This window comes from Streptomyces hawaiiensis (genome assembly GCF_004803895.1).
In the GTDB taxonomy this organism is placed as follows: Bacteria; Actinomycetota; Actinomycetes; order Streptomycetales; family Streptomycetaceae; genus Streptomyces; species Streptomyces hawaiiensis.
This window is the reverse complement of sequence record NZ_CP021978.1, coordinates 4,832,545-5,056,021: the sequence shown is the minus strand read 5'-3', so window position 1 is coordinate 5,056,021 and position 223,477 is coordinate 4,832,545. Positions and strand designations below refer to the sequence as shown.

The 223,477-nt window shown below is 70.4% G+C and carries 213 protein-coding genes, 3 rRNA genes and 4 pseudogenes (1 of these 220 cut by a window edge); 84 read left to right on the top strand and 136 right to left on the bottom strand.

The genetic code is table 11. The annotated features are described in order from the left end of the window. The 3 genes in view from mqnE to CEB94_RS23375 are tightly spaced (at most 56 nt apart) and all read right to left on the bottom strand, a layout consistent with a single transcriptional unit that may run on beyond the window. Positions 1-820, bottom strand: the 5' portion of a protein-coding gene (gene mqnE, locus CEB94_RS23385; protein ID WP_175434081.1) for an aminofutalosine synthase MqnE. It extends 344 nt beyond the left edge of the window; 820 of the gene's 1,164 nt are visible here — the first part of the coding sequence; the start codon lies at positions 818-820; the stop codon falls past the left edge of the window. A 38-nt stretch (positions 821-858) separates the two neighbouring features. Further along, positions 859-1,314 (bottom strand): Lrp/AsnC family transcriptional regulator, encoded by a 456-nt coding sequence (locus CEB94_RS23380; RefSeq protein ID WP_031141000.1) that lies wholly within the window; start codon positions 1,312-1,314, stop codon positions 859-861. 56 nt (positions 1,315-1,370) lie between these two features. Further along, positions 1,371-2,033, bottom strand: a complete 663-nt coding sequence (locus CEB94_RS23375; RefSeq protein ID WP_175434080.1) for a UbiX family flavin prenyltransferase — start codon at positions 2,031-2,033, stop codon at positions 1,371-1,373. Positions 2,034-2,148: 115 nt separating this feature from the next. On the opposite strand from CEB94_RS23375, the gene CEB94_RS23370 reads away from it, so the two are divergent. After that, entirely contained in the window at positions 2,149-2,757 is a 609-nt protein-coding gene (locus tag CEB94_RS23370) for a rhomboid family intramembrane serine protease (protein WP_175434079.1), read from the top strand. Here the strand turns inward: CEB94_RS23370 and mqnP are convergent, their stop codons facing one another. Together mqnP and CEB94_RS23360 are read right to left on the bottom strand one after the other, a co-directional pair. Beyond that, entirely contained in the window at positions 2,758-3,660 is a 903-nt protein-coding gene (gene mqnP / locus CEB94_RS23365; protein WP_175434078.1) for a menaquinone biosynthesis prenyltransferase MqnP, read from the bottom strand. Further along, a complete protein-coding gene (locus CEB94_RS23360) occupies positions 3,657-5,108 on the bottom strand; it encodes a menaquinone biosynthesis decarboxylase (protein ID WP_175434077.1) in 1,452 nt (483 codons plus the stop codon). Before CEB94_RS23360 ends, mqnP begins: the two co-directional genes overlap by 4 nt. 66 nt (positions 5,109-5,174) lie before the next feature. Between CEB94_RS23360 and CEB94_RS23355 the strand changes: the two genes are divergently transcribed. Next, positions 5,175-5,462: a PLD nuclease N-terminal domain-containing protein gene (locus CEB94_RS23355; RefSeq protein WP_175434076.1), complete on the top strand. Its 288-nt coding sequence runs from the start codon at positions 5,175-5,177 to the stop codon at positions 5,460-5,462. A 3-nt stretch (positions 5,463-5,465) separates the two neighbouring features. Here CEB94_RS23355 and CEB94_RS41050 read toward each other — a convergent pair whose 3' ends face one another. Then, positions 5,466-5,576, bottom strand: coding sequence for a DUF397 domain-containing protein (locus CEB94_RS41050; protein WP_246112182.1), 111 nt, complete (start codon positions 5,574-5,576; stop codon positions 5,466-5,468). After that, positions 5,524-6,426 carry a helix-turn-helix domain-containing protein gene (locus tag CEB94_RS23350; RefSeq protein WP_246111887.1) on the bottom strand — a complete coding sequence of 301 codons (903 nt, stop codon included), beginning with the start codon at positions 6,424-6,426 and terminating at the stop codon, positions 5,524-5,526. Before CEB94_RS23350 ends, CEB94_RS41050 begins: the two co-directional genes overlap by 53 nt. 153 nt (positions 6,427-6,579) lie before the next feature. Between CEB94_RS23350 and CEB94_RS41905 the strand changes: the two genes are divergently transcribed. After that, positions 6,580-7,185 carry a DUF7848 domain-containing protein gene (locus CEB94_RS41905; protein ID WP_175434074.1) on the top strand — a complete coding sequence of 202 codons (606 nt, stop codon included), beginning with the start codon at positions 6,580-6,582 and terminating at the stop codon, positions 7,183-7,185. A 14-nt stretch (positions 7,186-7,199) separates the two neighbouring features. On the opposite strand, the gene CEB94_RS23340 is transcribed toward CEB94_RS41905, so the two are convergent. Further along, positions 7,200-7,613, bottom strand: a complete 414-nt coding sequence (locus tag CEB94_RS23340; RefSeq protein WP_175434073.1) for a DUF6281 family protein — start codon at positions 7,611-7,613, stop codon at positions 7,200-7,202. Between the two features lie 275 nt (positions 7,614-7,888). After that, complete coding sequence (locus CEB94_RS23335) at positions 7,889-8,656, bottom strand: CDP-alcohol phosphatidyltransferase family protein (protein ID WP_175434072.1); 768 nt, start codon at positions 8,654-8,656, stop codon at positions 7,889-7,891. A gap of 82 nt (positions 8,657-8,738) precedes the next feature. Between CEB94_RS23335 and CEB94_RS23330 the strand changes: the two genes are divergently transcribed. Then, positions 8,739-9,203 (top strand): nucleoside deaminase, encoded by a 465-nt coding sequence (locus CEB94_RS23330; RefSeq protein WP_246111886.1) that lies wholly within the window; start codon positions 8,739-8,741, stop codon positions 9,201-9,203. A gap of 135 nt (positions 9,204-9,338) precedes the next feature. Then, positions 9,339-10,751: a condensation domain-containing protein gene (locus tag CEB94_RS23325; RefSeq protein WP_175434071.1), complete on the top strand. Its 1,413-nt coding sequence runs from the start codon at positions 9,339-9,341 to the stop codon at positions 10,749-10,751. A gap of 16 nt (positions 10,752-10,767) precedes the next feature. Here CEB94_RS23325 and ccsB read toward each other — a convergent pair whose 3' ends face one another. The 7 genes from ccsB to hemL all read right to left on the bottom strand — a co-directional run bounded on the left by ccsB (position 10,768) and on the right by hemL (position 18,588). After that, on the bottom strand, positions 10,768-11,844 hold the full coding sequence (gene ccsB / locus CEB94_RS23320; RefSeq protein ID WP_175434070.1) for a c-type cytochrome biogenesis protein CcsB: 1,077 nt from the start codon (positions 11,842-11,844) through the stop codon (positions 10,768-10,770). After that, positions 11,841-13,601, bottom strand: a complete 1,761-nt coding sequence (gene resB, locus CEB94_RS23315) for a cytochrome c biogenesis protein ResB (protein ID WP_175434069.1) — start codon at positions 13,599-13,601, stop codon at positions 11,841-11,843. The genes ccsB and resB overlap by 4 nt, the downstream gene beginning before the upstream one ends. A gap of 3 nt (positions 13,602-13,604) precedes the next feature. After that, entirely contained in the window at positions 13,605-14,378 is a 774-nt protein-coding gene (locus tag CEB94_RS23310) for a cytochrome c biogenesis CcdA family protein (protein ID WP_175434068.1), read from the bottom strand. Positions 14,379-14,387: 9 nt separating this feature from the next. Then, the gene (locus CEB94_RS23305; protein ID WP_175434067.1) at positions 14,388-15,038 is read right to left on the bottom strand and encodes a TlpA family protein disulfide reductase; all 651 of its coding nucleotides are present in this window, start codon (positions 15,036-15,038) and stop codon (positions 14,388-14,390) included. A 66-nt stretch (positions 15,039-15,104) separates the two neighbouring features. Further along, entirely contained in the window at positions 15,105-16,403 is a 1,299-nt protein-coding gene (locus tag CEB94_RS23300; protein ID WP_175434066.1) for a polysaccharide deacetylase family protein, read from the bottom strand. Positions 16,404-16,576: 173 nt separating this feature from the next. Further along, positions 16,577-17,275, bottom strand: a complete 699-nt coding sequence (locus CEB94_RS23295) for a histidine phosphatase family protein (protein ID WP_175434065.1) — start codon at positions 17,273-17,275, stop codon at positions 16,577-16,579. Beyond that, a complete protein-coding gene (hemL, locus tag CEB94_RS23290; protein ID WP_175434064.1) occupies positions 17,272-18,588 on the bottom strand; it encodes a glutamate-1-semialdehyde 2,1-aminomutase in 1,317 nt (438 codons plus the stop codon). Before hemL ends, CEB94_RS23295 begins: the two co-directional genes overlap by 4 nt. 508 nt (positions 18,589-19,096) lie before the next feature. On the opposite strand from hemL, the gene CEB94_RS23285 reads away from it, so the two are divergent. Beyond that, positions 19,097-19,534: a hypothetical protein gene (locus CEB94_RS23285; RefSeq protein WP_003974483.1), complete on the top strand. Its 438-nt coding sequence runs from the start codon at positions 19,097-19,099 to the stop codon at positions 19,532-19,534. Between the two features lie 76 nt (positions 19,535-19,610). Here the strand turns inward: CEB94_RS23285 and CEB94_RS23280 are convergent, their stop codons facing one another. The 13 genes from CEB94_RS23280 to CEB94_RS23220 form a co-directional block, all read right to left on the bottom strand. Next, the gene (locus CEB94_RS23280; protein WP_175434063.1) at positions 19,611-20,648 is read right to left on the bottom strand and encodes an NAD-dependent epimerase/dehydratase family protein; all 1,038 of its coding nucleotides are present in this window, start codon (positions 20,646-20,648) and stop codon (positions 19,611-19,613) included. Next, positions 20,641-22,593 (bottom strand): AfsR/SARP family transcriptional regulator, encoded by a 1,953-nt coding sequence (locus tag CEB94_RS23275; protein WP_175434062.1) that lies wholly within the window; start codon positions 22,591-22,593, stop codon positions 20,641-20,643. Before CEB94_RS23275 ends, CEB94_RS23280 begins: the two co-directional genes overlap by 8 nt. Before the next feature lie 718 nt (positions 22,594-23,311). Next, the gene (locus CEB94_RS23270; protein WP_175434061.1) at positions 23,312-24,265 is read right to left on the bottom strand and encodes an acyltransferase domain-containing protein; all 954 of its coding nucleotides are present in this window, start codon (positions 24,263-24,265) and stop codon (positions 23,312-23,314) included. A gap of 91 nt (positions 24,266-24,356) precedes the next feature. Continuing rightward, positions 24,357-25,289, bottom strand: a complete 933-nt coding sequence (gene fabD / locus CEB94_RS23265) for an ACP S-malonyltransferase (protein ID WP_281292514.1) — start codon at positions 25,287-25,289, stop codon at positions 24,357-24,359. Beyond that, positions 25,286-26,641: an FAD-dependent monooxygenase gene (locus tag CEB94_RS23260; protein WP_175434059.1), complete on the bottom strand. Its 1,356-nt coding sequence runs from the start codon at positions 26,639-26,641 to the stop codon at positions 25,286-25,288. The genes fabD and CEB94_RS23260 overlap by 4 nt, the downstream gene beginning before the upstream one ends. Before the next feature lie 8 nt (positions 26,642-26,649). Further along, a complete protein-coding gene (locus tag CEB94_RS23255) occupies positions 26,650-27,600 on the bottom strand; it encodes an aromatase/cyclase (protein WP_175434058.1) in 951 nt (316 codons plus the stop codon). A gap of 12 nt (positions 27,601-27,612) precedes the next feature. After that, the gene (locus tag CEB94_RS23250) at positions 27,613-28,392 is read right to left on the bottom strand and encodes an SDR family NAD(P)-dependent oxidoreductase (protein ID WP_175434057.1); all 780 of its coding nucleotides are present in this window, start codon (positions 28,390-28,392) and stop codon (positions 27,613-27,615) included. After that, on the bottom strand, positions 28,389-28,658 hold the full coding sequence (locus CEB94_RS23245; RefSeq protein ID WP_175434056.1) for an acyl carrier protein: 270 nt from the start codon (positions 28,656-28,658) through the stop codon (positions 28,389-28,391). Before CEB94_RS23245 ends, CEB94_RS23250 begins: the two co-directional genes overlap by 4 nt. A gap of 14 nt (positions 28,659-28,672) precedes the next feature. Further along, on the bottom strand, positions 28,673-29,848 hold the full coding sequence (locus tag CEB94_RS23240; RefSeq protein WP_175434055.1) for a ketosynthase chain-length factor: 1,176 nt from the start codon (positions 29,846-29,848) through the stop codon (positions 28,673-28,675). Then, a complete protein-coding gene (locus CEB94_RS23235; RefSeq protein ID WP_175434054.1) occupies positions 29,845-31,104 on the bottom strand; it encodes a beta-ketoacyl-[acyl-carrier-protein] synthase family protein in 1,260 nt (419 codons plus the stop codon). Before CEB94_RS23235 ends, CEB94_RS23240 begins: the two co-directional genes overlap by 4 nt. Next, positions 31,101-31,427 (bottom strand): TcmI family type II polyketide cyclase, encoded by a 327-nt coding sequence (locus CEB94_RS23230; protein ID WP_175434053.1) that lies wholly within the window; start codon positions 31,425-31,427, stop codon positions 31,101-31,103. The genes CEB94_RS23235 and CEB94_RS23230 overlap by 4 nt, the downstream gene beginning before the upstream one ends. 18 nt (positions 31,428-31,445) lie before the next feature. Next, on the bottom strand, positions 31,446-32,942 hold the full coding sequence (locus CEB94_RS23225) for an FAD-dependent monooxygenase (RefSeq protein WP_281292579.1): 1,497 nt from the start codon (positions 32,940-32,942) through the stop codon (positions 31,446-31,448). 190 nt (positions 32,943-33,132) lie between these two features. Continuing rightward, the gene (locus CEB94_RS23220; RefSeq protein ID WP_175434051.1) at positions 33,133-33,774 is read right to left on the bottom strand and encodes an NADPH-dependent FMN reductase; all 642 of its coding nucleotides are present in this window, start codon (positions 33,772-33,774) and stop codon (positions 33,133-33,135) included. A gap of 166 nt (positions 33,775-33,940) precedes the next feature. Here CEB94_RS23220 and CEB94_RS23215 point away from each other — a divergent pair, with 166 nt between their 5' ends. Further along, positions 33,941-35,008 (top strand): glucose-1-phosphate thymidylyltransferase, encoded by a 1,068-nt coding sequence (locus tag CEB94_RS23215; RefSeq protein ID WP_175434050.1) that lies wholly within the window; start codon positions 33,941-33,943, stop codon positions 35,006-35,008. Next, a complete protein-coding gene (gene rfbB, locus CEB94_RS23210) occupies positions 35,005-36,015 on the top strand; it encodes a dTDP-glucose 4,6-dehydratase (protein ID WP_175434049.1) in 1,011 nt (336 codons plus the stop codon). The genes CEB94_RS23215 and rfbB overlap by 4 nt, the downstream gene beginning before the upstream one ends. Before the next feature lie 66 nt (positions 36,016-36,081). On the opposite strand, the gene CEB94_RS23205 is transcribed toward rfbB, so the two are convergent. Then, positions 36,082-37,119 carry a helix-turn-helix transcriptional regulator gene (locus tag CEB94_RS23205; RefSeq protein WP_175434048.1) on the bottom strand — a complete coding sequence of 346 codons (1,038 nt, stop codon included), beginning with the start codon at positions 37,117-37,119 and terminating at the stop codon, positions 36,082-36,084. Positions 37,120-37,333: 214 nt separating this feature from the next. On the opposite strand from CEB94_RS23205, the gene CEB94_RS23200 reads away from it, so the two are divergent. The 9 genes from CEB94_RS23200 (at position 37,334) to CEB94_RS23160 (ending at position 46,251) form a co-directional block, all read left to right on the top strand. Then, a complete protein-coding gene (locus CEB94_RS23200) occupies positions 37,334-38,941 on the top strand; it encodes an MFS transporter (RefSeq protein ID WP_342789731.1) in 1,608 nt (535 codons plus the stop codon). A gap of 230 nt (positions 38,942-39,171) precedes the next feature. Then, a complete protein-coding gene (locus tag CEB94_RS23195; protein WP_175434047.1) occupies positions 39,172-40,206 on the top strand; it encodes a methyltransferase in 1,035 nt (344 codons plus the stop codon). Between the two features lie 170 nt (positions 40,207-40,376). Then, on the top strand, positions 40,377-41,063 hold the full coding sequence (locus CEB94_RS23190; RefSeq protein ID WP_175434046.1) for an antibiotic biosynthesis monooxygenase: 687 nt from the start codon (positions 40,377-40,379) through the stop codon (positions 41,061-41,063). After that, positions 41,060-42,556, top strand: coding sequence for an FAD-binding oxidoreductase (locus tag CEB94_RS23185; RefSeq protein WP_175434045.1), 1,497 nt, complete (start codon positions 41,060-41,062; stop codon positions 42,554-42,556). Before CEB94_RS23190 ends, CEB94_RS23185 begins: the two co-directional genes overlap by 4 nt. A 14-nt stretch (positions 42,557-42,570) precedes the next feature. Next, complete coding sequence (locus tag CEB94_RS23180) at positions 42,571-43,314, top strand: class I SAM-dependent methyltransferase (protein WP_175434044.1); 744 nt, start codon at positions 42,571-42,573, stop codon at positions 43,312-43,314. Beyond that, positions 43,311-43,661 carry a hypothetical protein gene (locus CEB94_RS23175; protein WP_175434043.1) on the top strand — a complete coding sequence of 117 codons (351 nt, stop codon included), beginning with the start codon at positions 43,311-43,313 and terminating at the stop codon, positions 43,659-43,661. Before CEB94_RS23180 ends, CEB94_RS23175 begins: the two co-directional genes overlap by 4 nt. Continuing rightward, the gene (locus CEB94_RS23170; protein WP_175434042.1) at positions 43,658-44,797 is read left to right on the top strand and encodes a nucleotide disphospho-sugar-binding domain-containing protein; all 1,140 of its coding nucleotides are present in this window, start codon (positions 43,658-43,660) and stop codon (positions 44,795-44,797) included. Before CEB94_RS23175 ends, CEB94_RS23170 begins: the two co-directional genes overlap by 4 nt. A gap of 4 nt (positions 44,798-44,801) precedes the next feature. Then, entirely contained in the window at positions 44,802-45,998 is a 1,197-nt protein-coding gene (locus CEB94_RS23165) for a cytochrome P450 (protein ID WP_218945928.1), read from the top strand. Further along, positions 45,982-46,251 carry a hypothetical protein gene (locus CEB94_RS23160; RefSeq protein WP_175434041.1) on the top strand — a complete coding sequence of 90 codons (270 nt, stop codon included), beginning with the start codon at positions 45,982-45,984 and terminating at the stop codon, positions 46,249-46,251. Before CEB94_RS23165 ends, CEB94_RS23160 begins: the two co-directional genes overlap by 17 nt. An 82-nt stretch (positions 46,252-46,333) precedes the next feature. Here the strand turns inward: CEB94_RS23160 and CEB94_RS23155 are convergent, their stop codons facing one another. Next, positions 46,334-46,693, bottom strand: coding sequence for a hypothetical protein (locus tag CEB94_RS23155; protein WP_175434040.1), 360 nt, complete (start codon positions 46,691-46,693; stop codon positions 46,334-46,336). 108 nt (positions 46,694-46,801) lie between these two features. Between CEB94_RS23155 and CEB94_RS42250 the strand changes: the two are divergent. Together CEB94_RS42250 and CEB94_RS23150 are read left to right on the top strand one after the other, a co-directional pair. Next, positions 46,802-47,121, top strand: a pseudogene (locus tag CEB94_RS42250) (hypothetical protein); the annotation flags it as partial. 52 nt (positions 47,122-47,173) lie between these two features. Further along, complete coding sequence (locus CEB94_RS23150) at positions 47,174-47,974, top strand: GNAT family N-acetyltransferase (protein ID WP_175434039.1); 801 nt, start codon at positions 47,174-47,176, stop codon at positions 47,972-47,974. A gap of 41 nt (positions 47,975-48,015) precedes the next feature. Here CEB94_RS23150 and CEB94_RS23145 read toward each other — a convergent pair whose 3' ends face one another. The 3 genes from CEB94_RS23145 to CEB94_RS23135 form a co-directional block, all read right to left on the bottom strand. Further along, entirely contained in the window at positions 48,016-49,434 is a 1,419-nt protein-coding gene (locus CEB94_RS23145) for a HAMP domain-containing sensor histidine kinase (RefSeq protein WP_175434038.1), read from the bottom strand. Further along, a complete protein-coding gene (locus CEB94_RS23140) occupies positions 49,435-50,154 on the bottom strand; it encodes a response regulator transcription factor (RefSeq protein WP_175434037.1) in 720 nt (239 codons plus the stop codon). A 117-nt stretch (positions 50,155-50,271) separates the two neighbouring features. Next, positions 50,272-51,348, bottom strand: a complete 1,077-nt coding sequence (locus tag CEB94_RS23135; RefSeq protein WP_175434036.1) for an LLM class flavin-dependent oxidoreductase — start codon at positions 51,346-51,348, stop codon at positions 50,272-50,274. 219 nt (positions 51,349-51,567) lie between these two features. Here CEB94_RS23135 and CEB94_RS41030 point away from each other — a divergent pair. Together CEB94_RS41030 and CEB94_RS23125 are read left to right on the top strand one after the other, a co-directional pair. Next, positions 51,568-51,829 (top strand): annotated as a pseudogene (locus tag CEB94_RS41030) (hypothetical protein); the annotation flags it as partial. Between the two features lie 59 nt (positions 51,830-51,888). After that, positions 51,889-52,224: a YnfA family protein gene (locus tag CEB94_RS23125; RefSeq protein WP_175434035.1), complete on the top strand. Its 336-nt coding sequence runs from the start codon at positions 51,889-51,891 to the stop codon at positions 52,222-52,224. Positions 52,225-52,242: 18 nt separating this feature from the next. On the opposite strand, the gene CEB94_RS23120 is transcribed toward CEB94_RS23125, so the two are convergent. Beyond that, positions 52,243-52,677: an ester cyclase gene (locus CEB94_RS23120; protein WP_175434034.1), complete on the bottom strand. Its 435-nt coding sequence runs from the start codon at positions 52,675-52,677 to the stop codon at positions 52,243-52,245. Positions 52,678-52,803: 126 nt separating this feature from the next. Here CEB94_RS23120 and CEB94_RS23115 point away from each other — a divergent pair, with 126 nt between their 5' ends. Then, the gene (locus CEB94_RS23115) at positions 52,804-53,580 is read left to right on the top strand and encodes an SDR family NAD(P)-dependent oxidoreductase (RefSeq protein WP_175434033.1); all 777 of its coding nucleotides are present in this window, start codon (positions 52,804-52,806) and stop codon (positions 53,578-53,580) included. A gap of 10 nt (positions 53,581-53,590) precedes the next feature. On the opposite strand, the gene CEB94_RS23110 is transcribed toward CEB94_RS23115, so the two are convergent. After that, the gene (locus CEB94_RS23110; RefSeq protein WP_175434032.1) at positions 53,591-54,784 is read right to left on the bottom strand and encodes an RtcB family protein; all 1,194 of its coding nucleotides are present in this window, start codon (positions 54,782-54,784) and stop codon (positions 53,591-53,593) included. 171 nt (positions 54,785-54,955) lie between these two features. On the opposite strand from CEB94_RS23110, the gene CEB94_RS23105 reads away from it, so the two are divergent. The 3 genes from CEB94_RS23105 to CEB94_RS23095 all read left to right on the top strand — a co-directional run bounded on the left by CEB94_RS23105 (position 54,956) and on the right by CEB94_RS23095 (position 58,171). Next, entirely contained in the window at positions 54,956-55,774 is an 819-nt protein-coding gene (locus tag CEB94_RS23105) for a DUF3558 domain-containing protein (RefSeq protein WP_175434031.1), read from the top strand. Positions 55,775-55,893: 119 nt separating this feature from the next. Then, the gene (locus CEB94_RS23100; protein WP_175434030.1) at positions 55,894-56,787 is read left to right on the top strand and encodes a DUF3558 family protein; all 894 of its coding nucleotides are present in this window, start codon (positions 55,894-55,896) and stop codon (positions 56,785-56,787) included. Between the two features lie 115 nt (positions 56,788-56,902). Further along, a complete protein-coding gene (locus CEB94_RS23095) occupies positions 56,903-58,171 on the top strand; it encodes a DUF2637 domain-containing protein (RefSeq protein ID WP_246111884.1) in 1,269 nt (422 codons plus the stop codon). 68 nt (positions 58,172-58,239) lie between these two features. Here CEB94_RS23095 and lysS read toward each other — a convergent pair whose 3' ends face one another. Then, the gene (lysS, locus tag CEB94_RS23090) at positions 58,240-59,988 is read right to left on the bottom strand and encodes a lysine--tRNA ligase (protein WP_175434028.1); all 1,749 of its coding nucleotides are present in this window, start codon (positions 59,986-59,988) and stop codon (positions 58,240-58,242) included. A 149-nt stretch (positions 59,989-60,137) separates the two neighbouring features. On the opposite strand from lysS, the gene argS reads away from it, so the two are divergent. Next, a complete protein-coding gene (gene argS, locus CEB94_RS23085) occupies positions 60,138-61,910 on the top strand; it encodes an arginine--tRNA ligase (RefSeq protein WP_175434027.1) in 1,773 nt (590 codons plus the stop codon). A 76-nt stretch (positions 61,911-61,986) separates the two neighbouring features. Here argS and CEB94_RS23080 read toward each other — a convergent pair whose 3' ends face one another. Next, positions 61,987-62,370 carry a peptidase inhibitor family I36 protein gene (locus tag CEB94_RS23080; protein WP_175434026.1) on the bottom strand — a complete coding sequence of 128 codons (384 nt, stop codon included), beginning with the start codon at positions 62,368-62,370 and terminating at the stop codon, positions 61,987-61,989. A gap of 306 nt (positions 62,371-62,676) precedes the next feature. Here CEB94_RS23080 and CEB94_RS23075 point away from each other — a divergent pair, with 306 nt between their 5' ends. Both CEB94_RS23075 and CEB94_RS23070 read left to right on the top strand, forming a co-directional pair. Then, complete coding sequence (locus CEB94_RS23075) at positions 62,677-63,417, top strand: peptidoglycan-binding protein (protein WP_175434025.1); 741 nt, start codon at positions 62,677-62,679, stop codon at positions 63,415-63,417. A 14-nt stretch (positions 63,418-63,431) separates the two neighbouring features. Then, positions 63,432-64,247, top strand: coding sequence for a helix-turn-helix domain-containing protein (locus CEB94_RS23070; protein ID WP_175434024.1), 816 nt, complete (start codon positions 63,432-63,434; stop codon positions 64,245-64,247). Between the two features lie 12 nt (positions 64,248-64,259). On the opposite strand, the gene CEB94_RS23065 is transcribed toward CEB94_RS23070, so the two are convergent. Then, positions 64,260-64,760: a DinB family protein gene (locus CEB94_RS23065; protein ID WP_175434023.1), complete on the bottom strand. Its 501-nt coding sequence runs from the start codon at positions 64,758-64,760 to the stop codon at positions 64,260-64,262. 97 nt (positions 64,761-64,857) lie between these two features. On the opposite strand from CEB94_RS23065, the gene CEB94_RS23060 reads away from it, so the two are divergent. Beyond that, positions 64,858-65,655, top strand: a complete 798-nt coding sequence (locus CEB94_RS23060; protein ID WP_175434022.1) for a DUF4253 domain-containing protein — start codon at positions 64,858-64,860, stop codon at positions 65,653-65,655. On the opposite strand, the gene CEB94_RS23055 is transcribed toward CEB94_RS23060, so the two are convergent. The 3 genes from CEB94_RS23055 to CEB94_RS23045 all read right to left on the bottom strand — a co-directional run bounded on the left by CEB94_RS23055 (position 65,621) and on the right by CEB94_RS23045 (position 69,429). Next, complete coding sequence (locus CEB94_RS23055; protein WP_175434021.1) at positions 65,621-66,853, bottom strand: aminotransferase-like domain-containing protein; 1,233 nt, start codon at positions 66,851-66,853, stop codon at positions 65,621-65,623. The two genes, CEB94_RS23060 and CEB94_RS23055, sit on opposite strands and share 35 nt — an antisense overlap. A 126-nt stretch (positions 66,854-66,979) precedes the next feature. Further along, on the bottom strand, positions 66,980-67,882 hold the full coding sequence (locus tag CEB94_RS23050; RefSeq protein WP_175434020.1) for an SAM-dependent methyltransferase: 903 nt from the start codon (positions 67,880-67,882) through the stop codon (positions 66,980-66,982). A gap of 155 nt (positions 67,883-68,037) precedes the next feature. After that, a complete protein-coding gene (locus CEB94_RS23045) occupies positions 68,038-69,429 on the bottom strand; it encodes a helix-turn-helix domain-containing protein (protein WP_175434019.1) in 1,392 nt (463 codons plus the stop codon). Between the two features lie 228 nt (positions 69,430-69,657). Between CEB94_RS23045 and CEB94_RS23040 the strand changes: the two genes are divergently transcribed. Continuing rightward, positions 69,658-70,347, top strand: a complete 690-nt coding sequence (locus CEB94_RS23040) for a DUF4232 domain-containing protein (protein ID WP_175434018.1) — start codon at positions 69,658-69,660, stop codon at positions 70,345-70,347. On the opposite strand, the gene hemB is transcribed toward CEB94_RS23040, so the two are convergent. Beyond that, a complete protein-coding gene (gene hemB, locus CEB94_RS23035; protein ID WP_175434017.1) occupies positions 70,341-71,339 on the bottom strand; it encodes a porphobilinogen synthase in 999 nt (332 codons plus the stop codon). The two genes, CEB94_RS23040 and hemB, sit on opposite strands and share 7 nt — an antisense overlap. A 211-nt stretch (positions 71,340-71,550) precedes the next feature. Between hemB and CEB94_RS23030 the strand changes: the two genes are divergently transcribed. Then, entirely contained in the window at positions 71,551-72,939 is a 1,389-nt protein-coding gene (locus CEB94_RS23030) for an FAD-binding oxidoreductase (protein ID WP_175434016.1), read from the top strand. Between the two features lie 33 nt (positions 72,940-72,972). On the opposite strand, the gene CEB94_RS23025 is transcribed toward CEB94_RS23030, so the two are convergent. The 5 genes from CEB94_RS23025 to CEB94_RS23005 all read right to left on the bottom strand — a co-directional run bounded on the left by CEB94_RS23025 (position 72,973) and on the right by CEB94_RS23005 (position 78,741). Beyond that, entirely contained in the window at positions 72,973-74,679 is a 1,707-nt protein-coding gene (locus CEB94_RS23025; protein ID WP_175434015.1) for a bifunctional uroporphyrinogen-III C-methyltransferase/uroporphyrinogen-III synthase, read from the bottom strand. Continuing rightward, positions 74,676-75,635 carry a hydroxymethylbilane synthase gene (gene hemC / locus CEB94_RS23020; protein WP_175434014.1) on the bottom strand — a complete coding sequence of 320 codons (960 nt, stop codon included), beginning with the start codon at positions 75,633-75,635 and terminating at the stop codon, positions 74,676-74,678. Before hemC ends, CEB94_RS23025 begins: the two co-directional genes overlap by 4 nt. After that, positions 75,632-77,401, bottom strand: coding sequence for a glutamyl-tRNA reductase (locus tag CEB94_RS23015; RefSeq protein ID WP_175434013.1), 1,770 nt, complete (start codon positions 77,399-77,401; stop codon positions 75,632-75,634). The genes hemC and CEB94_RS23015 overlap by 4 nt, the downstream gene beginning before the upstream one ends. Further along, positions 77,398-78,159 carry a redox-sensing transcriptional repressor Rex gene (locus CEB94_RS23010; protein ID WP_175434012.1) on the bottom strand — a complete coding sequence of 254 codons (762 nt, stop codon included), beginning with the start codon at positions 78,157-78,159 and terminating at the stop codon, positions 77,398-77,400. Before CEB94_RS23010 ends, CEB94_RS23015 begins: the two co-directional genes overlap by 4 nt. A gap of 312 nt (positions 78,160-78,471) precedes the next feature. After that, entirely contained in the window at positions 78,472-78,741 is a 270-nt protein-coding gene (locus CEB94_RS23005) for a glutaredoxin family protein (protein ID WP_031140870.1), read from the bottom strand. A gap of 172 nt (positions 78,742-78,913) precedes the next feature. Between CEB94_RS23005 and CEB94_RS23000 the strand changes: the two genes are divergently transcribed. The 3 genes from CEB94_RS23000 to CEB94_RS22990 all read left to right on the top strand — a co-directional run bounded on the left by CEB94_RS23000 (position 78,914) and on the right by CEB94_RS22990 (position 82,434). Next, on the top strand, positions 78,914-79,831 hold the full coding sequence (locus tag CEB94_RS23000) for an HAD family hydrolase (protein ID WP_175434011.1): 918 nt from the start codon (positions 78,914-78,916) through the stop codon (positions 79,829-79,831). A gap of 351 nt (positions 79,832-80,182) precedes the next feature. Then, complete coding sequence (locus CEB94_RS22995) at positions 80,183-80,953, top strand: ECF subfamily RNA polymerase sigma factor, BldN family (RefSeq protein ID WP_030840376.1); 771 nt, start codon at positions 80,183-80,185, stop codon at positions 80,951-80,953. A gap of 236 nt (positions 80,954-81,189) precedes the next feature. Then, positions 81,190-82,434 (top strand): DUF5667 domain-containing protein, encoded by a 1,245-nt coding sequence (locus CEB94_RS22990; protein WP_175434010.1) that lies wholly within the window; start codon positions 81,190-81,192, stop codon positions 82,432-82,434. A 203-nt stretch (positions 82,435-82,637) separates the two neighbouring features. On the opposite strand, the gene CEB94_RS22985 is transcribed toward CEB94_RS22990, so the two are convergent. The 11 genes from CEB94_RS22985 to CEB94_RS22935 form a co-directional block, all read right to left on the bottom strand. Beyond that, positions 82,638-83,693 (bottom strand): lysophospholipid acyltransferase family protein, encoded by a 1,056-nt coding sequence (locus tag CEB94_RS22985; RefSeq protein ID WP_175434009.1) that lies wholly within the window; start codon positions 83,691-83,693, stop codon positions 82,638-82,640. A 14-nt stretch (positions 83,694-83,707) separates the two neighbouring features. Beyond that, the gene (locus tag CEB94_RS22980) at positions 83,708-84,769 is read right to left on the bottom strand and encodes an NAD-dependent epimerase/dehydratase family protein (protein ID WP_175434008.1); all 1,062 of its coding nucleotides are present in this window, start codon (positions 84,767-84,769) and stop codon (positions 83,708-83,710) included. Between the two features lie 201 nt (positions 84,770-84,970). Next, positions 84,971-85,069, bottom strand: a complete 99-nt coding sequence (locus CEB94_RS22975; RefSeq protein WP_003948845.1) for a 30S ribosomal protein bS22 — start codon at positions 85,067-85,069, stop codon at positions 84,971-84,973. Between the two features lie 154 nt (positions 85,070-85,223). Beyond that, on the bottom strand, positions 85,224-85,436 hold the full coding sequence (locus CEB94_RS22970; RefSeq protein ID WP_004984898.1) for a helix-turn-helix domain-containing protein: 213 nt from the start codon (positions 85,434-85,436) through the stop codon (positions 85,224-85,226). 129 nt (positions 85,437-85,565) lie between these two features. Then, complete coding sequence (locus CEB94_RS22965; RefSeq protein WP_175434007.1) at positions 85,566-86,381, bottom strand: phosphatase; 816 nt, start codon at positions 86,379-86,381, stop codon at positions 85,566-85,568. Positions 86,382-86,465: 84 nt separating this feature from the next. Then, a complete protein-coding gene (locus tag CEB94_RS22960) occupies positions 86,466-87,638 on the bottom strand; it encodes an acetoin utilization protein AcuC (protein WP_175434006.1) in 1,173 nt (390 codons plus the stop codon). Continuing rightward, positions 87,589-88,809 carry an MFS transporter gene (locus tag CEB94_RS22955; protein ID WP_175434005.1) on the bottom strand — a complete coding sequence of 407 codons (1,221 nt, stop codon included), beginning with the start codon at positions 88,807-88,809 and terminating at the stop codon, positions 87,589-87,591. Before CEB94_RS22955 ends, CEB94_RS22960 begins: the two co-directional genes overlap by 50 nt. Positions 88,810-88,898: 89 nt before the next feature. Next, complete coding sequence (locus CEB94_RS22950; protein WP_175434004.1) at positions 88,899-89,543, bottom strand: HAD family hydrolase; 645 nt, start codon at positions 89,541-89,543, stop codon at positions 88,899-88,901. Between the two features lie 62 nt (positions 89,544-89,605). Beyond that, positions 89,606-89,722, bottom strand: a 5S ribosomal RNA gene (gene rrf, locus CEB94_RS22945). A gap of 95 nt (positions 89,723-89,817) precedes the next feature. Then, a 23S ribosomal RNA gene (locus CEB94_RS22940) occupies positions 89,818-92,938 on the bottom strand. 301 nt (positions 92,939-93,239) lie between these two features. Next, positions 93,240-94,765: ribosomal RNA gene (locus CEB94_RS22935) — 16S ribosomal RNA — on the bottom strand. Together the 16S, 23S and 5S rRNA genes form the textbook arrangement of a ribosomal RNA operon. A gap of 840 nt (positions 94,766-95,605) precedes the next feature. Here CEB94_RS22935 and trpS point away from each other — a divergent pair. After that, positions 95,606-96,640 (top strand): tryptophan--tRNA ligase, encoded by a 1,035-nt coding sequence (gene trpS, locus CEB94_RS22930; protein WP_175434003.1) that lies wholly within the window; start codon positions 95,606-95,608, stop codon positions 96,638-96,640. Positions 96,641-96,673: 33 nt separating this feature from the next. Here the strand turns inward: trpS and proC are convergent, their stop codons facing one another. The 5 genes from proC to CEB94_RS22905 form a co-directional block, all read right to left on the bottom strand. Further along, complete coding sequence (proC, locus tag CEB94_RS22925) at positions 96,674-97,486, bottom strand: pyrroline-5-carboxylate reductase (protein WP_031110869.1); 813 nt, start codon at positions 97,484-97,486, stop codon at positions 96,674-96,676. A 135-nt stretch (positions 97,487-97,621) separates the two neighbouring features. Further along, positions 97,622-98,383 (bottom strand): ABC transporter permease, encoded by a 762-nt coding sequence (locus CEB94_RS22920; RefSeq protein WP_175434002.1) that lies wholly within the window; start codon positions 98,381-98,383, stop codon positions 97,622-97,624. After that, a complete protein-coding gene (locus tag CEB94_RS22915) occupies positions 98,380-99,213 on the bottom strand; it encodes an ABC transporter ATP-binding protein (RefSeq protein WP_175434001.1) in 834 nt (277 codons plus the stop codon). The genes CEB94_RS22920 and CEB94_RS22915 overlap by 4 nt, the downstream gene beginning before the upstream one ends. A 60-nt stretch (positions 99,214-99,273) precedes the next feature. After that, on the bottom strand, positions 99,274-100,113 hold the full coding sequence (locus CEB94_RS22910; RefSeq protein ID WP_175434000.1) for a class I SAM-dependent methyltransferase: 840 nt from the start codon (positions 100,111-100,113) through the stop codon (positions 99,274-99,276). A 141-nt stretch (positions 100,114-100,254) separates the two neighbouring features. Further along, on the bottom strand, positions 100,255-100,848 hold the full coding sequence (locus tag CEB94_RS22905; RefSeq protein ID WP_175433999.1) for a dihydrofolate reductase family protein: 594 nt from the start codon (positions 100,846-100,848) through the stop codon (positions 100,255-100,257). A 70-nt stretch (positions 100,849-100,918) separates the two neighbouring features. On the opposite strand from CEB94_RS22905, the gene CEB94_RS22900 reads away from it, so the two are divergent. After that, on the top strand, positions 100,919-101,497 hold the full coding sequence (locus tag CEB94_RS22900) for a TetR/AcrR family transcriptional regulator (RefSeq protein WP_175433998.1): 579 nt from the start codon (positions 100,919-100,921) through the stop codon (positions 101,495-101,497). A 9-nt stretch (positions 101,498-101,506) separates the two neighbouring features. Here CEB94_RS22900 and CEB94_RS22895 read toward each other — a convergent pair whose 3' ends face one another. Both CEB94_RS22895 and CEB94_RS22890 read right to left on the bottom strand, forming a co-directional pair. Next, positions 101,507-102,007 (bottom strand): EamA/RhaT family transporter, encoded by a 501-nt coding sequence (locus tag CEB94_RS22895; protein WP_175433997.1) that lies wholly within the window; start codon positions 102,005-102,007, stop codon positions 101,507-101,509. Between the two features lie 138 nt (positions 102,008-102,145). Beyond that, positions 102,146-102,472 carry an SH3 domain-containing protein gene (locus CEB94_RS22890; RefSeq protein ID WP_175433996.1) on the bottom strand — a complete coding sequence of 109 codons (327 nt, stop codon included), beginning with the start codon at positions 102,470-102,472 and terminating at the stop codon, positions 102,146-102,148. A gap of 181 nt (positions 102,473-102,653) precedes the next feature. Here CEB94_RS22890 and CEB94_RS22885 point away from each other — a divergent pair, with 181 nt between their 5' ends. Then, complete coding sequence (locus CEB94_RS22885; protein ID WP_175433995.1) at positions 102,654-104,744, top strand: serine/threonine-protein kinase; 2,091 nt, start codon at positions 102,654-102,656, stop codon at positions 104,742-104,744. A gap of 55 nt (positions 104,745-104,799) precedes the next feature. Here the strand turns inward: CEB94_RS22885 and ilvD are convergent, their stop codons facing one another. The 4 genes from ilvD to CEB94_RS22865 form a co-directional block, all read right to left on the bottom strand. Then, positions 104,800-106,653 carry a dihydroxy-acid dehydratase gene (gene ilvD / locus CEB94_RS22880; protein ID WP_175433994.1) on the bottom strand — a complete coding sequence of 618 codons (1,854 nt, stop codon included), beginning with the start codon at positions 106,651-106,653 and terminating at the stop codon, positions 104,800-104,802. Positions 106,654-106,792: 139 nt separating this feature from the next. Beyond that, entirely contained in the window at positions 106,793-107,425 is a 633-nt protein-coding gene (locus CEB94_RS22875; RefSeq protein ID WP_175433993.1) for a TetR/AcrR family transcriptional regulator, read from the bottom strand. Then, a complete protein-coding gene (locus CEB94_RS22870; protein ID WP_175433992.1) occupies positions 107,422-108,246 on the bottom strand; it encodes a sugar phosphate isomerase/epimerase family protein in 825 nt (274 codons plus the stop codon). The genes CEB94_RS22875 and CEB94_RS22870 overlap by 4 nt, the downstream gene beginning before the upstream one ends. An 82-nt stretch (positions 108,247-108,328) precedes the next feature. After that, positions 108,329-109,261, bottom strand: coding sequence for a Ppx/GppA family phosphatase (locus CEB94_RS22865; RefSeq protein WP_175433991.1), 933 nt, complete (start codon positions 109,259-109,261; stop codon positions 108,329-108,331). A 71-nt stretch (positions 109,262-109,332) separates the two neighbouring features. Here CEB94_RS22865 and CEB94_RS22860 point away from each other — a divergent pair, with 71 nt between their 5' ends. Then, positions 109,333-110,133: a DUF3109 family protein gene (locus tag CEB94_RS22860; protein ID WP_175433990.1), complete on the top strand. Its 801-nt coding sequence runs from the start codon at positions 109,333-109,335 to the stop codon at positions 110,131-110,133. 8 nt (positions 110,134-110,141) lie between these two features. Here CEB94_RS22860 and CEB94_RS22855 read toward each other — a convergent pair whose 3' ends face one another. Next, on the bottom strand, positions 110,142-111,872 hold the full coding sequence (locus tag CEB94_RS22855; RefSeq protein ID WP_175433989.1) for a BACON domain-containing protein: 1,731 nt from the start codon (positions 111,870-111,872) through the stop codon (positions 110,142-110,144). Positions 111,873-112,126: 254 nt separating this feature from the next. Here CEB94_RS22855 and radA point away from each other — a divergent pair, with 254 nt between their 5' ends. Both radA and disA read left to right on the top strand, forming a co-directional pair. Then, positions 112,127-113,536 carry a DNA repair protein RadA gene (gene radA, locus CEB94_RS22850; RefSeq protein WP_175433988.1) on the top strand — a complete coding sequence of 470 codons (1,410 nt, stop codon included), beginning with the start codon at positions 112,127-112,129 and terminating at the stop codon, positions 113,534-113,536. A gap of 80 nt (positions 113,537-113,616) precedes the next feature. After that, positions 113,617-114,741, top strand: a complete 1,125-nt coding sequence (gene disA, locus CEB94_RS22845) for a DNA integrity scanning diadenylate cyclase DisA (RefSeq protein ID WP_102909109.1) — start codon at positions 113,617-113,619, stop codon at positions 114,739-114,741. An 84-nt stretch (positions 114,742-114,825) separates the two neighbouring features. Here disA and CEB94_RS22840 read toward each other — a convergent pair whose 3' ends face one another. Continuing rightward, the gene (locus CEB94_RS22840; RefSeq protein WP_175433987.1) at positions 114,826-115,692 is read right to left on the bottom strand and encodes a hypothetical protein; all 867 of its coding nucleotides are present in this window, start codon (positions 115,690-115,692) and stop codon (positions 114,826-114,828) included. A 175-nt stretch (positions 115,693-115,867) separates the two neighbouring features. Between CEB94_RS22840 and CEB94_RS22835 the strand changes: the two genes are divergently transcribed. Then, on the top strand, positions 115,868-116,509 hold the full coding sequence (locus CEB94_RS22835; protein ID WP_175433986.1) for a phosphatase PAP2 family protein: 642 nt from the start codon (positions 115,868-115,870) through the stop codon (positions 116,507-116,509). Positions 116,510-116,590: 81 nt separating this feature from the next. On the opposite strand, the gene CEB94_RS22830 is transcribed toward CEB94_RS22835, so the two are convergent. Continuing rightward, the gene (locus CEB94_RS22830) at positions 116,591-117,247 is read right to left on the bottom strand and encodes a response regulator transcription factor (protein ID WP_175433985.1); all 657 of its coding nucleotides are present in this window, start codon (positions 117,245-117,247) and stop codon (positions 116,591-116,593) included. Beyond that, positions 117,244-118,818 carry a sensor histidine kinase gene (locus CEB94_RS22825; protein ID WP_175433984.1) on the bottom strand — a complete coding sequence of 525 codons (1,575 nt, stop codon included), beginning with the start codon at positions 118,816-118,818 and terminating at the stop codon, positions 117,244-117,246. The genes CEB94_RS22830 and CEB94_RS22825 overlap by 4 nt, the downstream gene beginning before the upstream one ends. Positions 118,819-118,937: 119 nt before the next feature. Here CEB94_RS22825 and CEB94_RS22820 point away from each other — a divergent pair, with 119 nt between their 5' ends. The 5 genes from CEB94_RS22820 (at position 118,938) to cseC (ending at position 123,539) form a co-directional block, all read left to right on the top strand. Continuing rightward, on the top strand, positions 118,938-119,879 hold the full coding sequence (locus tag CEB94_RS22820; protein ID WP_175433983.1) for an A/G-specific adenine glycosylase: 942 nt from the start codon (positions 118,938-118,940) through the stop codon (positions 119,877-119,879). 284 nt (positions 119,880-120,163) lie between these two features. After that, positions 120,164-120,703 (top strand): SigE family RNA polymerase sigma factor, encoded by a 540-nt coding sequence (locus tag CEB94_RS22815; protein WP_175433982.1) that lies wholly within the window; start codon positions 120,164-120,166, stop codon positions 120,701-120,703. Further along, complete coding sequence (locus CEB94_RS22810; protein WP_175433981.1) at positions 120,691-121,344, top strand: hypothetical protein; 654 nt, start codon at positions 120,691-120,693, stop codon at positions 121,342-121,344. The genes CEB94_RS22815 and CEB94_RS22810 overlap by 13 nt, the downstream gene beginning before the upstream one ends. A gap of 129 nt (positions 121,345-121,473) precedes the next feature. Continuing rightward, positions 121,474-122,175 carry a two-component system response regulator CseB gene (gene cseB, locus CEB94_RS22805; RefSeq protein WP_107460307.1) on the top strand — a complete coding sequence of 234 codons (702 nt, stop codon included), beginning with the start codon at positions 121,474-121,476 and terminating at the stop codon, positions 122,173-122,175. Between the two features lie 14 nt (positions 122,176-122,189). Next, positions 122,190-123,539, top strand: coding sequence for a two-component system sensor histidine kinase CseC (gene cseC / locus CEB94_RS22800; protein WP_175433980.1), 1,350 nt, complete (start codon positions 122,190-122,192; stop codon positions 123,537-123,539). 28 nt (positions 123,540-123,567) lie between these two features. On the opposite strand, the gene CEB94_RS22795 is transcribed toward cseC, so the two are convergent. The 3 genes from CEB94_RS22795 to CEB94_RS22785 form a co-directional block, all read right to left on the bottom strand. Beyond that, complete coding sequence (locus CEB94_RS22795) at positions 123,568-124,014, bottom strand: VOC family protein (RefSeq protein ID WP_175433979.1); 447 nt, start codon at positions 124,012-124,014, stop codon at positions 123,568-123,570. A 64-nt stretch (positions 124,015-124,078) separates the two neighbouring features. Continuing rightward, a complete protein-coding gene (locus tag CEB94_RS22790) occupies positions 124,079-124,513 on the bottom strand; it encodes a helix-turn-helix transcriptional regulator (RefSeq protein WP_175433978.1) in 435 nt (144 codons plus the stop codon). Between the two features lie 263 nt (positions 124,514-124,776). Further along, positions 124,777-126,369: an MDR family MFS transporter gene (locus CEB94_RS22785; RefSeq protein WP_175433977.1), complete on the bottom strand. Its 1,593-nt coding sequence runs from the start codon at positions 126,367-126,369 to the stop codon at positions 124,777-124,779. Positions 126,370-126,491: 122 nt separating this feature from the next. Between CEB94_RS22785 and CEB94_RS22780 the strand changes: the two genes are divergently transcribed. Continuing rightward, the gene (locus CEB94_RS22780) at positions 126,492-127,088 is read left to right on the top strand and encodes a TetR/AcrR family transcriptional regulator (protein WP_175433976.1); all 597 of its coding nucleotides are present in this window, start codon (positions 126,492-126,494) and stop codon (positions 127,086-127,088) included. Between the two features lie 26 nt (positions 127,089-127,114). On the opposite strand, the gene CEB94_RS22775 is transcribed toward CEB94_RS22780, so the two are convergent. Next, positions 127,115-127,822 (bottom strand): M23 family metallopeptidase, encoded by a 708-nt coding sequence (locus tag CEB94_RS22775; protein ID WP_175433975.1) that lies wholly within the window; start codon positions 127,820-127,822, stop codon positions 127,115-127,117. A gap of 440 nt (positions 127,823-128,262) precedes the next feature. Between CEB94_RS22775 and CEB94_RS22770 the strand changes: the two genes are divergently transcribed. Continuing rightward, the gene (locus CEB94_RS22770; protein WP_175433974.1) at positions 128,263-128,895 is read left to right on the top strand and encodes an HAD family acid phosphatase; all 633 of its coding nucleotides are present in this window, start codon (positions 128,263-128,265) and stop codon (positions 128,893-128,895) included. Positions 128,896-128,960: 65 nt separating this feature from the next. On the opposite strand, the gene CEB94_RS22765 is transcribed toward CEB94_RS22770, so the two are convergent. Then, a complete protein-coding gene (locus CEB94_RS22765) occupies positions 128,961-131,486 on the bottom strand; it encodes an ATP-dependent Clp protease ATP-binding subunit (RefSeq protein ID WP_175433973.1) in 2,526 nt (841 codons plus the stop codon). Between the two features lie 430 nt (positions 131,487-131,916). On the opposite strand from CEB94_RS22765, the gene CEB94_RS22760 reads away from it, so the two are divergent. Further along, the gene (locus tag CEB94_RS22760; protein ID WP_175433972.1) at positions 131,917-132,585 is read left to right on the top strand and encodes an SCO3374 family protein; all 669 of its coding nucleotides are present in this window, start codon (positions 131,917-131,919) and stop codon (positions 132,583-132,585) included. Between the two features lie 9 nt (positions 132,586-132,594). Here CEB94_RS22760 and CEB94_RS22755 read toward each other — a convergent pair whose 3' ends face one another. From CEB94_RS22755 to CEB94_RS22710, 10 genes are all read right to left on the bottom strand, one after another. After that, on the bottom strand, positions 132,595-132,930 hold the full coding sequence (locus CEB94_RS22755; RefSeq protein WP_010048839.1) for a histone-like nucleoid-structuring protein Lsr2: 336 nt from the start codon (positions 132,928-132,930) through the stop codon (positions 132,595-132,597). A gap of 267 nt (positions 132,931-133,197) precedes the next feature. Then, positions 133,198-133,731, bottom strand: a complete 534-nt coding sequence (locus CEB94_RS22750; protein ID WP_175433971.1) for an amino-acid N-acetyltransferase — start codon at positions 133,729-133,731, stop codon at positions 133,198-133,200. A gap of 9 nt (positions 133,732-133,740) precedes the next feature. Further along, entirely contained in the window at positions 133,741-134,178 is a 438-nt protein-coding gene (locus CEB94_RS22745; protein WP_246112181.1) for a BlaI/MecI/CopY family transcriptional regulator, read from the bottom strand. Positions 134,179-134,360: 182 nt separating this feature from the next. Then, positions 134,361-134,549: a hypothetical protein gene (locus CEB94_RS22740; RefSeq protein WP_175433969.1), complete on the bottom strand. Its 189-nt coding sequence runs from the start codon at positions 134,547-134,549 to the stop codon at positions 134,361-134,363. 18 nt (positions 134,550-134,567) lie between these two features. Then, positions 134,568-135,191 carry a hypothetical protein gene (locus CEB94_RS22735; RefSeq protein ID WP_246112180.1) on the bottom strand — a complete coding sequence of 208 codons (624 nt, stop codon included), beginning with the start codon at positions 135,189-135,191 and terminating at the stop codon, positions 134,568-134,570. Between the two features lie 145 nt (positions 135,192-135,336). Beyond that, entirely contained in the window at positions 135,337-136,134 is a 798-nt protein-coding gene (locus CEB94_RS22730; RefSeq protein WP_175433968.1) for a type III pantothenate kinase, read from the bottom strand. Between the two features lie 14 nt (positions 136,135-136,148). After that, positions 136,149-137,123: a carboxylating nicotinate-nucleotide diphosphorylase gene (nadC, locus tag CEB94_RS22725; protein WP_175433967.1), complete on the bottom strand. Its 975-nt coding sequence runs from the start codon at positions 137,121-137,123 to the stop codon at positions 136,149-136,151. Positions 137,124-137,128: 5 nt separating this feature from the next. Then, a complete protein-coding gene (locus CEB94_RS22720; protein WP_175433966.1) occupies positions 137,129-138,835 on the bottom strand; it encodes an L-aspartate oxidase in 1,707 nt (568 codons plus the stop codon). Then, on the bottom strand, positions 138,832-139,833 hold the full coding sequence (panC, locus tag CEB94_RS22715) for a pantoate--beta-alanine ligase (RefSeq protein WP_175433965.1): 1,002 nt from the start codon (positions 139,831-139,833) through the stop codon (positions 138,832-138,834). The genes CEB94_RS22720 and panC overlap by 4 nt, the downstream gene beginning before the upstream one ends. After that, the gene (locus CEB94_RS22710) at positions 139,830-140,750 is read right to left on the bottom strand and encodes a Rossmann-like and DUF2520 domain-containing protein (RefSeq protein WP_175433964.1); all 921 of its coding nucleotides are present in this window, start codon (positions 140,748-140,750) and stop codon (positions 139,830-139,832) included. The genes panC and CEB94_RS22710 overlap by 4 nt, the downstream gene beginning before the upstream one ends. Positions 140,751-140,932: 182 nt before the next feature. Here CEB94_RS22710 and CEB94_RS22705 point away from each other — a divergent pair, with 182 nt between their 5' ends. Continuing rightward, positions 140,933-142,114: a threonine aldolase family protein gene (locus CEB94_RS22705; RefSeq protein WP_175433963.1), complete on the top strand. Its 1,182-nt coding sequence runs from the start codon at positions 140,933-140,935 to the stop codon at positions 142,112-142,114. Here the strand turns inward: CEB94_RS22705 and CEB94_RS22700 are convergent. After that, positions 142,107-142,307 (bottom strand): hypothetical protein, encoded by a 201-nt coding sequence (locus tag CEB94_RS22700; RefSeq protein WP_175433962.1) that lies wholly within the window; start codon positions 142,305-142,307, stop codon positions 142,107-142,109. The genes CEB94_RS22705 and CEB94_RS22700 overlap by 8 nt on opposite strands. A gap of 159 nt (positions 142,308-142,466) precedes the next feature. Here CEB94_RS22700 and CEB94_RS22695 point away from each other — a divergent pair, with 159 nt between their 5' ends. After that, on the top strand, positions 142,467-143,573 hold the full coding sequence (locus CEB94_RS22695) for a DUF5937 family protein (protein ID WP_175433961.1): 1,107 nt from the start codon (positions 142,467-142,469) through the stop codon (positions 143,571-143,573). 18 nt (positions 143,574-143,591) lie between these two features. Here the strand turns inward: CEB94_RS22695 and CEB94_RS22690 are convergent, their stop codons facing one another. After that, on the bottom strand, positions 143,592-144,260 hold the full coding sequence (locus CEB94_RS22690) for a response regulator (RefSeq protein ID WP_175433960.1): 669 nt from the start codon (positions 144,258-144,260) through the stop codon (positions 143,592-143,594). Positions 144,261-144,315: 55 nt separating this feature from the next. Then, positions 144,316-145,509, bottom strand: a complete 1,194-nt coding sequence (locus tag CEB94_RS22685) for a sensor histidine kinase (RefSeq protein WP_175433959.1) — start codon at positions 145,507-145,509, stop codon at positions 144,316-144,318. Between the two features lie 118 nt (positions 145,510-145,627). Here CEB94_RS22685 and CEB94_RS22680 point away from each other — a divergent pair, with 118 nt between their 5' ends. Further along, a complete protein-coding gene (locus CEB94_RS22680; RefSeq protein ID WP_246111883.1) occupies positions 145,628-146,620 on the top strand; it encodes an SAM-dependent methyltransferase in 993 nt (330 codons plus the stop codon). Positions 146,621-146,624: 4 nt separating this feature from the next. Here CEB94_RS22680 and CEB94_RS22675 read toward each other — a convergent pair whose 3' ends face one another. Then, entirely contained in the window at positions 146,625-147,776 is a 1,152-nt protein-coding gene (locus CEB94_RS22675; RefSeq protein ID WP_175433958.1) for an NADH-quinone oxidoreductase subunit D, read from the bottom strand. 31 nt (positions 147,777-147,807) lie between these two features. Between CEB94_RS22675 and CEB94_RS22670 the strand changes: the two genes are divergently transcribed. Both CEB94_RS22670 and CEB94_RS22665 read left to right on the top strand, forming a co-directional pair. Continuing rightward, on the top strand, positions 147,808-148,338 hold the full coding sequence (locus CEB94_RS22670) for a PH domain-containing protein (protein WP_175433957.1): 531 nt from the start codon (positions 147,808-147,810) through the stop codon (positions 148,336-148,338). Next, positions 148,335-149,669 carry a PH domain-containing protein gene (locus CEB94_RS22665; RefSeq protein WP_175433956.1) on the top strand — a complete coding sequence of 445 codons (1,335 nt, stop codon included), beginning with the start codon at positions 148,335-148,337 and terminating at the stop codon, positions 149,667-149,669. The genes CEB94_RS22670 and CEB94_RS22665 overlap by 4 nt, the downstream gene beginning before the upstream one ends. 57 nt (positions 149,670-149,726) lie before the next feature. Here CEB94_RS22665 and CEB94_RS22660 read toward each other — a convergent pair whose 3' ends face one another. Both CEB94_RS22660 and CEB94_RS22655 read right to left on the bottom strand, forming a co-directional pair. Then, positions 149,727-151,028, bottom strand: coding sequence for a hypothetical protein (locus tag CEB94_RS22660; protein ID WP_175433955.1), 1,302 nt, complete (start codon positions 151,026-151,028; stop codon positions 149,727-149,729). Between the two features lie 135 nt (positions 151,029-151,163). Continuing rightward, on the bottom strand, positions 151,164-152,282 hold the full coding sequence (locus CEB94_RS22655; RefSeq protein ID WP_175433954.1) for an alpha/beta hydrolase: 1,119 nt from the start codon (positions 152,280-152,282) through the stop codon (positions 151,164-151,166). A 232-nt stretch (positions 152,283-152,514) separates the two neighbouring features. Between CEB94_RS22655 and CEB94_RS22650 the strand changes: the two genes are divergently transcribed. From CEB94_RS22650 to CEB94_RS22625, 6 genes are all read left to right on the top strand, one after another. Next, positions 152,515-154,350 carry a phosphatidylglycerol lysyltransferase domain-containing protein gene (locus CEB94_RS22650; protein ID WP_175433953.1) on the top strand — a complete coding sequence of 612 codons (1,836 nt, stop codon included), beginning with the start codon at positions 152,515-152,517 and terminating at the stop codon, positions 154,348-154,350. 73 nt (positions 154,351-154,423) lie between these two features. Next, a complete protein-coding gene (gene folP, locus CEB94_RS22645) occupies positions 154,424-155,314 on the top strand; it encodes a dihydropteroate synthase (protein ID WP_175433952.1) in 891 nt (296 codons plus the stop codon). Continuing rightward, entirely contained in the window at positions 155,311-155,817 is a 507-nt protein-coding gene (locus CEB94_RS22640) for a nuclear transport factor 2 family protein (RefSeq protein WP_175433951.1), read from the top strand. The genes folP and CEB94_RS22640 overlap by 4 nt, the downstream gene beginning before the upstream one ends. Positions 155,818-156,053: 236 nt before the next feature. Further along, positions 156,054-156,413: a dihydroneopterin aldolase gene (gene folB, locus CEB94_RS22635; RefSeq protein WP_175433950.1), complete on the top strand. Its 360-nt coding sequence runs from the start codon at positions 156,054-156,056 to the stop codon at positions 156,411-156,413. Next, positions 156,410-157,021, top strand: coding sequence for a 2-amino-4-hydroxy-6-hydroxymethyldihydropteridine diphosphokinase (gene folK, locus CEB94_RS22630; RefSeq protein ID WP_175433949.1), 612 nt, complete (start codon positions 156,410-156,412; stop codon positions 157,019-157,021). Before folB ends, folK begins: the two co-directional genes overlap by 4 nt. A gap of 58 nt (positions 157,022-157,079) precedes the next feature. Beyond that, positions 157,080-157,568, top strand: coding sequence for a DUF3180 domain-containing protein (locus CEB94_RS22625; RefSeq protein ID WP_175433948.1), 489 nt, complete (start codon positions 157,080-157,082; stop codon positions 157,566-157,568). Positions 157,569-157,580: 12 nt separating this feature from the next. On the opposite strand, the gene folE is transcribed toward CEB94_RS22625, so the two are convergent. From folE to dacB, 6 genes are all read right to left on the bottom strand, one after another. Then, positions 157,581-158,186, bottom strand: a complete 606-nt coding sequence (gene folE, locus CEB94_RS22620) for a GTP cyclohydrolase I FolE (protein WP_175433947.1) — start codon at positions 158,184-158,186, stop codon at positions 157,581-157,583. A 108-nt stretch (positions 158,187-158,294) separates the two neighbouring features. After that, on the bottom strand, positions 158,295-160,334 hold the full coding sequence (gene ftsH / locus CEB94_RS22615; RefSeq protein WP_175433946.1) for an ATP-dependent zinc metalloprotease FtsH: 2,040 nt from the start codon (positions 160,332-160,334) through the stop codon (positions 158,295-158,297). Between the two features lie 187 nt (positions 160,335-160,521). Further along, positions 160,522-161,082 (bottom strand): hypoxanthine phosphoribosyltransferase, encoded by a 561-nt coding sequence (gene hpt, locus CEB94_RS22610; protein WP_175437120.1) that lies wholly within the window; start codon positions 161,080-161,082, stop codon positions 160,522-160,524. A 61-nt stretch (positions 161,083-161,143) separates the two neighbouring features. Continuing rightward, positions 161,144-162,181, bottom strand: a complete 1,038-nt coding sequence (gene tilS, locus CEB94_RS22605; RefSeq protein ID WP_175433945.1) for a tRNA lysidine(34) synthetase TilS — start codon at positions 162,179-162,181, stop codon at positions 161,144-161,146. Between the two features lie 196 nt (positions 162,182-162,377). Further along, complete coding sequence (locus tag CEB94_RS22600) at positions 162,378-163,505, bottom strand: zinc-dependent metalloprotease (protein ID WP_175433944.1); 1,128 nt, start codon at positions 163,503-163,505, stop codon at positions 162,378-162,380. 303 nt (positions 163,506-163,808) lie between these two features. Next, positions 163,809-165,395, bottom strand: coding sequence for a D-alanyl-D-alanine carboxypeptidase/D-alanyl-D-alanine endopeptidase (gene dacB / locus CEB94_RS22595; protein WP_175433943.1), 1,587 nt, complete (start codon positions 165,393-165,395; stop codon positions 163,809-163,811). 79 nt (positions 165,396-165,474) lie between these two features. Between dacB and CEB94_RS22590 the strand changes: the two genes are divergently transcribed. Both CEB94_RS22590 and CEB94_RS22585 read left to right on the top strand, forming a co-directional pair. Further along, a complete protein-coding gene (locus tag CEB94_RS22590) occupies positions 165,475-165,966 on the top strand; it encodes an inorganic diphosphatase (protein WP_007452023.1) in 492 nt (163 codons plus the stop codon). A 120-nt stretch (positions 165,967-166,086) separates the two neighbouring features. Beyond that, complete coding sequence (locus CEB94_RS22585; RefSeq protein ID WP_175433942.1) at positions 166,087-167,784, top strand: threonine/serine exporter family protein; 1,698 nt, start codon at positions 166,087-166,089, stop codon at positions 167,782-167,784. Positions 167,785-167,864: 80 nt separating this feature from the next. Here CEB94_RS22585 and CEB94_RS22580 read toward each other — a convergent pair whose 3' ends face one another. After that, positions 167,865-168,746: a DedA family protein gene (locus CEB94_RS22580; RefSeq protein WP_175433941.1), complete on the bottom strand. Its 882-nt coding sequence runs from the start codon at positions 168,744-168,746 to the stop codon at positions 167,865-167,867. A gap of 134 nt (positions 168,747-168,880) precedes the next feature. Between CEB94_RS22580 and CEB94_RS22575 the strand changes: the two genes are divergently transcribed. After that, the gene (locus CEB94_RS22575; protein WP_175433940.1) at positions 168,881-169,246 is read left to right on the top strand and encodes a YbjQ family protein; all 366 of its coding nucleotides are present in this window, start codon (positions 168,881-168,883) and stop codon (positions 169,244-169,246) included. A gap of 19 nt (positions 169,247-169,265) precedes the next feature. Here CEB94_RS22575 and CEB94_RS22570 read toward each other — a convergent pair whose 3' ends face one another. Then, positions 169,266-170,027, bottom strand: a complete 762-nt coding sequence (locus CEB94_RS22570) for a MerR family transcriptional regulator (RefSeq protein ID WP_175433939.1) — start codon at positions 170,025-170,027, stop codon at positions 169,266-169,268. 102 nt (positions 170,028-170,129) lie between these two features. Here CEB94_RS22570 and CEB94_RS22565 point away from each other — a divergent pair, with 102 nt between their 5' ends. Both CEB94_RS22565 and gad read left to right on the top strand, forming a co-directional pair. Then, positions 170,130-171,416, top strand: a complete 1,287-nt coding sequence (locus tag CEB94_RS22565) for an ion channel protein (protein WP_175433938.1) — start codon at positions 170,130-170,132, stop codon at positions 171,414-171,416. 34 nt (positions 171,417-171,450) lie between these two features. Continuing rightward, positions 171,451-172,857 (top strand): glutamate decarboxylase, encoded by a 1,407-nt coding sequence (gene gad / locus CEB94_RS22560; RefSeq protein WP_175433937.1) that lies wholly within the window; start codon positions 171,451-171,453, stop codon positions 172,855-172,857. A gap of 7 nt (positions 172,858-172,864) precedes the next feature. On the opposite strand, the gene CEB94_RS22555 is transcribed toward gad, so the two are convergent. The 6 genes from CEB94_RS22555 to CEB94_RS22530 form a co-directional block, all read right to left on the bottom strand. Further along, the gene (locus tag CEB94_RS22555; RefSeq protein WP_175433936.1) at positions 172,865-173,626 is read right to left on the bottom strand and encodes an ABC transporter permease; all 762 of its coding nucleotides are present in this window, start codon (positions 173,624-173,626) and stop codon (positions 172,865-172,867) included. Then, the gene (locus CEB94_RS22550; protein ID WP_175433935.1) at positions 173,623-174,573 is read right to left on the bottom strand and encodes an ATP-binding cassette domain-containing protein; all 951 of its coding nucleotides are present in this window, start codon (positions 174,571-174,573) and stop codon (positions 173,623-173,625) included. The genes CEB94_RS22555 and CEB94_RS22550 overlap by 4 nt, the downstream gene beginning before the upstream one ends. Positions 174,574-174,646: 73 nt before the next feature. Then, on the bottom strand, positions 174,647-175,288 hold the full coding sequence (locus tag CEB94_RS22545) for a PadR family transcriptional regulator (protein ID WP_175433934.1): 642 nt from the start codon (positions 175,286-175,288) through the stop codon (positions 174,647-174,649). Positions 175,289-175,298: 10 nt separating this feature from the next. After that, on the bottom strand, positions 175,299-175,850 hold the full coding sequence (locus CEB94_RS22540) for a DinB family protein (RefSeq protein ID WP_175433933.1): 552 nt from the start codon (positions 175,848-175,850) through the stop codon (positions 175,299-175,301). A gap of 106 nt (positions 175,851-175,956) precedes the next feature. Further along, positions 175,957-177,420, bottom strand: coding sequence for an aldehyde dehydrogenase family protein (locus CEB94_RS22535; RefSeq protein ID WP_175433932.1), 1,464 nt, complete (start codon positions 177,418-177,420; stop codon positions 175,957-175,959). A gap of 158 nt (positions 177,421-177,578) precedes the next feature. Further along, entirely contained in the window at positions 177,579-178,403 is an 825-nt protein-coding gene (locus CEB94_RS22530; RefSeq protein WP_175433931.1) for a helix-turn-helix domain-containing protein, read from the bottom strand. Here CEB94_RS22530 and CEB94_RS22525 point away from each other — a divergent pair. Both CEB94_RS22525 and CEB94_RS22520 read left to right on the top strand, forming a co-directional pair. Further along, positions 178,402-178,572, top strand: a complete 171-nt coding sequence (locus tag CEB94_RS22525; protein ID WP_175433930.1) for a hypothetical protein — start codon at positions 178,402-178,404, stop codon at positions 178,570-178,572. The two genes, CEB94_RS22530 and CEB94_RS22525, sit on opposite strands and share 2 nt — an antisense overlap. A gap of 195 nt (positions 178,573-178,767) precedes the next feature. Continuing rightward, positions 178,768-179,262 (top strand): ATP-binding protein, encoded by a 495-nt coding sequence (locus tag CEB94_RS22520; protein ID WP_342789663.1) that lies wholly within the window; start codon positions 178,768-178,770, stop codon positions 179,260-179,262. Between the two features lie 92 nt (positions 179,263-179,354). On the opposite strand, the gene CEB94_RS22515 is transcribed toward CEB94_RS22520, so the two are convergent. From CEB94_RS22515 to rpmG, 5 genes are all read right to left on the bottom strand, one after another. Then, a complete protein-coding gene (locus CEB94_RS22515) occupies positions 179,355-179,573 on the bottom strand; it encodes a DUF397 domain-containing protein (protein WP_045296613.1) in 219 nt (72 codons plus the stop codon). A gap of 710 nt (positions 179,574-180,283) precedes the next feature. Then, positions 180,284-180,517, bottom strand: a complete 234-nt coding sequence (gene rpsR / locus CEB94_RS22510) for a 30S ribosomal protein S18 (protein WP_175433928.1) — start codon at positions 180,515-180,517, stop codon at positions 180,284-180,286. Positions 180,518-180,523: 6 nt separating this feature from the next. Further along, entirely contained in the window at positions 180,524-181,723 is a 1,200-nt protein-coding gene (locus CEB94_RS22505) for a CobW family GTP-binding protein (RefSeq protein WP_175433927.1), read from the bottom strand. A gap of 4 nt (positions 181,724-181,727) precedes the next feature. Beyond that, positions 181,728-181,976: a type B 50S ribosomal protein L31 gene (locus tag CEB94_RS22500; protein WP_031140350.1), complete on the bottom strand. Its 249-nt coding sequence runs from the start codon at positions 181,974-181,976 to the stop codon at positions 181,728-181,730. Between the two features lie 2 nt (positions 181,977-181,978). Beyond that, positions 181,979-182,143 (bottom strand): 50S ribosomal protein L33, encoded by a 165-nt coding sequence (rpmG, locus tag CEB94_RS22495; protein ID WP_003991959.1) that lies wholly within the window; start codon positions 182,141-182,143, stop codon positions 181,979-181,981. Between the two features lie 63 nt (positions 182,144-182,206). On the opposite strand from rpmG, the gene rpmB reads away from it, so the two are divergent. From rpmB to CEB94_RS22475, 4 genes are all read left to right on the top strand, one after another. Continuing rightward, entirely contained in the window at positions 182,207-182,443 is a 237-nt protein-coding gene (gene rpmB / locus CEB94_RS22490) for a 50S ribosomal protein L28 (RefSeq protein ID WP_175437119.1), read from the top strand. Further along, complete coding sequence (gene rpsN / locus CEB94_RS22485; RefSeq protein ID WP_175433926.1) at positions 182,443-182,748, top strand: 30S ribosomal protein S14; 306 nt, start codon at positions 182,443-182,445, stop codon at positions 182,746-182,748. The genes rpmB and rpsN overlap by 1 nt, the downstream gene beginning before the upstream one ends. Positions 182,749-182,869: 121 nt before the next feature. Further along, entirely contained in the window at positions 182,870-183,388 is a 519-nt protein-coding gene (locus CEB94_RS22480; protein WP_425472479.1) for a hypothetical protein, read from the top strand. 488 nt (positions 183,389-183,876) lie between these two features. Further along, positions 183,877-184,404 (top strand): DUF4232 domain-containing protein, encoded by a 528-nt coding sequence (locus CEB94_RS22475; protein WP_175433925.1) that lies wholly within the window; start codon positions 183,877-183,879, stop codon positions 184,402-184,404. A gap of 8 nt (positions 184,405-184,412) precedes the next feature. Here the strand turns inward: CEB94_RS22475 and CEB94_RS22470 are convergent, their stop codons facing one another. Next, positions 184,413-185,525 (bottom strand): DUF2786 domain-containing protein, encoded by a 1,113-nt coding sequence (locus CEB94_RS22470; protein WP_175433924.1) that lies wholly within the window; start codon positions 185,523-185,525, stop codon positions 184,413-184,415. A 96-nt stretch (positions 185,526-185,621) separates the two neighbouring features. Here CEB94_RS22470 and CEB94_RS22465 point away from each other — a divergent pair, with 96 nt between their 5' ends. Both CEB94_RS22465 and CEB94_RS22460 read left to right on the top strand, forming a co-directional pair. Then, a complete protein-coding gene (locus tag CEB94_RS22465; RefSeq protein WP_175433923.1) occupies positions 185,622-186,362 on the top strand; it encodes a Clp protease N-terminal domain-containing protein in 741 nt (246 codons plus the stop codon). 51 nt (positions 186,363-186,413) lie between these two features. Then, positions 186,414-188,117 carry a bifunctional 3'-5' exonuclease/DNA polymerase gene (locus CEB94_RS22460; protein ID WP_175433922.1) on the top strand — a complete coding sequence of 568 codons (1,704 nt, stop codon included), beginning with the start codon at positions 186,414-186,416 and terminating at the stop codon, positions 188,115-188,117. On the opposite strand, the gene CEB94_RS22455 is transcribed toward CEB94_RS22460, so the two are convergent. Both CEB94_RS22455 and CEB94_RS22450 read right to left on the bottom strand, forming a co-directional pair. Beyond that, positions 188,077-191,163 carry an AfsR/SARP family transcriptional regulator gene (locus CEB94_RS22455; protein WP_175433921.1) on the bottom strand — a complete coding sequence of 1,029 codons (3,087 nt, stop codon included), beginning with the start codon at positions 191,161-191,163 and terminating at the stop codon, positions 188,077-188,079. The genes CEB94_RS22460 and CEB94_RS22455 overlap by 41 nt on opposite strands. Before the next feature lie 559 nt (positions 191,164-191,722). Beyond that, entirely contained in the window at positions 191,723-192,616 is an 894-nt protein-coding gene (locus CEB94_RS22450) for a glycosyltransferase family 2 protein (protein ID WP_175433920.1), read from the bottom strand. A 207-nt stretch (positions 192,617-192,823) separates the two neighbouring features. Between CEB94_RS22450 and CEB94_RS22445 the strand changes: the two genes are divergently transcribed. Then, positions 192,824-193,705, top strand: a complete 882-nt coding sequence (locus CEB94_RS22445) for an AraC family transcriptional regulator (protein ID WP_175433919.1) — start codon at positions 192,824-192,826, stop codon at positions 193,703-193,705. A gap of 26 nt (positions 193,706-193,731) precedes the next feature. Continuing rightward, a complete protein-coding gene (locus tag CEB94_RS22440; RefSeq protein WP_175433918.1) occupies positions 193,732-194,601 on the top strand; it encodes an NB-ARC domain-containing protein in 870 nt (289 codons plus the stop codon). A gap of 149 nt (positions 194,602-194,750) precedes the next feature. On the opposite strand, the gene CEB94_RS22435 is transcribed toward CEB94_RS22440, so the two are convergent. Both CEB94_RS22435 and CEB94_RS22430 read right to left on the bottom strand, forming a co-directional pair. Further along, the gene (locus tag CEB94_RS22435) at positions 194,751-195,416 is read right to left on the bottom strand and encodes a response regulator transcription factor (RefSeq protein WP_175437117.1); all 666 of its coding nucleotides are present in this window, start codon (positions 195,414-195,416) and stop codon (positions 194,751-194,753) included. Positions 195,417-195,441: 25 nt separating this feature from the next. Then, the gene (locus tag CEB94_RS22430; RefSeq protein WP_175433917.1) at positions 195,442-196,713 is read right to left on the bottom strand and encodes a sensor histidine kinase; all 1,272 of its coding nucleotides are present in this window, start codon (positions 196,711-196,713) and stop codon (positions 195,442-195,444) included. Positions 196,714-196,890: 177 nt separating this feature from the next. Between CEB94_RS22430 and CEB94_RS22425 the strand changes: the two genes are divergently transcribed. From CEB94_RS22425 to CEB94_RS22415, 4 genes are all read left to right on the top strand, one after another. Beyond that, positions 196,891-197,343, top strand: a complete 453-nt coding sequence (locus CEB94_RS22425) for a DedA family protein (RefSeq protein WP_246111882.1) — start codon at positions 196,891-196,893, stop codon at positions 197,341-197,343. Between the two features lie 12 nt (positions 197,344-197,355). Continuing rightward, complete coding sequence (locus CEB94_RS41025; protein ID WP_246111881.1) at positions 197,356-197,523, top strand: hypothetical protein; 168 nt, start codon at positions 197,356-197,358, stop codon at positions 197,521-197,523. A gap of 334 nt (positions 197,524-197,857) precedes the next feature. Next, positions 197,858-198,616: an ABC transporter ATP-binding protein gene (locus CEB94_RS22420; protein ID WP_175433916.1), complete on the top strand. Its 759-nt coding sequence runs from the start codon at positions 197,858-197,860 to the stop codon at positions 198,614-198,616. Next, the gene (locus tag CEB94_RS22415) at positions 198,610-201,084 is read left to right on the top strand and encodes an ABC transporter permease (RefSeq protein ID WP_175433915.1); all 2,475 of its coding nucleotides are present in this window, start codon (positions 198,610-198,612) and stop codon (positions 201,082-201,084) included. Before CEB94_RS22420 ends, CEB94_RS22415 begins: the two co-directional genes overlap by 7 nt. 424 nt (positions 201,085-201,508) lie before the next feature. On the opposite strand, the gene CEB94_RS22410 is transcribed toward CEB94_RS22415, so the two are convergent. Beyond that, entirely contained in the window at positions 201,509-201,847 is a 339-nt protein-coding gene (locus tag CEB94_RS22410) for a VOC family protein (protein ID WP_175433914.1), read from the bottom strand. Between the two features lie 397 nt (positions 201,848-202,244). Here CEB94_RS22410 and CEB94_RS22405 point away from each other — a divergent pair, with 397 nt between their 5' ends. Continuing rightward, positions 202,245-202,742 (top strand): MarR family winged helix-turn-helix transcriptional regulator, encoded by a 498-nt coding sequence (locus CEB94_RS22405; RefSeq protein ID WP_175433913.1) that lies wholly within the window; start codon positions 202,245-202,247, stop codon positions 202,740-202,742. Positions 202,743-202,796: 54 nt separating this feature from the next. On the opposite strand, the gene CEB94_RS22400 is transcribed toward CEB94_RS22405, so the two are convergent. The 15 genes from CEB94_RS22400 to CEB94_RS22330 all read right to left on the bottom strand — a co-directional run bounded on the left by CEB94_RS22400 (position 202,797) and on the right by CEB94_RS22330 (position 218,303). Next, entirely contained in the window at positions 202,797-204,125 is a 1,329-nt protein-coding gene (locus CEB94_RS22400) for a cation:proton antiporter (RefSeq protein ID WP_218945927.1), read from the bottom strand. A 174-nt stretch (positions 204,126-204,299) separates the two neighbouring features. Further along, the gene (locus tag CEB94_RS22395; protein WP_175433912.1) at positions 204,300-204,959 is read right to left on the bottom strand and encodes a class I SAM-dependent methyltransferase; all 660 of its coding nucleotides are present in this window, start codon (positions 204,957-204,959) and stop codon (positions 204,300-204,302) included. A 68-nt stretch (positions 204,960-205,027) separates the two neighbouring features. Next, the gene (locus CEB94_RS22390; RefSeq protein ID WP_175433911.1) at positions 205,028-206,590 is read right to left on the bottom strand and encodes a phytoene desaturase family protein; all 1,563 of its coding nucleotides are present in this window, start codon (positions 206,588-206,590) and stop codon (positions 205,028-205,030) included. An 89-nt stretch (positions 206,591-206,679) separates the two neighbouring features. Continuing rightward, positions 206,680-208,680 (bottom strand): adenosylmethionine--8-amino-7-oxononanoate transaminase, encoded by a 2,001-nt coding sequence (locus tag CEB94_RS41735; RefSeq protein WP_218945926.1) that lies wholly within the window; start codon positions 208,678-208,680, stop codon positions 206,680-206,682. A 156-nt stretch (positions 208,681-208,836) separates the two neighbouring features. Next, positions 208,837-209,604: a cyclase family protein gene (locus CEB94_RS22380; RefSeq protein WP_175433910.1), complete on the bottom strand. Its 768-nt coding sequence runs from the start codon at positions 209,602-209,604 to the stop codon at positions 208,837-208,839. Beyond that, positions 209,604-210,110 carry an aromatase/cyclase gene (locus CEB94_RS22375; RefSeq protein WP_175433909.1) on the bottom strand — a complete coding sequence of 169 codons (507 nt, stop codon included), beginning with the start codon at positions 210,108-210,110 and terminating at the stop codon, positions 209,604-209,606. Before CEB94_RS22375 ends, CEB94_RS22380 begins: the two co-directional genes overlap by 1 nt. A gap of 29 nt (positions 210,111-210,139) precedes the next feature. Beyond that, on the bottom strand, positions 210,140-210,373 hold the full coding sequence (locus CEB94_RS22370) for an acyl carrier protein (RefSeq protein WP_175433908.1): 234 nt from the start codon (positions 210,371-210,373) through the stop codon (positions 210,140-210,142). A gap of 23 nt (positions 210,374-210,396) precedes the next feature. Continuing rightward, a complete protein-coding gene (locus tag CEB94_RS22365; RefSeq protein ID WP_175433907.1) occupies positions 210,397-211,593 on the bottom strand; it encodes a beta-ketoacyl-[acyl-carrier-protein] synthase family protein in 1,197 nt (398 codons plus the stop codon). Further along, positions 211,590-212,864, bottom strand: coding sequence for a beta-ketoacyl-[acyl-carrier-protein] synthase family protein (locus CEB94_RS22360; protein WP_175433906.1), 1,275 nt, complete (start codon positions 212,862-212,864; stop codon positions 211,590-211,592). Before CEB94_RS22360 ends, CEB94_RS22365 begins: the two co-directional genes overlap by 4 nt. After that, positions 212,861-213,874 (bottom strand): class I SAM-dependent methyltransferase, encoded by a 1,014-nt coding sequence (locus tag CEB94_RS22355; protein ID WP_175433905.1) that lies wholly within the window; start codon positions 213,872-213,874, stop codon positions 212,861-212,863. The genes CEB94_RS22360 and CEB94_RS22355 overlap by 4 nt, the downstream gene beginning before the upstream one ends. Continuing rightward, positions 213,867-214,610 carry an SDR family NAD(P)-dependent oxidoreductase gene (locus CEB94_RS22350; RefSeq protein WP_175433904.1) on the bottom strand — a complete coding sequence of 248 codons (744 nt, stop codon included), beginning with the start codon at positions 214,608-214,610 and terminating at the stop codon, positions 213,867-213,869. Before CEB94_RS22350 ends, CEB94_RS22355 begins: the two co-directional genes overlap by 8 nt. Beyond that, entirely contained in the window at positions 214,607-214,936 is a 330-nt protein-coding gene (locus tag CEB94_RS22345; protein WP_175433903.1) for an antibiotic biosynthesis monooxygenase family protein, read from the bottom strand. Before CEB94_RS22345 ends, CEB94_RS22350 begins: the two co-directional genes overlap by 4 nt. Beyond that, positions 214,933-216,009, bottom strand: coding sequence for an amidohydrolase family protein (locus tag CEB94_RS22340; RefSeq protein ID WP_175433902.1), 1,077 nt, complete (start codon positions 216,007-216,009; stop codon positions 214,933-214,935). Before CEB94_RS22340 ends, CEB94_RS22345 begins: the two co-directional genes overlap by 4 nt. Next, a complete protein-coding gene (locus tag CEB94_RS22335) occupies positions 216,006-217,307 on the bottom strand; it encodes an NAD(P)/FAD-dependent oxidoreductase (RefSeq protein WP_175433901.1) in 1,302 nt (433 codons plus the stop codon). Before CEB94_RS22335 ends, CEB94_RS22340 begins: the two co-directional genes overlap by 4 nt. 42 nt (positions 217,308-217,349) lie before the next feature. Then, the gene (locus CEB94_RS22330) at positions 217,350-218,303 is read right to left on the bottom strand and encodes an ACP S-malonyltransferase (RefSeq protein ID WP_175433900.1); all 954 of its coding nucleotides are present in this window, start codon (positions 218,301-218,303) and stop codon (positions 217,350-217,352) included. A 403-nt stretch (positions 218,304-218,706) separates the two neighbouring features. On the opposite strand from CEB94_RS22330, the gene CEB94_RS22325 reads away from it, so the two are divergent. The 4 genes and pseudogenes from CEB94_RS22325 (at position 218,707) to CEB94_RS22310 (ending at position 222,670) form a co-directional block, all read left to right on the top strand. Next, positions 218,707-219,951 carry a cytochrome P450 gene (locus CEB94_RS22325; protein WP_175433899.1) on the top strand — a complete coding sequence of 415 codons (1,245 nt, stop codon included), beginning with the start codon at positions 218,707-218,709 and terminating at the stop codon, positions 219,949-219,951. A gap of 65 nt (positions 219,952-220,016) precedes the next feature. Beyond that, on the top strand, positions 220,017-221,231 hold the full coding sequence (locus CEB94_RS22320) for an MFS transporter (RefSeq protein ID WP_218945923.1): 1,215 nt from the start codon (positions 220,017-220,019) through the stop codon (positions 221,229-221,231). A gap of 99 nt (positions 221,232-221,330) precedes the next feature. Continuing rightward, positions 221,331-221,838 (top strand): annotated as a pseudogene (locus CEB94_RS22315) (RHS repeat-associated core domain-containing protein); the annotation flags it as partial. A 502-nt stretch (positions 221,839-222,340) separates the two neighbouring features. After that, entirely contained in the window at positions 222,341-222,670 is a 330-nt protein-coding gene (locus CEB94_RS22310; RefSeq protein ID WP_175433898.1) for a hypothetical protein, read from the top strand. Between the two features lie 97 nt (positions 222,671-222,767). On the opposite strand, the pseudogene CEB94_RS42245 reads toward CEB94_RS22310, so the two are convergent. Continuing rightward, a pseudogene (locus tag CEB94_RS42245) lies at positions 222,768-222,931 on the bottom strand (YjbQ family protein); the annotation flags it as partial. Between the last annotated feature and the right edge of the window lie 546 nt (positions 222,932-223,477).

Here is a 223,477-nt window from a genome sequence, read left to right as displayed (position 1 = left end):
TCTGCGTCCGCGCCTGAAGCCGGTTCCGCACCTTGCCGTCCTGCATGTCGACGAAGTCGTGCTGGTACCGCAGCGGGATGAAGACCTGGAAGCCGCCGGTCTCGTCCTGGAGCTCACGCAGCCGCAGCACGTGGTCCACCCGGTGACGGGGCTCCTCGATGTGCCCGTACAGCATCGTGCACGGGGTCTTCAGACCCTTCTCGTGCGCGAGCCGGTGGATGCGGGACCAGTCCTCCCAGTGGGTGCGGTGGTCCACGATGTGCTGCCGGACCTCCCAGTCGAAGATCTCCGCGCCGCCACCGGTGAGGGACTCCAGCCCGGCGTCGATGAGCTCGTCGAGGATCTCCGACGCCGACATGCCCGAGATGGTCTCGAAGTGGTGGATCTCCGTGGCCGTGAACGCCTTCAGCGAGACGTCCGGCAGCGCGGCCTTCAGCTCCCGCAGCGACCGCGGGTAGTACCGCCACGGCAGGTTCGGGTGCAGCCCGTTGACGATGTGCAGCTCGGTGAGGTTCTCCGACTCCATCGCCGTCGCGAGCTTGACGGCCTCCTCGATGCGCATCGTGTACGCGTCCTTCTCCCCCGGCTTGCGCTGGAAGGAGCAGTACGCGCAGGAGGCCGTGCACACGTTGGTCATGTTGAGGTGCCGGTTGACGTTGAAGTGCACGACGTCGCCGTTCTTGCGCGTCCGCACCTCGTGCGCGAGGCCGCCGAGCCAGGCCAGGTCGTCCGACTCGTACAGCGCGATGCCGTCCTCACGGGTCAGACGGACACCCGCCCTGACCTTCTCCTCCAGCTCGCGCTTGAGCCCGAGATCCATGCCCACACCTTTCCTCGACGACGACCCCAACGGTACGGCTACTCCTCTTCCGGCAGCTCCCCGACCCGGTTCTCCCACTTCGTGGAGAGCACGATCGTCGTACGCGTCCGGGAAACGCCCTCGATGCCGCTCAGCCGCCGGATCATCTTCTCCAGGCCGTCCACGTCCGCCGCCCGCACCTTGAGCATGTACGAGTCCTCGCCCGCGATGAACCAGCAGTCCTCGATCTCCGAGAGGTCCTTGAGGCGCTGCGCCACGTCCTCGTGGTCGGTGGCGTCGGAGAGTGAGATGCCGATCAGGGCGGTGACGCCGAGGCCGAGCGAGGCGGCGTCGACGGTGGCCCGGTAGCCGGTGATGACACCGGCCGCCTCCAGCCGGTTGATGCGGTCGGTGACGCTGGGTCCCGACAGTCCGACGAGGCGCCCCAGCTCCGCGTAAGAGGCCCGGCCGTTCTCCCTCAGGGCCTGGATGAGCTGCCTGTCCACCGCGTCCATTGCGATCGAAGCCTTCCGCTGAAGTGGTCGTTGAGTCCGATGAGGTTCGGTACTGCTCAGCCGTCGCGGCGTGCGCCGCCGCCGAGTTCACCCTGCCAACGGCGGTAGAGCCCGTGCGGCACGCCCGCCGCGTCGAGTACGCGTCCGGCGACGAAGTCCACCAGGTCCTGGATGTGGGTCGCGCCCGCGTAGAAGGCGGGTGAGGCGGGCACGACCGTCGCGCCCGCGTCGTCGAGGGTGACCAGATGACGCAGGGTCTGGCCGTTCAGCGGGCTCTCGCGCACGGCCACGACCAGCTTGCGGCCCTCTTTGAGGGTCACGCTCGCCGCCCGCTGCAACAGGTCCTTCGACAGACCGAGCGCGACCCCGGCCACGCTCGCCGTCGAAGCGGGCACGATGAGCATGCCCTTGGTGGGGTACGACCCCGAGGAGGGCCCGGCGGCCAGGTCGCCGGCGCTCCAGTGCCGTACGGCGTCGATGTCGACGGAGAACGTGTCCGGCTTGCCGTCGGCGCCCCGGGACAGCCATTCCCGCAGGTCGGCCTGCCAGTGGGCGTCCCGGAAGGAGATCCCGGTCTCGTCCAGCAGGGTGAGCCGCGAGGCCCGGGACACCACGAGGTCGACGCTCTCGCCGGCGGCGAGAAGGGCCCGCAGCACGGCAGCGGCATACGGGGTGCCGGAGGCCCCGGACACCCCTACGATCCAAGGCGTACGCGGCATCTCGCCTGGCTTGACTGGGTTCACAACACCGAGCCTATCCGGCGTCGCAGGGTGGGAACCGGCCCAGGGGTGCGGGCCGTTGCACGGAGAGGACGAGCGAGCACTGGGGGTCGCCATGTCGGGTCCGGAAGCAGGGTGGTCACAGAGCGCTCGTGCGCTGGCCGCGGGCAAGCTGATGCTGGCCTGGGTGGCGCTGCTGTGGCTGCTGGAAGTGGTGGACGTGGCCACAGGCCACGCGCTGGACGGCTTCGGCGTCACCCCGCGCGACCCGTCCGAGCTGGTCGATGTCGTGCCCTCGTCCTTCATCCACTTCGGCTTCGCTCATCTGGCGGCGAACACCGTGCCGCTCCTGGTCCTCGGCTTCCTCGCCGCGCTCACGGGCCTGCGCCGGTTCCTGCTCGTCTGCGCGCTGATCATCGTCGTGGACGGCCTGGGCGTCTGGCTCATAGCCCCGGACCGCACCAACACCGCGGGCGCCTCCGGCGTGATCTTCGGTCTCTTCGGCTTCCTCCTGGTCAGCGGCTTCGTGGAGCGCCGCGCCCTGGGTGTGCTGGCCGGTGTCCTGATCGCCGCGATCTGGGGCGGCTCCATCCTCACGGGCCTGGCCCCGACCCAGACGGGCGTCAGCTGGCAGGGCCACCTGATAGGGCTGGCGGCGGGTGTGGCGGCGGCGTTCGTCTTCCGCCGCCGCCCGGAAGCGAGCCGCGCGCTCACCGCGCCGTGATCAGACGGTCAGACCCCGAACCAGCAGATCCAGCAGCGCGCACACGAACAGGGCGATCCCGATGAAGCCGTTGACGCTGAAGAACGCGCGGTTCACTCGGGACAGGTCATGGGGACGGACGATCGAGTGCTCATAGAGGAACGCACCCGCCACGATCAGCAGACCCAGCCAGAAGAAGGCTCCGGCGTCGGTGGCGAGGGCGTACCAGACGAACAGGGCCGTCGTCACCGCGTGACAGACCCGCGCTCCCCAGATGGCCGCCGGGATGCCGAAGCGGGCCGGGACGGACAGGACGCCGATCTCGCGGTCGGTCTCCACGTCCTGGCAGGCGTAGATCAGGTCGAAGCCGCCGATCCAGATGCCGACGGCGAGGCCGAGGATGACCGCGTCCCAGGACCAGGAACCCGAGATCGCCAGCCAGCCGCCGACCGGGCCCATCGCCTGGGCGAGGCCGAGGATGGCCTGCGGGAAGTTCGTGAACCGCTTGCCGTACGGATAGACCACCATCGGGATCACCGCGATGGGGGCCAGTGCCAGGCACAGCGGGTTGAGCAGGGCAGCGGCGCCGAGGAAGACGACCAACGCGATCAGCGCACCCGTCCAGGCGTGCTTCACCGACATCGCGCCGGTCACCAGCTCGCGCTGCGCCGTACGCGGGTTCCTCGCGTCGATCTCCCGGTCGATGATCCGGTTGACCGCCATCGCGAAGGTGCGCAGGCCCACCATGCAGACGGTGACCAGCAGCAGCCGGCCCCAGTGGACGTTCTTGTCCCACTGGAACATCGCGGTGAGCGCGGCGATGTAGGCGAAGGGCAGCGCGAAGACCGAGTGCTCGATCATCACCAGCCGCAGGAAGGCCTTGGTGCGTCCCGGCTGCGGGATCGCGGCGGAAGCGGAACTCACAGCCCGTACTCCTTCCAGCGACGGTCCACCTTCGCCGCCGTCTCCGGATCGGACTCCACCATGTCGGGCCAGCCGCCGTCGCGCGTGTAGCCCTCCTCGGGCCACTTCTTCGTCGCGTCGATCCCGGCCTTGCCGCCCCAGAACTGCTGGTAGGAGGCGTGGTCCAGATGGTCGACCGGGCCCTCGACGATGCTCAGGTCCCGGGCGTAGTCCGTGTTGCCCAGCGCCCGCCAGGCGACCTCGTGCAGATCGTGCACGTCGCAGTCGGAGTCGACGACCACGATCAGCTTGGTCAGGGACATCATGTGCGCGCCCCAGACGGCGTGCATCACCTTCTGCGCGTGCTTCGGGTACTTCTTGTCGATCGAGACGATCGCGCAGTTGTGGAAGCCGCCCGCCTCCGGCAGGTGGTAGTCCACGATGTCCGGCACGATGATCTTCAGCAGCGGCAGGAAGAAGCGTTCCGTCGCCCGCCCCAGGGGCCCGTCCTCCGTCGGAGGCCTGCCCACGACGATCGACTGGAGCAGCGGCCGCTTCCGCATCGTCACGCAGTCGATCTTCAGCGCCGGGAAGGGCTCCTGCGGCGTGTAGAAGCCGGTGTGGTCGCCGAACGGACCCTCGGGCAGCATCTCGCCCGGCTCCAGCCAGCCCTCGATCACGACCTCGGCGTGCGCCGGCACCTGGAGCGGCACGGTCTTGCAGTCGACCATCTCGATCCGCTTGCCCGCGAGGAAACCGGCGAACAGGTACTCGTCGATGTCCCCGGGCAGCGGCGCGGTGGAGGCGTACGTCACCGCGGGCGGACAGCCGAAGGCGATCGCGACGGGCAGCCGCTCGCCCCTGCGCGCGGCCACCTGGTAGTGGTTCCGGCTGTCCTTGTGGATCTGCCAGTGCATACCGATGGTGCGCTTGTCGTGCCGCTGGAGCCGGTACAGCCCGAGATTGCGGATGCCGCTCTCGGGGTCCTTGGTGTGGGTGAGCCCCAGGTTGAAGAACGACCCGCCGTCCTTCGGCCACGTGAACAGGGCGGGCAGCTGGTCGAGGTCGACATCGTCCCCGGTGAGGACGACTTCCTGAACAGGGCCGTCCTTCACCTTCTTCGGCGGCACGTGCGTCATCGCGCCGAGCTTGCCGAAGGCCTCCCGCACACCGACGAACCCGTGCGGCAGCTCGGGCTTCAGCAGCCCGCCGATCCGCTCGGAGATCTCGGCGTACGACTTCAGCCCCAGGGCTTTCAGCAGCCGCCGGTCCGTGCCGAACACGTTCATCGCGAGGGGCATGCTCGACCCGCGCACGTTCTCGAAGAGCAGGGCCGGACCGCCGGACTTCTGCACCCGGTCGACGATCTCCCCGACCTCCAGATATGGGTCTACCTCGGCCTTGATGCGCTTGAGGTCGCCCTCGCGCTCCAGCGCCCTCAGCAGGGAGCGAAGATCGTCGTAAGCCATGGGGTCCAGTATCCCCGAGCCGCTACCCTGGCCTGGAACCGCCCACCGTTTTCGCTGAGAGGCCGCATGCTCCGGGTACTGATGTTCCTCGTGCCGCTGGCGCTCAGCGTGTACGCCTTCATCGACTGCATCAGCACGAAGGACGACGAGATCCGCCACATGCCCAAGCCGCTGTGGGCGATCCTCGTACTGCTGTTTCCGCTCGTCGGGTCGATCTCCTGGCTCATCGCCGGCAAGAAGCGGGTGCCTCCGGCGGAGCGTCCCCGGCAGTGGGTGGCGCCCGACGACAATCCCGACTTCCTGAAGTCCCTCGAAGAGGAGAAGGACGAGGACCCCAAGCGGGACGAGTCGTGATCGTCAGAGAGCGGCTGTGAACGCCGACCAGGCGGACCGGGTGACGACCAGGACCGGACCTTCAGGGTTCTTGCTGTCGCGCACGGGGACGGTTTCGGGGAAACCGGGGGCTATTTCTATGCAGTTGCCGCCGTCGCCGTCGCTGTAGCTGCTCTTGACCCAGGTCAGCGCGTTCCTGTCCATGATGCCCGTACCTCTCCATCGTCTCGTGGATCAGAGCGGCGGACTGAGGAGCTGACAGGGCGTCCGCCCTGAGCACATCATAGAACTGGTTATAGCGCTCGTAGAGGGCCGGATCGTTCGTGAAGTGGCCGCGACTCAGGGACTCCGAGTACAGCCAGTGGCACCCTTCCGGCAGCGTGATCAATGACATGGAGCCGCTGGGACGGACGATCTCGAAGGGGCCGGCAGGAGCGACCTGGATGCGGATGTTGGGTCGCCCTGCCAGGTTGAGCAAGTGAGCGCACTGGTCTTGCATGACATCCGGGCCACCGACCACGTTGCGCAGGCAGCTCTCGTCGAGGACGACGACGTACAGCGGACCTCCATCGGCGAGGAAGCGTTGCTGTCGGCTCAGGCGAGCTCGCACCCGCTCCTCGAGCTCCACCCCGCTCACGTAACGCGAGGAGAGTGCCCGGGCGTAGGTGGACGTCTGCAACAAACCCGGGATCACACGCTCCTGGTACTCCCGCAGGGTGACGGCCACCTCGTCCATCTCCGCCCGCCGCCGGAACCAATCCGGATGCTCCACCTGTGGGTACCAGTCGATCCGGCCCCACAGCCGCGCCAACACCCCACCCGTTCCCAGGAGTTCGTCACAGTTCTTGGCGAACGTGTCCTGCGGAACCCTCGTACCGGCCTCCACCCGCGCCACATGCGACCGGTCGCACGGGATCTGCCTCGCCAGACCCTCCTGCGTGAGCAGCGCGGCCTCGCGGAAGTGCCGGAGTACCTCTCCGAACACGGCGGCCGTACTCGCCCCCGAGTCCGCTCCACCGTTTCGTCGGCTCACGGCCGCCCCCTCCGTGACAGTGCACCGGTGTCACACGCCAAGCATTGAACCGGACTGTTCCCGTGCGCAACGCTCGATACACCCAGAGTGACGGAGGTGCACGGAATGGAACCGGGAACGCTCGTCTACGACCCGCAGACGCGCAAGGTCGGCGAGTACCAGGACAGAACCGGCCCGTACGCGATGCTGCGCCCGGTCGGCGGCGGCCGGGAGTGGCAGGCGGACCCGGCACGGATCCGCGAGGCGACGCCGGACGAACGGCTCAGTGCGGGCGTCCGCGCCCTCAACGAGCGTTCCAGAGAGGCTCTGTCGGCCGATCCGCACCGGCCCCCGGCCCCGGTGCCCGGGTGCGCGGCATGCGAGGAGCTGGCGGTCCGGCGGGACAGGGCGCGGGCGGCGTTCGACGGCAGCGCCGTGACGGACGCGAACGTGCTGCTGCGCCAGCACCAACGCGCGGAGCACGGTGGGGAACCGGCCGGCCGCAGGATCTTCCGGTACGTGCCGTACTCGATCGTGCAGGACGCGTCCGCCCTGCCGGAGTACGAGGCGTACTGCGTCTCCGGTGAGGAGGAGGACTGTGGGGCGGGTTCGGGTCCGTGCCAGGCGCCCGGCGAGGTCGAGGAGTGGCAGCGCAGGCACACCCAGGAGACGAGGCACCTGCGCTACCGCCGCAGTTTCGCCGACTACGCGGTGCTGGAGAGGCAGGGCTGAGGCACGGACGGGCGTCAGAAACGGTCGGTCAGCTTCTTCAGCTCGGGCGGGAGCTCCCTGACGGTGTCGGCGACGACGAGCCGGTACTCGCCGGGGTCCTCGGCCACGGCGATGGCGACGCCCGGGTCGACGCCCCGCACGGTGAACGCGGTCATCAACGCCGGGCCCTCACCGGCGTCGCCGTCGCCGGGGGTGTCGTCGCACGCAGCGCGGGTGGCGCCGCCGAGCGGCTTCCCCACGGGGATGCCGGTCTCATCCCTTCCCAGGTAGGTGCGGCCGTCGTGGTCGACGACGTAGGCGCAGGACGCCTCGGGCCGCGCGGTGTCGTCTGAGGACCCCGCCGTGCAGCCCACGGACAGCATGGCGAGGGCCGCCGCCAGGAGCGTCCGCACGGGCCCGCGGTCGACGCGCGAGGGTGACGCCTTCATCGGTTGGCCTCCTTCGGGAGCACGGGCTCCGGCTCGGTGGATACGCGACGAAGACGCCCCCGGGTCCGGATCGGTTCAGTTTCCGGGTGCTCGCGCCGGACCCGCTCCTCAAGGTCGGCGACGACCGGCTCCACGCGCAGCCACTGGCTACCCGTTCGACCAGATCAGGCCGGTGCTGGAAGGCCTGCGGCCGGAGGGCGGCAGTGCGGCGCTGACGACCCGCCCCAGGATCATGATCGAGGGCGCGGGCGCCCTGCGCGCCTACCTCGGCCGGCTCACCGCAGCCGGGACGACGACAGGATCGACAGCAGATGGGCCGGGACCATCAGCCACGTGATGAGGGCCAGCGCGCCCAGCGCCCAGCGGGTCGGCTCGATGCCACCGGTCAGCTGGTCGGCGACGGCCGCGGCGAGGAGGACCAGGGACGCCTCGATGCCGTTCGTCACACGGTGGATCTTGAAGGCGGCGGCGACCCGGCGGACCGTGGCCACGCCCTGGGAGCGCGGGCGGGTCGCCTCGTCGTCGACGACCATCAGACCGCGCCGGGCCCGGGCGACGTCCACGAGGTCGGTGGAGGCCTTGAGCAGGACGACGCCGAGCGCGGTGGCGATGCCGATCGACAGCCAGCCGCCGACGCCCGACTCGGCGGCGCGGTAACCGGCTCCGGCCATGAGCGCGGCGTCCGCGAGGTAGGCGCCGAGACGGTCGACGTAGATGCCGGACGCGCTGTTCTGGCCCTTCCACCGGGCGACTTCGCCGTCCACGCAGTCGAAGAGGAGGAACAGCTGCATCAGGACGACGGCCAGCACCGCGCCCGTCAGGCCCGGGATCATCAGCGCGGCGCCGGAGGCCACTCCGCACACCACCATGGTCCAGGTGAGCTGGTCCGGGGTGACGGGCGTGCGCACCAACTGCCGGGTGAACCGCAGGGAGATGCTCCGCATGTACAGCCGGCCCGCCCAGTGCTCGCCGTTGCGGCTCGCCAGCTTCGCCTGCGGCTGGCAGACCTCCCGCAACTCCTCCAGAACCGGGGCAGCACCCATGACCGTTCCTCCACACCAGGGGATTCGAACGCCGTCGGCGCGGCGATGATCGGCCCAGGTTACAGAGGGACAAGGTGGGGTCATGGATGAGGTCATGGACCGGGCACGGGCACGCACATGGCTCACGACCGCCGTCGAGGAGGCCCGAGCCGGGCTCGCCGAGGGCGGCATCCCGATCGGTGCCGCGCTGTACGGCGCCGACGGCTCTGAGCTGGGCCGTGGCCGCAACCGCCGGGTCCAGGACGGCGATCCGTCCCTGCACGCGGAGACGGCGGCCTTCCGCGCGGCCGGGCGGCAACGCTCCTACCGGGGGACGACGATGGTGACGACCCTGTCGCCGTGCTGGTACTGCTCCGGCCTGGTGCGGCAGTTCGGCATCTCGCGGGTGGTGATCGGCGAGGCGGTCACCTTCCACGGGGGCCACGACTGGCTGGCCGAACACGGTGTGGAGATCGTGCTGTTGGACGACGCCGAGTGCGCCGGGCTGATGCGTGACTTCATCGCCGAACACCCCGCGCTCTGGAACGAGGACATCGGCGTCAACTGAGCACACCGCGCGGGCCCCGTATCGCAGTTCGAGATGCCATCCGTTCTCCTGAAATGTGGCGACACGCGGTGTCATCGGTGGCCGACACGGCATTCCCTTGATCGGCTCTGTCCCACCTGCGAATGGAGACGCCCTGTGCGAATGACTGACATCCAGCGCTGCGAGGTGCGACCTGGGCGACTCGTCGAATGGACGCTCAGCCCTGCCACCGTCGCGACGGCGAAGGCCCTGCCGGAGGACTCCAGGCCGCCCGCCTACATCCAGGAGTCACATCTGCGGACGGCGCGGTCCGTGCGTGAGGACGGCCTGTTCGTGCCGACCTGGCTCGGCGCGGCGTTCGACATCCCGGGACGGGTCGACCTGGACGCCCTCGGCGAGGCGCTGCGCGGGTGGACGCTGCGGCACGAGACCCTGCGCAGCGGTTTCCGCTGGGCGGGCGGCCCGGGCGACTCGATCCGCCGCTTCACCCTCGACCCGGCGTCCGTCTCCCTGCACCGCGAGGACGCCGGGGAGTTCACGGACCCGGCGGCCCTGGCCCAGCACCTCCAGGACCGCTTCGACACCACCGCCGACGCTCTGCGCTGGCCGAACCTCATCTACACGGCCGTCGTCCGGGACGACAGCACCAGCGTGTACATGGCCTTCGACCACAGCAACGTCGACGCGTTCTCCATCTACCGCATCCCCGCGGAGATCCAGGAGCTGTACGCCGGTCACCTCACCGGCCACGCCCCGGAGCAGCCGCCGGTCTCCAGCTACGTCGACTTCTGCGAGGCCGAGCGGGCGGACGCGGACCGGATCGACGCGGACCACGAGATCGTCGCCCGCTGGCGGGAGTTCATCCGGCGCTGCGACGGGCAGCTGCCCGGCTTCCCCGTCGACCTCGGGCTCGATCCCGGCGGCGGACTGCCGACCCAGAAGCTGATGCGCGAGATGCTCGTCGACGCGGACGCCGCCGCCGCGTTCGAGGCGTACTGCCGCCCCTACGGCGGCTCCCTGGTCGGGCTGCTGGCGGCGACCGCCCTGATCGTCCACGAGATCGGCGGTGAGCCCGTCTACCGGACGGTGGTGCCCTTCCACACCCGGGCCAAGTCCGCGTACTCGGACTCGGTGGGCTGGTACGTCGGCGGCGCCCCGATCGAGGTGCCCGTCGCCGAGGCGCCCGACTTCCCCGCCGCGCTGAAGACCGTACGCGCCGCGCTGCACGCCACCCGGCCACTGGCCCGGATGCCGCTGGCCCGGGTACTGCGGCTGCTCGGCGCCGACTTCCGGCCGACGTCCCCCGACATGTACTCGATCGTGTCGTTCGCCGACGCCCGCGGCATCCCCGAGTCCGCCGGCTGGACCGAGCGCAACGCCTACGGCCTGATCCGGGTGTCCTACGGCGACCAGGTCTGTGCCTGGGTCACCCGCCTCCACGAGGGCCTGTGGTTCGCGGCCCGCTACCCGGACACCGATGTCGCGCACAAGAACCTGCGGCTGTACGCCGACCGGCTGCGCGACATCATCGTGTCGGTCGCGGACCGCGCTCCCGCCCTGCGGCGGTGAGGTGTCCCTGCGGGCCCTACACGCCCGCGTAGGAGTGCTTGCCGGAGACGAAGATGTTCACGCCGTAGTAGTTGAACAACCAGCAGCCGAAGGCGATGAGGGCCAGGTAGGCGGCCTTGCGGCCCTTCCATCCGGCGGTGGCGCGGGCGTGCAGGTAGCAGGCGTAGGCGACCCAGGTGATGAAGGACCAGGTCTCCTTGGGGTCCCAGCCCCAGTAGCGGCCCCAGGCGTCGCCGGCCCAGATGGCGCCCGCGATGATCGTGAACGTCCACAGCGGGAAGACGGCCGCGTTGACGCGGTAGGAGAACTTGTCGAGGGAGGCGGAGGAGGGCAGCCGCTCCAGGACGGAGGTCGCGAAGGTGCCGGGCGTGCCGCCGCTCGCGAGCTTGCTCTCGTAGGAGTCCTTGAAGAGGTACAGGATCGTGCCGACCGCGCCCACGTAGAAGACCGCGCCGCAGAAGATCGCCGTCGAGACGTGGATGTACAGCCAGTACGAGTGCAGCGCCGGGACCAGCTGGTCGCTGGCGGTGTAGAGGACCGTGACCGCCAGGCCCAGGTCGAGCAGGACCGAGGTGATCAGGAACAGGCCGAGCCAGCGCACGTTCTTCTTCAGCGCCAGCAGCCCGAGGTACACGGCGACCGCGACGGTGGAGAACGTGATGTTGAACTCGTACATGTTGCCCCAGGGGGCGCGCTCCACCGAGGCCGCGCGGGTGATGACCCCGCCCAGCTCGACCAGGAAGCCGAGCACCGTGAGGGAGATGGCGATCCGGCCGTACAGGTCGCCCTGCTCGTCCCCGCCGTGCGCCCCGGGGCCGTCCGGCACGTCACGCTGACCGGCGGCGGTCCGCACGGTGACCTTCGGCCGCTCCAGCACGGCGGTGCCGCCGGCCTGGTTCACGGTGACGGCCGGGGCCTTCTTCGCGGCCGGCTCGGTGAGCGCGGCGGCGGTCCTGGCGACCTTGCTGCGGCTGCCGAAGAGCCATTCGGCGATGTACGCGAAGAAGGCCAGGGTGTAGACGGCCATCGCGGAGTAGATCAGCACATTGCTGATCTGCGCGAGGTTTTCGTTGTTGGCGGCGGCGAGAGTCACTTCTCAGCCCCTTCGGCAGGTACGGGGGTTTCGGTACCCGGCTCCTGGTCGGGGTCGGGGTCGGGGTCGGGGTCGGGGGAATCTGCGGGATCGTCGGGGCCGGGGGCGCCCGGTGCCTGCTCGTAGAGGTCGCCGGCCAGGTGCCCCAGCTCCTCGGGGACCTTGGCCGACTCGCTGCGGCCGAGGCCGGCCATCTCGACGACGGTGACGCCGTCGGCGCCCTTGACCGCGCGCACCCAGACGCGGCGGCGCTGGATGAACAGGGAGGCGGCGAGGCCGCCGATCGCGGCGAGGGCACCGGCGAGAGCCCAGCCGCTGCCCGGCTGCTGGACGACCTGGAAGCCGGCCCACTCCTTGATGTCCTTGCCGAAGGTGACCGAACCCGCGCCGTTCGGGAGCTTCATGGTCTCGCCGGGCTTCAGCAGCTTCTTGAACAGCTTGCCCTGGGAGTCCTTGAACTCCTTCATGTTGGTGCGGTCCATCTGGTACACGCTCTGCGGGATGCCCGAGTCGGCTCCCAGGTCGCCGTGGTAGGCGGACAGTGCGAGCAGCGGAGAGTCCAGCGCGGGGAACTGCGACAGCATCGTGCCGCTGGCGGAGCCCCCGAAGGTCGGCACGAAGAACGCGTTGAAGCCGAGCTGTTCCTTCTTGCCCTGGGCGTTGCGGTAGCCGTCGAGGACCTTGGCGACGCCGGAGGAGGTGACGTTGGCGTCCAGCGGCAGCAGCGGTACGGCGTCGTCGAAGACGACCTTGCCCTTGGCGTCGCGGACGGTGATGACCGGGGCGTAGCCGTGGCTGACGAGGTAGACCTTGGAGTCGCCGATCTCCAGCGGGTGGTTCACCTCGACGGTGTCGTTCTCGTCCTTGCCGTAGGCGCCCGTGCTGTAGGTGATGTCGGCCTTGTAGACGCGCGGGGTGCCCTTGTTGGGGCCGGTGCGCTCGTAGGTGCCGGTGAACTTCTTCAGGTTGAAGCTGAACGGCACCAGGTCGTCGGACGTGAAGAGGTTGCCGGACTTGAAGTCGTCGTACTGGGTGAGGGTGTTGGAGAAGCCGTCGCCCTCGACGACGAGCTTGTTGCCTTCGGACTTGTAGAGCTGGCCCCAGGCGAAGGCGGTCAGCAGCACGATGAGGGCGATGTGGAAGACGAGGTTGCCCGTCTCGCGCAGGTAGCCCTTCTCGGCGGCGACGGCGTTCCCGGTGAGGTGGGTGCGGAAGCGGCGCTTCTTCAGCAGGGCCAGGGCGGCCTGGTGGACCTGCTCGGGTTCGGCCGTGGTGCGCCAGGTGGTGTGGGCGGGCAGCCGGTTCAGCCGCCGGGGCGCGCCGGGCGGCAGGCCGCGCAGCTGGCCGACGAACTGCCAGGTGCGGGGCACGATGCAGCCGATGAGGGAGACGAACAGCAGGATGTAGATCGCGGAGAACCACACCGAGCTGTAGACGTGGAACATGCCGAGCTTGTCGTAGACGTCCGCGAGGGTGGGGTGGGCCTTCTGGAAGTCGGCGACTTTCGTCTCGTCCTGGCCGGACTGCGGGATGAGCGAGCCGGGGATCGCGCCGAGGGAGAGCAGCAGGAGCAGCAGCAGGGCTACCCGCATGGAGGTCAGCTGCCGCCAGAACCAGCGGATCCAGCCGATGACGCCCAGGGCGGGCAGGTGGGGCGCGTCCTCCTTGGGGGCGGTGGACAGCTGGGAGCCGGCGGCACCCAGCTCCTGGTCCTCGGCGGCGGTCGGGGCCGGGTCGGAGGCGGTGGTCTTGCTCATCGATCAGATCCCCACAGTGAAGCCGTCGGACCAGACCTGCATCTCCTGCACGATGCGGTCCCACGCGCCGGTCAGCAGCAGCAGACCGGTCACGATCATCATGGTGCCGCCGACCCGCATCACCCAGACGTAGTGGCGCTTGATCCAGCCGAAGGCTCCGAGGGCCTTGCGGAAGGCGACCGCGGCGAGCACGAAGGGCACGCCCAGGCCCAGACAGTACGCGATGGTCAGGACGGCTCCGCGTCCGGCGCTGCCCTGGTCGGAGGAGAGGGCGAGCACCGAGGCGAGGGTGGGGCCGATGCAGGGGGTCCAGCCGATGCCGAAGAGCGCGCCGAGCAGGGGCGCGCCGGCCAGCCCGGCGACCGGCTTGCGGTGGAGGCGGAACTCCCGCTGGGTGAACCAGGGCATCAGGCCCATGAAGAAGACACCCATGAGGATCATGAGCACGCCCAGCACCTTGGACAGGATGTCCTTGTGCTCCTGAAGCGTGGCGCCGAAGTAGCCGAACAGCGCCCCGGAGGAGACGAACACGGCGGTGAAGCCGAGCACGAACAGGGAGGCACCCGCGACCATCCGGCCGCGCCGGGCCTCGGCGAGGTCGGTGCCGGCGACCCCGGTGACGTAGGACAGGTAACCGGGGACCAGCGGCAGGACGCACGGCGAGAAGAAGGAGACGAGTCCGCCGAGCAGCGCGATCGGCAGGGCCGCCAGCAGGGCGCCCTTGAGTACCGTGCCGTTGGGGTCCGCGACCGCGGCGAGCGTGGTGACTGCGCTCACGTCACTGACTCACTTCTCCGCGACGACCGGCTTGAGCATCTTCAGCAGCCGTTCCTCACTGAGCGCGGACAGGGAGCGGGCCGCGATCTTGCCGTCCCGGTCGAGGATGAGCGTGGAGGGGATCGCCTGCGGGTTGAGCGTGCCCTTCTTGAAGCGCAGCAGCAGCTTGCCGGTGGGGTCGTAGAGGCTGGGGTAGGTGATGCCCCAGTCCTTCTCGAAGGCGAGGGCCGCGCCGGTGGAGGTGTCCCGGGTGTTGATGCCGACGAACTGCACGCCCTTGCCGGCGTACGCCTTGGAGACCTTCGCGAAGTACTTGGCCTCGGCACGGCAGGGGTTGCACCAGGAACCCCACACGTTGAGGACGACGACCTCGCCCTTGTAGTCGGCGACGTCGAGGGTCTTGCCGGCGATGGTCCTGCCGGACAGGTCGGGCGCCGGGGTGCGCTTACCCTGGGCGACCGTGGCGACGCCGTCGGTGCCGGTGACGAAGTTGGTGTTGCCGCCCCCGCCGGAGGTACCGCCGGAGCCGCACGCGGAGACGAGCAGCGCGCTCGCGGCGAGAGCGGCGGTCAGGGCGGCGCTACGGCGGGCACGGCGGGTGCGCTCGATGGCACGGGTCGTGCGGTTCGAGCGCAGGGGGGCACGGCTGGCGGCACTCATGTGAAAAGTTTCGCATGCCCGTTCTGGGGTTCTCGCCCACCCCCCTTGCGGGCGGAAAACCGCATTTCAGGCGGCGTTTCGCGAGGCGTCTTCGCCCGGTATGGAGGTGCGGCCGGTGAACTGCCGCCAGCCACCGGCCGGCTGCTGCCCGACGCCGAGCGTGCGGAGCTTGTCGAGCACCTCGGGCTTTTGCGCGTCGAGCCAGTCGGTGAACTGCCGGAAGGAGACGAGGCGCACATCCGCGCCCTTCTCCTTCTCGCGCGCGATGTGCCGGAAGGCCTCCTCCACGGCGTCCATGTAGATGCCGCCGTTCCACTGCTCGAAGTGGTTACCGACGAAGAAGGGTGCCCGGTTTGTCTCGTATGCCCGCTTGAATCCCTGGATGTACGCCTGCGCCGACTGCTTCCGCCAGCCCGGGTAGTTGTGGGTCGGGGCCTTCGTGGAGTTGAGGGACTGGTTGGCCAGCATGTTGTAGTCCATCGACAGGACCTCGAAGCCACGGCCGGGGAAAGGTATCTGCTGCAGGGGCAGGTCCCATATGCCCTGGCGCTTGGTGGGCCAGACCTGGAGGCCGCCGGGCGAGGAGGCGTCGTAGCGCCAGCCGAGCTCACGGGCGGTGGGCAGCAGGTTGTCCTGGCCGAGCAGGCAGGGCGTACGACCGCCGACGAGTTCCTTGTCGTAGTCGAACGGCAGCGACGGCAGGTCGGTCCAGCCGGTGTTGGTGCGCCACTCCTTCACGAAGGCCTTCGCCTGGTCGATCTCGCTGCGCCACTGCCGGGGCGTCCAGTTCTTGACCGAGCCGTGGGTCTCGCCGCAGAAGTGCCCGTTGAAATGGGTGCCGATCTCGTGGCCCTCCAGCCACGCCCGGCGGACGTTCTTCAGGGTCGCCTTGACGTGGTCGTCGGTGAGGTAGCCGATGTCGGAGGCGCCGCGCGGGTTGTTCGGCGGGTTGTAGAGGCGCTTCTTCGACTCGGGCAGCAGGTACAGCCCGGACAGGAAGAAGGTCATGCTCGCACCGTGCTCCTTGGCGAGGTCCAGGAAGCGTGGGAAGAGGCCGTTGCCGACCTCGCCGGCTCCGTCCCAGGAGAACACGACGAACTGCGGCGGGGTCTGACCCGGCTCCAGTGGCTCGGGCTTGCCGGGCTGGTGTGGCTGCTTGCCGGTGTGGGCGGTGGAGCCGTCGCCGATGGGACGGGCGGTGGGCTCGGGCTCGGGCTTCGATCCGCCCTGTGCGGAGTCGCCGCCGGAACCGTCGGCGCGGCCGGAGTCGTCCGAGCCCGTGAGGCCGCCGCATCCGGCGAGCGAGACAGCGGCTGCGGCTCCCGCGCCGAGTCCGAGCATTCCCCTGCGGGAGAGAGCGCGCATGGCATCCCCGATTCGTCACGTCGTGCTGGTCACCCAGTCAGAGGTCGTGACGAACGAGGAGGTTCCGCCGATATGCGCAGATTCAGTAACGAAGCAGTCGTAAGCGATCAGAAGGGGGGCGAAGGAAAGGCACTCACGCGCCTTCCGAGCGCCCCCCACGCAGGTCCGCGGACCTACGCTCCGAAGGCCTTGGCCTGGCCCTTCACCGGCTTCGCGCCGGCGAGGAGGTGGGCGGGGACCAGGTCGCGGGCAGGCTCGGTGTAGCCGACGGAGACGATGCGGTCGCCCCGGTACGTGAAGGTCGTCAGCGAGGCGAGCGTGCACTGGCGCTTGCGCGGGTCGTGCCAGAGGCGGCGGCGCTCGACGTACGACCGCACGATCCAGATGGGCAGCTGGTGGCTGACCACGACCGCCTCGTGCCCGCGGGCCTTGTCCTTCGCCGCGCCCAGCGCGCTCATCATGCGGACGACCTGGTCGACGTACGGCTCGCCCCAGGACGGCCGGAACGGGTTGACCAGGTGCTTCCAGTTGCCGGGCTTGCGCAGCGCCCCGTCCCCGACGCCGAACGTCTTGCCCTGGAAGATGTTGTCGGCCTCGACCAGCCGCTCGTCCGTGGCGAGGCCCAGCCCGTGCGCCTTGGCGATCGGCTCGGCCGTCTCCTGCGCCCGCTCCAGCGGCGAGGCGACGACGTGCGTCACATCACGGGCGGCCAGGTGCTCGGCGACCCGGTCGGCCATGCGGCGGCCCAGGTCGGACAGGTGGTAGCCGGGGAGGCGGCCGTAGAGGATGCCGTCCGGGTTGGCCACCTCGCCGTGCCGCATGAGGTGGACGACCGTGATGTCCTCGGCGCTGTTGTCCTGCCGGGCGCTCATGCCGCCGCCTCCGCGGCCGCCCGGGCCGCCGCCGGAAGGGCGTCGGCGATCCGCTGCACGGCCCGCTCGTCGTGCGCGGTGGACACGAACCAGGACTCGAAGGAGGACGGCGGCAGGTAGACGCCGTTCGCCAGCAGCGAGTGGAAGAACGCGGTGAAGCGGAAGGACTCCTGGGTCTTGGCGTCCTCGTAGTCGCGCACGGGCCGATCGGTGAAGAACACCGAGAACATGTTGGAGGCGGTCTGCAGCCGGTGCGCGACGCCCTCCTTGGTGAGCGCCTCGGTGACCAGGCCCTGGATCTCCTTCGACACCGCGTCGACCTTGGCGTACGCGGCGTCGTCGAGGAGCCGCAGCTGGGCGAGCCCGGCGGCGGTGGCGACGGGGTTACCGGAGAGGGTGCCGGCCTGGTAGACGGGCCCGGCCGGGGCGAGGTGGGCCATCACGTCCGCGCGTCCGCCGAAGGCCGCCGCGGGGAAGCCGCCGCCCATGACCTTGCCGAAGGTCATCAGGTCGGGGACCACGCCGTCGACCCCGAACCACCCGGCGCGGCTGGTCCGGAAGCCGGTCATGACCTCGTCGGAGACGTAGAGGGCGCCGTTCTCGGCGCACAGGTCCTTCAGGCCCTGGTTGAACCCGGCGGCGGGCGGTACGACGCCCATGTTGCCCGGGGAGGCCTCGGTGATCACGCACGCGACCTCGCCGGGGTGGGCCCGGAAGGCCTCGCGCACGGCGTCGAGGTCGTTGTACGGCAGGACGATGGTGTCGCCTGCCTGGGCGCCGGTGACGCCCGGCGTGTCGGGCAGCGCGAAGGTGGCGACGCCGCTGCCGGCCGCGGCGAGCAGCGAGTCGACGTGCCCGTGGTAACACCCGGCGAACTTGATCACCTTGGTGCGCCGCGTGAACCCGCGCGCGAGCCGGATCGCGGACATGGTCGCCTCGGTCCCGCTGGACACGAGCCGCACCTGCTCCAGCGGCGCGACCCGGGCGGTCATCTCCTCGGCGAGCGCGACCTCGCCCTCCCCGGGCGTGCCGAAGGACGTACCGCGGGAGACGGCGTCCTGCACGGCGGCGATGACCTCGGGGTGGGAGTGCCCGAGGATCATGGGCCCCCAGGAGCACACGAGGTCGACGTACTCCCTGCCGTCGGCATCGGTCAGATAGGGGCCGGTGCCGGACACCATGAACCGCGGCGTGCCGCCGACGGCTCGGAAGGCCCGCACCGGTGAGTTCACGCCGCCGGGCGTGACGGCCGCCGCGCGGTCGAAAAGAGCCTGCGAGGCCGGTGCTTCATACGGATATGCCAGTTCACTCATGACCTGCGACTCTCCGACCTTCTCCGACGCTGTCGGGCTCCGGGTGCCAGTGACCTGTTCAGGGTAGGCCAGGGGCGTGGGCGGACGGGGCGTGGGACAACCGGCCCCCCGGTCCCCGCCGTCTGCGAGACTGGACCCTGATACCCACAGCTCAAGCGACCCGGGGTGGCCGCAGGCTGCGGAGATCCTGCGGCCAGATGTTTCGGCGCACGTTTCGGCGGGCGGCCGTGGGGGAGGTCACTGACACGATGATCGGGTTGCGCGGCGGGGGCGACGCGTCCTAGAAAAGCAGTCGGGTGGAGATATGCATCGCGGTGGCGGACTGGGCGAGGGGACTGATGACCTGGGTCCTCGACGTGCCCGGCGGGGCAAGCACCGGCGCGAGGCGGAGGACGCTCAGGAACCGCGTCAGACACAGGGTCGGCCGAGTGAACCGGAGCGGGCCGCCGGACGTACTGAACGCCGGGTGGACGATCTTCGGGCCGAGAGCGGCGGGAATGGTGGTCGGGTGGGGGTGACGTACAAGTACTTCGGCGCGCCCGACGGCGCGACCGCGGCCCGCGTCCCGATCTCGATGCGTCCCGAGGAGCTCGGCGGCGACGAGCTCGGCATGAACGGCATGTTCACGAAGATCAAGCCCGAGACCATGGCGGCCATGGTCCTCACGGGCATCGAGGGCGTCCCCCTGCACAAGGTCCCGCCCCTGGAACTGGTCGTCCTGCACCCCGACTACGCCGTGGTCAAACTCCCCATGACCGTCGTCGACCCCTTGCGCGGTATCGGCGAGGAGGCCGTGGGCGCGGCGGCCTTCATCTGGTCGACGGTCCCGGACCGCGGCGGCCCCCGGGACGCGTTCAACGTCTACCAACTGCTGCACGAGTGGCAGGACTTCTCGCATCGGCTGCATGAGGCGGGGCATCAGCCGTACTGCCTGGTGTGGCCCTGAGCCGGAGTTCCTCTGTATAGGGGCGGGCTTTCGAACCCCGAACGGGCCGGCACGGGATGGTGCCGGCCGAAGGGCGTCAGTCGAGTCCGAGTCGGTACCTGAGATCAGAGCGGACAGCCCGCATCCCTTCCTCGATGCTCAGAAGGGGCGACGACTCGAGGTCCGCCCACACCCGGGACGCGACGGAGAGGTCCGCGTTCGGACCGCCCGCCACACGCTCGTGGACGACGGGCACCGGCTGGTCGAAGAGGCGCTCGGCCACCTGCAGCAGCTCGTCGATCCGAAGAGGGCGTCCGCTGCTGAATATCTTGCAGACATGGGGGTCCGTCCCGCGGGTGCGGGACCGTACGGTGTCCATCGCCGTGACGACCATCCGGGCGCAGTCCCGTGCGTAGATGTAGTCGCGCGTGGTCTCCAACGCGGCCCGGAGCGGCAGCGGTTCTCCGGTCAACTGCGCTTTGATGATGGCGCTGATCAGGCCCTGGTTCTTGCTGAGGTTCTGTCCGGGGCCATAGAGGTTCGTGATCCGGCCCGACACCACGGGGAACTGCCACCGGCGCGCCAGGGTCTCGCTCTCCTCCTCGATGGCGAGTTTGGCCTCGCCGTAGGGGTTCTTGGGCACGGGAGCGGAGAACTCGGTGAACGGTGCGCCTTCCGAGCCCGCGAACGCACCGCCTGCCGAAGAGGCCATGAACAAGGCACCGCTCGACGGCGAGCCGGCTCGCTCGAGCCCGTCATTGATGCCGGCCAGCAGCAGGCCGGCCTGGATGCGTTCCCGCTCGACCTGGTCGGCGGGGGTGTGGAACACGGCCAGGCCGGCACACCAGTACAGGTTCCAGCGCGTCGGCTGCTCGGCCAACTCCCTGCCGAGCTCGTACAGTTGCCCGCACGCTCGGACATGGTCATCCCAGTCGATGCGCACCCGCCGGCTGAGCCGGTTGCCCAGCACGCTGAGGACGTGTCTCCCCAGCAGGCCTCCGCCGCCCACGACGATCTCGTTCGTCGTGACGGGCCGCTCGCTCCCCTTGGGGCTGTGCTGTCTCGCCGACAGGAGTGCCTCACTGCCGAGTGAATACGGAAGAACGCGGTCCATCCGCTGAGTCAGGTCATCCATGTGACGCTCCTGTCGGCTGCGGTACGGACAATCCCCCGTAGATCGACTGTCCCGGGGTCGGCTGTGACGCGTCGACGACGAGTTGCCACACCGCCTCCTGCTGTCGCGTGTCCAGCAGGAGGTGCACCAGTTCCTCCCACGCGGCGCACAGGTCGATGAATTCCTTCTGGAGGTCAAGCCGTGCCGCCAGCTTCGCGGACTGGGTCAGGGTCCTCAGCACCACGTGACCATCCGGACTCGAAGAAGGACTGATACGGCTGGCTCCCACGAGACCGTTCGAGGCCTTGTAGTGGAGGAACGCGGCGCGGACGACACGGCGTTGCTCGCCGAACGTGATGGTCTTGCGTGCCTCCAGCTGCGCGGCATGCAGGAGCAGCGGGTGCATCCGGTACGTGCCGCACCGCATGCGCTGCAGCAACGCACGGTCGGCGAAGCGCCGGCAAGCGCGCCGTGCCCAGTCAGTTGACACACCGAGCGCTGCCGCGACCGATGTCTCATCTATCTCGGGGCAAGGCAGAAGCGATAACCGGAGGTAACGGTCGTGATCGAAGTCCTCGAGGCACGTGAAGGACGTCATGAGCCGGCCGACCAGACTGCGTCCGGGAACCTCCAGTTCACTGAAGATGGAAGCCGAAGACGACAGCCGGTCACTGAGCTCTCGAAGGTTTAAGAAGTCACGCGTCGAGATACGGGCGGCGGCCAGCCGAAGCGCCAGCGGAAGGTTGGCACACTGCTGGATCAGCGCGCGAGCATCCTCCGTCTCCTCAGGGCCGAATGGCCTGCCGATCATGCAACTCAGCATTTCCAGGCACTCGTCCTCGTCCGGTACTTCGAGGGAGATGTGATGGGCTCCGTCGATGCCGTTGAGGATGATGCGTGAGGTGATGATGCAGGCGCTGTCGTTCGAAGGGGGGATGAGTGGTTCTACTTGTTCGATGTTACGCACGTCGTCGAGGACGACCAGCAGTTTCTGCCCGGCCGTGATGGTCCGCCACTGCGCGAGACGCCCCTCCTCCGAGGACGAGATCTCTGCGTCCGGAATGCCCTTCTGCCTCAGCAGCACCTCCAGCGCATTGGACACACTGGCTGCACAGGCCGACGAAAATCCGTCCAGGGACACAAAGAACTGGCCATCCGGGTAGTGGGGGGCCAGTCTGTGCGCCAGGCGGACGGCGACGGCGGTTTTCCCCACTCCGCCCATGCCGTGAATGGTCGCCACCAATCGGGGATGGGGCCCCTCTTCGGTCAGGAGCTTCTGCAGCTCGTCGATCTCGCGGGTACGCCCACCGAAATCCTGTAGGTCCCGCGGGAGGCAGCGCGGACCGACCTGGGAGCCGGGCCGTGCGGGAGGAGCCGCTGTCCCCTCGCTCTCACGGACGTGCGCGTGGCTCACATGCCGGACGGTGGTGGCGGGGTGGGCGACGCCGGAGCGAGCGGGTACGGGATGGCCGTGGATCTTTGATGCGACGTGCAGTATCGAGGCCAGTTCATCGGACCGCCCCTTGTTGGCGAAACCCTGTACGGTCTTGTTCAAGAGGACACGGTGCTGTTCCACTAATTCGGAGATCCGGCGCTCCTGCCCGTGGGGTTCCGACCCCTCGCACGGGCGTCCACGCCAGAGCGCCAGCGCCGAATACGCGGTCGCCAGATCCTCGTCGCTCGCCAGAGAGCTCGACATCGCCTGATCATAGAGGCGGCAGAATTCGGAGACATCGGATTGCTTGGGCGACAGCTTCAGCATATAGCCGTCCTGAGACGTCGTCACCAAGTCCCACTCCTGGTCCAAACTGATCCTGAGTGCGGAGACCATCTTCCGGACTTGGTGATGCGCACTGGACGGACGCTTATCCGTCCATGCGGCTTGAATGAGATCCTCCATCGCCACCGAATACTCGGGCTGCAGGGCGAGGTACGAGACCACGGTTCGGTATTTGCGCCCGGTCAATGGTATAAGTGTGTCATCGCACCGAACCCGGAGCGAGCCCAGCACATCAAACCGGATGAAACCCATCACATCTCCCCGTTAGCTGTTCAATCAAGCTCAGGCCAGACTTCAGCCCGGAGCCATTCTGACGCTTTGTGATCAGTCTTCGGAATGCGGTGCCCTCAATGCGAGGAGATACTGAATAAAGCTCCTTTAATTCTCGGAAACGCATCACGCTGCGCGCAGCCGGAAATCCGACGCCCATATGTCGCCCACGTCATCGGGGACGGTGCAGAGGGACGCCGGAGGGGCCGGAGCCCGGCAGCAGTCGCACGGCGCCCGGGTGCCGGAGCCCCGTGACGTCGAGGTGGCTGTGAAGGGTCAGCGGGAGAGAGTCGCGCGAGCCGACGCCTGAAACACAGAGGTCGGCGAGGATGGTCGGCCCCGCTCGCGCTCGTTGACAGAGGCGCCTCGCGTCTTCGCGGTGCCGCTCGGCTCAGCCGGCGCTCGCCTCTTTGCAGTTCCCCCTGCGGTGCGCTCTACGGGCCCAGCACGTGAATCCCCTCCCCCGTCGAGTGTGACTAAAGGGTAACACTGCATTCCGTTGTTGACCGTATTTTTTCGGTCATGTCCGTGTCGGGACGTGACACGCCTTGTTGAATCTTTCACCAATGCCAAAGCCGGGCGTCTCCCGGCTGCTCGGAAGACACCCACGGCGTTGCTCGGACCACGTGCGGAGTTAGCGGAACGACTCGGCGACCTCGCGCCTGACGGATCTCCAATGCTCGGGCTCGGGCCGGTGACGCGGCATCGTGGTGACCACTGTGGAAAGTCGGGCACGAACGGAAGGCAATCGGCGGGCGGCCATGGACAGGACAGTCCCCGGGCCGATTTCCACGAATGTGTGCGGGCCGGAATCAAAGTTGCCGCGAAGCGCCTTCCAAAATTCAACTTTTTCGGCCATCTGGCGCGTCCAGAACGAGGCGGGCATGATCTCTTGGTCACTGAGCTTTCGGGCCGAATACGCCGAGACCACTGGCAGCCCTGTCGAGGACAGGAGATGGCCGCGCCGACTCAGAAACTCCTCGAACTCACGTGCGGCTGGCCTCAGGAGGGGAGAGTGGAACGGCTCGGTCGAGGCGACGCGCATGCACGTCACACGCTGCGACCCCAAGTACCGCATCGTGTCCGGGAGATCTTCATCGGCACAGCTCACGACGCACTGGTTGTCCGCGTTCTCCGCCGCGATGACAGCGCTCCCGCCCAGCACACCGACGTGTTCCCGCAGTGTCTCCTCTGTCGCGCGGCATGCGATCATGCCACCGCGAGGGGCGGCGTCGAGGAGTTGAGCCCGTTTGTTCAGCAGGGCGCCTGCCAGCTCGAGGTCGAAGGCTCCCGCGAGCACGGCCGCCGCCAATTCGCCCACGCTATGACCGATCAGCGTGACGTCGGCATCCTTGAGGTCCTCCAGCCAGACCACGCCGGCCGCGTAGTTGACGCCGAACAGCAGCGGCTGGGCGATCGATCCACGGCCGAGGTCCTGGGCCCCGCCATGGAGCCACTCGTCCCTGAGCCGCACCGCGCCGGTGCCGAACGCATCGAAGAAGTCGTCGAGTGCTCTCCTGAACCGGGCATCGGATTCGTAGAGCGAGACCCCCATCGAGGCGAACTGCGACCCTTGGCCGGGCAGCATCAGGACGAGGGACCGGGGCGCGGATCCTCCCCCGTCGGACGGGGGCTCCACGGAATCGACTGCTTGGTGTCGCACCGCCTCGTTCACCGGCTCACCAGCCCGTCACGCCGGCCAGAAAGGACGGCAGGTCATTGGCACGATAGGTCTGCACCGCCGGTAACGACCGCTGGACGAACCCCGTGAGGACCCTGCCCGGGCCCAGCTCCCAGGTGCGCGCCACAGACAGCTGCTCGAGCTTGGCCATCACGTCGACCCAGCGGACCCGGTGCACCAGCTGATCGCCGAGCTGACGCCGGATCTCCTCCCCCGTCGCATAAGGTTCGGCGGTCGACCCGGAGATCAGCATCGTCTTGGGCGGACAGAAGTCGAAGCGCTGGAGGAACTCCACGAAGTCCTTCGTCGCGCCCCCCATGAGACTGGAGTGAGCCGGGCCTCCGATTCTCAGCACCGATCCGCGGGCGTCCGTCACCGTGCTGACGCGCTGAACCAGGAGGTCGATGGCAGCGGATTGGCCGGAGACCACGACCTGGAGGGGCTCGTTGTGGTTGGCCACCTCGACCACCTCACCGGTGTCGGACCGCACCTGCGCGCAGATCTCCTCGACCTGCTCGATCGTGAGACCGAGGATCGCCGCCATCTTTCCGTCCACCTCGTCGTGCACCCTGGCCATGAGCTGACCACGACGGTGGACGAGCTGGAGAACCTCTTGCCAGGTGAGCACGCCGGCCGCCGCGAGAGCCGAGTACTCCCCCAGACTGTGGCCCGCGATGACGTCCGGTTCCGCGCCGTTCGCCCGCGCGGCGACCAGGGCCGTGTAGCTGCACATGAAGACGGCCGGCTGAGTGACCGTCATGTGACGGAGCTCTTCGCTCGGCCCCTCCTCACAGAGGCGCGTGAGGGAGAAGCCCAAGATCCCGTCTGCCTCTTGCCACAGCGGTTCGATGAGTTGGGGGTACCGTTCTCGCAGGTAGGTACCCATGCCGACTTTCTGGGTTCCCTGTCCGGGGAACAGGAACGCTCTCACAGCGCTACCTCGGGTTCCAGGTCGTCAAGGGGGCTGACAGCGTCGTCCCAGTCCCGTAGGGCCTCGGCACGGGCTACCGGATACCAGTGGTGGTCGGGCCGGATCCAGGCATCCACGTCGTCTCCGTTGTCGGACACGAGCGCCCGTTGCACGTGGGAGACGCCGGGGACCACCCCGGCCCGCCGGAGCTGGGCCGGGTCCAGACGCCGGCGAACCGCGTGGGTGGGCGTCCGGTAGCACACGTCGACGCCGGCCAGGCCGTCGGCGATCTTCGTTCGGTAGACCGCGTCCCCGGCCAGTTTCCCGGCCACCACAGCCTTGCTCCGCGTGGCCGCGGCGTCGGTGTCGAACAGCAGACGGGCCTGTGCTCGCAGCCTCCCCGCCAGGACGTTCAGCCAGGAGAGCCGCTCGTCCTGGTAGTCGAGGAGAGCCTGCGGGTCCCCGTCGTCCAGATACCTCAGGACCCGCCAGCCGAGCGCCTCGGCGTCCATCAACGACGTGTTCAACGCCTGGCCTCCGATGGGAATGAAGGGGTGGGCGGCGTCGCCGCACAACACGACACGGCCTTCGACCAGCCGGCGCGCCACTTTCGTGTCATCGCTGAACGTCCGCAGCCACGAGGGGTCTGCCGGCAACGTCTCGCCGGTGGACGTCGCCCAGGCGGTACGGAGATCTTCCAGGGTGCGGGCTTCGCCCTCGGGCCAGAGCGGATCGTGCACCATCACCCGTGTGATCTCGGCACTGAGCGGCGCGGCGGTCACGGTGTACCGCCCACGTCGCTCGAAGCGTCGCCTCGCCAGCCGGGAGTGGTGGAAATCGGCCTGCACCAGAACGCGCGTGGCCGGCGCACCGTCACACTCGATGCCCAGCAGCGACCGGACCGTGCTCCGCTGTCCGTCCGCGGCGACCAGCAGGGCTCCGCTGAACGACCTGCCGGTCCGGGTGGTCACCAGACAACGCCCACCTTGCTCGCGGACGGACTCCACGTGCTCCCCGGAGAGCAACCGCACGCCGTGCCGGCGGGCCCAGCCGGTCAGCGTCCGCACCAGGTCCGGCTGGGGGCACTTCCAGACTCCCGCCCGCCCGGAACGGACCTGCGAGAGGTCCACGGGCAAGCCGCCGTAGTGTCCGTGGGTGTGCCGTGGCAGTTCCGGGTCGAACTCGACCCCGTGGGAGTCGAAGATCTCCATGGCACGGGCGTGCAACGTGGAGGCACGGGTCTGCGGGTTCGGCGCCTCCCGGGATTCCAGCACTGTGACCCCCGCACCCGCCTTGGCGAGGATCCCGCCCAGCAGCAGCCCACTGGGCCCGGCGCCGACGACGAGAACGTCCGGAGCTTCGGGCTCGGTCACGTGCTCACTCACCTCTGCGAGACAGCGGTGCCGGCCCAGCGGACCGCTGCTTCAAGGGTCCGCAGGCTGTTGTTTCCCAGGTTCCGCCGAGCGAGCTGCTTCGCGTCCGAGACCGTGGCGCTGGGACCGAGAACCTTCGGCACCGCTTCGGGATCGATCGCCACGGTGTGCTTCGACGTGACCCGCCAGCTCTCCCCGGCCGGGGTGATGGTCCACTCGCCGGTGTGGAGCGTCAGCAGCGCCGGGAGCGTCACCTGCTTGTACAACAGCCTGGCCGGGCTCTGGGACACCCGGTAGGACTCCGTGACATGGGTGTCGCCGTCCGGCGTCCTCGTCCGCATCCGCAGGAGCTGCAGGCCGTCGGAGAACTCCTTCATCTCGGCCTCGGCAACGTGTTCCAGGCGCCCGGCCCACAGCTCACCACGGTCCAGGAACGAGAACAGCAGGACGGGATCGACCGTCGTGTCCACCGAATCCGTGAAGGTGAAAGGACTCAGCTCGCTGTCCGCGTCCCGTTCGCAGGCGAACCTGAGCGCCGAGAGCTCCTTCGTGCTGTTGGTCTCCACGGCACGGGCGATCCATGCGAGCGACTCCGCCGAGTCGTGCTCCGCACGGTAGGTGTGCGTCAGTTCGACTGTGCAACTGTCCTCGGACAGGGGCACGACCTTCCACTCGCCGGCCATCTCCGCGACGGGCGGCGAGGTGACGGTCTGCGCGAAGCGGATGGTGCGCGCGACGGGATCGAGCTCCCGCTCGGAGACCCAGGTCTTGGGTTCACCGTTGGCAGTGGCCCACAGCTGGATCGTCTGCTTGTTCCCGTTCCGAGCCAGCTCCGCGCCGTGGATGGTCGGCTCGAACATCTGGGACCACTGCCCGACGTCCTCCAGGCGGCGGTACACCGCGTCGGCGCTGCTGGTGATCGTGGTGGTGTGCAGGTCTACGCGTGCCGGATCGGTCATGTGAATCGTCTCCTAGAAGTTTCCGAGGCCGCCGCACACGTTGAATGCCTGAGCCGTGATCGAGGCGGCGCCTTCGGTCGTGAGGTACTCGACCAGGGACGCGACCTCGTCGGGTGTGCTGTACCGGCCGAGCGGAATCTTCGCCTCGAAGGCGGACAGGACTTCCTCCTCCGTGGTGTCCCAGGCGCTGGCGTATGCCTGCCGGACACGGGAAGCCATCGGGGTTTCCACATATCCCGGGCAGACCGCGTTCATCGCGATGCCCTGAGGCGCGAGCTCCTTGCCCACCGCCTTGGTGAAGCCGACGACACCGTGCTTGGAAGCGGAGTAGGGAGCGGCCAGCAGGACTCCCTGTTTCCCCGCGGTGGAGGCGATGTTGATGATCCGGCCGTGGTCCACCTCGTGGATGCCGCCACGGGCCAGGACCTCACGGGTGACGTAGAAGACGCTGTCGAGGTTGGTGCTCAACACCTCTCGCCACAGCTCGTCGGTCAGCTCCGCGGTCTTGCCACCGCCGTTCCTGCCGGCGTTGTTGACGAGGATTCCGATGGGACCGTTCGTCTCCACGGCCTGGCGGACCAGATCGCGTACCTGTCGCGGATCGCTCACATCGGCGATCAGCGACGTGACGGGCGCACCGAGATCGGACAGTTCCTTGGCGGCGTCCTGGAGCCTGGCGGAGTCGCGACCGCAGATCGTGACGCTGTGTCCGGCCGAAGCCAGGCGCTGGGCGATGGACTTTCCTATGCCGCTCGACCCACCGGTGACGAGGGCGTGACGGGGGAGGCTCATGACACCGCCGACTGACGCTCGAGGGCCTCGTTGACCGCGTCCAGCATCTGCTGGGGCGTGTCGAGGTCGGTGAACACCGAGTCGTCGAGTTCGATGTTGTTCTCGCGACCCAGGCGCAGACCGGTCTCCAGGACGGCCAGAGAGTCGTAGCCCAGCTCGGAGAACGCCATCGTCCTCAGATCCGTGTCGAGGTCGACCCCCTCGTCGACACCGGAACCCTCTTCGAGAGCTCGCTTGAGGTCGTTCATGGTGACGCGTGCAGGCATTCCTTCTCCTTTGGTCATGTCCCGACGATCAGGGCGGAGTTGAACCCACCGACGCCCCTGGCCAGGACCAGGACGTTGGTTATGGGGTGTTGGGTGGCGACGCCGCACAGGTTGACCCCCAGGGACTCGTCCGCTTCGACGTTGAGGGTCGGGGGGATCGTCTGGTCCCGGATGGCGAGCACCGCCATGGCGACATCGAGTGAAGCCGTTCCGCAGCCCATACGGCCGGTCGCCGCCTTGGGCGCGGTGACGGGGACGGAGTGGGGACCGAAGATCTCCACCAGGGCGGCGGCCTCGGCCCGGTCCGCTTCCCGGGTGCCGGCCGCGTCGGCGAAGACCACTTGGATGTCACCGGGGCGAAGCCGCGCCGCGTCGAGCGCGATGCGGATCGCCTGTCCGAGGCCCGTCCCGGGGGCGGCCCGCGGGTCGTCCACGGTCGCACCGTGGCCGAGCACCGCCGCGTAGCGGCCGTCGCTGTGCGACTGCAGTACGAGGTGGGCGCCGCCTTCACCGTTGACCCACCCGGCCGCCCGTTCGTCGAACGGAAGGTACGCGGCCTGCGCGTCGGCGGACTTCGACAGGTGACCGGTCGAGGCGTGCGCGACCCGCCCCCAGGGACACATGGTGCTGTCCACCGACCCGGTGAGCATGATCTGGTTCCCCCGTGCCAGGCGGCGGGCGGCGAAGGCGATCGCGTCGAGGCCACCGGCGTCATCGGCGACGATCACGCCGCTGTGGCCCTGGCAGCCGTGACGGATGGAGATCTGGCCGGTGTTCACCGCGTAGAACCAGGCGTAGGACTGATGGGTGCTGACGTACTTGGGCCCCTTGGACCACAGGTTCTGCAGCTCCTTCTGCCCGAACGCATAGCCGCCCGCGGTGGCCGCCGTCATGACACCGACATCGAGGGGGTCGACCTGGCTCATGTCGATACCGCTGTCGTCGAAGGCCCCAGCGGCGGCCACCAGCGACATCTGGGTCATGCGGTCGGTGGCCGGCACCAGCCGCTTGGGCAGTTCGTCCGGACCGAAGTGGAGGATCTCTCCGCTGATGGGGTTGTCGTACCTGGCGGAGTCGAACGACTGCGTCGGCCCCAGACCGCTGCATCCGTCGAGGAGGGCCTTCCAGTGTTCTTCTCGGGACAGGCCCAGCGGAGAGATGATGTCGATGCCGTTGATGTGTGCGGTCATGAGAACTTCTCCGGATCCGTGAGAACCATGGCGCTCTGGAACCCACCGAAGCCGCTTCCGGTCGTCAGGACGCTGTCGGTCGGCTGCTTCCGCGCGTGCACCGGCACGTAGTCCAGGTCGAGTTCCGGATCCGGCCGGGTGAGGTTCGCCGTCGGCGGGATCACGTTGTGCCGCAGCGCCAGAGCGCACGCGGCGATCTCCAACGAGCCGATGGCACCCAGCGAATGACCGATCATCGATTTGATGGAGCTGATGGGCACATCGTGGGCGGCGGGCCCGAGGGAGGACTTCAGGGCGGCCGTCTCGTGCCGGTCGTTCTGTTTCGTCCCGCTGCCGTGGGCGTTGACGTAGTCGATTTGGCCCGGGTCCATACGTGCCTGGCCAAGAGCGGAGACGACGGCCTCCGCCAGCTCGCGCCCGTCGGCCTTGAGACCCGTCATGTGGTAGGCGTTGCAGCGGCTGGCGTATCCCCTGACCTCGCCGTAGACGCGTGCGCCGCGACGCGCGACGGATTCCTCCGACTCGAGGACGAACATCGCGCTGCCCTCACCGAGGACGAAGCCGGACCGCGTCGCGTCGAAGGGGCGTGAGGCGGTTTCCGGGGTGTCGTTGTAGGTCGACGTCGCCTTGATCGTGTCGAAACAGGCAACGGTGATCGGCGAGATGGGCGCGTCGGTGGCACCGCAGACGACAGCGTCCAGGATGCCGCTCTGGATCAGCTCCATCGCGTTGCCCACGGAGTCGATCCCGGAGGTGCATCCGGTCGACACGACGCCGCTCTGCCCCGTGAGGCCGAAATCCCGCGCGATCTCGGAAGCGAACGAGCTGGGCACGAAGTACGAGTACAGCTCGGTAGGGGAATCCGGGATCACGTCCCAGAGTGCGCCGTCGCGGCTGAGCTGCCGGTAGACCTCCTCGAGCTTGGTCGTGGCGCCGACGGCCGAGCCCACGATCACCCCGGCGCGTTCCGGAGGGCACGTCCCCGACCAGGCCGCGTCCTCCACCGCTTCACGGGCGGCGACCAGGGCGAACTGGGCCGCACGGTCCAGCTCCTTGGACTGCAGCTCGGACAGCCCCGCGGCTTCGGCGCTGAAGTCGACTTCGGCGGCCACACGGGATCTGAACGGCTCCGGGTCACAGAGACTGAGCCGGCGGGTGGCGGTGCGCCCCTGAGTCAACAGGTCCCAGAAGCGGTCTCGTCCGACGGCTCCGGGCGCGACGACGCCGATCCCGGTGATGAAGGCCCTGCGGGTCATCGTTCGGAACTCCAGTGATAGAAGCGCTCTGCCATGGCGTCCTTCGGCGATCGCCAGTCCGGGGAATAGGCTTCGATGTACGGCTTGAGGTCATTGCTCACCTGAATGAAACGCGGGTCGGTTTTGGCCGCTTCGACCGCGCCGGCCCCGTTCGGACTCTCGAAGTCCTGCAGGTGGAAATAGAGGCCGCGGTAATGGAACAGTTCGCGGCGCCGGGTGCCCATCCTCGCCGGCATGTCGGTGGCGTCGAAGCCGGTGAAGACGTCTGCTACCGCGTCCGCATGGCTGATGTCCATCCGGGCGATGATCAGAGAGCTGAACAAGGGTTTTTCCTCCTCTGGTTACGCGGTGGGCTTTCCGAGCCAGCGGCTCAGCGAAGCGCTCAATTCGTCGAAATCAGTGCCCGCCCACGCGACGTGACCGTCCGGCCGCACGAACAAGTCGGATGACGCGGCCAGGTCCTCGTTCCCATGCGATGGCGTGGGGCGTGCGTGCACTACGCGCACCTGGTCCCGCCACGGCGTGACCAGCGAGGAGGCCGGGCTGTCGGGAGACCGGAGGACCAGCAGGGCGGAGCCGTGCCGCAACTCCTCGGCGACGTCGCCGCCGGTTTCGACGACGGTGAACGCATCCGGCGGCAGCCGTTCACCGATGGGCGGCGACGCGTTCGGAACGCCCATGTCGTAGCGAATGTCCAGTCCGCTGACCCCGTCGGCCAGCAGGATGGACACCTCCCGGATGTTCAGCAACCGCCGTATGACCTCGCGCAGCGGGTCCACTTCCGGACCTCGCAGGAACATCTGCCCCTGGGCGGCGGTGTTGAGCAACAGTTCCCGGCCGACCGGGTACCGCTCGGTGTGGTAACTGTCCAGCAGCGTCTCCGGCGCGCGCCCCAGGCTCACCAGCGCGAGCTTCCAGCCGAGGTTCACCGCGTCCTGGATCGAGACGTTCATGCCCTGCCCGCCGGCCGGAAGGTGAGTGTGGGCGCTGTCGCCGACGAGCAGCGCACGACCGGACCGGTACGACTCCACGAGGGACGACGCGTCCGAGAACGAGCTCGCCCAGAGGCATTCGCCGTCGACCAGTGGGGTGCCGACGACGTTCTCGTACGCGGCCTTGATCTCGGCGTGCGTGACCGGGGTGCCCTGCGGCCGCATCGGCTGGGAGAAGTCGCAGACGATCACCCGTTCCGTCCCGTCGCCCAGCGGAGCGGACATGACCATGCCCTTTTCGTGCTTGACCCCGAAGGGCTCGTTGGGCAGGCCGCACCCCCGCAGGTCGCCGAGGAGCATCTGCACGGAAGGGGGAGTGCGCTTGGTCGGCATGCCGATCGCTTCGCGAACGGCGCTCGCTGCTCCGTCGCAGCCGACCACGTAGTCCGCTTCGACGATCTTCTGCTCGGCCGGGCCGCTGAGCACACAGCGGTACCCGGTGTCGGTGGGCTCCATGGAGGTCAGCGCCCAGGGCCGCCGCACCGTGACTCCCAGCTCTTCGGCCCAGGCGGCGAGGACCTGTTCGGTCTTGGACTGCGGGTACTGGTTGGCCGGGCGCATCGTGCTGGACAGGTGATCGCCGTCGATGTTCAGACCGGCGAAATGCACTCCGGACACCTGGGCGAGTCCCTGGAAGCGGCCCAGGATGCCTCGTTGCTTGAAGACCTCCAGCGTCCGCACCGTGAAGCCCAGGGCCCGGGACTGTCCGCTCGGGCTCGGCAGCGCGTCGATCAGCAACGGCCGGCTTCCGTGGAGCGCCAGCTCAGCACTGAGCATGAGACCTGTGGGGCCGGCTCCCACGACGAGAACCGATACGTGTGACGGTATGGCTTCTGCGGCGTGCATCGTCATGCCGCTCACGATGCTCGGAGTCACGCGACCGAAGTAGGTCACCAGAAGTGAGGACCGAGGGATATCCGTGCTATCGGAGGGGAACTCACGTGACCGGTTTCGTTCGGCCAGCCGCCGTCCGACGTCATCGCCACCGGCTCGTACTCAGCCACGCGGGCGATCGGTGCCGCCGGACGGCGGTCGATCAGACCGACACCGCGTTGCCTTCGGAAGCCGCGCCGGCGTCCGCGCGCAGCGGCTTGAGCGCCACCGACCAGGCGATGACCTCGTCCAGCATCGTGTTCACCGACTGTTCCTGCTGCTCTCCCGGCGTGAACTCGCCCGCGGCCGTCGGGTCCGTCATGTCGCACCCCGTGTAGTCGAAGTCGGTGAACACCGACAGGACGACCTGGCTGCGCACGTCCGCGACCTTCACCTCGGCCAACGCCAGCCGCAGGTGCTCGACGGCGCGAATCCCCCCGTGGACGCCGTAGCTGACGAACCCGGCCGCCTTGTCGTTCCACTCGGCGAACAAGTGGTCGATCGCGTTCTTCAGGGCCGCCGGTACGGAGTGGTTGTACTCCGGGGTCACGAACACGAACCCGTCGAACGAGCCGATGGTGGCGGCCCACCGTCGCGTCTCCGCCCTCTGGTACTGCCCGAACAGCGCGGGCACGGGCTCGTCCAGCAGCGGAAGGCCGTACTCCGCCAGGTCGACCAGCTCGAAGCTCGCTTCGCCCACCACGGCCGCGGGGTGCCGCGCGGCGACCTCGGCGACCCATCGGGCCACCGCGTGCCCGCGGCGGCCGGGGCGCGTGCTTCCGACGATGACGGCAATCCTGGTCATCTTTTCCGCTCCTTGTGTTGTCGGATCTTGAGATCAGAGGATCGAGCGCGGCCAGATTATGAGCGGTAAAGGTCAGCCCCTGACCTCTACTGGCATAAGTTTTCAGACACCAATCCGCCGCCCGGCCGCACGAGATGGACATTCCCCATGCCTAGACTGCGCCGCCATGAAGGCTCTCGTACTGTCCGGCGGGGCCGGAACCCGCCTGCGGCCCATCACCCACTCCTACGCCAAGCAGCTCGTTCCCGTGGCCAACAAGCCCGTGCTTTTCTACGGGCTGGAGGCAATCGCGGAGGCAGGCATCACCGAGGTCGGCATCGTCGTCGGTGACACGGCCGCCGAGATCCAGCAGGCGGTCGGCGACGGCTCCGCCTTTGGCCTCGACGTCACCTACATTCGGCAATCGGCGCCTCTCGGTCTCGCCCACGCCGTTCTGATCGCCAGGGAGTTCCTCGCCGACGAGGACTTCGTCATGTATCTCGGTGACAACTTCATCGTCGGCGGTATCGCGGATCTCGTGGCAGGGTTCAGAAAGAGCCGTCCCGACGCGCACATCCTGCTGACCCAGGTGGCCGACCCCAGCGCCTTCGGTGTCGTCGAACTCGACGACGCCGGGAAGGCGGTGGCACTGGAGGAGAAGCCGGCCGTCCCGCGCAGCGACCTGGCCCTGGTCGGCGTCTTCCTGTTCACCTCGGCCGTGCACGAGGCCGTACGGGGCATCGAGCCGTCCGCACGCGGCGAGTTGGAGATCACCGACGCCCTGCAATGGCTCATCGACCACGGGTGTGACGTCCATTCCACGACCATCTCCGGTTACTGGAAGGACACCGGGAACGTCATCGACATGCTCGAGGTCAACCGGGCCGTACTGGAAGGCGTCAAAGGCCGTGTCGACGGCGTCGTCGACACGGACAGCGAGGTCATCGGCCAGGTCACGATCGAGGCCGGCGCCGAGATCCGGGGTTCGCGGATCGTGGGGCCCGTCGTGATCGGCGCGAACACGCGGATCACCGCTTCCTACATCGGTCCGTTCACGTCGGTGGCGGCGGACTGCAGGATCGAGTCCAGCGAGATCGAGTTCTCCATCGTCCTCACCGGGGCCACGGTTCAGGGGGTCCGGCGCATCGAGAGTTCTCTGATCGGCCGGGACGTCGAGGTCACCCCCGCCGACGGAGTGCCGGCAGCGCACCGGCTGATCCTCGGGGACCACAGTCAGGTGCGGATCGCGTCATGACCGCCACGAGGATTCTCGTCACCGGAGGTGCCGGCTTCATCGGCTCCCACTACGTCCGCACCCTGCTCGGCGCGCGAGGGCCCGCCGGGGTACGGGTCACCGTCCTCGACAAACTGACCTACGCCGGCAACCCGGCCAACCTCGACCCGGTGCGCACGCACCCGGGGTTCTCCCTCGTCCAGGGCGATGTCTGCGACGCCGCGCTCGTGGACCGGCTGGTCACCGAGCACGACCAGATCGTCCACTTCGCCGCGGAGTCACACGTGGACCGGTCGATACTGGGCGCCACCGAGTTCGTCCGGACGAACGTCGGCGGAACGCAGATCCTGCTCGACGCGGCTCTGCGCCATCACGGCGACGGCCGGGGCGTCTTCGTCCACATCTCCACGGACGAGGTGTACGGCTCGATATCGCGCGGTTCCTGGCCGGAGACGCACCCGCTGTCACCCAACTCCCCCTACGCGGCCTCGAAGGCCGCCGCCGATCTCATCGCTCTGGCCCACCACCGCACCCACGGTCTCGACGTCCGGGTGACCCGCTGCTCCAACAACTACGGCCATCACCACTTCCCCGAGAAACTGATCCCCCTGTTCATCACCCGGCTCTTGCGGGGGCGCACGGTGCCGCTGTACGGGGACGGGCTCAACGTCCGCGACTGGCTGCACATCGACGACCACGTCCAGGGCATCGAACTGGTCCGCACGAAGGGTCGCCCCGGCGAGGTCTACAACATCGGCGGTGGCACCGAACTCACCAACAAGGAGCTGGCGTCCCTGCTGCTGGAGGCGTGCGGAGCCGGCTGGGATTCGGTGGAGTACGTCCCCGACCGCAAGGGACACGACCGTCGCTACTCGTTGGACTGCACCAAGATCACCCGGGAACTGGGATACGAGCCGCGCAAGGACTTCGCCACCGGCCTCGCCGAGACCGTCTCCTGGTACCGCGAGAACCGGCCCTGGTGGGAGCCGCTGCTGCGGCGGGCCGAGCTGGCACGCCCCGCCCTCTGACCCGGGGTGGGCGGGGTCTTTCGAAAGGCCCCGCCCACCGAGTCTGAGGCACGCTCCGTCGTCCGGTCACTCGCCGGACTTCACACGACCGCCCTCGAGCGGGCGTCGCCGCTGACGGCGCCGAGCGTCCGTCGGGCCGGGGATGTCGACGTCGATGCGGCCCATCACTTTCCGGGCCGCATCGATGAGTTCGGGCGGTCCTTCCACGGTGAACCGGCAACTGAAGGTGATCAGGAAGCCCAGGAGCGCCGACCACGACCAGGCCCCCATCTGGATCCGGGTGATCCGGTCGTCGATCGCTTCGAAACTGGCGGCCCCCGGAGCCCATTTCGCCACCAGCGTCGCGGGACACTCCATCAGGACGGTGCCCCAGCAGGGCCAGGTGTCCGGGGTGTCACCGCGATCGGGCTGGCTCTGGACGAAGCGGGTGATGTCCTCGTCGGGAACCTCACGCTCGCCGAAGCGCCACGCGGTAGGGGCCAGGAGCCGGATGCGGTCGAGCCGGTAGGCGTGCCAGGAGCACCGCTGCTGGTCGTAGGCCACCAGGTACCAGCGACCCGACCAGACGACGAGCCGGTGGGGTTCGGCCAGGACCTCGCTGTCCTCCATCGAGTCGAGGTTGATGGAGCGGTAGGAGAACCTCACGAGATCGCGTTGCTGAGCGGCGGTGCTCAGCTGCGCGAGGAGCGCGGGATCGATCTGGGGCGGAGCGAGTTCCCATGCGTTCTCGATCTGTTCGATGGAGAAGGTCGCAAGACGATGGGCCAGATGAGGCGGCAGCAGCTCTTTGATGGAGTTCAGCGCGCGTTTCGTGGCATCACCCATGCCGGTCACCGAGGCCGGTGCGGTCTGGAGGGACAGCGCGATGGCGAGGGCCTGCTCGTCGTCGACTATCAGCGGAGGAAGACGCGCTCCGCGGGACAAGCGGTAGTAGCCGGACGGGCCCTTCGTCGCCGTGACGGGGTAGCCCAGCTCGCGGAGGCGGTTGATGTCGCGCCGCACGGTCCGGGGGGAGACGCCCAGCCGCTGGGCCAGCCCTTCACCGGTCCACTCCTTCTTGGTCTGCAGCAGGCTGAGAAGCTCCAGCGTTCGGTTGGCGATCAAGGATTGCCCTCCGGATCAGTGTGAGTAGAGGTCAGAATTCGTCCTCTTCTCCTGCCATAGTGCCACTGCGCCGGGGTCGAAAGGGTCCCCGGCCGGCCCGAGCATCCCACCCTTCGGCGGCCGAACCGGGCGCTTGCATCACACAGGATGGATCAACACCTTGTCTGACAATCCAACTCGGTCTTCATTAGCCAACCGGAACCCCTGGCTGGGCTTGCTGGCCGTTTCTCTCGGTGTGTCGCTGGTGGTCGTGGACTTCACCATCGTCAACGTGGTGATGCCGCCGATCATCGACGACCTGGAGATCTCGGCCTTCGACGCCCAGTGGATCCAAGAGTCCTACGCGATCATTCTGGCCGCTCTGCTGTTGGTGATGGGGCGTCTTTCGGACGTCGTGGGAGCACGTCGGCTGTTCCTGATCGGAACCGTGGTCTTCGGGGTGGCGAGCATCGCCGCCGCCCTCGCGCCCTCCGGGGAGCTCCTGATCGCCAGCCGGTTCGCCCAGGGCATCGGCGGCGCGATCGTCATGCCGACCTCGCTCGCCCTGCTCAACATGACCTTCCACGGGCCCGACCGGGGCAAAGCCTTCGCCATCTGGGGATCCACGATCGGTGCGGCAGCCGCGGTCGGACCGCTGCTGGGTGGCTGGCTCGCCGAGTACTCCTGGCGGTGGGCCTTCGGCATCAACATCTTCGTCGTGGTGCTGATCATCCTGGGCGTCATGAAGTACCTGGAGAAGTCCCCCCGCCAGCCGGGCAAGATCGACGCCGTCGGCGGAGTGCTGTCGGTGCTGGGCCTCGGGCTCCTCGCCTTCGCACTGATCGAGGGGCGCAACTACGGGTGGTGGGAGCCGCAGAAGGACTTCGGCCCCTTCGGGGACGCGCTGGATCTGTCCGTCATCCCGGTCGCTCTGGTCGTCTCCGTGGCGAGCCTGGCGCTGTTCCTGCTGCTCCAGCTCCGGTTGACCCGGGTGGACGGCACGTCACCGCTGATGGACACCTCGCTGTTCGGCATCAAGTCCTTCAGCACGGGCAACATCGCGACGCTGATCATCGCCTTGGCGGAGTTCGGCATGCTCGCCGTCCTGCCCCTGTGGCTCCAGTACACGCTGGGGTACTCGGTGCTCCAGACCGGGCTGATCGTCTTCATCGTCGCGGTGGGCAGCTTCTTCGCGAGCGGAGCGAGCTTCGGCATGGCCGAAAAGGTCGGCCCCATCGGCCTGGTGCGCATCGGCCTGGTGCTCGAGGCCATCGGTCTGCTGATGTTCGGTCTGATGGCCGACAGCGATTCGCAGTGGTGGATCATCGGAATCGCCCTGTTCCTGTACGGCATGGGAGTCGGCTTCGCCACCGCGCAGGTCACCAACGTCGTCCTGGCGGACGTACCGCCACAGCACGCCGGCCAGGGGTCCGGAATCCAGAGCGCCGCACGTCAGCTCGGTTCCGCGCTCGGCATCGCGGTCCTGACGTCGACCTTCTTCACGGCGCTGGACTCCGACCTGTCGGATCGGCTCGTCCAGCAGGGAACGCCCGCACCCGAGGCGGACAAGCTGTCGTCGGCGGTCTCGGACAGCGCCGGCTCGATGATCTCCGGGCTGAGTGAGAACCCGCAGACGGCACCGGCCGCCGACGCTGCCCGCGACGCCATGTCCCACGCCATTCAGATCAACGGCTACACCTGCGCCGCGCTGCTGGCGCTCGGCATGCTGGCGACCCTCCTCATCCCCCGGCCCAAGGCCGGTGCCCAGCAGTGGGGCGAGGAGCACGGTCCCGGCGAGACCTCGGACACCGACGTCAAGGCCGGTAAGTTCTCCGCCTCTTAGGGGCGTCCGGATCCGCACAGTCGTCGGGTCCATCCACCGCAGAGTGCTGCACGACGGGGCCCGTTGGCTCCGTCATGCAGCACTCTGCGCAGTTCAGGCGCTGATTCCCGGGAGCATCCCATGAGGATACCTAGCGCCGGTCAGGCATCGACAACAGAGTGAGTTCGAGAACGAACTCCCCCTGCAGCGGTGCCTCACCTCCACGCATGTCCACCAGTCGAAGGGACATCATGACCATTGCCACATCGGAATCGCTGCACGCGTCGCCACCCGTCAGCGTTCAGATCCTCGACCTCCTCATGGGAGGCTGGCGCGCCGGTGTCGTCAGCACGTTCGCGGAACTGGGCGTGGCCGACGGCCTGGCCTCCGGAGGACTGACGCCGGCCCAACTGGCGGTTCGGCTCGGACTGGAGCGCGACACCGCGGAGCGCTTCTTCCGCGCGGGCGCGTCCGTCGGGCTGCTGCGGCAGGGCGAGGCCGGCACGCTGGAACTCACTCCCCTGGGCCGCGCCCTGGCCACCGACGGCGACTCCATGCGCAACTTCGCGCGGTGGACGGGGTCGACCGCCGAGCGCGCGACCTGGGCACACCTGCACACCGCGGTGCGCACCGGCCGCTCTCCCTTCGCCGCGATGCACGGTTCGGGCGTATGGGAGTTCATGGAGTCGGATCCCGAGACCGCGGCCGTCTTCAACTCGGCCATGAGCGAGTTGTCCAAGAGGATCATCCGGTCCGTGGTCGAGGCGTTCGACTTCTCCCGGTTCGGCAGTGTCACCGACGTGGGCGGAGGAAGAGGGGCGCTTCTGGCCGCCGTGCTCCAGAAGCACCCCGAGATGTCCGGCGTTCTCTTCGATCAGCCGGACGTGGTGTCGCGAGCCATGACGGAGCTGTCGGACGCGGGGGTCTCCGCCCGCGTGACGGTGACGTCCGGCTCCTTCTTCGACAGCGTCCCGTCGGGGAGCGACCTGTACATGATCTCCAACGTCTTCCACGACTGGGACGACGGGCGTTCTCGTCTCATTTTCAAGAACATCGCGTCAGCCATGCACTCAGGGGCGCACATCGCCGTCGTGGAGGCTGTGGCGGGCTTGGACGACACGGCGGACAAGGCCATCGCCCTCATGGACATGGACATGCTCGTCCTCTGCGAAGGCAAACAGCGCACCGTGGAGGAGTTCCGGTCCCTGATGTCCGAGGTCGGGATCGAACTGGTCGGGGTCAGCCGCGCCGGGCTGCAGTCCGTCGTCGAAGGAAAGAAAGTCTGATCCGCCGGCGCCGCCCGGCGTCGTCAGTGACGGCGCGAGCCGCGCGTCTGCGTCGCGGCCGGGCCGCCCCGCGGCGCCGGGCGGCCCACTTCTCCCACGTCACTGAGAGCAGGACCCATCAGCCATGCGCGCCCCCTCCCGGGCCGCCCGACAGCACACGAAAGGGCCTCATGCCGATCATCGAGCCTGAGAACGGCTCCCTGACCGTGTTCAACCTGTTCAACACCACCGACGCGGAGAAGCAGGCGACCCTCCTGGACGCCATGCGCGGCATCATCGCCAATGCGAACTACCCCGGATGGCGGTCCTCCACCCTGCACGCGGGGGTGGCGAAGCCGTGCGCGGCCAACTACATACAGTGGCGGTCGATCGACGACCTGAAAGAGCGGTACGAGGGCGAGAACTTCAAGCACAACACGGTTCCCTACTTCAGCGAACTCACCACGTCGGTGCACCTGCTGAAGACCGAGGTGGTGTCCGTCCAGACGAAGAACGGTGACTCCCGGACGGAGATAGGCCCGGACCGGGGCGACCTCACCGTCATCGTCCTGATGGGGTGCGATCCCAAGAACCAGAGCGAGCTCGTATCCCTGCTCGAGAAGCCTGACGACTGGATGCGGCAGATACCCGGGTACCGGTCCCACAGCATCCTCAGGGCGCTCGACGGCGACCTGGTCATCAACTACGCGCAGTGGGACGACGCGGCCTCCTACGAGGCGTTCCACACCATGCCGGAGGAAGAGCGTCCCGCGCACGACCGGCAGATGCGCGCACGCGGCAAGTCGTTGCTGACGTCGCGGGAGTCCAACACGTACGAGACGGTGTTCTCGCAGTCGGCCGAAGGCTACGCGTCATGACCGCGCCGATGTCGCCGCTCACGGTGGGCCGTGAGGACTCGCGGTACATCGAGTTGTCGCACTCGGACAACCATCGATTCACCGTCGAGCCGGAGGAGTTCCTTCTTCCCGTCACGTCGGACGACGTCGTCGCCTCCTTGCAGAAGGCCGTCGGGGAAGGGCGGGGTGTGGCTTGCCGGTCCGGCGGCCACTGCGGGCAGGACTTCGTCGGCTCGCCGCGACGAGACCTCGTCCTGGACCTCCACAACCTCAACACCATCGGTCCGTCCGCTGACGGCCCGGGGGTGCGAGTGGGTGCGGGCGCGACGGTCGACCAGGTCCAGAAGGCCTTGTTCCGCCGGTGGAACGCGTCCCTCCCCCTGGGCGCCTGCTCCGCGGTGGGCATGGGAGGGCTGGTCGCGGGCGGTGGTTACGGACCGCTGTCGCGCCGGCTGGGGCTGGTGGTGGACCATCTGCACGCGGTGGAGGTCGCCGTCGTGGACGAGACCCGGAACGTTCGTCTGGTGACCGCGCGGGCCGAGGACCCCGGCGAGCTCGGAGAGCTCTTCTGGGCGCACACCGGCGGCGGGGGCGGCAACTTCGGCATCGTCACCGCGTATGAGTTCCGCAGCCCGGAGCACCTCGCCACGGAACCCATCGGCTTGCCGCGCGCCTCCGGCCGACTGCACGTCCAGAAGATCGTGTACCCCTGGGCCATGATGGACGAGGCGTCCTTCGTCACCGTGATGAAGCGTTTCTTCGAGTGGCACGAACGCCACCGTGAGCCGACGGCACCCGAGTCCTCGCTGTTCGCCACCTTCTTCGTGAACCACAGCAGCGCGGGGATGCTGCAACTGATGGTTCAGCAGGACGCCGACGTGGATCCCGACGGCAAGGTCCTCGGGGACTTCGTCTCGTTCCTGACCGAGGGCACCCGCGCGGTGGGCATTCCCCGAGGGGGTGTCATGAGCTGGCTGACCGGCACCCGCTACATGAGTCAGGCCGACTGCGGTGACGTCATGGGCGCCCGGTCCGCCTCCAAGTCCGCCTATCACCGTGCGGCCCCCACCGACGACCAGCTCGCGGTGCTCTACCGGCACCTGCACGCGGACCACCCCGGCCAGGCGTCGTACGTCATGTTCAACAGCTACGGCGGAGAGATCAACCGGCGGGCGCCGTCGGAAACCGTCGTCCCCCAACGCGACTCCGTCGTGAAGTCGTCCTGGTTCACGGCCTGGCAGGGCGCCCAGCTGGACGAGCTGCACCTCGGCTGGCTGCGCGGCCTCTACGAGGAGTTCTTCGCCGATACGGGGGGCGTGCCCGTGACCGACGGCCGTACCGACGGCTGCTACATCAACTACCCCGACACCGATCTCCTGGACCCCGCCCACAACCGCTCCGAACAGCCGTGGCACCACCTGTATTACAAGGAGAACTACGCCCGCTTGCAATCGACGAAGCGCAGCTGGGACCCCTTGAACATCTTCCATCACAGCATGTCCGTAGAACTCTGAGAGGACGGCGATCGATGCCAACCGGCAGCACGGAGAAGATCCCCTTCGAGAAGCTCTATCAAGACGGGGAGAAGTCTGGCCCCCTCATGCCGTGGAACATCGGTGGTCCGCAGCCGGCTGTTCGCGCGATCTGTGATCACGGTGGTTTCCGCGGGCATGTGCTCGATCTGGGCTGTGGTCTCGGGGACAACGCGTTGTACCTGGCTTCCAAGGGACTTCAGGTCTCCGCGGTCGACGTTTCCGAGGTCGCCGTCCAGTGCGGTCGCGACAAGGCCCGTGACAACGGCGTGACCATCGACTTCCAGGTGGCCGACGCGTTCTCCCTCGCGACGTCCGGCGCCCAGTACGACACGGTGCTGGACAGCGCCTTCTTCCACACGCTGCCGGCAGAGGACGTCCCGCGCTACACGGAGCTCCTGCGGACCCTGTGCAACGAGGGCGCCGAGCTTCATCTGTTCACCTTCTCGAAGGAGCTGACCCCCGATTACCCGGGGCCGCGCCGTGTTTCCGAGTCGGAGTTGCGGGACGCGTTCGGCGCGGAGTGGGACATCAAGCTGATCGAGGCGACGCGATACCACAGCTCGCTGCCGCCGGAAGCCGTCTCCCGCATGGTCGACCCGCGCACCTTCGAGGTGGACGCCCCCACCGACAACCTCGCCGAGCAGATGATCGACGAAGCCGGGAACGTCGTTTCCTGGATCTGGCACATGCACGCCGTACTGCGTCCGCAGGAGACCCGATCGGAGACACCGGCATGAAGTTCGCCGCCGTCATCGTCGTCAACTATCTGACCCCCTGGTACACGCTGTCACTCGACGAGCGCATCACGATCGAGCACGAGCACGTCTTCCCCGCCATCGGCGCCTTCGTGAAGCGGGGAGGGGAGATAACGCCGGTGCGCGCCATCAAGTACGGCCGTGACGCGGAGAGTTTCTTCATCCTGGGCTTCGACGAGATGGACAACTACCTGGACCTGGTCCGGGAGCTTCGGTCGAGCCATCTCATGACCTCGGGTCTCGCCGCCATCGAATTCGAAACGGTGGGGCTGAAGGAAGCCTATTTCGCGGAGCGCGACAAGGACCGGTCACCGGGGGGTGCCTCATGAAGGCTCTGTTCTACGCCGCGGGCACGAGTCCGGCCAGCGCGTTCGCGATCGGGCCCCTCGCCTCGGCGCTGAGGGCGTCCGGGCACGACATCCTGGTGGCGTCCTTCGAGGAGATGTCCGGCGCTGTCACCGGCATCGGCCTGCCCTCCATCCCGGTGGCACGCGGGCACACGACCGAGAGCATCAAGGCCGCCTCCGACGGCAAGCCGGCGATCGAGTACCCCCACCGGCCCGAACAGGAGATGCCCTACCTGGGCCACTGGTTCGGCCGCCAGGGAAGCTACGTGTTCGACGACCTGGTGGACATCTCCCGGACATGGGGCGCCGATGTCCTCGTCGCGGGGAGCCAGGGGCACGGAGCGGAGATCGCCGCCCGGTTCCTCGACATTCCCTTCGTCCGCCAGTCCTGGGACCTGTTCGACGTCAGCGGTTACGAGGAGCACCTCCACAAGGAGATGGCGGACGAGCTGGCCAAGATCGGCGCGGACTCACTGCCCGATCCCTCGCTCAAGATCGACATCTGCCCGCCCGGACTGACCGGTACGGACGGCACCTTCATGCGCTGGACCCCGCACAACAAACAGCGGGAGATCGAGCCGTGGATGCTGAAGACTCCGGACAGCGGGCGCGTGTGTCTGACGATGGGGAGCTTCCGGTACGCCTTCCCGGGCGCGATGGACCGGATCTCGGCCATCGTGGAGGGGCTGCTGGAACTCGAGGTCGAAGTCGTCGTGGCCATCGGCGAGGCAGAGGGAAAGCGGCTCGAGGAGAAGTACCCGCGGGTGCGGGCGGGATGGATTCCGCTGGAGGCCATCCTCCCCACCTGTGAGGTGATCATCCACCCGGCGGGCGGTCTGACGGCCATCAACGCCATCAACACGGCCACTCCGCAGCTGATCCTCAACCCCTTCGAGGCGTTCGTCCCGAGGCTGAAACACCTCACCGACTACGGATGCGCGCGGACGCTCTACCGCGAGGAAGGTACTCCGGAGGCGATCGCGCAGGTCGTCAAGGAGATGCTGGGGGATTCGTCCTACTGCCTCAAGGCCCGGAATCTGGCGGAGCGAGCCGCGACCGCGCCGACGGCCGTGGGAATGGTCCCGCTGATCGAAGAACTCGTCGGGAAGAAAGGGTGATTCGGTGACGTCGACGATGACGATTCCCGAGGTCGATCTGGACCCCTACACCGACGGGTCGATAACCGACCCGTATCCGCTGTACGGAGCCCTCCGCGATGCCGCACCGGTGGTGTACCTGACCGCCCACCAGGTGCACTGCGCCGCCCGCTACGACGAGGTGTACTCGGCCCTGCACCGGCACGGCACGTTCGTGTCCGGCGAAGGGGTGGGTCTGACGGACACCCTCAACCAGGCGCAGAAGGGCAGCAGCTTCACCAGCGATCCGCCGTACCACGCCTACGTGCGTGGGCTGGTGGCTCGGCACCTGAAGCCCCGTGCGATGGCTGACATCAATGGATACGTCACGTCCTGGGCGGATCGGCTGGTCCGGGAGCTGGTCGAACGTGGGTCGTTCGACGCCGTCCAGGACTTCGCGGTCGCGTTCCCGCTGGCCGTGGTTCCGGATCTGCTGGGGTGGCCGGAGGACGAGGGGAAGGAACGGCTGCTGGAGTGGGCCAGTGCCGGTTTCAACGCCTTCGGGCCCATGAACGACCGCACACAGGCCGGGCTTCCTCTCCTGGGTGAGATGGCCGGGTTCCTCCACCGGATGTCGCAACCGGGCAACCTGCGTCCGGGGAGCTGGGGCGCGGAGCTGGTCTCGGAGGCCCGGGACGGCAAGATCGAGGACAAGCTGCTGCCCGGACTGCTCGGTGACTTCCTGGCCCCGTCCATGGACACGTCCGTCAGCGCGCTGTCCAGCATGTTGTGGCTGCTGGGCACGCACGAGGACCAGTGGCGCCGCTTGCGGGAGAACCCCTCACTGGTCTCGTCGGCGTTCAACGAGATCATCCGGCTGGAATCGCCGCTTCGCGGGTTCACCCGCTACGTGGCGGAGGACACCGAGCTGGGCGGGGCGCCGTTGTCCCGTGGATCGCGGGTACTCCTCCTCTTCGGTTCGGCGAACCGCGACGAGAGGTTCTGGGAGGACCCGGAGTCGTTCGACATCGCACGGCCGGGCGCGGCCCAGCACGTCGGTTTCGGGCACGGCATCCACGCGTGCGTCGGTCAGGCCCTGTCACGTCTGGAGGGGCAGAGCCTGCTGGAGGCCCTCATCCGTCACGTCGGCAGGATCGAGGTGGGAGAGCCCACGTGGAGGCTGCACAACACCATCCGTGGGATCGAGAGGATGGACGTGACGCTCCATGGACGGACCTCCTGAAGCCGGCGAAGTCCTGGCCGTGGTCAGGATCGACGGCCGGCGGTGCGAGATGCACGAACAGTGCGAGGGGCTGTCCAGCGCGATCTTCCGGACCCCTGAACAGCGGATCGCGGTCCGAGCGGGAGCGGTCGGCGGGTTCGGCGACGTGCGGTACCTGGAGCGGTTGATCAGGTCCTGCCCGATGGGAGCCCTTGAGCTGGACAGGACGACCGTCGAACCATCTGCCCTGGTGGCGCGGGAGAAGTCCTCCTGAGCCATGAGATCGACGTAACCGGAGATCCATGCGGGAACCGACTGCTCCCGCATGGATCTCCGCTGTCGACGGAGGCGGCGGGTCAGTGGTCGGAGTAGCTGAAGTCCCCCACGGTCCAGGCGCTCACGTCCTCGATCGCGACCCGGTACATCCCGCCCGTCTCCGGGATCCCCACCGTGCCCTGCAGGATGCGGGCGACATGGAAGTGCAGATGCGTGGGCGGTCCTTCCTTCTTCGTAGGGGTGTCGAAGACGGTGGAGAACTCGCCGAGCCGGGCGGAGCTGGTCAGCACCTCCGACACCCTCTGCCTCCACACGGCTTCCGGAGCCAGCCGGCCGGTGATGACAGCCCCACTGGCGACCACGGTCAAGGACATCTGGTTGCTCTGCCCGGACTCCACACGGGCAGCGATGTCAACGATCAGCTCGTCAGGCTTCCGCATGGGATCGGATTCTATGCACCGGCCCGCCCGGGCGCCTCGGGTGGTGGCACTACGGAGACGGAACAGGCCGCCCCATGATGGTGCCGCCGGAGGCTCCGGGCGCCGCGGGCCTGCACGACGGGTGCGACCGCCGAGCTGCTCGGTACCCCTCCCGGCTTTCCCCGTGCCATCGGCGAGGCGGGGCTGATCACACCCCTGCGCTCACAGGGCGGCCACCGCCACCATGCCGCCACCGGCTCCGAAGCGCCGCCCGGGCGCGTGAACTCGTGGACCGGAGCGCGCGTCGGCCCCGAACAGCGCCACGCCGGCGGATCGCTCCGCCCGTCGACCGCCGTCTGAGGTGCGATGGCCGGAATGCGACGCGCAGGGCCCCTCCCTCGCGGGGCAGGATCTCTACGGTCGTGGGGTCGCGCCGAGGGATCCCGTGACCGACGGGACGAGTACGGCGGCCGTCGCCGGCCGAGACCTGAGGGGGCCCTAATGCGTGATCTCGCGGAGTCGGTCGAATCGGTGGAGCAACTCGCCACGGTGTGGCGGGCCATGGTGCTCGACCGGGATCCGCAGGCCGATGTGCGGGACCTGCCGGGCATCGCCGTGCGGTGGGCCGACTGCCGGTTCGCCTTCTGGAACTGCGTGACCCTGACCGATGCCGGTGCCGATGCCGGGTTGCTGAAGCAGCGGCTGAACGAGGCCGCCGAGATCATGCGGGCGAAGACCCACCCCGGGTTCCTGTGGGTCTTCGAGGATCTGCTCGACGCCCCGGCGCACGCCGCGCTGGGGGACGCCGCCGAGCGGGCGGGCCTGCGCTACGCCTTTCCCGGCACCGGCATGGCGGGAGATCTGCTGCCCATTCCCGAGCCCGCCCACCCCGAGCTGACCTTCGTGCGCGTGACCGACGACGAACTGCTGCGGTCCTACGCGGACATCAACTCGCGTGCCTACGGGTTCCCTCTGGAGGACGGGCGGGACGGGCTCGCCGGGTCCTCGCTGTGGAAGAGCCGGGTGTTCGCGTACCTGGGCCTTCGGGACGGAGTCCCCGTGACCTGCGCGGCCTCGGTGGAGGCCGACGGGCGGCTGTTCGTCGCGCTGGTCGCCACCGACCCGGGGTGGGAGCGGCGGGGGTACGGCGAGGCCGTGACCCGCAAGGCGCTGTACGAGGGGGCCCGGGCCACCGGGCTGACCCGGGCGACGTTGCACGCGACCGCCGCCGGAGCGCCCGTGTACCCGAGGATCGGGTTCCGGCCCACCTCTCCGATGCGGTTCTACTCCCTCGGGGACTGACCGGCCCACGGCGCGGACGGGCTCCCGCAAGGCCCGCGGGGTCAGTCCAGGCCTCCGCCCACCGTGAACCCGGTCACCGTCCCGCCGCCGTCCCGCCGGAACGCGAACGGCGCTCCCCCGTGTGCGAGGGCCACCTCGCGGACGATGGACAGGCCCAGGCCGGAACCCGGCAGGGAGCGGGCGTCGGCGGCCCGGTAGAAGCGGTCGAAGACCCGGGTGAGGTCACTGTCGGCGATGCCCGGTCCGCGGTCGAGGACCTCGACCCGGATCGTGCCGGGCCGGGCGGGCCCCGAGACGACGATCTCGATGGGGGCCCGGCCGCGCTGGTCGAACTTCACCGCGTTCTCGACGAGGTTGGAGAGCGCCCGGGTCAGCATCCCGGGCCGCCCGTCGGTCGTGGTGTCGCCGCTCGCGCGCAGCACGATCTCCCGGCCGCTGCGGCGCCGGGCCACCCCCGCCACCTCCTCGGCGATGTCCGCCACGTCCACCCGCCGCGGCGGCTCGGTGTCGGACTGCCCGGCCGCGAGATCCACCAGCTCGTTGACCAGGTCGGTCAGCTCCCGGGCCTCCTGGCCCAGGTCGGCGACCAGTTCCTCGCGGGCCTCCGGCGGGAGTTCGCCGATCCGGCGCAGCAGGGAGATGTTCGTGCGCAGCGAGGTCAGCGGTGTGCGCAGCTCGTGGCCCGCGTCCTGGACCAGGCGGCGCTGGTCCTCCTCGGACTGCGCGAGCCGGCCCAGCATGCGGTCGAAGGCCCGGCCGAGGCGGCCCACCTCGTCATGACCGGCCACGGGCACCTGGATGCCCAGCCGGCGGGTGCGGGCGACGTCCTCGGCGGCGTCGGTCAGCACGACCAGGCGGCGTGTGATCCGCCGGGCCAGCCACCAGCCGAACAGCCCGGCGCCGACCACCACGGCGGCCATCAGCAGCAGCGTCCGCTGCTGGAGCGCCCGCAGCAGGTCCTCGACGTCGCTGAACTCCTGCGCGACCTGCACCGCGCCCCGGCCGCCGCCGAGGGAGACGGTGGCGACGCGGTAGACGTCGTCGCCGACGTCGACGTCCTTGTGCTGGGCCACCTCCCCGGACAGGACCGCGGCCGCGATCCGCGCGTCGGCGCCGGTGACCGGCAGCCCCGGGCTGCCCGGGTCGACGACGTGCCCGTCCGGGCCGAGCACCTGCACGTCCGTCCGGGCCGGCCGCACCAGGTCGTGGCCGGGCGCGGCGGACGAGAAGTCGCCGGGCGTCATGTGGTTCTGCCGCACCTCGTCGCGCAGATCCTGCACGACCTCGTCGAACACCGTCTGCTGGTCCACCCGCACCAGCCGCGCGGCGGCGCTGTACGACAGGATGCCGACCAGGATCGTCACGGCCGCCGTCACCGCCGCGAACGACACCGCGAAGGTGGTGCGCAGCGAGACCAGCTTCGGCCGCCGCCCGGCCAGCAGCCCGCGCAGGCGGCCCACTCAGTCCTCCCGCAGCACGTAACCCACGCCCCGGACCGTGTGGATCAGCTGCGGCGCGTCCGGCTCGTCGAGCTTGCGGCGCAGATAGCCGACGTAGACGGCGAGGTTCTTCGAGCCGGGCCCGAAGTCGTAGCCCCAGATGCGGTCGTAGATCGTCGAGTGGTCGAGGACGATGCCGGCGTTGCGCACCAGCAGTTCCAGCAGCTCGAACTCGGTGCGGGTCAGCTCCAGCTCGCGCGCGCCCCGCCAGGCCCGGCGCGCCTGGGGGTCCATACGGATGCCGGCGGCCTCGATGAACCGCTCCGGGAGCGGCCTGGACGCCTCGGCCGCGGGTGCGCTCCCGGTGTTCACCGGGCTGGTACGGCGCAGCAGGGCGCGCAGCCGGGCGAAGACCTCCTCCACGTCGAACGGCTTCACCACGTAGTCGTCGGCGCCCGCGTCCAGGCCGGCGATCCGGTCGGCGGTCTCCACGAGGGCCGTCAGCATCAGCACCGGGGTGCGGTCGCCCTCGGCGCGCAGCACCCGGCACACCTGGAGCCCGTCGATGCCGGGCATCATCACGTCCAGGACGAGCACGTCCGGACGGTTGCGGTGGGCCTGCGCCAGCGCCTCGACACCGTCGGCGACCGCCATGACCCGGTAACCCTCCAGGGTCAGGGCACGCTCCAGGGCGTTGCGGATGGCGCGGTCGTCTTCGGCGAGCAGCACGGTGTTGGGCACGCGTCCAGTGTGCCAAGCCGCCCGCCGACCGGGACCGTATGTGTTGCGCCGGAGCGTCCTTCTTACTGCCCTCTCACCAGGGGCCGGGCAACCGTGGAGCCGGTCCCTACCGTCCCCTCACCCTCGGTCCCGGGCGAGCCGGGCCGCGTGCGTCGGGGCGTCCGGCACGTCCGCCGGGCGGTTCAGGGCGAACTCCTTGCGCAGCACCGGCACGACCTCCTCGCCCAGCAGGTCGATCTGCTCCAGCACGGACTTCAGCGGCAGCCCGGCGTGGTCGACGAGGAACAGCTGGCGCTGGTAGTCGCCGGCGTAACCGCGGAAGGCCAGCGTCTTCTCGATGACCTGCTGCGGGGAGCCCACGGTCAGCGGCGTCTGGTCCATGAAGTCCTCCAGCGACGGCCCGTGCCCGTACACCGGCGCGACGTCGAAGTAGGGCCGGAACTCTCGCACGGCGTCCTGCGCGTTCTTGCGCATGAACACGTGCCCGCCGAGTCCGACGATCGCCTGCTCGGGGGTGCCGTGCCCGTAGTGGGCGTACCGCGTCCGGTACAGCTCGACCATGCGCTTGGTGTGGTCGGCCGGCCAGAAGATGTTGTTGTGGAAGAAGCCGTCGCCGTAGAACGCGGCCTGCTCGGCGATCTCCGGGGAGCGGATCGAGCCGTGCCAGACGAACGGCGGTACGCCGTCCAGCGGGCGGGGCGTGGCCGTGAAGCCCTCCAGGGGCGTACGGAACTTCCCCTCCCAGTCGACGACGTCCTCGCGCCACAGGCGGTGCAACAGGGCGTAGTTCTCGACGGCGAGGTTGATGCCCTGCCGGATGTCCTGCCCGAACCAGGGATAGACCGGGCCGGTGTTCCCGCGCCCCAGCATCAGGTCCACCCGGCCGTCGGCCAGGTGCTGGAGCATCGCGAAGTCCTCGGCGATCTTCACCGGGTCGTTGGTGGTGATCAGGGTCGTGGCCGTGGAGAGGATCAGCCGCTCGGTACGGGCCGCGACGTAGCCGAGCATCGTGGTCGGCGACGAGGGCACGAACGGCGGGTTGTGGTGCTCACCGGTCGCGAAGACGTCGAGCCCCACCTCCTCGGCCTTCAGCGCGATGGCCACCATGGCCTTGATCCGCTCGCGCTCCGTGGGCTTCCGGCCGGTGGTGGGGTCGGGCGTGACGTCGCCGACGCTGAAGATCCCGAACTGCATGGTCGCTCACCCTCCAGGTTGTTTACTGTTCAACCATACCTGGGGAACCGCGGCCCCCATGGGGCTATTCCCACCGTGGGTCCCTGCCGGTGCGCGCGAGCAGCCGCTCGAACGCCGACGCGTCCTCGCCCTCCGGCACCGGCTCCCCGAACACGCCCGTCTTCCTGGCCGTCGGCGCCAGCTCGTCCACCGCGCCGGCCAGCTCCGCCACGACCGCCTCGTCGGCTCGACTGGGCCGCCCCTCGCCGCCGACCTCGGCTACGCCGACCAGGCCCACCTCGTACGGGACTTCACGGCGACGGTGGGAGCACCTCCCACGGCGTACGCCGCGGAGACCCGGGCCGGACGCCAGGGCCCATCGCCCTCGCCGAGCCGGGCACGCGCCTTCACGGCAACGGCGCAGCACCTGCCCGGCGCGCATCACTGCGACGAGGCCGAAGAGGCTCGTGCACGCCACGGCGCCGAGACCCCCGACGGCTGACACCGGCGTCACGACGGCTGAAACCGGCGTCACGACGAGCGCATGCGAAGCTGACCGCCATGTCCGTGCTCCGCTCCGCCGCCCTCTTCGCCCTCGCCGCCCTCCTCGAGATCGGCGGCGCCTGGCTCGTCTGGCAGGGCGTGCGCGAGCACAAGGGCTGGCTCTGGGCGGCCGGCGGCGTCCTCGCGCTCGGCGCCTACGGCTTCGTCGCGACGTTCCAGCCGGACGCCCACTTCGGCCGCGTCCTCGCCGCGTACGGCGGGGTCTTCGTCGCCGGATCGATCCTGTGGGGCGTGGTCGCGGACGGCTACCGCCCGGACCGCTGGGACATCACGGGCGCGCTGGTCTGCCTCGCGGGCATGGCCGTCATCATGTACGCCCCGCGGGGAAACTGACCGGACTTCTCGGGGAGCTCAGAACGGCTCGTCGGGCAGCAGCCCCAACTGCCCGAGGAAATCCATCTCGTCGAAGTACAGCCGGTAGTCGACGATCCGCCCGTCCTTCACCGTGGCGATGTCCACCCCGCGGATCCGGACCTCCTTCTGCGTCGGAGGCAGCGTCTCCCCGTTGGGCAGCTCCAGCGGCCCGGTGTTCCGCCCGTGGAAGACCCCCTCGTCGATGGCCGTGTCACCGGCCTCATAGGAGTGCAGCACCTCGAACGCCGCCCCGGGAACCGCCTCGGTCATCGTCCGCCAGTACTCGACGATCGAGTCGCGCCCGCGCAGCTCGCCCTCGTCCGAGGTGAAGGCGACCGCGTCCTCGGCATAGAGCTCGCCGACGACCTTCATATCGGTGTGTGTGGTGACCGCGTCCGTGAGCCGGTCCATGACCTCACGTGCCTCGCCCATGATCCACCTCCGGGAGAACAGGGGACCACCCAGCCTCATTCTCCCACCGCGGGGCCCACTTATCCTGGCCGGAAGCCCGACGCGGACGCCGGGCCCGCCGCACGCCCGAGGACCCGAGGAGCACCCATGGCCACCGCCGCCCCGCCCGCAGCCTCCCGCATCGCCGTCGTCACGGGTGCGAGCAGCGGAATCGGCGCCGCCACGGCCCGGCAGCTCGCCGCGGCGGGCTACCGCGTCGTCCTCACCGCGCGCCGCAAGGACCGCATCGAGGCCCTCGCGGAGGAGATCACCCAGGCGGGCCACCAGGCCACGGCGTACGCCCTCGACGTCACCGACCGCGCGGCGGTCGACGAGTTCGCCACGGCGTTCAAGACGATCGGCGTACTGGTCAACAACGCGGGCGGCGCGCTCGGCGCGGACCCCGTCGCGACCGGCGACCCGGCCGACTGGCGCCAGATGTACGAGACGAACGTCATCGGCACCCTCAACCTCACCCAGGCCCTGCTGCCCGCGCTGATCGCGAGCGGCGACGGCACGGTCGTGGTCGTCTCCTCCACCGCGGGCCACGGCACCTACGAGGGCGGCGGGGGCTACGTCGCCGCCAAGCACGGCGCCCACGTCCTGGCCGAGACCCTGCGCCTGGAGATCGTCGGCCGGCCGGTCCGCGTCATCGAGATCGCCCCCGGCATGGTCAAGACGGACGAGTTCGCCCTGACCCGCTTCGGCGGCGACGAGGACAAGGCGGCCAAGGTCTACCAGGGCGTCGCCGAGCCCCTCACGGCCGACGACGTCGCCGACACGATCACCTGGGCGATCACCCGCCCCGCCCACGTCAACGTGGACCTCCTGGTCCTCCGCCCCCGCGCCCAGGCCTCGAACACGAAGGTGCACCGGGAGTCGTAGAGCCGGTCCGTCAGCCCTTCACGCAGACGACCTGCTTGATCTGCGCCACGACCTCCACGAGGTCGCGCTGCTGGTCGATGACCTGCTCGATCGGCTTGTAGGCGCCGGGGATCTCGTCGACGACCCCGGAGTCCTTGCGGCACTCCACCCCCTGGGTCTGCTCCTCCAGGTCCTTCGTGGTGAACCGGCGCTTGGCCGCGGTGCGGCTCATGCGCCGGCCCGCGCCGTGCGACGCGGAGTTGAAGGACTTGGCGTTGCCGAGGCCCTTCACGATGTACGAACCCGTGCCCATGGAACCGGGGATGATCCCGTACTCGCCGGAGCCGGCCCGGATCGCGCCCTTGCGGGTCACGAGCAGGTCCATCCCGTCGTAGCGCTCCTCGGCCACGTAGTTGTGGTGCGCGCTGATCTCCGGCTCGAAGGTGGGCTTGGCCTTCTTGAACTCCTTGCGGATCACGTCCTTCAGGAGCGCCATCATGATCGAGCGGTTGTGCTTCGCGTACTCCTGCGCCCAGAACAGGTCGTTGCGGTACGCCGCCATCTGCGGGGTGTCCGCGACGAAGACCGCGAGGTCGCGGTCGACCAGGCCCTGGTTGTGCGGGAGCTTCTGGGCCACGCCGATGTGATGCTCGGCCAGTTCCTTGCCGATGTTCCGGGAACCGGAGTGCAGCATCAGCCAGACAGAACCGGCCATATCCGTGCAGACTTCGACGAAGTGGTTTCCGCCGCCGAGCGTTCCCATCTGCTTCGTCGCACGCTCCTGACGGAATTTGACTGCTTCCGCGATCCCGTCGAACCGCCCCCAGAAGCCGTCCCACCCCGCCGTGGCCACTCCATGGAACCGCCCCGGGTCCACGGGATCGTCGTGCATCCCCCGCCCCACCGGAATCACCTGCTCGATCCTCGACCGCAGCCGGGACAGATCGCCGGGCAGGTCGTTCGCCGTCAGGGACGTCTTCACCGCCGACATTCCGCAGCCGATGTCGACGCCCACCGCCGCCGGGCACACCGCGCCCCGCATCGCGATGACCGAGCCGACCGTCGCACCCTTGCCGTAATGCACGTCGGGCATGACCGCCAGGCCCTTGATCCACGGCAGCGTGGCGACGTTCTGGAGCTGCTGGAGCGCCGAGCCCTCGACCGAGGCCGGGTCGGCCCACATCCGGATCGGCACCTTCGCACCCGGTATCTCTACATACGACATAACGTCCTCAATCCCCCATAAATGAACAGAAGTCTTCAACAGCAAATACCGGAGCCAAGGTCGACGAAAGGGAAATCGGACCGGCGTCCACGGCAGTGCGTGCGATACACATTGTGTTCATCGCCCGCCTCACGGCGGCAAGCCAATATCCGTCTCGAGAGGAGCCACCACGTGCAACGGAAGGCGTGTGTACCCGGTATCGCAGCGCTCCTCGCGGCGGTACTGGCCGGCTGCACCGGCGGCTCGGGCGACGGCGGCTCGACGGACGACTCCAACCCGGGCGACACCGGCACGGCATCGCCCGCCGCCGAGCCCGGCCGCTACCGCACGCTGCCCGACCCCTGCGCCGAGGTCAGCGAGAGCACCCTCGACGAACTCCTGCCCGGCATCCGGCAGATACACGACGAGGAGCAGCGCGAGAAGGCCTACGAGGGCGAACCGACGACCACGTTCGACACCGACCGCAAGGTCGCCTGCCGCTGGAAGGTGGACTCCCCGGCGGCCACCGACCATCTACTGATCGACTTCGAGCGGGTCGTCTCCTACGACAACGCCGTCAGCGACGACAGCCAGGCCGAGCAGCTCTTCGCGGAGCAGGAGGCGGCGGCCCATCTGCCCGAGCCGACGGCCACCGGGACGGCGGCCTCCGGCAGTACTCCGGCGGGTGGTTCGGCCGCGTCCCCGAGCGGCTCGCCCGCTCCGTCCGGCTCCCCTTCGCCCTCGGCGTCGGTGTCCGCTCCCCCGACCGAGTTGCAGCCCCGGGTGCTGGAGGACCTCGGCGACGAGGCCTTCCTCGACGACGGGCTGAGCAGTTCCGGTTCGACGGCCAAGCAGCGGACGGTGACTGTGGCGTTCCGCACGTCCAACGTCATCGTGACCATCGAGTACGCGGAGCAGCCGACGACTGTGGGCGTCGTCCCGGACAGCAAGGAAATGCAGGACAGGGCGCAGAAACTGGCCTCGCAGCTGGCGGATTCGCTGGGCGAGTGAGGCCCCTTCACGGCCCCTTCACGCCTGCCCGCAAAGCACGCGAAGGAAGAACACACCGTTGTCTCACCGCGTACCGTGACCACTCGGACCCGTTCCGACCGCAGGGAACCACGAGCGTCATGAGTGAAGGAACCATGCAGCGACGAGCACACCGAGAAGAGCGAGACCAGCGAGCGAAGCGCCTCAACCGCGTCCTTGTCTGCGCGGCCGCCGTCCCCGTGATGCTGGTCGCCGCCGGCTGCTCCTCGGACTCCGGCTCCGGCGACAGCGCGGACAAGGCCGAGAAGGCCGCGGCATCCGCGTCCGCGAGCCCGTCCCCGACCGTGCAGGCGGCGGCGTACGGCAAGCTTCCGGAGCCGTGCAAGGCGTTCACGAAGAAGACGCTGAAGGACCTCGTGCCGGAGAGCAAGTCCGGCAAGGAGGGCAAGTCGGACGACATCTCGACGCGCAGCAGCTGTTCCTGGAACAGCCTCGACAACAACGGCGTGAAGGGCTCGCAGTTCCGCTGGCTGAACGTGTCGATGCTGCGCTTCGAGTCGGACGTCACCCGCGGCCCGGCCGACAAGCTGGCCCGGGAGTACTTCGAGAAGCAGGTTCAGGAGGCCCAGGCCGTCGAGGGCGCCAAGAGCGTCAAGACGGAGCCGGTGACCGGTACGGGTGACCAGGCGACGGCCGTGCGCTACGACCTGAAGAAGAAGGAAGGCACCTTCAAGCAGCAGACGATCGTGGCGCGCGTCGAGAACGTCGTGGTCACGCTCGACTACAACGGCGCGGGCCTGGCCGGCGACAAGACGCCGAGCGGCGACGACATGCTGAAGGACGCGAAGAAGGCCGCCAAGGAAGCGGTGGCCGCGGTGTCCGACGCGAACGGCAAGGGCGGCGGCAAGGCGGGCGGCGCCCCGTCCGGACCGGCGTCGAAGTCGCCGTCGAAGTCGCCTTCCAAGGGGGCGTCGGACAAGCCCTCGAAGGACGCCTCGGCCTCGCCGTCCAAGAAGCCCGCGTCGAAGAGCTGAACCGTCCCGACGGGATCCGGCCACCCGTTCTCCGCACACATGTGCCACCCTGTTGCGCGCAACAACATGCAAGGGGAGGGGAGTACGGGTGGCCGCGCCAATGCAGCTGACTCGGATGCACCGCATTCTCATCGGCGTGGTCGTGGCCGGTGCCGTGGTCATCGCCGGCATCGGCTTCGCCGGTTCGTACGCGGCGGTCCGCGAGTTGGCCCTCCAGAAGGGCTTCGGGAACTTCTCCTACGTCTTCCCGATCGGCATCGACGCGGGTATCTGCGTGCTGCTGGCCCTGGATCTGCTCCTCACCTGGATCAGGATCCCGTTCCCCCTCCTGCGTCAGACGGCCTGGCTGCTGACGGCGGCGACGATCGCCTTCAACGGCGCGGCCGCGTGGCCGGATCCGCTCGGCGTGGGCATGCACGCGGTGATCCCGATCCTGTTCGTCGTCTCGGTCGAGGCGGCCCGGCACGCGATCGGCCGCATCGCCGACATCACGGCCGACAAGCACATGGAGGGCGTCCGCCTCACCCGCTGGCTCCTCTCCCCGGTCCCCACGTTCCTCCTCTGGCGCCGTATGAAGCTGTGGGAGCTCCGCTCCTACGACCAGGTCATCAAGCTGGAGCAGGAACGTCTCGTCTACCAGGCGCGGCTGCGGTCGCGGTTCGGCCGGTCCTGGCGCCGCAAGGCCCCGGTGGAGTCCCTGATGCCGCTGCGGCTGGCGAAGTACGGGGTGCCGTTGGCGGAGACGGCTCCGGCCGGGCTGGCGGCGGCGGGCATCGAGCCCGCGCTGATCCCGCCGGCTCCCAGGCAGGCTCTGGACACAGTGGCCGCACCCGCCCAGTCCGCAGGCGGTCGTGCTGCCGGGGCGGCGCCCGTGCCGCAGCGGGCGGCCCCTTCCGGCGAGCAGCGTCCGGAGCTGGACAGCGCCCCCGTCGCCGAGTACGTGGAAGCAGAGCCCGAGCCCGACCAGAGCCCTTGGTTCAACACCCCCCGCGAGGTCGAGTACCAGGGCGGTTACGACCCGGCTTACGACCCCGACGGGTACGCCCGGTGGATCGCGGAACCACAAGAGGCCGAGCGGTACCAGCCCCAGGATGACCGGGAGCCCTCCCCGGAGGACACCGGCGGTTTCCCCATCCCGGTGGGCCCGAACCGCACGCGTGAACTGGGCGACGGCGGCGGCCCGCCGGAGCCGACGGAGGAGGACTACTACCAGGTCTTCCGTGAGTCGACCAAGGGTGGGAACGGAGCGCCCACTCCGCGCGGGTTCATCTCCGACGTCGAGGCGACATACGGCGTCGCCCTGGACGAGGCCGAGGTGAAGCGCATGGTGAAGCGATTCTCCAACCGCCTCAACGCAGAGCTGACGGACGAGCACATCGCCTGACCCGCACAAGGGAAGGGGCCCTCATCCGAGGGCCCCTTCCTTTCACCACGGCGACTGCTTCCCCACTCCTACTCGGCGAGCAGAGCCCGAACCCGGTCCTGCCCCACCGCCAGCAGCAGCGTGGGCAGCCGCGGCCCGGTGTCCCGCCCGACCAGCAGGTGGTACAGCAGCGCGAAGAAGGACCGCTGGGCGCTCTTGATCTCCGGCGGCAGTTCCTTCGGCGTGGCGTCGGCGGAGAACCCGGCCTGCACCTTCGGCACGCCGTAGACCAGGTGCGTCAGACCGTCCAGCGACCAGTGGTCGGCCAGCCCGTCGAGCAGCAGCCGCAGCGACTCGCGGCCCGGCTCGTCGAGCGACTTCAGCAGCTCGGCGTCGGGCTCGTCCCGCACAATGGTGCGCTGGTCGGCGGGGACGTGCGTGTTGATCCAGGCCTCGGCCTTGTCGTACCGCGGGCGCGCCTCGTCCAGCGAGGTCAGCGGCTGCTCCGGGTCCAGCTCGCTGAGGATGCGCAGCGCCTGGTCCCCGTGCCCGGCGGTGATGTCCGCGACGGACGCCAGCGTCCGGTACGGCAGCGGCCGGGGCGTGCGCGGCAGCTCACCGGCGGCCGTGCCCACCGCACGCGCGTGCGCGGCCACGTCGGCCGGCAGGGCGCTGCCGTCGGCGACCTTGACGTCCAGCCGGTCCCACTCGTCGTACAGCCGCTGGATCTCCTGGTCGAAGGCGACCTTGAAGGACTGGTTGGGCCTGCGTCGGGCGTACAGCCAGCGCAGCAGCTGCGGCTCCATGATCCGCAGGGCGTCGGCCGGGGTGGGCACGCCGCCCTTCGAGGACGACATCTTCGCCATGCCGGAGATCCCGACGAAGGCGTACATCGGCCCGATGGGCTGCTTGCCGCCGAAGATCCCGACGATCTGCCCGCCGACCTGGAACGACGAGCCCGGCGAGGAGTGGTCGACACCGGAGGGCTCGAACACGACCCCCTCGTACGCCCAGCGCATCGGCCAGTCGACCTTCCAGACCAGCTTGCCGCGGTTGAACTCGCTCAGCCGGACCGTCTCCGAGAAGCCGCACGCGGTGCAGGCGTACGTCAGCTCGGTGGAGTCGTCGTCGTAGGAGGTGACGGTGGTGAGGTCCTTCTCGCAGTTGCCGCAGTACGGCTTGTACGGGAAGTACCCGACGGCGCCGGAGCTGCCGTCGTCCTCCGCGGCCGCGCCGGAGCCCTCGGCGGCCTCCAGCTCGGCTTCGTCGACCGGCTTCTGCCCCTGCTGCTTCTTGGCCGGGGCCTTCTTCGTGCGGTACTGGTCGAGGATCGCGTCGATGTCGGCGCGGTGCTTGATGGCGTGCAGGATCTGCTCGCGGTACACACCGGTGGTGTACTGCTCGGTCTGGCTGATCCCGTCGAACTCCACGCCCAGCTCGGCCAGCGACTCGGTCATCGAGGCCTTGAAGTGCTCGGCCCAGTTCGGGTGCGACGACCCCTTCGGCGCCGGGACGGACGTCAGCGGCTTGCCGATGTGCTCCTCCCAGGCCTTCTTGTCGACACCGGCGATGCCCTCGGGCACCTTGCGGTACCGGTCGTAGTCGTCCCAGGAGATCAGGTGCCGCACCCGGTGGCCCCGGCGGCGGATCTCGTCGGCGACGAGGTGCGGGGTCATGACCTCGCGCAGGTTCCCGAGGTGGATGGGTCCGGACGGTGAGAGGCCGGACGCGACGACGACGGGTTTGCCCGGGGCCCGGCGCTCCGACTCCTCGATGACCTCATCCGCGAAACGGGAGACCCAGTCGGTGGTCTCGGTGCTCTGAGCCACGATCGGCACGTCCTTCTTTCTGCATCGGGCAGCCGGTACGGTCGCACGGCTGACCGCACCATTCTCCCAGACCTCCTCGCGCCCGGAAAAACGGCTTTACCCCCATGGGATACTGGCCGTGTCTATCGATTCCCTCGAGGAGAACGGCACCCTTACCTATGGCCTCGGTCACGTCCCTCAGCGACTCCGTCCACCAGCGCCTCGCGGCGGCCCTGTCGGCGGCTCTGCCGCAGGCCGGCTCCGCGGACCCGCTGCTGCGACGAAGCGACCGGGCCGACTTCCAGGCCAACGGGATCCTGGCCCTCGCCAAGAAGGAGAAGGCCAACCCGCGCGAGCTGGCCGCGCAGGTCGTCTCCCGGGTCGAGTCGGGTGAGCTGATCAAGGACGTCGAGGTCTCCGGCCCCGGCTTCCTGAACATCACGATCACCGACCGCGCGATCACCGAGACCCTCGCCGCGCGCTGGGCGGACGACACCGGCCGCCTCGGCGTGCCGCAGGCCGAGCACCCGGGCACCACGGTCATCGACTACGCCCAGCCGAACGTGGCGAAGGAGATGCACGTCGGCCACCTGCGCTCCGCGGTGATCGGCGACGCGGTGGTGCAGTTGCTGGAGTTCACCGGCGAGAACGTGGTCCGGCGTCACCACATCGGCGACTGGGGCACCCAGTTCGGCATGCTCATCCAGTACCTGGAGGAGCACCCGCACGAGCTGGACCACGGCGACGGCGACGACCTCCAGGCCTCCGGCGAGCAGGCGATGTCGAACCTGGACCGCCTCTACAAGGCCGCTCGCAAGTTCTTCGACTCCGACGAGGAGTTCAAGACCCGGGCCCGGCGCCGGGTGGTGGACCTGCAGGCGGGCGACCCGCAGACCCTCGCCACGTGGCAGAAGTTCGTCGACGAGTCGAAGATCTACTTCTTCTCCGTCTTCGAGAAGCTGGACATGGAGATCCGCGACGAGGACATCGTCGGCGAGTCGGGTTACAACGACATGCTCGCCGAGACCTGCCGCCTCCTGGAGGAGTCGGGCGTGGCGGTCCGCTCCGAAGGAGCCCTCTGTGTCTTCTTCGACGACATCAAGGGCCCGGACGGCAAGCCGGTCCCGCTGATCGTGCAGAAGTCGGACGGCGGCTACGGCTACGCGGCGACCGACCTGTCGGCGATCCGCGACCGGGTCTTCGGCATCAAGGCGAACACGCTCCTCTACGTGGTGGACGCCCGCCAGTCGCTCCACTTCAAGATGGTCTTCGAGACGGCCCGCCGCGCCGGCTGGCTGAACGACGACGTCGAGGCGGTGCAGCTCGCCTTCGGCACGGTCCTCGGCAAGGACGGCAAGCCGTTCAAGACCCGTGAGGGCGAGACGGTCCGCCTGGTCGACCTCCTCGACGAGGCGATCGACCGTGCCTCGGCGGTCGTCCGCGAGAAGGCCCAGGACCTCTCCGAGGCGGAGATCGCCGAGCGCGGCACCCAGGTGGGCGTCGGCGCGGTGAAGTACGCCGACCTGTCGACGTCGGCGAACCGCGACTACAAGTTCGACCTGGACCAGATGGTCTCGCTGAACGGCGACACGTCCGTCTACCTCCAGTACGCCTACGCCCGTATCCAGTCGATCCTGCGCAAGGCCGGCACCTCCCGTCCCGCCGCGCACCCCGAGCTGGAGCTGCACGAGGCGGAGCGCGCGCTGGGCCTGCACGCGGACTCGTTCGCGGCGACGGTCGCGGAGGCGGCGACGGAGTACGCCCCGCACAAGCTGGCGGCGTACCTGTACCAGCTGGCGTCGCTGTACACGACGTTCTACGACAAGTGCCCGGTGCTGAAGGCCGAGACGCAGGAGCAGATCGAGAACCGCCTGTTCCTCTGCGACGTCACGGCCCGCACCCTCCAGCGGGGCATGGCGCTGCTGGGCATCCGGACGCCCGAGCGGCTCTGAGTCCGGCCCGTCGCGCACGGACCGAGGGCGGCACTCCCCCGTGAGTGCCGCCCTCGGCGTTTTCAGGAGCCGTGGATCACCGGCAGTTGACCCACGTGTTGGACTTCATGTAGCGGCTGACGCCGCCGGTCTCCTTGTAGCCCCTCGGGACGATGCCGCTGGACCCGGCGTGGTTCTTCTCCGAGAACCACTTGAAGTCGCAGGACGCGCCGTGGTTGTACCAGGACTTGAAGCTCTGGAACACGGCGTACTGGGTCAGGTCCTTGTTGGTCCCGGCGACCTTCTGCATGCGGCCGGTGTAGTTCTGCCCGTCCCAGACGCAGAACCAGCCGGACGGACAGTCCGAGGCGGCCTGCGGCGCGGCCGGTGCGGCACCGGCCGGGCCCGCGGTACCGGCCAGCAGACCGCCGGTGAGCGCGATGCCTCCGGCCATGACGGCGAGCTTGTTGGCCATACGCATGGTGTCCCCCTTCGTGGTCAGGCCGACCGCGGCGGCCGGCTCGGGAACGAGACTGCGGCCCCGGGGCCCCGATCCGCCACAATCGCCGCGGAAGTGACGTCCGCGCGGGACGTCCCGCACCCTGACCTGCGGGGACACCGCGCGCCGGGACGGTACGGCGGGACGGTCGCGGCGGATGGTGGCCGAATACGGAGGGGGCAGGCGGGGGGCACGGAACCGATGTCTGGGGCGGCGCGTGGATGCTGATGCAGAATGCGGCGGTGACGGGACCGCTGACCACGGTCCGCGCACGCGAGTGGGGGGAACATGTCGCGTTGGAAAGGACTTCCCGAAGAACTGGATCCGCGCGTACGGCAGTTGGTGGTGCGGTTGCGCCGGGTGAAGGACCACGGCGGACTGAGTCTGCGCCAGTTGGCCGCCAAGACGGGCTACAGCACGTCGTCCTGGGAGCGGTACCTGTCCGGCAGGTGCCTCCCGCCCAGGGAGGCCGTCGAGGCGATGGCCCGGCTCGGCGGTGACGACCCGACGCGCCTGCTCGCGCTGTACGAGGTCGCGGCCGAGGCGTCGGGCACGGCGGCGGAGCGGCCGGGACCACCGGCCGGTGCGGAATCGTCCCGCCCCCACGGCCGGGCCCTGCGCGTCACGCTCGTCGCCGGTTCGGTCGCCCTGGTGCTGGCCGTCTGCTCCACGATCCTGCTGGCCGTGCGCCTCACGGACGGCGAGGGTGAGGCCGCGGCGGCTCCCCTCACCGCCTCCGCCGCCGCACCACCCGGATCGCCGAAGCGGTCGGAGCGCCTCGCGTACACGTGCCGGGCGGAACGGATCGACGGCCGTTGGTACGCGGGCAACAGCCGCACCCTGAAAGCCGTCCTGGCGATGGGCCACGCCGGACCGGAGGTGGCCGAGGCCCAGTGCCTGCTGCGGGAAGCGGGCCTCTCGCCGGGCGCCGTGGACGGTATCTTCGGCCCGCACACGCAACGCGCGGTCAAGGGCCTCCAGAAGCGCTCCGGTCTGGTCGTGGACGGCATCATCGGCCCCCACACCTAGAAGGCCCTGCGGGAATGACGCGCACCCCGTCCGGCGGGCTGCCACCGGAACGGGCCCGGCTCGTCTGCGCGTTACGGGGGTTGCGGACCGGCAGCGGCCTGAGCCTGGCGGCCCTCGCGGCGAAGACCCCCTTCAGCAAATCGTCCTGGGAGCGCTACCTCAACGGCAAGGCACTCCCACCGAGCCAGGCGGTGCGGGAGCTGTGCCGCCTGGCGGGCGAGCCGGAGGGCCGCTGTCTCGCGCTGTGGGAGCTGGCGGAATCGGAGTGGAGCGGCCGTGGGGCGCCGCCGCGCGCGGACCCGCCCGCGACCACGGAGGCCGAGGCCGGTCGGGCCGGTGGGGGCAGGGGGGCGGTCCTGGCGGTCATCGCCTCGGTCTGCGCCCTGGCGGCCGGCGGCCTGTCGGTGGCCCTGGTCCTGCTGGCCGGCCAGTCCACCGACTCGCGCCCCGCCCCACCGTCTTCCGCCGTGCCGTCGCCGCGCTGCCGTGGAGCCGCCTGTGAGGGCAGGAGCCCGATGCAGATGAAGTGCGGCACGGACCCGCGCACCCTCGCCTCGCACCGCACGGCCGGCGGAGCCCACCTCGAACTGCGCTACAGCGCCAAGTGCGGGGCGGGCTGGGCGAGGATGTGGAGCACCCGGATCGGTGACCGCCTGGAGCTGAACGCGGCCGACGGCGGCCGTCCGCACACCGCGAGGATCACGGACGGCGTCGCCGCGCAGTCCTACGTCTACACCCCCATGACCGAGGCGAGCCCCGGCGCGACGATCCGGGCCTGCTTCCGCCCCGTGCGGGGAGAGGGCCGCGAGTGCTTCGACGCCGGCGTGTGACGCCGCGCCGGGTCAGCGCTGGGCGGTGGTACTCGCGCCGTCCAGGGCCTCCCGGATGATGTCCGCGTGCCCGGCGTGCTGGGCGGTCTCCCTGATCAGATGCAGCAGGATCCGGCGCACGGACCAGTACTCGGGCTCCGGCGGCGACCAGGGCGTCCTCGGCAGCGGCACGCTGACGTCCAGGTCCACCAGCGCGGCCACTGCCTCTTCGGTGGCCCGAGCGGCCCGTGCGTAACGCTTCAGCAGCGCGGGGAGCGTGTCGCCCTCGGCCATGCGGTACTGCCCCATGTCGAGCATGCCGTCGGGCAGTTCACCGTCGCCCTTGGTCATGACGTGCGTCCACGCCTCTTCTCCCCGGGCCAGGTGCTTCACGATTCCGCCGAGGGTCAGCTCACTCACGGTCGTACAGCGCGTGGCCTGCGCGTCGGTGAGTCCACGCACGGTGATCAGCAGCAACGCGCGCTGCTCCGCGAACGCCGCCAGCAGGTCCGTCTTCTCCGAGGAAGTGGTCATGTCCGCACCGTAGGGAGCCAATAGGCCAGCCGCTGTCCGCTGTGGAGGACCGCCGGGGCCGTTCGGCTTGTCAGTGGCCGGCTTTACAGTCACCACCATGGCGACTCTTCCCAACCCGCTGCCGAGGCTGGCGGCAGACCCGAGCGGCCGCTCGCTCGGTCTTCAACTCCCCGCCGGGGCTCTCGTCGACAGCACCGACGAGGGCCCCTGGCACGAGCCGTTGCTGTGGTGCGCGGACGGGCGGGCCCTCCCGGGCGGCTGGGCGGCGCTGGGGCCGGCCCGCCGGGCGGGACTCCTGCCGGTCGTCCTGGAGACGGGCGACGGCCACGGCGGCCCGGACCGCTGGGAGTTGATGCCCGGCGAGGTGTCCTACCCCGGGGACCACGACGCCGAAGAGGTCCTGGCGGAGTACTGGGAGGAGCACGCCGCGCGGGGGGAGGCATGGCCCGGCCCGGCCGAGCCCCTCCCCGAGGACCGGGACCAGGACCGGGACCCGGACTCCGTGGCCGTCGGCGTCGTGGACGCCCTGCTCGACGACGGCGGCCCGTTCAAGGACCCCCGCCTCGCCCTCGTCCCGGCCCGCCGCAGCGCGGACATCCCGACGGCGATCGGCTGGACGGGCCCGGCGCACCACGAGGACGACACGGCCCGCCTCAGCGCGGTGCTCCGCTCCTGGGAGGACCGCTTCGGCATACGTCTCCTCGCCCTCGGCTTCGACCACCTGCTGCTGTCCGTGGCGACCCCGCCCACCACCCCGTCCGCCGCGCAAGCGGTCGCCGCCGAGCACTTCGCGTTCTGCCCGGACACCATCCACCAGAGCCCGGACCCGGCCCTCCGGGCCTACGCCGAGCACCAGGTCCTCAACCAGCGGACGTGGCACTTCCAGTGGGACTGAGCCCCTCCCCCAGCCTGCGCAGCCCCTCCTCGATCTCGGACGGGGTCTGCGTCACGAAGCACAGCCGCAGGGTCGTCCGGTCGGGCGTGCCCGCGTAGAAGGGGGCGCCGGGGACGTAGGCCACGTTCTGCCGGACCACCTGCGGCAGCAGGGCCGTCGTGTCGTACGGCTCCGGCAGGCGCGCCCAGAGGAACATGCCGCCCTCGGGCCGGTTCCAGACCGACCCCGCCGGCAGCGCCCCGGCGAGCCCGGAGAGCATCGCGTCGCGGCGTTCGCGGTACACGCCGGCGACGCGGGCGACATGGGCGTCGAGGTCGTTGTCGGCGAGGTAGCGGGCCGCGGCGAGCTGGTTGACGGTCGGGGTGTGCAGGTCGGCGGCCTGCTTGGCGACGGCACAGGCGCGCCGCAGTTCTCCGGGCGCCCGCAGCCAGCCCAGCCGCAGCCCGGGCGCCATGACCTTGGAGAAGCTGCCGAGCAGCACCGTCCGGTCCTCGGCGCCCGGGTGGGCGGCGATCCACGGCAGGCGCTCACCGTCGTAGCGCAGCTCGCCGTAGGGGTCGTCCTCGACGATCCACAATCCGCGCCGGGCGGCGACGGCGGCCACGGCGGCGCGCCGCTCGGCGGGCAGTGTCCGGCCGGTGGGGTTCTGGAAGGTGGGCACGGTGTAGAGGAGCTTGGGCCGCTCGCGCGTGACGAGTTCCTCCAGTGCCCCGGGATCGACGCCGTGCTCGTCGCCGGGCACGGCCACGATCCGCGCCCCGGCGAAGCCGAAGGCCTGAAGTGCCGCCAGATAGCAGGGGTTCTCGACGAGGACGGTGTCACCGGGTTCGAGGAGCGCGGTGGCCAGGAGGGAGAGGGCCTGCTGGCTGCCGGTGGTGACGAGCAGGTCGTCGCGCCCGGTCGGCAGGCCGCGGACGGTGGTGCGGGCGGCGAGCGCGTCCCGCAGCGCGGGCTCGCCCTCGGTCGTGGAGTACTGCAGCGCCCGCGCGGGCGCCTCGGCGAGCACCGCCTCGTACGCGGCGGCGATGCCCTTGGCGTCGAACAGCTCCGGTGCCGGGAGCCCGCCCGCGAAGTTGACCACCTCGGGGCGGGCGGTGACGGCGAGGATGTCCCGTACGGGAGAGCCGCCGACGGCCCGCGCCCGCGCGGCGAGCGGTGGCACCGGAGAGTGGGTGGGCAGGGGCTCGGCGACGGTCATGACACGGCTCCTTCGGCTGCGGTGCGCCTGGTGCCCCGCAGCCTAAAGAAGTACGTGCCGCCTACAAGCAGGTTTCCGGGATCCGGACGCCGGGCGCGCACGGGCGCGGAGTCCGGAACCCGCGGTTCATCCCTTGGTGCCGATCGCCGCGTACACGTTGATGTCCGCGTCCGTGACGTCGTTGATGTCGCGGTACCGCACCTTCTCGATCTCCTCCAGTCCGGCGAGGAAGGACTCCTCCGGCTGTTCGGGGACGGGGGCGGCGTGGTCGGGCCGCCAGCGGTGCGCGGGGACGACCCCCGGGTCGGCGATCTCCAGCCCGTTCTCGGTGAAGAACCGCTCGACGTCGGCCCGGGAGCGCAGCACGAAGGTGAACCCGCGCTCGGTGTACGTCCGCTGGACCGCGCGGATGTTCTCGGGGTTGAGGTCCTCGGTGAGGTGGCTCAGCACCAGCCGGCTGCCGTCGGGCAGCTCGTCGAGCAGCCCGCTCACCAGCGGATACGCCTCCTCGTCCGCGACGAAGTGCAGGATCGCGACCAGGCAGAGCGCGACCGGCCGGTCGAGGTCCAGGGTCTTGGCGGCCTGTTCGAGGATGCGGGCCGGGTCCCGCAGGTCGGCGTCGATGTAGTCCGTACGCCCCTCGGGGCCGCTGGTCAGCAGGGCGCGTGCGTGCGCGAGCACCACGGGGTCGTTGTCGACGTACACGACCCGCGACTCGGGCGTGATGCGCTGCGCGATCTGGTGCACGTTCTCGGCGGTGGGCAGCCCGGTCCCGATGTCGAGGAACTGCCGGATGCCGTCCTGCTCCACGAGCGTGGTCACCGCGCGCCGGAGGAAGTCGCGGTTGTGCCGTACGTCGAGGTACCCGCGCGGGTTGGCGGCCAGCGCGGCGGCGGCCGCGTCCCGGTCGGCGGGGTAGTGGTCCTTGCCGCCGAGGAAGACGTCGTAGACCCGGGCGGGGTGCGCCTTGCTGCTGTCGATCCTCCTCTGCAACTCGGCGGGATCCTGCCTGAGGGCGTCACCGGACATCGACGTCTCCCTGAAAAGTGGGTAGTTCAATCAACAACCACTACGACGGTCAACAACCTAACGGTTCAACGGATTTGATGGTGCCCGCGCAGAACGACCATCGCGCGACGACGCCCCTCAGGCACCCCAACGGTCCTGGGGAACCAGATCCGGAACTAGTTCGTGGTCCCCTCCTCGACCCACTTCTCGCCGCCCAGCGGGAACTCGTACGCCGGACGCCCGTTGTTGCCGCTCGTACGAAAGGGCCTGCCCTGGTCGTTCACGGTCAGCGTGCCCGTCCGGTCACCACTGGACCAGGTCAGCTCCAGGTACCAGCTGACGTCGTACGCGGAGGCGTCGGCCCGGATGTAATACACCTCCGGGTCGGACTCACTCACCTTGAACGGGAAGCCGGCGTGCCCCGCCTCGGGCACGACACCGGGGCGCGCGGCGTCGAGGGCGACCGTGAAGAACCGGGTCGGCACGCCACCGCCGCAGCCGACGCCCGGATACCCCATGGCGTAGTCGTTCCAGGCGAGCGGCGCGCGCTTGCCGGCCATACGGACCGTCAGTCCCTTGACGACCACGGTCTCCTTGCCCGTCCCCTGCACGGTGAGCTTCAGGAGCTGCTCCCCCGACGACACGGCCCCCATCGCCGCCACCCAGCCCGGCGCGTCCTGTTCCACCGGCGGCGGCCTCACCCGCCCCGGCGGCAGATTCACCAGATAACGCTGGGAACAGGGGCTCTCCCAGGCGTGCGGCTCCGTGTCCACCGTGAGGGGAGCGGCGTCGGAGGCGGTTTCACGCCCGGGGCGGTCGCCGCCGGTGCCGTTGCCCTTGCCGTTGCCGTTGCCGTTGCCGTTGCCGGGGGAGGCTGGGGTGGGGGATGCGGAGGCAGCCCCATCGGCCTTGCCCTTGTCCTTCCCCTTGTTCTTGTCTCCGCTGCCCGCGGAGGACGAACTGGCCGAGGGCGACACGGAAGCCGCCGGGTCCTCCCCCTCCTGCCCGCCGCCACCGCCGGAGACCGCCGCCGCCCCGCGCCGCCCCTCGCCGTCCGTCCCGCCCAGCGGAACGGCCACGGCGAGACCGACCCCACCGAGAACCACGGCCGCGGCGACTGCGGCGAGCAGCGCCCGCCGAGGGCGCCGACCCCCGCGCTCCTGCGGCACAGGAACGTCGGCATGCTCGGCTCCGGCCTCCGACGAGAGAACGCCGGCCCCTGGAGAGGCCACCTCCGGAGCGGCCACCTCCGGAGCGGTCACTCCCGGAGCGGCCACCTCCGGAGAGCCACCCCCCGTACCACCACTCCCCTTACGCACCCGCCCGGCATCCGCCAGCACCCACCGCCGGTGCAGCTCGACGAGCTCCGCGGGCGACGCCTTGCACAGCCGGGCGAGCCTCTCCACCGGCGCGTAGTCGGTCGGCACGGCATCCCCGTTGCAGTACCGGTGCAGCGTCGACGTACTCATGTGGAGCCGCTTGGCGAGCACCCCGTAGCTCAGCCCCGAGCGCTCCTTCAACTCCCCCAACAGCGCGGCGAAATCAGCCGCGGCCGTGCCTTCCGACACCGTTCCTCCATGCCCCGTGTCCCGTTCCCCCGTTCCAGGGAAGGACTGTTCTCCCTGGTCATGGCATGTGCCGGCGTTCCAACGTCCCTGATCGTCCGCCTGGTCTGGCGGCCGGGACGGATCACCGCACAAGCTCTGGTCATCCAAGCACGCCGCTCCCGTCCCACCGGCAGCGCGACCCACCTGGGCCTGCTTCCCAACCGCCTTTGTCCGAAAGGAAACGCAGTCATGCGCAAGTACCACTCCCTCCCCGTCGTCCTCCTGGCCGCCCTCGCCCTCACCGCGTGCCAGGACGGCACGGGCACGAAGGACGAGGGCGCGGCTCAGCCCGAGCGGGCCTCGGCGACGGTCACGGCGACGCAGTCGACCGACGGCGGGAACAGCGAGAAGAGCACGAGCGGCGCGACGGGCACGCAGGAAACGGGCAGCGGCCCGACGGGTGTGCAGGCGACGAGGGGCAACAAGAAGGCCGGGAAGGGCACCTCGGTGACCCGCGTCTCCTGCAACGGCTCCAACACCACCATCACGGCCCAGCCGGTCCGCCGCCCCGTCAACCACATGCTGATCACGGTGAAGAACACCGGCTCGAAGACCTGCGACCTCACCTACTACCCCGTGCTGCGCTTCGATGAGATGCAGTGGGTCCCGCAGCCGATCAAGGAGTCCAAGCCGCAGGCGGTGACGACCCTGGCCCCCGGCGAGTCCGGCTACGCGGGCGTCTCCCTGTCGGCGGCCGACGGCAGCGGCGAATGGGGCACCACCGGCCACAAGCTCACGGTCGGCTTCCAGGGCCGCACGCCGAACAGCGACGGCGGCCCCTCGGCGATCCCGGCCCTGCCGGCCAAGGGCGTGTATTACGACAGCACCCTGACGGTCACCTACTGGCTGCGCGACATGGACGCCGCGCTGACCTACTGATCCTTGAGCTTCTGGGCCACTTCGGTGGCCCAGTAGGTGAGGATGCTGCGCGCGCCGGCCCGCCGGATGCCGGTCAGCGTCTCCAGGATCGCCCGGTCCCGGTCGATCCAGCCCTTCTCGGCGGCGGCCTCGATCATCGAGTACTCGCCGGAGATCTGATAGGCGGCGACGGGCACGTCCACGGCGTCCGCGACCCGGGCGAGGATGTCCAGGTAGGGCCCGGCCGGCTTGACCATCACCATGTCGGCGCCCTCCTCCAGGTCGAGGGCGAGCTCGCGCAGCGACTCGCGGACGTTCGCGGGATCCTGCTGGTAGGTCTTCCGGTCCCCCTGCAGGGACGAGGCGACGGCCTCCCGGAAGGGCCCGTAGAACGCGGATGCGTACTTGACGGTGTAGGCGAGGATGGCGACATCCTCCCGCCCGATCTGATCGAGGGCGTCGCGGATGACCCCGACCTGCCCGTCCATCATCCCGCTGGGCCCGACGACATGGGCGCCGGCGTCGGCCTGCACCTGGGCCATCTCGGCGTACCGCTCCAGGGTCGCGTCGTTGTCGACCCGTCCCTCGGCGTCCAGCACCCCGCAGTGCCCGTGATCGATGGTCTCGTCGAGGCACACATCGGACATGACGAGCAGATCGTCGCCGACCTCGGCCCGCACATCCCGGATGGCGACCTGGAGAATCCCGTCCGGGTCGGTCCCCGGCGTCCCCAGCGCGTCCTTCTTCGACTCCTCCGGCACACCGAACAGCATGATCCCGGAGATCCCCGCCGCGACCGCCTCCGCTGCGGCCTTCCGCAGACTGTCCCGGGTGTGCTGCACGACTCCCGGCATGGCGGTGATCGGCACGGGCTCGCTGATGCCCTCCCGCACGAAGGCCGGAAGGATGAGATCGGCGGGGTGCAACCGGGTCTCGGCAACCATCCGACGCATCACGGGGTTGGTCCGCAACCGCCGCGGCCGAGTACCGGGAAATGATCCGTACGTCGTCATGCCCTCTACGCTACGCCCGCCCGAAAAGCCCCGATGCCGACGCGATGTCGGTGCGCTCAGGGCACGAGCCCCCGCCGGTGCCGCCCGCCCAGCCCCACAATGCGCCCCCACGCGCCCAGGTCCATCCTGAAATCAACAACAAGGACATGGACCCCGACGGCCCACCCCCCGCCGCCGCCGTCCCTCCGTACCCGCCCCCACGGAGGACGCGATGACCGCCCCTCACCACACGCCCGACCTCTTCGCCCTCTCGGAGATCAACGGCCCCGTCGTACGCCCCGGCGAACGCGCCTACGCCGACGAAGTCACCGGCTTCAACCTGGCCGCGCTGCACACCCCGGACGTGGCCATTGGAGCAACCGGCCCCGACGACATCGTCACCGCCATGCGCTGGGCCGGCGCCACCCGCACCCCCGTCGCCGTCCAGGCCACCGGCCACGGCGCGAACTTCCCGATCGACCAGGGCCTGCTGATCAACACGTCCCGCATGACGGACGTACAGGTGGACCCCACCACCCGCACGGCCACCATCGCCGCCGGCGCGAAGTGGAGCCACGTCATGGCCGCGGCCGCCCCCCACGGCCTGGCAGGCCTCTGCGGCACCTCCACCGACGCGGGCGTCATCGGCTACACCCTCGGCGGCGGACTCCCGGTCCTCGGCCGTGCCTACGGCTACGCCGCCGACCTGGTCCGCTCCTTCCAGGTCGTCACCCCGGACGGGCACCTGCGCGAGTCGGACCCCCGGCACGAGCCGGAACTGTTCTGGGCCCTGCGCGGCGGCAAGGGCAACGTGGGCATCGTCACCTCGCTCGTCACCGAACTGCTGCCCCTGCCCCGGCTCTACGGCGGCGGCATCCACTGCCACGCCGAACACACGGAGACCCTGTTCCGGACCTGGACGGACTGGACCCGCACCGTCCCGGACGAGATGTGCAGCATGTTCTCGGTCCTGCGCCTGCCACCCATCCCGCAGATCCCGGAGCCCCTGCGCGGCGGCTTCTGGGCCCGGGTCGCGATCGCCTGGCCGGGCGACCCGGCCGAGGGCGAGGCCCTGATCGCCCCGCTGCGCGAGGCCGCCCCCGTGGCCGTCGACACGGTCGAGGAGATGGACCACGCGGCCGTGGACCGCATCCACATGGAACCCCAGGACCCGCTCCCGGCACGGGAGTGCTGCATGCTCCTGCGCGACCTGACCCCGGACGCCGTCGGCACGTTCCTGGAGCAGGTCGGCCCCGGGGCCGGCGTCGACCACCCTCTGCTGATCGCCTCACTGCGCCACATGGGCGGCGCACTGTCCCGACCGTCCGCCGTCGAGGACGCCGTCTGCTCCCGCGACGCCCGCTACTTCATGGAGTCGGTCGGGATCATGCCCGCCCCACCCGTGGCCGAGGCCGTCGAACAGGCGACACGCCGCCTCTACACCGCCATGGCCCCGTACGGCACGGGCCGCACCATGGTCAACATCCACGGCACCCCGGGCGACGAACAGGACCGCGCCCGCGCCTGGACCCCGGAGGTCTACGAACGCCTACGCCACGACAAGGCCGTCTACGACCCGTCGAACCTCCTGCGCTACGGCCACGCGGTGACTCCCGCGTAGCCGCAGCGGCAGAACCCGATGCGATGACGTCGATTACGTCGTAGAGCGCCTGCGCCGAGCCCCCGGCCGCCGCTCGCTCGGCCGCGTCACCGGGTCCCCGGCCTCCACAGCCGCCGCCCGGCGCTTCGCGCCGAAGTCGGCCAGGGCCTCCGCCAGCTTGAGCACGGACGGTTCCGGAGCCATGACGTCCACCCGGAGTCCGTGCTCCTCGGCGGTCTTGGCCGTGGCCGGGCCGATACAGGCGATCACGGTGACGTTGTGCGGCTTGCCGGCGATGCCGACCAGGTTGCGCACGGTGGAGGACGAGGTGAAGAGAACGGCGTCGAAGCCACCGCCCTTGATCGCCTCGCGGGTCTCCGCCGGCGGCGGCGAGGCCCGCACGGTCCGGTAGGCCGTGACGTCGTCGACCTCCCAGCCGAGCTCGATCAGCCCGGCCACCAGCGTCTCCGTGGCGATGTCGGCACGCGGCAGGAACACTCTGTCGATCGGGTCGAAGACCGGGTCGTAGGGCGGCCAGTCCTCCAGCAGACCGGCGGCCGACTGCTCACCGCTCGGCACCAGGTCCGGCTTCACGCCGAACGCGATCAGCGCCTTGGCCGTCTGCTCGCCGACGGCCGCGACCTTGATGCCCGCGAAGGCACGCGCGTCGAGCCCGTACTCCTCGAACTTCTCCCGCACGGCCTTGACCGCGTTCACCGAGGTGAAGGCGATCCACTCGTAGCGGCCCGTCACCAGGCCCTTGACCGCGCGCTCCATCTGCTGGGGCGTGCGCGGCGGCTCGACGGCGATGGTCGGCACCTCGTACGGCACGGCCCCGTACGACCGCAGCTGGTCGGAGAGCGACACCGCCTGCTCCTTCGTACGCGGAACGAGCACCTTCCAGCCGAACAGCGGCTTGGACTCGAACCACGCGAGCTGGTCGCGCTGGGCGGCGGAGGAACGCTCCCCGACCACGGCTATCACCGGCCGGCCGCCGTCGGGCGAGGGCAGCACCTTGGCCTGCTTCAGCGTCTGCGCGATCGTGCCGAGCGTGGCGGTCCAGGTGCGCTGCCGGGTGGTCGTACCGGCGACGGTGACCGTCATCGGGGTGTCCGGCTTGCGCCCGGCGGAGACGAGTTCGCCGGCCGCCGCGGCGACGGAGTCCAGCGTCGTGGAGACGACGACCGTGCCGTCCGACGCCCCGACCTCCGTCCAGCACCGGTCCGACGCCGTGCGCGCGTCCACGAACCGCACGTCCGCGCCCTGCGCGTCGCGCAGCGGCACACCGGCGTAGGCGGGCACGCCGACGGCGCTCGCGATGCCGGGGACGACCTCGAAGGGCACCCCGGCGGCGGCGCACGCCAGCATCTCCTCGGCGGCGTACGTGTCGAGGCCCGGGTCCCCGGACACCGCACGCACGACCCGCCTGCCGCCCCGCGCGGCCTCCATGACAAGATGTGCGGCATCCCGCACCACGGGGACGGCTGCGGAGGTTGACGTGCCGTCAACTACCGTCAGCTGGGGCGCTCCTGTGCCCGGCGCCGGGTCCTGGGAAGGATCCGGGTCCGTGTGCACTTCGGAGACGCCCTGCCTGGCGTGCTGACGTACGACGTCGAGCACCTCGTGCTCGGCGACGAGGACGTCCGCGTGCGCCAGCGCCTCCACGGCGCGCAGAGTCAGCAGTCCCGGATCTCCGGGTCCGGCACCCAGGAAGGTGACGTGCCCGTGTTCAGGACCGGCGGAAAGGGTGGTGGGGCTCACTGCGCTCGCTCCCCCATCAGACCGGCCGCGCCCTGGGCGAGCATCTCGGCCGCGAGTTCGCGACCGAGCGCCATTGCCCCGTCGTGCGTCTCGGGCACGGGACCGGTGGTGGACAGCTGCACCATGCGCGAGCCGTCGGGCGTACCGACGACGCCGCGCAGGCGCATTTCCTTGACAATCTGCCCGTCGGCCAGCAAGTCGGCCAGCGCGCCCACAGGGGCGCTGCAACCGGCTTCCAGGGCGGCGAGCAGTGATCGCTCGGCCGTTACGGCGAGCCGCGTGAACGGGTCGTCGAGTTCGGCGAGCACGGCGATGAGGTCCGCGTTGACCGCGGCACACTCGATCGCCAGGGCCCCCTGGCCGGGGGCGGGCAAAACCGTGTCGACCGACAGGAAGTCGGTCACTTCGTCACTCCGGCCGATCCGGTTCAGTCCGGCAGCGGCCAGCACGACGGCGTCGAGCTCACCGCTGCGCACGAACCCGATGCGGGTGTCGACGTTGCCGCGGATCGGGACCGTCGCTATGTCCAGGCCGTGGCTGCGGGCGTACCCGTTGAGCTGCGCCATGCGGCGCGGCGAACCCGTACCGATGCGGGCCCCGGAAGGCAGGTCGGTGAACTTCAGCGCGTCCCGGGCGACGATCACGTCGCGCGGGTCCTCGCGCACCGGCACGGCGGCCACGACCAGTTCGTCGGGCTGCGTGGTCGGCAGGTCCTTCAGCGAGTGCACCGCGAAGTCGACCTCGCCCCTGAGGAGCGCGTCGCGCAGGGCGGTCACGAACACGCCGGTGCCGCCGATCTGGGTGAGCGCCTCACGCGAGACATCGCCGTGCGTGGTGATCTCGACGAGCTCGACGGGCCGCCCGGTCACCTGGCTCACGGCTTCCGCCACCTGCCCGGACTGGGCCATGGCGAGCCTGCTGCGCCGGGTACCGAGCCGTAGCGCCTTGTCGTTCATGCCGGCCCTCGGTCTTTCTCGGTGGTGCTGTCCTCGGCCCGGGAGACGGCGGCCACCGTCTCGGGGTCGAGGTCGAACAGGGTCCGCAGCGCGTCCGCGTACCCGGCGCCGCCGGGTTCGGCCGCGAGTTGCTTGACCCGCACGGTCGGCGCGTGGAGCAGTTTGTCGACCACGCGCCGCACGGTCTGGGTGATCTCCGCTCGGTGTTTGTCGTCGAGGCCGGGCAGCCGCCCGTCCAGACGGGCGATCTCGCCGGCCACGACATCGGCGGCCATGGTGCGCAGGGCGACCACGGTCGGTGTGATGTGCGCGGCCCGCAGTGCTGCCCCGAAGGCCGCGACCTCGTCGGAGACGATACGCCGGACCTGGTCCACATCGGCAGCCATCGGAGCGCCCGCGGAGGCCTCGGCCAGCGACTCGATGTCCACCAGCCGCACCCCGGACAGCCGGTGCGCGGCCGCGTCGATGTCGCGCGGCATCGCCAGGTCCAGCAGGAAGAGCACGGGCTCGGGCCGCTGCGGCTCCTGGACCGGCTCGGGCCGGCGCCGCTCGGGGATCCGCCCCACGGTGGCGGCGGTCGCGGCGAGCGCGGCGATGGCGTCGGTGTCCGCGGCGGGGTCGAGCGTGCCGGCCGTTCCCGGCCGGGTCGAAGATCCCGCCGCACGCTGGGCGCCGCCCACCGTGCCCTTGTCGACCCACGCCGCGTGCTGCTCCAGCTCGGCGGCGGCCATTCCGGCCACGGCGGCGTCGCCCAGCACGGAGAATCCGGCGGTGCCCTGCACCGCGGACAGGTCCAGCGGACAGCCGTCCTCGCTGCCGAGGCCGGTGCCCGACGGGCCACCGAGCCGCCCCGCGGCCGCGGGGCCGGACCCGCCGCCCGGCGCGCCCGGTCCGTCCTTGCCGGGCACGGCCGGCGGCGCGGGCGTACGGCCCTCGATCGCCTGGGCGACCGACTCGGCCGTCAGGACCAGGCCCGTCGCGCCGGTGCACGAGACGGTGACATCGGCACGTGTCAGTTCGGCCGGCACCGACTCCATCGGTACCGCGCGGGCCAGCACGTCCGTGTCGTCGCCCTCGCCGAGGATCTGGGCGAGGCGCTCGGCACGGTCGAGGGTGCGGTTGGCGACGACGATCTCGGCGACCCCGGCCCGCGCGAGCGTGGCCGCGGCCAGGGAGGACATCGACCCGGCCCCGATGACCAGGGCCTTCTTGCCCCGGGCCCATTGCTGTACGTCGCCGCCGCGGGCCAGTTGCTCCAGGCCGAAGGTGACCAGGGACTGGCCGGCGCGGTCGATGCCGGTCTCGGAGTGGGCACGCTTGCCCACCCTGAGGGCCTGCTGGAACAGGTCGTTCAGGAGGCGGCCCGCGGAGTGCACGTCCTGGGCCCGGGCCAGGGAGTCCTTGATCTGGCCGAGGATCTGCCCCTCGCCGACGACCATGGAGTCCAGCCCGCAGGCCACCGAGAACAGGTGGTGGACGGCCCGGTCCTCGTAGTGCACGTAGAGATAGGGAGTGAGCTCCTCCAGGCCGACCCCGCTGTGCTGGGCGAGCAGCGTGGACAGCTCGGCGACACCGGCGTGGAACTTGTCCACGTCGGCGTAGAGCTCGATGCGGTTGCAGGTGGCGAGCACCGCGGCCTCGGCGGCCGGTTCGGCGGCGACCGTGTCCTGGAGCAGCTTGACCTGCGCGTCCGCGTTCAGCGAGGCCCGCTCCAGCACGCTGACCGGGGCGCTGCGGTGGCTGAGTCCGACGACGAGGAGGCTCATGCCGGCATCACGGCGGGCATGTCCCCGTCAGGCCCCTGGTCGGCGGACTCGCTACGGGCGGGGGCAGCCGGGACGCCCCCGTCGGAGGCGGCCCCCTCGCCGGCCTTGCGCTGCTCGTGGAAGGCGAGGATCTGCAGCTCGATGGAGAGGTCGACCTTGCGCACGTCGACGCCTTCGGGGACGGACAGCACGGTCGGCGCGAAGTTCAGGATGGAGGTGACACCGGCGGCCACGAGCCGGTCGCAGACCGCCTGGGCGGCACCGGCGGGAGTGGCGATGACACCGATGGACACGCCGTTGTCCTGGATGATCTTCTCCAGGTCGTCGGAGTGCTGCACCGGGATCCCGGCGACGGGCTTGCCGGCCATGGCCGGGTCGGCGTCGATCAGCGCGGCGACCCGGAAACCGCGGGAGGCGAAACCGCCGTAGTTGGCGAGGGCGGCGCCGAGGTTGCCGATACCGACGATCACGACCGGCCAGTCCTGGGTGAGCCCCAGTTCGCGGGAGATCTGGTACACGAGATACTCGACGTCGTAGCCGACGCCCCTGGTCCCGTACGACCCGAGGTAGGAGAAGTCCTTGCGCAGCTTCGCGGAGTTGACCCCCGCCGCGGCCGCGAGCTCCTCGGAGGAGACCGTGGGAACCGAGCGCTCCGACAACGCGGTCAGAGCGCGGAGGTACAGCGGAAGCCGGGCGACGGTGGCCTCGGGAATCCCTCGGCTGCGGGTCGCCGGTCGGTGAGTTCGGCCAGTTGCCACGGTGCTCCTGCGGGTAGAGCGGGGCTGTAGGCGGTCATACGTCCCTACATGACCGCCCCGTCGAATGCAGGCTATGTCTTTGTGAACGCGTGCACAAAGATGGTGTCCGTTTTGCCCGCCCAACGTGACCGGGCTCACGCGCCCCCGGCGCACGCCCAGGGAACCGGCGCACAGGCACCACCGTTCCTTGCCTTCTGGGGGCACAACGCACACTCTCCTCAGTGAATCCCGCCCCCGAGACCAAGTCACCGTCGATCCTAAGCGACCCGGCGGGCACTTTGGACTGATCGGTCAGTCGCTCACCGGGCGGGATCAGTCGGTCAGCGCCTTGCGCAGGCGGTCCTCGTTCACGCGCCAGAACGTGTGCTGCACGCCGTCCACCAGCACGACCGGGATCTGCTCCCAGTACTGGTCGTGCAGTTCCCGGTCCTCGGTGATGTCCTTCTGCTCCCAGGGGACTCCGAGATCACCGCACACCTTCTCCACAACCACCTGTGCGTCATCACACAGATGACAGCCGGGCTTGCGGATCAGGGTGACGAGCCGGTCCTGAGGGGGCCTGCGACGGAAGAGGGGACTCATGTCGGCCATTGTCGCGCGCCCGAGGGCAAGGGGAACCCTCGCGAAAGCGCCAGGGGACGCGCCGGCCCGCGTCCGCCTCGGGCGGCATCTTTGACGACACGCTTGCCGAGAGTTCACAGGGTCCCGACGTCTCGACTCCGGAACCCCCGAACAAACTGGCTATGCTCACGCCATGGCCGCTCTCGGATGGCTCACTCCCCGTAGGCGCTCCGCCACGGCGAGGAGCGTTTTGGCAGGCGAGGCCTCGGCGGAGGCTGCCCGCAAGTCCTCACAGGAGGCCGCCGGCACGACCGAGGAACCGCAGTTCCCGGTCCACGGCGACGACCAGGCCGCCGCCTTCTTCGACCTGGACAACACCGTCATGCAGGGCGCCGCCCTCTTCCACTTCGGACGGGGCCTGTACAAGCGGAAGTTCTTCGAGACGCGCGAGCTCGCGAAGTTCGCCTGGCAGCAGGCGTGGTTCCGCCTCGCCGGGGTCGAGGACCCCGAACACATGCAGGAGGCCCGCGACTCGGCCCTGTCGATCGTCCAGGGCCACCGCGTCGCCGAACTGCAGTCGATCGGCGAGGAGATCTACGACGAGTACATGGCCGAGCGCATCTGGCCCGGTACCCGCGCCCTCGCCCAGGCCCATCTGGACGCGGGCCAGAAGGTGTGGCTGGTCACGGCCGCTCCCGTCGAGATCGCCACGGTCATCGCCCGCCGCCTCGGCCTGACCGGCGCCCTCGGCACGGTCGCCGAGTCCGTCGGCGGCGTCTACACCGGCAAGCTCGTCGGCGAACCGCTGCACGGCCCCGCGAAGGCCGAGGCGGTCCGCGCCCTGGCCGCCGCCGAGGGCCTGGACCTCGGCCGCTGCGCCGCCTACAGCGACTCGCACAACGACATCCCGATGCTCTCGCTGGTCGGCCACCCCTACGCCATCAACCCGGACTCCAAGCTGCGCAAGCACGCCCGCGAGCTGGACTGGCGCCTGCGTGACTACCGCACCGGCCGCAAGGCGGCCAAGGTCGGCATCCCGGCGGCGGCCGGAGTGGGCGCGGTGGCGGGCGGCACGGCAGCGGCCATCGCCCTGCACCGCCGACGCCGCTGACCTCACCTGATCAATCCGGGACACCTTCGCTTACGGGATGACGAACCCCGTAAATCCAACTGGCGTACCCCCACAACCTCGTATCCAGTCCTCTTGGCTGGACACGGCCACAACACGCCCCGGACCCAGCCGGAATCCGAAGCTTTCTGATCAACAACCGTGCATACTCTGGCACTTGATAGGGCGTCAATCGGTTTCGGAAGCGACGTAATCGATGATTTGAGCAACTCGGTGTAGCAGTGCCTGCACGAAGCGTTATTCTCCTCAGACGCAATCCGGTACCCCACCGTCGCTACGACGGGTGAAAGGTCCCGCACTGCACGTGATGGAAGCTCTGCCTCTGGGAGTCCCGTGTACCCACACGTCGGGGTTGACGCCTCGGGCCTGGCTACGCTGCGCGCAACGGTCCAAGACCTGTTGCGCGGCTTCGTCCCCACCGCGTACGCCGTCCCCGCATTCGCCACCGCCGCGCCCGTCGGCCCGTGCTACGCACTGGCCGACGGCAGCGCTGCGGTCGGCAGACGAGGCCGCCCGTCCGGGGCGGCCACCGCCCGCCGACCGGCGGCGGACAGCGACAGCGCCCGGATGATGGACCTCGTGGAGCGCGCCCAGGCCGGCGAGTCCGACGCCTTCGGACGCCTCTACGATCAGTACAGCGACACCGTCTACCGGTACATCTACTACCGCGTCGGAGGAAAGGCCACAGCCGAGGACCTCACCAGCGAGACCTTTCTGCGTGCCCTGCGCCGCATCGGCACCTTCACCTGGCAGGGCCGCGACTTCGGCGCCTGGCTCGTGACCATCGCCCGCAACCTCGTCGCGGACCACTTCAAGTCCAGCCGCTTCCGCCTCGAGGTCACCACCGGCGAGATGCTCGACGCCAACGAGGTCGAGCGCTCCCCCGAGGACTCCGTCCTGGAGTCCCTCTCCAACGCCGCCCTGCTCGACGCCGTACGGCGGCTCAACCCCCAGCAGCAGGAGTGCGTGACGCTCCGCTTCCTCCAGGGCCTCTCCGTCGCCGAGACCGCCCGGGTGATGGGCAAGAACGAGGGCGCCATCAAGACCCTTCAGTACCGGGCCGTCCGCACCCTCGCCCGGCTCCTCCCGGAAGACGCCCGCTGACCGCCCCGCACGCTCGGCGACACCCAACTCACTGCCCGTGACAGTCCGTTGACTTCGGCATCCGATCATCCGGCGTCCGTAACCCAAGTGCCGCGCCACTCGTTGTGCGGGATGCAGGCTCCCTGTGGTCACCCCCTGGCCGACTCCGATCACTCGATCGTGTGGTCGTGGTCAGGGTGTGCAACCCTCAGGACCCCCTGGGGAGTCGACCGTCATGACGAGAGGAGGTGCCGCCAGTGATCGCGAACGTATCGGCGCACCGGCGGGCGAACGCCTTCGCCCAGGCCCTGGAGGAGCAGTCCGAGCAGGGCACGGCGGCCGAGCAGCCCGAAGGATCGGCACCGGCCCCGGCAGTCGCGGAACCGAGCGAACAGGCCCGCCATCTGGCGCTCGCCTCGGGTCTCGGCGCGCTGCCCAAGCCGGAGCTCGACCCGGAGGTCAAGGTCGTCCAGCGGGCCCAGCTGGTGGCCGCGTTCGAGGCCATGCTGCAGGAGGGCACCGTGGGCGGCGGGGCGACGGACCGTGCGGTCCCCGAGCAGCGTTCCCGGGTCCGCGGCGCGCACCGCGCGAGTTCGCTGAAGAAGTTCCGGCCGCGTTCCCGGCTCGCCAAGGGCCTCACCGCGGGCGGACTCAGTGTCGGGGTGGCCGCGAGCGCCTTCGGCGGAGTCTCCGCCGCCAGCTCGGAGGCCCTGCCCGGCGACTCGCTCTACGGCCTCAAACGCGGCATCGAGGACGTCAAGCTCGGCCTCGCCGACGGGGCGGACGAGCGCGGCCGGGTCTACCTCGACCACGCCTCCACCCGGCTCAGCGAAGCCCGCCGCCTGATGGAGCGCGGCCGCAGCGGCCCCCTGGACCACGAGTCCCTCGGCGAGATCCGCCGCGCCCTGTCCGGCATGCGGCACGACGCGTCCGAGGGCCATCGGTTGCTGAGCGAGGCGTACGAGCGCGACCCGGACTCACTCGGCCCCATCCAGGCCCTGTCCGCGTTCTCCCGCTCCCACCGCGAGGCCTGGGGCGAACTGCGCGAGCGACTGCCCGTCCAGCTCGGGGACGTGAGCGAGGAGGTGTCGTCGGTGTTCGACGCCATAGAGGAGGATGTCGCCCCGCTGCGGTCCCTGCTGCCCGAGCCCCCGGCCACCAGCGGCGGCGACGGCAAGCGGCGGGGGACCACCGAGTCGGCTCCCAGCGGCTCCTCCGGCACCGACCGCTCGACCCGCCCCAGCGACGGGGGCGGCAGGCACAGCGACGACGGCAGCACCGGCAGCGGCAGCCCCAGCCGCTCGGCCGGCTCCGGCAGCGACGGCCTGCTCGGCGGCAACACCGGCGGCTTGCTCGACCCGCCGAAGGACAAGAACAGCGAGGCGAGCACCTCGCCATCGACGGAGGGCAACGCGCCGGTCCCCGAGCCGGACGTGACGCTCCCGCCGCTCCTGCCTGGGCTGCTGCCCGAGCTGGGCATCGACAGCGAGGACGCGGACTAGACGGCGACAGTGGGGGCGCCCCTCGGACAAGGGGCGCCCCCATCGTCGTACGCGGGCAGGCCTGGAAGAACACCGACCGCCGCCGCACCAGCAGCTTGGCCCCTCGTGTCTGCTGCCCTCGCACTGCTCCGCAGGCTTCGGACAGCTGCGCCGGACTCCGTCCGGCGGCTCCGAGCGACCGGCGGGTGTTACGGACGTCGGCGTCAGAAGAACACCGACCGCCGCTGTACCAGCAGCTTGTACAGGGTGTGCTGGATCTGCTCTCTGACCTGGTCGGTCAGGTTGAACATCAGCATCGGGTCCTCGGCCGCCTCCGGCGGATAACCGTCCGTGGGGATCGGCTCGCCGAACTGGATCGTCCACTTGGTCGGCAGCGGAATCGCCCCGAGCGGACCGAGCCACGGGAACGTGGGCGTGATCGGAAAGTACGGGAAGCCCAGCAGCCGCGCCACCGTCTTGGCGTTGCCGATCATCGGGTAGATCTCCTCCGCCCCGACGATCGAGCAGGGCACGATCGGCGTCCCCGTGCGCAGAGCCGTCGAGACGAAACCGCCGCGGCCGAAGCGCTGCAGCTTGTAGCGGTCCGCGAAGGGCTTGCCGAGGCCCTTGAAGCCCTCCGGCATCACCCCGACCAGCTCACCCTGCTGCAGCAGCCGTGACGCGTCCTCGGCGCACGCCAGGGTGTGACCGAGCTTGCGGGCCAGCTCGTTGACCACCGGCAGCATGAACACCAGGTCCGCGGCGAGCAGGCGCAGATGCCGGCCCGCCGGGTGGTTGTCGTGCACGGCGACCTGCATCATCAGGCCGTCCATCGGCAGCGTGCCGGAGTGGTTGGCGACGATCAGGGCGCCGCCCTCGGACGGGATGTTCTCGATGCCCTTCACCTCGACCCGGAAGTACGTGTCGTACAGCGGGCGCAGCAGGGACATCAGGACCTGGTCGGTGAGCTCCTCGTCGTAGCCGAAGTCGTCGACCTCGTAGTCCCCGGTGAGGCGGCGGCGCAGGAAGGCCAGGCCGCCCGCGATCCGCCGTTCCAGCCCGCCCTCGCCGTCCCGGGAAGGCTCCGGCAGCGGCTCCTCAGAAGTCACAGGAACATCATCCTGCGTAGCAGCCCTGGTGGGCAGGGGCTGCACCTCACGGACCGGCACCGACTCCGTGCCCGGGCGGCGGTTCCCGGCGCTCCGGCGCCGCTGGGGACGCTGCGCGGCGCTCCCCCGGGACCGGTCGTCGTCGAACGGAATGACCTTGGCGTCCGCCATCGTTGATGCGCTCCTCAGTTGGCGCTCTGCGTCGGGGAGTGTCCGCCGCCCGCGAGGGGCAGGCCGGCGATCCTGTCGATGGCCCCCGCAAGGGCCTGCGGCGGAAGAAGTCCGGGACCCTGGCTGCGGGCGAAGTCCGCGAACGTCTCCGCGGTCGTGTACTTGGGCTGGAATCCCAGCGTCTCGCGCATCTGGCCCGTGGCCACCACCCGGCCGTGGGTGAGCAGCCGGATCTGCTCGGGCGAGAAGTCCGTCATCCCCAGCGTACGCACCAGCGAGCCCGCCCAGGTGACGGCCGGGAGCAGCAGGGGCACGGTGGGGCGCCCCAGGCGCCGCGAGCACTGGGAGAGCAGCAGCACGCCGTCGCCGGCGATGTTGAAGGTGCCGCTGTTGAGCGTCCCCCGCCGGGGTTCGTGCGAGCCGATCCGCAGCACCTCGATCACGTCGTCCTCGTGCGCGAACTGCAGCCGCGGGTCGTAGCCGAACACGGTCGGCAGGACCGGCAGCGCGAAGTACGAGGCGAGCGGCGTGTCCGCGGTCGGGCCCAGGATGTTGGCGAACCGCAGCACGCACACGGCGACATCGGGCCGACGGCGCGCGAAGCCGCGGACATAGCCCTCGACCTCGACGGTGTCCTTGGCGAAGCCGCCGCTGGGCAGGGACTTGGGCGGGGTCGTCTCGGTGAACACGGCCGGGTCACGGGGCGCGGAGCCGTAGACGTTGGTGCTGGACTTCACGACCAGCCGCCGCACGGACGGGGATTTCTGGCAGGCACCGAGCAGCTGCATGGTGCCGATGACGTTGGTCTCCTTCAGGGAGGTCCGGTTGCCGCTGCCCAGCGGCGTGCCCGTCACGTCCAGGTGGACGATCGTGTCGGCGCCCGTCTCGGCGAGCACCCGCGCGATTCCGGGCTGCCGGATGTCGGCCTGGACGAAGTCCGCACCGCCCAGATGGTGCTCGGGCGGCACCGCGTCCACGGCGACGACCCGGTCCACCTCGGGGTCCCGCTGGATCCGCCTGACGAACCGGCCCCCCAGCTGGCGGGCCACTCCGGTCACGAGCACGACCTTGCCCAAGATCAGCGCCTTCCTTCCAGAACCTCTTGCCCCCGCCGCGTTCCCCCGTGGGGCCAACTTAGCGGGTTGTCGTTGCGCTGTGATGACCGCCCGAAGCGTGAAGTGACCGAAGCCGGCCGGACGCGGAGCGGATACGCGTGTGGCCCCCCACCAGTGGGTGGGGGGCCACAGCAACGCTCTCGCGGCGTCCGCGTCGCGAACTTACTTCTTGTTGCGACGCTGAACACGCGTGCGCTTGAGCAGCTTGCGGTGCTTCTTCTTCGCCATCCGCTTGCGCCGCTTCTTGATAACAGAGCCCACGACTACCCTCGCTCACTTCTCATCACTCGGTGTTTGGGCGCCATGGGCCCATACGACCTACGAGGGGCTAGCCTACCCGTCCGAGCGCTGAGGTCGTAATCGAGGAGGCCGGGGAGATCCGAAGTGCCCTGTGAGGATCGCCCCGACCCTGCCGTCAGGCGGTTTCCACCCCCACGTAACTCTCGCGGAGGTACTCGTGAACCGCTTGCTCCGGGACGCGGAAGGACCGCCCCACACGGATCGCGGGCAGATGACCGCTGTGCACCAACCGGTACACGGTCATCTTCGACACTCGCATCACCGAGGCGACTTCCGCCACGGTAAGGAACTGAACCTCGTTCAGAGGCCTCTCGCCAGCTGCAGCCATGACACACCTGAACCTTCCGCACTCGACGGTCACCGGCTTCCCCTTCCGGTGACTCTTCGTCGCTGCGTGCTCACTCCCCAATGTAGGGGCCAGTGATGCGAGTGGGGAAGAGGTGCACCCATCAACGGCCTACTGTGACAGACACGCCCGATTGAGTACGTAGCGGGTAAGCGGCAGGTAGTAATCAGACCGCACGCCGTCATCAAGTGGAACGACCACGGACACGGAACCCTCGGCCTCCCCCACGAACAGCGCCGGGTCGTTCGTGTCGGCCGGCCCGATGGCCTCGAACCCCAGCTGACCTGCTCCGCAGACCCATCCGTGGTCCCCGATCACCAGCTCGGGAAGGGGCCCTCCGGCCTCCGCGCAAGCGGCCAGCACGGTACGAACCGGGAGAGGCGAGTGCGTATGTGCGCCGGGCTCACAACCGGGGCGTTCCGTGCCGGGGGTCCGCACCAGCGCGACTCCTCGTACGTACTCGAGGTTGTACGTACGTAGGCCGAACCGGGTCGTTATGTCGATACGACGACCCTGCGCGGGGGTGAGGACGGCACATCCCGCCGCCGACAGCGCGTCTGCCAGAGCGCCGTAGAAACCGAGCAGCCGGTGCGGATGCCCGGTGCCGAGGAGCACGGGAGCACGGCGCCCGGCGGCGTCGGCGAGGCGTTCCGCGAAGGCGTCCAGCGCCGCCAGGGTCCGCTCCGGATCGATCACGTCCTGGCCGGAAACCTGTCGGGAATCGGCCGAAACACCACACCGGTCCGCCATCAGCTCGATCAACTCCCGCTGCCTCCAGGCACCTTCGGGATCGATACCGAGCAGCACCCGGGGGTCCCGGGCGGCGAAGAGCCGGTAACTGCGCAGGCTGACCTCACGAGAGGTCGCGACGGTCCCGGCGAGCCGCGCGCCCACCAGGTGCGCACGGAGGGCTTCGGTGGTCAGCACATGCAGATCGTGCGTGATCGGCACCGCGCCTGTCCCGGGAACCGGCGAACACCGCACAGTCGGCCTACGCCCGAGGGCACGCCCTCACGCCAGCAGGCCCCGCAGCGGAAACACCGCCCGCCGGGCCGCCAGTACCGCCTGGTCCAGCCGGTCCGCCGGGTCGTAGCCCTCCTCCCAGCCGCTCCAGGCGACGGGCCAGCGCCCGTCCGTCATCCGCGCCGGGGCCAACTGCCGCGTCCTCGCGAACACTTCCTGCCGCCAGCCGTCGGGGATCATCGCCTCGGGCTCCACGGCCCGGCCGGCCGCGATCGCCACCAGATGCGTCCACGAGCGCGGCACGACGTCGACCACCGCGTAGCCGCCCCCGCCCAGGGCCACCCACCGCCCGTCGGCGTACTCGTGCGCCAGGTCGTGACAGGCCACCTGCACGGCCCGCTGTGCGTCCAGCGACACCGCCAGATGCGCCAGCGGATCCTCGAAGTGCGTGTCGGCCCCGTGCTGCGTCACCAGTACCTGCGGCCGGAAGTCCGCGATCAGCTCCGGCACCACCGCGTGGAACGCCCGCAACCACCCGGCGTCCCCGGTCCCGGCCGGCAGCGCCACGTTCACCGCGGAGCCCTCCGCGGAGTCCGCCCCGGTCTCCTCCGGCCACCCGGTCTGCGGGAACAGTGTCCGGGGATGCTCGTGCAGGGAGATCGTCAGCACCCGCGGGTCCTCCCAGAACGCCGCCTGCACCCCGTCCCCGTGATGCACGTCGACGTCGATGTACGCGACCCGCTCCGCCCCGAGCTCCAGCAGCCGCGCGATGGCGAGCGAGGCGTCGTTGTAGATGCAGAACCCGGACGCACCGCCCGGCATCGCGTGGTGCAGCCCGCCCGCGAAGTTCACCGCGTGCAGCGCCTCACCGCGCCACACCGCCTCCGCCGCCCCGACCGACTGCCCGGCGATCAGCGACGACACCTCGTGCATCCCGGCGAACGCCGGATCGTCCATCGTCCCCAGCCCGTACGACTGGTCCGCCGCCGCCGGATCCACCGACGCGGCCTTCACCGCCCCGATGTAGTCCTCCCGGTGGACGAGCCGCAGCGTCGACTCCCCGGCCGGCTTCGCGGCGACCACGTCCACCTCACGGTCCAGCCCGAACGCCTCGACCAGTTTCCGGGTCAGGGCGAGCCGGACCGGGTCCATCGGATGCCCCGGACCGAAGTCATAGCCCGTTACTGCCTCGTCCCACATCAGCTGTGCGCGGCCGCTCATGCCCGCCACCGTATCGGTCCGGTTGAGCCGCGAACGACCGGGCGTACACCAGCGTCACCAGCACCAACACCATCGGCACGAGCATGGCCCCGCGATAGCTCCACACGTCCCCGAGCGCCCCGACCAACGGCGAACCGATCAAAAACCCCACATAGTTGAAGACGTTCAGCCGCGCGACGGCCGCATCCGAAGCCCCCGGGAAGAGCCTGCCGGCCGCGGCGAAGGTCTGCGGCACCAGCACACACAACCCCAGCCCCAGCAGCGTGAACCCCAGCATCCCCACCCATGCCCCGGGCGCCGCGGCCACCACCGCGAACCCGCCCGCCGCCACCAGCGCCCCGCCACGCACCACGGCGACCGCCCCGAACCGCCGCACCCCGAGGTCCCCGAGCGCCCGCCCCAGCAGCGTGGTGACCATGTACACGTTGTACGGCACCGTCGCCATCTGCTCCGAGGATCCGAGCACGTCCTGCAGGTACTTGGCGCTCCAGTTGGAAACCGTCGAGTCCCCGATGTACGCGACCGTCATCACCAGGCACAACGGCAGCAGCCACTTGAAGACGACGGCCTGGCCCTCCCCCGCCGTCTCCTCCGCCTCGGCCGCCGCACCGCCCCGATCGTCGGCATACCACCGGCTCCCCACCAGCACTGCCGGCAGCAGCACCAGCACGACCGGCAGATACGAGACCCACAACGCCAGATGCCAGTGCGCACCCACCCACGCCAGCGACGCCCCGACGATCCCACCCAGGCTGTAGGCCGCGTGGAAGCTGAGCATGATGCTGCGCCCGTACGACCGTTGCAGGCTCACCCCGAGCATGTTCATCGACGCGTCCAGCACACCGACGGCGAGCCCGAACGCCGCCAGCGCGACCGCGAGCTCCACCATCCGCTCCCCGGCCCCGACCCCGAGCAGCGCCAGCAGCACCACGGGCTGGGACCACCGCAGCAGCCGGCTCGGCCGCACCCGCTTCACCAGCCGCTCGATGGTCACGCTGCCGACCCCGGCGAGGATCGGCACGGCGGCCAGAAACGCGGGCAGCAGCGCGTCGGAGACCCCGTAGCGGTCCTGGATGGCGGGAATCCTCGTCACGAGCAGAGCGAAGGCGACACCCTGCACCAGGAAGCCGAACGCCAGCGAGGCCCTGCCGCGCCGCAGCACATCAGTCATGGCGGCGAGCGTAGGGCCCAGACTTACCCGTGGGTAGATCCAGCCAAAGATGAATTCTCCTCAGCTTTCAGCGGGCCCTCGGGAGCGACTCACACCAGGAGGTCGGCCAGCTCCCCCATGTCCGAGAAGAGCCGGTCCGCTCCTGCCAGCTTCTCCGCCGGCGTCATGGCGGTGAACCCGTAGACGTCCATCCCCGCGGCGACGGCGGCCTGCACACCCAGCGGACTGTCCTCGATGACGACGCACCGCTCCGGTGCGACGCCCATCCGCTCAGCGGCGTACAGGAAGAGATCGGGGGCCGGCTTCCCCCGCCCGACGTCCTGCGAGCTGAAGACTCGCCCTTCGTCGAACCACTGGTCGAGCCCGGTCGTCCGATGCCCTACCCGAATCCGCTCATGGCTCCCGGAGGACGCCACGCAGTACGGCACCCCGTCCGCGGCCAGCTTCTCCAGGACTCCGGACGCCCCGGCCACCGCCACGAGCTCCTGCTCGAACGTCGCGAACACTCGCGCGTGAAAGACGTCGTCGAAGCTCTCCGGCAACCGCTGCCCGGTCCGCTCGAGGACCAGTTCATGAATCCGGTGCATCGCCGATCCCATGTAGTCCCGAATGGACTCCTCGTACGAGGTGGGGTGCCCAAGCTCGGTGAGGTACGCCGCGAGCAACCGGTTGGAGATGGGCTCACTGTCGACGAGCACACCGTCATTGTCGAAGATCACTAGGTCATAGCGCATGGATTCGAGCCTAAACGCAGAAAACCCCCGTACCGAGTGGTACGGGGGTTTCCCTAAGAATTGTTCGGCGGCGTCCTACTCTCCCACAGGGTCCCCCCTGCAGTACCATCGGCGCTGTAAGGCTTAGCTTCCGGGTTCGGAATGTAACCGGGCGTTTCCCCTACGCTATAACCACCGAAACACTATGAAACTGTCGAACCATGCCGCACCATACCGTGACCATGGCATGGGGCCGTTCGTGGTTTCAGAACCAACACAGTGGACGCGAGCAACTGAGGACAAGCCCTCGGCCTATTAGTACCGGTCAACTCCACACGTTACCGTGCTTCCATATCCGGCCTATCAACCCAGTCGTCTACTGGGAGCCTTACCCTCTCAAGGAGGTGGGAATACTCATCTCGAAGCAGGCTTCCCGCTTAGATGCTTTCAGCGGTTATCCCTCCCGAACGTAGCCAACCAGCCATGCCCTTGGCAGGACAACTGGCACACCAGAGGTTCGTCCGTCCCGGTCCTCTCGTACTAGGGACAGCCCTTCTCAATATTCCTACGCGCACAGCGGATAGGGACCGAACTGTCTCACGACGTTCTAAACCCAGCTCGCGTACCGCTTTAATGGGCGAACAGCCCAACCCTTGGGACCGACTCCAGCCCCAGGATGCGACGAGCCGACATCGAGGTGCCAAACCATCCCGTCGATATGGACTCTTGGGGAAGATCAGCCTGTTATCCCCGGGGTACCTTTTATCCGTTGAGCGACGGCGCTTCCACAAGCCACCGCCGGATCACTAGTCCCGACTTTCGTCCCTGCTCGACCCGTCGGTCTCACAGTCAAGCTCCCTTGTGCACTTACACTCAACACCTGATTGCCAACCAGGCTGAGGGAACCTTTGGGCGCCTCCGTTACTCTTTAGGAGGCAACCGCCCCAGTTAAACTACCCATCAGACACTGTCCCTGATCCGGATCACGGACCCAGGTTAGACATCCAGCACGACCAGACTGGTATTTCAACGACGACTCCCCCTGAACTGGCGTCCAGAGTTCAAAGTCTCCCAGCTATCCTACACAAGCCGAACCGAACACCAATATCAAACTGTAGTAAAGGTCCCGGGGTCTTTCCGTCCTGCTGCGCGAAACGAGCATCTTTACTCGTAGTGCAATTTCACCGGGCCTATGGTTGAGACAGTCGAGAAGTCGTTACGCCATTCGTGCAGGTCGGAACTTACCCGACAAGGAATTTCGCTACCTTAGGATGGTTATAGTTACCACCGCCGTTTACTGGCGCTTAAGTTCTCAGCTTCGCCATGACGAATCATGACTAACCGGTCCCCTTAACGTTCCAGCACCGGGCAGGCGTCAGTCCGTATACATCGCCTTACGGCTTCGCACGGACCTGTGTTTTTAGTAAACAGTCGCTTCTCGCTGGTCTCTGCGGCCACCCCCAGCTCGAGGAGCAAGTCCTCTCACCAGTGATGGCCCCCCTTCTCCCGAAGTTACGGGGGCATTTTGCCGAGTTCCTTAACCATAGTTCACCCGAACGCCTCGGTATTCTCTACCTGACCACCTGAGTCGGTTTAGGGTACGGGCCGCCATGAAACTCGCTAGAGGCTTTTCTCGACAGCATAGGATCATCCACTTCACCACAATCGGCTCGGCATCAGGTCTCAGACTATTGCCAGGCGGATTTACCTACCTGACATCCTACACCCTTACCCCGGGACAACCACCGCCCGGGATGGACTACCTTCCTGCGTCACCCCATCACTCACCTACTAACCGCTTGGTCCGGCGGCTCCACCACTTTCCTTTCCCCGAAGGGTCCGGAACGGCTTCACGGCCTTAGCATCACGATGCTCGATGTTTGACGCTTCACAGCGGGTACCGGAATATCAACCGGTTATCCATCGACTACGCCTGTCGGCCTCGCCTTAGGTCCCGACTTACCCTGGGCAGATCAGCTTGACCCAGGAACCCTTAGTCAATCGGCGCAAACGTTTCTCACGTTTGTATCGCTACTCATGCCTGCATTCTCACTCGTGAACCGTCCACAACTCGCTTCCGCGGCTGCTTCACCCGGCACACGACGCTCCCCTACCCATCACGATCCCCGTTGGGGGTATATATCGCAATGACACGACTTCGGCGGTACGCTTGAGCCCCGCTACATTGTCGGCGCGGAATCACTAGACCAGTGAGCTATTACGCACTCTTTCAAGGGTGGCTGCTTCTAAGCCAACCTCCTGGTTGTCTCTGCGACTCCACATCCTTTCCCACTTAGCGTACGCTTAGGGGCCTTAGTCGATGCTCTGGGCTGTTTCCCTCTCGACCATGGAGCTTATCCCCCACAGTCTCACTGCCGCGCTCTCACTTACCGGCATTCGGAGTTTGGCTAAGGTCAGTAACCCGGTAGGGCCCATCGCCTATCCAGTGCTCTACCTCCGGCAAGAAACACACGACGCTGCACCTAAATGCATTTCGGGGAGAACCAGCTATCACGGAGTTTGATTGGCCTTTCACCCCTAACCACAGGTCATCCCCCAGGTTTTCAACCCTGGTGGGTTCGGTCCTCCACGAAGTCTTACCTCCGCTTCAACCTGCCCATGGCTAGATCACTCCGCTTCGGGTCTTGAGCGTGCTACTGAAACGCCCTATTCGGACTCGCTTTCGCTACGGCTTCCCCACACGGGTTAACCTCGCAACACACCGCAAACTCGCAGGCTCATTCTTCAAAAGGCACGCAGTCACGAGAACAAGGCAAGCCTTGTTCCGACGCTCCCACGGCTTGTAGGCACACGGTTTCAGGTACTATTTCACTCCGCTCCCGCGGTACTTTTCACCATTCCCTCACGGTACTATCCGCTATCGGTCACCAGGGAATATTTAGGCTTAGCGGGTGGTCCCGCCAGATTCACACGGGATTTCTCGGGCCCCGTGCTACTTGGGTGTCTCTCAAACGAGCCGCTGATGTTTCGACTACGGGGGTCTTACCCTCTACGCCGGACCTTTCGCATGTCCTTCGCCTACATCAACGGTTTCTGACTCGTCTCACGGCCGGCAGACCGTAAAAGAGAGATCCCACAACCCCGCATACGCAACCCCTGCCGGGTCTCACACGTATACGGTTTAGCCTCATCCGGTTTCGCTCGCCACTACTCCCGGAATCACGGTTGTTTTCTCTTCCTGCGGGTACTGAGATGTTTCACTTCCCCGCGTTCCCTCCACTTGCCCTATGTGTTCAGGCAAGGGTGACAGCCCATGACGACTGCCGGGTTTCCCCATTCGGAAACCCCCGGATCAAAGCCTGGTTGACGACTCCCCGGGGACTATCGTGGCCTCCCACGTCCTTCATCGGTTCCTGGTGCCAAGGCATCCACCGTGCGCCCTTAAAAACTTGGCCACAGATGCTCGCGTCCACTGTGCAGTTCTCAAACAACGACCAGCCACCCATCACCCCACCCTTACAGGCGAGTTCACTGGGGCCGGCGACTGAGGAAAAAACCATTCCCTCAGACACCCAACAGCGTGCCCGACACACTCCCCGCTCCCCTCAACGTTCCACACTCCGAAGAGCAGTACTAGAAGGAGAAGACGATCAAGTATGCCGAATAGTCAACGTTCCACCCATGAGCAACCAGCATCAGACATTCGCCGATGTACTGGCCTCTGACCGAGCGAACTCGGTAAGAAGTGCTCCTTAGAAAGGAGGTGATCCAGCCGCACCTTCCGGTACGGCTACCTTGTTACGACTTCGTCCCAATCGCCAGTCCCACCTTCGACAGCTCCCTCCCACAAGGGGTTGGGCCACCGGCTTCGGGTGTTACCGACTTTCGTGACGTGACGGGCGGTGTGTACAAGGCCCGGGAACGTATTCACCGCAGCAATGCTGATCTGCGATTACTAGCAACTCCGACTTCATGGGGTCGAGTTGCAGACCCCAATCCGAACTGAGACCGGCTTTTTGAGATTCGCTCCACCTCACGGTATCGCAGCTCATTGTACCGGCCATTGTAGCACGTGTGCAGCCCAAGACATAAGGGGCATGATGACTTGACGTCGTCCCCACCTTCCTCCGAGTTGACCCCGGCGGTCTCCTGTGAGTCCCCATCACCCCGAAGGGCATGCTGGCAACACAGAACAAGGGTTGCGCTCGTTGCGGGACTTAACCCAACATCTCACGACACGAGCTGACGACAGCCATGCACCACCTGTACACCGACCACAAGGGGGCGCCTGTCTCCAGACGTTTCCGGTGTATGTCAAGCCTTGGTAAGGTTCTTCGCGTTGCGTCGAATTAAGCCACATGCTCCGCTGCTTGTGCGGGCCCCCGTCAATTCCTTTGAGTTTTAGCCTTGCGGCCGTACTCCCCAGGCGGGGAACTTAATGCGTTAGCTGCGGCACCGACGACGTGGAATGTCGCCAACACCTAGTTCCCACCGTTTACGGCGTGGACTACCAGGGTATCTAATCCTGTTCGCTCCCCACGCTTTCGCTCCTCAGCGTCAGTAATGGCCCAGAGATCCGCCTTCGCCACCGGTGTTCCTCCTGATATCTGCGCATTTCACCGCTACACCAGGAATTCCGATCTCCCCTACCACACTCTAGCTAGCCCGTATCGAATGCAGACCCGGGGTTAAGCCCCGGGCTTTCACACCCGACGTGACAAGCCGCCTACGAGCTCTTTACGCCCAATAATTCCGGACAACGCTCGCGCCCTACGTATTACCGCGGCTGCTGGCACGTAGTTAGCCGGCGCTTCTTCTGCAGGTACCGTCACTTTCGCTTCTTCCCTGCTGAAAGAGGTTTACAACCCGAAGGCCGTCATCCCTCACGCGGCGTCGCTGCATCAGGCTTTCGCCCATTGTGCAATATTCCCCACTGCTGCCTCCCGTAGGAGTCTGGGCCGTGTCTCAGTCCCAGTGTGGCCGGTCGCCCTCTCAGGCCGGCTACCCGTCGTCGCCTTGGTGAGCCATTACCTCACCAACAAGCTGATAGGCCGCGGGCTCATCCTTCACCGCCGGAGCTTTTAACCTCCACCCAGGAGGATGGAAGTGTTATCCGGTATTAGACCCCGTTTCCAGGGCTTGTCCCAGAGTGAAGGGCAGATTGCCCACGTGTTACTCACCCGTTCGCCACTAATCCCCACCGAAGTGGTTCATCGTTCGACTTGCATGTGTTAAGCACGCCGCCAGCGTTCGTCCTGAGCCAGGATCAAACTCTCCGTGAATGTTTTCCCGTAATCGGGATGAACACCACGAGAGCGGAACAGTCAGGCGGAATAGGCCCGACCGTTCACAGCGTCCTCGCTGTGTTTTCTTCAAAGGAACCTCGTCCCAGCCGTGATGGCCGGAGACGGGGTATCAACATATCTGGCGTTGACTTTTGGCACGCTGTTGAGTTCTCAAGGAACGGTCGCTTCCTTTGTACTCACCCTCTCGGGCTTTCCTCCGGGCGCTTCCCTTCGGTCTTGCGTTTCCGACTCTATCAGATCTTTCCGATCCGATTTCCTCGGTGCTTTCCAGGTTCCCGCTTCCGCGTTTCCCTTTCCGGCGGCTCCGACTCTATCAGATCCTTTCGGGCCTGATCCCCGGTCAGCGGGGTTTGTCTTTGCGGCCGTTGGGCCGTTCCGACGAGTGAGACTTTAGCGGATTCCCCGGCTCCCGAGCCAATCGGGGGCCGCGTCCTTTCGAACGGGGATTCCTCATTCCGTAAATACACATACCAATGAAGCGACGACAGATGTGCTGTGCGTCGAATAGTGGTTGGTACCTGCGGATTGGCTGCCCGGGGACCGACCGGAGTCGGCGCTCACGTCGGGCAACTCGGAGAACACTACGGACCGGGTCTGGGCGTGTCAACTCAAGGGCGGACGGCACTCCAGGGGCGTACTCTGGGCCGCATGACGACGCGTACGTGCACCCAGCTGTGGTGGGCCGCCTGACGGCGGCCGTCCTCACGTATGCACGCAACGGCCGCCGCTTCGGCGGCCGTTTTCGTTTCTCCCTCCTGTGAACCACGGAGGGGCGGCCGCCCGGGGCGGCGGTCCCGACCAGGAGGTGGAGGACAGATGACACGGGTCTTCAGCGGGGTCAAGCCGACGGGGCATCTGACGCTGGGGAACTACCTGGGGGCCATGCGGCGGTGGGCCGCGGTCGACCAGCACGAGGCCGACGCCTTGTTCTGCGTCGTCGATCTGCATGCCCTGACCGTGGACCACGATCCCGCGCGGGTGCGCAGGCTGAGCCGGCAGTCGGCGACCTTGCTGCTGGCGGCCGGGCTGGATCCGGAGCTCTGCACGGTGTTCGTGCAGAGCCATGTGGACGAGCACGCCCGGCTGTCGTACGTACTGGAGTGCGTGGCCACCGACGGTGAGATGCGGCGGATGATCCAGTACAAGGAGAAGGCCGCGCGGGAGCAGCGGCGGGGCGGGAGTGTGCGGCTGTCGCTGCTGACGTATCCCGTGCTGATGGCGGCGGACATCCTGGCGTACGGGGCCGACGAGGTGCCGGTCGGGGACGATCAGCGGCAGCATGTGGAGCTCGCCCGGGATCTGGCCGTGCGGTTCAACCAGCGGTACGGGCACACGTTCGTGGTGCCGCGGGCATCGCGGCCGGGGGTGGCGGCGCGGGTGATGAACCTGCAGGATCCGGCGTCGAAGATGGGCAAGAGCGACGACGTCGGGCCGGGGATCGTCTATCTGCTGGACGAGCCGGACGTGGTGCGCAAGAAGGTTGTGCGGGCCGTGACCGACAGCGGGCGGGAGGTCGTGTACGACCGGGAGGCCCGGCCGGGGCTCGCGAATCTGCTGGAGATCCTCGCGGCGTGCACGGGTGGGGATCCCGAGCGGTTGAGTGGTGCGTACGAGTCGTACGGGGCCTTGAAGAAGGACACCGCCGAGGCTGTGGTCGAGGTGCTCCGGCCCTTGCAGGAGAGGCACAAGGAGTTGTGTGCCGATCCCGGTTATGTGGAGGGCGTGCTGCGGGAGGGGGCGGAGCGGGCCCGGGGAATGGCCCGGCCGACGGTGGATGCCGCGTATCGCGCGATCGGGCTGTTGCCGGCCGTGTCGGAGGCGGCCGGTGCCGGGGCCGTGGGGGTGAGGTGAGGCGGGGGCGGGTGACGGGCCCGCCCCCGGTGGTCAGCTGTTGTTGCCGGAGGCCAGGGCGCGGCTGCGGTCGCGGGCGGCTTCGAGGGCGGCGATGAGGGCGGCCCTCACGCCGTGGTTCTCGAGTTCGCGGATGGCGTTGATCGTCGTGCCGGCGGGGGATGTGACGTTCTCGCGGAGCTTGACGGGGTGTTCGCCGCTGTCGCGGAGCATCGTCGCGGCGCCGATGGCGGACTGGACGATCAGGTCGTGGGCCTTGTCGCGGGGCAGGCCGAGGAGGATGCCGGCGTCGGTCATGGCTTCGACGAGGTAGAAGAAGTAGGCCGGGCCGGAGCCGGAGAGCGCGGTGCAGGCGTCCTGCTGGGACTCGGGGACGCGGAGCGTCTTGCCGACGGCGCCGAAGATCTCCTCGGTGTGGGCGAGGTGGTCGGCGGTGGCGTGGGTGCCGGCGGAGATGACGGACATCGCCTCGTCGACCAGGGCGGGGGTGTTCGTCATGACGCGGACGACCGGGGTGTCGGGGGCCAGGCGTTCCTCGAAGTACGCCGTGGGGATGCCGGCGGCGCCGCTGATGACCAGGCGGTCGGCGGGGACGTGGGGGGCGAGCTCGTCGAGGAGGGTGCCCATGTCCTGCGGTTTGACCGTGAGGATCAGGGTGTCGGCGGTCTTGGCGGCCTCGGGGTTGGTGACCGGTGTGACGCCGTAGCGGGTGCGGAGTTCCTCGGCTCGTTCCGGGCGGCGGGCGGTGACCAGGAGGTCGGACGGGGTCCAGCCGGCGCGGATCATTCCGCTGAGCAGGGCTTCGCCGATCTTGCCGGTGCCGAGGACTGCGACTTTCTGGGTCATGGCGCGGGGTGCCTCCGAAGGGTGCGTCGTCCGGGGTCCATCCTCGCACCGGGGAGTGGGGGACGGCTCGGGTGTCCGCTGGGCGGGATGTCGGACACCCATCAGCCGTGTGAACAACCCTGCGGGTCAATACACCTAGGCCGTGCGGCGCCTGAGGGTCGCCGCGCCCAGGGCCAGGACCAGGAGTGCGCAGCCCGCGACGATCAGGGCGTCCCGGACGAACGTGGCGGTCATGTCCGTGTGGCGCAGGACCTCGTTCATGCCGTCGACGGCGTAGGACATGGGGAGGACGTCGGAGACGGCCTCCAGGGCGGGGTGCATGTTGTCGCGCGGGGTGAACAGGCCGCACAGGAGGAGCTGGGGGAAGATCACCGCCGGCATGAACTGGACGGCCTGGAATTCCGAGGCCGCGAAGGCCGAGACGAAGAGGCCCAGGGCTGTGCCGAGGAGGGCGTCGAGGAGGGCCACCAGGAGGAGGAGCCAGGGGCTGCCGGTGACGTCGAGGCCGAGGAACCAGACCGCGAGGCCGGTGGCCAGGGCGGACTGGATGATCGCGAGGGTGCCGAAGGCGAGGGCGTAGCCGGCGATGAGGTCGCCCTTGCCGAGGGGCATGGCGAGGAGGCGTTCGAGGGTGCCCGAGGTGCGTTCGCGCAGGGTGGCGATGGACGTCACCAGGAACATCGTGATCAGGGGAAAGATCCCGAGGAGGGACGCGCCGATGCTGTCGAAGGTGCGGGGGCTGCCGTCGAAGACGTAGCGCAGCAGGAACAGCATCACGCAGGGGATGAGGATCAGCAGCGCGATGGTGCGGGGGTCGTGGGTGAGCTGGCGGAGGACCCGGGCCGCGGTCGCGGTGGTGCGGGAGGCGCTGAGGGCCCGGGGTGGGGTGCTGGTCATCGGGTCGTCTCCTTTGCGCGGGCTGCTGCTTTCGCCTCGTCCACCAGGTGCAGGAAGGCCTCCTCGACCGTGTCGGCGCCGGTGCGGGTGCGCAGGGCGTCGGGGGTTTCGTCGGCGAGGAGCTCGCCGTCGCGCATGAGGAGGAGGCGGTGGCAGCGCTCGGCCTCGTCCATGACGTGGGAGGAGACGAGGAGCGTCGCGCCGCGGCCGGTCGCGATGTCGTGGAAGAGGGTCCACAGGTCGCGGCGCAGGACCGGGTCGAGGCCGACGGTCGGTTCGTCGAGGACCAGGAGTTCGGGGGCGCCGAGGAGGGCGACGGCCAGGGAGACGCGGTTGCGCTGGCCGCCGGAGAGGTTGCCGGCGAGGGCGTCGGCGTGGGTGGTGAGGTCGACGTCGGCTATCGCGCGGGTGACGTTGTCGTCGCGGCGGTCGGCTGCCGGGCGGCCGGGGTCGAGGATCGCGGCGAAGTAGTCGAGGTTCTGGCGGACGGTCAGGTCGTCGTAGACGGAGGGGGCCTGGGTGACGTAGCCGATGCGGGTGCGCAGGGTGGGGTGGCCGGCGGGGTGGCCGAGGACGTCGAGGGTGCCGGTGACTTTGGCCTGGGTGCCGACGATCGCGCGCATGAGGGTGGATTTTCCGCAGCCGGAGGGGCCGAGGAGGCCGGTGATCTGGCCAGGGGTGACGGTGAATCCGAGGTTGCGCAGGACGGTGCGGGGGCCGCGGACGACGGTGAGGTTCTCGGCGTGGACGGCTGTGGTCTGCGGGTTCGGGGGCGGGCCGGGGGTGGGTGCCGGGCCTGGGCGCGGCGAGCCGGGAGCGTTATTCATCATGTGATGAATAATGCTCCCGGGCGTCGGACCCGTCAAGCGGGTGCGTCGAGCGGGTGCGCGTCAGGCCGGGGTCTTGGCGAGCAGGAGGACGACCTCGTAGACCTCCTCCACGAAGCCGTCCGGGAAGGCCCTGAGGAGGTTTTCGCGCTCCTCGGCCAGGAACGATGCGGTGTGTTCGGCGCCCTGGACGAGGAAGACCGAGTGACTGCCGATGTTGGCGAGGTGGGTGTCGACCGGGACGCGGCGGCTCCAGCGGACCGTGCGGCGGGTGAAGTCGAGGGTGCCGCTGGGGTCGGCGGTGCGGTAGTCGACGTTGCGCTTCTCGGCGGAGATGTCGATGCCGAAGTGGCGGCCGGTGCGGGCGGCGGCCTCGGCGATCCAGGGGACGTCCAGGGCGTCGGTGTTCCACCAGAGGGCGAGGGCGCCGCCGGGGCGCAGCACGCGCAGGGCCTCGGGGACGGCGCGGGCGGGGTCGGTCCAGTGCCAGGCCTGGGCGTAGGTGACGAGGTCGACGGAGGCGTCAGTGAGGGGGAGGTCGTCTCCGATGCCGCGGATGACCGGGATGCCGGGCAGGCCGCGGCGGAACTGGGCCGCCATGCCGGCGCCGGGCTCCACGGCGACGACGTCCGCGCCTCGTGCGTGGAGGAGGGCGGTGGCGATGCCGGTGCCGGCACCGATGTCCGCGACGCGGGTGCCGGTGAGGGGGCGGCCGGTCAGGTCTTCTATCGCGTCGAAGAGGGCCGGGGGGTAGGAGGGTCGGTTGGCCGCGTACTGGGCTGCGGCGGCGTTGAAGGAGTGGGCTCGTGCGGTTCGGACGGGCTCGGCGGTGGGCTGCCCGGCTGGGGGTTCGGGGGTGGGGTCGGCTCCGGTGGGGTGGGTGGCGGAGGGAGATGTGGTCATACCGCCATGGTGGCCGGGGGCGGGGTGGGGGGCGGTGAGATTTCGGTGAGATCGGCAAGGGTTGGCGCGATGGTGGTCTGGTTCGGCGGTTCGGCGGTTCGGCGGTTCGGCGGTTCGGCGGTTCGGCGGGGAGCCAAGGGCCTAGCGTCGCGTGAGGCGCGTGAGGGTGACGCCGTGGGGGAAGGCCGTGCGCTCGGCGACATCGAAGACGGTGGGGTCGAAGGTGCCGTCGAAGGCCGGGATCCCGGCGCCGGCGACCACCGGGTAGTGCTTGACGACCAGTTCGTCGATCTCGGGCAGGAGGGCGCCGGCGAGCTTGCCGCCGCCGCAGAGCCAGACGTGCAGGCCGGTGTCCTTCTCGCGCTTGAGATCGCGGACGAGGGCGAGCGGGTCGCCCGGGGCGACGGTGACGGCCGGGTCGACGTCGGGGTCGAGCGTGCTGGAGACCACGTACTGGCGCAGGTGAGCGTAGGGGCTGGTGATCCCCTGACCGAGGGGGTCGCGGTAGGTGCCGTAACCCATGACGACGGTGTCGAACTGCCGGTTGGGGGCGTCGGTGAGGCCGATGGCGGCACGGTAGGCGGTCGGGACGGTCTCGGGGTACAGGGTGTTGGCCCAGGCGCTGTAGGCGGCCCTCTGCTGTTCGTCACCGGCGGGGAAGAAGTCGTACTCGCCGCCGGGGCCGGCGATGCGGCCGTCGAGCGTGACTGCGATGTAGTACACGAGCTTTCGCATCCCTGGAACTCCAAACGTAGTACTCTTTTTGAAGTGGTTTGAAAGTAGTACTACGGTTGGAGTGGTGTCAATGGTGAGACGGAACGATCAGCGGCGCGCCGCCCTCGTCGATGCGGCGATCGAGGTGCTGGCCAGGGAGGGTGCACGGGGTCTGACGTTCCGGGCGGTGGACGCCGAGGCCGCCGTACCGGCCGGGACCGCGTCCAACTACTTCGCCAACCGGGACGACCTGCTCACCCAGGCCGGCGCCCGTGTCTACGAACGGCTGCAGCCCGACGAGGCGACGATCGCGCGCCAGCAGGCGGCCGGCCGCGACCGGGAAACCTACGCGGTGCTGATGCGGGAACTCGTGGGCCGCGTCGCCGCCTTCCGCACCGGCTACCTCGCCCTGCTCGAACTGCGCCTCGAGGCCACCCGCCGCCCCGAACTGCGCAAGGTCCTCACCGAGCGGGTCCGCGCCGATGTCGACGCCAACGTCGCCTACCACGAAGCCTCCGGACTCCCCGGCGACGCCATGGCCGTCAAGCTGCTCATGCTGACCCTGAACTGGCTGATCGTCGAGCAACTCACCCTGCCGGACGTCTTCACCGAGGCGGAGCGCGAACAGCTGGTGACGGCAGCGGTGGAGCGCATTGTGGCGGCCGAGTAGCCGTCCGGGCTACGCGCGGCGGCGGTTCCTCGGGTTGCCCGAGCGGCGGGTCGTGCGCTTCTCGTACTGCTCGCGGGCCTCTTCGAACTCCTCGCGGTGCAGCTTCTCGCCGGGGGCCTCGGTGAGGGAGCGGAAGAAGTAGGCGAGCAGCGAGCCGACGAAGCCTACGGTCAGGAGACCGCGCAGGGACGCCTGGCGGTCGGGGTCGGGGCGGCGGGTGAAGCCGTCCCAGGTGTGACGGAAGGCGAGGGCGCTGCAGATCGCGAACATCGCGACCATGAGGACCGTGACGAAGTCGCCGATCGCGGCGATCTGCAGGCCCTGGTAGGCGAGGCGGAGCACGAGGCAGGAGGCGACGGCCACGGCCAGGGAGCCGACGGCCACGGCGATGCGGCGGGCCGCGTAGCCGTGGCCGTGGTCGACCCAAGTGGTGCCGAAGAGCCGGATCGGCTCCGGGCGGGGGCCGGTGGAGCCCGCGGGTGTCATCTGGGTGCCGGTGTCGTCGCTCACGCGTCGATTATGGCTCCGGAGTGGCCGCGGGCTCCGGGCGGCTCAGCCGCAGCGCCCGGCGATGTAGCCGTCGCTGCCGGTGTTCACGTAGGCGTCCGAGAGGATGTCATGAGTGGTCCCGGCGTAGTAGTGGCCTGATCAGGAGCAGCGCGGGCGGACGTAGCCGTCGCTGCCGGTGTTCACGTAGGCGTCCGAGACGTACTGACCGTTGTTGATGTTGTCCCAGATGTTCGTCGTGCCGTACGGGCCCGTCACCGTGGTGCCCGGCGACTGGCAGTAGATCGGGACCTTCGCCCCCTCGGACAGGATCCGGACGACCGTGTAGTTGGTGCCGGGACCACTGCGCACGTTGAGACGGACGCCCGGCGCGACCGAGTAGTAGCGCAGAGCCGTGGTGGTGGCCTCGGCGGTGACCGCTTCCGTCACCTGGCCGCCCACTGTCTCTTCGACGCGGTCGACAGACATGAAAACCTCCCCCGTTGAACCCCACGACGGGCATGGGGCCCCGTTGATTCCCCTGCATCACGCCATGAAACACATGTGCGTAACTCGCACGCGGAGACTAGCAAGCCGCCTCTGTCCCGTACGAGTCATCGACTAGGCTCCGTGCGTCGCGCGCGCGGACGAACAGCACGGGGGTGGTTCCATGGCGCCGCAGAGCAGCACCGGGGCGGGCGCGGAAGCGGAACTTCCCGAATACGCCGGTCACTACCGGCTGGAGACGACTCTCGGATCCGGGGGCATGGGCGTCGTGCATCTCGCGCGGAGCACCTCGGGGATGAAGCTCGCTGTGAAGGTCGTCCACGCCCAATTCGCCAGGGATCCCGAGTTCAGGGGGCGGTTCAGGCAGGAGGTGGCGGCCGCGCGGAAGGTCAGCGGTGCCTTTACCGCGTCCGTCGTCGACGCCGACTCGGAGGCCGAACGGCCCTGGATGGCCACCCTGTTCATCCCCGGGCCGACCCTTTCCGACCATGTGAAGCGGAGCGGGGCCATGAGCCCCGCCGAGGTGCGCCGTCTGATGGCCGGACTGGCCGAGGCACTGCGCGACATCCACCGGGTCGGCGTGGTGCACCGGGATCTCAAACCCAGCAACGTGCTCCTCGCCGAGGACGGGCCCAAGGTCATCGACTTCGGGATCTCCCGGCCGAAGGACAGCGAACTGCGGACCGAGACCGGCAAGTTGATCGGAACCCCGCCGTTCATGGCGCCGGAGCAGTTCCGGCGCCCCCGGGAGGTGGGGCCCGCCGCCGACGTCTTCGCGCTCGGGTCGGTGATGGTGCACGCTGCCACGGGCCGGGGGCCGTTCGACTCGGACAGCCCGTACGTCGTCGCCTACCAGGTCGTCCATGACGAGCCGGATCTGACCGGAGTGCCGGAGAGCCTCGCCCCGCTCGTGGCGCGGTGTCTCGCCAAGGAGCCAGAGGACCGGCCGACGCCGGACGAGTTGATGCGGGAGCTGCGGTCCGTCGCGGCCTCGTACGACACGCAGGTCTTCATACCGGCGCAGCGGACGGGAGACGCGCCGGAGCCTGAGCCGCGCGTCACCGAGCCCGAACGGCGGTCCCGCAAACGCCTGGGCACACGGCTCCTCGTCGGGACCGGGCTCCTCGGCCTGGCCACGGTCGCCGCGCTGGCCGCGGTGCATTTGCTCGGCGGCGACGACCCGTCACCGGTGAGCGGCGGCGGGCCGCGCACCACGGCGGCCGGGTTCAGCCCGTGGGAGACGACGTCGGCGCCTGAGAAGGGGACACCGCAGTGCTCGTACGGGGCGGGGAGGTTGGTCTGCGCGCAGACGGGTCGTGTCTTCGCCCTCGACCCGTCCGACGGGCGCCGGTTGTGGCGGCACACCGTCGCCACGGCGCAGGGCGGTCGGCCCGTGGTGTCCGGTGGCCTGGTGCAGCCCGCGCTGGACCGGAGCACGCGCCTGGAGGCTCTCGATCCCGGCTCGGGCAGGACCCGTTGGCGGCAGAGCGTGCCGTCGTACAGCGGGCTGGCGCACGCGGGGGCCATGCTTCTCGTCACGGGCGTCGACGGAGCGGTCACAGGCGTGGACAGCGCTTCGGGACGGACGAAGTGGAGCCACCGGATCCCGGGCCACCGGGCTCCGTACTTCGCCTCCTTCGCCGCAGACCCATGGGCCTACGGGATCAGCACGTCGGACGACGGGTCGAGTACCCGCGTCACCGCTGTCGCCCCGGAAACGGGCCGGGTGCGGTGGGACGTTCAGCTGAAGGGGACGCTCCAGCCCGTCGGCGCGGTCGACGGATCGGTCTTCTTCGTCCTGGTCGACCCGGTCTACGGATCGGCGGAGGCAGTGGTGCGCTACACACCGGACGACGGAGCATCCCGGCGGGTGGTGCTCCCCGTCCCGATCGGCCAGCCCCAGGCCACGGTGCGCGGCGACCTCGTGTACCTCATGGGGGACGGCGGATCGCTGGTGGCCGTCGACATGAAGGCGCGGGAGCAGAAGTGGAACCTGGAGACCGCGGTGACCCGGGGGTCCGCGCCGGTGGCCGACGGCCGGTACGTCTACTTCTCCGCCCCTGACGGGCGGCTGCTCGGCGTGGACGCACGCGAGGGCCGGCTTCTGGGGCAGACGTCCGCGCGGCTCGGCAGCAATGCGGACCGGGTCGCGGACGCGGTGCCCGCCCCCGTGCTCGCCCGCGACCGCCTCTACGCCACCGCGCCCGACGGCACCGTCTTCTCCGTCCGCGCGGGCGATCCTGCCACCTGGTGACGCGGATGAGGGCCGCCCCCGGCAGTGGGAGACGGCCCTCGGCGCGGGAAGGGGATCAGCCGAGCTTCGACACGTCCCGCACAGCGCCCTTGTCCGCGCTGGTCGCCATCGCCGCGTAGGCCCGCAGCGCCGCCGAGACCTTGCGGTCGCGGTTCTTCGGGGCGTACACGCCGTTCAGGGCCTGCTCGCGGCGGGCCAGCTCGGCGTCGTCCACCAGCAGTTCGATGGCACGGTTCGGGATGTCGATGCGGATGCGGTCGCCGTCCTCGACCAGGGCGATGGTGCCGCCCGCGGCCGCCTCGGGCGAGGCGTGGCCGATGGAGAGGCCGGAGGTGCCGCCGGAGAACCGGCCGTCCGTGACCAGCGCGCAGGTCTTCCCCAGGCCGCGGCCCTTCAGGTACGAGGTGGGGTAGAGCATCTCCTGCATGCCGGGGCCGCCCTTGGGGCCCTCGTAGCGGATGACGACGACGTCGCCGTCCTTGACCTGCTGGGTGAGGATCTTCTGGACGGCCTCCTCCTGCGACTCGCAGACGACCGCCGGGCCCTCGAAGGTCCAGATGGACTCGTCGACACCGGCCGTCTTCACGACGCAGCCGTCCACCGCCAGATTGCCCTTGAGGACCGCGAGGCCGCCGTCCTTGGAGTAGGCGTGCTCGGCGGAGCGGATGCAGCCGCCCTCGGCGTCCACGTCCAGGGCCTCCCAGCGCTCGGACTGGGAGAAGGCCTCGGCGGAGCGGACACAGCCGGGGGCCGCGTGCCACAGCTCGACGGCCTCGGCGGACGGGGAGCCGCCACGCACGTCCCAGGTCTTGAGCCAGTCGGCGAGGGACGGGCTGTGCACGGAGTACACGTCCTCGTTGAGCAGGCCGGCCCGGTGCAGCTCGCCGAGCAGGGCGGGGATGCCGCCGGCGCGGTGCACGTCCTCCATGTAGTACGTACGGTCCTTGGCGACGTTCGGCGCGACCTTGGCCAGGCACGGCACGCGGCGCGAGACCGCGTTGATCTCGTCCAGGCCGAAGGGGACGCCCGCCTCCTGGGCGGCGGCCAGCAGGTGCAGGATCGTGTTGGTCGAGCCGCCCATGGCGATGTCGAGCGCCATGGCGTTCTCGAAGGCCGCGAAGGACGCCACGTTGCGGGGCAGGACCGTCTCGTCGTCCTGCTCGTAGTAGCGGCGGGTGATGTCCATGACCGTACGGGCGGCGTCCTCGTACAGCGCCTTGCGGGCGGTGTGCGTGGCCAGGACCGAGCCGTTGCCCGGGAGGGAGAGGCCGATGGCCTCGGTCAGGCAGTTCATCGAGTTGGCGGTGAACATGCCGGAGCAGGAGCCGCACGTCGGACAGGCGTTCTCCTCGATGCGGAGGATGTCCTCGTCCGAGATCTTGTCGTTCACGGCGTCGGAGATCGCGTCGACCAGGTCGAGGGTGCGGACCGTGCCGTCGACCAGGGTGGCGCGGCCGGACTCCATGGGGCCGCCGGAGACGAAGACCGTCGGGATGTTCAGCCGCAGGGCGGCGTTCAGCATGCCCGGGGTGATCTTGTCGCAGTTGGAGATGCAGATCAGGGCGTCGGCGCAGTGCGCCTCGACCATGTACTCCACGCTGTCCGCGATCAGGTCGCGCGAGGGCAGGGAGTAGAGCATGCCGCCGTGGCCCATGGCGATGCCGTCGTCGACGGCGATCGTGTTGAACTCGCGGGGGATGCCCCCGGCCGCGACGACCGCCTCGCTGACGATCCGGCCGACCGGCGCCAGGTGCGTGTGGCCGGGCACGAACTCGGTGAAGCTGTTGGCGACCGCGATGATCGGCTTGCGGCCGATGTCCGCACCCGGTACACCGGAGGCACGCATAAGGGCGCGGGCGCCCGCCATGTTGCGGCCGTGGGTGACTGTGCGGGACCTCAGCTCGGGCATCGTCGCTCGCTCCTTCAGAGACTGCGTCAGAGGATTCGGAGACTTCTGACTGCTACCGAGCGTACGCCGGTCATCCAGTGGGCGGGACGCAGTGTCCGGAATGCGGGATGGCTGTCTCGGACGACGGCATCCGTACGCCTTACGGAGCGGTCAGATGTCCCTGCACGACCGGCGCCAGCCGCGCGATGATCTGCTCCGGGTCCGCCGAGGCCAGCGGCTCGACCTTGATGACGTACCGCAGGACGGCCGTGCCCACGAGCTGGGCGGCGGCGAGCTCGGCGCGCAGTTCGGCGTCCGGCAGCTCCAGCCGCACGGCGATGCGGCGCAGCACCTGGGTGGCGATGATCCGCCGGAAGACGGCGGCCGCGGTCTCGTTGGTGAGGGCGGACCGGACGACGGCGAGCAGCGGCGCGCGGGTCGCCGGGTTCTCCCAGACGCCGAAGAAGAAGCGGGCCAGACGCTCCCCCACGCCGTCGAGCGGGCCCTCCTCGATGGCCTTCGGAGCCTGCAGGGCGGGTCCGAAGGACTGGGTGATCGCCGCCTCGAAGACCTGTTCCTTCGTGCCGAAGTAGTGGTGCACGAGGGCCGGGTCGACGCCGGCCGTCTTGGCGATGCCGCGGACGGACGTCTTCTCGTAGCCGTGCTCGGAGAACTCGTCGCGGGCGGCGGTCAGGATGCGGTCGCGGGTGTCGGCGGACTCCGTGCGCGGGGGGCGGCCGCGGCGGCGGGCGGTGGTGCCGGACCCGCCGCCGGCCGGGGGCCGGCCGGTCATCGCCGCGGCACCTTCACCGCCGAGGCCAGATGGAGGCGGGTGAAGGCCAGCGCCTCCGCCAGGTCGGCCTCGCGCTCCGCGCTGGACATGGCGCGGCGGGTGTTGACCTCGATGACGACGTGCCCGTCGAAGCCGGTCAGGGCGAGCCGCTCCAGCACCTCGGCACAGGGCTGCGTACCGCGGCCGGGCACCAGGTGCTCGTCCTTGGCCGAGCCCCGGCCGTCGGCGAGGTGGACGTGGCCGAGACGGTCCCCCATGCGGTCGACCATGTCCAGCGCGTCGGAGCGGGCCGTCGCGGTGTGGCTGAGGTCGATCGTGAAGTGCCGGTAGTCGTCCTTCGTGACGTCCCAGTCGGGGGCGTACGCGAGCATCTCGCGGTCGCGGTAGCGCCAGGGATACATGTTCTCGACGGCGAACCGTACGTCCGTCTCGTTCGCCATGCGCCAGATGCCGGCGACGAAGTCCCGGGCGTACTGGCGCTGCCAGCGGAACGGGGGGTGGACGACGACCGTGCTCGCGTCGAGCTTCTCGGCCGCCGCGCGGGCCCGCTGGAGCTTGGTCCACGGGTCGGTGGACCAGACGCGCTGCGTGATGAGCAGGCAGGGGGCGTGCACGGCCAGGACCGGGATCCGGTGGTAGTCGCTGAGTCTGCGCAGGGCGTCGATGTCCTGGCTGACCGGGTCGGTCCAGACCATGACCTCGACTCCGTCGTACCCGAGGCGCGCGGCGATCTCGAAGGCCGTGGCCGTCGACTCCGGGTAGACCGAGGCCGTCGACAGGGCGACCTTCGCGTCCGGGATCTTCACGGCTGGCTCTGCCATGCAGGACAGATTACGGGGTGTGGTCGGGGTGAGGTGGGGGGCCTCTTCGCCGTTGTGGTGTTTGCCATAGGCGGGCGGGCCCCTACACCGACTCCATGTGATCCAGGCGACGCAGGATCACGCCCTCCCGCAGCGCCCACGGGCATATGTCGACACGCTCCACGCCGAAGAGGTCCATCGCCGCCTCGGCCACCAGGGCGCCCGCCAGGAGCTGGCCGGCCCTGCCCTCCGAGACGCCCGGCAGCTCCGCGCGCTCCCGCTCCGTCATGGCGGCCAGGCGCGGGACCCAGCCCTCCAGGGACTCCCGCTTGAGCTCGCGCAGGACGTAGAGGCCCTCGGCGGAGCGGGCCGCGCCGGCGATGCGGGCCAGCTGCTTGAAGGTCTTCGACGTGGCGACGACGTGGTCGGGGGTGCCGAAGCGGCTGAACTCGCCGACCGTGCGGGCGATCTCGGTCCGCACGTGGCGGCGCAGGGCGCGGACGTCGTCCGGGTCGGGCGGATCACCGGGCAGCCAGCCGGCGGTGAGGCGGCCGGCGCCCAGCGGCAGCGAGGCGGCCGCGTCGGGCTCCTCGTCGATGCCGTACGCGACCTCCAGGGAGCCGCCGCCGATGTCCAGGACCAGCAGCTTCCCGGCCGACCAGCCGAACCAGCGGCGGGCGGCGAGGAAGGTCAGCCGGGCCTCCTCGGAGCCGGTGAGGACCTGGAGCTCGACGCCCGTCTCGGTGCGCACGCGCGCGAGGACGTCATCGGCGTTGCGGGCCTCGCGCACGGCGGAGGTGGCGAACGGCAACAGGTCCTCGACGCCCTTGTCCTCGGCGGCCTGGAGCGCCTCCTGGACGACCGAGACCAGCCGGTCGACGCCGTGCGGGCCGATCGCGCCGTCCTCGTCGAGGAGCTGGGCGAGGCGCAGTTCCGCCTTGTGCGAATGCGCGGGCAGGGGGCACGCGCCGGGATGCGCGTCCACCACGAGCAGATGCACCGTGTTCGATCCCACGTCGAGGACACCGAGTCTCATGTACGGAACGCTACTGCCCACCGGCCCGTCCGCCGTCCTCGGCGGGGGCACAAGGCCCGTACCCTGGACACGTGCCAAAGACGAAAAAGGCCAAGCGCGACAAATCACCGGGCGTCGCGGTACCCGACGAGAAGGGCCTGGACTTCGCCCGCGCGTGGGTGGAGTTTCCCGATCCGGCGGACGACGAGCAGGTCTTCCGCTGCGATCTGACATGGCTGACCTCTCGCTGGAACTGCATCTTCGGCAGCGGCTGCCAGGGCATCCAGGCGGGCCGCGCGGATGACGGGTGCTGCACCTTGGGTGCCCACTTCTCCGACGAGGACGACGAGAAGCGCGTCGCCGGGCATGTGGCCAGGCTCACGCCGGACATCTGGCAGCACCACGCCGAGGGCACGCGGGGCGGCTGGGTCTCCGAGGACGAGGACGGCGAGCGGCAGACGCGGCCGTTCCAGGGCTCGTGCATCTTCCAGAACCGGCCCGGCTTCAAGGGCGGCATGGGCTGCTCGCTGCACATCCTCGCTCTGAAGGAGGGCCGCGAGCCGCTGGAGACCAAGCCGGACGTCTGCTGGCAGCTGCCGGTACGGCGGACGTACGAGTGGATCGACCGGCCCGACGACACGCGCGTCCTGCAGGTGTCGATCGGTGAGTACGACCGCCGCGGCTGGGGCCCGGGTGGCCACGACCTGCACTGGTGGTGCACGTCGGCGACCTCGGCGCACGGCGCGGGCGACCCGGTGTACGTCTCCTACCGGCCGGAGCTGATCGAGCTGATGGGCAAGGCCGGCTACGACCGGCTGGTCGAACTGTGCGAGGAGCGGCTGGCCTCGCAGCTGCCGCTGCTGGCACCGCACCCTGCGGATCCGGGGGCCTGAGGGCCCGCCTACGACGTGGCCGGGCTCGGGTCGCCGCTGTCCGAGGGCGGCGGCGTCGAGCCCGTCGGGTCGGTCGGGCCCGGGTCCGTCGGCGTGGGCGTGGGGTCCGGGTCGGTCGACGGCGGCGGGGTGGTCGGCGGCGGGTCCGGGTCCGGGGCGGAGGTCGTGGGAGTCGGGTCGGGCTGGGTGGGAGTCGGCTCGGCAGGGCCGCCGGGGCGGGGGTCCGGGCCGGGGCCGGAGGTGCTGGGCGCGGCGCCGTAGCCCTCGATGTGGACGACGGCGCCCACCGGGGCGACCGCGACCCGCGCCTGCCAGGGGCCGGCGGGCTCCCGCAGGTGGTCGACGTACACCTTGATCGTCAACGACTCGCCGGGCCGGAGCGTTCCCGACGACTGGCTGAGGTAGAGCCAGTGGGCTCCCGTGGACGCGGACCAGCGGACCGGGGCCGGGCCGGTCGCGGTCAGGGTGACGAGGGTGGTGTCACCGCTGTTGTCGGCCGTGACCTCCAGGGCGGCCTCGCGGCCGGCGCCGGCGACGCCGATGACCTCGACGGAGACGTCGGCCTTGCCGTCCTTGCCGAAGCGGGGGCCGGGCCGCGTGCTCGCGTTGCCGGTGTTCTCGTAGCCGCCGCCCGCCATCTCGCCGTCCAGGCCGAACGGGTCGTCCGCCTCGCGCGCGGAGGCCGAGCGGCCGTCCTGTCCCTCGCCGACCGGGGTGCCCCGGTAGGCGGCCCACAGGGCCAGCACGGGGGCGGCCACGACGGTGGCGACGACGGTCGTGGTGACGGCACGCGCGCGCAGGCGGTCCCTTCGGGCGGCGTGGTCCTTGGGGTCCATCGGGAAGCCGCGCCGGTCGAAGCGGGGTGCCGCGCTTCGCGCGCGCGGGTGGTGGGCCATGGCGACGTGCAGGGCCGCCCGGGGCGCCGGCAGGACGGGCAGTTCGGCGGGCGTGACGCTGGTGCCCGGCCAGCGGCCGGGGATGGCTCGCTCGGCGGTGCGGCGGCAGCGCGGGCAGTCGTCGACGTGCCGGACGAGTTCGCTCCGCAGGGCCGTGCCGAGCACGAGCCGGTCGTCGCCGGCGAGGTGCGCGACGCTCGGACACGCCCCGGTCTCGACCACGGCGAGGGCCGCACGCGTGCGTTCCACCTCGCACGCGGCGGAGGCGAGCAGATCGCGGGCGGCGGCCGGGTCCATGCCGAGGACGGCGGCGACCTCGCGGGCGGCGAGATGGTGGCGCACGGCCAGTTCGAGCGCCTCCCGCTGCTCCGGGGTGGTGCCGGCGGCCTCCGGCCAGGCCAGCAGCGCCAGTTCGCGACGGCGCCGCTCCTGGACCTCCTCGGAGGGGGCCGGAGCGGCCGGACGGTCGGCACGCCGCCGGTCGGTGCGGCCCGCGGCGTGGCTGCTCTGACGTTTCTGCTTGGCCTCGGCCAGCTTGCGCAGGCACGCCCAGCGGGCCAGCGCGTACAGCCAGGCCCTGCGGTCCGCGGGTGCCCCGGGGACGTGCCGGCCGCGGCGTTCGGCGAGTGCGAGGACGTCGCCCAGGGCGGCGGTCGCGGCCTCGTGGTCGCACAGCACGGACAGGCAGTAGGTGAACAGGCCGTCCAGGTAGGGCTCGTAGCGCGCGGGCGGCCGCTGCGCCAGCGTGCGCGCCGCCCCGCGGTCACGCGCTTCCCGGTGGGCCCGGTGTGCGCCGGCCGTGCGGGTCGAGCGGGTCGAGATCTCCGGAGTACTGCTCATCATTCGGCGACCGTAGGCGGCCGGGAGTGGCACCTTCAGGCGGCTTGAGCACATTTAATCCGTACGGGTGAAACGATCCCTCAATCGGGGACATGAACCAGGCGTTCCGCCGCTGGCGCGGGGTGGCGGACCCCTGGCGCGCAGGTGGCCGCCGCCGGGCGTTCCGCCTTTGGCGCGGGGTGGCGGGCCCCTGGCGCGCAAGCGGCCGCCGCCGGCCGGTCCCCGCGATGTCAGTGCCGGCGGCTACGGTTTCGTCCATGGCTGCCCGTACGAAGACCACCAAGGACCGCCCGTCCTACCGCTGCACGGAGTGCGGGTGGCAGACGGCGAAGTGGCTCGGCCGCTGCCCCGAGTGCCAGGCCTGGGGGACGGTCGAGGAGTACGGCGCGCCCGCGGTGCGTACGACGACACCGGGCCGGGTCACCACCTCCGCCCTGCCCATCGGCCAGGTGGACGGCCGCCAGGCCACCGCCCGCCCCACCGGCGTCCCCGAGCTGGACCGCGTGCTCGGCGGCGGACTGGTCCCCGGCGCGGTGGTGCTGGTCGCGGGCGAACCGGGCGTCGGCAAGTCGACGCTCCTGCTCGACGTGGCCGCCAAGTCCGCGAGCGACGAGCACCGCACGCTGTACGTCACGGGCGAGGAGTCGGCCAGCCAGGTCCGGCTGCGCGCCGACCGCATCGGCGCCATCGACGACCACCTGTACCTGGCGGCCGAGACGGATCTGGCGGCGGTGCTGGGCCATTTGGACGCGGTGAAGCCGTCGCTGCTGATCATGGACTCGGTGCAGACGGTGGCCTCCCCGGAGATCGACGGAGCGCCCGGCGGCATGGCCCAGGTGCGGGAGGTCGCCGGCGCCCTCATCCGGGCCTCCAAGGATCGCGGCATGTCCACGCTGCTGGTGGGCCATGTCACCAAGGACGGCGCGATCGCCGGGCCGCGCCTGCTGGAGCACCTCGTGGACGTGGTCCTGTCCTTCGAGGGCGACCGGCACGCCCGCCTCCGGCTCGTGCGCGGCGTCAAGAACCGCTACGGCACCACCGACGAGGTCGGCTGCTTCGAGCTGCACGACGAGGGCATCACGGGCCTCGCCGACCCGAGCGGACTCTTCCTGACCCGCCGGGCCGAACCGGTCCCGGGCACCTGCCTGACCGTCACCCTGGAGGGCCGCCGCCCGCTGGTCGCCGAGGTCCAGGCGCTCACGGTCGACTCGCAGATCCCCTCCCCGCGCCGCACCACCTCGGGCCTGGAGACCTCCCGCGTCTCGATGATGCTCGCGGTGCTGGAACAGCGCGGGCGGATCAGCGCCTTGGGCAAAAGGGACATCTACTCCGCGACGGTCGGCGGTGTGAAGCTCTCCGAGCCGGCCGCGGACCTGGCCGTCGCCCTCGCCCTGGCGAGCGCGGCGAGTGACACACCTCTCCCGAAGAACCTCGTCGCGATCGGCGAAGTGGGCCTGGCGGGCGAGGTGAGACGGGTCACCGGAGTGCAGCGCAGACTGGCCGAAGCCCACCGCCTGGGCTTCACACACGCCCTGGTGCCGAGCGACCCGGGCAAGGTCCCGGCGGGCATGAAGGTCCTGGAAGTCGCGGACATAGGGGACGCCCTGCGGGTCCTTCCCCGGTCCCGTCGCAGAGAGGCCCCACAGGACGAGGAGGGTCGCCGGTAGACTTTGCCCTGGTCTCGCCCGTCCGTGCGAACCGAGCGCGCGACACGGGGGCGCCCAGGACCTGCGACCGGAGGAGTGCAGTGGCAGCCAACGACCGGGCATCGGCTCCCGGAAAGTCCGGCGGGAGTGCCGGTACCGATGGCCTGATGCGCGCCTCTCTGAGCGCCGTGGCACCCGGCACCGCCCTGCGTGACGGCCTGGAGCGGGTGCTCCGCGGCAACACAGGCGGGCTCATCGTGCTCGGCTTCGACAAGACGGTCGAGACGCTGTGCAGCGGCGGCTTCGTGCTGGACGTCGAGTTCACCGCGACCCGGCTGCGCGAGCTGTGCAAGCTGGACGGCGGCATCGTGCTGTCCTCGGACCTGTCGAAGATCCTGCGCGCGGGCGTGCAGCTGGTCCCGGACCCCACGATCCCGACGGAGGAGACGGGCACCCGGCACCGCACCGCGGACCGCGTCAGCAAGCAGGTCGGCTTCCCGGTGGTCTCCGTCTCCCAGTCGATGCGGCTGATCGCCCTGTACGTCGACGGCCAGCGCCGCGTCCTGGAGGACTCGGCGGCGATCCTGTCCCGCGCCAACCAGGCGCTCGCCACCCTCGAGCGCTACAAGCTCCGCCTCGACGAGGTCGCGGGCACGCTGTCGGCGCTGGAGATCGAGGACCTGGTCACCGTCCGGGACGTCTCGGCGGTCGCCCAGCGTCTGGAGATGGTGCGCCGCATCGCCACCGAGATCGCCGAGTACGTGGTGGAGCTGGGCACGGACGGCCGGCTGCTGGCCCTCCAGCTCGACGAGCTGATCGCGGGCGTGGAGCCCGAGCGCGAGCTGGTCGTGCGGGACTACGTCCCCGAGCCCACGGCCAAACGCTCCCGCACGGTCGACGAGGCCCTCGCCGAACTCGACGCCCTCACCCACGCCGAGCTGCTCGAAATGTCCACGGTGGCCCGGGCGTTGGGCTACACCGGCGCGCCCGAGACGCTGGACTCGGCGGTCTCCCCGCGCGGCTTCCGCCTCCTCGCCAAGGTGCCCCGGCTCCCCGGCGCGATCATCGACCGCCTGGTCGAGCACTTCGGCGGGCTGCAGAAGCTGCTCGCCGCGAGCGTCGACGACCTGCAGACGGTGGACGGCGTGGGTGAGGCCCGGGCGCGCAGCGTCCGCGAGGGGCTGTCGCGGCTGGCGGAGTCGTCGATCCTGGAGCGGTACGTCTGACGCGTACGGCAGACCCGGCAGGAACGGCAGAACGGCTGAGGGCGGTACCCGGCAAGGGGGTACCGCCCTCAGGTGTTTCGGGCTTCAGTCGGCCGACAGCACGAACGACGTCTGCACCTTCGCAAAGCCCGGAGCCTTGGCTTCCACCAGGTACGTGCCCGCCCCGGCCGAACCCGCCGGAGGCGTGGCGCACTCGGGGGCGCTCGGCTTGCGGTCCCACTTCACGGTGTAGGTGATGCCACTGCCGGCGGCGACCCGGTACAGCTGGTGCGCGGCGGCCTTGGGGCAGTCCTCGGAGGACCAGTAGTCGTCGTCGCTGCTCGCCGGGGCGATCGTGAACACCGCGTTCTTCGGCCCGAGGTCGATCTTGCAGTCGCTGCCGGAGACGTTCCGCGCGGTCAGCAGGAACGTGGGCGTCTGCTCGGGGTCGTAGGTGTTGTGCCGGCTGCGCAGGCTGAACTTCACTGCGGCGGCAGTGCAGTTGGGCAGGGTCGATCCGGCCGGCAGGGTGTCGCCGACGCCGACGCCGCCCGCGGTGGTGCCGCTCCCCGAGCCGCCGGAACCGCCGCCGCCCGACCCCCCGGAACCGCCCGAGCCGGAACCGTCGCCGGAGCCCGAGCCCGAACCGTCTCCCGACCCGTCGCCCGAGCCGTCACCGGAGCCGTCGCCGGACCCGGACGACGAGCCGCCGGAACCGCCGCCGCCCGACTCGTCGCGTCCGCCGGGCGCTTGGCTGATGGCCGGGCCCGAACTGGACGGGCCGGGCGTGATGGAGGGCGCGGGATTCTTGCCGTTGGCGCCGTTGTCGCCGTCCTTGCCGCCCCCGCCGCCCATCGTCACGATCCAGGTGGTCAGCAGCGCCAACACGGCGACCACAGACACCAGTACGACCCTCCGACGCCAGTAGATGGAGGAGGGAAGCGGCCCGACCGGATTGCGCAGAGATCCCACGGCGCAAACCTTACGAGAGATCGGCGCGTTCACCTGTCCCACCCGCCGCTCTGGCCTACAACTTTTCCGGATCATCATCCCGGAAATGACGTCCCCACCCCCGTCTTTCGTCAGGTACGAGACGTGACGATCGCAGGGTGTGACGAGATCAACCCGTCGCCTACCGTCCGTGACCATGACCTTCGAGAACGCCGCGCTCTACCGCGACATCACCGACTTCGCCCACGACACCCCGATGTGGGTACAACACGGGGCCAGAACATGGACGGAGGCCGGACTGCTGGTCTTCGTCGCGCTGTTCGTCGCCGGCTGGTGGCGTGCCCGCCGCGACAGCCCCCACGCGTTCGCGATAGCGGCCCTTGCACCTCTGGCCACCGCTGTGGCGTATGTGTGCAGTGAGGTGCTCAAGTCCGCTGTCACGGAGGAGCGTCCGTGCCGGGCGGTGGCCGGTGCGGCCGTGTCGCTGGCCGCATGCCCGCCGCACGGCGACTGGTCCTTTCCGTCCAACCACGCCACGATCGCGGGCGCCTCGGCGGTCGCCCTGGCCCTGGTCCGGCGCACGCTGCTGTGGCTGACGGCCCCGCTCGCCCTGCTCATGGCCTTCTCCCGGGTCTTCGTCGGCGTGCACTATCCCCACGACGTCCTGGCAGGGCTAGGGCTGGGCACGCTCGTCACCCTCGCCGCCGTACGGCTGGGCACGGCGCCGATGACGCGGCTGGCCGGGGCGATGCGCACCTGGTCGGCACCGGCCGTGCGGTGGGTGATGGGGCCGGGCCCGGCGCCCATCGTGTCGTACGAGACGCCCGTGCGCCGGTGAGCCGGGACGCGCGGCGAGGCGCTGCACCGGGCCGCGTGCGCGGTGTTCAAAGCCGTGCAAGGCCACGAGCGCACCACCCCCTCATGCCTCCACCAGTCCCGCCTCGTACGCCACGATCGCCGCTTGTACCCGGTTGCGTACGCCGAGCCGGTCCAGAACCGCGCTGACGTAGGCCTTGACCGTGCCCTCGACCAGATGCAGCCGGGCGGCGATCTCCGGGTTGGACAGACCCGCGCCCACCAGGCCGAGCACCTCGCGTTCACGGGGGCTCAGGGCCGCCGCACGCGCGCGTGCCTGTGTCTCGCGGCTGAGGCGGCCGCCCCCGAGCCCCTCGTCGATGACGTACCGGGCCACCTTGGGTGAGAGGAACGCGGCGTCGGCGGCCACCGCCCGCACTCCCGCGACGAGTTCGTACGGGTCTCCGGATTTCAGCAGGAAGCCGGTGGCGCCGCCGCTGAGGGCGCGGGTCACGTAGGCGCCCTCGGAGAACGTGGTGAGCATCGCTACGGCCGTGCCGGGCACGGTCCGTACGATCTCCTCGGCCGCCGCGAGACCGTCCAGACGTGGCATGCGGATGTCCAGCAGGGCCACGTCAGGCCGGTGCGCGCGGGCCAGTTCGACCGCCTCGCGGCCGTCGCCCGCCTCGGCGACGACCTCCGTCTCGCCGCCGCTGCCCAGGATGGCGCGCACCCCGGCCCGGACCATCGCCTCGTCGTCGGCCAACAACACGCGGATCACCGTGAGAACTCCTCGTCTTCGTCCTGGCCCTCGGAGGCCTGCCCGGCGCGCGGGACCACGTCCTTGGCGACGAGCCGCCCCGCGTCGAAGCACAGTCTGAAGTGGTCGACGGAGACGAACAGTTTGCCGCTCGCCCGGTAGTAACGGCAGTCGGCACCGTCCGGTGCCGGTGTCGGCGCTCGCTCGGTGGGCGGGTCGCGCACGTCGCGCTCGGGCAGCACACGCTCGACGTCGGCCGCCGGGGCGCCTGAGCGCAGTGCCGCGTACGCGGCGGGTTCCAGCACCGCGCGCTTCTCCGTGTAGGCGTACCAGCCGAAGGCGGTGCCGACGAGCACCGCGCCCACCCCGGCCGCGGTACCGAGGCCGACGGCGACCCGGCGGCGGGCGTGGGTGAACGGCGCCCGGGGGCGCGCGGGCGGGACGGCGGTCCGCTGCTCGGGGACGTACGCCCGGACCCGGAAGCCCTCCCCGTGCGGGCCCGCCTCGAACTCCCCGCCGGCCGAGGTCACCGCGGCACGCAGCCCGAGCAGGCCCGTACCTCCTCCGGAGGGCGGAGGGCCCTCGCGTGTCGCCCGGCCGCTGGTGACGGTGACGCAAGTGCCCGCGGTGCGCCCCGTGACCGCCACGACCACGGGGGCGCCCGGTGCATGCCGTGCCGCGTTGGTCAGCGCCTCCCGGGCGACACGGTGCAGCAACCGCTCGGCGACCTCGCCGGGGTCCGCGGCCGGGTCGTTTCCACCGGGGTCCCAGCGCACCGGCAGGCCCGACTCGGCCGCGCGGGCGACGAGTTGCTCAAGGGTCTCGCCTGCCGGGGTCAGCGGCGCCGGCTCGTCGTCTTCCTCGCGCAGCACGCCGATGATGCGGTGCAACCGATCCGTGGCGTCGGCGGCGGCCGTGCGCAGGTCGGCAGCCGCGGCCCGGTGTTCGTCGTTGAGGCCTGGGGCGACCTGGAGGGCGCCCGCGCGCAGAGCGATGAGGCTCAGCTCGTGGCCGAGGGAGTCGTGCATGTCCTGGGCGATCCTGGCCCGTTCACGCAGCCGGGCACGTTCCTCGGCGAAGCGGGCCTCGTCCTCCAGCCGGGCGGCGCGCAGCCACCCCGCCTCGGCCAGCTCCCGGCTCTGCCGCCAGTAGCGCCCGCCGAGCCAGGGGAAGACACAGCCGAAGAGCAACGTGCCCATCATGACGAGCCACTCGGGGGCCGGGTCGGCCCCGGCGAGCGCGATCCGGGCGGTGCCCGCGCAGCCGACGGCCGCGAAGCACAGTACGGCGGGGCGTGCCCGGCTCGCCCGCCACCCGAGCAGCAGCGCGCACACGCCGAGGGCGGGCCCGTAGGAGACGGTGAACAGGGCGGGAGCGGCGGCCAGACTCAGGGCGGCCGCCAGCCCGAAGGCCGCGAGCGGTACCCGCCGGGCGAGAGCGGCGGCCACGGCCAGCACCGCCACGCCGGCCGCCTGTTGCCAGCCCTGCCGCGGCTCGTTCAGCCCGACCCGGTCCGCCGTGAGCGCCGGGACGGCTAAGGCGGCCCAGAGGAGGGCGCCACGGGCAACAGAGACCGCGCCAGGACGTTCCATGCGCCTGACGCTACAAGCGCCCGACCTGCGCGCACTGCTGTCGATCGTCAGGTACCTGGCCCCTTCAGGGGTGGCGGTGTGCCCGAACAGGTGGCTCTGCGTGGCACCATCGAGAGGCCATGACTGCTCCCACGAAGCCCCCGCACCCCACCCCCGCCCCCGCCGACACCCCCTCCGGGCCGCCCCTCGGAGAGAACCTGCACTCCCCCGTCATCGACTGGTTCGAAGAGAACGCCCGTGACCTGCCGTGGCGGCGTCCGGAGGCCGGGGCGTGGGGGGTGATGGTCAGTGAGTTCATGCTGCAGCAGACGCCGGTGAGCCGTGTCCTGCCCGTCTACGAGCAGTGGCTGGAGCGCTGGCCCCGCCCCGCCGACCTGGCCAAGGAGGCGCCCGGCGAGGCCGTCCGCGCCTGGGGCCGGCTCGGCTACCCGCGCCGCGCGCTGCGGCTGCACGGCGCCGCCGTCGCCATAACGGAACGGCACGGCGGTGACGTACCGGCCGACCACGCCCAGCTGCTGGCGCTGCCCGGCATCGGCGAGTACACGGCCGCCGCCGTCGCCTCCTTCGCCTACGGGCAGCGGCACCCGGTGCTGGACACCAATGTGCGCCGGGTCTTCGCCCGCGCGGTCACCGGCGTGCGGTACCCGCCGAACGCCACCACCGCCGCCGAGCGCAAGCTGGCCCGCGCGCTGCTGCCCGAGGAGGAGCCGACCGCCGCCCGCTGGGCCGCCGCCTCCATGGAGCTGGGCGCGCTGGTGTGCACGGCGAAGAGCGAGTCGTGCCACCGCTGCCCGATCGCCGCGCAGTGCGCGTGGCGGCTGGCGGGCAAGCCGGAGCACGACGGGCCGCCGCGCCGCGGCCAGACCTACGCGGGCACCGACCGGCAGGTGCGGGGGCGGCTGCTCGCCGTGCTGCGGGAGGCGCACGGGCCCGTTCCGCAGGCGGCACTGGACCGGGTGTGGCACGAGCCGGTGCAGCGGGCCCGCGCCCTCGACGGTCTCGTCTCCGACGGTCTGGTGGAGCCGATGGCGGACGGTCTGTACCGGCTGCCGCTGACCTGACGTACAGACACATCACAGCCGCGGGCCGCCGCCCGTCACAACACCCAGGGTGGACAAATCACCCCGAACCCACCTCAACGCCCCCACCGCTCTACCCCGTTCGGGCTTCCGTTACACAACCGACGGACAGCCGAGCGCTGGCCGCAGGCTGCTTCGGACAGCGCCGTGACAACGCCTCCGTACCTTCAGATGCGTTCCCGGAAGACACGGGACGACTGAAGACCACAGGCAGTACACGGGCGGCGGGGAGCCGGCCCGAACGGGGAAACGGGAGGCGGTTCACCATGGCGCACGGCGAGGTGCTCGAGTTCGAGGACTACGTCCGCACCCGGCAGGACGCGCTGCTGCGCAGTGCCCGCCGCCTGGTCCCGGACCCGACGGACGCACAGGATCTGCTGCAGACGGCGCTGGTACGGACGTACCGCCGCTGGGAGACCATCGAGGACAAGCGGCTGGCGGACGCCTACCTGCGCCGGGTGATGATCAACACCCGTACGGAGTGGTGGCGGGCGCGGAAGCTGGAGGAGGTCCCGACCGAGCAGCTCCCGGACGCCTCGGTCGACGACGCCACCGAGCAGCACGCGGACCGCGCCCTGCTGATGGACGTCCTGAAGGTGCTCGCCCCGAAGCAGCGCAGTGTCGTGGTGCTGCGACACTGGGAGCAGATGTCCACGGAGGAGACGGCCGCCGCCCTCGGCATGTCGGCCGGAACGGTCAAGAGCACGCTGCACCGGGCGCTCGCCCGGCTCCGCGAGGAGCTGGAGTCCCGCGATCTGGACGCACGCGCGCTGGAGCGTGAGGAGCGGGAGCGGTGCGCGGCCTGACCGGCGAGGGTTCTGCGCGGACCCGGGGCAGTATCCAGGCGGTGAGCGCGGCACTGGCCGTGCCCACCGCCCTCGCCCTTTTGGTGTCCGGGTGCGGTGCCGGCGGGACCGGCGCCCGCGACGAGGGCCCGGCGCACGCCGACTCGGTGGCGGGCGCCGCCGCCACCCCGTCCGCCGCGCCGTCGAAGTCGCCCGACACCGTGAACGCGGTCAAGCTCGTCAAGGACGACCCGAAGGTCGCGCCCGAGGTGAAGCGCGAGCTGAAGCCGTGCGTGGCCGACGAGTACCCGGTCGACGTCTCCTACGGCAATCTGACCGGCGGCTCCGCGGACGACGTCGTCGTCAACGTGCTGACCTGCGGTGACGCCGTGGGGGTGGGCAGTTACGTGTATCGCGAGCAGGACGGCTCGTACGAGAATGTGTTCAAGGCCGAGGAACCGCCGGTCTACGCGGAGATCGACCGGGGCGACCTGGTGGTGACCAAGCAGGTGTACGAGAAGGGCGACCCGGTGTCGAGCCCCTCCGGGGAGAACGTGATCACGTACAGATGGACCTCCGGCCACTTCGCCGAGAAGTACCGCACGCACAACGACTACGGGAAGGTCGCCGGCGACAGCCCGACACCGGCGCCCGCGGGCTGACGCGGGCGCAGGGCCGCGTGAACCGATCGGACCGCTCGGACCGATCCCTCGGTGAACGCATCACACGGCCCGTGCGTCCCAGCAGAGAGAACGCACCCCCACGGACCACGAAGGACTGAGAGCACCGGGATGGCAGACCAGACCCACGTCCTGTTCGTCGAGGACGACGACGTCATCCGCGAGGCCACGCAGCTCGCCCTGGAACGGGACGGCTTCGTGGTCACCGCCATGCCCGACGGGCTGTCGGGTCTGGAGGCCTTCCGGGCGGACCGCCCCGACATCGCGCTGCTGGACGTCATGGTTCCCGGCCTCGACGGTGTCAGCCTGTGCCGCCGCATCCGCGACGAGTCGACGGTGCCGGTGATCATGCTGTCGGCGCGGGCCGACTCCATCGACGTCGTGCTGGGGCTGGAGGCGGGCGCCGACGACTATGTGACCAAGCCGTTCGACGGTGCCGTCCTGGTCGCCCGGATCCGCGCGGTGCTGCGCCGCTTCGGGCACGCGGGCGGCGGCCGGGGCGAGGAGCCGGCCGCCCCGGCGAGCGGCGGGGTGCTGGCCTTCGGGGACCTGGAGGTCGACACCGAGGGCATGGAGGTCCGGCGCGCCGGGCAGCCGGTGGCGCTGACGCCGACCGAGATGCGGCTGCTGCTGGAGTTCTCCTCCGCGCCCGGCACGGTGCTCTCCCGCGACAAGCTGCTGGAGCGGGTGTGGGACTACGGCTGGGGCGGGGACACCCGCGTCGTCGACGTGCATGTGCAGCGGCTGCGGCAGAAGATCGGCCAGGACCGGATCGAGACGGTCCGTGGCTTCGGCTACAAGTTGAAGGCCTGAGCAGGGGCAGGGGTATGAGGGGGCACTTCCGGCGCCTGGTCGCCGCGGGCTTGGAGCGTGCGGGCATCCGTACGGGCCTCAGATGGAAGCTGAGCGCGGCCATCGCGCTGGTGGGCGCACTGGTGGCGATCGCGCTGAGCCTCGTCGTGCACAACGCCGCCCGGGTCTCGATGCTGGACAACGCGCGCGACCTCGCCGATGAGCGGATCCTGATCGCCCAGCGCAACTTCGAGCTGTCCGGGCGGATGAACTTCCCCAACACCAAGATCAACGACCCGAACCTGCCCCATGCGCTGCGGGACCGGGTCGAGGCGGGCCAGCGGGCGACGTACGTGGCGGACCGGCCGGGTGACGTGCCCGACATATGGGCCGCCGTGCCGCTGAAGAACGGGCAGGTGATGTCGCTGCACTCGGGCTTCACCGACCGCAGCTCGGACATCCTGCAGGACCTCGACCAGGCCCTGCTCATCGGGTCCATCGCGGTCGTCCTCGGCGGCAGCGCGCTCGGCGTGCTCATCGGCGGGCATCTCTCGCGGCGGCTGCGCAAGGCGGCCATCGCGGCCAACCAGCTCGCGGGCGGCGAGACGGACGTGCGGGTGCGGGACGCCATGGGCGGGGTCGTGCGGGACGAGACGGACGACCTGGCGAGCGCGGTGGACGCCATGGCGGACGCGCTGCGGCAGCGCATCGAGGCCGAGCGGCGGGTCACCGCCGACATCGCGCACGAGCTGCGCACCCCGGTGACCGGACTGCTGACCGCCGCGGAACTGCTGCCGCCCGGGCGCCCGACCGAGCTGGTGCTGGACCGTGCGAAGGCCATGCGCACGCTGGTCGAGGACGTGCTGGAGGTGGCCCGGCTGGACGGGGCCTCCGAGCGGGCGGAACTGCAGGACCTCATGCTGGGCGAGTTCGTCGCCCGGCGGGTGGCGGCCAAGGATCCGGCCATCGAGGTGCGCATCGTGCACGAGTCGGAGGTCACCACCGACCCACGCCGCCTGGAGCGCGTGCTGTTCAACCTCCTGGCCAACGCGGCCCGGCACGGCAAGCCGCCCATCGAGGTCAGCGTCGAGGGCCGGGTCATCCGCGTGCGCGACCACGGCCCGGGCTTCCCCGAGGACCTGCTCGCCGAGGGGCCGAGCCGCTTCCGCACCGGCAGCAAGGACCGGGCCGGGCACGGCCACGGACTCGGCCTGACCATCGCGGCCGGGCAGGCCCGGGTGATGGGCGCCCGGCTGACCTTCCGCAACGTGCGCACGCCGGGGACGCCGGAGCATCTGCCGGCCGAGGGCGCGGTCGCCGTGCTGTGGCTGCCGGAGCACGCGCCGACGAACACGGGGAGTTACCCGATGCTGCCGGGGTCCTAGGCCTTCCAGGCCTTCGGACTCGCGTGAGTCAGCAGGTCCAGTCCTGGTCCATGTCGAGGCCGCCCTCGCGGGGCTGGGTGAAGGAGAACCAGTTGCCGGAGTCGTCGCGGAACAGCGCCTCGGTGCCGTACGGGCGCTCCTGCGGCTCCTGGAGGAACTCCACCCCCCGGTCCTTGAGCTTCTTGTAGTCGCCGTGGATGTCGTCGGTGGTCAGCACGCCCGCACCGAGCGCGCCCTTGGCCACCAGCTTGCGGAGCATCTCGGCGGACTCGGGATCCATCGCGGGCGAGCCGGGCACCATCAGCGTCAGCTCGACGTCGGGCTGGTTCGGCGAGCCGACGGTGAGCCAGCGCATGCCGCCCTCGCCCATGGTCATGTCCGTACGGACCTCCAGGCCCAGTTTCTCCGTGTAGAACTCCTTCGCCCGGTCCTGGTCGAGGACCCAGACGGTCGAGATGGCGAGACCCTTGATCATGGCGTGCTCCTGTTCTGACGCTGCGGCCGGTGTGCCTGCTCTGCCACGGTAGGCAGCGGGGGTGTCAGCCCGCTTCTCCGGAATTGCGCTGTATGCCGGCGCCAGGCGCGGAGCGGAAACCGCCGGCCCAGAGCATGGCGTAGCAGCCGGGTATGAGGGCGGCGCCCCGGCCCACGTGCTTCGTCCGGTACTCGCTGGGCGTCAGGCCGGTCCAGGCCTTGAAGCGGGCGGAGAAGGTGCCGACGCTGCTGAAGCCGACCAGGTGGCAGATCTCCGTCACCGACAAGTTCGCCGTGCGCAGCAGGTCCTCGGCGCGTTCTGTCCGGCGGTGCGTGAGGTACTGGCCGGGGGTCTCGCCGTACGCCTCCTTGAAGGCGCGGATGAAGTGGTAGCGCGAGTACCCGGCGTGCGCGGCCACGGTGTCCAGGTCGAGCCCAGGGTCGGCCCAGTCCCGGTCCATGGCGTCCTTGGCCAGCCGGATCTGGCGCGTCTTGTCCATGCAACCGATGGTGACACGGGGGTCTGACAACGACCCGGCTCGCCGTACCGCGCCGAGCCGGATGTCGACTACGTGCGCGGCGTTACGTGCGCGGCGTCCCGCCTTGCGCCGACTAGCCCGGCGTCACCGAGCCGCTGCGCGAGGCCATGATCGCCCGGCGTAAAACTTCACGCCGCAGCCCGCGTCAACGGCCTCCGACAGACGCTCGCCGGGCATGACGAAGGCCCCCGGGCGGACACTCCCGGGGGCCTCGTGCGGTGCGGTCAGACGGCCTCGACCACGGACGGCTGCGCCGCCGGGGCGTCCGGCTTGCCGTCCTCCTTCGGACCCGCTCCCTTCAGCGGGACCTCCTTGACGAAGACGGCCGCCACGAATGCGACCACCGCCACCACGGCCCCGAGCAGGAACGCCGAGTGCGTGCCGGCGGACACCGCGTGCTGGTACGCCTCCCGGACCAGCACCGGAAGCTTCTCCAGGCTCTTCGCGTCGAGCTGCGCGGACTGCTCGGTCAGCTTGGAGCCGAGGGAACCGCCCCGCTCGGTCATGACGTCCTGGACGCGGTGGTTGAACAGCGCACCCATGATGGCGACGCCGAAGGAGGAACCGAGCGTACGGAACAGGGTGGTCGACGAGGACGCGACGCCCATGTCCTTCATCTCCACGCTGTTCTGCGCGACCAGCATGGTGATCTGCATCAGGCAGCCCATGCCGAGCCCGACCACGGCCATGAAGACACCGGAGGTCAGACGCGAGGTCCCGGTGTCCATCGTGGACAGCAGGTAGAGCCCGACGATCATCAGCGCGCTGCCGACGATCGGGAAGACCTTGTACTTGCCGGTGTTCGTGGTCACCCGCCCGGCGACCATCGAGGTCACGAGCATCGCACCGAGCATCGGCAGGAGCAGCAGCCCGGAGTTCGTCGCGGAGGCACCTTGGACGGCCTGCTGGTACAGCGGCAGGAAGAGCGTGGCGCCGAACATCACGAAGCCGGTGATGAAGCCGATGACCGACATCAGCGTGAAGTTCAGGCTGCGGAAGATGTGCAGCGGCAGCACCGGCTCGGCGGCCCTGGTCTGCCAGAACACGAACCCGACGAGCGCGGCGACCCCGATGCCGATCAGCTCCATGATCCGCGCGGAGCTCCAGGCGTACTCCGTGCCGCCCCAGGTCGTGACGAGCACGATCGCGGTGATGCCTACGGTCAGCAGCCCGGCGCCCAGGTAGTCGATCCGCGCCTTGGAGCGCTTCTTGGGCAGGTGCAGCACGGCACTGACGGCGACCAGCGCGATCACGCCGAGGGGAAGGTTGATGTAGAACGCCCAGCGCCAGCCCCAGTTGTCGGTGATGGTGCCGCCGACCAGCGGACCGCCGATCATCGCCAGCGCCATGACGCCGGCCATCATGCCCTGGTACTTGCCGCGCTCCCGGGGCGGGATCAGGTCACCGATGATCGCCATGACGCCGACCATCAGACCGCCGGCGCCGAGGCCCTGCACGGCACGGAAGCCGATCAGCTCGCTCATGTTCTGGGCCATGCCGCTGAGCGCGGAGCCGATCAGGAACAGGACGATGGACGACAGGAACGTGCCCTTGCGGCCGTACATGTCGCCGAGCTTGCCCCACAGCGGGGTGGAGGCCGCGGTCGCGAGCGTGTAGGCGGTGACGACCCAGGAGAGGTGTTCGAGCCCGCCCAGCTCACCGACGATCGTCGGCATCGCCGTACCGATGATCATGTTGTCGAGCATCGCGAGCATCATGGCGATCATCAGCGCGAGCAGCACGACCCGCACGCTCTTCGGCTGTTTCTCCCCGGCGTCTGCCGCCGGTGTGTCCGTCGTGTCCGTCGTGTCCGCCATCGCTTCCCACTCCCCCAGCTACGCTACTTACTTGCCGACCGGCTAGTGACTACACTCGGAAGCTAGCCCCGGAACTAGCCGGGCGTCAAGTAAGTTTTATGGAAAGCGGGGGGCGTAGGAGGATGGGCGGCACCATGGACGGCACCAGGCAGCGGCGCCGCGGGGACACCCGCCGGCGCATCCAGGACGTGGCCCTCGAACTCTTCGCGGAGCACGGCTACGAGAAGACCTCCCTGCGCGAGATCGCGGAGCACCTGGAGGTCACCAAGGCGGCGCTCTACTACCACTTCAAGACGAAGGAAGAGATCCTCGTCAGCATCTTCGAGGACCTCACCCAGCCGATCGAGGACCTGATCGAGTGGGGCCGGCAGCAGCCGCACACCCTGGAGACCAAGCAGGAGATCGTCCGCCGCTACGCCGACACGCTCGCCCAGGCGGCCCCGCTGTTCCGCTTCATGCACGAGAACCAGGCGACGGTACGGGAACTGCGCATCGGCGACTCCTTCAAGGAGCGCATCCGCAGCCTGCGCGACATCATCATCGACCCGGACGCGGACATGGCCGACCAGGTCCGCTGCGTCAGCGCGCTGTTCACACTGCACGCCGGGATGTTCCTGATGCAGGACATGGAAGGCGACCCCGAGGAGAAGAACAAAGCCGTCCTCGAGGTCGCCACGGACCTGGTGACCCAGGCCCACCGGGGAGCCGGGGGCTCCTAGCGGGCCGGGGGGATCACCCCTTCCGGTCAGACCTTCACGCCCTTGGCGCGCAGGAACTTCACCGGGTCGACCGCCGAGCCGTAGTTCGGGGTCGTACGGATCTCGAAGTGCAGGTGCGGACCGCTCGAGTTGCCGGTGTTGCCGGACTTGGCGATCTCCTGGCCGGTCTTGACGATCTGGCCGATCCGCACGGTGACCTTCGACAGGTGGGCGTACTGGGAGTACGTGCCGTTGCCGTGCTTGATCACGACGGCGTTGCCGTACGCGGGACCGTCGCCGGCGCCGTTGCCGCCGGCCTTGACCACGGTGCCGCCGTGGGTGGCGACGACCTGGGTGCCGCTCGGCACGGCGAAGTCCTGGCCGCTGTGGGTGGACTGCCACATGCCGCCGTTCTGGGCGAAGGACGCGGAGAGCTTGTACTTCTTCACCGGGTCGATCCAGGACGGCTTGGCCTTCTTGGCGGCGGCCTTCTTCGCGGCCGCCTTCTTCGCGGCGGCGGCCTTGGCGGCCTTCTCAGCCTTCGCGGCCTTCGCGGCCTCGACCTTGGCGGCCTTGGCCTGAGCGGCGGCCTGCGCCTGAACGGCACTGGCGGCACCGGACGCGGCCGTGGTGTCGGCGGCGGACGCGACCCCGGCTCCCAGTGCGACCGAGACACCAAGGCCGGCGGCCAGCACGGTCGCACGGGTGCGGAGCTGGGACGTACGGGAAGAGCGGGACGTGACGCGCTGGGACATCGAAACCTCGTATGGAAGGGGACGGAGAAAACCACCCGGCGCACAGACGCTCGCCGCATGGCCATCCCTTGGTAACCCGAAGCTCGACAAACCCCCAAAAGCGTGATCTACGACGCTAGTTAGTAATTTGGTTCAGTGTTCTACGTCTCTTGACAGAGCAGTCATTCAGGACAAATCAGGGCACTAGCCCGCACTTCCACGCGCACTGCGGGGCAAGAATCCCTTTCCTCCCGGCCCGTTATCCACTATTCCAGCTAGTACCGGACATATCGCCTGTGCGGCATGTCACCGGGGGCCCTCTTCAGCCATTCCGGAAATGTGGCGCACACCTCTATGCGCCTACCGTCCGGTAACCCTACGGTTCCCCTCGCGCCACCCTCGAGCACAAGCATGCACACGACATGTTGGCAGCGTCACGGACGTGAGAGGACCCCCACGACATGCAGACCCGACGCCCCTGGTTGCGCCGCGCATCAGTGACCGCCGTCTCGGCGGCAGCCCTCATGGCGATGGCCGCACCGGCCGACGCCACGACCGCCACCCGGGCCTCCACGGCCGCCACCACGGCCGCAGCGGCGGACGTCGACTACGGCACCTGGCAGAAGGACTGCCAGGCCGTGATGGACCAGGCGCTGCCCTATCTGAAGCAGCGGATCGAGGCCACGAAGCCGGGCGAGAAGCAGGCGATCGTCCTCGACATCGACAACACGGCGCTGGAGACGGACTTCGGCTTCAGCTACCCACAGCCGGCCAACAAGCCGGTCCTGGAGGCCGCCAGATACGCGCAGGAGCGCGGCGTCGCCCTGTTCTTCGTGACCGCCCGGCCGGACATCATCGCCTCGTTCACCCAGTACAACCTGAAGCAGACCGGCTACCAGGTCTCGGGGCTCTACGTCCGCAACTTCATCGACCTCTTCAAGAACGTCGCCGACTACAAGACGGCCCAGCGCGTCGACATCGAACGCAAGGGCTACACGATCATCGCGAACATCGGCAACAGCGGCACCGACCTGTCGGGCGGCCACGCCGAGAAGACGTACAAGCTGCCGGACTACGACGGGCAGCTGTCATAGCCCGTACGGCATGCGAAAGGGGCCGGTGCTGTTCAGCACCGGCCCCTCTCACTGGATCGTTACGCTCAGGCGTCCTTGCTCAGGTTCGGGCCCGAGCCGCCGGCCGCCTGCTCGATCGGCGGGACGTCCGGAAGAGCCGCCTTCTCCTCGCCGCGGAAGGTGAAGGTCTTGGTCTCGCCCTCGCCCTCCGTGTCGACGACCACGATGTGACCGGGGCGCAGCTCGCCGAAGAGGATCTTCTCCGACAGCGAGTCCTCGATCTCGCGCTGGATGGTGCGACGCAGCGGACGCGCACCCAGCACCGGGTCGTAGCCCTTCTTGGACAGCAGCTCCTTGGCGGACGACGAGAGCTCGATGCCCATGTCCCGGTCCTTCAGGCGCTCGTCCACCTTGTCGATCATCAGGTCGACGATCTTGAGGATGTCGGCCTGGCTGAGCTGCGGGAAGACGACCACGTCGTCGACGCGGTTGAGGAACTCGGGCCGGAAGTGCTGCTTGAGCTCGTCCGAGACCTTGTTCTTCATGCGCTCGTAGTTGGACTTGGTGTCGCCCTGGGCCGCGAAGCCCAGGTTGAAGCCCTTGGAGATGTCCCGGGTGCCGAGGTTGGTCGTCATGATGATGACCGTGTTCTTGAAGTCCACGACCCGGCCCTGGGAGTCCGTCAGGCGACCGTCCTCCAGGATCTGCAGCAGCGAGTTGAAGATGTCCGGGTGGGCCTTCTCGACCTCGTCGAACAGGACGACCGAGAACGGCTTGCGGCGGACCTTCTCGGTGAGCTGGCCGCCCTCCTCGTAGCCCACGTAGCCGGGGGGCGAACCGAAGAGACGCGAGACCGTGTGCTTCTCGCTGAACTCCGACATGTCGAGGGAGATCAGCGCGTCCTCGTCGCCGAAGAGGAATTCGGCGAGCGCCTTGGACAGCTCGGTCTTACCGACACCGGACGGGCCGGCGAAGATGAACGAGCCACCGGGGCGCTTGGGGTCCTTCAGACCGGCACGCGTACGGCGGATCGCCTTCGACAGCGCCTTGACGGCGTCGACCTGGCCGATCACCCGCTTGTGGAGCTCGTCCTCCATGCGCAGCAGACGCGAGGACTCCTCCTCGGTCAGCTTGAAGACCGGGATGCCGGTCGCCGTGGCGAGGACCTCGGCGATCAGCTCGCCGTCGACCTCGGCGACGACGTCCATGTCGCCGGCCTTCCACTCCTTCTCCCGCTTGGCCTTGGCGGCCAGGAGCTGCTTCTCCTTGTCGCGCAGGGAGGCGGCCTTCTCGAAGTCCTGCGAGTCGATCGCGGACTCCTTGTCGCGGCGGACGCCGGCGATCTTCTCGTCGAACTCGCGCAGGTCCGGCGGCGCGGTCATCCGGCGGATGCGCATCCTCGAGCCGGCCTCGTCGATCAGGTCGATCGCCTTGTCCGGCAGGAAGCGGTCCGAGATGTACCGGTCGGCCAGGGTGGCGGCCTGGACCAGCGCCTCGTCCGTGATGGAAACGCGGTGGTGGGCCTCGTACCGGTCCCGCAGACCCTTGAGGATCTCGATCGTGTGCGGCAGGGACGGCTCCGCGACCTGGATGGGCTGGAAGCGGCGCTCGAGGGCGGCGTCCTTCTCCAGGTGCTTGCGGTACTCGTCCAGCGTGGTGGCACCGATGGTCTGGAGCTCACCGCGGGCCAGCATCGGCTTCAGGATGGAAGCCGCGTCGATGGCGCCCTCGGCGGCACCCGCACCGACCAGCGTGTGCAGCTCGTCGATGAACAGGATGATGTCGCCGCGGGTGCGGATCTCCTTGAGGACCTTCTTCAGGCGCTCCTCGAAGTCACCGCGGTAGCGGGAGCCGGCGACCAGGGCGCCGAGGTCCAGGGTGTAGAGGTGCTTGTCCTTGAGGGTCTCGGGCACCTCGCCCTTGACGATGGCCTGAGCGAGGCCCTCGACGACGGCGGTCTTGCCGACGCCGGGCTCACCGATCAGCACCGGGTTGTTCTTCGTACGGCGGGACAGCACCTGCATGACCCGCTCGATCTCCTTCTCGCGCCCGATGACCGGGTCGAGCTTGGACTCACGAGCGGCCTGGGTGAGGTTCCGGCCGAACTGGTCGAGGACCAGGGACGTGGAGGGGGTGCCCTCGGCAGGACCGCCGGCGGTGGCGGTCTCCTTGCCCTGGTAACCGGAGAGCAGCTGGATGACCTGCTGCCGCACGCGGTTCAGATCTGCGCCCAGCTTGACGAGGACCTGGGCGGCGACGCCCTCGCCCTCGCGGATCAGGCCGAGCAGGATGTGCTCCGTGCCGATGTAGTTGTGGCCCAGCTGAAGGGCCTCCCGGAGCGACAGCTCCAGGACCTTCTTGGCACGGGGGGTGAAGGGGATGTGGCCGGACGGGGCCTGCTGGCCCTGGCCGATGATCTCCTCCACCTGCTGGCGGACCGCCTCGAGCGAAATCCCGAGGCTCTCAAGGGCCTTGGCGGCGACACCTTCACCCTCGTGGATCAGGCCCAGGAGGATGTGCTCAGTGCCGATGTAGTTGTGGTTGAGCATCCGGGCTTCTTCCTGAGCCAGGACGACAACCCGCCGCGCGCGGTCGGTGAACCTCTCGAACATCGTTAATCGCTCCTCAGAGCGGTCAGGCAGTGGGGGGAACTTCCCCTCCCTGTCCTTCCGCAGCTTAGTCCCGCAAGCGGGGACCGCTCATTCCAACTGCCGACACCGTCCTTGGCCTCCTGACCCCGAACGCCGACATCTGCTCCAACCCGATGGTGCGAGACGATGTTCCCGCAGGCCAGGCAGATACCCCACTCGCCAGTACGCCGATGGCGAACGTGAGACGGCCTTTCCTGCGTGTCGCCCCCTCCCACTAGGGATGTCTTACCCGGGGGGACCGGAAGTCCATGCCGGGCGCCCCCGTTCCCTCCGCTACGGGCGAACAACCTTGCGCCTCCCCGCACCCCCCGCGCGCCCCCATTCGGCCACTCTGCGCATTCGTTACACCACCCAGCGTAACTCGCACGGCCTTCCGGCTGTTGCACTTGGCATGTTCGGCGCCCCCCACCCCGTGATCGCGTCCGCGACCCCGCTCGTCCCGCTCCCCCGCCGGCCGCTCGACCCGGCCGTCGCAAGCGGTCAGGTCCGGCGGTGGTACGAGAACGAACTGGGCTGGCCGACGGTGCCCGGGGATCCCCTACGGCTGGTGGTGGGGGTGCGCTACGACGTCCTGGACGTCCCGGCGGAGGCAGGGCACGCGGCACTGCGGCGCCCGGCGCCGGGCTCTCCTGTCGCCCTTCACGGCGACCGGATGCTGTTCCTGGTGGCCGCGGGCAGCGCGGAGGAGCTTCCCGGGCTGCTGGAGTGGCTGGACTGGGGTTCCCTGCCGCTGGATCTGACGGCGATCGGGGCGGGCGGCCTCATGGAGGCGCCGGCGCGCCCGGCGCCTCGCGAGCAGAGGGGCACCCCGCTCGGGGACGCGTGGCCGCCGCCCGGCCCCCCGGGCCGAGTCGGTTCCCAGGGGGCCGCCGTATGGCTGCGGCCCCCCGAGCCGGGATGCGAGGTCGAGGCCTCGCTGCCGACACTGTCGGCGCTGGGGGGCTGTGGGGACGCCCCCGATCTCGTGCGGCTGGTGAACACGGTGGCCACTCAGTGCCACCGGGTCCGGCTGCGGCGCGCGTGCGCCCAGCCACCGGCCTCGTGTGCGCAGGGTCGGTAGTGCCGCTGTTCAGCCGTTGGCCTTCTCGTAAGCCTCGCGGATGGTCGCGGGAACACGGCCGCGGTCGTTGACCTCGTAGCCGTTCTCCTTCGCCCAGGCGCGGATCGCCGCGGTGTCCTGGCTGCCGCTCGACGCGGCGCGCGCCTTTCCACGCCCGCCCGAAGCACGGCCTCCGGTACGACGACCGCCCTTCACGTAAGGCTCGAGAAGGCCACGGAGCTTGTCCGCATTGGCAGTGGTGAGATCGATCTCGTACGTCTTGCCGTCCAGCGCGAACGTCACGGTCTCGTCCGCCTCGCCACCGTCGAGGTCGTCGACAAGAAGGACCTGAACCTTCTGTGCCACCGGATTTCCTTTCATCGATATCTTCAGGGCCGGGGTGTGCCGGCGTCCGCCGTATCGCCGTCCCCTGTTATATGCAGTACTGCAGTACGTCGGAAAGCAAACCGCTTTTGCCGGAAAAACACAAACCCTCGGCAGAGACCGGCAGCCCGGGCTCGGTCCGGAAACGTGCGCGTTTCGGACATAGGGCACCGGGGCAGGGGTGGGCGCCGCGGAATATGCCTTGACGAACCGGCCGGGCGGCTCTTGCGGCCCCCTAGCTCCCGGCGATCACAGATGCAGAAGCATCCGGCTGTTGCCCAAGGTGTTCGGTTTCACTCGTTCGAGTCCGAGGAACTCCGCGACGCCCTCGTCATAGGAACGCAGCAGCTCCGCGTAGACATCCGTGTCGACGGGCGTCTCGCCGATCTCCACGAAGCCGTGCTTGGTGAAGAAGTCGACTTCGAAGGTCAGGCAGAAAACGCGCCGAACGCCGAGCCAGCGGGCGGTCTGCAGCAACTTCTCCAGCACACGGTGTCCGACGCCCGCGCCCTTCAGGCCGGGCTTCACTGCGAGAGTGCGGACTTCCGCGAGGTCTTCCCACATCACGTGCAGCGCACCGCAGCCGACGACCTCGGCGTTGTCGTCCCGTTCCGCGACCCAGAACTCCTGGATGTCCTCGTAAAGCGTCACCGTTGCTTTGTCGAGCAGGATGCCGCCGCGGACGTAGGCGTCAAGGAGGCGGCGCACGGCCGGGACATCGCTGGTGCGGGCCCGTCGGACGGTGATGGCTTTTGCGGGGACTTCGGGGCTCTTCGCGGACATGACGGGACGCTATCGCCCGCCGCGGTCCTGTGCGGAGGCGGGGTTCTCCGGGGGGCCTTCCCGGGGTTCCGCTCGTTCGGCCGGTTCTGCGGATTCCGACGGTTCGGTCGGTTCCTGGGTTTCCGGTCCCTGGACGATGCGTACGGCATCGCTGAGAGACCGCCGCTGTTCCTCGCTCATCATGCCGAAGAAGGCGACGAGAGCGGCTGCGGGGTTGTCGCTCTGCGACCAGGCGTCGTTCATCAGGGCGGCCGCGTAGGCGGCGCGGGTGGAGACGGCCTCATATCGATAGGCACGACCTTCCGCCTCGCGGCGCACCCAGCCCTTCTGATGGAGATTGTCCAAAACGGTCATCACGGTGGTGTACGCGATGGACCGCTCCTTCTGAAGATCTTCCAGGACTTCTCGAACGGTCACCGGGCGGTTCCACTTCCACACCCGCGACATGACCGCGTCTTCGAGTTCTCCCAATGGGCGAGGCACAGCTCAGAACAATAGTGGGAGATCCCGGTAATGGCGTGGCGGACGTGCGCTTCACCGGCGAACAGGAACAAAAAGGGCGTACGACTCGGGGTGCGGGCGCCGCGGAGTGCGGGCTCGCCGAGTCGTACGCCCTGGGAGCGGGTGGGTCAGGCGTCGGTCTTCGGGGGCGCCGCCGTGGGCCGGCGGGCGCCTTCCACGCGCGCGAGGGCGGCGTCCACGGCCGCGTCCTCCTTGGCCTTGTTGGCGCCGCCCTGTGTCTTCACGATCACCCGGATCACGCCGATGAAGAAGACGGCCATGACGGCCGGGGGCAGCAGCGCGGAGACGTAGTCCATGGATCCAGGGTAGCCACGTCAGCCCGCGGCGAGCTGCTGGGGGTTCGCGGGCGGTGGCGGGCCCGGCTTGCGGCGCGGGAAGACCTCGCCCGGGGTGGGGATGGGACGGGAGGGCTTCGGGGCGTCCGGGTCCGGGGAGGGCTTGGGGGCCGGGGCGGGCTTGCGCGCGGGTTTCTTCTCGGGCCGCTTCTCCGGGTCGCCCCCCGCGAAGTCGCCGGTGGCGGCGCGGCGGCCTCCGGCGATGGCCAGGAGGCGGGTGCGGGAGCCGGGGATGGCCACCGCGGGGAGAGGGGCGGCGGTGACGGGGGTGCCCCCGCAGCGGTCCAGGAGGGCCGCGGCGGCGGGGTTGCCGCGCAGGGCGCGGAGGGCGGCGAGGTCGTCGGGCAGGGGGCGGTAGCCGGCGCCCAGTGCCTCGTCGAGGAGCGCGAGGTAGCCGGCTGCGGTGCCGGGGAGGGCGGCGCGGTACCGGCCCAGGTCGGCCACGAGGAAGGCACGCAGTCGGGCCCCCTCCCGCAGCGCCTCGTCGAGCGACTCTGCGAGACGGAGACAGTCCTGGACGTCGTCGGCCGAGGCGGGGGTGGAGTGGAGGGCAAGGGCGAGAGCGCGGCGGAGCACACGCAGCTCCTCCACGCCGAACGCCATGCCGCCGCGGGATCCGTATGGCGTGGGCATGCTGCGACGATACGCGCTAATCAGACAAATCTCGCATAGGGGGCGGGTGTGGCGTGAGGGACCACTCGTCCCGCCTAGGGGACCCCCTGGGCCGCCCACCCACCCCGGCAGCCCCTCACATACGCGACACGTTCCGCTCGTACACCAGCCGCAGCCCGATCAGCGTCAGCCACGGCTCGTGCTCGTCGATCACCGATGACTCGCCCAGCACCATCGGTGCCAGGCCGCCCGTCGCGATGACGGTGACGTCGTCGGGGTCCTGCGACAGCTCGCGGGCCATGCGGCCGACCACGCCGTCGACCTGGCCGGCGAAGCCGTAGATGACGCCGGACTGCATCGCCTCGACCGTGTTCTTGCCGATGACGCTGCGGGGCCGGGCCACCTCGATCTTGCGGAGCTGGGCGCCGCGGACCCCCAGGGCCTCCACGGAGATCTCGATGCCGGGCGAGATGACCCCGCCGACGTACTCCCCTCGCGCGCTGACCGCGTCGAACGTCGTCGCCGTGCCGAAGTCGACGACGATGGCCGGGCCGCCGTAGAGCTCGACCGCCGCGACCGCGTTGATGATGCGGTCGGCGCCGACCTCCTTGGGGTTGTCCATGAGGATCGGTACGCCCGTCTTGACGCCCGGTTCGACGAGGATGGCGGGCACGTCGCCGTAGTAGCGCCGCGTCACCTCGCGCAGCTCGTGCAGGACCGAGGGGACGGTGGCGCAGATGGCGATGCCGTCGATGCCGTCGCCCAGTTCGTCGCCGAGGAGCGGGTGCATGCCCATCAGGCCCTGGAGGAGGACCGCCAGCTCGTCGGCGGTGCGGCGCGCGTCCGTGGAGATGCGCCAGTGTTCGACGATCTCGTCGCCGTCGAACAGTCCGAGCACGGTGTGGGTGTTGCCCACGTCGATCGTCAGCAGCATGACCCGTACCGCCCCTACTCCGCCGGCCGCAGGTCGAGGCCGACGTCCAGGATCGGCGAGGAGTGCGTGAGGGCTCCGACGGCCAGGTAGTCGACGCCGGTGTCGGCGTAGGCCTTGGCATTGTCGAGGGTGAGGCGGCCCGAGGCCTCCAGGGCGGCGCGGCCCTCGACGAGGGCCACCGCCTCCGCGCACTCGCCCGGCGTGAAGTTGTCCAGCAGGATCAGGTCGGCGCCGGCGTCCAGGACCTCGCGGAGCTGGTGCAGGGTGTCGACCTCGACCTCGATGGGGACGTCGGGGAAGCGTTCGCGGACCGCATGGAAGGCCTGGGTGACGCCGCCCGCGGCGACCACGTGGTTGTCCTTGACGAGGGCGGCGTCCGAGAGGGACATGCGGTGGTTGACGCCGCCGCCGCAGCGGACCGCGTACTTCTCCAGGGAGCGCAGGCCCGGGGTGGTCTTGCGGGTGTCGCGGACCCTGGCCTTCGTGCCGTCCAGGACGTCCGCCCACGCGCGCGTGGCCGTCGCGATGCCCGACAGGCGGCACAGGATGTTCAGCGCGCTGCGCTCGGCCGTGAGGAGGTCGCGGGTGCGGGTGGTGACGGAGAGGAGCTTCTGGCCTGCTTCGACACGGTCGCCGTCCTCCGCGTGGCGCTCGATCTCGAGCTCCTCCTCGCAGACCACGGAGATGACGGCCTCGGCGATGCGCAGGCCGGCCACCGTGCCCGCCTCGCGGGCGGTGAAGTCGGCCGTGGCCACCGCGTCCTCGGGGATGGTCGCCACCGTCGTCACGTCCACGCCGTGGGCCAGGTCCTCCTGGAGGGCCACGTTGGCGATGTCCTCGACCTCGACGGGGTCGAGGCCGGCGTCGGCCAGGAGCTGGGCGAGTGCGGGGTCCAGGCCGCACTCCAGGTATGCCTGGTCGTCCGCGCCGCAGGCGCAGCCGTCTGAGCAGCCTCCGGAGGAGGCGAGGGGAAGGTTGGGGGTGCTCACGTCGGTCACTGCTCCTGGGGGGCCTGGGAAGGGAGGGTCGTCGGGAAGTGTGTGGTGTCCGTGGTGTGCACGGCCAGCGTCCGGTCGGGATTCAGGGTCACGACGATGTGGCGGCGCCAGGTGGTGTCGTCGCGCTCGGGGCGGTCCTCGCGCCAGTGGCAGCCCCGGGTCTCCTCGCGCAGCAGGGCGGCGGCGACCAGGACGCGGGCCACGCACAGGAGGTTCGTGGCCTCCCAGGTGTCGACGCCGGCCTCGGCCGTCTTGCCGTTCTCGGCGAGGGCCTCCCGGGCGTCGGTGTGCAGGCGCTGGAGCCGGTCGGCGGCCTCGGTGAGGGAGCCGGCCGAGCGCAGGACGCCCGCCCCGCTCGTCATGATCCGCTGGATGGTGAAGCGGGCCTCCGCGCTCTGCAGGGGGTGCTCGGGGATCTCCGGGTGTGAGACCGGCTGGGGCACGCGCGCGTGGAGGCCGTTCGCCGCGATGTCGGCCGCGATGCGCTCGGCGTAGACGAGGCCTTCGAGCAGGGAGTTGGACGCCAGGCGGTTGGCTCCGTGCACGCCGGTGCAGGCGACCTCGCCGCACGCGTACAGACCGGGGACGGTCGTACGGCCGTGGGAGTCGGTGCGGACGCCGCCGGAGGCGTAGTGGGCGGCCGGGGCGACCGGGACGGGGGTGGTGACCGGGTCGATGCCGTGGGCGCGGCAGGCGGCGAGGATCGTCGGGAAGCGGTGCTCCCACATTTCGGCGCCGAAGTGCCGGGCGTCGAGGAACATGTGCTCGGCGTCCTGCTCCTGCATGCGGCGCGTGATGCCCTTGGCGACGATGTCGCGGGGGGCGAGTTCGGCGAGTTCGTGCTGTCCGGTCATGAAGCGCACGCCGTCGGCGTCGACCAGATGGGCGCCCTCGCCGCGGACGGCCTCGGAGACCAGGGGCTGCTGGCCCTCCGCGTCCGGGCCGAGGAACAGCACGGTCGGGTGGAACTGGACGAACTCCAGGTCGCTGACCTCCGCGCCCGCCCGCAGCGCGAGCGCCACGCCGTCGCCCGTCGACACCGACGGGTTGGTGGTGGCGGAGAACACCTGGCCCATGCCGCCGGTCGCGAGCACCACGGCGGGGGCGTGCACGGCCCCGACGCCGTCGTGCTGGCCCTCCCCCATGACGTGCAGGGTGACACCGGCGGTGCGGCCCTCGGCGTCCGTGAGGAGGTCCAAGACGAGCGCGTTCTCGACGGTGCGCATGCCCCGTGCGCGGACGGCCTCGACCAGGGCGCGGGAGATCTCGGCGCCGGTGGCGTCGCCGCCGGCGTGGGCGATGCGGCGGCGGTGGTGGCCGCCCTCGCGGGTCAGTGCCAGCTCGCCCTCGGACTCGTCGAACCGGGCGCCGGTCTCGATGAGGCGGCGTACGGCGTCGGGGCCCTCGGTGACCAGGAGGCGGACCGCGTCCTCATCGCACAGGCCGACGCCCGCCACGAGGGTGTCGTCGAGGTGCTGCTCGGGGGTGTCGCCGTCGCCGAGGGCAGCGGCGATGCCGCCCTGGGCCCAGCGGGTGGAGCCGTCGTCGAGGCGGGCCTTGGTGACGACGACCGTCCGCAGGCCCGCGGCCTCGCAGCGCAGGGCGGCGGTCAGCCCGGCGACGCCGGAGCCGACGACGACCACGTCCGCGGCGATGGACCACCCGGGGGCGGGCGCGTGCAGTCGTATACCTGTGGTGGTCACGAGGCGGCTCCGAAGCTTCCGAAGGTGAGGGGGACGTTGTCGATCAGCCGGGTCGCCCCGACCCGGGCGGCGACGGCGAGGACCGCGTCGCCGGTGAAGTCGTCGCCGATCTCGGTGAAGTCGGACGGGTCGACCAGGGCGAGGTAGTCCAGCGCGAGCGGCGGGTCGAGGCGGGCGGCCTCGTCGAGGACCTGGCGGGCGGCCGCGCGGACGGCCGCCGGGCCGCCCGGGACGGCCGTCGCCACGGCGTGCGCGTCGGCCGCCGCGCGGGACTCCCCTATGGCGCTGAGCGCCTCGGCACGCGCGCGTGTGGCGGGCACTTCGCGGGCCCGGGCCCGCAGCGCCTCCTGCGCGGCATGCCGGTCCTGGCCCGCGAACAGGGCCCCGGACAGGGCGAGGGCGGTGCGCCGCTCCGGGGCCGACAGGTAGCGGTTGCGGCTGGACAGGGCCAGGCCGTCCTCCTCGCGGACGGTGGGCACGCCGACGATCTCCACGCCGAAGTTCAGGTCCCGCACCATGCGGCGGATCAGGGCGAGCTGCTGGGCGTCCTTCTGGCCGTACAGGGCGACGTCTGGGCGGGTGAGGTGCAGCAGCTTGGCGACGACGGTGAGCATGCCGTCGAAGTGGCCGGGGCGGGAGGAGCCCTCCAGGCGCTCGCCCATGGGGCCGGCGGTGATGCGCACCTGGGGCTCGCCGCCGGGGTAGACCTCGTCCACGGAGGGCGCGAAGACGACGTCCGCGCCCGACTGTCCGGCGAGTTCGAGGTCGGCGTCCAGGGTGCGCGGGTAGCGGTCGAGGTCCTCGCCCTGGCCGAACTGGAGCGGGTTGACGAAGACGGTGACGACGACCTCGCCGGCCGGCCGGGCGATGCCGCGCGCGGTGCGGATCAGCGTGGCGTGGCCCTCGTGCAGCGCACCCATGGTCATCACCACGACGCGGCGGCCCGCACGCGCGCGTGCGTGCAGTTCCCCGGCGGTGCGCAGCAGGGTGGTGGTCATCGGGCGTCCCCTTCGGTGCCGTCGGCGAGTACCCCGAGGAGGTCCTCGGCGAGTTCCGGCTTCAGCAGGCCGTGGGCCAGGGCCCGGTCGGCGGTCGCGCGGGCCATCGCCAGGTAGCCGGCGACGGTCTGCGGGGCGTGCCGACGCAGCTCGGACACGTGTGCGGCGACAGTGCCCGCGTCACCGCGCGCGACCGGCCCGGTGAGGGCCGCGTCGCCGGAGCGCAGGGCGTTGTCCAGGGCCGCGCCGAGCAGCGGGCCGAGCATCCGGTCGGGGGCCGTGACCCCGGCCGCGCTCAGCAGCTCCATGGACTGGGCGACCAGCGTGACCAGGTGGTTGGCGCCCAGGGCGAGCGCCGCGTGGTAGAGCGGCCGGTTCTCCTCGGCGATCCACTCCGGTTCGCCGCCCATCTCGATGACGAGGGCCTCGGCGGCCAGGCGCAGCTCCTCGGGCGCGGTGACGCCGAAGGAGCAGCCGGCCAGGCGCTGGACGTCCACGGGCGTGCCCGTGAAGGTCATCGCGGGGTGCAGGGCGAGCGGCAGGGCGCCCGCGCGCAGGGCGGGGTCGAGGACCCGCGCGCCGTAGCGCCCGGAGGTGTGGACGAGGAGCTGCCCCGGCCGTACGGAACCGGTCTCGGCTAGGCCGGTGACCAGGTCGGGCAGGGCGTCGTCGGGAACGGTCAGCAGCACCAGGTCGGACCGCTGGAGGACCTCTGCGGGCGGCATCACCGGCACGTCGGGCAGCAGTTGCCCGGCGCGGCGCCGTGAGGCGTCCGAGACGGCGGAGACGGCGACCGGGCGGTGCCCGGCGAGCCGCAGGGACGCCGCCAGCGCGGGGCCCACGCGGCCGGCGCCGACGACGCCGACGGTGAGCCGCGCGGGGCGGTCCTTGGGGTCTGGCTGTGGGGTTGTGTTCACTCGACGGCGGCCTTCCCGTTCCAGTCCGCTCCGGGTACCGGACGATTTCTCGTCATGTTAACGCGATCGGTTCGAGGGGCGGTCGTTCGTCCACAGGCTGTGCATGCCCGCGCGGGCGCTCCCTGAAGGGCGTACCGAAATGCGGATGCCCGGCCGCACGCGCGCGGGGGAGGATCCGGGGCATGACCGATACGGCGGAACACGACGACCAGGTGACGGACGACGACCCGGGCGCGCGGCTGCGTGAGCGGCGGCTGGCCGCCCACCGCACCGCACGGCGCGTGTTCGCGCACTTCGGCTTCCACCGGACCCTCAGAGAGCGTCTGGCGGTGCTGGACGACGCGGAGGGCGTCCACGACCTGGACGAGCTGTCCGACGTGTACGGCGACGGTGTCGTCGAGGCGCTGGAGACGAAGGTCGCCGGGCTGCTCGGCACCGAGGCCGCCGCATTCTTCCCGACGGGCACGATGGCCCAGCAGGTGGCCCTGCGCTGCTGGGCGGGCCGCACCGGGAACCCGACCGTCGCCCTGCACGCGCTCAGCCATCCGGAGGTGCACGAGCGGAACGCGTTCAGCGAGGTCGGCGGCCTACGCCCGGTGCGGCTGACGAGCGAGCCGCGGCTGCCGACCGCCGCCGAGGTGCGCGACTTCGCCGAGCCCTTCGGTGCGCTGATGCTGGAACTGCCCCTCAGGGACGCCGGTTTCGTGCTCCCCACGTGGGAGGAGCTCACCGCGGTCGTGGAGGCCGCGCGGGAGCGGGACGCGGTGGTGCACTTCGACGGGGCCCGCCTGTGGGAGTCCACCGTCCACTTCGGCCGGCCCCTGGAGGAGATCGCGGGCCTGGCCGACAGCGTCTACGTGTCGTTCTACAAGTCCCTGGAGGCGTTCGGCGGCGCGGCGCTGGCAGGTCCGAAGGAGCTCGTCGAGGAGGCGAAGACCTGGCGGCACCGGTACGGCGGGATGCTCTTCCAGCAGTTCCCGACGGTGCTGTCGGCGCTGGTCGGGCTGGAGCGGCAGCTGCCCCGGCTGCCGGAGTACGTGGCCCACGCGCGCGTGGTGGCCGCCGCCCTGCGCGAGGGCTTCGCGGCGGCCGGGGTGCCGTGGGCGCGCGTGCACCCGGAGGTGCCGCACACCCACGACTTCCAGGTCTGGCTGCCCTACGAGCCGGACGTCCTCGGGGAGGCGGCGGTGCGCACGGCCGAGGAGACGGGGGTCGTGCTGTTCGGCGGCGCCTGGGACCGGGGCGGGCCCGGGCTGGCGCTCACGGAGGTGCACGTACGGGCCGCCGGGCTGGAGTGGACCGCCGAGGACGTGAAGGCGGCGGTGGCGGAGTTCGTGGCCCGGCTGCCGGAGCAGGTCAGGTAGGGCGCCGCCACCGGCCCAGGGCGTCCCGGAACCGGTGCCGGGGCGGGCGGCCGGCGAGGACCGCACGGAATCGCCGTCCGTCGCGCCAGTCCCGTACGGCCTGCCGGTCGTGGGTGCCGGGCGCGGGCGGGGCGGGCTCGCCCAGGGACCGGGCGCGGTAGGCGTCGAGGAGGTACTGCTGCGTGATGCTCATGGTGAATCGCCTCTGGGGGACGGGGTGATGGAGGTCCGAAGGCTCCGCGGCTGCCCCGGTCGTCCCACCGTGCGCCCACGCCGGGGACGGCGTCGCGTCGATTGACGAGGCCCGTCAATCGACGGGGGCGTTGTCGGTGGCGGGGTGCACCATGAGGTCATGAGCGTGCACATCGACATCGGCGGGCTGCGGCCGGAGAGTGTCGCCGTCGTGCCCTCACCCCTGGCCGAACTGGGCATGGCGCTGCACACGCTGTCCGAGCCGGCGCACCACCCGGGTCTGCAGGGCTGGGTGACGGGCGTGACGGCCCGGCTCGACCCGCATCTGGCCGACCGGATGTGCGAGGCGGACTTCCTGTGGCGCACGACGTTCTCGGACCTGTTCCTGCCCTGGGCGGGCCTGCCGGACCGGCGCACGCTGCCGGGCGCCACCCTCGCCGAGGAGCTGGACCAGCTCGACAAGCTGTCCGACGAGCAGTTCGTGGACGCGGCACTGGAGTTCACCTGTGCCGTCGGCTACGGCGAGTGCGGGCCGACGGCACTGTCCGACCCCCGCACGCGCCGCCGGGCGCTGGACCTGGCCGCCGCGCGCGGACCGCAGCAGCTGCGCTTCGGTGAGCGGCTGCTGGCCGACCCGCCCCGGATCCGGGCCTGGCTGCGGCAGTTCCTCCGGGACTGCGACGAGGCGTTCTTCGCGGAGGCCTGGTCCCGGCTGCGCCACCAGCTCGCGGCGGACGCCCGGCACAAGACCGACCTCCTGCGGCGCAAGGGTCTGGCCGAGGCGCTGGCCGCGGTGTCCCCGGCGCTCACGCTCGACGAGGCCGCCGCCCGGATCTCGGTCGACAAGCTGGGCGACGGCCGTACGGCCACGGGCGACGGCGGCCTGCTGCTCGTCCCGACCAGCCTGGGCTGGCCGCATCTGATGGTCCTGCACCGGTACGGCTGGCAGCCGGTGCTGCACTACCCGGTCGGCTCCCCGGAGCTCGCCGCACCGCAGACGCTCGAGCAGCTGGCCATGCGGATGACCGCGCTGTCCCACCCGGTCCGGATGCGCATGTGCCGCCATCTGGCCCGCAGCGCGCACACCACCAGCGAGCTGGCGCAGGTGCACGGCATGACGGCCCCGGAGATATCCCGGCACCTGGCCGTGCTGAAGAAGGCGGGCCTGATCACCACCCGCCGCCGCGGCCGCTACGTCCTGCACCAGCTGGACGTGACGGTGGTGGCCCGGCTCGGCAGCGAGTTCCTGGAAGGGATCCTCAGGTAGCCGGCCCGGGCGTGCGGGTCAGCCGTGCCCGCCGGCCCGCACCAGCCCCGTCTCGTAGGCCAACACCACGACCTGCACCCGGTCCCTGAGCCCGAGCTTGGTCAGGATGCGGCCCACGTGCGTCTTCACGGTCGCCTCCGACAGCACCAGCCGTGCCGCGATCTCGCCGTTGGACAGGCCCTGCGCGACCAGCACCATGACCTCGCGCTCGCGGTCGGTGAGCCGCTCCAGCTCCTTGTGCTGGGGCTGCTGGGTGCCCGGCAGCATCGGTGCGAAGCGGTCCAGGAGCCGCCGGGTGGTGGAGGGCGCCACGACCGCGTCACCGCTGTGCACGGCCCTGATCGCGGCCAGCAGCTCAGCCGGCGGCACGTCCTTGAGCATGAAGCCGGAGGCGCCCGCCTTCAGTCCGGAGAAGGCGTACTCGTCGAGGTCGAAGGTGGTCAGGATGAGCACCTTCGGCGGGTCGGTGTCCGCGCAGATCCGGCGGGTCGTCTCCACCCCGTCGAGCTTCGGCATGCGGACGTCCATCAGCACCACGTCGACCTCGGCCGTGCGCAGTTCCTGGAGGGCCTCGACGCCGTCGCCCGCCTCCGCCACGACCTCCATGTCCGGCTGGGCGGCGAGCACCATCCGGAACCCGGTGCGCAGCAGCACCTGGTCGTCGACGAGCATCACGCGGATCGTCATCGGGCCTCTTCCCTATCGGGGTCGTTACAGGTGTCAGTGGGGGCGTGTGCCGGTGTCAGTGCGCGGGTTTGAGCGGCAGCAGGGCACTGATGCGGAATCCTCCGCCCGGGCGCGGGCCCGCGTCCAGGGTGCCGCCGACCATACCGACCCGCTCGCGCATGCCGATCAGGCCGTGGCCCTGGCCGTCGAAACCGCCCTCCTCGTACAGCTCCTGCGGGGCGCCCTTGCCGTCGTCCTCGACGAGGAGCCCGAGGCCGTCGTCGAAGTAGACGAGCCGGACGCTCGCGCCCGCGTTGGGCCCGCCGTGCTTGCGGGTGTTGGTGAGCGCCTCCTGCACGATGCGGTAGGCGGTGAGCTCGACGCCGCTGGGCAGCGGCCGGGGCGTGCCCTCGACCTTGAAGTCGACGGGCAGTCCGGATCCGCGGCAGTCCTCGACGAGGTCCTCGATCTGCTGCACGTCGGGCTGCGGCACGTACTCGCCGGCCTCCTGGTGCTCGCCGGTGCGCAGCACGCCGAGCAGGCGGCGCATCTCGGCGAGGGCCTGGCGGCCGGTGGAGGAGATGGTCTCCAGGGCCTTCTTCGCCTGGTCGGGCGCGGCGTCGAGGACGTAGGCGGCGCCGTCGGCCTGGACCACCATCACCGAGACGTTGTGCGCGACGACGTCGTGCAGCTCGCGTGCGATCCGGGCGCGTTCCGCGGCGACGGCGACCTTGGACTGCGCCTCGCGCTCCCTCTCCAGGCGGGCGGCCCGCTCCTCCAGCTGCGCGAAGTAGGCGCGGCGGGTGCGGATGGAGTCGCCGAGGACCCAGGCGAGGGCGAAGGGGACGGTCTGGAGGACCGCAAGGGCGATGTCGCCCGCGACGCCCGTCTGCTCGTTCGACCAGCGCAGCTGCGCCAGAGGGGCCGCGCACAGGCCGGCGACCAGCGCGAAGCGGGAGGCCCAGCGGGCGCCTTCCGCCGCGACCGTGTAGACGATCACCAGCATGGCGAAGTCGGCGGGCAGGATCGCGACGTCGGTGACCAGCTGCGCCACGCCGACCGCGGCCGCCAGCAGCAGCATCGCCTCCGGCACCCGGCGGCGCAGCGCGACCACCAGGCTCAGCAGCAGCGTGATCGGAACGACAGCGGCCCGAAGGCCGATCTGCTCGCTCGCCGCCCCGCCCAGCATCGAAATCCCGAGGAGGACCACGGCCCAGAAGCCGTCGACCCACATCGGGTGCCTGCGGAGGAAGTCATAGAGGCGCTGCACGTAACCCAGCGTAGGGAAGCGGATAGGTGCAGGGGTCAACCGGAGGACCGATCCGCACCGGGTGCGCATACTCCGCAAGGTGGAGTTGCGTTCGTTGTGGTCCGCTTAGCCTGGCCCGGTGACGGCAGGCACGAGGGACGAGTGGCGCGGGTGGCGTGCGGCGGCGCAGGACGCCTTGTACGCGCCGGGGGGCTTCTACCGGCGCGTGGAGGGGCCGGCCGGGCATTTCCGAACGTCCGTGCACGCGTCGCCCCTGTTCGCCGGGGCCGTGGCGCGGCTGCTGTGCCGGGTCGACGAGGCGCTGGGGCGGCCCGCGGCCCTGGACTTCGTCGACATGGCGGCCGGGCGCGGCGAACTGGCGGGCGGGGTGCTCGCCGCACTCCCCGCCGACGTGGCGGCCCGCACGCGCGCGTACGCCGTCGAGATCGCCGAGCGGCCCCCGGGACTGGATCACCGGATCGAGTGGCTGGCCGCGCCCCCGGAGGGGGCGAGCGGGCTGCTGTTCGCCAACGAATGGCTGGACAACGTACCCGTGGAGGTCGCGGAGGTGGACGCCGCGGGCGTCGCGCGCCGGGTGCTGGTGCGGGAGGACGGCACCGAGCGGCTCGGGGAGCCGGTGGACGGGGCGCAGGCGCGCTGGCTTCAGCGGTGGTGGCCGCTGCCCGGTGAGGAGGGGCTGCGGGCCGAGATCGGCCTGCCCCGGGGCGAGGCCTGGGCCGCGGCGGTCGCGACGCTCCGGCGGGGGCTCGCCGTCGCCGTGGACTACGCGCACACGGTGGACACCCGGCCGCCGTTCGGGACGCTCACCGGCTTCCGTGAGGGCCGCGAGACCGCACCCGTACCGGACGGCTCCTGCGACATCACCGCCCATGTCGCCCTGGACGCGTGCGCGCTGCCCGGCGGGCGCGTGCTCCCCCAGCGCGAGGCGCTGCGCACCCTGGGCGTGACGGGCGCACGCCCCCCGCTCACGCTGGCCTCCACCGACCCCGCCGCATACGTGCGTGCCCTCGCGAGCGCCGCAGAGGCCGCCGAGCTCACCGCGGCGGGCGGGCTGGGCGACTTCGGCTGGCTGGTGCAGCCGGCCGGGATCGCGGACCCGTTTCCGGAGTGAGCCCCTACTTGTCGATGTCCCCGACCACGAAGAACATCGACCCCAGGATCGCCACCATGTCCGCGACCAGCGTCCCCGGCAGCAGCTCCGTCAGCGCCTGGATGTTGTTGTACGACGCCGAGCGCAGCTTCAGCCGGTACGGGGTCTTCTCGCCCTTGCTGACGAGGTAGTAGCCGTTGATGCCGAGGGGGTTCTCGGTCCACGCGTACGTGTGGCCCTCGGGTGCCTTCAGGACCTTCGGGAGCCGCTGGTTGACCGGTCCGGGCGGCAGCTCGGCGAGCCGGTCGAGGCAGGCGTCGGCCAGGTCCAGCGCGTTGTGCGTCTGCTCCAGGAGGCACTCGAAGCGGGCGAGGCAGTCGCCCTCCTGCCGGGTGACCACCTTCAGGGTGTCCTGGAGGTCGCCGTAGGCGAGGTACGGCTCGTCCCGGCGCAGGTCGAAGTCGACGCCCGAGCCGCGGCCGATCGGCCCGCTGACGCCGTACGCGTGCACGGCCTCCGGGGTGAGCACACCGACGTTCCTCGTGCGGCCGCGGAAGATCTCGTTGCCGAGCACCAGGTCGTCGAAGCGGTCCATCCGGGAGCGCACGTCGGCGACGGCGCTGCGCGCGCGCGTGGTCCACCCGGCCGGCAGGTCCTCCTTGAGGCCGCCCACGCGGTTGAACATGTAGTGCATCCGCCCGCCGGAGACCTCCTCCATGACGTGCTGGAGCTCCTCCCGCTCCCGGAAGGCGTAGAAGATCGGGGTGATCCCGCCGAGTTCCAGCGGGTACGAGCCGAGGAACATCAGGTGGTTGAGCACCCGGTTCAGCTCGGCGAGCAGCGTGCGCAGCCACACCGCGCGCTCGGGGACCTCCATGCCGAGCATCCGCTCCACGGCGAGGACCACGCCCAGCTCGTTGGAGAACGCCGACAGCCAGTCGTGGCGGTTGGCGAGCATGATGATCTGGCGGTAGTCGCGCGCCTCGAACAGCTTCTCCGCGCCGCGGTGCATATAGCCGATCACCGGCTCGGCGTGCCTGATGCGCTCGCCGTCCAGGACGAGCTTCAGCCGCAGGACGCCGTGGGTGGACGGGTGCTGCGGCCCGATGTTGAGCACCATGTCGGTGCTCTCCGCGGCGCCGCCGATTCCGACCATGGTCTCCGTCGTAGGAGTCATGGACACAGTCTCCCCTACGTACGCTGGCCCCATGGATACGGGGAGTCCGCACGAGGCGGGGCCGGACGGGCCACAGGGCACGATCGAGGCGGCCGGGGGCGAGCCGGTGTGGATCGCGCTGCCGCCCGGCCTGCTGAGGATGCGGCGGCTGCTGCTGGTCGTGTGGCTCGGGCTGATCGCCCTGGCCGCCGGGTTGCTGCCGGGGCTGCTGGCCGGGCCCGCCTGGGCCGCCTTCGCGCTGCCGCCGCTGGCGCTGATGGCCTGGGGCTGGGTGATGATCGAGCGCAACTGGCGTTCCTGGCGGTACGCCGAGCGGGACGACGACCTGCTGATCAGCCGTGGCGTGCTGTGGCGCGAGGAGACGGTGGTGCCGTACGGGCGGATGCAGCTGGTCGAGGTCACCTCCGGGCCGGTCGAGCGGCACTTCGGGCTGGCCAGCGTGCAGCTGCACACGGCCGCGGCGGCCACCGACGCGACCATCCCCGGCCTGGACCCGGCCGAGGCGGAACGGCTGCGCGACCGGCTCACCGAGCTGGGCGAGGCCCGATCGGCGGGGCTGTGACGGCGCACGGGGCCACCGAGACCTCGGAGGCCGCCGCCGAGGTGAGCGAGCGGCGGCTGCACCCGGTCACACCGCTGCGCCGCGCCTGGGCGCCGGTCGCCGTGCTCATCGGCTGGGCGGTGCACGACCCCGACGGGGCGCAGCGCCATCTGACCCGGCTGACGACGACCACGCTGCTGATCGGCCTCGCCGTGCTCGTCCCGGCCGCCGCCCTCTACGGCTTCTGCTCCTGGTGGTTCACGCACTTCGCGGTGACGGGGACCGAACTGCGCATCCGTACCGGCCTCGTCTTCCGGCGCACGGCGCACATCCGGCTGGAGCGGATCCAGGCCATCGACATCACCCAGCCGCTGCTGGCCCGGGTCGCGGGCGTCGCCAAGCTCAAACTCGACGTCATAGGCACCGACAAGAAGGACGAACTGGCCTTCCTCGGCGCGGACGAGGCCCGGACGCTGCGGGCCGAACTGCTCGCCCGGGCGGCCGGTTTCGCGCCCGAGACGGCGCACGAGGTCGGCGAGGCGCCGTCCCGGCAGCTGCTGCGGGTGCCGCCCGGCGTGCTCGCCCTGTCGCTGGTGCTGACGGGCGCGACCTGGGTGTCGGTGGCCGCGGCGCTCGTCGTCCCGCCGGTGCTGTGGCTGTTCACCCACAGCCTGTGGACGGTCCTCGCGGTCGCCCTGCCGCTGTTGGGCGCGGCGGGCGCGAGCAGCGTGGGGCGGTTCGTCGCCGAGTACGACTGGACGGTGGGCGAGTCGCCCGACGGGCTGCGCATCGACCACGGGCTGCTGGACCGGGCGCACGAGACGGTGCCGCCGGGGCGCGTCCAGACCGTGCGGATCGTGGAACCGCTGCTGTGGCGGCGGCGCGGCTGGGTGCGCGTGGAGCTGGACGTGGCGGGCTCGTCCAACTCCGTGCTGGTGCCGGTCGCTCCGCGCGAGATCGCCGAGGACGTCGTCGCGCGCGTGCTGCCCGGGGTGAGCGTGCCGGGGCCCGCGGCCCTGTCACCGGCGCCGCGCAGCGCCCGCTGGTGCGTGCCGCTGTGGTGGCGCGGATACGGACTGGCCGTCACGGACACGGTGTTCGCGGCCCGGTCCGGGCTGCTGCGGCGGAGTCTGGCGCTGGTGCCGCACGCCAAGGTGCAGAGCGTGCGGATGACGCAGGGCCCCTGGGAGCGGGCCCGGGGCGTCGCCGACGTGTGTGTGGACACGGGCGCGAACAAGACGGTGCGGGCCCGGCTGCGGGAGGCCGGTGAGGCGCGCGAGCTGCTGGCGGCGCAGGCGGAGCGCTCCCGGACGGGGCGCCGGGACGCGCGGCCGGACCGCTGGATGGCATGACCGTGCGAACGCCGAGGGCCCCCGGCCGTAGCCGGGGGCCCTCCGTCAGGACAAGCGTCAGGACACCGCGCTGCGCAGTCCCTGTAGGTCGATCTGCTCCGTCTCGTCGTGCGCGGTCAGGTCGATGACCTGGCCGATACCGCGCGACTCCGCGTCGGCCGGCTTGTAGCGGGCCTCGGTCTCGGCCTTGTGCAGGGCGAGCGCCTCCTGGCCGACGACATCGGCGAGGTCCTCGTTCTGCACGGCCTCCAGGGCCGCCGGCGACGTGCCCGCCTTCGTGCCGAAGAAGTCGAACCCGCCCTCGGCCAGCGGACGCCGCACCGGCGCCTGCGGAGCGACGGCCACGGCGGTCGGCACGGTGTAGTGACCGGAGAGCCGGCCTGCGGGCTGCTCGGCCCGCGCGGGGTCCGGGAGTTGACCGGTCTCACCGGCCGGAAGGGAGGTCTCGCCGCCCGGCACGGAGCCCTCGGCGGTCCGCACGGAGGTCTCGCCACTCCGCACGGAGCTCTCAGCGCCCCCCACGAAGGTCTCTGCGGTCGCGCGCTCGTGCCCGCCGACCGCCTCGGACTCCCCCTGCGCCTCGTCCTCCCCCGTCTGCTCCCGCCGCTCCGTCTGCTCCCGCCGCTCCGTCTGCTCCTGCTTCGGCTCCTTCGCGGGCTCCGCGTCCTCGCCCTTCGGTACGCCGTCGCCGTCGCCGCCACCGTCCGGGTCCGGGACCGTCTCACCGTCGAACCGGGCGAGTGCGGCCGCGGCCCGCAGGTACAGCCGGGAACCCTCGGGCGAGAACACCGCGGGAACCGCGGGCTCCTCCTCGACGGCGAGAGCGGCGGGCGCCTCGGCCGGCTCCGGCGAATCCTCCGCCGCGTCCGACGCCCCCGCCGGCAGCGCGGCCCGAACCGGGACCGTCGCCTCTATCTCGAGCACCCGGCGTTCCTCCAGGACGGTCGCGCGCTCGGTCTCGGCCGTGGCGTACCGGCGCAGCAGCGCGGCGTGCTCGTTGCGCAGCCCGGCCAGTTCCGTGCGCTTGGCGCGCAGCCGCTGCTCCAGCTTGCCGCGCAGCTCGCGCGACTCCTCGAGGTCGGCCTCCAGTTCGGCGACCCGCTCCTCGAAGCGCCACTCGTCGCTCGCACGCGCGCGCGTGAGATCGGCGACGCGCTTGCCCGCCTGGGTGTCCCAACGGCGCAGCACGACCGCGCCGATGACCGCCGTCGCCGCGGCGGCCGCGGCCAGACCGCGGAGCACCATCGGCTCCGTGAACAGCCAGGGCCCCAGGGCACAGACGAGGGAGACGCCTGCGATCGCCGACGGGGGGAGCATCCTGTGCAGGGGCGGGGAATGGCGGTGACGTCCACGTGGCATGGCCAGAAACTTACCGCGCGTAGGCGAATCATGGTGACCCACCCCGCAAAAACAAAGCCACACCGAAACGTTCACACGGCATCAGAACTCGGGAAGAACCGGAATCAGCTGCTCACCCAATTCCCAAGATCATTTTCAACGGCCGCTCAGCCGCCCGCTCATCCACTCCAGCGCCGCCGGAATCTCGCGCCGCCAGGTGTTGAAGTTGTGCCCGCCGCTTTCGAGGACGATCGACGAGATCCCCGTCCGTCCGTTGTCCTTCACCCGTTCTATGAACTTCAGCGTGTCCCTGTAGTTGGTCTCGCCCCGCTTGCTGCTGCTGACCAGCAGGGACGTATCGGGAGCGGGCATGTGGGCGAGGTACCACCACAGGTCGGCGCGATGGCGCAGCGCCTTGTCGCCCTGGAAGAGATCGCCCGTCGTGGCGTCGATCGGCGCCTTGTAGTAGGCGGACAGGCCCGCCCCGGCGGCGTACACATCGGGATGGCGCAGGGCGATCTTCAACGCGCAGTAGCCGCCCGTGGAGTTGCCGATGATGCCCAGACGGCCGGGCTTTTCCGCCACTCTGTAGTGCGTGCGCAACGCGTCGGGGAGATCCTTCGCGAAGAACGACTCGGTCCGCGGACCGCCCGGGATGTCGACGCACTCCGTGTCCCGGGGCGGCGCCACCGTGGGCCGCAGCATCACCAGGATCATCGGCTTCGCCCGGCCCGCCCGGGCCAGTTCCAGAGCCGTACGCGGATAGTGGAGCTTCTCCACCAGCGCCGACGCCGTACCCGGGTAACCCGTCAGCACGACAGCCGTCGGGAACCTGTGGGTGCGGTAGCGCGGCTGGAAGTACTCCGGCGGCAGATAGACGTACGCGGGCGTGGCGATGTGGGTCGTACGGCCCACGATGTCGACCTCCTGGACCCGGCCGCCGGCCCGGGGCAGCGCACCGCCCGCCCCCGGCACCCGGCGCGAGCCGACCACCTCCAGCGGACCGCCGCCCGGCGTGTGGTCGACGACCACGCCCTGGTCCTTCTCCTGCCCGAACAGGTCCGCCCAGCTCGCGTAGAAGCCGAAGGCCTGGTTGGCGGCGAGGCCCACCGCGGCGAACAGCGCCAGCTGGGTGCCCAGCAGCAGGCCGATACGTCCGCCCACGGCACGCCAGCCGCGCCGGGCCAGCCGTGGCCACAGCCAGACCGTGCCGGCGAACAGCAGCACGGCGGACAGCACCGCCAGCGCCAGCATCTTGTTGCTCGTCAGACCCATCGGTTGGTTACCTGTCCGCGCTCTCCGCCCGGGCCGCCCCGCCATCACACCTTCGCAAGGGCTTGCCCCGGACTTTCCTTGGCCTTTGAAACAGCTTTGACGTGGAGAGTGAACCTCTCCCCCTGAGACACCGTCCTAGAGGGCGCAATGTCGCCGGATGCCCGAATCGGCACCGGATCGAAGGTCTCTCGCAGAACTACGGGATGCGATGTCTGTCAGGACAGATGAGGAAATGTCGGGCGCGGTTCCGCGTCGCAGCAGCGGCGTGGCCCGTCCGGGCCGGATGAGCCGGATACTGCGCGGGCCGCGCCCCGAGGCCGTCCCTGTCCTCGTCGGCAGAGCCTGCGCCCTGGTGGGCGTCCTGGACATGGGCGCGGGCGTCTTCCCCCGCTTCCGGCACAGCCGGATGCACGCCATCGCCGAGGTCCTGCCCGGCGCGCTCGGCCCGTTCGCGGCCGCCCTGTCCCTCAGCACCGGCGTGCTGTTGCTGCTGCTCGCCCACGGCCTCAAGCGCGGCAAGCGCCGGGCCTGGCGGGCCGCGGTGGCGCTCCTGCCGGCCGGTGCCGTCGCACAGTTCACCTACCGGCACTCGCTGGTGGGCGTACTGATCTCCCTGGCCCTGCTGGCACCCCTGCTGCGCCACCGCGACCAGTTCAACGCCCTGCCCGACCCCCGCAGCCGCTGGCGGGCCCTCGCCAACTTCGTCCTCATGAGCGCCGGTTCACTCCTGCTCGGGCTGCTCATCGTCAGCGTCCACGGCGAGCGCATCGTCGGCGATCCCAGCCTCGCCGACCGCATCACCCACGTCATCTACGGCCTGTTCGGCTTCGAGGGCCCGGTCGACTACCAGGGCGCCACCTCCTGGACCGTCGCCTGCTCGCTCGGCGCCCTCGGCCTGCTCACCGCCGTCACCACCATCTACCTGGCCTTCCGCCCCGAACACCCGGCCGCACAGCTCACCGAGGAGGACGAGACCCGGCTGCGCGCCCTGCTGGACAAGCACGGACGCCGCGACTCCCTCGGCCACTTCGCCCTGCGCCGCGACAAGGCCGTCGTCTTCTCCCCCAGCGGCAAGGCGGCGGTCACCTACCGAGTCGTCTCCGGCGTGATGCTCGCCAGCGGCGACCCGATCGGCGACGTAGAGGCCTGGCCCGGCGCCATCGAACGGTTCATGGACGAGGCCAAGGCCCACTCCTGGACCCCCGCCGTCATGGGCTGCTCCGAGACCGGCGGCGAGGTGTGGACCCGCGAGACCGGGCTCGACGCCCTCGAACTGGGCGACGAGGCGGTGGTGGACGTCGCGGATTTCTCCCTCGCCGGCCGCGCGATGCGCAACGTGCGCCAGATGGTCAAGCGCATCGAGCGCGCCGGTTACGAAACCCGGGTACGACGTGTCCGTGACCTCGGCGAGGCCGAACTGGAGCGCATCCGGCAGGCCGCCGACGACTGGCGCGGCACCGACACCGAACGCGGCTTCTCCATGGCGCTGGGCCGCGTCGGCGACCCCGCCGACGGCGACTGCCTCATCGCCACCGCCCACAAGCAGGACGAGCACCCCGGCCCCTACGGCGACCTCAAAGCGATCCTGCACTTCGTGCCGTGGGGCAGCGACGGCGTCTCCCTGGACCTGATGCGCCGCGACCGCTCGGCCGACCCCGGCATGAACGAACTGCTCATCGTGGCCGCCCTCCAGGCCGCACCCAGGCTCGGCATCGAGCGCGTCTCCCTCAACTTCGCCATGTTCCGCGCGGCCCTCGCACGCGGCGAGAAGATCGGCGCCGGCCCGGTACTGCGCGCCTGGCGCGGACTGCTGGTCTTCCTCTCCCGCTGGTTCCAGATCGAGTCCCTGTACAAGTTCAACGCCAAGTTCCAGCCGCGCTGGGAGCCGCGCTTCGTCGTCTACCGCGCCTCCGCCGACCTGCCCCGCCTCGGTTTCGCCGCCATGCAGGCCGAGGGCTTCGTCAACCTCGCCTTGCCCCTGCCGCGCTTCCTGCGCCGCCGGCGCCTGACCACCCATCGCCCGTGCGCCCACGCCGGCACGGCGGAACGGGACGTCCGGGCGGCGTGACCCGGCCCCTCCCGCGAGGGCGCCGCCCGGGCCGCAGCGCCTGACGGCCCCCGCCGGGGCCTACGCTGAACATATGAGCAACCAGAGCGGACGCGGGCGCGTGGCGGGCCTACCGGAACGGGACCGCTGCGCGGTCATGGGAGTCGTGAACGTCACCCCCGACTCCTTCTCGGACGGCGGCCGCTTCTTCGACACCACGGCCGCCGTCAAACGCGGCCTCGATCTGGTCACCGAGGGCGCGGACCTGGTCGACGTCGGCGGCGAGTCCACCCGCCCCGGCGCCACCCGGGTCGACGAGGCCGAGGAACTGCGCCGCGTCGTCCCCGTCGTCCGCGGCCTGGCCTCCGAGGGCGTCACGGTCTCCGTCGACACCATGCGCGCCTCCGTCGCCGAACGGGCCCTCGCGGCCGGCGCCGCCCTCGTCAACGACGTCAGCGGCGGCCTCGCCGACCCCCGCATGATCCCGGCCGTCGCCGATTCCGGCGCCCCCTTCGTCGTCATGCACTGGCGCGGCTTCCTCCAGGGCGGCAACGTCAGGGGCGAGTACGCCGACGTCGTCACCGAAGTCGTCGACGAACTGCACGCGCGCGTGGAGGCCGTCCTGGCCGGGGGCATCGCCCCCGACCGCGTCATCGTCGACCCCGGTCTCGGCTTCTCCAAGGACGCCGAGCACGACCTCGCCCTCCTCGCGGGCCTCGACCGGGTTCTCGCCCTCGGCCACCCGCTGCTCGTCGCCGCCTCCCGTAAACGCTTCCTCGGCCGGGTCCTCGCCGGCCCCGACGGCCCGCCACCCCCCGCACGCGAACGCGACGCGGCCACCGCCGCCGTCTCCGCGCTCGCGGCGCACGCCGGCGCATGGGCGGTCCGCGTCCACGAGGTACGCGCCACGGCGGACGCGGTCCGGGTCGCCCGCGCCATCGCGGGCGCGCGCGGCACGCACGCCGGCGCAGAAGGAGCCCGGTGAGCGCCCCGCACACCGACGTCGAGCAGGTCGAGGCCGCCAACACGGCCTTCTACGAGGCACTGGAACAGGGCGACTTCGAGGAACTGGCGTCGCTCTGGCTCACCCCTGCGGACCTGGGCGTCGACGAGAGCTACCACGACCCGGCCGACACCGGCGTGGTCTCCTGCGTGCACCCCGGCTGGCCCGTGCTGACCGGCCGCGGTGAGGTCCTCCGGTCGTACGCGCTGATCATGGCGAACACCGACTACATCCAGTTCTTCCTGACCGACGTGCACGTCTCGGTCACCGGCGACACCGCCCTGGTGAACTGCACGGAGAACATCCTCAGCGGCGGCCCCGCCCCCGAGGCCGCCGGCGAGGAGCTCGGCCCGCTCGTCGGACAGCTCGTGGTCGCCACCAACGTGTTCCGGCGCACGCCCCAGGGGTGGAAACTCTGGTCGCACCACGCTTCCCCCGTCCTGGCCGAAACCGACGACGACGAGCAGGACGACACCCCCGCCTGAGTGGGTAGGCGGCAGGAAGTGGTTGGAATCACGGGCGCCCGGGTAGGGGCGGCTACCAACCTGTGCACCGACGGGTTCTCCAGGGGAAACGCTGGATGAATCCTGCCGGGCCCGGCCGAAGCCCCCACCCCGTGGCCTGGCCCCGTCCGTGCTCGCAGGTAGATTCGACCGAGGCCGGTGTGCCGACCGCACACGGCACCGACCGGCCCTGACCGACGATTGCAGGAGTGATTCGCGTGGATCGTGTCGCGCTGCGCGGCCTCAAGGCCCGCGGGCACCACGGCGTGTTCCCCCAGGAACGCGAGGAGGGCCAGACCTTCATCGTGGACGTCGTCCTCGGCCTGGACACCCGGCCGGCCGCGGCCGACGACGACCTGGCGAAGACCGTGCACTACGGCATCGTGGCGGAGGAGGTCGTGGCCGTCGTCCAGGGCGAGCCCGTCGACCTCGTCGAGACGCTCGCCGAGCGCATCGCCCAGGTCTGTCTGAAGCACGAGGAGGTGCGGGAGGTCGAGGTCTGCGTCCACAAGCCGGACGCCCCGATCACCGTCCCCTTCGACGACGTGACCGTCACCATCACCCGGAGCCGAGCATGACCGCGCCCTTCATCAAGGGTCCCAGTGACCCGACCGTACAGCCGGTGCCCGCCTCCGTCGTCGAGAAGGTCGACGCCGCCGACACGACCCTGTCCAATCCCAAATGGGCCGTGGTCGCCCTCGGCTCCAACCTCGGCAACCGCCTGGAGACCCTCCAGGGAGCCGTCGACGCTCTCGGCGACACGCCCGGCCTCCGCGTCAAGGGCGTCTCCCCCGTCTACGAGACCGAGCCCTGGGGCGTGGACCCCGGCAGCCAGCCCGCCTACTTCAACGCCGTCGTGGTCCTCAAGACCACCCTCCCGCCGTCCTCGCTCCTGGAGCGCGCGCACGCGGTCGAGGAGGCCTTCCACCGTGTCCGGGACGAGCACTGGGGCCCCCGCACCCTCGACGTCGACATCGTCTCCTACGCCGATGTCGTCTCCGACGACCCGCAGCTCACCCTCCCCCACCCCCGTGCCCACGAACGCGCCTTCGTCCTGGCCCCCTGGCACGACCTGGATCCCGAGGCCCAGCTACCCGGCCGCGGCCCGGTCGCCGGTCTGCTGGACGCCGTCACCCGCGACGGTGTGGCGCCCCGCAAGGACCTGGAACTCCGGCTGCCCGAATAGCCGTTAAGGTCAAGACGGCCGCGAACCGGGCCGGAAGCCGGGGAACCGAAGGGACACCGTGAGAGAGCTGCGTATCAGGGTGCTGGCCGGCGTCTTCGTCGTGGCCGGCATCCTGTCCTGGGCGGGCGCCCGCCTGTGGAACTCGGTCGGAACGCTCCCCAGCGTCCCTCTGGCCGCCCCCGTCGTCCTGGCCGTGATCGCCGTGATCCTGCTGGCCACGGCGCTCTCGATCCGCGCCCGGCTCAAGGCCCAGCGCGAGCGCCGCCCCGAGGCCAAGGGCGTCGACCCCCTCATGGCGGCCCGCGCGGTCGTCTTCGGCCACGCCAGCGCCCTGGTCGCCGCCCTCGTCGCCGGCATGTACGGCGGCACCGGCGTCTTCCTCCTGGAATCCCTCGACATCCCCGCCCGCCGCGACCAGGCCATCTACGCGGGCTTGTCCGTCCTCGCGGGCATCGGCGTCATAGCGGCAGCGATCTTCCTGGAGCGCGTCTGCAAGCTCCCGGAGGACGACGAGAACGACGGCACGGGCGCGGCGTCGACGGTGTGAGGCAGGGCGGCGTCAGCGGGCCATGATGAGGCTCATCGCCTCGTTGCGCGTCGCCATGTCCCGCAGCTGTCCCCGCACGGCCGACGTCAGCGTCTTGGCGCCCGGCTTGCGGATCCCGCGCATCGACATACACATGTGCTCGCACTCCACGACGACGATGACCCCGCGCGGCTCCAGAATCTCCATCAGGGAGTCCGCGATCTGCGTGGTGAGTCGTTCCTGCACCTGCGGGCGACGGGCGTAGACGTCCACGAGCCGGGCCAGCTTGGACAGCCCGGTGATCTTGCCACTGGTGGACGGGATGTATCCGACGTGAGCAACGCCCCTGAACGGCACCAAGTGATGCTCACATGTCGAGTACACCTCGATGTCCTTGACGAGCACCATCTCGTCGTGCCCGATGTCGAACGTCGTCGTCAGCACGTCCTCGGGCTTCTGCCACAGCCCCGCGAATATCTCCTTGTACGCCCGCGCCACGCGCGACGGCGTCTCGCGGAGGCCCTCGCGGTCCGGGTCCTCGCCGACCGCGATCAGGAGTTCGCGTACGGCGTTCTCGGCGCGCTTCTCGTCGAAATCGCCGATCGTGCCCTCGCCGTCCAATGTCACGGGGTCGGTCATCTGTGCCTCGTTCCTGTGTCCCTCATGGCGGAAAAGCCGCGCCCCCAGGCTAAAACCTGGGGGGCGCGGCATCCATTCCGGGGCCGAGGGGCCACCGGGAGAGCTCGGTCAGCTCTCGGGGCGGTCCTCCGGGGTCCGCTCGGGCGCCGGGGCGGGCTCCGCCGCGGTGCTCTTCGCGGTGGTGATGGCCGGCGTAGCGCCGTTCGCCCCGTTCGTCAGGGCCAGCTCCTTGGGGGAGAGGACCGGCGGGCGGGTGGACGGCGTACGGCGGGAGGAGCCGGTCCAGGCGGGCCTGGGCGGGCGCTTGACGATCGGGGCGAAGATCTCGGCGATCTGCTCCTTGCCCAGCGTCTCCTTCTCCAACAGCTGCAACACGAGGTGGTCGAGGACGTCGCGGTTCTCGACCAGGATCTCCCAGGCCTCGTTGTGCGCCGTCTCGATGAGCTTCTTGACCTCTTCGTCCACGAGCGCGGCGACCTCTTCCGAGTAGTCGCGCTGGTGAGACATCTCACGGCCGAGGAAGGGCTCGGTGTTGTCGCCGCCGAACTTGATCGCGCCGAGACGCTCGGTCATGCCGTACTGCGTGACCATCGCGCGGGCCAGACCGGTGGCCTTCTCGATGTCGTTGGCGGCACCCGTGGTCGGGTCGTGGAAGACGAGCTCCTCGGCCGCGCGGCCGCCCAGCATGTAAGCCAGCTGGTCCAGCATCTCGTTGCGCGTGGTCGAGTACCTGTCCTCGTCCGGCAGCACCATCGTGTAGCCGAGGGCACGGCCTCTCGACAGGATCGTGATCTTGTGGACGGGGTCGGAGTTCGGCGAAGCCGCCGCGACCAGGGCGTGTCCGCCCTCGTGGTACGCGGTGATCTTCTTCTCCTTGTCCGACATGATGCGGGTCCGCTTCTGCGGGCCCGCGACCACACGGTCGATCGCCTCGTCCAGCATGTGGTTGTCGATCAGCTTCTGGTCGCTGCGGGCCGTCAGCAGGGCGGCCTCGTTCAGCACGTTGGCCAGATCGGCACCCGTCATACCGGGCGTACGGCGGGCCATGGCCGACAGGTCGACGTCGGGCGCGACCGGCTTGCCCTTCTGGTGGACCTTGAGGATCTCCAGACGGCCCTGCATGTCCGGGCGGTCGACCGCGATCTGCCGGTCGAATCGGCCGGGGCGCAGCAGCGCCGGGTCGAGGATGTCGGGCCGGTTCGTCGCGGCGATGAGGATCACGCCGCCCTTGACGTCGAAGCCGTCCATCTCGACGAGGAGCTGGTTCAGGGTCTGCTCGCGCTCGTCGTGACCACCGCCGAGGCCGGCGCCGCGGTGGCGGCCGACCGCGTCGATCTCGTCGACGAAGACGATCGCCGGGGCGTTCGCCTTGGCCTGCTCGAACAGGTCACGGACTCGGGAGGCACCGACACCGACGAACATCTCGACGAAGTCGGAACCCGAGATCGAGTAGAAGGGAACGCCCGCCTCACCCGCGACGGCACGCGCGAGCAGGGTCTTGCCGGTGCCGGGAGGCCCGTAGAGCAGGACGCCCTTGGGGATCTTGGCGCCGACGGCCTGGAACTTGGCCGGCTCCTGGAGGAACTCCTTGATCTCGTGGAGCTCCTCGACGGCCTCGTCGGATCCGGCGACGTCGGAGAAGGTCGTCTTGGGGGTGTCCTTGGTGATGAGCTTCGCCTTGGACTTCCCGAAGTTCATGACCCGGGAGCCGCCGCCCTGCATCTGATTCATCAGGAACAGGAACACGACCACGATCAGCACGAAGGGCAGCAGCGAGAGCAGGATGCCGACGAACGGGTTCTGCTTGGACGGCGAGACCGTGTAGCCGTCCGGGATCTGCTTGTCCTGGTACTTGTTCTGCAGCGTGTTGGCGATGTCCACGCCTTGATCGCCGATGTAGCTCGCCTGGATCTTCGAGCTGCCCTCGACCTTTACGCCGTCTTTGAGCGTGGCCTTGATGATCTGTTCGTCACCGGTGGTCAGCTTGGCCGACTCCACCTTGTTCTGGTTGATCGCCTGGACGACCTGGCCGGTGTCTACCGTCTTGTAGCCGCCGGACGAGCCGACGACCTGCATCAACACGACCACGGCAAGGACGGCCAGCACGATCCACATGACCGGCCCACGGAAGTATCGCTTCACGTCCATCCATACGGAGCGGTGCCGCCCCGTCCCTCCTGCCATAGTGAGTTTGATAAAGACTGTTCTTCGGACGGTACCCCAGCATTGTCACCTGAAGCCGCGTGGGACAGCTGGCGATCCGTCTACGCCTGCTCCAACGGCGGGAAGCCCGCTGGGGTTCCCGATCACCGTCACGGCACGACCGGCCGGGTTTTCAGCCGCCGTACACGTGGGGCGCGAGCGTACCGACGAACGGGAGGTTGCGGTACTTCTCGGCGTAGTCGAGGCCGTAGCCCACGACGAATTCGTTGGGGATGTCGAAGCCGACCCATTCCACGTCGATGGCGACCTTCGCGGCCTCGGGCTTGCGCAGCAGCGTGCACACCTTGAGGGAGGCGGGCTCGCGCGAGCCGAGGTTGGAGAGCAGCCAGGACAGGGTCAGGCCGGAGTCGATGATGTCCTCGACGATCAGGACGTGCTTGCCCTTGATGTCGGTGTCGAGGTCCTTGAGGATCCGCACCACACCGGAGGACTGGGTGCCCGCCCCGTACGAGGATACGGCCATCCAGTCCATGGTGACGGGGGTGGACAGCGCCCGGGCGAGGTCGGCCATGACCATCACCGCGCCCTTGAGGACTCCGACGATCAGCAGGTCCTTGCCCGCGTACTCCGCGTCGATCTTCGCCGCCAGTTCGGTCAGCTTGGCGTCGATCTCTTCCTTGGTGATGAGCACCTTCTCGAGGTCGGCACCCATGTCTTTCGCGTCCACCCGCATCACTTTCGGTCGTCCCACCGGCCGAGCGGCCCCTCCGCCGGCTGCGGGGAGGGGTCGTGGTTCAGCCTTGCCGAATCACCAGTCTGCCACCCTGGCGCCGGGCCACGACCTTGCCGGGGAGGTTGATGGCTCCCTGACCGCGCCAACCGGTGATCAGCCGGTCGACTTCCTCGATGTGGCGGGCGAAGAGCGATCCGGCGGGCGCACCGGCCGCGATGGCGGCCCGGCGCAGGACGCGGCGGCGTACGGCGGGCGGCAGGGCGTAGAGCTTGGCGCACTCCAGGAGTCCTGCGGCGTCGCGGACGGTGGCCTCGGCCTGGCCGGCCCAGGAGTCGAGGGCGTCGGCGTCGTCGCGGGAGAGCCGGGCCGTACGGGCGAGGGCCTCGACGACGCCCTTGCCGAGGGCCTTCTCCAGCGCGGGCAGGCCCTCCTGACGCAGCCGGGAGCGGGTGTAGGCCGGGTCGGCGTTGTGGGGGTCGTCCCAGACGGGCAGGGACTGGACCATGCAGGCCTTGCGGGCGGTCTGCCGGTCGAGTTCCAGGAAGGGGCGCCGGTAACGGCCGCCGGCCCCCGAGACCGCGGCCATTCCGGACAGGGAGCGGATGCCGGAGCCCCGGGCGAGGCCGAGCAGGACGGTTTCGGCCTGGTCGTCGCGGGTGTGGCCGAGCAGGACCGCGGCGGCGCCGTGGCGTTCGGCCGCGGTGTCGAGGGCGGCGTAGCGGGCGTCGCGGGCGGCGGCTTCGGGTCCGCCGGCCCGGCCGACGGTGACGGCGACGGAGTCGACGGGGTCGAGGCCGAGTTCACGCAGGCGCTGGACGACCTCCTCGGCGCGGGCGTCGGAACCGGGCTGGAGGCCGTGGTCGACGGTGACGCCGCCGGCCCTGATGCCGAGCTTGGGGGATTCGAAGGCGAGGGCGGAGGCCAGGGCCATGGAGTCGGCGCCGCCGGAGCACGCCACGAGCACGAGCGGCGGGGGCGGCTGCTCGTGCGAGGGGGCGTGCGGGACCGCGGCGGGGGCGCGGTGGTGTTCGGTGAGGAGGTCGTGGAGGACGCGGCGGACCGCCAGGCGTATCGCCGCGACCGCAGGATGGGGACCCATGTCCGGTTCCCTTCATGAAGTTTTCGGGGGGTGAGCCCGCGTGTCGGTCACGCAGAGTGTGTAGATGGTGACAGAACCGGGCCGTTCCCCGAGCATTGCACGCCTACCCCTGCCTCACGGTCCCTCGGACGGGTGATTACAGGGGCGTTCGCCTGCCGTCGGCCGGTTTCCTTTCACGACCTTCCCGCGATGTTCACTACTCGGCCCTGCGATGCACCCGCGCGACCCAGTCCGCCGGTTTGGCGATCTCCGACTTGGTGGGGAGGGTGTTGGGCGAGGTCCACACGCGGTTGAAGCCGTCCATGCCGACCTCGTCGACGACGGCCCGCACGAAGCGTTCGCCGTCCCGGTACTGGCGGAGCTTGGCGTCCAGGCCGAGCAGCTTGCGCAGGGCCAGGTCCAGGCGGGAGGCGCCCTTGGCGCGGCGCTGCTGGAACTTCTCGCGGATCTCCCCGACGGTCGGTACGACGTCCGGGCCGACGCCGTCCATCACGAAGTCGGCGTGGCCCTCCAGCAGGGACATCACGGCCGTGAGGCGGCCGAGGATCTCGCGCTGGGCGGGGGTCTGGACGATCTCGACGAGGGAGCGGCCCCCGTCGTCCTCCTCGGCCTCGGGGCGGCCTCCGGCGAGGGTCTGGGCGGCTTCGCGGACGCGTTCCAGGACGGTCATGGGGTCGACGTCGGTCTCCGCCAGGAACGACTGGATTTCACCCTCAAGGTGGTCCCGCAGCCAGGGCACGGCGGTGAACTGGGTGCGGTGCGTCTCCTCGTGCAGGCACACCCAGAGCCTGAAGTCGTGCGGATCGACGTCGAGTTCGCGCTCCACGTGGACGATGTTCGGGGCGACGAGCAGGAGCCGGCCGCCGCCGTTGCCGCCGGAGGGGAGTTCGCGGGTGGCCGGGGCGAAGGTCTCGTACTGGCCGAGGACACGGGAGGCCAGGAAGGACAGCAGCATGCCGAGTTCGACGCCGGTGACCTTGCCGCCGACGGCGCTCATCACCGAGCCGCCGGGGGTGTCGCCGCGCCGTTCCTGCAACTTGTCGAGCAGGGGCCGGAGGATCTCCCGGAACCCGGCGACGTTCGCACGGATCCAGCCCGGCCGGTCGACCACCAGGACGGGGGTGTCGTGGCCTTCCTCGGTGCCCAGAAGGGTGAATCCGCGGACATGTTGCTCCGAGGCCCTGGCATGCCTGCGCAGCTCCGCGACGACGGCCCGGGCCTCGTCGCGACTGACCTCCGGGCCCGGCCGCACGAGCCGGGTCGCGGTCGCGACCGCGAGATTCCAGTCGACCATGCCGGTTGAAGCACCACCGATGCTCGTCATGCGTCAACCGTACGTGAGCGCTCGCCGCTGGGGCAGGGCGGCGAGGGCCGGGTGATGCCGGGTTCGTTCTCAGGTACTCGGCGCCGGCGGGGTCGGGCAGGGTTTTTGTCGCTCGGCGGGAACACGACGCCGAGGGCCGCGCCCACCCGTTCCGCCTGGCCGAGCGACTGCCCGTGGCTGGGCGACAGCCAGCGGGCGGCCGAGCGACTGCCCGTGGCTGGGCGGGCCGGCGGCCGGGCGGACGAGGTGCCCGCGGCGGGGGCGGTGGCCGGGTGGGGCGACCGGCCGCCGCGGGCGCCCCGTTCACCTGCAGCCGCACGCCGCCAGTGCGCTCGCCACTCTGTCCAGGGCCTGCTGGGTCGCCGTCGGGAGGGTCCCGTCGGTGCCGGTGGCCATGAACGCGAAGGCCAGCAGGCGGCCGTCCTCGTCGACCAGGGTGCCCGCGAGGGTGTGGACGCCCGAGAGGGTGCCGGTCTTGGCGCGGACGACGCCGGATGCTCCGTCCGTGTAACGGGTGGTCAGGGTGCCGGTGAAGCCGGCGACGGGGAGGCCGGTGAGGGCCGGGCGGAGCTCGGGGTGGGAGGGGTCGGCCGCTTTCGCGAGCAGCGCTGTGAGGAGGTCGGGGGTCAGTCGGTCGGCGCGGTTCAGGCCGCTGCCGTCCTTGAAGGCGGCGCCCTTCAGGGGGAGGCCGAGCCCCCGCAACCGGGAGCCGATGGCCTTGCCGGCGCCGGCGAAGTCGGCCCGGTTGCCCGTGGCGATCGCCGTCTGGCGAGCGAGGGCTTCGGCGATGTCGTTGTCGCTGTTGGTCAGCATGCGTTCGACGACGGCGGAGAGCGGGGGCGAGGAGACCGCCGCGAGGGTCTTGGCGCGGGTCGTGGCCTTGGACGGGCCGGGGGCCGTCGTCTTGATGCCGTGGGACTTCAGGAGGTCCCCGAAGCGGCGGGCCGCGTCCGCCGCCGGGTCCGGCACGCGCTCGACCGGGCCGCTCGTCGAGTCGTCCGTGCGGCCTTCGTCGGCCATCAGGGGGCTGACGAGGGCGAGATTGCCGTCGACCCCGATCGGGTGCATTTCGTCGCCCGCGTAGAGGGTCGTGTCGTAGGAGAGGGTCACGTCGCGGATGCCCCGGTCGGCGAGGGCGGCGGCCGTCCCGGCGGCCAGGGTGCGCAGGCTCGCCGCGCCGTCGGTGCTCTCGCGGGCCGTGAGCGTGGGGTCGCCGCCGCCGACCAGGACGACTTCCCTGGTGTCGGGTTCCAGCGCGGCGCGGGTGGTGAGGCGGTGGTCGGGGCCCATCGCGGACAGCGCGGCGACGGCCGTGGCGACCTTCGTCGTCGAGGCCGGGGTGAGCGCGGCGTCCGAGGTCTTGCCGAACAGGCGCCTGCCGGTGGTGACGTCGATGACGGCGGCGGCGGGCCGGGGGCCGAGGGCCGGGTCCTTCAGCAGGGGCGTGAGGGCGTCCGTGAGGGCCTTGCCGTCCGGGGCGGACTTCACGGTGCTGACGCCGCCGAGGCCGGTCAGCACCGGTCCGGCGCTGGGGGCGGGCCGGGGCCGGCCGGGCGCGCCGGGGGCGCTGCCGTGATCTGTGCCACCCGCGCGGCCGAGCGCCACTGCCCGGTCCCGCTCGGCCGTACGCTGACCCGAGGAGTCCCAGGGGCCGGCGGCGGTCACCACACCGGCGGCCAGTGCGAGTCCGGCGGTGGCGGCGCCCGCGGTGTACTGCCAGGTCTTCGACCGCGTAACCTGCGTGACCTGCGGCTTCCCGGCTCGTGCGAGCCGCGCGAGCTGTGGTTTCGTGGCCGCTGCGGCCCGGGCCAGGCGCGGTCGTACGGCATCCGCGATCCGCACCACGTGCGGTTTCGCGGCACGCCAAGGCCTCAGCTCTGGCACGACCACCAGCCCCTTTCGCGATCACACACCTGCGTGAGGGACACTTAACCACCAGAACTATGTGTTGATCATGGAGGAGCCACCGGTGGAGTTCGACGTCACGATCGAGATTCCGAAGGGTTCGCGCAACAAGTACGAGGTGGACCACGAGACCGGTCGTATCCGCCTGGACCGGCGACTCTTCACCTCGACCGCCTACCCGACCGACTACGGCTTCGTCGAGAACACCCTCGGCGAGGACGGCGACCCGCTGGACGCGCTGGTCATCCTCGACGAGCCGACGTTCCCGGGCTGCCTGATCCGCTGCCGGGCGATCGGCATGTTCCGCATGACGGACGAGGCGGGCGGCGACGACAAGCTGCTGTGCGTGCCGTCGACGGACCCGCGTGTGGAGCACCTGCGGGACATCCACCACGTGTCGGAGTTCGACCGCCTGGAGATCCAGCACTTCTTCGAGGTCTACAAGGACCTGGAGCCCGGCAAGTCCGTCGAGGGCGCCGACTGGGTGGGCCGTACCGACGCCGAGGCCGAGATCGAGCGGTCCTACAAGCGTTTCAAGGACCAGGGCGGTCACTGACCCCCCTCTCCTGACACTCACGGGCCGCACGCCTGCGCGTGCGGCCCGTTCGTCCGTCTGTGCGCATACTGAGGCTGTGGGGGGTACGAGGCTGACGTGTCGTACAGGGAGCGCCAGGCAGTGACGGACGCGGAGGACCGCAAACCGAAATCGGACGAGGCGAGGAGTGCGTTCCTGCCTCCGGCCGGGACCGGCGTCGACGGGGACATGTCCACGACGTCGGAGTTCGCGCTCCCCGAGGGACTGGCCTTCCACAGAACGGCCCCCACGGAGTCCGAGACCACCTCGGAGTTCGCCGTGCCGCAGGGGCTGGACGTCCATGGGGCGCCCTCGGTGGAGCAGGAGGGGTCGGCGTTCACCCCGCCGAGCACGTACAGCGCGAAGCACGCCCCGACGGCCTTCACACCGCCCAGCGGGATCCCCGTGGTGAGCCTGACCAAGGACGTGCCCTGGCAGGACCGGATGCGCACGATGCTGCGCATGCCGGTGGCGGAGCGGCCGGCGCCGGAGGCGATCCAGCGCGGCGGCGACGAGAGCGGGCCCGCGGTGCCGCGCGTGCTCGACCTGACGCTGCGTATCGGCGAGTTGCTGCTGGCGGGCGGTGAGGGTGCCGAGGACGTGGAGGCGGCGATGTTCGCCGTCTGCCGCTCCTACGGCCTGGACCGCTGCGAGCCCAACGTCACCTTCACGCTGCTGGCGATCTCGTACCAGCCGTCCCTCGTCGACGACCCGGTCACGGCGTCGCGGACCGTGCGCCGCCGGGGCACCGACTACACGCGGCTGGCGGCCGTGTACCAGCTGGTGGACGACCTCAGCGACGACGAGACGGCGGTCTCGCTGGAGGAGGCCTACCGGCGGCTGGCGGAGATCCGCCGCAACCGGCACCCCTACCCCGGCTGGGCGCTGACCGGTGCGAGCGGGCTGCTGGCCGGTGCGGCGTCCGTGCTCGTCGGCGGCGATCTGATCGTGTTCGTCGCGGCGGCGCTGGGCGCGATGCTCGGTGACCGGCTGGCGTGGCTGTGCGCGGGGCGTGGGCTGCCGGAGTTCTACCAGTTCACGGTGGCCGCGACACCGCCGGCCGCGATCGGGATCGCGCTGACGCTGGGCCATGTGGATGTGAAGGCCTCCGCGGTGATCACCGGTGGGCTGTTCGCGCTGCTGCCCGGGCGGGCGCTGGTGGCGGGTGTGCAGGACGGGCTGACCGGCTTCTACATCACCGCGTCCGCGCGGCTGCTGGAGGTCATGTACTTCTTCGTCGGCATCGTCGCCGGTGTGCTGATGGTGCTGTACTTCGGCGTGCAGCTGGGGGCGCGGCTGAACCCCGACCAGGCGCTCGGGGCCTCCGACGACCCGGTGATGATGATCGGCGCGTCGATGCTGCTGTCACTGGCGTTCGCGGTACTGCTCCAGCAGGAACGTTCCACCGTGGTGTGGGTGACGCTGAACGGCGGTGTCGCGTGGGTCGTGTACGGCGCGATGCACTACGCGGGGGACATCTCGCCGGTGGCCTCGACGGCAGCGGCCGCGGGGCTGGTGGGATTGTTCGGGCAGTTGCTGTCCCGGTACCAGTTCGCCTCCGCCCTGCCCTACACGACGGCGGCGATCGGCCCCTTGCTGCCGGGTTCCGCGACGTACTTCGGGCTGCTGGCGATCGCGCAGAACGAGGTGGACGAGGGGCTGGTGTCGCTGTCCAAGGCGGTGGCGCTCGCCATGGCCATCGCCATCGGGGTGAATCTCGGGTCGGAGATCTCCAGGATGTTCCTGCGGATCGGGTCCGCGGAGAAGCGGCGGGCCGCCAAGCGGACCAGGGGCTTCTAAAGAGGCTGTGGGTCCGTTGGCGGCCGTGGGCCCGTGGGGGCTGTTCGCGCGGTGCCCCGCGCTCCCGCGGGAAGGCCGGCTCAGTAGCCGTTGTTGTAGGGGCCCTGCTGCGTGCCGTACGGCTGCTGCGGCTGCTGCGGCTGCTGCCGGCCGTAGCCCGGGCTCTGCGGGTACTGGCCGTAGTACTGCTGGTCGTTGTAGCCGTTCTGGTGGCCGTACGGGGGCTGCTGCGGCTGCTGGTGGGGCGGCTGGTCGTCCGGGGTGATGCGGCGGAGCTGGGTCGTCGCGTCGTCCATGGCGGGGGGCTGCTGCTGCCGCTCCGCGGGGGCCTGCGCCGCCGCGCGCTTCTTCTTCGAACGGTCGCGCAGGTACTCGACGATGATGGGGACGACCGAGAGCAGGACGATGAGGATGAGGATCGACTCGACGTTCTTCTTGATGAAGTCGATCTGGCCGAGCCAGTAACCCGCGAGGGTGACGCCGGTGCCCCAGGCGATACCCCCGATGACGTTGTACGTCAGGAACGTGCGGTACTTCATGCGGCCGGCGCCGGCCACGATGGGGGCGAAGGTGCGCACGATGGGGACGAAGCGGGCCAGGACGATCGCCTTGGGGCCGTACTTCTCCATGAACTCGTGGGCCTTGTCCAGGTTCTCCTGTTTGAAGAGCTTGGAGTTGGGGCGGTTGAACAGCTTCGGGCCCAGGAACTTGCCGATCATGTAGCCCACTTGGTCGCCGATGACGGCGGCGAGCACGATCAATGTGCAGACCAGCCACAGCGGCTGGGTGATGTAGGTGCCCTCTGCCACGAAGAGACCCGCCGTGAACAGCAGGGAGTCACCCGGCAGGAAGGCGAAGAGACCGGACTCCGCGAAGACGATGAGCAGGATGCCGGGCAGGCTGAACGTCGAGATCAGGTAGTCCGGGCTGAGCCACTCGGGGCCGAGCGCAAGCGTGGTCACGGGGATGTGGCTCCTGCTGCTGTGGGGTACGGGCTGGGCTGGCTGCCTCAAAGTATCAACGCAGCCGTCATGGCCCAGGTTCCATGGGCGTACTCAGGATGCACTGTGCGCGGTCCCGGTCAAAGCTGTGAACCATGGGCATCGATGAATACGGCGGCGGACAGGGCCCGGAGCCCGACGTCCTGGTCGTCACCACGAACGACGTACCCGGCCACCACGTGCGGGAGGTGATCGGCGAGGTCTTCGGCCTGACCGTGCGCTCGCGGCACCTGGGGAGCCAGATCGGCGCCGGGCTGAAGTCGATGGTCGGAGGCGAGCTGCGCGGGCTCACCAAGACGCTCGTGCAGACCCGCAACCAGGCGATGGAGCGGCTCGTCGAACAGGCACGCACGCGTGGCGCCAACGGCGTCCTCGCGTTCCGCTTCGACGTGACGGAGGCGGCGGACGTGGGCACCGAGGTGTGCGCGTACGGCACGGCGGTGGTGCTGACCCGGGAGTGAGCCACTCCCGGGTCAGGGATCAGGAGGTGCGACGGGCCGCGTTGGCCGCGATCGCGTCCCTCAGGTGCTCCGCGAGGCCCGGGCGCATCGCGTCGTAGACCGCCTTGAAGCGCTCGTCGGAGACGTACATCTCGCCGAGGCAGCGGTGGAGCTCGTAGGAGCACTCGTAGAACGACCTGCAGATGTGCTGCCGGTGCTCCTCCGCCAAGGCCATGGCCGCCTCACCGGTCGGGCCCTCGCCCGCCGCCATCAGGGCGACGTGGCGCTCGCCCCACTCGGCGGCCTCGGCCTGGATGCGCTTCCAGTCCTCCTTGGTGTAGCTCGCGGTGCGGCGCTGCGACTCGGCGTACTCGTCCGTGTCGCCCCAGCGCGCCTCCACCTCCTCGGCATACTGCTCCGGGTCCTGGTCCCCGAAGACCTCGAACTTCTCCTCGGGCGTGAGGTTGAGTCCCATCTTGCGTGCCTCCATGGCGTGCTCCACGGCCGCCGCCATCTTCCGCAGCTTCTCGATCCGGGCGGTCAGCAGCCGGTGCTGGCGGCGCAGGTGTGCGCGCGGGTCCGCGTCCGGGTCGTCGAGCAGGGCGGCGACCTCCTCGAGCGGGAAGCCGAGTTGCCGGTAGAACAGGATCTGCTGCAGCCGGTCGAGGTCGGCGTCGCTGTAGCGCCGGTGGCCCGCGTGGCTGCGTTCGCTCGGGACGAGCAGGCCGATGTCGTCGTAGTGGTGCAGCGTGCGCACCGTGACGCCGGCGAAGCCCGCGACCTGTCCCACGGAGTAGCTCACTTCCGCTCCCTTCTTCTTCCGTGCTCCACGGTCGGGCCTCACGCCACGTGAGGTGCAAGCGTGTTTCCGGTTTGTCCTCTTTGATGCGTTTATGGTGTGCGCGTGGTCCAGGATTCCGCGCAGCAGACGCCCTCCGTCACCCCCGCGACTCCCGCCCGCGCACTGCTGCCGACGATCCTGCCCGCTCTGGCCGTGGGGATCCTGTCCAGCCTGGTCCTGGTGGGGGTGGAAGTCGCCGCCGAGGAGCTCCAGGACGTGCTCTGGGGGCCGCTGCCGGACGCGCTGGGGGTCGGCCGGTACTCCGTGGCGTGGATGTTCGTGATGCTCTTCGCGACGGGGGTCGCGGTCGGCCTGGTGGTGTGGAAGGTGCCCGGGCACGCCGGCCCGGATCCGGCGACCATCGGGCTGGACGCCCCCGTGCTGCCGCCCGTCGTGCTGCCGGGGCTGCTGCTGGTGACCGCGCTGATGCTGGCCGGCGGGCCCAGCCTCGGCCCCGAGAACCCCGTCATCACCGTGAACGTCGCCCTGGCGGCCTGGCTGGGCGCCCGGCTCGTACCCCGGGCTCCGGGCCGGGTCTGGCCGGCGCTGGCCGAGGCGGCGACGATCGGCGCCCTGTTCGGCACGCCGGTCGCGGCGGCCCTGGTGATCTCCGAGGCACTGGCCGGGAAGGAGACCCGCGGACTGCTGTGGGACAACGTCTTCGCACCGCTCATCGCCGGCACGGCCGGTGCCCTCACCGCCACCCTCATCGACCATCCGAGCTTCGACCTGGACCTGCCCTCCTTCGGCCGGCCGGGCTGGAGCGACCTGCTGGCGGCGGTCGTCGTCGCCGCCGGGGCCGCGCTGCTCGGCATGGCCGCCGTGCGGGCCTTCCCCTACGTCCACGGTGCCTTCCACCGGCTGCGCCACCCGATGCTGATGCTCCCGGCGGGCGGCATCGTGCTGGGCGCCCTCGCGGCCCTCGGCGGGCATCTGACGCTGTTCAAGGGGCTCGACGAGATCGCCGAGCTCGCGCGGGACCCGGACAGCCGGTCGGCCGGGGAGTACGCCCTGCTGACGGTCGTGAAGCTGGCCGCGCTGCTGGTCGCCGCGTCCTGCGGCTTCCGGGGCGGGCGCATCTTCCCGGCGGTGTTCGTCGGCACCGCCCTGGGCCTGGGCGCCCACGCCCTGGTGTCCGGGGTGCACCCCTCGATCGGGGTCTCGGCCGCCGTGCTCGGACTGCTGCTGGCCATCACCCGGCAGGGCTGGGTGAGCCTGTTCGTCGCCGCGGTGCTGGTCGCCTCGCCGGCGATCATCGCCGTGCTCTGCGTCGCCTCACTGCCGGCCTGGCTGCTGGTGACGGGCCGCCCGCAGATGCAGCTGCGGAAGGACGGCACACCGGTCCGCTGAAGCCCCCCTCTCGACCCCACCCCTGGAGGCACCCATGCCGCTCCACGACGGCCCCCACCGGCCCGGCGAACGCCGCCTGTCCGTCAACCCCTTCTACGGCCCCGCCAACCCGCTCGGCGACATGGCCGAGGCCCCGCCCACACACCGGCTCCCGGACCAGCCCATGGCACCGGCGACCGCCCACCAGCTGGTGCGCGACGAGCTGATGCTCGACGGCAACGCGCGGCTGAACCTCGCCACCTTCGTCACCACCTGGATGGAGCCCGAGGCCGGGGTGCTGATGGCGGAGTGCCGGGACAAGAACATGATCGACAAGGACGAGTACCCGCGCACGGCCGAACTGGAGCGGCGCTGCGTGGCGATGCTCGCCGACCTGTGGAACGCGCCCGACCCGGTGACCGCCGTGGGGTGCTCCACGACCGGGTCGAGTGAGGCGTGCATGCTCGCCGGGATGGCCTTGAAGCGCCGCTGGGCGAAACGGAACGCCGACCGCTACCCCGGAGCCAGGCCCAATCTGGTGATGGGCGTGAACGTGCAGGTCTGCTGGGAGAAGTTCTGCAATTTCTGGGAGGTGGAGGCCAGGCTGGTGCCCATGGAGGGCGAGCGGTTCCACCTCGACCCGCGGGCCGCCGCCGAGCTGTGCGACGAGAACACCATCGGGGTCGTCGGCATCCTGGGCTCCACCTTCGACGGGTCCTACGAGCCGGTCTCCGAGCTGTGCGCGGCGCTGGACGCGTTGCAGGAGCGGACCGGGCTCGACATCCCCGTGCATGTCGACGGGGCGTCAGGGGCCATGGTCGCGCCGTTTCTCGACGAGGACCTGGTGTGGGACTTCCGGCTGCCGAGGGTGGCGTCGATCAACACCTCGGGGCACAAGTACGGGCTGGTCTACCCGGGCGTCGGCTGGGCGCTGTGGCGGGACGCGGAGGCGCTGCCTCAGGAGCTGGTGTTCCGGGTGAACTACCTGGGCGGCGACATGCCGACGTTCGCGCTCAACTTCTCCCGGCCCGGCGCGCAGGTCGTGGCGCAGTACTACACGTTCCTGCGCCTGGGCCGGCAGGGCTACCGTGCCGTCCAGCAGGCCGCGCGGGACGTGGCCGTGGAACTGGCCGGGCGGGTCGAGGCGCTCGGCGACTTCCGGCTGCTGACCCGGGGCGAGCAACTGCCGGTGTTCGCCTTCACGACCGCGCCGGACGTGACGGGGTACGACGTCTTCGACGTGTCCCGGCGGCTGCGCGAGAGCGGCTGGCTGGTGCCCGCGTACACCTTCCCGCCGAACCGGGAGGACCTGTCCGTGCTGCGGGTGGTGTGCCGCAACGGCTTCTCCGCCGACCTCGCGGAACTGCTCGCGCAGGACCTGGAGCGGCTGCTGCCGGATCTGCGCCGGCAGCCGCACCCTCAGACCCGGGACAAGGGCGCGGCGACCGGCTTCCATCATTAGAAAAGTCCTATCGGCTCAGCCGCCCGAACCGCCGTACCGCCAGCGGGAAGAACACCGCCAGCAGGGCCAGGGGCCAGACGATCGCCGTCCACACGTGCCCGGACTCCGTGCCGGGCACGCCGAACAGGTCCCGTACGGCCGTGGCCGTGTGGGACATCGGGTTCCACTCGACGACCGTGCCCAGCCAGCCGGGCATGGAGCCGGGCGCGGCCAGGGCGTTGGAGAGGAAGCCGACCGGCCAGACCAGGATCTGCACGGCCTGGACCATCTCCGGCTTCCCCGCCACCAGGGCCAGGTGGATGCCGATCCAGAGCATGGCGAACCGGAACAGGAGCAGCAGGCCCACGGCTGCGAGGAGGGCCGCCGGGCCGCCGCCGGGCCGCCAGCCGAGCGCGGAGCCCACACCGATGAGGACGACCAGCGCGAGCGCAGACTGGAGCATGTCGGCGGCCGAACGGCCCACCAGAACGGCCCCGTTGGCCATCGGCATCGAGCGGAACCGGTCGATCACGCCTTTGTTGAGGTCCTGCGTGACGGCGAGCATCGTGCCCTCCAGACCGAAGGCCATGGTGAGCGCGAGCATGCCGGGGACCAGGTAGTCGCGGTACTCGCCGCTCACGCCCCGGCCGCCGCCGACGAGGTAGCCGAACATCAGCAGCAGCATCACCGGGAAGACCAGGTTGACGGCCAGCTGCACCGGCTGCCGTCCCCAGCGTGCGAGTTCGCGGCGGGTCATGGTCCAGGAGTCGGTCAGGGCGTGGGCGCTCACGCGGCCTCCTTCACTCGGCGGTCGTCTCCTGTGAGGTGCAGGAACACCTCGTCCAGCGTCGGGCGGCGCAGGGCGACGTCCTCCGCCTCGATCCCGGCCTCCTGCAAGGCCCGTACGACTCCGGAGAGCGCCTCCATGCGGTCGGTCACCGGGGCGCTCAGCAACCGGCGGTCGGCATCGACGCCGACCCCGGTGAGGGGCAGCAGCGCTACCGCTGCCCCCAGTTGGCCGGCGTCGCGCAGGACCACGTCGATGCGGTCGCCGCCGGTCTCCGCCTTCAGCTCGTCCGCCGTGCCCCCGGCGATGACCCGGCCGGCGTCGACGACCGAGATGCGGTCGGCGAGCTGGTCGGCCTCCTCCAGGTACTGGGTGGTGAGCAGGACCGTCGTACCGCCGCCGACCAGGGAGCGGACGGAGGCCCACACCTCGGCGCGGCCGCGCGGGTCGAGGCCGGTGGTCGGCTCGTCCAGGAAGAGGACCTCCGGTTCCGTGATCAGGGAGGCCGCGAGATCCAGGCGGCGCCGCATGCCGCCGCTGTACTGCCGTACCGCCTTGCGGCCGGTGTCCGCCAGGTCGAAGCGCTCCAGCAGCTCGTCGGCACGCGCGCGTGCCCGCTGCGCGCCCAGGTGGTGCAGTCGGCCGAACAACTCCAGGTTCTGCCGGCCGCCGAGCTCCTCGTCGAGCGCGGCGTGCTGGCCGAGCAGGCCGATGCGCTGCCGCACGGCGTACGCCTCGCGGACCACGTCGTGCCCGGCCACCTCGATCCGGCCCGCGTCGGGCCGCAGCAGGGTGGACAGGACCCTCACCAGGGTGGTCTTGCCCGCCCCGTTCGGCCCGAGCACCCCGTGCACCGTGCCGCGCGCGACCGTGAGGTCGAGCCGGTTCAGCGCCTTCTTGTCGCCGTACGTCTTCTTCGCGCCTTCGACGGTGATCGCCGCGTCGGCCACTGAGCCTCCCTCGCTAGTCAAACTTGACTACATGCTCGAAGGTAAACTCCCCGGCGCCATTCGTCAAACTTGATTAGCGGGCGTCCCCTGGGTGCGGCTCCCCCGTCGCGTACGGGTTCTCCTCGCCGGGGGCCAGGACGCCGACGAACGGGTCGCCCTCGTCCGCGAAGGTGTAGGCGCCGCCCTCGATCCGCTCGATCAAACCGCGGGTCCACTCGGCCTCGGAGTCGGCCGTGTGGACCCACATGTTCATGATCTCCCCGATGTGACCGAGCCGTCCGGGCCCTTCCTCGGGCACGTAGTGCTCCAGGACGGAGGCCCGCCACTGCTCGATCCTCAGGGTCCGCTCCTTCAGCAGCGCGACCGCCTCCGCCCGGGGCAGGTCGACGACGAAGCCGACGGCGGCCGTCTTCACGTCCCCGCGCTGGTCGTAGGTGACCAGCGCGTCCCGCAGCAGCCGGAAGTACTCCTCGGTGCCCTGATCAGTGATCTCGTACTCCGTGCGCGGCGGGCCGCCGGCCGTGGACGGGGCGATCTCGTGCGCGTGCAGCAGCCCCTGCTTCGCCATCTGCTTCAGGGCGTGGTAGATCGAGCCGGGCTTGGCGTGGGACCACTCGTGGGCGCCCCAGTACTCCAGGTCGTTGCGCACCTGGTAGCCGTGGGCCCGCCCGTGCATACGGACCGCGCCGAGCACGAGGAGACGGATCGCTGACATGCGGTCCAGGTTAGGACCCGGCCGCCACCCGCTGTTCCTCGGCCACCAGCTCGAAGGCGGTCCTGCCGTCCAGGGACTCGCGGATGATGTCGGCGTGGCCGGCGTGCCGGGCCGTCTCGCGGATGAGGTGGAGGCAGAGCCAGCGCATCGAGAGCCACTCGTCCTTCGGATTCCACGAGGTCGCCGGCAGCTCGAAGGTGTCGTCCAGGCTGGGCACCGCACGGATGAACGCCTCCGTCTCGGCCGCCACCTTCTCGTAGTACGCGAGCTGCGACTCCACACTCTCGTCACCGACCAGCCGAAAGCACTCGTGCCAGTTCGACTCGTCCCGGTGGACGGCCGCCGGCTCCCCCTTGGCCCGGGCGACCCAGCCCTGCTCCATCTCGACCACGTGCTTGAGCAGCCCGGCCAGGGACAGTTCGCTGGCACTGGGGCGGGAGGACGCCTGCTCGTCCGTGAGGCCCAGCACCGCCCGCCGGATGCCGCCGCGCTGCTCCTCGATGAAGGAGAGCAGCGCTCCGCGCTCGTCGCCGTGTGCCTCCGAGGGAACGTGAGTGACCATGACCGCCGCCTTTCACCGGGCCCGGGGGCCTCTCCCCCTGACACCGACGAAACTACGGGCCCTTGCGGTCAGGTTCTGTCCGCAAGGGCCCGGGCGCCGAAAGGCTCTAGAACGGGAATCCGCTCCGGCCGTGCTGCACCGAGATCCACTTGGTCGTGGTGAACGAGTCCAGCATCGTGTCGCCGTTGAGCCGGCCGACGCCCGAGTGCTTCTCACCGCCGAACGGGACGATCGGCTCGTCGTGCACGGTGCCGTCGTTCACGTGGAACATGCCCGTGTCGATCTGCTTGGCGAAGTTCACACCGCGCTCGATGTTCCCGGTGTGGACGGCGCCGCTCAGGCCGTACGGGGTGTCGTTGACGAGGCGTACGGCCTCCTCCTCGCCGTCGAACGGGACGAGGAACGCGACCGGCCCGAAGACCTCCTGCCTGAGCAGCGCCGAGTCGGCGGGGACGTCCGTCAGCACCGACGGCTCGACGAGGTTGTCGGTCCGTCCGCCGCGCACCAGGGCCGTGGCGCCCTCGGCGAGGGCCTGCTCGACCACGCCGGAGACGGCGTCCGCCTGCGAGGAGTTGATGACCGGGCCGATGACGGTATCCGGGTCGCGCGGGTCGCCCGCCTTGAGGGTCTTCACCTTGGCGACGAACTTCTCGGTGAACTCGTCCGCGATCGAACGGTCCACGAGGACCCGGTTGGCGGCCATGCAGACCTGGCCCTGATGGACGTACCGGCTGAAGACGGCCGCGTCGACCGCGTAGTCGATGTCGGCGTCGTCGAGGACCACCAGCGCGCTGTTGCCGCCCAGTTCGAGGACGGAGCGCTTGAACAGCCGGGCGCAGACGGTCGCCACGTGCCGGCCGACCTGGTCGGAGCCGGTGAAGGAGATGACCTTGGGGACCGGGTGCTCGATGAAGGCGTCGCCGATCTCCGCGATGTCGGTGATGACGACGTTCAGCAGGCCGCCGGGCAGCCCCGCGTCCTCGAAGAGCTTCGCGACCAGGGAGCCGCCGACGATCGGTGTGTTCTGGTGCGGCTTGAGCACCACGGCGTTGCCGAGCGCGAGCGCCGGGGCGACGGACTTGATCGACAGCAGGAACGGGAAGTTGAAGGGGCTGATCACGCCCACGACACCGACCGGCACGCGGTAGACGCGGTTCTCCTTGCCGTCCACCGGCGAGGGGATGATCCGGCCTTCTGGGGCCAGGGCCAGATGGACCGCCTCGCGCATGAACTCCTTGGCGAGGTGCAGCTCGAAGGCGGCCTTCAGGCGCGTGCCGCCGAGCTCGGCGATGATGGCCTCGGAAATCTCGGCCTCGCGCTCCTCGATCAGGCGCAGCGCCTTCTCGAAGACCGCCCGGCGGGCGTAGGGGTTGGTCGCGGCCCACTGCTTCTGGGCGCGAGCGGCCGCCCGGTACGCCTGATCGACCTCGTCGGCCGTGGCTATGGTGATCGACGCCAGCTTCTCGTCGTCGTACGGATTGAAGTCGATGATGTCCCAGGAGCCGGTACCCGGGCGCCACTCACCGTCGATGTACTGCTGTGCAAGGTCGGTGAAGTAGGACGACGACATGTGTGATCCCTCGATCCCTGGCAGACCTCTGATCGCGCCTTCACGATCTGATCACACGTCATCGTACTTGTGTTTCAAGAGAGTTGGAGGGGGACTGCGGGAGAGCCGAGGAGTACTTCGGGAGAGGGAGAAGCGCTTCAGGAGAGGGGAGGAGTACTTCAGGAGAGCTGAAGGAGGCCCCGGAGAAGGTCCCGGCTCTCCGAAGGGCCCGGGCTTTCGCTCTGGAGCTCCTTGAGCGCCTTCTCGTACTGGGCGACGTCCTCGGCCTTGTCCAGGTACAACGCGCTGGTGAGCTGCTCCAGGTAGACGACGTCGGACAGGTCGGACTCCGGGAAGCTGAGGATCGTGAACGCGCCGCTTTCGCCGGAGTGGCCGCCGAGGCTGAACGGCACCACCTGAAGCCGTACGTTGGGCCGCTCGGAGATCTCGATGAGGTGCTGGAGCTGGCCGCGCATCACCTCGCGGTCGCCGTACGGGCGGCGCAGGGCGGCCTCGTCCAGGATGATGTGGAAATCTGGCGCGCTCTCGTCGACGAGGTGCTTCTGCCGCTCCAGACGCAGCGCCACGCGCCGCTCGACGTCGGCCTCGTTCGCCCCCTGCATGCCCCGCCGGACCACCGCGCGGGCGTACGCCTCGGTCTGCAGCAGGCCGTGCACGAACTGCACCTCGTACGCCCGGATCGTCGAGGCGGCGCCCTCCAGGCCGACGTAGGTCGGGAACCAGCTGGGCAGCACGTCCGAGTAACTGTGCCACCACCCCGCGACGTTGGCCTCTTTCGCCAGGGACAGCAGGGAGGCGCGCTCCTGCTCGTCCGTGATGCCGTACAGGGTCAGCAGGTCCTCGACGTCTCTGGTCTTGAAGCTCACCCGGCCCAACTCCATCCGGCTGATCTTCGACTCGGAGGCGCGGATCGAGTAGCCCGCCGCCTCGCGCGTGATGCCCCGCGCCTCACGCAGTCGCCTGAGTTGTGATCCGAGCAGCATGCGCCGCACCACCGATCCCGGCTCTCCCGCGCTCACGTTCGCCAGCCTCCCCAACGTCTTCAAGGGCCGCAGTCTGCCACTAAAACACTCCGAGCAGTACTCGTCCGGTTACGGAAACGGAATCGAGACGGTCGACGCTCGCGCGCGTGAGCAAGAGGAAGGCAAGTGAACGGCCAGATGGAGACGCGAAGATGACGGAAAAATTGACCAACAAGCGGTACGGGACATCTCATTCCGGTCACGTGCACGTGCATCTGCCCTTGCATCTGCTGTACGCATCCGAAACCATGGTCCCGCACCACCGCCGCATCGCACCGACCGCGAATTCCCGGGAGTGCCTCGCATGGGGACGAATGGATCGACCATGCTCGAGCCGTTACGGCAGGGCCTTCCGCCGCTGGATCCCGCGGCCGTGTCCGACGCCGCCTCCTGCGCTCTGCCCGCCCGCTACGAAGCGGTGCGCGAGGCGCGGCGGTTCACCCGCGGAACCCTCGACCAGTGGGACATGGGCGAGCGGTTCGACGACGTCTGCCTGGTGGTCTCGGAACTCGTCACCAACGCCCTGCGGCACGGCCTGCCGGCCGACGACGCGTGTGCCGGCCGCCGGGAACCTCCCGTGCGGCTGCACCTGATGCGGTGGACCGAGCGGCTGGTGTGCGCGGTGCGCGACCCCAGTCACGACAGTCCGGTCGCCCGGGAGACGGACGACTTCTCGGCCGAGTCGGGCCGCGGGCTGTTCCTCGTCGACTCCTTCAGCGACAGCTGGGGCTGGCATCCGCTCGCGGGGGCGCTCAGCGGCAAGGTGGTCTGGGCGCTGTTCCGGCTGCCGCGGACCGGTTCGCGGCCGAACGGGGAATGAGAGACCGCGGCGCTTCCTCGCGTCGCGGTTCTACGCGCGTCACCACGCGTTGAGTATCGATTGCCCCGATTTCTCCGGGGCCTGTCGGCTCGTCAGCCGCCCACCAGGTGGTCGAACTCGCCGTCCTTCACGCCCAGCAGCATCGCTTCGATCTCCGCACGGGTGTAGACCAGTGCGGGGCCGTCGGGGAAGCGTGAGTTGCGGACGGCCACGTCTCCGCCCGGCAGCCGGGCGAACTCCACGCACGAGCCCTGCGAGTTGCTGTGCCGGCTCTTCTGCCAGGCCACGCCGTGCAGCCCGGCGGCCGCCATACCGTTGTACACGTCGTGGTCCACAGGTCGCTCCCCGGTGGTGCACTGGCTGGTGTGGCCATTGATGCAGTGGTCAACTGACCCGGATCATAGCCCTGTTCATGTGCAGATGCAGGGGCAGATGCACGTGCACGCGGGGTGGTCCTGTGGTTACAGCTTTGACGACCGCTTTACCGAAGCTCTTGACTGTTTGACGGCTTGGCCCCACCTCTCGTTCCCGGAGACCTGCGTCGAAGTCGGCGGGTTCGGGGAGGTCCGGTGGAGGCGGAGCATCCGCTCGACGGCGCGGCGAAGGGCTCCGGGGGCCGCGCCCGGAGATAGCGGGAGCTGGGGCGCGGGACCCGGGGACGGCCGTTCGACCGGCCGACCCGCATCCGGAAGACGGCCGCTGCCTGCGGGGACGGGGAGAAATGGGCCGGACGCAGGAGGGCGGGGTCGTCCCCGCGGCCGGTGCCCTGCTCGGACCATCGCAGGACACGCGCTCGGCTTTCGGCCCCGGGTGACCCGCGCGGCATGCCTCCCGGCCGCCCCGGTCCTCGGCTCCAGTACGGCCGGTCCGGCCGGCGTCCGGCTGGCATCCGGCCCGGTCCTGACGCCCCGTCGAAGGCCACCCCGCCGGTCGTCCGGCGGCGGCCCGCAGCGCGGACGCGGCATGGACAGGAGGCTCCCCACCCGTCAAGCGTGGGGAACCTCACCCGGACCGGAGGCCTTCAGCGGGCGGCGTACGGCAGCAGCGCCATCTCGCGCGCGTTCTTGATGGCCCTGGCCAGCTGCCGCTGCTGCTGGGAGGACACCCGGGTGACGCGGCGGCTGCGGATCTTGCCACGGTCGGAGATGAACTTCCGCAGCAGGTCGGTGTCCTTGTAGTCGATGTACGTGATCCCGGCCTGGTACAGAGGGTTGGGCCGGTCCTTGACGGGTTTGCGGTCGGGCTTGCGCGGCATGGGGGGTCAGACCTCCAGGAGGGTGTCGAAGGCGTGCGGCAGCCGCTGCCAGGCGTCGGGGCCGGCGGCGTACTCGGCGTCGGTCAGCAGGCAGGACTCCAGCAGTCGCTCCAGGCCGTCCCGGTCGAGGCCGGGTGAGGTGAAGACGAGGTGCTGGCAGCGGTCTCCGTGCTCGGGGTGCCAGTCCAGCGCGGCGGCGGCTCGGCGCACCGGCGGGACCATCTCCCATGCCGCGTCCGGCAGGGAGGCCAGCCACGGGCCCGTGCTCTCCACGCACAGGGCCCCACCCGCCGCGTCCCAGTGGAACAGCGTGTCGGGTTTGTCGGCGAGCCAGAACCGGCCCCGGCTGCGGGCGGCCGCGCAGGTCAGGTCCTCCAGTGCGGCGTAGAGCCGCTCCGGGTGGAAGGGGCGGCGCCGGCTCCAGACCAGGGTGGAGACGCCGTGCGCGTCGGCCTCGGCGGGCAGCAGGGCGCAGGCCGGGTGCTGGGCGGCGGCGGCCGACTCGACGTCGAAGCCGGCCAGGGCGGCCTCGGCCAGGGGCGAGGACGGGCGGCGGGGAGCGGGCACCGTCAGGTCGTCCACGGCCGCGTCCACCGGGTCACTGTTCCCGATCGGGACCTGGCGGGCCGTCGGGTGCAGCTGTGCGAGCAGCTCGCGGTCCTCGTCGTCGGCCTCCGGGGAGTCGGCGACGGCGAGCACGGGGGCGTACTCCAGCTGGCGCGCGAAGGTGTCGGCGACCGTGCGTTGGTCGGTGGCGGCGGCGGCGAGACCGCCGTCGGCCAGGTCGTCGCCGTTGCCGAGGTACGGCAGGACCAGGGCCGGGTCGACGGCGGTGATCACGCCGGTGACGGTGAGCCCGCCGGCCGTGATCACCTCGGCCATGGCCTTGGGCTCCACGGAGTCCCACAGCTCGACGACGGCGAGCCGGGTGCCGCCGGTGTCCCGCAGCCGCTCCAGCTCCGGCACCAGGTCCTCGCGCAGGGCGCAGCAGGCGCAGTCGTTGACGAGCGGCGCCTCCCCCGCGTCGAGGAGGCCGGAGGCGTCCCTGATGGTCCGTACGACCGTGCCCGCGGCGGCCGTCGCCAGGTCGTGGTGGAGGACGACGCTGCCGGGCACGTCGGCGAGCAGCCGCGCGACGGCCGCCCTGCGGGCATCGGCGTGCAGCCCGCCGACGATCACGACGGGGAGCCCAGGAGGGGGAGCCACGGGGTCAGCCCTTCTTTCCGTACCGGCGCTCGAAGCGCTCCACGCGGCCGGCGGTGTCCAGGACGCGGGCCGTGCCGGTGTAGAAGGGGTGGCTGACGTCGGAGATCTCGACGTCGACGACCGGGTAGGTGTGGCCGTCCTCCCACTCGATCGTCTTCTCGCTCGTCATGGTCGAGCGGGTGAGGAAGGCGTAGTCCGCGGCACGGTCACGGAAGACGACGGGGCCGTACGCCGGGTGGATTCCCTCGCGCATGGTCAGCGCTCCTCTCGGAAGTCGACGTGGCGGCCGGCGACCGGATCGAACTTGCGCAGGGTCAGCCGGTCCGGGTCGTTGCGGCGGTTCTTGCGGGTCACGTAGGTGAAGCCGGTCCCGGCGGTGGACCGGAGCTTGATGACCGGACGGAGTTCGTTGCGTGCCATGCCGCTATGATACTGAAAATGAAATCCATTTCCAACACTTGGCCAGAGAGGTACGTCACCACCATGTCCGCGCACTGCATGCTGACCGGCACACAGCCGGGCTTCGGCAACCGCATCTCGCACTCCCACCGGCGCACGTCGCGCCGGTTCGACCCCAACATCCAGTCCAAGCGCTACTGGCTGCCGAACGAGGGCCGGTACGTCCGGCTCCGGCTCAGCGCCAAGGGGATCAAGACCATCGACACGATCGGGATCGAGGCGGCCGTCGCCCGGATCCGCGCCCGGGGAGTGAGGGTCTGATGGCGAAGAAGAGCAAGATCGCGAAGAACGACAGGCGGCAGGAGATCGTCGCCAGGTACGCCGCCCGGCGGGCCGAGCTGAAGGAAATCGTCCGGCGGCCGTCGTCGACGGCGCCCGAACGGCTCGCCGCACAGGCGGAACTGCGCAGGCAGCCGCGCGACGCGAGCGCCACGCGGGTGCGCAACCGCGACCAGGTGGACGGCCGGCCGCGCGGCTACTTCCGGACGTTCGGGCTGTCCCGGGTGAGTCTGCGGGAGCAGGCGCACGCGGGGTATTTGCCCGGGGTGCGCAAGTCGTCCTGGTAAGAGGCGTTCCCGGAGGCTCTTGACGGGCCCTGGTAGCTTGCTGCGGTCGTTCCGGCCAGGAGGCCGGCCGGTGCCGTCCGGCCGGTCGGCCGTCCGGCCGGCTACAGCTTGGGGGCTTGCAGTGACTTCGGTGATCTTCTCGCGGCGCTCCGGCGCCGTGCGCGTCGCGGCGGCGGCCGCGGGGCTGGCGGGCGCGCTCGCGCTGAGTGCGTGCAGCAGCGACGGCGGCTCGGGGGACGACTCGGCGCCCAGCCCGGCTCCGTCGGCCTCGGCGTCGTCCGCTCCGACGGGCGAGGACTCCGGCTCCGGTTCCGGCGGGTCGGCCGGTGGCGAGCTGGCGGGCAGCTGGCTCGCGACGACCGGCGGCAAGGCCGTGGTCCTGGTGATCACCGGCAAGCAGGCCGCGCTGTTCGCCACCGGCGGGAGCGTGTGCAGCGGCACCGCGGGCGAGGAGTCCGGGATGCGGATGATCCGCCTGAAGTGCACGGACGGCTCCAAGGACCGGGCGACCGGCATGGTCGACTCCGTGAACGGCAGCAGCCTGAAGGTCACCTGGGAGGGCGGCCTCGGCACGGAGACCTACCGGAAGGCGGAGGGCGGCAAGCTGCCCACGGGCCTGCCGACGGCAAGCCTCGGCTGACACCCGCACCCGTACGGGCCGAGCCACGGACCGACCGTCTACGGGCACCGCGGCCCGTCCGGCGTTGGGGCAATCGCCGGGGGCGTGCGGGGCTCGGCGAGGGTTGCCTCCCGGCGTTCGGGGGGTGCACGGGGGCCTGCCGGGGGATCAGCGGGGGGCATCACCAGCGGCGCGTGCCGGGGAGCAGTGAGGGCGTGCGACCGACCGGCGGTCCGAGGCGTCGCAACGGACCCCTGCCGGAGGCCAGGGCGTGCGCCCGTCCGGCGGGCCCGGGCACAGCCACGAACGCGTGCCGGGAGACCGGCCAAGGCCCGCGCCCGACCGGCAGGTTCGCGGCACCGCGATCGACGCGTGCCGGGGGATCGGCGAGGGCGTGTGCCCGTCCGGCGTTCGGGGGAATCGTAGGGGGTGCGTGCCCGTCCGGGGGCCGCGTGCGTGATGATCCAGGGGCCCGAAGCCGCTCCCGTACGACACGCCCAGAGGACCCCATGCGCACCTTCCCCCTCACCCTGGCCGCCGCCCTCGCCGCGACGGTCCTGCTGACCGGCTGCAGCGACGACACGTCCGGTGGCGACGACGTCAAGAACGCGGACCGGCCGAGTGATGCGGCCTGCGCGCTCGGCGACATGGGCGTGGAGGTCGGTGACGGTGCCGCCCCGGCCGCCGGAGACACCGGCACTGTGACCGTGACGCTCACCAACAAGGGCGCGCAGTGCACGCTGAAGGGCTTCCCCGGCGTGGATCTGCTGGCCGACGACAAAACGACGTCCGTCTCCCCGGACAAGGGCGCGAAGGCCCAGACGCTCACGCTCGGGAAGGGCGGCACCACGTCCTTCACGATCACCTACGTCCGGGGCGAGGCGGGCTCCGCGGAGAGTCTCGACGTGCACAAGGCGTCCTTCACCCTGCCCGGCGACACCAGGACTGCGCACGAACTGACGTGGTCCTACGGCGAGGTCTCCCGGACGGACGGAACGCAGGCCTCGGTGAGCGGTTTCGAGACCTCGGGCGACTGACCAGAAGGTCAGCGCAGCGGCGGCCGGTGCCGGACCTGGGCCCGGTCCGCCGCCTGCGCGCCCTCCGTCCAGCCCGCCGCGTCGTGCACCCCGCGCAGCCGGGTCGTGGTCGTTTCCGGGAACATGCGGTCCAGCCGCCCGGTGACGGCGACCTCGCGGGAGGCGAGGACCGGGAGCAGGTCGTCGGTCACCTGGGTTTCGGCGGCTGCTGCCAGGCGGGTTCCGATGCGGTGGGCGTAGGCCGCGAGGAAGGACTGCCGGAACGTCTTGGTCCGCTTGCGGCCCCCCGCCCGCTGCGCGGCCTCCGCCTTCGTCATCGCGGTCGTGGCCTGGACGAGGAGGGAGGTGTAGAGGAGTTCGACCGCCTCCAGGTCGGTTTCGAAGCCGACGACGGTGGAGAAGCCGAGGGGCTCGTTCCACACCGCCCGGCAGTGGTTGGCTCCGGCGACGGCGTCCAGCAGCACCGCCTTGGCCTGCTCGTACGGCGGCTCGACCCCGATCCGGCAGGCCCCGGGCGCGTCCGGTGACGGCGCCCGCGCCGCGAGCAGCGCCTCGTCGACACTGTGCCGGGCCATCAGCTCCTGCGCCTTGGCACTGAGCGCCTCGGCCTCCTCCGGGAACCCGGTGGCCTCCGCCTTGGCGAGCAGGGCGCGGATGCGGGTGAGCATGCGGGACTCGGTCCTCGTCCCGCCGGGTGCCTCCCCGGGCGCCTCGTCGAGGGCCTCCAGGGCCGGCAGCCGCAGCAGCAGGCGGTACAGCTCCAGTACGGCGGTGGCGTGCGAGAAGCGGTCGGCGCGGGGCGGGGCGTCGGCGGGGAGTTCCGCGAGCTGCGCGTTCCAGCGGCGGCCCCGGGGCCCGTCGCCGGGTGCCTGTGCGCGGATCAGCGCGGCCACGAGGAGCACGTGCACGTCGTCCAGCTCGCGCCGGACGATCCGTACGACGTCGGCCGGCTGCCAGCCGCGCCGCCAGGCCCCCGCCACGAACTCCTGCCCGCGCCCGGCGAGTTCGGCGTCCGCCGCCGGGTCGGAGGCGAGCAGGGAGGCGCCGGTGTCGAGGCCCGTCCCGCCGGTGTCGTAGAGGGCCGACGCGAACGCGCGGTCGACGGTGCTGGACGTACTCACGGGCCGATGGTGCCATGCCGTCGCGCCCGGCCCGGAACCCGCCCAGACTGTCAACCCGAGGTTGACAGCCACAGGAGTGCAACCTACGGTTGACACATGACGAACCCCGACACCACGTCATCCATCCGTCTCGACGACCTCATCGCGGCCATCAAGAAGGTCCACCCGGAGCCGCTCGACCAGCTCCAGGACGCGGTGATCGCCGCGGACCACCTGGGCGACGTGGCCGACCACCTGATCGGCCACTTCGTCGACCAGGCCCGGCGCTCCGGCGCGTCCTGGACCGACATCGGCAAGAGCATGGGCGTCACCCGGCAGGCCGCCCAGAAGCGGTTCGTGCCGAAGGAGTCGGCCGACCTCGACCCGAGCCAGGGCTTCAACCGATACACGCCGCGCGCCCGCAGCGCGGTGATGGCGGCGCACAACGCGTCCAAGGCCGCGCACAACGCCGAGGGCCTGCCCGAGCACCTCGTTCTCGGCCTGCTGGCCGAACCCGAGGGACTCGCCGCGAAGGCGATCGTCGAGCAGGGCGTCTCCCTCGACGCGGTCCGCGCGGCGGCCACGGCGGCGCTCCCGCCCGCCGTCGACGAGGTCCCGGAGCTGGTGCCGTACGGCCAGGCCGCCAAGAAGGTCCTGGAGCTCACCTTCCGCGAGGCCCTGCGCCTCGGCCACAACTACATCGGCACCGAGCACCTCCTGCTCGCCCTGCTGGAGCACGAGAACGGCCAGGGCGTCCTCAGCGGCCTGGGCATCGGCAAGGAGCGGACCGAGCAGTACGTCACGAGGGTGCTGGAGAAGATCGCGCAGGCACAGGAGAACGTGCTCGACGAGTCCTGACCCCTTTCGGCGGCGGGAGGCGTTGTCAGACCCCCCTGACACACTCGCAGCATGGCCGACCGGTGGGCGCTCGCCCCGGCCGAGGACGGTGGCGTGGACGTCGCCCCCCTCGGTCCGGACGGGCTGCCCGCAGGCCCAATGCGGCGGGAGGCCGACCCCGCCGAGGCCGTCCGGAGCCGACCCGGCGTCACGCGGTGGGTGTGGCGGTCCACCGCCGAGGTCTACCCGCGCCTGCTCACCACGGGGGTGCGAGTCGAGCGGTGCTACGACATCGAGGCCGCCGAGACGCTCCTCCTCGGCCACGAGGGGCGGTACGGGGAACCCCGCTCGGCCGCGGCCGCCCTGGCCCGGCTGCGCGGCGGCCCCGTGCCGCGCGATCCACCCCAGCGGTCCGCCGAACCGGGCTCGCAGTCCTCGCTGTTCGAGCCGCAGGGCGTCCATCTGCCCCTGCCGGACCTCCTCGCGGTCCACGCCGAGCAGCTCAAGCGGCACGAGCGGGCCGAGCACCCCGACCGGATGCGGCTGCTGACGGCCGCCGAGTCGGCGGGCATGCTGGTGGCCGCCGAGATGAACCGCGCCGGGCTGCCCTGGAGCACCGAAGTGCACCGCGCGCTGCTGCACGACCTGCTGGGCGAGCGGTACGCGGGCGGCGGCGAGCCACGCCGCCTGGCCGAGCTGGCCGACGAGGTGTCCGCCGCGTTCGGCCGCCGGGTCCGCCCCGACCTGCCCGCCGACGTGGTCAAGGCCTTCGCCCAGGCCGGGATCAAGGTCTCCTCGACCCGCCGCTGGGAGCTCGAGTCGGTCGACCACCCCGCCGTGAAGCCCCTGATCGAGTACAAGAAGCTGTACCGCATCTGGGTCGCCCACGGCTGGTCCTGGCTCCAGGACTGGGTCCGCGAGGGCCGCTTCCGGCCCGAGTTCCTCGCGGGCGGGACCGTGACCGGGCGCTGGGTGACCAACGGCGGAGGCGGGCTCCAGATCCCCAAGGTGATCCGGCGGGCCGTGGTCGCCGACCCCGGCTGGCGGCTCGTCGTCGCCGACGCCGACCAGATGGAACCGCGCGTCCTCGCCGCGATCTCCCGCGACCCCGGCCTGATGGAGGTGGCCGGCCGGGAGAGCGACCTGTACCAGTCCGTCTCCGACCGCGCCTTCTCCGGCGACCGCTCCCAGGCCAAACTCGCCGTGCTCGGCGCGGTCTACGGCCAGACCTCCGGCGACGGCCTGAAGAACCTCGCCGCGCTCAGACGCCGTTTCCCCAGGGCGGTGGCGTACGTCGACGACGCGGCCCGGGCCGGTGAGGAGGGCCGGCTCGTGCGGACCTGGCTCGGCCGGACCTGCCCGCCCGCAGCCCGGGGGACGGACGACGCGACGGAGGAGGCCGGCATCCCGACGGCCGCCGTCGTCTCCGGGGAGGACGACCAGCCGGGCGGCGGGCAGTGGGTACCCGGCTACGCCTCCACCAACGCCCGCGCCCGCGGCCGCTTCGCCCGCAACTTCGTCGTCCAGGGCAGCGCCGCCGACTGGGCGTTGCTGCTGCTCGCCGCGCTGCGCAAGGCCTGCGCGGGGCTGGCGGCCGAGCTGGTCTTCTTCCAGCACGACGAGGTGATCGTGCACTGCCCCGAGGAGGAGGCGGAGACGGTCGTGGCGGCGATCCGCGAGGCTGCGGCCCTGGCCGGCCGGCTGACCTTCGGGGAGACACCGGTGCGCTTCCCGTTCACGACGGCGGTGGTGGAGTGCTACGCGGACGCCAAGTAGCCGAATCAGCCGGAGTGTTGCCGGGGACGCCGGGTGGTCGGTCAGCGGGAGCGAGCAACGCGCGTAGCTCCGTCACCACCGCCTGCTCGTCCGTTCCCTCCAGCGCCGCGAGAGCCGTGCCCCACTCCTCGCGCGCCTCGCTGATGTGCCCCCGCTCCCGCAGCAGCAGCCCGTGCTGGTGGCGGGCGAGACCGCCGGTGTAGCGGTCGCCGCGGGCGTCGGCCCGGCCGAGCAGCTCGGCGCATTCGCGGGCGGCCCGCCCGCTGCGGCCCAGCAGACGCAGGGCACGGACCAGGCCGAGCCGGGCCTGGGACTCGCCGTGCCAGTCGCCGTGACTGCCGAGGATGCGCAGGCTCTCCTCGAAGTGCGGCAGGGCGGCGGCCGGTTGGCCGAGCCGCAGCTGGGCGTACCCGATGTCGCGGTGCGCGGTGTGCCGCACGATCACGGTGCCGTTCTCGTCGCCGATCACGGTGCCGTTCTCGTCGTCGATCTCGTCGTCGATGTCGTCGTCGAGGGTGAGCGGACGCCGGTGCTGCTCGCTGGCGGCCCGCGGGTCGGTGAGCTCGAAGAGGTTGCCGAGGTGGCTGGGGGTGACGGCCTCGCCGTACGGGTCGTTCAGCTGCCGTGCGTACCGCGGGCTCCGCGTCGGCGCCTCGCCCGCCTCGGTGCGCCGGCCGAGTCGGTCCAGCAGCAGGCCGCGGTCGTCGAGGCAGCGGCGGATCCAGGAGGGGTGGTCCAGCCGCCGCCAGAGGGCGAGCGCCCGGTCGTTGAGTGCGAGGGCCTCGTGCTGCCGGCCGGTCAGGAAGTGCAGCCCGGCGAGGTCGACCAGCGCGTACGCCTCAGCCGCCGCGTCACCGAGCCGCCGGGCCACCCGGAGGCCGGCCTGCCCGAGCACCTCCATCTCGGCGACGCGTCCCCGGCGATGCGCGTAGGGAAAGATCAGCCGGACGAGCGTGCCGACCAGGCCGGCACGTTGCCCGGAGGCGTCGTCCGCGTACCGCTCGACCAGGGTGACGACGTTCTCCAGCTCCCCGTCTCCCCAGGCGAAGGCCTCTTCGGGGCCGGCGAAGGGGGCGACGGTGTCGACGTGAGCCGCGTGGCCGCTCGGCTGAGTGGGGGTGGGCCGGCGGCGGTCGTCCCGGTCGAGGCCGGGTCCCGCGATCGCGGCGAGGACGCGCTCGGCGACGGCCGCGTACCAGCGCAGCGCCGTGTCGGCCATGTCGGCGGTGTCGTCGGCGTCCCGCTCTCCGGCCCGTTCACGGGCGAAGTGGCGCACCAGGTCGTGCGGTGCGTAGCGGCCGTACGTCGGCTCTTCCAGCAGGGCCACGTCGAGGAGGCGGTCCAGAGCGGCCTCGGTACGGGGTTCGCCGGTGCCGGTGAGGCGGGCGAGCAGGGGGGTGCCGTACGTGGGCAGGTCGAGCGCGCCGATACGGCGCAGGGTGCGGGCCGCGTCTCGGTCGGCCTCGCGCTCGGAGGCGGCGAGCGCGTCGTGCGCGGCGGCCAGGGAGCGGCGGACGCTCAGGTCGTCGTACTCCAGGTGGTGCAAGCGCCGGTCCGCGGCGGCGAGTTGCCCGGCGAGGGCGTCGGGGGTCAGGGCCCGGCGGGCGGCGAGCCGCGCGGCGACGACCCGCAGGGCCAGCGGGAGCCGGCCGGTGAGCCCGACGAGGAGCCGGGCGGCGGCCGTACCGTCCAGGCCGTCGCGGCCCGAAGCCCTGCGCAGGAGTTCGGCGCTCTCCTCGTCCGACAGCGGGGCGAGCGGGAACCGGGCCGCGCCGTCGAGGGCGGTCAGCGGTGAACGGCTGGTGACGATCACCCCGCACCCGGCACCGCCCAGCAGCAGCGGCCGTACCTGCGCGGCACTCGCGGCGTCGTCCAGCACCAGGAGCGTGCGGGTCGGCGCGAGCAGCGAACGCAGCAACGCGGCTGCGGCGTCCGGCTGTTCCGGGATACGGCAGGGCTCGGTGCCGAGGTCACGCAGCAGGGCGGTGACCGCCTGACCGGCGGTGAGGGGGGTCGTGCCCGGGGTGGCGCCGTGCAGGTCGAGGTGGATCCGCCCATCGGGGAAACGTTCCGCCAGCTGATGGGCGACCTGCAGTGCGAGCGCGCTCTTGCCGACACCGGCCATGCCGCTGATGACGGCGATGGGATGCGGACCGGGTGCCGTGAGGGCGCGGTGCAGGGAGTCGCGCAGGGCGGTGCGGCCGATGAAGTGGGTTGGTGCCGGTGGCAGTTGGGCGGGCGAGGGCGCCGGGCTGCCCGCTTCACCCGGCTCCCCCGCACCACCGTCCCCCGCGGCCCCCCGCAGCACCTCCATATGCGCCTCCCGCACCCCCGGCCCCGGTTCGATGCCGAGTTGGCCGACGAGGCGGGTACGCAGGTCGTGGTGAACGGCCAGGGCCTCGGTCTGACGGCCGGTGCGGTGCAGGGCGAGCATCAGCTGCCGGTGGTACACCTCCCGCTGCGGGTACGCGCCGGTCAGCGCCGCCAGCTCCGGCACCAGCTCGTGGAGCCGCGGGCCGCCCAGCGCCAACTCGGCGTCGTAGCGCCACTCCAGAAGCAGCATCCGGGCCTCGCACAGCCGCTGCGCGAAGGCGTACCCGCCCACCTCGGGCGGCAGCCCGGTGAGCGGCGCGCCCCGCCAGAGGGCGAGCGCGGCCGCGCACTCGCCCACGACCCGCTCCCAGTCCCGGCCGGTGTGCGCGGCACGCGCCTCGGTGACGTGGGCGTCGAAGACGTGGACGTCCAGCTCGCCCTCGTCGACCCGCAGCACGTACCCGGACGGCACGGTGCGCAGCCGCCCGGGATCGTCGAGCAGCCGCCGCAACCGGGCGATGTGATTGTGCAGGGAGGCCTGCGCGGACACGGGCGGCGCCCCGCCCCACAGCGCGTCCTTGAGCGACTCGACGGAGACGACCCGCCCGGCGTCGAGGAGCAACGCGGCGAGCAGCACGCGGGACTTGGGGCTTGCGATGCCCCGGGCCTCACCACGGCCGCCGCTCCGGGCGTCGTAGAACAGCACCGGCGGCCCCAACAGCCCGAACCGCATACCCCCCGCGCCCCCCGCCTTGGCGAATATCCACCGCTGGGCAGCGGATTTCCGCCACCTCGATCCTCACCTGCTCCGCCGGAATCAACCGCAGCCCCGGCCCTCTACGACCTCGGTTCGGCGACTTCCGGCCAATCGGCAGACGACGCAACGGCGAACCGTTGGCCACATGTTAGCGATCCGTTGGCAAAGCCTGATGTGATCACTACATCGGATCTGGCCCGGCGGCGCGCGCGTCTGGACGCGCAAACTCGGGGGAGTGTCGCCGCCGCGGCCGGGTCCGGGTCCCGGTCGGCGGAGGTGATCGGCCGGGGCCCACTCAGCCTCTCTTCGGTGCTTTTACGGTCTGCCGGTCGGCCTCTTCGGTGCCCTTACGGCGTCTGCCGGCCGGCCTCTTCAGTGCCCTTACGGCGTCTGCCGGCCGGCCTCTTCAGTGCCTTACGGCGTCTGCCGGTCGGCCTCTTCGGTGCCTTACGGCGTCAGCCGGTCGGCCTCTTCGGTGCTTACGACGTCAGCCAACCGGCCTCTTCGGTGCCTGTACGGCTTCAGCCGGCCGGCGTCAGATGACGGGCGGCCGCCCCAGCCGGGTGAGCCGCCACACCGTCCGCCACCGCATGGGCCGCCGCTCCCCCGCCGGCTCCCGTACCCCCTCGACGAATCCGCCGAACCACGCGCGCAGCCCGGCACCCGACCGGTTCCGGGCGAGGGTGAGCAGCACCCAGACGCCCAGATGGACGGGGACGAGCGCGAGCGGCAGTCGGCGGCGGGCCAGCCAGACCCGGTTGCGGGCGTTCACGCGGTAGTAGATGGCGTGCCGGGCGGGCGAGGTCTTCGGATGCCGGAGCAGCAGCTCCGGCGCGTACAGGATCCGCCAGCCGGCATCAACCGCGCGCCATGCGAGGTCGGTCTCCTCGTGCGCGAAGAAGAACTCGGCGGGCCAGTCGCCGACCTCGTCGAGCATCGCCATCCGCAGCGCGTGTCCACCGCCGAGGAATCCGGTGACGTAACCGCCACGGCCGGGGTCCGAGTTGCCGATCCGGGGCACGTGCCGCTGCTGCGTCTCACCGAGCTCGTCGGCGATGCGGAAGCCGACGATGCCGAGCCGCTCGTCGGCGGCGTACAGGTCCCGCACGCGGCGCAGCACATCGGGGTCGACGAGCAGACCGTCGTCGTCCAGATCCACCACGACGTCGATGTCGCCGAACTCGCGCAGCCGGGCCAGGGCCGCGTTGCGCCCGCCGGGGCAGCCGAGGTTCTCGTCGAGCTCGACGGCGGTGACCTCGCCGGGCAGCGACAACCGCCGGGCGAAGTCGGGCAGCGGGCAGCCGTTGCCGACGATGACGATCCGCTCGGGCGGTACGTCCTGCTTGGCCACGGACTCCAGCAGGGCGTCGACCTCTTCGGGCCGGTTGCCCATCGTCACCACGGCGACGGCGATCCTGGGCGCCCCCATGTCCTCACCTCGTACCGGTCGGCAACTGACGGATTGACGGGCGATGCTAACCGTTCACGGTAGGGACGCCCTAAGGACGCCTGCCTGACGGCGGCTCGCGCACGCCGTTCAGCGCAGGCGGCACCCGACCGGAACGGGCACGAGATGTCGGGTGCGGCAGGGCACGCGCTGCCTAGCGTGAGGGCACGAAAAGGAAGGAGACCGGACGTGCTGGACCGGCTCAACCAGGCGATGGACCGGATCGAACGGAACCTGGACGCAACCGTCGACGTAGCGGACCTGGCGCGAACGGCATACACCTCGGAGTACCACCTGCGCCGCATGTTCTCCGCCCTGGCAGGTATGCCACTTTCGGAGTACGTCCGTCGCCGCCGGCTGACGGTCGCGGGCGCGGAGGTGCTCTCGGGCAACGCGACGCTCCTGGAGATCGCGATCCGCTACGGCTACGGCTCGGGCGAGGCGTTCGCGCGGGCGTTCCGCACGATGCACGGCGTGGGCCCGGGCGAGGCCCGGCGCACCGGCGCCGTGCTCGTCTCCCAGCCCCGGTTGACCTTCCGCCTCACCGTCGAAGGGAACAGCAGCATGCACTACCGCGTCATCGACCGCCCGGCCTTCACCGTCACCGGCTTCAAGACCCGGATCCCCCTGATCCACTCCGGCCCGAACCAGGCGATCATCGACTTCGTCCGCGGCCTCGACAAGCCCGCCGTGGACCGGTTGGAGAAACGGTCCGACCAGGAGCCGCGGGGCCTCGTCGCGGTCTGCGACGGCCTGGACCCGAGCCGCGCGGAGGGCACGGAACTCGACTACTACCACGCCGTGATCACCTCGGCCGAGACCCCGGCTGGGGCCCCCGAAGGCACCACCACGCTCCCCGTCCCGCCCGGCACCTGGGCCGTCTTCACCACCTCGGGGCCCGCCCCACAGGCCATCCAGGAGCTGTGGCGCGACGTGTTCACCGAGTGGTTCCCGTCCAACCCCTACCGCACCCGCCCCGGCCCCGAAATCCTCCGCACCCGTCTGTCCCCCGACGGCACGCAGGCGGACGCCGAGCTGTGGCTCCCGGTGGAGCGGGAGACCAGTCGCTGAAACACGCGGGAACTCCACGACTCGGGGTGTCCAGCGCGCAGATACCGGCCGGGCTCCAGGAACGCTCCGCGCTGTACCGCTCCCTGCTGAACCATCGCAGGCTGCTCGTCGTCCTGGACGACGTGCGCTCGTTCCGGCAGATCCAGCCGCTGTTGCCGGGGCGCGGCCGGTGCACCGTCCTGATCACCAGCCGGGATCCGCTGGACGAACTGGTCAGTGACTACGGGGCGGTCCAGATCCAGCTGAACGTGATGACGACGCACGAGGCCGACCGGATGCTCGCCGCCGTGATCGGGCAGGACCGGGTCGCCGCCGAGCCCGAAGCCGCGGCGCGGCTCGCGGAACTGTGCCTGCTCGAACAGCTCGTGGACGCCCAGCTTCTCGAGCTGTGCCTGACGCAGACGGGACCGTCGGCCCGGTTCCGCTTCCATGAGCTGCTGCGTCTGTTCGCCTGGGAGCGCGCCCACGACGAGGACTCCGCCCAGGATCGCGCGGACGCCCTGGAGCCCGCCTACGGCACCCTGCTCACGCTCGCCGGCTCCGCACACCAGCTCCTCGACGGGGCCGGGCACCTGCCACGTCATTCGGCCCGGCTCGTCCACGAGCTGCCGGTGGACGCGGTCACGGAGCTGCTCGCCGATCCGCTGGAGTGGTTCGAGTCGGAGCGGGGCACCATCCTCGCCCTGGTGGGCGCGGCGGCACGGCACGACGACGCCGCCGCCCATGCCTGGGAACTCACCGCGCGCCATGCCGCTGTTCGAGATGCGCAACTACCAGGAGGACTGGCAGCAGGCCGCACAGGGCTCCCTGGAGAGCGCCCGGCGGGCCGACGACACCTTCGGCGCCACCGTCATGCTGCGCTCGCTCGGCTCGCTCGCCATCTACCAGCGCCGTGACCGGGACGCCGACGGGCTGCGCATCGGCGATCTGCGCGAGGTGATCGGGACCTGCCAGGAGGTCATCGAGCTCACCCGGGCCCAGGGTGACCGGCTCGGCGAGTCCGGGCCGGCCAGGGGGCCCAAGCGGCCTACGGGGCCCCGGCTGCCTAGGCGGTCTCCACTCCGGGTCGGCCGCGCAGGTACGCGAGGACCGCGAGGACCCGGCGGTTGGTCGTGTCGTCGAGGGAGAGGTCGAGCTTGGTGAGGATGGAGCCGAAGTGCTTGCTGACGGTGCCCTCGCTCACCACCATGGCCGCGGCGATCGACGCGTTGGACTTGCCCTCCGCCATCAGCGCGAGCACCTCCTGCTCCCGCGTGGTGAGCCGGGCCAGCGGGTCGCGCCGGTGCCTGATCAGCTGGCGCACCACCTCGGGGTCGACGACGGTGCCGCCCTCAGCGACCCGGTGCACCGCGTCGATGAACTCCTCGACGTGGCCGATCCGTTCCTTGAGGAGATAGCCCACCCCGGTGCCGTCGGAGGAGTCGAGCAGGTCCTCGGCGTAGGACCGCTGGATGTACTGGCTGAGGACCAGGATCGGCAGTCCGGGCCGGCGGCGGCGCAGGGCGATGGCGGCACGCAGGCCCTCGTCGGAGAAGCCGGGCGGCATCCGTACGTCGGTCACCACGATGTCGGGTTCGTGCGCGGCGACCGCCTCGGTGAGCTCGTCCGCGTCACCCACCGCGGCGACCACCTGGTGCCCGAAGCGCTCCATGAGGCCGACGAGTCCTTCGCGGAGCAGGACACTGTCCTCGGCCAGCACGATGCGCAGCATCAGTTCCTCAATCATGCGGTCCGGATCAGGCGGTTGAGCAGGGTACCAGCAGGCGGAACACGGTGGGCCCGCCGGGCGGACTGGACACTCGCAGGCGGCCGTCGAGGACCGAGACGCGGTCGGCGACGCCCTGCAGGCCCGTCCCCCGCCCGGTGTCCGCGCCCCCGTGACCGTCGTCCTCGACCTCCACTGCGAGCTGCCCCCCGTTCAGGCCGCCCCGCACCACGGCTCTGCTGGCGCCGCTGTGCTTGGCGACGTTGGCGAGGGCCTCGCTGACCGCGAAGTACACGGCCGTCTCGATCGCCTCCGGCGGCCTGACCGGCAGGTCGAGGTCCACGTCGACGGGGATCGTCGAGCGGTCCGCGAGATCCTCCACGGCCGCCACCAGGCCCCGGTCGGTGAGGACCGGGGGGTGGATGCCGCGGATCAGCTCCCTGATCTCGACGAGGGCGGTGGCCGCCTCGTCCTGCGCCTTGGCGAGCAGCGGGCCGAGCGGCCCGTCCGACGCGTCGAGGCGGGCCAGGCCGAGCGTCATGGACAGGGCGACGAGCCGCTGCTGCGCCCCGTCGTGCAGATCGCGCTCGATGCGGCGCCGCTCCGCCTCGAAGGCGTCCACGAGACGGACCCGGGAGCGGCCCAGCTCCTTGATCTTCGAGTTCAGTTCGCCGGTCGGCGAGGCCAGCAGGAAGCGGGTCAGGGCGGCCCGGCCCGCGGCGATCGCGCCGAGCGGGTAGGCGAAGACGGGCAGCAGCAGCAGTCCGGCGAGCGCCGCCGAGAGCGCCCCGGGCCAGCTGTCCACGATCCACATCTTGAGGACCCGCGCCTCCTCGCCGTCGACCGCCAGCATCACCGGCGCCGCGAGCAGCCCGCCGCACACGAGGAGGACGGAGCCCACGACCAGCGCTTCGAGGGGCCACAGCAGGAAGCCGAAGAGCACCGCGTAGCCCAGCTCGCGCCAGGTGGCGCGTTCCTGGAGCCGGGTGCGCAGCCATGCGGTGAGGCCGGTGCGGTCGGGTTCGCGATGCGGATCGGCGAGCGGCTCGCTGTCGATCAGAGCCAGCCGGCGGCGCTCGACCGAGGCCAGCGGCACCCCGGTGAGGACGAGGACGAGCAGCAGCGGAAGGCCGACGACGACCACAGTGAGCACGCTGCCCGCGACGGCGAGCAGCACGAGCGTGAGCAGCGTGATGAGGCCGAGGACCACGCTGCTGAGCAGGTACAGCGCAGCACGCCAGGGCCAGCCGCTGCGTACGTAGCGGCGCAGGTGGAGCCGGGTCCAGATCGTCGGGGGGTGCATGGGCCGCACGTTATGAGACCTTTCCGGCCCGGACCACCCGGCTAGCTCCACCATCGGGGTGGGCGCCGGCTACCGGCCGGGACTGGGCCCAGCTGCGATGTGCCTGAGCGCCCCCGCGCGGTCTGCTGCAAGGGCTCCGAACGACGGGGCGACGGCACAGCGGAGGACCGAAATGACATGGTCCAGGAACAGTTGGCGGCTGTGCCCGCGTGGCTGACGCTGCTGATCGTCTTCCTGCTTCCCATGGCGGAGCCCGCGCTCCCTCTGCTCGGCATGCTGCTCCCTTCGCAGACCGCCTTGATGGCGAGCGGCGTGCTCGCGCACCACGGCGCGCTGCCCCTGCCCGCCGCGATCGCGATGGCGGTGCTCGGCGCGCTGGCGGGCAATGTGGTCGGTCATCTGGTGGGGCGCCGGTGGGGGCCGCGGCTCGCCGCGAACCTGCCGGCCCGGGTGACCGGCTCGCCCGGCTACCGCGCGGCGATGCACACCGTCGGCGCCTACAGCGCACGGGCGGTGTTGCTCGGCCGGTTCAACGCCGTGCTGCGCACGCTGGTGCCGGTGATGTGCGGCGCCGCCGGCGTGCCCTGGGCCCGCTTTCTCGGCCTGTCCCTGCTCAGCAGCCTGCTGTGATCGCCCAGTTGTGTGGCGGTCGGGCTGATCGCGGGCGGCTCCTGGCAGAAGTGTGGCGGCTCGGGGGTGCTCGCCGGCGCCGGCGCCGCGGTGCTGCTGACCAGCTCCCTGCCGATGCTGCTCTCGTACCTCAGCGGCAGGAAGGCCCAGGCGAGTGCCGGGCTCACCACCGCTGGTTGAGATACGTCAGGAGTCCGCCTCGTTCGGTACGAGGTGGCTCCTGATACCCGCCCCCACAACGCCCCCTGCTCCTGCGACGCCCATACCCGTCCACCCTCGCCCTGTCGTTTCACGGCCCCTGACGGGCCCCGGTCCCACCATGATCCGTCGCGCCCGGGCCCGCCGGCGGGGACGGCCCGGGCAGGACGCTGCCGGTGCAGGTTCCTGCAGCCGTGCGCTCTGCCCTTTCCGTGCCGGGTGCAGCCACGTGCACAGGAGGGTGGAGCTACCTCCACCCCCAAGATTCCGTCCCGCTGCGATGTCACCGTCGAGCGGGCCCGATTGAGTGGACACCATGAATCAAGCAGCCGTCCGGCTCCGCTCCGTGACCCGGTCCTACGGGACGGGTGACAACGCGGTCACCGCCCTCGACCAGGTCAGCCTCGACATCCCGCGGGGTACCTTCACCGCCGTCATGGGCCCCTCGGGCTCCGGCAAGTCGACCCTGTTGCAGTGCACGGCGGGGCTCGACCGGCCGACCGGGGGCCAGGTCTTCCTCGGAGAGACCGATCTGACCCGGCTGAGCGAGAAGAAGCTGACGCTGCTGCGCCGGCGGCGCATCGGGTTCGTCTTCCAGGCCTTCAACCTGCTGCCCGCGCTGACCGCCGAGCAGAACGTCGGGCTGCCGCTGCGGCTCGCGGGCCGCCGTCCCAGGCGGTCCGAGGTCCTGAACGTCCTGGAGAAGGTCGGCCTGCGCGAGCGCGCCGGGCACCGGCCCAGCGAGATGTCGGGCGGCCAGCAGCAGCGCGTGGCGCTCGCCCGCGCCCTGGTCACCCAGCCGGAGGTGCTGTTCGGCGACGAGCCGACGGGCGCCCTGGACTCCACCACGAGCCGCGAGGTGCTGACGCTGCTGCGGGCGATGGTCGACCGCGGCCAGACGGTGATCATGGTGACGCACGACCCGGTCGCCGCCTCCTACGCGGACCAGGTGCTCTTCCTCGCCGACGGCACGGTCCAGGGCGAGCTGCACGCGCCGACGGCGGAGCAGGTCGCCCAGCGGATGACCGCCCTGAGCGCCGTCCCGTCGAAGGCCTCGGCGGTGGCGTCGTGCTGAGTCTCGCACTGCGCGGGATGCGCACCCGCTGGGTCACGTTCGTCGGTTCGTTCGTCGCGCTCGCGCTCGGGGTCGGCCTCATCGCCACCACGGGCCTCGCGCTCGCGGCGACGTTCGACGCGCCGGAGCGGGGCACCGAACGGTTCGCCGAGGCGCGGGTCGTGGTGCAGGGCACCAACGAGCTGAAGGCGGACACCCCGATCGGGGTGCGGACGTCGACGCTGACCAACCCCCGTGCGGTGCCGGAGGAGCTGGCGGACAGGCTGGCCACGGCGGGCCCTGTCGCCGTCGACCGTACGTTCCCGGTCTCGGTGCCGGACGCGGACCGGCGGGTCGGTGCGGACACCTCGCTCGTGGGCCACTCGTGGGCGGTCGCCGCGGCCACGCCGTACCGCCTCAGCTCCGGACGCGCCCCCACGGCGCCCGGCGAGGTCGTCGTCACGACCGGGCCCGGCGCGCAGGTGCGCGCCGGGGAGCGGATCCAGGTCGTCACGCCCGAGGGCGCCGGCACCCGCACCGTGGTCGGCACGGTACCGGCGGCCGGCTTCGAGTCGGCGGTGTTCTTCACCGCCGCCGAGGCCGCGCGCCTGTCACCGCGCATCGAGCGGGTGACGGTGGACGCCGACCCGGCCGCCGTCCGCGCGGCGCTCGGCACCGGCTCGGGCATGGCCGTCCTCACCGGCGACGACCGGCGGCGCGCCGACCCCGACCCGGACCGCGACAAGGAGGCCCTGGTCTCCGTGAACGCCCTGCTCGGCACCGCGGCCGGCATCACCGCGTTCGTGTCGGTGTTCGTGGTCGCCTCGACGTTCACCTTCGCGGTGGCGCAGCGCAGGCGGGAGTTCGGACTCCTGCGCATGGCGGGCGCGACACCCGGTCAGGTACGGCGCATGGTCTACGCGGAGGCCCTGGTGATCGGGCTGCTCGCATCGGGCGCGGGGTGCCGGCTGGGCCGGTGGGCCGCGCCGCGGCTCGCCTCGTGGATGTCGGGCCAGGGCATCGCCCCGACCTGGTTCCGCGTCGGTGAGCAGTCCTGGCCGCTCCATGTCGCCTTCTGGACCGGCCTGACGGTGGCCCTGTGCGGCGTCGTCGTGGCGTCCTACCGCGCGGGCCGGACCGGACCGACGGCGGCGCTGCGGGAGTCCGCCGTCGACAGCGGCACGATGCCGTGGAGCCGCCTCCTGGTGGCCGCCGCCGTGCTGCTCACGGGTCTCGGCCTGCTGGTGACGGCGCTGGTGGACAACCCCGGCGACGTGCTGAAGCGCAAGACGTACATCACCCAGCCGATGCTGCTCATCGTGGCGATCGCCCTGCTCGCGCCGGTTCTGGTGCGGCCACTGACGCGGCTGCTGACCTGGCTGCCCGCCCGGCTGCCCGGCGCCGTGGGCATGCTGGCGCGGGAGAACGCGGCGGCCGGGGTGCGCCGGACGGCGGCCGTGGCCGCGCCGGTCATCATCACCGTGGCGCTCGCCTGCTCCCTGATGGGCACGACCGCCACCATCAACGAGGCCAAGGCCGCCGAGGCCCGCACCCAGACGCGGGCCGACTACGTGGTCTCGGCGGGCGAGGCGGGCCGGGCGCTGCCCGCCGGGTTCGTCCGGGCGGCCCGTGCCGTCCCCGGCGTCACGCTCAGCACGTCCCGATCGACCGGGGTGACCGTCCTGGAGGAGGGCACCGCCCTCGTCCGCTCCGGGGCCCGCGCCGTCGGCAGCGGCACGGCCCTGTCCGAGGTGTCCCGGCTTCCCGTCGTGGCGGGAAATCTGACCGACCTCGACGACGACAGCATCGTCGTCAACGAGGAATGGCTGACCACCCGCGTCGGCGACCGGGTGCCCGTCTGGCTGGGCGACGGCCGCAAGGCGAACCTCAGGATCGCCGCGGTCCTCGCGATCGGCACTGGCAACAACGGCGTGTACCTGACCGCGCGCAACGCCGCCGGCGCGGGCGTCGACCGCGTCGACATCAAGGTCGCCGCCGACGCCGATCGGGCCGCCGTCGACCGGCGGCTGCGCGCGGCGGGCGAGGCGAGTGGCGTCGAGGTGCTCGGCGCCGGGCAGTGGATCGACGCGCACCACCCGCGCTCCAGCGAGTCCACCCGGCTCGGCCTGCTGATGATCCTGGCCATCGCCCTGGTCTACACGGGCATCGCGCTGGCCAACACGCTGGTCATGGCCACCACGGACCGGATCCGCGACCTCGCCGCGCTGCGCCTGACGGGCGCGACGAAGTCCCAGGTGCTGCGCCTGGTCGCCGTCGAGTCGGTGATGGTCGTGGTGGTCGGCGCGGTGCTCGGCGCCGCCGTCTCGGCGGTGAACCTGCTCGGCGTCCGCACCGCCCTCGGCCTGCTCCACGTGCGTTCCGCGATCGTCGTGCCCTGGCCCACGGTGGGCGCGGTGATCGCCGCGAGCGCCCTCCTCGCGGTCCTCGCGGCCACCCTGCCCGCGTCGTTCGCCCTGCGCACCCGCTAGGTGGAGCTGGCGGGCATGCGCGAGTAGACCCGCCTCAGACGTACCGTCCTACCCCTACGAGCCCGAGAGGCACAGAAGTTGACGAGTGAGACCGCGGCACCCGGGTCGTTGTTCAAAGAGTTCCTGCGCAGTCCCCGGCAGGTTGGTGTCATTCCACCTGTTGGGGCAAGGCGCCCTCTCCCACAATGTCCCGGCGCCACGGCCCCGAGCAACAGAAATCCCAGGTCACGGACAATATGACCTTGGGGTCGCAGGAGAGCCGCCTTCTGGATTCGAACCCGGGACCTACGCAGAGCGAGATACGAGGCCCGGTTCCCACCACCGGGATACAGGGTCGGGCACGTCGCGGGGCCGTGGACCGTCCGCGAGGGCCTGGTCGCCACCGCGCCGACGGTCCCGCCCCTGCTTCCGGCCGGGATCAGCCCTACGCGCCGGCCGCCTGGAAGATGCTGAACTCCACGCCCTGGTCATCGACACAGTTGGCGAACTTTCCCGAGGGGATGGTCACCGTCTCGCCCGCCGTGCCGCCGAGTTCACGGATCCGCTCGGTGGCCGCGTCCAGGTCGTCGACGCCGAAGTAGACGCGCGGGAACTTCGACGTGTCACCGTGCGGGAAGCCGCCCATCGGACTCGGGCCGTGAATCATCGAGTAACCCGGGAAGTTCCCCTCCTTGAACTCCCACCCGAACAGCGACTGCCAGAACTTCGCCGTCGCCTCGGCGTCCTTGCCGGGCAGGTCGAAGAAGACGATGTCTCCACTCATGGTGCTCTCCTCATACGTGTCGATGCGGACTGCTGCAGATCGGAGCGTCGATGAACGGAAAACATCCGCGGTGCGGCAGCGTGACCGGACGGACGATCGCCATCACACCCCCTCCGTGCTCGACATCCGAACGATACCCTCATGACTACTGATGGTCTCCGAGCTCTACTATCTATAGTGGATTTGATCAGTCGGCTTGTCAATCTAGGTCAAAGACGATGAAGCACACCCGCCTGCAAGGTTCCGCGCCTCCCTCCCGCCCCCTCAAATGGCAGGTCAGCGGCGATACTCTTGTACGCAGACTGGATCGTCAGGCCAGGTAGCGCTACGCTCGCCACAGTGGCCTGACTGTCTTGGCTGACCACAATCAAATCACTGAGCATAGACAGGTCAGACGATGGATGACATTAACCAAAGGGATATCAATCCGGACGGATCGCCGACCCTGCCGCCGAATTTCGCTAACTCCATCGGGTTTCTGCTGAACAAGGCCGGGCAGCTGCTGACCGCGCAGTTCGAGAGGGAGCTCGCTCCGTACGGACTCACCGCGCGGAACTGGGGAATCCTCCGGTTCATCGACGTCAACGGCAACCGCTCGCAGCAGTACATCGGTGAGCACCTGCGCATCGACCGGTCGACGATGGTGACCCTGGTCGACGAGCTGGAGCGGATGGGCTACGTCGTCAGGCTGCGTGACCAGCACGACCGCCGGCGCTACGCCGTGACGCTGACCGAGTACGGGGAGCGCCAGCTCCGCGGTGGCCTCGACTCGATCGAGGAGAAGGTAACGAAACGGTTCCTCGCGCCCATCAGCGAACAGAGCCGCGAGCGCTTGATCTCGATCCTGATTTCACTGGTTGTCCCCGACGACGCCGCATCGTCGGACGCCGGCTGACGAAAACACCCTGGGCGGCCGGGGACGGCAGCCCCGTCAGGACGGCGGGGGCCGTCACCCCGCTTCCGGCCTCTTCGCGCCGACGGGCCGGGCGAGCTCGGTGTACTTCGGCTCCCCGATCCGCTGCTCGGCCAGCTCCCGCAGATCCGCGTCGATCATGCGGCTCGGATAGGCCCAGCGCAGCAATGGTGCGGTCATGGCGGTGGTGACGAGGGCCATGACCACCATCAGCGAGTACAGCTCCGTATCGAGCAGACCCAGTTGCAGACCGACGCCGAGGATGATCAGTTCGGTGAGGCCGCGGGTGTTCATGAGGATGCCCAGCGTCGTGGCCGACCTCCCGGACTGGCCCGCGAACCGTGCCCCTACATAGGCGCCACCGAACTTGCCGCCGATCGCCACAAGCAGGATCAGCCCCAGTTCGCCGAGCCCGTCGCCGCCCACTGTGGTCAGGTCCACCTTCAACCCGGACACCGCGAAGTACGCCGGCAACAGCATCCAGATGATCGTCTCGAACCGGTCCCTGACCGCCGCACGCAGCCTCTCCGTGCCACGCCGTGGCACGATCGCGCCGGCGAGGAACACACCGAAGATGAAGTGCACCCCGAGCCACTCGCACAGCGCGCCGGAGACCAGCAGCAGCGCCGTCAGGGTGGCGAGCTGCGTGGCACTGAGGCCCTGCTCCACAGCCCCGTCCTCCGGGTCTCGTCGGCCCCGGGCCGGCGCGGCCAGGAGTCGGCCGAGCAACGGCCGCAGCACCCACACCATGGCCAGGGCGTACGGCACGACCAGCAGGACCTGCCAGGAGTTCTGGCTCCCGGTGAGAGTGAGCAGCGCCGCGAGCAGGAGCCAGGCCGCCACGTCCCCGACGGCCGCACTCGCCAGGGCCAGTGCGCCGATCCTGGTGTGCTGGATCCCCTGATCGGTGAGGATGCGGGCCAGCACCGGGAACGCCGTGATGGACATGGCCGCGCCGATGAACAGCAGGAAGGCCAGGCGGTGTTCGACCGAGTGGTCGTCCCACAGGTACAGCGCGAGCAGGACACCGAATCCGAACGCGCAGACGATCGACCCGACGGCCACCCCGGCCGTGGTCCGCCCGTTCCCGCGCAGGAGCCGGTAGTCGAGTTCGAGACCGACCAGGAACATGAAGAGGGCGACCCCGAGGTTGCCGAGCGTGGTGAGCATCGGCCGGGTGTCGACGGGTACGAGCGTTTCCGACAGGGCGCCGTGAAACAGGGTCGGACCGAGCAGGATGCCGGCCACGATCTCGCCGATGACCGCGGGCTGGCCGCACCGCCGCGCGAGGCGCCCGAGCAGGTGTGCGAGCGCGAGTATCAACGCCAGACCGACCATGATCATGACTGTTTGGTGGCTGGTCACGAGCACTCCTTCTGCACGGGTGCGGTCCTTCGCGTGGGCAGGAAGAACGAGCGGCTCCGGCAGCCGGGCACAGGGTCCCGGCCATCGGCCGCCCGGCAGTCCGACAGGGGCACGAGGCTGTGTGAAGGCCGCACCGGCCCACGCACCCGTGCGGGGGCCGGTGCGGAAAGGCGATTACCGCTTGTGTGCGACGAGCAGCAGCGCCGGGACCAGCATCCGGCCCTTCTCATCGGTCGCCAGGGCCTTGTCGCCGAGCTCCGGGGCCAGCAGCGCCGCGATGGAGGACGGCTCCAGCCGGTCGATCTCCCAGTCCTTCTCCACGAGCGTCGCCAGTTCGTCGGCACTGAACAGCGTCGGCCCCTTCGGCATCACCGACCGCGCGTCCCGGGAGAACGTGAGGATCGACAGCGTCGCGTCGTCGGTGGTGGAGCGGGCGAGGCACGCCAGGTAGTCCGCGCGCTTGTCGTCCGGGACGGCCGGTATCGTCCCCGAGTCGACGACCGCGCGGAAGCGCCCCTCGTAGCCCTGCAACGTGGTCAGGTCGGCCACGTCGAACGTGACCGGGAGGTCGTGACCCTCCGTCGCCCCTTGCGCGGCGGCGATGGCGGACGGCGCCGAGTCGAGCCCTACGACCGTGTATCCCAGCCGGGCCAGGAACAGGCTCGTGACCCCCACTCCGCAGCCGGCGTCCAGGACATCGCTGCGGAACACGCCCTGCGGTTCGAGCTCGGCCAGCTTGGGCTGGGGCTCCCCGATGTTCCACGGTACCCAGGGGACGTTCTGTGCGGACTCCCGGCCCTGGTAGACGGCGTCGAAGTTGGTTTCGTGCTGCATGACGGATTCTCCTGTCGGTGGTCGGTGCGATTCGCCTCGGGCGGGGCCGGATGCGGATGGGGCGTCGATCAGCTCGGTCGGAGCACCGGGCCCGGATCGATGCCGAGGTCGGTGAGGATCGCCTGGACCCCGGCGCGTGCTCCGCAGTTCGCCCCACCGCCCGGATGGGTCGACGGGCCGACGAGGAAGAACCCGTCGGCCGGCAGCCGGTACCCCATGTTCGGCATCGGCCGGTTCCCCAGGTACTGGTGGATCTGCTGACCGAGGTGGCTGGCGTCGCCGCTGGGCCAGGACGCGTTGAACCGGGCCGCGTCGAGCGGTGACTTGATACTGCGGGCCAGCACCTTCGACGAGTCCATGTTCGTGGTCAGCTTGCAGAACGTCGCGAAGATCTCGTCGAAGATCTCTTCCTTGCGCTCGTCCCAGCTCTGCCCTTCCAACTCCATCGGGGCATACCCGAGCAGGTACAGGGTGTGTTGCCCCTCGGGCGCGCGTGTCGGGTCCCAGACGCTCGCGACGACGGCGCTGGGCATGCCGACCGCCGTCGTGCCGTACTTCAGCGCGTCGAAAGCCTGGCGCAGCTCCGGCAGCGGCAGCGCGAACTCCTGGATTCCGGCGCGGGTCACCTCGTTGCCCGCGGCGTACACCGGAGCCTCACTCAGCGCGAGGTGGCCGACCAGGCAGCTGAAGGCGGTCCTTTTGCCACGCGACGCCTTCGCGTCCCACTCGGGTCCGAACCTGTGGTCGACCATCTCGGGGATCTGGCGGATGTTGAGGTCCGCCACGACGGCCCGTGCCGCGGTGATCTCCTCCCCCGTGCCCAGCCGCACGCCGGTCACCCGCTCGCCCTCGAACAGGAAGCGGTCCACCGGGGCGCCGGTCCTGATCGTCCCGCCGAGGTCGGCGAAGGCACTTGCCAGAGCCGTGGAGAGGGCGCCGGACCCGCCGACCGGCAACCCGACGCCGTAACGGTGCATCGTCGGCAGCATCGCCAGCAGGAACGCGCCCGTGCCGCCCTCCTCCGGGGCGCAGATGAGCTCGGACACCCACCGCGCGAGCGCGGCCTTGATCTTCGGGTGCTCGAACCACTCGTCGATGACGTCGAGGTAACTCATCATCAGCAGGCGCGTCATCTCCCGCCCGGCGTCGGTCCGGCCCAGCAGGGCGAAGAACTCGCCCATCGGCAGCGGCGGCGAGAACATCGCGTCGACGAGCATGTCCAGCATGCTTTCGGCGAACTTGTGGAAGCGCAGGTAGTTCTGCGCGTCGGCGGGCGAGATCGCCGCGATGGTCTCCGCGGTCCGGTCGACGTCCCGGTAGAACTCGATGTGCTCCCCGTCCGGGAAGGCCACCGCGATGGCCGGGTCCGGGAAGACGTACTCCAGTCCGTACCGCGAGATCAGACCCAGCTCGTCGTTCCGGATCAGCGGGTTGAGCTGCACGAACACGTGGGCGATGGCGTGCAGGTCGTGCCGGAACCCGGGGAGGGTGACCTCCTGGGTCACCACGCCTCCGCCCACCTCGTCGTTCGCCTCCAGCACGACGACGTCGAGCCCCGCCTTGGCCAGGTAGGCGCCGGCCGTCAGCCCGTTGTGGCCTCCGCCGACGACGATCACATCATGGTCTGGCATCGATCACTCCTTTTCGAGGGGCGTCGGTCCGAACGGACCGACCGGGTCCCGGTCGAGCACCCGCGGGGTTGACACCTCTGCGGACATACCTAGTGCTGTGGCGGATTCGGGTCCGTACCGACGCGTGCGGCGGCGACCATCGCGGCGCAGATCCGTGCCACGTCGTCGTCCGTGCAGAGGTAGGGCGGCAGGCAGTAGATCAAGTTCCCGAAGGGACGCAGCCAGACGCCGTTGTCGACCGCCGCCTCCGCCATCCGCCTGTCGACGGGGCGGTCGAGTTCGATCACCCCGATGGCGCCGAGAACCCGGACGTCGACGACACCGTCGACATGCACCGCCTCCTGCAGTCCCCGGCGCAGCGCCCTCTCGATCCGCGCCACGTCGCCCTTCCAGTCGCCGTCGACGAGCAGACCCAGCGAGGCGTTGGCCACGGCCGCCGTCAACGCGTTGGCCATGAAGGTCTGTCCGTGCACCAGCACCGGCAGCTCGCCCTGCCGGATCCCGTCGGCGACGCGCGTCGTGCAGAGGGTCGCGGCCATGGACATGTACCCGCCGGTGAGGGTCTTGCCGAGGCACATCACGTCGGGCGTGACCCCGACGTGATCGGCGGCGAACAGGGCACCGGTGTGGCCGAACCCGGTGGCCATCTCGTCGAAGATCAGAAGTACGTCGTGCTCGTCTGCGAGCTCACGCAGCACCCGCAGGTATCCGGGGTCGTGGAAGCGCATCCCCCCGGCGCTCTGCACCACCGGTTCCACGATGATCGCCGCCAACTCGTCGGCGTGCTCCGCGATGGTCCGCGCCATGGTGTCGACGTACGCCGGATCGAGCTGCTCCGCGTCGGTCCCTGCCGGGCCGGTGGCGTGGCGCAGGCTGGTGGCCGACGACGCGGGCGGCGCCGGAAGGAACACCTGCTCGGGCAGGAGTCCCTGCCACGACGCGTGTCCCCCGTCGTCCGGATCGCACACGCTCATCGCGTGGAGACTGGCGCCGTGGTACCCGCGACGCCAGGTCAGCATCCGGCGCTTCTCGCTCCGGCCCGACGAACGCCAGTACTGGAGGCACATCTTCAACGCGACCTCAACGGACACCGCCCCGGAGTCGCAGAAATACACGTGCTCCAGGCCGTCGGGCGTCAGGTCCACCAGCGTGCGCGCGAGCCGGATCGCCGGCTCGTGGGTCAGACCGCCGAACATCACGTGCGTGAACCGACTCGCCTGATCGGCCAGCGCCTTGTCCAGTGCCGGGTGGCGGTAGCCGTGGACGGCGGCCCAGAACGACGACATCCCGTCGATGAGTTCCCGGCCGTCGGCGAGGGTCAGCCGGACACCTTCGGCTCCGGTGACCAGCAGCTGTTCGTCCACGCCCGGCATGGGCCGGAAGGGATGCCACACATGGGCCCGGTCCAAGGCGAGCAGTTCGGCGGAGTCCGTCGCGGTGGCCCGGCTCGCGTGAGCCCCGGCGTCGTCCGCGCTCGCCCACCGTTCGACGTCCCGGCCGAGCCAGGCCATCATCCGCGTGGTGTCGTCGGCTCCGGGCGCCGAGGGCCTGGCCTCACCGATCCGCCCCGGGCCGCGCAACGCCGCCTCCGGTACCTGCGCGCAGGTGTGCACGACGTGGGCGAGCAGGGAATCGGGCAGCCGGAGCCGCCGGCCGGTCGCCGCCGCGATGTCCCAGGCGTGCACGATGACGTCCGAGACCGGGAACGCCAGTGCTCTGGCCAGGTTCTGGCGCCCGGCCGGCGTATCGACCTGCAGCCCGGGGTCGGCTTCGGCAACGGCCGTGTGCGCCGCCGCCGCCGCGTCCCGCCATGCCTTCACCGGGTCGCCCGCGGCGGCGGCGCCGGGCTGCGAAGGAGCGGACTGCGTGGGCTCGCCCCGCGCGATCAGGGCGACCTTGCCGAGGGTGCCGATGACGTGTCCGACGACGTCCCGGGTGGACCAGTCGGAGCACGGGGACGCGGTGTCCCAGGCGCTCTCCGGAACTCCCGTCAGTGTCGCGTCGAACACGTTCACCGCGTCCGCGAGTGCCGTGACGATGTCCGGTGGCGCACCGGTCCTGACGGGCGCGGACGTTGTGTCGTTGCTCATGGGTACGACTCCTTCTTGTGGTGCGCGGCCCTTGCGTGGCGTCGTCGCGTGGCGTCCTCGGGACCGGGCGGGCCGGTCGTGTCCCCTGGAGGGCTCCCGGGCGGGGAACGCGTGCCCGCCCGGCCACGGCACGTCGCGCGTGCCGTGGCCGGGGCGTCACTCGTCGGACTCGAGGAACCTGCCGGTCACCGCCACGACGCGGGTCCATCCGGCCCCGGCGTTCACCACCGGTATCGGGAAGCACAGGACGGTGAATCCGGTCGGACCGGGCAGCTGCCCGAGGTTGGCCAGCTTTTCCAGCTGGAGGTACTCGCGTTCCCGCCCGTACACGTGCGCCGGCCAGAGCGTTTCCCGGTCCCCGGTGCGGCGGTAGTCCTCGATCATGCTCGCCATCGGCCGGTCGAGCCCCCACGCGTCGATGCCGATCACACGGACCCCCCGTTCCACCAGGAACCGGGTGGCGCCACCGGACAGGCCGGGGTACGTGGTCAGGTACTCGGTGCTTCCCCACAGCCGGTCCGCCCCGGTCCACAGGAGCACGATGTCCCCGTCGCCGAGGGTATGTCCGGCGACGCCCAGTGCCTCGGTCACATCGTCCTCGCCGATCTCCTCACCGGGTTTGATGTGGCGCACGTCGAGCCGGACTCCCGGCCCGATGCACCACTCCAGGGGAACCTTGTCGATGCTCCGGGCCGGTTCGCCGCCACTGTGCGGGCCGTAGTGCAGCGGCGCGTCCATGTGGGTCCCGGTGTGCGTCGTCAGCGTGATCGTCTCGCTCGAGATGGCCATGCCGTCCGGGAAGTCGGACGTCTCCAGCCCCAGCACCGCCGGCCCTTGTTCGTGCGTGAGGGTGTCGATCTGCACCGGGGTCGCTTCGCCGGCGTTCGGCCCTGTGGGCACGCTGAGGTCGATCAACCTGACCATTACGCGGCCCTCTTCGCCCTCGCGGCACGGCGCTCGGCCTCGTCGCGGACAGCGGCCAGATGCGCCGTGCTGTTGCGCTCGACGGCCCCCGCGAGCATCTCGTGGGCCTCGGCATGGGTGAACTTGCCGGCCACCTTGCCGTCCGCACCCTCCTGGCGGGCGGCGAAGTCGTGGGTCAGCACGATCTGGGTCCGGTCCGGTCCGTACGGAAGTGCCCGCCATTCCCCGCTCATGTGTTCCACGAGCGGCGCCGTCTCCAGCTGGCGGTAGGCGACGACGCCCAGTTCCGGATCCAGGTCGCGGCGGGTGGTCCAGGCCTGTAACTGCCCGCTGACGTCCACCTCGAGCCGGGCGATCTCGTAGCCGTCCCCCCGCTCTGTGATGACGGCGGACTTGGTGGCGCCGAAGAGGTTCGGGTAGTTCTCGATGTCGGTCAGGACCTCCCAGACAACGCTCTGCGGCGCCTGCGCGGTGACCGTGTGCTCGGTGTGCTGCGTGTTCTCCATGGTTGCTCCTCGTGAGAAGTCCGGCTCGTTCAGGCCAGGTTGTCCAGGAAAACGACCAGGTCGGCGACGGTCACCACGGACTTCAGCGCTTTTCCGTCCACCTTGCTGCCCGGTGCGAGCCCCGTCACGATCTCGACGAGTTCGGCCGAGTCCACGCCCAGGTCGGCGCGGAGCGCGGCCTCGCTGGTGATCTCCGACGGCTCCAGGCCGACCTCGACGAGGACGTCGTGCACCTGGTCGTATGTGGTCTTGGTGGGGTTCATGACACCTCTTTCACATGGGGGGATCAGATGGCCCGCAGCACGCTCGCGGCGATCGTGCCGTCGGCGCCCCTGGCGAGCAGGGCGATGGTGCGTACGGGCGTCTCGCGTGGCGCGCCGACGACGATGTGCGCGTTCCGCGGGCGCTCGCAGCCCGCCACCGGCGCGATCGTGCCGTGCCGCAGACTCAGCAGGGCGACCGCCGCGTCCACCGCGGGCGCCGCGCCGAGGAGGTTGCCGGTCACCGGCTTGGCCGTGGTGAGGGCGACAGGACCGAGCACCGAGTGGATGGCGGACAGCTCGGACTCGTCGGCTTGGGCGGTTCCCTGTGCGTCGAGGGCGACACAGTCGACGCGATCGGTGCCCGCCTCGTCGAGCGCTGCCGTGAGAACCGCGGCGAGCACCCGGGTGCCGGACGGCCCGAACACCTCGTCCTCCGGTACGTGCCGGACGGCGAAGCCCGCCAGTCTGGCCAACGGGACCGCTGCACGCGCCCGGGCCGTCTCCTCGCGCTCCAGGACGAGCATCACGGCACCCTCACCGACGCAGAACCCGTCCGCCGTGTCGTCCCCCGGCCGGTAGGTCCCGGTGGGGGAAAGCCGTCCCGAGGTGGTGCAGAACGTGTAGGTGTACGGCGTCACGGGCGCCTCCGCGCCGCCCGCGAGCAGTACATCGGCGCGTCCTTCGGCCACCGCCCGGGCCCCGTAGCCGATGGCCAGCGCGGCACTCGCACTGTCCGCCACGAGGGTCTTGCTGAAACCGGTCAGCGCGTTTGCGATGGTGATCTGCCCCTGCGGTGCGGTGGGGAACCACGCCGACGCGATGTGGGGGCTGACCCCGGTGTAGCCCTGGTCCAACAGGCCGCGCAGGCTCGGCTCGGTGATCTCCCAGCCACCGAACATGTTGCCCACGTACACACCGGTGCGATCGGCGTCCTCGCTCGGTGGGAGGCCGGCGTCGTGCTGGGCGGACCGGGCGGCCGAGAGCGCCAGTTGGCAGAAGCGGTCCATCCGCTTACGCACCCGCGGAGTGAACGTGCCGATGGTCTCCCGCTCGGTCTCCTCGGCCAGAACGCCGGCGTTGGGGCACGGGTAGGAGTCGGTGTCGAACCGCTCGATGGGCCGCACGGCGCTGCGGCCCCCGGTCACCGAGCGCCAGAGCTGGTCGGCGTCCGAGGCACCGGGCAGGGCGAGCCCGATTCCGGTGATCACGGTGCCGGTCATCGTCCGCCCTCCCCGGAGCCGGTCGCGCGGGGGCTGCCGAGTACGACGGTGGAATGGATTCCGCCGAAGCCGCTGGACAGGCTGGCGATGACCTTCGTCCGCTCTGCGCGTGCCTCGTTCGGTACGTAGTCGAGGTCGCAGGAGTCGCCGGGGGCGTCGTGGTTGATCGTCGGTGGGATCACGCCCTCTTCCAAGGCCAGTACGCACGCCACGAGCTCCAGCGCGTTCGCCGCGGCCAACGCGTGGCCGACCATCGACTTGATCGAGCTGACCGGGGTCCGGTAGGCGTGCGCCCCGAGCACCGTCTTGATCGCGTTGGTCTCGCACACGTCGTTCTGCGGTGTCGAGCTGCCATGCGCGTTGACGTAGTCGACGCTCGTGGCGGAACATCGGGCGTCGTCCAGCGCGAGCTGGAAGGAACGGGCGAGATGCGTCCCCTCGCTTTCCAGGTCGGTCATGTGGAAGGCGTTCGACGTGCTCCCGAAGCCCAGGATTTCCGCCAGGATCGGCGCGCCCCGGCGCCGGGCGTGTTCCCACTCCTCCAGCACTGCCACACCGGCGCCCTCGCCGAGGACGAAGCCGTCCCGATCGGCGTCGAACGGCCTGGAGGCGGCCTCCGGAACGTCGTTGCGCGTGGACAGAGCGCCGATCACGTCGAAGCAGGCGACGACGAACGGGGTCAGCGGAGCCTCGGCGGCGCCGGTGACCATCACGTCCGCCTCGCCGCGGCGGATCGTATCGAGCGCGAAACCGACCGCGTCGTTGCCGCCGGTGCAACCGGTGGCCGGGGTCATCACCGGGCCGCGTATCCCGTGCGCATCGGCGATGGCCGCCGCGGGCCGGTTGAACGTGGCCGCGACGTGCAGGCGCGGGTGGGCCGCTGCCACGTCGATCGCGGCCGTGCCACCGCCGGTTATCCGCGGGAAGTGCTCGGTCATGAACTTCGTTCCGCCGATCGCGTTCGCCATGACGACGCCCATCCGTTCCGGGGCGATGTCCTCGTCGAGCAGACCGGCCGAGGTGATGGCCTCGCGGGCGGCCCGCAGCGCGATGCGGACGACCCGGTCGTCCCCGGTGCTGTGCTCGGCGGAAAGGCCGGGCAGGTCGCAGTCCGGCAGCGTCCCGTAGATCCGGGAGGCCAGCCGGGACGTGTCGAACTCACGGCCGGTGATCACGCCGGAGCGGCCCGCGCAGAGTCCGGCCATGAAGTCCTTCGTCCCGATGCCGTTGGGGGCCAGGACTCCGAGCCCGGTCACCGCGACCCGTTTCACGACGGCCTCCCGCGCGTCGCGACCACGAGCGTGCCCGGCCCGGTCGGCGCTCTCAGCTGGCGGCGCACCGGCAGGCCCACGTCGGCGAGCCACCGGCCGTAGTCGTCGAGTCCGTGGGCCGAACCCGCGCTGGTCATCAACATCTGGAGGGAGAAGAACGCGCCCACGGGATCGGTCTCCGTGTCGTCCGGGACGATCTCGTCGAGCAGCAGCACACCGTCGTCCGCCAGCGCCGCCGTACACAGTTCAAGGATCTTGAGCACCTGTGCGGGCGGGTACCCGTGCAGCAGATTGCCCAGCAGTATCACGTCGTACGGTCCGTCCCAGGGCACGGCGAACAGGTCCCCGGCCCAGTACTCGGCCCGGTCCCCCAACCCGGCCTCGCGGGCGAGCCTACGGGCCTGCGAGACCGAGACCTCACGGTCGATGCCGACGACCGCGCCGTCCCAGCTCTCGGCCAGGGCGCGCCCGGAACCGCCGTACCCGCACCCCACGTCGAGGATCCGGGGCCGCGGCTTGACCAGGTCACCGGCGACGCCGGCGATCCAGCGGCCGGCGCCCACCGCGAGTGCGTCCAGGTAAGGTGTGATCTTGGTCCAGACGTCGTCCGCCCGGTCGGCGAAGATCTCCTGGCACGGAGTGTCGGTGCGCACCGCTTCGGTGAGCTGGGGCCAGATCCGGAAGTTCAGCTCCCGGTGGATGTGCCGCATGTCCCCGAGGTAGGCACGCGAGCCGCGGACCAGGTACAGGGCGGTGTCGTCGGCCAGTCGGTAGCGGTCGCCCTCGCGATGCACGAACTCCGAGGCGTGCAGCGCGGTGAGCAGCGCGCGCAGGCCGCGCAGGCTCGCACCGGTGCGATGGGCCAGGTCCTCCACCGTGTCGTGGCCTTCGGCTATGGACGTGAAGACGTCCAGGTCGAGTGCCGTGACCAGGGTGGCCGTACGCCCAAGGCCCCAGGCGAAGTCGAGGATCCGGGCCGGTGTGGTCGTGGTTCCTGGCTGCTCAGACAAGGCTCAGCCCTCCGTCGACGACGAGCGTCGCGCCGGTTATGTAGGAAGATGCGTCGGAGACCAGGAAGCGGGCGACGTCAGCGACTTCGTGCGCGGTGCCGAGCCGGCGCAGCGGAATGCGTCCCCGCTCCGCCTCGGCCTGCTCCTCGTGTCCCCGGACCAGCTTTCGGGACATCGGGGTGTCGATGAATCCGGGGATGATCGTGTTGACCCGGATGCCCGCCGGCCCGTAGGCGACGGCGAGATCGCGGGTGTGCGCGACGACCCCGGCCTTGGCCGCGGTGTACGGCGCCCTGGAAGGGCTCGGCTTGAGCCCGCCGGCGATGCTCGAGCAGGTCACGATCGATCCGCCCGGGGGCATCGAGGGGAGTACCGCCCGGCACACACCTGTGGTCCCCCGCAGGTTGACGTCGAGCACTCTCGTCCACAGCTCGTCGTCGATCTCTGCCGGTGGTCCCCAGTTGGCGACGACGGCGGCGAACGTCAGGCACGCGTGGATCTCGTCGGCCCGTGCGACGAGGTCGGTGACCGCTTCGCGCACCGCGTCGGGGTCGGCCACGTCGAGAGGGCGGACGCCGAGCAGGGAGGTCTCCTCGGCGAGGGACTTCAGACCCACCTCGTCCACGTCGACGGCCAGCACCGATGCGCCCGCTTCCGCGAGCACGCGGGCGGTGGCCCGGCCGATTCCCGATGCGGCACCGGTGATGAGGCAGACCTTGTCGGTCAGCTCGGTCATGTCCGGAACTCCTCTTCGTCTGCGGTGTTGGCGAAGGCGACGCCGATGCCAAGCCGACGGACCCAGGTGTCCACCACGCCGCTCATGGCCGAGTGCACGGAGAAGGCGCGCAGCTGCTCGAGATCGGTGAACTCCCAGCGGGCGGCAACCGAGTACAGCGACTCGGTCGCCGCGTCGTCGGCCGGCAGCGGAACGTGCCGGCCCGCCGTGAACCGTTCGACCACACCCGTGCTCCGGGTGGCCTCGGCAAGCTCCTTGCGGAACCGCTCCCGGTCCGTCTCGGACATCGTTTCCGGGTACCGGTAGAGAACGACGTGCGCGATCATGCTGCTGCTCCCTCGTCGCTGACGGTCATCGGCTCGCCCAGCCCGAGGAGTGACCGGGCGTTGCCGGATTCAACGGCGTGGACCGTCGCCGCCGGGAGCGACGCTCCCCGCAGCACCTGAAGTGCGTCGGCGCGCCCGAACTCGCCGGGCGTGACCGGGAAGTCGCTGCCGAAGAGAATCCTTTCCTCGCCGAGCGCCTCGAGGGCGCACCGCAGCCCGGCGGCGTCGGCGGAGTGCGTGTCCGCGTAGATGTTGCCCGCGTAGTCACGCAGGTGGCGCAGCGCGCCGGAGGCCCGCGCCGCGTCGGCGTCCGCACCGCCGACGAGCCGGTGGATCAGGTCGAACCGGCCGAGCGCGAGCGGCAGCACACCGCCGAGCTGGCCGAACACCAGTCGCAGCCCGGAGTGCTGCTCCAGCGTGCCGCGCAGCACCAGGCGCATGACGCAGACGGTCGTCTCGACCAGCATGGACAGCGAGCCGGTCAGCAGGTGCTCCGCGCGGCCGGGCAACGGCGGCTCGGAGCCGAGCTGGAACTTCGCCGAGGGATGGACGAACAGGACGACGCCCCGCGCCTCGGCGGCGGCCAGTACCGGGGCGAACTCCGGGTCGTCGAGGAACCGTAACCGGCCGGTCGACTGCTCCAGGTACGCGGTGTTCATCGAGATGGCGGGAATGCCGCCGTCCGTGGCCGCCCGCTCGATCTCGGCCTCGGCCGACTCGACGAACCGGGGGTCCACCCAGCGCGCGGCCCGCAGCCGACCACCGGTCCGCGCGGACCACGCCCGCATCTCGTCGTTGACCGTGGCGATGGTCTCGGCCGGCCCTCGCCGCCGCTTTCCGCGCACCGCGGCCGAGTGGAGCGCGGCCACGGCGTTCGAGCTGTGCGTCAGTACGGTGGTCTCGATCCCGTGCAGGTCGGCGTCGGCCAGCTGCCGCTCCGGGCCGTCGAACGCCGGGGACCGCCAGAGAGCCGGGGGCCCCTCGGCCGTCGAGCCCGACTCGGCGAGCCACTCCAGGAACGCCGCCTGGACCCACGGCGGCAGGCCGTGCGCGTGCGCGTCGACGACCGTCACTGGATCACCGACTCGACGTTCCCCCACTCCACGCCCTTGTTGCGGCTGCTGGCGCGGCGGCCCTCGGCGACGCCCTCCGGCGCGGCGTCGTGGTGCGGCTGCATCACGGCCAGCTCGGCGTTGAGGCCGGAGACCATGATGATGAAGTCATCCCGGGCGGTCATCCAGCCGATCGGGTCGATCAGATCCTGCGCCTTGGCCCAGTACGCCTCGACGTTCTTGCTCGCGTCGTAGAAGAAGCGCACGAAGGACAGCACGTTGCCGAGGAACTCACGCAGGCCCTCGTCGTAGGCCTGCGCGAACTCCTCCTCCCGGTCGGGCTCCTGGAGCATCGCGGAGACGGTCGCCGCGGCGGAGCTGGCGCCCTTCATCGCGAGCGTGACCCCGGTGGAGAACAGCGGGTCGATGAACGCGGCGGCGTCGCCGACCATCAGGTAGCCGGGCCCGAAGAACCGGGAGCAGGTGTAGGACCAGTCCTTCGCCGTGCGACATCCGGCGACCTGGGTGGCGTTCCTGAGTAACTTCTTGGCCTCGCGCGACGTGGCTATCTTGCTTTCGAGCAGCTCCAGATTCGGCCGGGTGTCCTGAGCCATCCGGTCGTTGGGGCCGACGAATCCCACGCTCTGGGTGCCGTCGGACAGCGGGATGACCCAGAGCCAGCCGTCCGGGTGGTTCTCGACGAGGATGTTGCCCGACAGCTCGTCGGGAAGCCGGTCGCCGCCCTGGTAGTAGGTCCACACGGCCAGGTTCTTGAGGTCGTCGTGCATTTCGACCAGCCCGAACTCCCGGGCGAGGATCTTGGACTGGCCGGAGGCGTCGACGATGCAGCGGGCCTCCGCCCGGATCGGCTCCGTCCCGCGGCCGATCGTGTACGTCACGCCGGTGGCCCTGCCGTCGGTGGTCAGCACCTCGCGCACCGACGCGTGCTCGATGACCATGGCTCCGAGCTTGCGGGCGTGCTCGAGCAGGAGGAGGTCGAACTCGGCGCGCTTGACCTGCCACGTGTAGTCGTAGGGGCCGCTCTCCCCGAAAGCGATGCTCCAGAGCTTGCGCTCGGCTCCCCAGAGCAGCGAGATGCCCGCCTTGCGGGTGAAGCCGGCGGCGTCGATGGTCTCCCGAACGCCGAGTTCGTCGACGACGGAGTTGAGGCCCGGGATGAGCGACTCACCGATGTGATAGCGGGGGAACTGCTCCTTCTCCAGGACGAGCACGTTGTGTCCGGCCTTGGCCAGCAGGCCGGCCGTGGTCGCGCCGGAGGGGCCTCCACCGATGACGATGGCGTCGTAGGTTGCGGTCATGTCGGACGTCTCCTTCTGTTCCGTGGAACTTCCGGTCGTGTCTCAGCCGCGCGTGCAGGTGACGGCACGCAGCTCGTTCGTGTTGCCGCAGGGATGGATTTCCTGTCCGCGATCGACCTTGCGGATCAGGCTCCGCAGGGTGGTCCCGGGTCCGACCTCGACGATTCGGTGCGGCCGGTGGTCGAGGATCCGGCGGGCCGTCCGCGTCCAGTGCACGGGTGCGGTGATCTGGTGGGCGAGGGCGTCGCGGTAGTGCTCGAGGTCGGTGACCAGCCCGCCGGTGACGCTGCTGACCATCGGCGTGTGCCCACGGCGCAACGGCAGCCGGGCGATCGTGGCCATGAGTGTGTCCTGGGCGGGCCCCATGAGCGGTGAGTGGAAGGCGCCCGCGACGGACAGGGGCTGGACGACGGCGATCGACTCCGTACGGATCGCCTCCCCTATCTCCTCGACGGTCGCGGCGTCGCCGGAGATGACGGTCTGCCGAGGAGAGTTGTAGTTGGCGATGACGACGGTGCGCGGGCGCCCGTCGTCGCGTCGTCCGGGGTGCCGCGCCAGGACTCGGGCGACCTCGTCCGGATCGGTGCCCATCACCGCCGCCATCGCACCGGCCCGCTCGTGGCAGCAGCGGGCCATGGCGTCGGCGCGCTGGACCACGGTCGCGGCGGCCTCATCCAGGTCGAGCCAGCCACCCGCGACGAGGGCGGTGAACTCGCCGAGGCTGTGGCCCGCGACCAGTTGGGGTACGACGCCCTCCGCGGCGAGCGCCCGCGTCATCGCCGTGCCGAACGCGAACAGGACGAGCTGGGCCGTCCTCGTCTCGCGCAGCCGGTCCTCCGGACCGTGCACCATCGGCTCGATCACCGGACGCCCCGTGACGGCCTCGACGTGTTCGAACACCTCTGTCAGCTGAGGCCGATCGTGCATCAGGTCGGCCCCCATCCCGACGAGCTGACTGCCCTGGCCGGGATAGACGAATGCTGTCTTGATCGACATCTCTGTACTCCCCCGTTAACCGCGATCATACTTACGAACCATCAGCAAATCTGTCAATAGATGCCACAAATGATCAGCTATGGATACGGTTAGGCAGCTCACCGGCGTCGCGCCATCAACGGAACCGCTGCCTCGCCGCCCTGCGTCGCCCGGAGCGTCCGATCATCAGGCACCGCAGGCCGTTGACCCGAGGTGCGTCTGGGTCATCACCGGACCGGACCGACCGGGGCAGATTCAGTCTTGGGGTCCACATGCCGCAGCCGCAAGGATGCGGCGCGCCAAGCTAACCTTCTGTCTCATATATCATCAGCCATCGAGATTGACAGCTACTCGAACTCTCAGCCATACTGAGTAATTCCGCAGTTCACGCCCTGCGCCGTTCAAATGACCGAGAGGGGAAATTGTGAGTCCCTACACCCGGCAGGCGTCGGCGGCCGAAGTCGACCGCATACTCGGCGAGTTGTTCTCGACCCCGGCGTGCGCCGCCGACCCGTACCCGACCTACCACCGACTGCGCGAAGTCGCACCGGTGGCTCGCAGCCAGGCCGGCCACTGGGTCTTGAGCGGGCATGCCCAGGTCGTCGAGGTTCTTCGATCGTCCGAGGTCGGGAAAGACGTACAGAGTTTCATCCGCGCACAGGGCGTCGAGAACTGGGCCGATCACCCGTCCTACACGCGCGTACTGGAACACCTCATGTGGGCGAATCCCCCCAAGCACACGCGGCAACGGAAATTGGTGAGCAAGGGCTTCACGGCTCACTCCATCGCCAAGCTGGAACCCAAAATCGAGCAACTGGTCGACGAGCTTTTGACGCCCCTCTGCGAGAAAGCGGGAGAGGTGGACCTTCTCCGTGAGTTCGCCTTCCCGCTTCCGGCTTCGGTGATAAGCGAGATCATCGGAGTACCGCGTGAGGACTGGCCTCGTTTCCAGCAGCTCTTCCGGGACGTGACGCTTTCGATGGAGCCGCGTCCGAGTCCGGCGCAACTGGCCACCGCGGACGGGGCGGCGGTAGAGATAAACGACTACTTCGAAGAGCTGATCAACAAGCGGCGCAAGAAGCCGGCGGACGACCTTGTCTCCGCACTTCTCGCGGCGGAGGACGACGGCGAACGGCTGACGCACCCTGAGCTCATGAGCCTGGCTCAGTTTCTCTTCGGTGCCGGGTTCGAGAGTACGACGAACCTGATCGGCAACGGCTTGTTGGCGCTGCTGCGCAACCCCGATCAGATGCTCGCCCTTCGTCGCGAACCCGGTCTCGTGTCCGGGGCGGTGGAGGAGCTGCTGAGGTATGACGCCTCCGTGCAGCTCAGCCCCCGGACGGCACGCGACGATCTCCGGCTCGGTGACGTCACGATCCCGGCCGGCGAATCGATCGTGACGTTGCTCGGTGCGGCGAACCGTGATCCGAGCCGTTACCGCGATCCCGATCGGCTGGACGTGCGCCGGACCGACGTCCAGCCGGTTTCCTTCGGCGGAGGCATACATTTCTGTCTGGGAGCAGCCCTTGCTCGCCTCGAAGGCCGGCTTGCCTTCCAGGGGCTGGTGCGGAAGTTCTCCCGGATCGAACTCGCCGAGGAACCGGCGTGGAAGACGTCCTTGACCCTGCACGGGCTCCAGGGGCTTCGAGTCGACCTGACGCCTGCCTAGCGTGACGCGTCGGACCGCGGCGCACGAAGTTTCAGTCTGTCACCCCCACAGGAACGAGGCCAAGATTGAGTCCCACAGACGTCAGTGAACCCGGGCAGGGCTCCGTCCCATATATGAAGCCCCTTATCCCGCTTGCCCTGGCGACCTTCGCGGTCGGAACCGACGCGTTCGTCATCGCCGGGCTGCTACCCGCCATTGCCTCCGATTTCGATGTCAGCATCGCGGCCGCCGGCCAGTTAGTCACGGCATTCGCCCTGACGTTCGCCATTGCCGCACCGGTTCTCGGCTGGCTGCTGAGCTCGCTGGACCGTCGCACGGCGCTACAAGTGGCGCTGGTCGTGTTCATCGTGGGCAACGCGGTCACCGCGCTGAGTCCCGACTACACAGTGGCGCTGTTCTCCCGTGTCCTCACGGCTGTCGGAGCGGCCACCATCACGGCTACGGCTTCCAGCGCCGCGGTGGCGGTCACGCCGGAGGAGCGGCGCGGGCGTGCGATGGCGTTCGTCATCGGCGGACTCACCGTCTCGACAGCGCTGGGCATGCCGTTGGGCAACATGATCGGCAGCGTCGACTGGCGTCTGACGCTCTGGGCGGTGGCTGCTCTCGGTGTCGTCGCGGCGATCGGTACCACGGTGGGACTGCCCAAAATCACGCTGCCTCCCACGAGTCTCGGCGCACGCCTGGCGCCGCTCCGCAAGCCCGAGATGATCGTCACTCTGCTGGCGACCCTGCTGGTGATGGGCGGGCACTACACGCTCTACACCTACATCGCAGCCGTCACCGAGGATGCCACTGCCGGGGCGTTCGCCCAGGCCCTGACCCTGATCCTGTTGGCGTGGGGCATCGGCGCGGTCATCGGCAACGTGCTCGCCGGTTACCTCGTGGACAGCCTTCCCACGGTCCGCGTAGCGGTCGCGGCACTCGCCGCCGCGACGCTCCTGCTCGGCATCAGCCCCCTCGCGGTCAGCAACCTGGCCGTCGTCATCATCTGGGCCGGAATCTGGGGCATCACCGACGGAGCCCCCTCGGTAATCCAGCAATACCGGCTGGTCAGCTTTGCTCCCGCCTCGGCTCCGGTCCTCTTCGGCCTCAACTCCTCCGCGGTCTTCCTGGGCGTAGCACTGGGCGGCGGGCTCGGCGGCATCGCGCAGGACTGGCTGCCGGTGACCTCGCTCGGCCTTCCCGCGGCCTTCCTCGCTCTGGTCGCCACCGTGCTCACCGTCATCCAGGTGAACGCGAGCAAGAAGGCCTCGCCGGAAGCCGTCCAGGTCGCCCGATGACGCAACGCAGGGAAGGCCGGTCGCGGGGCATTGGTTTTCGGCCTTCTGCGCCCTGAACAAACTCGCGAGGGTTCATGGCCGTGCCGGGGGAATGCGCGGCAAGCGATCCGCTTCACCTGGGACGGCCTGACCCTCTGCGAACAGACCACCGTTTCCAGCGACCTGCCTCGTCCGGTAGCGCTCACCTGGGAGCACCGCGGACTCACGCCCCTCGCGCAAACCGAGCGCATCCTCCTCCCCCCCGGACGCCCGTCAGGAGGAGATCGACCGGCGCTTCTTCGCCGTGGCCACCGACCTGCTCGCCACTCCCACCGAACTGGTCGACGAGTCCGGGCGCATCGCCTGGCGCGCCCGCACCACTCTGTGGGGAACCACCGCCTGGTCCCGCTCCAGCACGGCCTATACCCCGCTTCGCTTCCCCGGCCAGTACTACGACCCAGAGACCGGCCTCCACTACAACCTCTTCCGTCACTACGACCCGGAGACCGGCCGGTACACGTCTCCGGACCCTCTGGGGCTCTCGCCGGCGCCGAACCCGGTCGCCTACGTGCCCAACCCGCACACCGTTTGCGACCCCTTCGGCCTGTCGCCATACCCGAACGGCGACGGCCCGGCCATCGGCGAGTACACCTCCAAAGGCGAGGGGCAGGATCTCAAACGCTCCGCCATGGTGGGCGACGACCATTGGCACTTCAACACCGGCCACGGCTACGACCGAGCCCACACCGGCCCGGACGGAACCACGAACGATCTGCGGACCACCAACTTGAAGCCCAACCGGATCGAGCAAGCAATCGTCTCCGACGTGTACGCGTACATGAGGGACGGCGGGGTCGTTCCCCGTGCCAGGACCCCCGAGTTCAGCGGCCCGCTCGACAGATCGGTGCAGATCGACGGGCACGACGTCGGCTACCGGGTCATTCAGCGGCCCGACGGCGCCTACCAACTGTCCACCTACTGGCTCAATCCGTAGGGACGGGTCCCCCGAGCCCGGCACCGCACCGGCTGCCCGGCGGCGCCGGGATCGACTGCTAGGGTCTGGGCGCCCATTCCGTCCACCACCACGACGCTCCGGGGCGCCGGAAGTAATCCGTCTGGAGAAGCGCGCCATGCCCGATCCGACCCCTGCGGCCAGGAGTCTCAGCCAGGCGATCGACGGCGGTGACAGCCGGCAGGTCAACGAAACGACCCGTGAGTTCGTCGAGAAGCTCACCTTCGCGACGGCGGACGAAATCCTCGCCATGCTCGAGGACGTCCTCACCGAGGACTGGATGGCCCTGCCGCCCTGGGCCCGGAACCTCGCCTACCGTCTGGCCTGCCTGCAACGTCCCGACGACCCGCAATTGCTCCGGGAAGCAGCCTCAGACCTGCTGTCCTTCGGACCCGACTGGGACACGTTCGCCGAGGACCTCAAGAGGCGCGCGGCGAAACTGGAATAGAGCCTGGATTCAGTAGAGGCCCTTGCCAGATGCACTGTCCGAGCCCATCCGTGGCGCCACGAATGCGGCCCCGCAGTTGTGGCGTGACCTGGACTACTCCGAGGAACGACAACCGGACCCGGCGGCAGGGGTTGTCGACACTGTGGCCCACCAGACACACCGACCGCCAGTACCGAGTTCCAGGCGGCCGCCGCCGACCGCGGGAAGAAGTTCGACCGCGGTTCTTCGCCATAGCCCCCGCCCTGATCGATAGACCCACCGAACTGATCGGCGAGTCCGACGACATCGCGTGACGCTCCCGGATCACGGCACGGCTTCTCCGACCGGGGGCCCTGGAGACTTCGCAGAAGCCAGACGCGGAGTCCCAGCCGACGGGCACGTCCGTCTCATTTTCCGGCACCGCGAGGACGTCGTCGTGGCCAAGGGGTCGGCTCCCAAGTCGGCCAGGCCATCACGGCGTACGGCCGTCGGGGATCAGGGGCGACTCCGGTGTGACGGCACTCGGCGGCAAGCCCACGGGTCCCGGGGGGCCGATCATCCACGAGGCCATCATGGGTGCAGGATTCCGAGCAAGGACGGATTGGTTCCGACGCGACTGATCTGCGTCTTCAGCTCCACGTCGCGCAGTGTCCGGGCGCTGGGAGCGCGGTCTTCGCCGCCTGTTGCCGCAACAGGCAAGGTGAGCCCCGTCGCGGTAGTTGGGACGGATCTACGCGACGATGCGCACCGCACGCTCACGAAGCTCGGGCGGATAAGGGGACGGACGTGCCATGGCTCGATTTTCTCAGAGAATCCAGCCTCCATCAG

Bases quoted from the DNA above. Each gene is read 5' to 3' on its own strand.
- CEB94_RS23255 (WP_175434058.1), bottom strand. From the start codon at position 27,600: ATGACCGATCCGGCACGCGTAGACCTGCACACCACCACGATCACCAGC.
- CEB94_RS22890 (WP_175433996.1), bottom strand. From the start codon at position 102,472: ATGTCTGTCGACCGCGTCGAAGAGACAGTGGGCGGCCAGGTGACGGAA.
- rfbB (WP_175434049.1), top strand. From the start codon at position 35,005: ATGACCGCCACGAGGATTCTCGTCACCGGAGGTGCCGGCTTCATCGGC.
- CEB94_RS22425 (WP_246111882.1), top strand. From the start codon at position 196,891: ATGGTCCAGGAACAGTTGGCGGCTGTGCCCGCGTGGCTGACGCTGCTG.
- CEB94_RS23380 (WP_031141000.1), bottom strand. From the start codon at position 1,314: ATGGACGCGGTGGACAGGCAGCTCATCCAGGCCCTGAGGGAGAACGGC.
- CEB94_RS23270 (WP_175434061.1), bottom strand. From the start codon at position 24,265: ATGCTGCCCGGCCAAGGGTCGCAGTTCGCCTCGATGGGGGTCTCGCTC.
- CEB94_RS23175 (WP_175434043.1), top strand. From the start codon at position 43,311: ATGAAGTTCGCCGCCGTCATCGTCGTCAACTATCTGACCCCCTGGTAC.
- CEB94_RS23120 (WP_175434034.1), bottom strand. From the start codon at position 52,677: ATGGGCGAGGCACGTGAGGTCATGGACCGGCTCACGGACGCGGTCACC.
- CEB94_RS22900 (WP_175433998.1), top strand. From the start codon at position 100,919: ATGGTGAGACGGAACGATCAGCGGCGCGCCGCCCTCGTCGATGCGGCG.
- CEB94_RS22915 (WP_175434001.1), bottom strand. From the start codon at position 99,213: ATGATGAATAACGCTCCCGGCTCGCCGCGCCCAGGCCCGGCACCCACC.
- CEB94_RS23040 (WP_175434018.1), top strand. From the start codon at position 69,658: ATGCGCAAGTACCACTCCCTCCCCGTCGTCCTCCTGGCCGCCCTCGCC.
- CEB94_RS23360 (WP_175434077.1), bottom strand. From the start codon at position 5,108: ATGGCTTACGACGATCTTCGCTCCCTGCTGAGGGCGCTGGAGCGCGAG.
- rpmG (WP_003991959.1), bottom strand. From the start codon at position 182,143: ATGGCACGCAACGAACTCCGTCCGGTCATCAAGCTCCGGTCCACCGCC.
- CEB94_RS22795 (WP_175433979.1), bottom strand. From the start codon at position 124,014: ATGATCAAGGGTCTCGCCATCTCGACCGTCTGGGTCCTCGACCAGGAC.
- CEB94_RS23215 (WP_175434050.1), top strand. From the start codon at position 33,941: ATGAAGGCTCTCGTACTGTCCGGCGGGGCCGGAACCCGCCTGCGGCCC.
- CEB94_RS22370 (WP_175433908.1), bottom strand. From the start codon at position 210,373: ATGAACCCCACCAAGACCACATACGACCAGGTGCACGACGTCCTCGTC.
- CEB94_RS22745 (WP_246112181.1), bottom strand. From the start codon at position 134,178: ATGTCGCGGGTGTGGAAGTGGAACCGCCCGGTGACCGTTCGAGAAGTC.
- CEB94_RS22405 (WP_175433913.1), top strand. From the start codon at position 202,245: ATGGATGACATTAACCAAAGGGATATCAATCCGGACGGATCGCCGACC.
- CEB94_RS22390 (WP_175433911.1), bottom strand. From the start codon at position 206,590: ATGCCAGACCATGATGTGATCGTCGTCGGCGGAGGCCACAACGGGCTG.
- cseC (WP_175433980.1), top strand. From the start codon at position 122,190: ATGAGGGGGCACTTCCGGCGCCTGGTCGCCGCGGGCTTGGAGCGTGCG.
- rpsN (WP_175433926.1), top strand. From the start codon at position 182,443: ATGGCGAAGAAGAGCAAGATCGCGAAGAACGACAGGCGGCAGGAGATC.
- hemC (WP_175434014.1), bottom strand. From the start codon at position 75,635: ATGAACGACAAGGCGCTACGGCTCGGTACCCGGCGCAGCAGGCTCGCC.
- CEB94_RS23050 (WP_175434020.1), bottom strand. From the start codon at position 67,882: ATGTCCGGTGACGCCCTCAGGCAGGATCCCGCCGAGTTGCAGAGGAGG.
- CEB94_RS22730 (WP_175433968.1), bottom strand. From the start codon at position 136,134: ATGCTGCTGACGATCGACGTGGGCAACACCCACACCGTGCTCGGACTG.
- CEB94_RS23100 (WP_175434030.1), top strand. From the start codon at position 55,894: ATGAGTGAAGGAACCATGCAGCGACGAGCACACCGAGAAGAGCGAGAC.
- CEB94_RS23180 (WP_175434044.1), top strand. From the start codon at position 42,571: ATGCCAACCGGCAGCACGGAGAAGATCCCCTTCGAGAAGCTCTATCAA.
- CEB94_RS23000 (WP_175434011.1), top strand. From the start codon at position 78,914: ATGGCCGCTCTCGGATGGCTCACTCCCCGTAGGCGCTCCGCCACGGCG.
- radA (WP_175433988.1), top strand. From the start codon at position 112,127: ATGGCTGCCCGTACGAAGACCACCAAGGACCGCCCGTCCTACCGCTGC.
- CEB94_RS22985 (WP_175434009.1), bottom strand. From the start codon at position 83,693: ATGGCGGACGCCAAGGTCATTCCGTTCGACGACGACCGGTCCCGGGGG.
- CEB94_RS22575 (WP_175433940.1), top strand. From the start codon at position 168,881: ATGGGCATCGATGAATACGGCGGCGGACAGGGCCCGGAGCCCGACGTC.
- trpS (WP_175434003.1), top strand. From the start codon at position 95,606: ATGACACGGGTCTTCAGCGGGGTCAAGCCGACGGGGCATCTGACGCTG.
- CEB94_RS22750 (WP_175433971.1), bottom strand. From the start codon at position 133,731: ATGTCCGCGAAGAGCCCCGAAGTCCCCGCAAAAGCCATCACCGTCCGA.
- CEB94_RS22765 (WP_175433973.1), bottom strand. From the start codon at position 131,486: ATGTTCGAGAGGTTCACCGACCGCGCGCGGCGGGTTGTCGTCCTGGCT.
- folP (WP_175433952.1), top strand. From the start codon at position 154,424: ATGAGCAACCAGAGCGGACGCGGGCGCGTGGCGGGCCTACCGGAACGG.
- CEB94_RS22500 (WP_031140350.1), bottom strand. From the start codon at position 181,976: ATGCGCGAGGGAATCCACCCGGCGTACGGCCCCGTCGTCTTCCGTGAC.
- CEB94_RS22770 (WP_175433974.1), top strand. From the start codon at position 128,263: ATGCAGACCCGACGCCCCTGGTTGCGCCGCGCATCAGTGACCGCCGTC.
- ilvD (WP_175433994.1), bottom strand. From the start codon at position 106,653: ATGCCCGAGCTGAGGTCCCGCACAGTCACCCACGGCCGCAACATGGCG.
- CEB94_RS23070 (WP_175434024.1), top strand. From the start codon at position 63,432: ATGACGCGCACCCCGTCCGGCGGGCTGCCACCGGAACGGGCCCGGCTC.
- CEB94_RS23110 (WP_175434032.1), bottom strand. From the start codon at position 54,784: ATGTCGTATGTAGAGATACCGGGTGCGAAGGTGCCGATCCGGATGTGG.
- CEB94_RS23115 (WP_175434033.1), top strand. From the start codon at position 52,804: ATGGCCACCGCCGCCCCGCCCGCAGCCTCCCGCATCGCCGTCGTCACG.
- CEB94_RS23245 (WP_175434056.1), bottom strand. From the start codon at position 28,658: ATGCCTGCACGCGTCACCATGAACGACCTCAAGCGAGCTCTCGAAGAG.
- rpsR (WP_175433928.1), bottom strand. From the start codon at position 180,517: ATGCCGCGCAAGCCCGACCGCAAACCCGTCAAGGACCGGCCCAACCCT.
- ftsH (WP_175433946.1), bottom strand. From the start codon at position 160,334: ATGGACGTGAAGCGATACTTCCGTGGGCCGGTCATGTGGATCGTGCTG.
- CEB94_RS22740 (WP_175433969.1), bottom strand. From the start codon at position 134,549: ATGGACTACGTCTCCGCGCTGCTGCCCCCGGCCGTCATGGCCGTCTTC.
- CEB94_RS23355 (WP_175434076.1), top strand. From the start codon at position 5,175: ATGCTCCGGGTACTGATGTTCCTCGTGCCGCTGGCGCTCAGCGTGTAC.
- CEB94_RS23055 (WP_175434021.1), bottom strand. From the start codon at position 66,853: ATGACCGTCGCCGAGCCCCTGCCCACCCACTCTCCGGTGCCACCGCTC.
- CEB94_RS23370 (WP_175434079.1), top strand. From the start codon at position 2,149: ATGTCGGGTCCGGAAGCAGGGTGGTCACAGAGCGCTCGTGCGCTGGCC.
- CEB94_RS23160 (WP_175434041.1), top strand. From the start codon at position 45,982: ATGGACGGACCTCCTGAAGCCGGCGAAGTCCTGGCCGTGGTCAGGATC.
- CEB94_RS23375 (WP_175434080.1), bottom strand. From the start codon at position 2,033: ATGCCGCGTACGCCTTGGATCGTAGGGGTGTCCGGGGCCTCCGGCACC.
- CEB94_RS22905 (WP_175433999.1), bottom strand. From the start codon at position 100,848: ATGCGAAAGCTCGTGTACTACATCGCAGTCACGCTCGACGGCCGCATC.
- CEB94_RS22885 (WP_175433995.1), top strand. From the start codon at position 102,654: ATGGCGCCGCAGAGCAGCACCGGGGCGGGCGCGGAAGCGGAACTTCCC.
- folE (WP_175433947.1), bottom strand. From the start codon at position 158,186: ATGACCGACCCCGTGACATTGGACGGCGAGGGCACGATCGGCGATTTC.
- cseB (WP_107460307.1), top strand. From the start codon at position 121,474: ATGGCAGACCAGACCCACGTCCTGTTCGTCGAGGACGACGACGTCATC.
- CEB94_RS41905 (WP_175434074.1), top strand. From the start codon at position 6,580: ATGGAACCGGGAACGCTCGTCTACGACCCGCAGACGCGCAAGGTCGGC.
- CEB94_RS23235 (WP_175434054.1), bottom strand. From the start codon at position 31,104: ATGACCCGCAGGGCCTTCATCACCGGGATCGGCGTCGTCGCGCCCGGA.
- proC (WP_031110869.1), bottom strand. From the start codon at position 97,486: ATGACCCAGAAAGTCGCAGTCCTCGGCACCGGCAAGATCGGCGAAGCC.
- CEB94_RS23330 (WP_246111886.1), top strand. From the start codon at position 8,739: ATGGATGAGGTCATGGACCGGGCACGGGCACGCACATGGCTCACGACC.
- CEB94_RS23060 (WP_175434022.1), top strand. From the start codon at position 64,858: ATGGCGACTCTTCCCAACCCGCTGCCGAGGCTGGCGGCAGACCCGAGC.
- CEB94_RS23185 (WP_175434045.1), top strand. From the start codon at position 41,060: ATGACCGCGCCGATGTCGCCGCTCACGGTGGGCCGTGAGGACTCGCGG.
- CEB94_RS22690 (WP_175433960.1), bottom strand. From the start codon at position 144,260: ATGACGATCCGCGTGATGCTCGTCGACGACCAGGTGCTGCTGCGCACC.
- hemL (WP_175434064.1), bottom strand. From the start codon at position 18,588: ATGAGTGAACTGGCATATCCGTATGAAGCACCGGCCTCGCAGGCTCTT.
- CEB94_RS22970 (WP_004984898.1), bottom strand. From the start codon at position 85,436: ATGGCTGCAGCTGGCGAGAGGCCTCTGAACGAGGTTCAGTTCCTTACC.
- CEB94_RS22785 (WP_175433977.1), bottom strand. From the start codon at position 126,369: ATGGCGGACACGACGGACACGACGGACACACCGGCGGCAGACGCCGGG.
- CEB94_RS22670 (WP_175433957.1), top strand. From the start codon at position 147,808: ATGGATACGGGGAGTCCGCACGAGGCGGGGCCGGACGGGCCACAGGGC.
- CEB94_RS22655 (WP_175433954.1), bottom strand. From the start codon at position 152,282: ATGGGTCTGACGAGCAACAAGATGCTGGCGCTGGCGGTGCTGTCCGCC.
- CEB94_RS22380 (WP_175433910.1), bottom strand. From the start codon at position 209,604: ATGGTCAGGTTGATCGACCTCAGCGTGCCCACAGGGCCGAACGCCGGC.
- argS (WP_175434027.1), top strand. From the start codon at position 60,138: ATGGCCTCGGTCACGTCCCTCAGCGACTCCGTCCACCAGCGCCTCGCG.
- CEB94_RS23240 (WP_175434055.1), bottom strand. From the start codon at position 29,848: ATGACCGCACACATCAACGGCATCGACATCATCTCTCCGCTGGGCCTG.
- CEB94_RS22350 (WP_175433904.1), bottom strand. From the start codon at position 214,610: ATGACCGAGCTGACCGACAAGGTCTGCCTCATCACCGGTGCCGCATCG.
- CEB94_RS23250 (WP_175434057.1), bottom strand. From the start codon at position 28,392: ATGAGCCTCCCCCGTCACGCCCTCGTCACCGGTGGGTCGAGCGGCATA.
- CEB94_RS22775 (WP_175433975.1), bottom strand. From the start codon at position 127,822: ATGTCCCAGCGCGTCACGTCCCGCTCTTCCCGTACGTCCCAGCTCCGC.
- CEB94_RS22875 (WP_175433993.1), bottom strand. From the start codon at position 107,425: ATGACCGGCCGGCCCCCGGCCGGCGGCGGGTCCGGCACCACCGCCCGC.
- CEB94_RS23135 (WP_175434036.1), bottom strand. From the start codon at position 51,348: ATGCAGTTCGGGATCTTCAGCGTCGGCGACGTCACGCCCGACCCCACC.
- panC (WP_175433965.1), bottom strand. From the start codon at position 139,833: ATGACCACCACCCTGCTGCGCACCGCCGGGGAACTGCACGCACGCGCG.
- folK (WP_175433949.1), top strand. From the start codon at position 156,410: ATGACCGCGCCCTTCATCAAGGGTCCCAGTGACCCGACCGTACAGCCG.
- CEB94_RS22695 (WP_175433961.1), top strand. From the start codon at position 142,467: ATGAGCGTGCACATCGACATCGGCGGGCTGCGGCCGGAGAGTGTCGCC.
- CEB94_RS23335 (WP_175434072.1), bottom strand. From the start codon at position 8,656: ATGGGTGCTGCCCCGGTTCTGGAGGAGTTGCGGGAGGTCTGCCAGCCG.
- CEB94_RS22345 (WP_175433903.1), bottom strand. From the start codon at position 214,936: ATGATCGCGCACGTCGTTCTCTACCGGTACCCGGAAACGATGTCCGAG.
- CEB94_RS22430 (WP_175433917.1), bottom strand. From the start codon at position 196,713: ATGCACCCCCCGACGATCTGGACCCGGCTCCACCTGCGCCGCTACGTA.
- CEB94_RS22920 (WP_175434002.1), bottom strand. From the start codon at position 98,383: ATGACCAGCACCCCACCCCGGGCCCTCAGCGCCTCCCGCACCACCGCG.
- CEB94_RS22735 (WP_246112180.1), bottom strand. From the start codon at position 135,191: ATGGCGTTCGGCGTGGAGGAGCTGCGTGTGCTCCGCCGCGCTCTCGCC.
- CEB94_RS22760 (WP_175433972.1), top strand. From the start codon at position 131,917: ATGTTCGGCGCCCCCCACCCCGTGATCGCGTCCGCGACCCCGCTCGTC.
- CEB94_RS22790 (WP_175433978.1), bottom strand. From the start codon at position 124,513: ATGGACAAGACGCGCCAGATCCGGCTGGCCAAGGACGCCATGGACCGG.
- CEB94_RS22870 (WP_175433992.1), bottom strand. From the start codon at position 108,246: ATGGCAGAGCCAGCCGTGAAGATCCCGGACGCGAAGGTCGCCCTGTCG.
- CEB94_RS23225 (WP_281292579.1), bottom strand. From the start codon at position 32,942: ATGCACGCCGCAGAAGCCATACCGTCACACGTATCGGTTCTCGTCGTG.
- CEB94_RS23280 (WP_175434063.1), bottom strand. From the start codon at position 20,648: ATGGATGACCTGACTCAGCGGATGGACCGCGTTCTTCCGTATTCACTC.
- CEB94_RS22365 (WP_175433907.1), bottom strand. From the start codon at position 211,593: ATGACCGGCACCGTGATCACCGGAATCGGGCTCGCCCTGCCCGGTGCC.
- resB (WP_175434069.1), bottom strand. From the start codon at position 13,601: ATGAGCAAGACCACCGCCTCCGACCCGGCCCCGACCGCCGCCGAGGAC.
- CEB94_RS23190 (WP_175434046.1), top strand. From the start codon at position 40,377: ATGCCGATCATCGAGCCTGAGAACGGCTCCCTGACCGTGTTCAACCTG.
- CEB94_RS23295 (WP_175434065.1), bottom strand. From the start codon at position 17,275: ATGAGCGCCCGGCAGGACAACAGCGCCGAGGACATCACGGTCGTCCAC.
- CEB94_RS22330 (WP_175433900.1), bottom strand. From the start codon at position 218,303: ATGTCGATCAAGACAGCATTCGTCTATCCCGGCCAGGGCAGTCAGCTC.
- CEB94_RS22540 (WP_175433933.1), bottom strand. From the start codon at position 175,850: ATGGTCACTCACGTTCCCTCGGAGGCACACGGCGACGAGCGCGGAGCG.
- CEB94_RS22780 (WP_175433976.1), top strand. From the start codon at position 126,492: ATGGGCGGCACCATGGACGGCACCAGGCAGCGGCGCCGCGGGGACACC.
- rpmB (WP_175437119.1), top strand. From the start codon at position 182,207: ATGTCCGCGCACTGCATGCTGACCGGCACACAGCCGGGCTTCGGCAAC.
- hpt (WP_175437120.1), bottom strand. From the start codon at position 161,082: ATGCGGGTGGACGCGAAAGACATGGGTGCCGACCTCGAGAAGGTGCTC.
- CEB94_RS22660 (WP_175433955.1), bottom strand. From the start codon at position 151,028: ATGCCACGTGGACGTCACCGCCATTCCCCGCCCCTGCACAGGATGCTC.
- CEB94_RS22865 (WP_175433991.1), bottom strand. From the start codon at position 109,261: ATGAGACTCGGTGTCCTCGACGTGGGATCGAACACGGTGCATCTGCTC.
- CEB94_RS22475 (WP_175433925.1), top strand. From the start codon at position 183,877: ATGCGCACCTTCCCCCTCACCCTGGCCGCCGCCCTCGCCGCGACGGTC.
- CEB94_RS23150 (WP_175434039.1), top strand. From the start codon at position 47,174: ATGCGTGATCTCGCGGAGTCGGTCGAATCGGTGGAGCAACTCGCCACG.
- CEB94_RS22910 (WP_175434000.1), bottom strand. From the start codon at position 100,113: ATGACCACATCTCCCTCCGCCACCCACCCCACCGGAGCCGACCCCACC.
- CEB94_RS22815 (WP_175433982.1), top strand. From the start codon at position 120,164: ATGGCGCACGGCGAGGTGCTCGAGTTCGAGGACTACGTCCGCACCCGG.
- CEB94_RS22960 (WP_175434006.1), bottom strand. From the start codon at position 87,638: ATGAGCGGCCGCGCACAGCTGATGTGGGACGAGGCAGTAACGGGCTAT.
- CEB94_RS22545 (WP_175433934.1), bottom strand. From the start codon at position 175,288: ATGTCAGCGATCCGTCTCCTCGTGCTCGGCGCGGTCCGTATGCACGGG.
- CEB94_RS22825 (WP_175433984.1), bottom strand. From the start codon at position 118,818: ATGGAACGTCCTGGCGCGGTCTCTGTTGCCCGTGGCGCCCTCCTCTGG.
- CEB94_RS22530 (WP_175433931.1), bottom strand. From the start codon at position 178,403: ATGCTGCTCGGATCACAACTCAGGCGACTGCGTGAGGCGCGGGGCATC.
- CEB94_RS23340 (WP_175434073.1), bottom strand. From the start codon at position 7,613: ATGAAGGCGTCACCCTCGCGCGTCGACCGCGGGCCCGTGCGGACGCTC.
- CEB94_RS22525 (WP_175433930.1), top strand. From the start codon at position 178,402: ATGCGCCGCACCACCGATCCCGGCTCTCCCGCGCTCACGTTCGCCAGC.
- CEB94_RS23220 (WP_175434051.1), bottom strand. From the start codon at position 33,774: ATGACCAGGATTGCCGTCATCGTCGGAAGCACGCGCCCCGGCCGCCGC.
- CEB94_RS23015 (WP_175434013.1), bottom strand. From the start codon at position 77,401: ATGAGCCTCCTCGTCGTCGGACTCAGCCACCGCAGCGCCCCGGTCAGC.
- CEB94_RS23065 (WP_175434023.1), bottom strand. From the start codon at position 64,760: ATGACCACTTCCTCGGAGAAGACGGACCTGCTGGCGGCGTTCGCGGAG.
- CEB94_RS22650 (WP_175433953.1), top strand. From the start codon at position 152,515: ATGTCGGGCGCGGTTCCGCGTCGCAGCAGCGGCGTGGCCCGTCCGGGC.
- CEB94_RS22820 (WP_175433983.1), top strand. From the start codon at position 118,938: ATGACTGCTCCCACGAAGCCCCCGCACCCCACCCCCGCCCCCGCCGAC.
- CEB94_RS22520 (WP_342789663.1), top strand. From the start codon at position 178,768: ATGCTCGAGCCGTTACGGCAGGGCCTTCCGCCGCTGGATCCCGCGGCC.
- CEB94_RS22455 (WP_175433921.1), bottom strand. From the start codon at position 191,163: ATGCGGTTCGGGCTGTTGGGGCCGCCGGTGCTGTTCTACGACGCCCGG.
- CEB94_RS22450 (WP_175433920.1), bottom strand. From the start codon at position 192,616: ATGGGGGCGCCCAGGATCGCCGTCGCCGTGGTGACGATGGGCAACCGG.
- CEB94_RS23075 (WP_175434025.1), top strand. From the start codon at position 62,677: ATGTCGCGTTGGAAAGGACTTCCCGAAGAACTGGATCCGCGCGTACGG.
- CEB94_RS23300 (WP_175434066.1), bottom strand. From the start codon at position 16,403: ATGCGCGCTCTCTCCCGCAGGGGAATGCTCGGACTCGGCGCGGGAGCC.
- CEB94_RS22515 (WP_045296613.1), bottom strand. From the start codon at position 179,573: ATGGCGGCCGCCGGGCTGCACGGCGTGGCCTGGCAGAAGAGCCGGCAC.
- CEB94_RS22435 (WP_175437117.1), bottom strand. From the start codon at position 195,416: ATGCTGCGCATCGTGCTGGCCGAGGACAGTGTCCTGCTCCGCGAAGGA.
- CEB94_RS22700 (WP_175433962.1), bottom strand. From the start codon at position 142,307: ATGAGCATCACGCAGCAGTACCTCCTCGACGCCTACCGCGCCCGGTCC.
- CEB94_RS22705 (WP_175433963.1), top strand. From the start codon at position 140,933: ATGACCGATACGGCGGAACACGACGACCAGGTGACGGACGACGACCCG.
- CEB94_RS22420 (WP_175433916.1), top strand. From the start codon at position 197,858: ATGAATCAAGCAGCCGTCCGGCTCCGCTCCGTGACCCGGTCCTACGGG.
- CEB94_RS22675 (WP_175433958.1), bottom strand. From the start codon at position 147,776: ATGACTCCTACGACGGAGACCATGGTCGGAATCGGCGGCGCCGCGGAG.
- CEB94_RS23195 (WP_175434047.1), top strand. From the start codon at position 39,172: ATGACCATTGCCACATCGGAATCGCTGCACGCGTCGCCACCCGTCAGC.
- CEB94_RS22335 (WP_175433901.1), bottom strand. From the start codon at position 217,307: ATGACCGCAACCTACGACGCCATCGTCATCGGTGGAGGCCCCTCCGGC.
- CEB94_RS22410 (WP_175433914.1), bottom strand. From the start codon at position 201,847: ATGAGTGGAGACATCGTCTTCTTCGACCTGCCCGGCAAGGACGCCGAG.
- CEB94_RS22600 (WP_175433944.1), bottom strand. From the start codon at position 163,505: ATGACGAGCATCGGTGGTGCTTCAACCGGCATGGTCGACTGGAATCTC.
- CEB94_RS23155 (WP_175434040.1), bottom strand. From the start codon at position 46,693: ATGCGGAAGCCTGACGAGCTGATCGTTGACATCGCTGCCCGTGTGGAG.
- CEB94_RS23005 (WP_031140870.1), bottom strand. From the start codon at position 78,741: ATGAGTCCCCTCTTCCGTCGCAGGCCCCCTCAGGACCGGCTCGTCACC.
- CEB94_RS22395 (WP_175433912.1), bottom strand. From the start codon at position 204,959: ATGCAGCACGAAACCAACTTCGACGCCGTCTACCAGGGCCGGGAGTCC.
- CEB94_RS22375 (WP_175433909.1), bottom strand. From the start codon at position 210,110: ATGGAGAACACGCAGCACACCGAGCACACGGTCACCGCGCAGGCGCCG.
- CEB94_RS23080 (WP_175434026.1), bottom strand. From the start codon at position 62,370: ATGCGTATGGCCAACAAGCTCGCCGTCATGGCCGGAGGCATCGCGCTC.
- CEB94_RS41735 (WP_218945926.1), bottom strand. From the start codon at position 208,680: ATGAGCAACGACACAACGTCCGCGCCCGTCAGGACCGGTGCGCCACCG.
- CEB94_RS22955 (WP_175434005.1), bottom strand. From the start codon at position 88,809: ATGACTGATGTGCTGCGGCGCGGCAGGGCCTCGCTGGCGTTCGGCTTC.
- CEB94_RS22460 (WP_175433922.1), top strand. From the start codon at position 186,414: ATGGCCGACCGGTGGGCGCTCGCCCCGGCCGAGGACGGTGGCGTGGAC.
- tilS (WP_175433945.1), bottom strand. From the start codon at position 162,181: ATGGGTCCCCATCCTGCGGTCGCGGCGATACGCCTGGCGGTCCGCCGC.
- CEB94_RS22835 (WP_175433986.1), top strand. From the start codon at position 115,868: ATGACCTTCGAGAACGCCGCGCTCTACCGCGACATCACCGACTTCGCC.
- CEB94_RS23125 (WP_175434035.1), top strand. From the start codon at position 51,889: ATGTCCGTGCTCCGCTCCGCCGCCCTCTTCGCCCTCGCCGCCCTCCTC.
- hemB (WP_175434017.1), bottom strand. From the start codon at position 71,339: ATGACGACGTACGGATCATTTCCCGGTACTCGGCCGCGGCGGTTGCGG.
- CEB94_RS23095 (WP_246111884.1), top strand. From the start codon at position 56,903: ATGCACCGCATTCTCATCGGCGTGGTCGTGGCCGGTGCCGTGGTCATC.
- CEB94_RS22535 (WP_175433932.1), bottom strand. From the start codon at position 177,420: ATGTCGTCGTCCTACTTCACCGACCTTGCACAGCAGTACATCGACGGT.
- CEB94_RS22310 (WP_175433898.1), top strand. From the start codon at position 222,341: ATGCCCGATCCGACCCCTGCGGCCAGGAGTCTCAGCCAGGCGATCGAC.
- CEB94_RS22465 (WP_175433923.1), top strand. From the start codon at position 185,622: ATGACGAACCCCGACACCACGTCATCCATCCGTCTCGACGACCTCATC.
- CEB94_RS23305 (WP_175434067.1), bottom strand. From the start codon at position 15,038: ATGAGTGCCGCCAGCCGTGCCCCCCTGCGCTCGAACCGCACGACCCGT.
- CEB94_RS22950 (WP_175434004.1), bottom strand. From the start codon at position 89,543: ATGCGCTATGACCTAGTGATCTTCGACAATGACGGTGTGCTCGTCGAC.
- gad (WP_175433937.1), top strand. From the start codon at position 171,451: ATGCCGCTCCACGACGGCCCCCACCGGCCCGGCGAACGCCGCCTGTCC.
- CEB94_RS23170 (WP_175434042.1), top strand. From the start codon at position 43,658: ATGAAGGCTCTGTTCTACGCCGCGGGCACGAGTCCGGCCAGCGCGTTC.
- CEB94_RS22855 (WP_175433989.1), bottom strand. From the start codon at position 111,872: ATGATGAGCAGTACTCCGGAGATCTCGACCCGCTCGACCCGCACGGCC.
- CEB94_RS23030 (WP_175434016.1), top strand. From the start codon at position 71,551: ATGACCGCCCCTCACCACACGCCCGACCTCTTCGCCCTCTCGGAGATC.